The 230686-nt window shown below is 33.8% G+C and carries 218 protein-coding genes, 8 tRNA genes, 3 rRNA genes, 2 pseudogenes and 1 riboswitch (2 of these 232 only partly in view); of the genes and pseudogenes, 104 read left to right on the forward strand and 127 right to left on the reverse strand.

The window, feature by feature from the left end; translation table 11 throughout:
- The 7 genes from BXU10_RS02290 to BXU10_RS02320 form a co-directional block, all read right to left on the reverse strand.
- Positions 1–1758: the 5' portion of a TonB-dependent siderophore receptor gene (locus BXU10_RS02290; RefSeq protein ID WP_078227886.1), read on the reverse strand. It extends 78 nt beyond the left edge of the window; the window shows 1758 of its 1836 coding nt (coding positions 1–1758); the start codon lies at positions 1756–1758; its stop codon lies beyond the left edge, outside the window.
- 26 nt (positions 1759–1784) lie between these two features.
- Positions 1785–2019: riboswitch (cobalamin riboswitch) on the reverse strand.
- Positions 2020–2086: 67 nt separating this feature from the next.
- Complete coding sequence (gene cobC, locus BXU10_RS02295; RefSeq protein WP_078225935.1) at positions 2087–2623, reverse strand: alpha-ribazole phosphatase; 537 nt, start codon at positions 2621–2623, stop codon at positions 2087–2089.
- Positions 2608–3393 (reverse strand): adenosylcobinamide-GDP ribazoletransferase, encoded by a 786-nt coding sequence (locus BXU10_RS02300; protein ID WP_078225936.1) that lies wholly within the window; start codon positions 3391–3393, stop codon positions 2608–2610. Before BXU10_RS02300 ends, cobC begins: the two co-directional genes overlap by 16 nt.
- Before the next feature lie 51 nt (positions 3394–3444).
- Complete coding sequence (gene cobT / locus BXU10_RS02305) at positions 3445–5124, reverse strand: nicotinate-nucleotide--dimethylbenzimidazole phosphoribosyltransferase (RefSeq protein WP_078225937.1); 1680 nt, start codon at positions 5122–5124, stop codon at positions 3445–3447.
- Positions 5125–5328: 204 nt separating this feature from the next.
- A complete protein-coding gene (cobU, locus tag BXU10_RS02310) occupies positions 5329–5838 on the reverse strand; it encodes a bifunctional adenosylcobinamide kinase/adenosylcobinamide-phosphate guanylyltransferase (RefSeq protein WP_078225938.1) in 510 nt (169 codons plus the stop codon).
- 48 nt (positions 5839–5886) lie between these two features.
- Positions 5887–6249, reverse strand: a complete 363-nt coding sequence (locus BXU10_RS02315; protein ID WP_078225939.1) for a four helix bundle protein — start codon at positions 6247–6249, stop codon at positions 5887–5889.
- Between the two features lie 27 nt (positions 6250–6276).
- A complete protein-coding gene (locus BXU10_RS02320) occupies positions 6277–6639 on the reverse strand; it encodes a DUF5522 domain-containing protein (protein WP_031457597.1) in 363 nt (120 codons plus the stop codon).
- Between the two features lie 150 nt (positions 6640–6789).
- On the opposite strand from BXU10_RS02320, the gene BXU10_RS02325 reads away from it, so the two are divergent.
- The 3 genes from BXU10_RS02325 to BXU10_RS02335 are packed head-to-tail and all read left to right on the forward strand — an operon-like array spanning position 6790 to position 9761.
- Positions 6790–7932 (forward strand): ABC transporter substrate-binding protein, encoded by a 1143-nt coding sequence (locus tag BXU10_RS02325; protein ID WP_078225940.1) that lies wholly within the window; start codon positions 6790–6792, stop codon positions 7930–7932.
- 1 nt (position 7933) lies between these two features.
- A complete protein-coding gene (locus BXU10_RS02330; RefSeq protein WP_123921939.1) occupies positions 7934–8962 on the forward strand; it encodes an iron ABC transporter permease in 1029 nt (342 codons plus the stop codon).
- A gap of 22 nt (positions 8963–8984) precedes the next feature.
- Positions 8985–9761, forward strand: a complete 777-nt coding sequence (locus BXU10_RS02335) for an ABC transporter ATP-binding protein (RefSeq protein ID WP_078227888.1) — start codon at positions 8985–8987, stop codon at positions 9759–9761.
- On the opposite strand, the gene BXU10_RS02340 is transcribed toward BXU10_RS02335, so the two are convergent.
- The 3 genes from BXU10_RS02340 to BXU10_RS02350 all read right to left on the reverse strand — a co-directional run bounded on the left by BXU10_RS02340 (position 9758) and on the right by BXU10_RS02350 (position 11449).
- On the reverse strand, positions 9758–10336 hold the full coding sequence (locus BXU10_RS02340) for a hypothetical protein (RefSeq protein WP_078225941.1): 579 nt from the start codon (positions 10334–10336) through the stop codon (positions 9758–9760). The genes BXU10_RS02335 and BXU10_RS02340 overlap by 4 nt on opposite strands.
- 9 nt (positions 10337–10345) lie before the next feature.
- Entirely contained in the window at positions 10346–10810 is a 465-nt protein-coding gene (locus BXU10_RS02345) for a tRNA (cytidine(34)-2'-O)-methyltransferase (RefSeq protein ID WP_078225942.1), read from the reverse strand.
- A gap of 72 nt (positions 10811–10882) precedes the next feature.
- Complete coding sequence (locus BXU10_RS02350) at positions 10883–11449, reverse strand: pseudouridine synthase (RefSeq protein ID WP_078227889.1); 567 nt, start codon at positions 11447–11449, stop codon at positions 10883–10885.
- Positions 11450–11586: 137 nt separating this feature from the next.
- Here BXU10_RS02350 and BXU10_RS02355 point away from each other — a divergent pair, with 137 nt between their 5' ends.
- Complete coding sequence (locus BXU10_RS02355; protein WP_078227890.1) at positions 11587–11961, forward strand: hypothetical protein; 375 nt, start codon at positions 11587–11589, stop codon at positions 11959–11961.
- A 326-nt stretch (positions 11962–12287) separates the two neighbouring features.
- Positions 12288–15713 carry a choice-of-anchor J domain-containing protein gene (locus tag BXU10_RS02360; protein WP_078225943.1) on the forward strand — a complete coding sequence of 1142 codons (3426 nt, stop codon included), beginning with the start codon at positions 12288–12290 and terminating at the stop codon, positions 15711–15713.
- A 71-nt stretch (positions 15714–15784) separates the two neighbouring features.
- Here the strand turns inward: BXU10_RS02360 and BXU10_RS02365 are convergent, their stop codons facing one another.
- From BXU10_RS02365 to BXU10_RS02385, 5 genes are read right to left on the reverse strand one after another with little or no spacing between them, the layout of a single operon-like run.
- Complete coding sequence (locus BXU10_RS02365; RefSeq protein ID WP_078225944.1) at positions 15785–16318, reverse strand: MepB family protein; 534 nt, start codon at positions 16316–16318, stop codon at positions 15785–15787.
- Between the two features lie 16 nt (positions 16319–16334).
- Positions 16335–18569, reverse strand: coding sequence for a hypothetical protein (locus BXU10_RS02370; RefSeq protein WP_078225945.1), 2235 nt, complete (start codon positions 18567–18569; stop codon positions 16335–16337).
- Positions 18566–19117 carry an RNA polymerase sigma factor gene (locus tag BXU10_RS02375; protein WP_078225946.1) on the reverse strand — a complete coding sequence of 184 codons (552 nt, stop codon included), beginning with the start codon at positions 19115–19117 and terminating at the stop codon, positions 18566–18568. The genes BXU10_RS02370 and BXU10_RS02375 overlap by 4 nt, the downstream gene beginning before the upstream one ends.
- 51 nt (positions 19118–19168) lie before the next feature.
- Positions 19169–19567, reverse strand: a complete 399-nt coding sequence (locus tag BXU10_RS02380; RefSeq protein WP_078225947.1) for a hypothetical protein — start codon at positions 19565–19567, stop codon at positions 19169–19171.
- A 7-nt stretch (positions 19568–19574) separates the two neighbouring features.
- Positions 19575–20435 (reverse strand): protease complex subunit PrcB family protein, encoded by an 861-nt coding sequence (locus tag BXU10_RS02385; protein WP_078225948.1) that lies wholly within the window; start codon positions 20433–20435, stop codon positions 19575–19577.
- Between the two features lie 180 nt (positions 20436–20615).
- Here BXU10_RS02385 and rmuC point away from each other — a divergent pair, with 180 nt between their 5' ends.
- The 5 genes from rmuC to BXU10_RS02410 all read left to right on the forward strand — a co-directional run bounded on the left by rmuC (position 20616) and on the right by BXU10_RS02410 (position 24138).
- A complete protein-coding gene (rmuC, locus tag BXU10_RS02390) occupies positions 20616–21992 on the forward strand; it encodes a DNA recombination protein RmuC (protein ID WP_078225949.1) in 1377 nt (458 codons plus the stop codon).
- 7 nt (positions 21993–21999) lie between these two features.
- A complete protein-coding gene (locus BXU10_RS02395; protein ID WP_078225950.1) occupies positions 22000–22365 on the forward strand; it encodes a 6-phosphogluconate dehydrogenase in 366 nt (121 codons plus the stop codon).
- Between the two features lie 7 nt (positions 22366–22372).
- Positions 22373–22921: an acyl-CoA thioesterase gene (locus BXU10_RS02400; RefSeq protein ID WP_031457614.1), complete on the forward strand. Its 549-nt coding sequence runs from the start codon at positions 22373–22375 to the stop codon at positions 22919–22921.
- Between the two features lies 1 nt (position 22922).
- Positions 22923–23378, forward strand: a complete 456-nt coding sequence (locus tag BXU10_RS02405) for a hypothetical protein (protein ID WP_078225951.1) — start codon at positions 22923–22925, stop codon at positions 23376–23378.
- 190 nt (positions 23379–23568) lie between these two features.
- The gene (locus BXU10_RS02410; RefSeq protein ID WP_078225952.1) at positions 23569–24138 is read left to right on the forward strand and encodes a YceI family protein; all 570 of its coding nucleotides are present in this window, start codon (positions 23569–23571) and stop codon (positions 24136–24138) included.
- Positions 24139–24148: 10 nt separating this feature from the next.
- Here BXU10_RS02410 and BXU10_RS02415 read toward each other — a convergent pair whose 3' ends face one another.
- Positions 24149–25060, reverse strand: a complete 912-nt coding sequence (locus BXU10_RS02415; RefSeq protein ID WP_078225953.1) for a TIGR01777 family oxidoreductase — start codon at positions 25058–25060, stop codon at positions 24149–24151.
- 97 nt (positions 25061–25157) lie between these two features.
- Here BXU10_RS02415 and BXU10_RS02420 point away from each other — a divergent pair, with 97 nt between their 5' ends.
- From BXU10_RS02420 to BXU10_RS02450, 7 genes are all read left to right on the forward strand, one after another.
- Entirely contained in the window at positions 25158–25817 is a 660-nt protein-coding gene (locus tag BXU10_RS02420; protein WP_078227891.1) for a TetR family transcriptional regulator C-terminal domain-containing protein, read from the forward strand.
- Positions 25818–27125 carry an AarF/ABC1/UbiB kinase family protein gene (locus BXU10_RS02425; RefSeq protein WP_078225954.1) on the forward strand — a complete coding sequence of 436 codons (1308 nt, stop codon included), beginning with the start codon at positions 25818–25820 and terminating at the stop codon, positions 27123–27125.
- A complete protein-coding gene (locus BXU10_RS02430) occupies positions 27122–27403 on the forward strand; it encodes a TIGR03643 family protein (protein ID WP_078225955.1) in 282 nt (93 codons plus the stop codon). The genes BXU10_RS02425 and BXU10_RS02430 overlap by 4 nt, the downstream gene beginning before the upstream one ends.
- Positions 27400–28083: an SDR family NAD(P)-dependent oxidoreductase gene (locus BXU10_RS02435; protein WP_078225956.1), complete on the forward strand. Its 684-nt coding sequence runs from the start codon at positions 27400–27402 to the stop codon at positions 28081–28083. Before BXU10_RS02430 ends, BXU10_RS02435 begins: the two co-directional genes overlap by 4 nt.
- 5 nt (positions 28084–28088) lie before the next feature.
- Positions 28089–29507: an SDR family oxidoreductase gene (locus BXU10_RS02440; RefSeq protein WP_078225957.1), complete on the forward strand. Its 1419-nt coding sequence runs from the start codon at positions 28089–28091 to the stop codon at positions 29505–29507.
- 290 nt (positions 29508–29797) lie between these two features.
- Positions 29798–30445 carry a DUF4375 domain-containing protein gene (locus tag BXU10_RS02445; RefSeq protein ID WP_223255377.1) on the forward strand — a complete coding sequence of 216 codons (648 nt, stop codon included), beginning with the start codon at positions 29798–29800 and terminating at the stop codon, positions 30443–30445.
- 186 nt (positions 30446–30631) lie between these two features.
- On the forward strand, positions 30632–31591 hold the full coding sequence (locus BXU10_RS02450; protein WP_078225958.1) for a hypothetical protein: 960 nt from the start codon (positions 30632–30634) through the stop codon (positions 31589–31591).
- A gap of 160 nt (positions 31592–31751) precedes the next feature.
- On the opposite strand, the gene BXU10_RS02455 is transcribed toward BXU10_RS02450, so the two are convergent.
- A complete protein-coding gene (locus BXU10_RS02455) occupies positions 31752–32759 on the reverse strand; it encodes a transposase (protein ID WP_078225959.1) in 1008 nt (335 codons plus the stop codon).
- Between the two features lie 389 nt (positions 32760–33148).
- Here BXU10_RS02455 and BXU10_RS02460 point away from each other — a divergent pair, with 389 nt between their 5' ends.
- Positions 33149–33469 (forward strand): hypothetical protein, encoded by a 321-nt coding sequence (locus tag BXU10_RS02460; protein WP_123921940.1) that lies wholly within the window; start codon positions 33149–33151, stop codon positions 33467–33469.
- Positions 33470–33691: 222 nt separating this feature from the next.
- Here the strand turns inward: BXU10_RS02460 and BXU10_RS02465 are convergent, their stop codons facing one another.
- Positions 33692–35224: an IS1182 family transposase gene (locus tag BXU10_RS02465; RefSeq protein WP_078225961.1), complete on the reverse strand. Its 1533-nt coding sequence runs from the start codon at positions 35222–35224 to the stop codon at positions 33692–33694.
- 128 nt (positions 35225–35352) lie between these two features.
- Between BXU10_RS02465 and BXU10_RS02470 the strand changes: the two genes are divergently transcribed.
- Complete coding sequence (locus BXU10_RS02470; RefSeq protein WP_078225962.1) at positions 35353–35883, forward strand: hypothetical protein; 531 nt, start codon at positions 35353–35355, stop codon at positions 35881–35883.
- A gap of 631 nt (positions 35884–36514) precedes the next feature.
- Here BXU10_RS02470 and BXU10_RS02475 read toward each other — a convergent pair.
- Entirely contained in the window at positions 36515–37522 is a 1008-nt protein-coding gene (locus BXU10_RS02475; RefSeq protein ID WP_078225959.1) for a transposase, read from the reverse strand.
- 480 nt (positions 37523–38002) lie between these two features.
- Between BXU10_RS02475 and BXU10_RS02485 the strand changes: the two genes are divergently transcribed.
- From BXU10_RS02485 to BXU10_RS02515, 8 genes are all read left to right on the forward strand, one after another.
- Positions 38003–38314 (forward strand): helix-turn-helix domain-containing protein, encoded by a 312-nt coding sequence (locus BXU10_RS02485; protein ID WP_078225964.1) that lies wholly within the window; start codon positions 38003–38005, stop codon positions 38312–38314.
- On the forward strand, positions 38311–41406 hold the full coding sequence (locus BXU10_RS02490) for an N-6 DNA methylase (protein ID WP_078225965.1): 3096 nt from the start codon (positions 38311–38313) through the stop codon (positions 41404–41406). Before BXU10_RS02485 ends, BXU10_RS02490 begins: the two co-directional genes overlap by 4 nt.
- Before the next feature lie 3 nt (positions 41407–41409).
- Entirely contained in the window at positions 41410–43251 is a 1842-nt protein-coding gene (locus BXU10_RS02495; RefSeq protein ID WP_078225966.1) for a class I SAM-dependent DNA methyltransferase, read from the forward strand.
- Positions 43252–43354: 103 nt separating this feature from the next.
- Positions 43355–43528, forward strand: a complete 174-nt coding sequence (locus tag BXU10_RS24915; RefSeq protein WP_189328047.1) for a hypothetical protein — start codon at positions 43355–43357, stop codon at positions 43526–43528.
- Between the two features lie 28 nt (positions 43529–43556).
- The gene (locus BXU10_RS02500; protein ID WP_223255378.1) at positions 43557–44132 is read left to right on the forward strand and encodes a Crp/Fnr family transcriptional regulator; all 576 of its coding nucleotides are present in this window, start codon (positions 43557–43559) and stop codon (positions 44130–44132) included.
- Positions 44133–44178: 46 nt separating this feature from the next.
- A complete protein-coding gene (locus tag BXU10_RS02505) occupies positions 44179–44817 on the forward strand; it encodes a short chain dehydrogenase (protein ID WP_223255379.1) in 639 nt (212 codons plus the stop codon).
- Positions 44818–44898: 81 nt separating this feature from the next.
- Entirely contained in the window at positions 44899–45687 is a 789-nt protein-coding gene (locus tag BXU10_RS02510) for a PhzF family phenazine biosynthesis protein (protein WP_078227894.1), read from the forward strand.
- A gap of 179 nt (positions 45688–45866) precedes the next feature.
- Complete coding sequence (locus tag BXU10_RS02515) at positions 45867–46616, forward strand: hypothetical protein (protein WP_078225968.1); 750 nt, start codon at positions 45867–45869, stop codon at positions 46614–46616.
- Positions 46617–46843: 227 nt separating this feature from the next.
- Here BXU10_RS02515 and BXU10_RS02520 read toward each other — a convergent pair whose 3' ends face one another.
- Positions 46844–48376: an IS1182 family transposase gene (locus BXU10_RS02520; RefSeq protein WP_078225969.1), complete on the reverse strand. Its 1533-nt coding sequence runs from the start codon at positions 48374–48376 to the stop codon at positions 46844–46846.
- A 243-nt stretch (positions 48377–48619) separates the two neighbouring features.
- Here BXU10_RS02520 and BXU10_RS02525 point away from each other — a divergent pair, with 243 nt between their 5' ends.
- On the forward strand, positions 48620–49021 hold the full coding sequence (locus tag BXU10_RS02525) for a hypothetical protein (protein ID WP_078225970.1): 402 nt from the start codon (positions 48620–48622) through the stop codon (positions 49019–49021).
- 141 nt (positions 49022–49162) lie between these two features.
- On the opposite strand, the gene BXU10_RS02530 is transcribed toward BXU10_RS02525, so the two are convergent.
- Complete coding sequence (locus BXU10_RS02530) at positions 49163–50170, reverse strand: transposase (protein WP_078225959.1); 1008 nt, start codon at positions 50168–50170, stop codon at positions 49163–49165.
- Positions 50171–50460: 290 nt separating this feature from the next.
- Here BXU10_RS02530 and BXU10_RS02535 point away from each other — a divergent pair, with 290 nt between their 5' ends.
- The 3 genes from BXU10_RS02535 (at position 50461) to BXU10_RS02545 (ending at position 51992) form a co-directional block, all read left to right on the forward strand.
- Positions 50461–50928 carry a cytochrome c oxidase assembly factor Coa1 family protein gene (locus tag BXU10_RS02535; RefSeq protein ID WP_078225971.1) on the forward strand — a complete coding sequence of 156 codons (468 nt, stop codon included), beginning with the start codon at positions 50461–50463 and terminating at the stop codon, positions 50926–50928.
- A 120-nt stretch (positions 50929–51048) separates the two neighbouring features.
- A complete protein-coding gene (locus tag BXU10_RS02540) occupies positions 51049–51348 on the forward strand; it encodes a hypothetical protein (RefSeq protein ID WP_189328048.1) in 300 nt (99 codons plus the stop codon).
- Between the two features lie 74 nt (positions 51349–51422).
- Positions 51423–51992, forward strand: coding sequence for a hypothetical protein (locus tag BXU10_RS02545; protein ID WP_078225972.1), 570 nt, complete (start codon positions 51423–51425; stop codon positions 51990–51992).
- A 228-nt stretch (positions 51993–52220) separates the two neighbouring features.
- On the opposite strand, the gene BXU10_RS02550 is transcribed toward BXU10_RS02545, so the two are convergent.
- Positions 52221–53753, reverse strand: coding sequence for an IS1182 family transposase (locus tag BXU10_RS02550; RefSeq protein ID WP_078225973.1), 1533 nt, complete (start codon positions 53751–53753; stop codon positions 52221–52223).
- A 146-nt stretch (positions 53754–53899) separates the two neighbouring features.
- Between BXU10_RS02550 and BXU10_RS02555 the strand changes: the two genes are divergently transcribed.
- From BXU10_RS02555 to BXU10_RS02565, 3 genes are all read left to right on the forward strand, one after another.
- Complete coding sequence (locus BXU10_RS02555; protein WP_078225974.1) at positions 53900–54427, forward strand: hypothetical protein; 528 nt, start codon at positions 53900–53902, stop codon at positions 54425–54427.
- A gap of 219 nt (positions 54428–54646) precedes the next feature.
- On the forward strand, positions 54647–54883 hold the full coding sequence (locus BXU10_RS02560; protein WP_078225975.1) for a hypothetical protein: 237 nt from the start codon (positions 54647–54649) through the stop codon (positions 54881–54883).
- Positions 54874–55191 (forward strand): type II toxin-antitoxin system RelE/ParE family toxin, encoded by a 318-nt coding sequence (locus BXU10_RS02565; RefSeq protein WP_078225976.1) that lies wholly within the window; start codon positions 54874–54876, stop codon positions 55189–55191. Before BXU10_RS02560 ends, BXU10_RS02565 begins: the two co-directional genes overlap by 10 nt.
- A 195-nt stretch (positions 55192–55386) precedes the next feature.
- On the opposite strand, the gene BXU10_RS02570 is transcribed toward BXU10_RS02565, so the two are convergent.
- From BXU10_RS02570 to BXU10_RS02605, 8 genes are all read right to left on the reverse strand, one after another.
- On the reverse strand, positions 55387–56682 hold the full coding sequence (locus tag BXU10_RS02570) for a deoxyribodipyrimidine photo-lyase (RefSeq protein WP_078227895.1): 1296 nt from the start codon (positions 56680–56682) through the stop codon (positions 55387–55389).
- Between the two features lie 178 nt (positions 56683–56860).
- Entirely contained in the window at positions 56861–57328 is a 468-nt protein-coding gene (locus BXU10_RS02575; protein ID WP_078225977.1) for an SRPBCC family protein, read from the reverse strand.
- Positions 57329–57494: 166 nt separating this feature from the next.
- On the reverse strand, positions 57495–57935 hold the full coding sequence (locus BXU10_RS02580; protein ID WP_078225978.1) for a sterol desaturase family protein: 441 nt from the start codon (positions 57933–57935) through the stop codon (positions 57495–57497).
- Between the two features lie 225 nt (positions 57936–58160).
- Positions 58161–59000 carry a phytoene/squalene synthase family protein gene (locus tag BXU10_RS02585; protein ID WP_078225979.1) on the reverse strand — a complete coding sequence of 280 codons (840 nt, stop codon included), beginning with the start codon at positions 58998–59000 and terminating at the stop codon, positions 58161–58163.
- Between the two features lie 3 nt (positions 59001–59003).
- The gene (locus BXU10_RS02590; RefSeq protein WP_078225980.1) at positions 59004–60470 is read right to left on the reverse strand and encodes an NAD(P)/FAD-dependent oxidoreductase; all 1467 of its coding nucleotides are present in this window, start codon (positions 60468–60470) and stop codon (positions 59004–59006) included.
- 34 nt (positions 60471–60504) lie between these two features.
- Complete coding sequence (locus BXU10_RS02595; protein ID WP_031457353.1) at positions 60505–61404, reverse strand: MerR family transcriptional regulator; 900 nt, start codon at positions 61402–61404, stop codon at positions 60505–60507.
- 75 nt (positions 61405–61479) lie between these two features.
- A complete protein-coding gene (locus BXU10_RS02600) occupies positions 61480–62439 on the reverse strand; it encodes an ion channel (RefSeq protein ID WP_031457354.1) in 960 nt (319 codons plus the stop codon).
- Between the two features lie 124 nt (positions 62440–62563).
- Complete coding sequence (locus BXU10_RS02605) at positions 62564–63064, reverse strand: tetratricopeptide repeat protein (protein WP_031457355.1); 501 nt, start codon at positions 63062–63064, stop codon at positions 62564–62566.
- Between the two features lie 454 nt (positions 63065–63518).
- On the opposite strand from BXU10_RS02605, the gene BXU10_RS02610 reads away from it, so the two are divergent.
- The 7 genes from BXU10_RS02610 (at position 63519) to BXU10_RS02640 (ending at position 74802) form a co-directional block, all read left to right on the forward strand.
- Positions 63519–63896 (forward strand): hypothetical protein, encoded by a 378-nt coding sequence (locus BXU10_RS02610; RefSeq protein ID WP_031457356.1) that lies wholly within the window; start codon positions 63519–63521, stop codon positions 63894–63896.
- 170 nt (positions 63897–64066) lie between these two features.
- Positions 64067–65149 carry an efflux RND transporter periplasmic adaptor subunit gene (locus tag BXU10_RS02615; RefSeq protein ID WP_078225982.1) on the forward strand — a complete coding sequence of 361 codons (1083 nt, stop codon included), beginning with the start codon at positions 64067–64069 and terminating at the stop codon, positions 65147–65149.
- Between the two features lie 99 nt (positions 65150–65248).
- Positions 65249–68416, forward strand: a complete 3168-nt coding sequence (locus BXU10_RS02620; protein WP_078225983.1) for an efflux RND transporter permease subunit — start codon at positions 65249–65251, stop codon at positions 68414–68416.
- Positions 68409–69848, forward strand: a complete 1440-nt coding sequence (locus tag BXU10_RS02625) for a TolC family protein (RefSeq protein ID WP_078225984.1) — start codon at positions 68409–68411, stop codon at positions 69846–69848. The genes BXU10_RS02620 and BXU10_RS02625 overlap by 8 nt, the downstream gene beginning before the upstream one ends.
- Positions 69849–70074: 226 nt before the next feature.
- The gene (locus tag BXU10_RS02630; protein ID WP_078225985.1) at positions 70075–71877 is read left to right on the forward strand and encodes a type VI secretion system Vgr family protein; all 1803 of its coding nucleotides are present in this window, start codon (positions 70075–70077) and stop codon (positions 71875–71877) included.
- Positions 71878–71879: 2 nt separating this feature from the next.
- Positions 71880–73967, forward strand: a complete 2088-nt coding sequence (locus BXU10_RS02635) for a M43 family zinc metalloprotease (protein ID WP_078225986.1) — start codon at positions 71880–71882, stop codon at positions 73965–73967.
- Positions 73951–74802 (forward strand): hypothetical protein, encoded by an 852-nt coding sequence (locus BXU10_RS02640; protein WP_078225987.1) that lies wholly within the window; start codon positions 73951–73953, stop codon positions 74800–74802. Before BXU10_RS02635 ends, BXU10_RS02640 begins: the two co-directional genes overlap by 17 nt.
- A gap of 103 nt (positions 74803–74905) precedes the next feature.
- Here the strand turns inward: BXU10_RS02640 and BXU10_RS02645 are convergent, their stop codons facing one another.
- The gene (locus tag BXU10_RS02645; RefSeq protein WP_223255445.1) at positions 74906–75085 is read right to left on the reverse strand and encodes a helix-turn-helix transcriptional regulator; all 180 of its coding nucleotides are present in this window, start codon (positions 75083–75085) and stop codon (positions 74906–74908) included.
- Positions 75086–75217: 132 nt separating this feature from the next.
- Between BXU10_RS02645 and BXU10_RS02650 the strand changes: the two genes are divergently transcribed.
- Positions 75218–75406 (forward strand): SymE family type I addiction module toxin, encoded by a 189-nt coding sequence (locus BXU10_RS02650; RefSeq protein WP_078225988.1) that lies wholly within the window; start codon positions 75218–75220, stop codon positions 75404–75406.
- 78 nt (positions 75407–75484) lie between these two features.
- Here the strand turns inward: BXU10_RS02650 and BXU10_RS02655 are convergent, their stop codons facing one another.
- From BXU10_RS02655 to BXU10_RS24925, 15 genes are all read right to left on the reverse strand, one after another.
- Complete coding sequence (locus BXU10_RS02655) at positions 75485–75838, reverse strand: hypothetical protein (RefSeq protein WP_078225989.1); 354 nt, start codon at positions 75836–75838, stop codon at positions 75485–75487.
- 24 nt (positions 75839–75862) lie between these two features.
- Positions 75863–76072, reverse strand: coding sequence for a hypothetical protein (locus BXU10_RS02660; RefSeq protein WP_031457366.1), 210 nt, complete (start codon positions 76070–76072; stop codon positions 75863–75865).
- An 11-nt stretch (positions 76073–76083) separates the two neighbouring features.
- Positions 76084–76494 (reverse strand): hypothetical protein, encoded by a 411-nt coding sequence (locus tag BXU10_RS02665; RefSeq protein ID WP_123921942.1) that lies wholly within the window; start codon positions 76492–76494, stop codon positions 76084–76086.
- A 33-nt stretch (positions 76495–76527) separates the two neighbouring features.
- Positions 76528–76899 (reverse strand): DUF4359 domain-containing protein, encoded by a 372-nt coding sequence (locus BXU10_RS02670; RefSeq protein ID WP_078225991.1) that lies wholly within the window; start codon positions 76897–76899, stop codon positions 76528–76530.
- A gap of 105 nt (positions 76900–77004) precedes the next feature.
- Positions 77005–78060 (reverse strand): type I restriction endonuclease, encoded by a 1056-nt coding sequence (locus BXU10_RS02675; RefSeq protein WP_078225992.1) that lies wholly within the window; start codon positions 78058–78060, stop codon positions 77005–77007.
- A 150-nt stretch (positions 78061–78210) separates the two neighbouring features.
- Entirely contained in the window at positions 78211–79110 is a 900-nt protein-coding gene (locus BXU10_RS02680) for a hypothetical protein (protein ID WP_078225993.1), read from the reverse strand.
- A 4-nt stretch (positions 79111–79114) separates the two neighbouring features.
- Complete coding sequence (locus tag BXU10_RS02685; protein ID WP_078225994.1) at positions 79115–80383, reverse strand: sugar ABC transporter permease; 1269 nt, start codon at positions 80381–80383, stop codon at positions 79115–79117.
- 3 nt (positions 80384–80386) lie between these two features.
- The gene (locus BXU10_RS02690; RefSeq protein ID WP_369801757.1) at positions 80387–80752 is read right to left on the reverse strand and encodes a hypothetical protein; all 366 of its coding nucleotides are present in this window, start codon (positions 80750–80752) and stop codon (positions 80387–80389) included.
- Between the two features lie 43 nt (positions 80753–80795).
- On the reverse strand, positions 80796–81143 hold the full coding sequence (locus BXU10_RS02695) for an excalibur calcium-binding domain-containing protein (RefSeq protein WP_078225996.1): 348 nt from the start codon (positions 81141–81143) through the stop codon (positions 80796–80798).
- 2 nt (positions 81144–81145) lie between these two features.
- The gene (locus BXU10_RS25720; protein ID WP_078225997.1) at positions 81146–81376 is read right to left on the reverse strand and encodes a DUF4236 domain-containing protein; all 231 of its coding nucleotides are present in this window, start codon (positions 81374–81376) and stop codon (positions 81146–81148) included.
- 2 nt (positions 81377–81378) lie between these two features.
- Complete coding sequence (locus tag BXU10_RS02705) at positions 81379–81585, reverse strand: hypothetical protein (RefSeq protein ID WP_078225998.1); 207 nt, start codon at positions 81583–81585, stop codon at positions 81379–81381.
- 164 nt (positions 81586–81749) lie between these two features.
- Entirely contained in the window at positions 81750–82418 is a 669-nt protein-coding gene (locus BXU10_RS02710; protein ID WP_078225999.1) for a response regulator transcription factor, read from the reverse strand.
- Positions 82419–82424: 6 nt separating this feature from the next.
- Positions 82425–84119, reverse strand: coding sequence for a tetratricopeptide repeat-containing sensor histidine kinase (locus BXU10_RS02715; RefSeq protein ID WP_078226000.1), 1695 nt, complete (start codon positions 84117–84119; stop codon positions 82425–82427).
- Between the two features lie 58 nt (positions 84120–84177).
- Positions 84178–84342: a hypothetical protein gene (locus tag BXU10_RS24920; protein ID WP_189328049.1), complete on the reverse strand. Its 165-nt coding sequence runs from the start codon at positions 84340–84342 to the stop codon at positions 84178–84180.
- A gap of 313 nt (positions 84343–84655) precedes the next feature.
- Positions 84656–84820, reverse strand: a complete 165-nt coding sequence (locus BXU10_RS24925) for a hypothetical protein (RefSeq protein ID WP_189328050.1) — start codon at positions 84818–84820, stop codon at positions 84656–84658.
- Between the two features lie 343 nt (positions 84821–85163).
- Between BXU10_RS24925 and BXU10_RS02725 the strand changes: the two genes are divergently transcribed.
- The 7 genes from BXU10_RS02725 (at position 85164) to BXU10_RS02755 (ending at position 91150) form a co-directional block, all read left to right on the forward strand.
- Positions 85164–86261 carry a hypothetical protein gene (locus BXU10_RS02725; RefSeq protein WP_078226002.1) on the forward strand — a complete coding sequence of 366 codons (1098 nt, stop codon included), beginning with the start codon at positions 85164–85166 and terminating at the stop codon, positions 86259–86261.
- 190 nt (positions 86262–86451) lie between these two features.
- The gene (locus tag BXU10_RS02730; protein ID WP_255406104.1) at positions 86452–86739 is read left to right on the forward strand and encodes a DoxX family protein; all 288 of its coding nucleotides are present in this window, start codon (positions 86452–86454) and stop codon (positions 86737–86739) included.
- 294 nt (positions 86740–87033) lie between these two features.
- Positions 87034–87456 (forward strand): lipocalin family protein, encoded by a 423-nt coding sequence (locus BXU10_RS02735; RefSeq protein ID WP_031457380.1) that lies wholly within the window; start codon positions 87034–87036, stop codon positions 87454–87456.
- Positions 87457–87670: 214 nt separating this feature from the next.
- Complete coding sequence (locus BXU10_RS02740; protein WP_078226003.1) at positions 87671–88978, forward strand: AAA family ATPase; 1308 nt, start codon at positions 87671–87673, stop codon at positions 88976–88978.
- Position 88979: 1 nt separating this feature from the next.
- Positions 88980–90236 (forward strand): lipopolysaccharide assembly protein LapB, encoded by a 1257-nt coding sequence (locus tag BXU10_RS02745; protein ID WP_078226004.1) that lies wholly within the window; start codon positions 88980–88982, stop codon positions 90234–90236.
- An 86-nt stretch (positions 90237–90322) separates the two neighbouring features.
- Positions 90323–90706: a hypothetical protein gene (locus BXU10_RS02750; protein ID WP_078226005.1), complete on the forward strand. Its 384-nt coding sequence runs from the start codon at positions 90323–90325 to the stop codon at positions 90704–90706.
- 75 nt (positions 90707–90781) lie between these two features.
- A complete protein-coding gene (locus BXU10_RS02755; protein ID WP_078226006.1) occupies positions 90782–91150 on the forward strand; it encodes a VOC family protein in 369 nt (122 codons plus the stop codon).
- 138 nt (positions 91151–91288) lie between these two features.
- Here the strand turns inward: BXU10_RS02755 and BXU10_RS02760 are convergent, their stop codons facing one another.
- Positions 91289–92290, reverse strand: coding sequence for a type IX secretion system membrane protein PorP/SprF (locus BXU10_RS02760; RefSeq protein ID WP_078226007.1), 1002 nt, complete (start codon positions 92288–92290; stop codon positions 91289–91291).
- Between the two features lie 16 nt (positions 92291–92306).
- On the reverse strand, positions 92307–96680 hold the full coding sequence (locus BXU10_RS25695; RefSeq protein ID WP_304529076.1) for a PKD domain-containing protein: 4374 nt from the start codon (positions 96678–96680) through the stop codon (positions 92307–92309).
- An 861-nt stretch (positions 96681–97541) separates the two neighbouring features.
- Here BXU10_RS25695 and BXU10_RS02770 point away from each other — a divergent pair.
- Positions 97542–97931, forward strand: a pseudogene (locus tag BXU10_RS02770) (IS30 family transposase); the annotation flags it as partial.
- Between the two features lie 53 nt (positions 97932–97984).
- On the opposite strand, the gene BXU10_RS02775 reads toward BXU10_RS02770, so the two are convergent.
- The 5 genes from BXU10_RS02775 to BXU10_RS02795 all read right to left on the reverse strand — a co-directional run bounded on the left by BXU10_RS02775 (position 97985) and on the right by BXU10_RS02795 (position 101679).
- Positions 97985–99745 carry an endo-1,4-beta-xylanase gene (locus tag BXU10_RS02775; RefSeq protein ID WP_078226010.1) on the reverse strand — a complete coding sequence of 587 codons (1761 nt, stop codon included), beginning with the start codon at positions 99743–99745 and terminating at the stop codon, positions 97985–97987.
- Between the two features lie 50 nt (positions 99746–99795).
- Entirely contained in the window at positions 99796–100809 is a 1014-nt protein-coding gene (locus tag BXU10_RS02780) for a non-reducing end alpha-L-arabinofuranosidase family hydrolase (RefSeq protein ID WP_078226011.1), read from the reverse strand.
- A 559-nt stretch (positions 100810–101368) separates the two neighbouring features.
- Positions 101369–101451: transfer RNA gene (locus tag BXU10_RS02785), tRNA-Leu, on the reverse strand.
- Positions 101452–101493: 42 nt separating this feature from the next.
- Positions 101494–101566, reverse strand: a tRNA-Lys gene (locus tag BXU10_RS02790).
- Between the two features lie 40 nt (positions 101567–101606).
- A tRNA-Lys gene (locus BXU10_RS02795) sits at positions 101607–101679 on the reverse strand.
- Positions 101680–101805: 126 nt separating this feature from the next.
- On the opposite strand from BXU10_RS02795, the gene BXU10_RS02800 reads away from it, so the two are divergent.
- Positions 101806–102324 carry a shikimate kinase gene (locus tag BXU10_RS02800; RefSeq protein WP_078226012.1) on the forward strand — a complete coding sequence of 173 codons (519 nt, stop codon included), beginning with the start codon at positions 101806–101808 and terminating at the stop codon, positions 102322–102324.
- Here the strand turns inward: BXU10_RS02800 and BXU10_RS02805 are convergent.
- Positions 102316–102816, reverse strand: coding sequence for a phosphoribosyltransferase domain-containing protein (locus BXU10_RS02805; RefSeq protein WP_078226013.1), 501 nt, complete (start codon positions 102814–102816; stop codon positions 102316–102318). The genes BXU10_RS02800 and BXU10_RS02805 overlap by 9 nt on opposite strands.
- A gap of 170 nt (positions 102817–102986) precedes the next feature.
- Positions 102987–103379 carry an RNA-binding S4 domain-containing protein gene (locus BXU10_RS02810; protein ID WP_078226014.1) on the reverse strand — a complete coding sequence of 131 codons (393 nt, stop codon included), beginning with the start codon at positions 103377–103379 and terminating at the stop codon, positions 102987–102989.
- A 79-nt stretch (positions 103380–103458) separates the two neighbouring features.
- On the opposite strand from BXU10_RS02810, the gene BXU10_RS02815 reads away from it, so the two are divergent.
- The gene (locus BXU10_RS02815) at positions 103459–104700 is read left to right on the forward strand and encodes an FKBP-type peptidyl-prolyl cis-trans isomerase (protein WP_078226015.1); all 1242 of its coding nucleotides are present in this window, start codon (positions 103459–103461) and stop codon (positions 104698–104700) included.
- A gap of 73 nt (positions 104701–104773) precedes the next feature.
- Here the strand turns inward: BXU10_RS02815 and BXU10_RS02820 are convergent, their stop codons facing one another.
- The 3 genes from BXU10_RS02820 to BXU10_RS02830 form a co-directional block, all read right to left on the reverse strand.
- Positions 104774–105727, reverse strand: coding sequence for a transketolase family protein (locus BXU10_RS02820; RefSeq protein ID WP_031457391.1), 954 nt, complete (start codon positions 105725–105727; stop codon positions 104774–104776).
- 75 nt (positions 105728–105802) lie between these two features.
- The gene (locus BXU10_RS02825; protein WP_031457392.1) at positions 105803–106654 is read right to left on the reverse strand and encodes a transketolase; all 852 of its coding nucleotides are present in this window, start codon (positions 106652–106654) and stop codon (positions 105803–105805) included.
- A 241-nt stretch (positions 106655–106895) separates the two neighbouring features.
- Positions 106896–107213: a hypothetical protein gene (locus BXU10_RS02830; protein ID WP_078226016.1), complete on the reverse strand. Its 318-nt coding sequence runs from the start codon at positions 107211–107213 to the stop codon at positions 106896–106898.
- A gap of 405 nt (positions 107214–107618) precedes the next feature.
- On the opposite strand from BXU10_RS02830, the gene tgt reads away from it, so the two are divergent.
- The 5 genes from tgt to dnaB all read left to right on the forward strand — a co-directional run bounded on the left by tgt (position 107619) and on the right by dnaB (position 113563).
- Positions 107619–108749, forward strand: coding sequence for a tRNA guanosine(34) transglycosylase Tgt (gene tgt, locus BXU10_RS02835; RefSeq protein ID WP_031457394.1), 1131 nt, complete (start codon positions 107619–107621; stop codon positions 108747–108749).
- Positions 108750–108851: 102 nt separating this feature from the next.
- Positions 108852–109940, forward strand: a complete 1089-nt coding sequence (locus BXU10_RS02840; RefSeq protein ID WP_078226017.1) for an LptF/LptG family permease — start codon at positions 108852–108854, stop codon at positions 109938–109940.
- A complete protein-coding gene (locus BXU10_RS02845) occupies positions 109927–110814 on the forward strand; it encodes a DMT family transporter (RefSeq protein ID WP_078226018.1) in 888 nt (295 codons plus the stop codon). The genes BXU10_RS02840 and BXU10_RS02845 overlap by 14 nt, the downstream gene beginning before the upstream one ends.
- A gap of 111 nt (positions 110815–110925) precedes the next feature.
- Complete coding sequence (locus tag BXU10_RS02850; RefSeq protein ID WP_031457397.1) at positions 110926–111879, forward strand: acetyl-CoA carboxylase carboxyltransferase subunit alpha; 954 nt, start codon at positions 110926–110928, stop codon at positions 111877–111879.
- Positions 111880–112018: 139 nt separating this feature from the next.
- A complete protein-coding gene (gene dnaB, locus BXU10_RS02855) occupies positions 112019–113563 on the forward strand; it encodes a replicative DNA helicase (RefSeq protein WP_078226019.1) in 1545 nt (514 codons plus the stop codon).
- A gap of 218 nt (positions 113564–113781) precedes the next feature.
- On the opposite strand, the gene BXU10_RS02860 is transcribed toward dnaB, so the two are convergent.
- From BXU10_RS02860 to BXU10_RS02885, 6 genes are all read right to left on the reverse strand, one after another.
- The gene (locus tag BXU10_RS02860; RefSeq protein WP_078226020.1) at positions 113782–114615 is read right to left on the reverse strand and encodes an outer membrane beta-barrel protein; all 834 of its coding nucleotides are present in this window, start codon (positions 114613–114615) and stop codon (positions 113782–113784) included.
- A 166-nt stretch (positions 114616–114781) separates the two neighbouring features.
- Entirely contained in the window at positions 114782–120931 is a 6150-nt protein-coding gene (locus BXU10_RS02865) for an MBG domain-containing protein (RefSeq protein ID WP_078226021.1), read from the reverse strand.
- 36 nt (positions 120932–120967) lie between these two features.
- Positions 120968–121894 carry a methionyl-tRNA formyltransferase gene (locus tag BXU10_RS02870; protein WP_078226022.1) on the reverse strand — a complete coding sequence of 309 codons (927 nt, stop codon included), beginning with the start codon at positions 121892–121894 and terminating at the stop codon, positions 120968–120970.
- Between the two features lie 2 nt (positions 121895–121896).
- Positions 121897–123048: an ABC transporter substrate-binding protein gene (locus BXU10_RS02875; protein ID WP_078226023.1), complete on the reverse strand. Its 1152-nt coding sequence runs from the start codon at positions 123046–123048 to the stop codon at positions 121897–121899.
- A gap of 56 nt (positions 123049–123104) precedes the next feature.
- On the reverse strand, positions 123105–123662 hold the full coding sequence (locus tag BXU10_RS02880) for a phage tail protein (RefSeq protein WP_078226024.1): 558 nt from the start codon (positions 123660–123662) through the stop codon (positions 123105–123107).
- A gap of 24 nt (positions 123663–123686) precedes the next feature.
- Positions 123687–124244 (reverse strand): phage tail protein, encoded by a 558-nt coding sequence (locus BXU10_RS02885; RefSeq protein WP_078226025.1) that lies wholly within the window; start codon positions 124242–124244, stop codon positions 123687–123689.
- Positions 124245–124771: 527 nt separating this feature from the next.
- Between BXU10_RS02885 and BXU10_RS02890 the strand changes: the two genes are divergently transcribed.
- The 6 genes and pseudogenes from BXU10_RS02890 (at position 124772) to BXU10_RS02915 (ending at position 129840) form a co-directional block, all read left to right on the forward strand.
- Positions 124772–125122, forward strand: coding sequence for a hypothetical protein (locus BXU10_RS02890; RefSeq protein WP_078226026.1), 351 nt, complete (start codon positions 124772–124774; stop codon positions 125120–125122).
- Between the two features lie 20 nt (positions 125123–125142).
- The gene (locus BXU10_RS02895) at positions 125143–125772 is read left to right on the forward strand and encodes a hypothetical protein (RefSeq protein ID WP_078226027.1); all 630 of its coding nucleotides are present in this window, start codon (positions 125143–125145) and stop codon (positions 125770–125772) included.
- Positions 125773–125816: 44 nt separating this feature from the next.
- Positions 125817–126551 (forward strand): hypothetical protein, encoded by a 735-nt coding sequence (locus BXU10_RS02900; protein WP_078226028.1) that lies wholly within the window; start codon positions 125817–125819, stop codon positions 126549–126551.
- Positions 126552–126642: 91 nt separating this feature from the next.
- Complete coding sequence (locus BXU10_RS02905; RefSeq protein ID WP_223255380.1) at positions 126643–127491, forward strand: sensor histidine kinase; 849 nt, start codon at positions 126643–126645, stop codon at positions 127489–127491.
- A 106-nt stretch (positions 127492–127597) separates the two neighbouring features.
- Positions 127598–128266, forward strand: a complete 669-nt coding sequence (locus BXU10_RS02910; protein ID WP_031457745.1) for a response regulator transcription factor — start codon at positions 127598–127600, stop codon at positions 128264–128266.
- 315 nt (positions 128267–128581) lie between these two features.
- A pseudogene (locus BXU10_RS02915) lies at positions 128582–129840 on the forward strand (asparagine synthetase B).
- Positions 129841–129966: 126 nt separating this feature from the next.
- Here the strand turns inward: BXU10_RS02915 and BXU10_RS02920 are convergent.
- The 6 genes from BXU10_RS02920 to thrS form a co-directional block, all read right to left on the reverse strand.
- Positions 129967–130362: a carboxymuconolactone decarboxylase family protein gene (locus BXU10_RS02920; RefSeq protein WP_078226029.1), complete on the reverse strand. Its 396-nt coding sequence runs from the start codon at positions 130360–130362 to the stop codon at positions 129967–129969.
- Positions 130363–130438: 76 nt separating this feature from the next.
- Positions 130439–130870: a Crp/Fnr family transcriptional regulator gene (locus BXU10_RS02925; protein WP_255405981.1), complete on the reverse strand. Its 432-nt coding sequence runs from the start codon at positions 130868–130870 to the stop codon at positions 130439–130441.
- 259 nt (positions 130871–131129) lie between these two features.
- Positions 131130–131474: a 50S ribosomal protein L20 gene (rplT, locus tag BXU10_RS02930; RefSeq protein ID WP_007810721.1), complete on the reverse strand. Its 345-nt coding sequence runs from the start codon at positions 131472–131474 to the stop codon at positions 131130–131132.
- 101 nt (positions 131475–131575) lie between these two features.
- Complete coding sequence (rpmI, locus tag BXU10_RS02935; RefSeq protein WP_007810722.1) at positions 131576–131773, reverse strand: 50S ribosomal protein L35; 198 nt, start codon at positions 131771–131773, stop codon at positions 131576–131578.
- An 88-nt stretch (positions 131774–131861) separates the two neighbouring features.
- On the reverse strand, positions 131862–132413 hold the full coding sequence (gene infC / locus BXU10_RS02940; protein WP_078226030.1) for a translation initiation factor IF-3: 552 nt from the start codon (positions 132411–132413) through the stop codon (positions 131862–131864).
- A gap of 22 nt (positions 132414–132435) precedes the next feature.
- Positions 132436–134382: a threonine--tRNA ligase gene (gene thrS / locus BXU10_RS02945; protein WP_078226031.1), complete on the reverse strand. Its 1947-nt coding sequence runs from the start codon at positions 134380–134382 to the stop codon at positions 132436–132438.
- Between the two features lie 1164 nt (positions 134383–135546).
- Between thrS and BXU10_RS02955 the strand changes: the two genes are divergently transcribed.
- The 7 genes from BXU10_RS02955 to BXU10_RS02985 all read left to right on the forward strand — a co-directional run bounded on the left by BXU10_RS02955 (position 135547) and on the right by BXU10_RS02985 (position 141021).
- Positions 135547–137060: ribosomal RNA gene (locus BXU10_RS02955) — 16S ribosomal RNA — on the forward strand.
- A gap of 126 nt (positions 137061–137186) precedes the next feature.
- Positions 137187–137260: transfer RNA gene (locus BXU10_RS02960), tRNA-Ile, on the forward strand.
- A 142-nt stretch (positions 137261–137402) separates the two neighbouring features.
- A tRNA-Ala gene (locus BXU10_RS02965) sits at positions 137403–137476 on the forward strand.
- A gap of 159 nt (positions 137477–137635) precedes the next feature.
- A 23S ribosomal RNA gene (locus BXU10_RS02970) occupies positions 137636–140517 on the forward strand.
- A gap of 181 nt (positions 140518–140698) precedes the next feature.
- Positions 140699–140808 (forward strand): 5S ribosomal RNA (rrf, locus tag BXU10_RS02975).
- Together the 16S, 23S and 5S rRNA genes with 4 tRNA genes alongside form the textbook arrangement of a ribosomal RNA operon.
- 49 nt (positions 140809–140857) lie before the next feature.
- Positions 140858–140930, forward strand: a tRNA-Phe gene (locus BXU10_RS02980).
- Positions 140931–140935: 5 nt separating this feature from the next.
- Positions 140936–141021 (forward strand) — tRNA-Leu (locus BXU10_RS02985).
- Between the two features lie 239 nt (positions 141022–141260).
- On the opposite strand, the gene BXU10_RS02990 is transcribed toward BXU10_RS02985, so the two are convergent.
- Positions 141261–142220 (reverse strand): transposase, encoded by a 960-nt coding sequence (locus BXU10_RS02990; protein WP_369803400.1) that lies wholly within the window; start codon positions 142218–142220, stop codon positions 141261–141263.
- Between the two features lie 189 nt (positions 142221–142409).
- Positions 142410–142565, reverse strand: coding sequence for a hypothetical protein (locus tag BXU10_RS25725; protein ID WP_369801758.1), 156 nt, complete (start codon positions 142563–142565; stop codon positions 142410–142412).
- A 469-nt stretch (positions 142566–143034) separates the two neighbouring features.
- Between BXU10_RS25725 and pafA the strand changes: the two genes are divergently transcribed.
- Positions 143035–144651: an alkaline phosphatase PafA gene (gene pafA, locus BXU10_RS03000; protein ID WP_078226033.1), complete on the forward strand. Its 1617-nt coding sequence runs from the start codon at positions 143035–143037 to the stop codon at positions 144649–144651.
- Positions 144652–144774: 123 nt separating this feature from the next.
- Here pafA and ald read toward each other — a convergent pair whose 3' ends face one another.
- Positions 144775–145893, reverse strand: coding sequence for an alanine dehydrogenase (ald, locus tag BXU10_RS03005; protein ID WP_078226034.1), 1119 nt, complete (start codon positions 145891–145893; stop codon positions 144775–144777).
- A 199-nt stretch (positions 145894–146092) separates the two neighbouring features.
- Between ald and BXU10_RS03010 the strand changes: the two genes are divergently transcribed.
- The gene (locus BXU10_RS03010) at positions 146093–146551 is read left to right on the forward strand and encodes an Lrp/AsnC family transcriptional regulator (protein ID WP_031456201.1); all 459 of its coding nucleotides are present in this window, start codon (positions 146093–146095) and stop codon (positions 146549–146551) included.
- A 54-nt stretch (positions 146552–146605) separates the two neighbouring features.
- On the opposite strand, the gene BXU10_RS03015 is transcribed toward BXU10_RS03010, so the two are convergent.
- Both BXU10_RS03015 and BXU10_RS03020 read right to left on the reverse strand, forming a co-directional pair.
- Complete coding sequence (locus BXU10_RS03015; protein WP_078226035.1) at positions 146606–148054, reverse strand: glyceraldehyde-3-phosphate dehydrogenase; 1449 nt, start codon at positions 148052–148054, stop codon at positions 146606–146608.
- A gap of 183 nt (positions 148055–148237) precedes the next feature.
- Positions 148238–149638: a trypsin-like peptidase domain-containing protein gene (locus BXU10_RS03020; RefSeq protein WP_078226036.1), complete on the reverse strand. Its 1401-nt coding sequence runs from the start codon at positions 149636–149638 to the stop codon at positions 148238–148240.
- Between the two features lie 137 nt (positions 149639–149775).
- On the opposite strand from BXU10_RS03020, the gene dapF reads away from it, so the two are divergent.
- From dapF to BXU10_RS03050, 6 genes are all read left to right on the forward strand, one after another.
- Complete coding sequence (dapF, locus tag BXU10_RS03025) at positions 149776–150558, forward strand: diaminopimelate epimerase (protein WP_078226037.1); 783 nt, start codon at positions 149776–149778, stop codon at positions 150556–150558.
- Positions 150559–150666: 108 nt separating this feature from the next.
- A complete protein-coding gene (locus tag BXU10_RS03030; RefSeq protein ID WP_123921943.1) occupies positions 150667–151515 on the forward strand; it encodes a tetratricopeptide repeat protein in 849 nt (282 codons plus the stop codon).
- Complete coding sequence (locus BXU10_RS03035; protein WP_078226039.1) at positions 151515–152048, forward strand: GNAT family N-acetyltransferase; 534 nt, start codon at positions 151515–151517, stop codon at positions 152046–152048. Before BXU10_RS03030 ends, BXU10_RS03035 begins: the two co-directional genes overlap by 1 nt.
- Positions 152049–152058: 10 nt before the next feature.
- Positions 152059–153099 (forward strand): endolytic transglycosylase MltG, encoded by a 1041-nt coding sequence (gene mltG / locus BXU10_RS03040; protein WP_031456195.1) that lies wholly within the window; start codon positions 152059–152061, stop codon positions 153097–153099.
- Positions 153100–153101: 2 nt separating this feature from the next.
- Complete coding sequence (locus tag BXU10_RS03045) at positions 153102–154022, forward strand: DUF2279 domain-containing protein (protein ID WP_078226040.1); 921 nt, start codon at positions 153102–153104, stop codon at positions 154020–154022.
- Positions 154023–154120: 98 nt separating this feature from the next.
- Positions 154121–154759, forward strand: coding sequence for a peptidoglycan-binding protein LysM (locus tag BXU10_RS03050; RefSeq protein WP_078226041.1), 639 nt, complete (start codon positions 154121–154123; stop codon positions 154757–154759).
- Between the two features lie 54 nt (positions 154760–154813).
- On the opposite strand, the gene scpA is transcribed toward BXU10_RS03050, so the two are convergent.
- The 10 genes from scpA to dnaA form a co-directional block, all read right to left on the reverse strand.
- Positions 154814–156955 (reverse strand): methylmalonyl-CoA mutase, encoded by a 2142-nt coding sequence (scpA, locus tag BXU10_RS03055; protein ID WP_078226042.1) that lies wholly within the window; start codon positions 156953–156955, stop codon positions 154814–154816.
- A gap of 41 nt (positions 156956–156996) precedes the next feature.
- On the reverse strand, positions 156997–158361 hold the full coding sequence (locus BXU10_RS03060; RefSeq protein ID WP_078226043.1) for a methylmalonyl-CoA mutase subunit beta: 1365 nt from the start codon (positions 158359–158361) through the stop codon (positions 156997–156999).
- An 11-nt stretch (positions 158362–158372) separates the two neighbouring features.
- On the reverse strand, positions 158373–158699 hold the full coding sequence (locus BXU10_RS03065; protein WP_031456190.1) for a septum formation initiator family protein: 327 nt from the start codon (positions 158697–158699) through the stop codon (positions 158373–158375).
- A 201-nt stretch (positions 158700–158900) separates the two neighbouring features.
- Positions 158901–159509 carry a uridine kinase gene (gene udk, locus BXU10_RS03070; protein WP_078226044.1) on the reverse strand — a complete coding sequence of 203 codons (609 nt, stop codon included), beginning with the start codon at positions 159507–159509 and terminating at the stop codon, positions 158901–158903.
- 253 nt (positions 159510–159762) lie between these two features.
- Positions 159763–160644 (reverse strand): SDR family oxidoreductase, encoded by an 882-nt coding sequence (locus BXU10_RS03075; protein ID WP_031456188.1) that lies wholly within the window; start codon positions 160642–160644, stop codon positions 159763–159765.
- Between the two features lie 75 nt (positions 160645–160719).
- Positions 160720–161847 (reverse strand): methionine aminotransferase, encoded by a 1128-nt coding sequence (locus BXU10_RS03080; RefSeq protein WP_078226045.1) that lies wholly within the window; start codon positions 161845–161847, stop codon positions 160720–160722.
- A 48-nt stretch (positions 161848–161895) separates the two neighbouring features.
- The gene (locus BXU10_RS25145; RefSeq protein WP_223255381.1) at positions 161896–162690 is read right to left on the reverse strand and encodes an energy transducer TonB; all 795 of its coding nucleotides are present in this window, start codon (positions 162688–162690) and stop codon (positions 161896–161898) included.
- Positions 162691–162711: 21 nt separating this feature from the next.
- On the reverse strand, positions 162712–163425 hold the full coding sequence (locus tag BXU10_RS03090) for an SAM-dependent methyltransferase (protein WP_078226046.1): 714 nt from the start codon (positions 163423–163425) through the stop codon (positions 162712–162714).
- Between the two features lie 68 nt (positions 163426–163493).
- Positions 163494–163961: a low molecular weight protein-tyrosine-phosphatase gene (locus BXU10_RS03095; protein ID WP_078226047.1), complete on the reverse strand. Its 468-nt coding sequence runs from the start codon at positions 163959–163961 to the stop codon at positions 163494–163496.
- A 9-nt stretch (positions 163962–163970) separates the two neighbouring features.
- Positions 163971–165398, reverse strand: coding sequence for a chromosomal replication initiator protein DnaA (gene dnaA / locus BXU10_RS03100; RefSeq protein WP_007809948.1), 1428 nt, complete (start codon positions 165396–165398; stop codon positions 163971–163973).
- A gap of 185 nt (positions 165399–165583) precedes the next feature.
- Here dnaA and BXU10_RS03105 point away from each other — a divergent pair, with 185 nt between their 5' ends.
- Positions 165584–165988, forward strand: a complete 405-nt coding sequence (locus BXU10_RS03105; RefSeq protein ID WP_078226048.1) for a thioesterase family protein — start codon at positions 165584–165586, stop codon at positions 165986–165988.
- A 31-nt stretch (positions 165989–166019) separates the two neighbouring features.
- Here BXU10_RS03105 and BXU10_RS03110 read toward each other — a convergent pair whose 3' ends face one another.
- Genes BXU10_RS03110 through ribD form a run of 3 tightly spaced genes read right to left on the reverse strand, consistent with a single transcriptional unit; the run spans position 166020 to position 168306 of the window.
- Positions 166020–166652, reverse strand: coding sequence for a YigZ family protein (locus BXU10_RS03110; RefSeq protein ID WP_078226049.1), 633 nt, complete (start codon positions 166650–166652; stop codon positions 166020–166022).
- Between the two features lie 9 nt (positions 166653–166661).
- Positions 166662–167264, reverse strand: coding sequence for an HAD family phosphatase (locus BXU10_RS03115; protein WP_078226050.1), 603 nt, complete (start codon positions 167262–167264; stop codon positions 166662–166664).
- Positions 167257–168306 (reverse strand): bifunctional diaminohydroxyphosphoribosylaminopyrimidine deaminase/5-amino-6-(5-phosphoribosylamino)uracil reductase RibD, encoded by a 1050-nt coding sequence (gene ribD / locus BXU10_RS03120; RefSeq protein WP_078226051.1) that lies wholly within the window; start codon positions 168304–168306, stop codon positions 167257–167259. Before ribD ends, BXU10_RS03115 begins: the two co-directional genes overlap by 8 nt.
- 108 nt (positions 168307–168414) lie before the next feature.
- Here ribD and BXU10_RS03125 point away from each other — a divergent pair, with 108 nt between their 5' ends.
- Both BXU10_RS03125 and prmC read left to right on the forward strand, forming a co-directional pair.
- Positions 168415–168900: a GNAT family N-acetyltransferase gene (locus BXU10_RS03125; protein ID WP_078226052.1), complete on the forward strand. Its 486-nt coding sequence runs from the start codon at positions 168415–168417 to the stop codon at positions 168898–168900.
- 85 nt (positions 168901–168985) lie between these two features.
- Entirely contained in the window at positions 168986–169849 is an 864-nt protein-coding gene (gene prmC, locus BXU10_RS03130; protein WP_078226053.1) for a peptide chain release factor N(5)-glutamine methyltransferase, read from the forward strand.
- 125 nt (positions 169850–169974) lie between these two features.
- Here prmC and BXU10_RS03135 read toward each other — a convergent pair whose 3' ends face one another.
- Positions 169975–171219 carry an ABC transporter permease gene (locus BXU10_RS03135; protein WP_078226054.1) on the reverse strand — a complete coding sequence of 415 codons (1245 nt, stop codon included), beginning with the start codon at positions 171217–171219 and terminating at the stop codon, positions 169975–169977.
- A gap of 190 nt (positions 171220–171409) precedes the next feature.
- Here BXU10_RS03135 and hisS point away from each other — a divergent pair, with 190 nt between their 5' ends.
- From hisS to BXU10_RS03190, 11 genes are all read left to right on the forward strand, one after another.
- Positions 171410–172840 carry a histidine--tRNA ligase gene (hisS, locus tag BXU10_RS03140; protein WP_078226055.1) on the forward strand — a complete coding sequence of 477 codons (1431 nt, stop codon included), beginning with the start codon at positions 171410–171412 and terminating at the stop codon, positions 172838–172840.
- A 353-nt stretch (positions 172841–173193) separates the two neighbouring features.
- Positions 173194–173264, forward strand: a tRNA-Trp gene (locus tag BXU10_RS03145).
- A 352-nt stretch (positions 173265–173616) separates the two neighbouring features.
- Positions 173617–174195 (forward strand): nucleotide exchange factor GrpE, encoded by a 579-nt coding sequence (locus BXU10_RS03150; protein WP_078226056.1) that lies wholly within the window; start codon positions 173617–173619, stop codon positions 174193–174195.
- Positions 174196–174272: 77 nt separating this feature from the next.
- Positions 174273–175382, forward strand: coding sequence for a molecular chaperone DnaJ (gene dnaJ, locus BXU10_RS03155; protein ID WP_031456174.1), 1110 nt, complete (start codon positions 174273–174275; stop codon positions 175380–175382).
- Positions 175383–175544: 162 nt separating this feature from the next.
- The gene (locus tag BXU10_RS03160; RefSeq protein ID WP_078226057.1) at positions 175545–176471 is read left to right on the forward strand and encodes an ABC transporter ATP-binding protein; all 927 of its coding nucleotides are present in this window, start codon (positions 175545–175547) and stop codon (positions 176469–176471) included.
- A gap of 76 nt (positions 176472–176547) precedes the next feature.
- Positions 176548–177864, forward strand: a complete 1317-nt coding sequence (locus tag BXU10_RS03165; protein ID WP_031456172.1) for an ABC transporter permease — start codon at positions 176548–176550, stop codon at positions 177862–177864.
- 102 nt (positions 177865–177966) lie between these two features.
- Positions 177967–179130, forward strand: coding sequence for a sigma-54 dependent transcriptional regulator (locus BXU10_RS03170; RefSeq protein WP_078226058.1), 1164 nt, complete (start codon positions 177967–177969; stop codon positions 179128–179130).
- 75 nt (positions 179131–179205) lie between these two features.
- Positions 179206–179868, forward strand: coding sequence for a DEAD/DEAH box helicase (locus BXU10_RS03175; protein ID WP_078226059.1), 663 nt, complete (start codon positions 179206–179208; stop codon positions 179866–179868).
- Between the two features lie 16 nt (positions 179869–179884).
- On the forward strand, positions 179885–180700 hold the full coding sequence (locus tag BXU10_RS03180; protein ID WP_078226060.1) for an alpha/beta hydrolase: 816 nt from the start codon (positions 179885–179887) through the stop codon (positions 180698–180700).
- Between the two features lie 32 nt (positions 180701–180732).
- Positions 180733–180942, forward strand: coding sequence for a putative signal transducing protein (locus tag BXU10_RS03185; RefSeq protein WP_078226061.1), 210 nt, complete (start codon positions 180733–180735; stop codon positions 180940–180942).
- Between the two features lie 35 nt (positions 180943–180977).
- Positions 180978–181769, forward strand: a complete 792-nt coding sequence (locus BXU10_RS03190) for a Cof-type HAD-IIB family hydrolase (protein WP_223255382.1) — start codon at positions 180978–180980, stop codon at positions 181767–181769.
- Positions 181770–181832: 63 nt separating this feature from the next.
- On the opposite strand, the gene BXU10_RS03195 is transcribed toward BXU10_RS03190, so the two are convergent.
- A complete protein-coding gene (locus BXU10_RS03195; protein ID WP_078226063.1) occupies positions 181833–182354 on the reverse strand; it encodes a hypothetical protein in 522 nt (173 codons plus the stop codon).
- Between the two features lie 487 nt (positions 182355–182841).
- Here BXU10_RS03195 and mtaB point away from each other — a divergent pair, with 487 nt between their 5' ends.
- Positions 182842–184176: a tRNA (N(6)-L-threonylcarbamoyladenosine(37)-C(2))-methylthiotransferase MtaB gene (gene mtaB, locus BXU10_RS03200; protein WP_078226064.1), complete on the forward strand. Its 1335-nt coding sequence runs from the start codon at positions 182842–182844 to the stop codon at positions 184174–184176.
- 108 nt (positions 184177–184284) lie between these two features.
- Here mtaB and BXU10_RS03205 read toward each other — a convergent pair whose 3' ends face one another.
- From BXU10_RS03205 to BXU10_RS03255, 11 genes are all read right to left on the reverse strand, one after another.
- Positions 184285–184794 carry a hypothetical protein gene (locus BXU10_RS03205; protein ID WP_078226065.1) on the reverse strand — a complete coding sequence of 170 codons (510 nt, stop codon included), beginning with the start codon at positions 184792–184794 and terminating at the stop codon, positions 184285–184287.
- 102 nt (positions 184795–184896) lie between these two features.
- Positions 184897–185613 carry a 3-ketoacyl-ACP reductase gene (locus BXU10_RS03210; RefSeq protein ID WP_078226066.1) on the reverse strand — a complete coding sequence of 239 codons (717 nt, stop codon included), beginning with the start codon at positions 185611–185613 and terminating at the stop codon, positions 184897–184899.
- 113 nt (positions 185614–185726) lie between these two features.
- A complete protein-coding gene (locus tag BXU10_RS03215; RefSeq protein ID WP_078226067.1) occupies positions 185727–186314 on the reverse strand; it encodes an LURP-one-related/scramblase family protein in 588 nt (195 codons plus the stop codon).
- A 41-nt stretch (positions 186315–186355) separates the two neighbouring features.
- On the reverse strand, positions 186356–187057 hold the full coding sequence (locus tag BXU10_RS03220; RefSeq protein ID WP_078226068.1) for an SIMPL domain-containing protein: 702 nt from the start codon (positions 187055–187057) through the stop codon (positions 186356–186358).
- Between the two features lie 35 nt (positions 187058–187092).
- Positions 187093–189222, reverse strand: a complete 2130-nt coding sequence (locus tag BXU10_RS03225) for a VWA domain-containing protein (protein ID WP_078226069.1) — start codon at positions 189220–189222, stop codon at positions 187093–187095.
- Positions 189223–189257: 35 nt separating this feature from the next.
- Positions 189258–190223: a hypothetical protein gene (locus BXU10_RS03230; RefSeq protein WP_078226070.1), complete on the reverse strand. Its 966-nt coding sequence runs from the start codon at positions 190221–190223 to the stop codon at positions 189258–189260.
- Positions 190224–190225: 2 nt separating this feature from the next.
- On the reverse strand, positions 190226–190726 hold the full coding sequence (locus BXU10_RS03235; protein ID WP_078227898.1) for an RNA polymerase sigma factor: 501 nt from the start codon (positions 190724–190726) through the stop codon (positions 190226–190228).
- Positions 190727–190875: 149 nt separating this feature from the next.
- Positions 190876–191556 (reverse strand): CPBP family intramembrane glutamic endopeptidase, encoded by a 681-nt coding sequence (locus tag BXU10_RS03240; RefSeq protein WP_078226071.1) that lies wholly within the window; start codon positions 191554–191556, stop codon positions 190876–190878.
- Positions 191557–192075 (reverse strand): hypothetical protein, encoded by a 519-nt coding sequence (locus BXU10_RS03245; protein ID WP_078226072.1) that lies wholly within the window; start codon positions 192073–192075, stop codon positions 191557–191559.
- Positions 192076–192085: 10 nt separating this feature from the next.
- On the reverse strand, positions 192086–192922 hold the full coding sequence (locus BXU10_RS03250) for a hypothetical protein (RefSeq protein WP_078226073.1): 837 nt from the start codon (positions 192920–192922) through the stop codon (positions 192086–192088).
- A 32-nt stretch (positions 192923–192954) separates the two neighbouring features.
- Positions 192955–193419, reverse strand: coding sequence for a hypothetical protein (locus tag BXU10_RS03255; protein ID WP_078226074.1), 465 nt, complete (start codon positions 193417–193419; stop codon positions 192955–192957).
- 320 nt (positions 193420–193739) lie between these two features.
- Between BXU10_RS03255 and BXU10_RS03260 the strand changes: the two genes are divergently transcribed.
- Positions 193740–194618 carry a PPK2 family polyphosphate kinase gene (locus BXU10_RS03260; RefSeq protein ID WP_078226075.1) on the forward strand — a complete coding sequence of 293 codons (879 nt, stop codon included), beginning with the start codon at positions 193740–193742 and terminating at the stop codon, positions 194616–194618.
- An 82-nt stretch (positions 194619–194700) separates the two neighbouring features.
- Entirely contained in the window at positions 194701–195465 is a 765-nt protein-coding gene (locus tag BXU10_RS03265; protein WP_078226076.1) for a hypothetical protein, read from the forward strand.
- 73 nt (positions 195466–195538) lie between these two features.
- On the opposite strand, the gene BXU10_RS03270 is transcribed toward BXU10_RS03265, so the two are convergent.
- On the reverse strand, positions 195539–196057 hold the full coding sequence (locus tag BXU10_RS03270) for a hypothetical protein (RefSeq protein WP_078226077.1): 519 nt from the start codon (positions 196055–196057) through the stop codon (positions 195539–195541).
- A gap of 485 nt (positions 196058–196542) precedes the next feature.
- Here BXU10_RS03270 and BXU10_RS03275 point away from each other — a divergent pair, with 485 nt between their 5' ends.
- From BXU10_RS03275 to BXU10_RS03290, 4 genes are all read left to right on the forward strand, one after another.
- Positions 196543–196770, forward strand: coding sequence for a hypothetical protein (locus tag BXU10_RS03275; RefSeq protein ID WP_031456150.1), 228 nt, complete (start codon positions 196543–196545; stop codon positions 196768–196770).
- Between the two features lie 48 nt (positions 196771–196818).
- On the forward strand, positions 196819–198759 hold the full coding sequence (locus tag BXU10_RS03280) for an LTA synthase family protein (protein WP_078226078.1): 1941 nt from the start codon (positions 196819–196821) through the stop codon (positions 198757–198759).
- A gap of 234 nt (positions 198760–198993) precedes the next feature.
- Positions 198994–199785 carry a hypothetical protein gene (locus tag BXU10_RS03285; RefSeq protein ID WP_078226079.1) on the forward strand — a complete coding sequence of 264 codons (792 nt, stop codon included), beginning with the start codon at positions 198994–198996 and terminating at the stop codon, positions 199783–199785.
- 143 nt (positions 199786–199928) lie between these two features.
- Positions 199929–200159 (forward strand): hypothetical protein, encoded by a 231-nt coding sequence (locus tag BXU10_RS03290; protein ID WP_078226080.1) that lies wholly within the window; start codon positions 199929–199931, stop codon positions 200157–200159.
- A 35-nt stretch (positions 200160–200194) separates the two neighbouring features.
- Here the strand turns inward: BXU10_RS03290 and meaB are convergent, their stop codons facing one another.
- The 5 genes from meaB to BXU10_RS03315 all read right to left on the reverse strand — a co-directional run bounded on the left by meaB (position 200195) and on the right by BXU10_RS03315 (position 203779).
- Positions 200195–201283, reverse strand: a complete 1089-nt coding sequence (meaB, locus tag BXU10_RS03295; RefSeq protein ID WP_078226081.1) for a methylmalonyl Co-A mutase-associated GTPase MeaB — start codon at positions 201281–201283, stop codon at positions 200195–200197.
- A gap of 143 nt (positions 201284–201426) precedes the next feature.
- Entirely contained in the window at positions 201427–202068 is a 642-nt protein-coding gene (locus BXU10_RS03300) for an NAD(P)-dependent oxidoreductase (RefSeq protein WP_078226082.1), read from the reverse strand.
- 59 nt (positions 202069–202127) lie between these two features.
- A complete protein-coding gene (locus BXU10_RS03305; RefSeq protein WP_078226083.1) occupies positions 202128–202535 on the reverse strand; it encodes an Rrf2 family transcriptional regulator in 408 nt (135 codons plus the stop codon).
- A gap of 128 nt (positions 202536–202663) precedes the next feature.
- A complete protein-coding gene (locus BXU10_RS03310; protein WP_078227899.1) occupies positions 202664–203152 on the reverse strand; it encodes a hypothetical protein in 489 nt (162 codons plus the stop codon).
- A gap of 60 nt (positions 203153–203212) precedes the next feature.
- The gene (locus tag BXU10_RS03315) at positions 203213–203779 is read right to left on the reverse strand and encodes a Crp/Fnr family transcriptional regulator (RefSeq protein ID WP_078226084.1); all 567 of its coding nucleotides are present in this window, start codon (positions 203777–203779) and stop codon (positions 203213–203215) included.
- Between the two features lie 105 nt (positions 203780–203884).
- Here BXU10_RS03315 and BXU10_RS03320 point away from each other — a divergent pair, with 105 nt between their 5' ends.
- Both BXU10_RS03320 and BXU10_RS03325 read left to right on the forward strand, forming a co-directional pair.
- Positions 203885–204796 (forward strand): AEC family transporter, encoded by a 912-nt coding sequence (locus tag BXU10_RS03320; protein WP_078226085.1) that lies wholly within the window; start codon positions 203885–203887, stop codon positions 204794–204796.
- A 108-nt stretch (positions 204797–204904) separates the two neighbouring features.
- Positions 204905–205543, forward strand: coding sequence for a peroxiredoxin (locus BXU10_RS03325; RefSeq protein WP_031456141.1), 639 nt, complete (start codon positions 204905–204907; stop codon positions 205541–205543).
- Between the two features lie 123 nt (positions 205544–205666).
- On the opposite strand, the gene BXU10_RS03330 is transcribed toward BXU10_RS03325, so the two are convergent.
- From BXU10_RS03330 to BXU10_RS03350, 5 genes are all read right to left on the reverse strand, one after another.
- Positions 205667–207904, reverse strand: a complete 2238-nt coding sequence (locus BXU10_RS03330) for a cation:proton antiporter (protein WP_078227900.1) — start codon at positions 207902–207904, stop codon at positions 205667–205669.
- 279 nt (positions 207905–208183) lie between these two features.
- On the reverse strand, positions 208184–209530 hold the full coding sequence (gene purB / locus BXU10_RS03335; protein ID WP_078226086.1) for an adenylosuccinate lyase: 1347 nt from the start codon (positions 209528–209530) through the stop codon (positions 208184–208186).
- Positions 209531–209607: 77 nt separating this feature from the next.
- A complete protein-coding gene (locus tag BXU10_RS03340) occupies positions 209608–210300 on the reverse strand; it encodes a sterol desaturase family protein (protein ID WP_078226087.1) in 693 nt (230 codons plus the stop codon).
- Entirely contained in the window at positions 210297–210998 is a 702-nt protein-coding gene (locus tag BXU10_RS03345) for an NAD-dependent deacylase (protein ID WP_031456137.1), read from the reverse strand. The genes BXU10_RS03340 and BXU10_RS03345 overlap by 4 nt, the downstream gene beginning before the upstream one ends.
- A 14-nt stretch (positions 210999–211012) precedes the next feature.
- Entirely contained in the window at positions 211013–212323 is a 1311-nt protein-coding gene (locus tag BXU10_RS03350; RefSeq protein ID WP_078226088.1) for a BNR repeat-containing protein, read from the reverse strand.
- A gap of 179 nt (positions 212324–212502) precedes the next feature.
- On the opposite strand from BXU10_RS03350, the gene BXU10_RS03355 reads away from it, so the two are divergent.
- Positions 212503–212946: a hypothetical protein gene (locus BXU10_RS03355; protein ID WP_078226089.1), complete on the forward strand. Its 444-nt coding sequence runs from the start codon at positions 212503–212505 to the stop codon at positions 212944–212946.
- Positions 212947–213035: 89 nt separating this feature from the next.
- Complete coding sequence (locus BXU10_RS03360) at positions 213036–213692, forward strand: RNA methyltransferase (RefSeq protein WP_078226090.1); 657 nt, start codon at positions 213036–213038, stop codon at positions 213690–213692.
- Here the strand turns inward: BXU10_RS03360 and BXU10_RS03365 are convergent.
- The 11 genes from BXU10_RS03365 to BXU10_RS03415 all read right to left on the reverse strand — a co-directional run bounded on the left by BXU10_RS03365 (position 213689) and on the right by BXU10_RS03415 (position 225652).
- Positions 213689–214417, reverse strand: a complete 729-nt coding sequence (locus tag BXU10_RS03365) for a hypothetical protein (protein ID WP_078226091.1) — start codon at positions 214415–214417, stop codon at positions 213689–213691. The two genes, BXU10_RS03360 and BXU10_RS03365, sit on opposite strands and share 4 nt — an antisense overlap.
- Positions 214418–214481: 64 nt before the next feature.
- Positions 214482–214775: a hypothetical protein gene (locus BXU10_RS03370; protein WP_078226092.1), complete on the reverse strand. Its 294-nt coding sequence runs from the start codon at positions 214773–214775 to the stop codon at positions 214482–214484.
- Between the two features lie 11 nt (positions 214776–214786).
- Positions 214787–214966 carry a hypothetical protein gene (locus BXU10_RS03375; protein WP_078226093.1) on the reverse strand — a complete coding sequence of 60 codons (180 nt, stop codon included), beginning with the start codon at positions 214964–214966 and terminating at the stop codon, positions 214787–214789.
- Between the two features lie 239 nt (positions 214967–215205).
- The gene (locus BXU10_RS03380; protein ID WP_078226094.1) at positions 215206–216804 is read right to left on the reverse strand and encodes a PepSY domain-containing protein; all 1599 of its coding nucleotides are present in this window, start codon (positions 216802–216804) and stop codon (positions 215206–215208) included.
- A gap of 93 nt (positions 216805–216897) precedes the next feature.
- Positions 216898–219093 carry a TonB-dependent receptor gene (locus BXU10_RS03385; protein WP_078226095.1) on the reverse strand — a complete coding sequence of 732 codons (2196 nt, stop codon included), beginning with the start codon at positions 219091–219093 and terminating at the stop codon, positions 216898–216900.
- 95 nt (positions 219094–219188) lie between these two features.
- Positions 219189–219566: a hypothetical protein gene (locus BXU10_RS03390; protein ID WP_223255383.1), complete on the reverse strand. Its 378-nt coding sequence runs from the start codon at positions 219564–219566 to the stop codon at positions 219189–219191.
- 242 nt (positions 219567–219808) lie between these two features.
- Complete coding sequence (gene secA / locus BXU10_RS03395; protein WP_078226097.1) at positions 219809–223150, reverse strand: preprotein translocase subunit SecA; 3342 nt, start codon at positions 223148–223150, stop codon at positions 219809–219811.
- A gap of 87 nt (positions 223151–223237) precedes the next feature.
- Positions 223238–223459, reverse strand: a complete 222-nt coding sequence (locus BXU10_RS03400) for a DUF2795 domain-containing protein (protein ID WP_007138072.1) — start codon at positions 223457–223459, stop codon at positions 223238–223240.
- 250 nt (positions 223460–223709) lie between these two features.
- Complete coding sequence (locus tag BXU10_RS03405) at positions 223710–224279, reverse strand: cob(I)yrinic acid a,c-diamide adenosyltransferase (protein ID WP_078226098.1); 570 nt, start codon at positions 224277–224279, stop codon at positions 223710–223712.
- Positions 224280–224333: 54 nt separating this feature from the next.
- Entirely contained in the window at positions 224334–224903 is a 570-nt protein-coding gene (locus BXU10_RS03410; RefSeq protein ID WP_078226099.1) for a hypothetical protein, read from the reverse strand.
- A gap of 62 nt (positions 224904–224965) precedes the next feature.
- Positions 224966–225652: an ABC transporter ATP-binding protein gene (locus tag BXU10_RS03415; RefSeq protein ID WP_078226100.1), complete on the reverse strand. Its 687-nt coding sequence runs from the start codon at positions 225650–225652 to the stop codon at positions 224966–224968.
- Positions 225653–225957: 305 nt separating this feature from the next.
- Here BXU10_RS03415 and BXU10_RS03420 point away from each other — a divergent pair, with 305 nt between their 5' ends.
- Complete coding sequence (locus BXU10_RS03420) at positions 225958–226614, forward strand: DUF6565 domain-containing protein (RefSeq protein ID WP_078226101.1); 657 nt, start codon at positions 225958–225960, stop codon at positions 226612–226614.
- A 116-nt stretch (positions 226615–226730) separates the two neighbouring features.
- Here BXU10_RS03420 and BXU10_RS03425 read toward each other — a convergent pair whose 3' ends face one another.
- The 4 genes from BXU10_RS03425 to BXU10_RS03440 all read right to left on the reverse strand — a co-directional run.
- A complete protein-coding gene (locus BXU10_RS03425; RefSeq protein WP_123921944.1) occupies positions 226731–227747 on the reverse strand; it encodes a hypothetical protein in 1017 nt (338 codons plus the stop codon).
- A 314-nt stretch (positions 227748–228061) separates the two neighbouring features.
- Positions 228062–228841 carry an O-methyltransferase gene (locus tag BXU10_RS03430; RefSeq protein WP_078226103.1) on the reverse strand — a complete coding sequence of 260 codons (780 nt, stop codon included), beginning with the start codon at positions 228839–228841 and terminating at the stop codon, positions 228062–228064.
- A 97-nt stretch (positions 228842–228938) separates the two neighbouring features.
- Positions 228939–229400: an FKBP-type peptidyl-prolyl cis-trans isomerase gene (locus BXU10_RS03435; protein ID WP_078226104.1), complete on the reverse strand. Its 462-nt coding sequence runs from the start codon at positions 229398–229400 to the stop codon at positions 228939–228941.
- A gap of 124 nt (positions 229401–229524) precedes the next feature.
- Positions 229525–230686: the 3' portion of an ABC-F family ATP-binding cassette domain-containing protein gene (locus tag BXU10_RS03440; RefSeq protein WP_078226105.1), read on the reverse strand. The gene runs 701 nt beyond the window's last position; only the last 1162 of its 1863 coding nucleotides appear in the window; its start codon lies beyond the right edge, outside the window; its stop codon occupies positions 229525–229527.

Raw genomic sequence — 230686 nt, forward strand, 5'->3', positions numbered from 1 at the left:
CCATAAATTGGCTACTCTGACACCAATTTTAAAAATATTTTTTTTACTGAAATTATAATCTGCACCAACGTTTGAAACATTATAAGCATCCAAAATGTATTTTGGATTGTTATCTGATGTGGTGAAAATTTCTCCTGTATACATAATTTGATAATAAGCCGAAATCTTTTTGTAGTAATAAGATAATGAGCCGGTAAGTTTATGGTATGGTACGTAAAAAAGCTGTTTGTCAGTTTTATCGTTTAATGAAACTGTATAAGCATATGTTCCGCTAAAATCAAATGTATGCTTATTAAAGTTTTTCTTCCATCCCAAGAGTGCTTCAGCACCATAAATAGTAACACTGTCTGTGTTTTCCGGAGACCAGTTTCCGGTATTGTTCGGCAGCCATCGAATCATATTTTTTATTTTCATTCCATAGGCAGTAACCGTTAATCGGAAGTCTTTATGTTTAAATTCATTTCCTATTTCTGCCTGAAAAGAGCTTTCAGGTTTTAAGTCAGGATTACCACTTCCTGTCCAAAATAAATCGTTAAAGGTTGGAATCCTGAAATTTCTGGATATATTAAATTTAAGCTGATAAAAATCTGAAAAATTATATCGTGAACCTGCAGAAAAAAGAACAGGACTTTTATAAACGTCTGAAATCTCTTTTCTGGCACTCAATTCGTAATTCCATTTTTCGTTTAAATTATGTTTCCATAAAATACTTGCTCCGCCAATTTCACGATTGTTTCTGCCAACTCCTGAACCTAATCCATTATTTTTTGTATAATCTAAAATTGCACTAATTTTTATTACAGAAGAGATTGCATAATCAATATCATATTTTCCGATAAAACTTTTTACACCCCCTGAAGTAAAGCCTTCATTTTTTATATCTTCATAATATTTATAATGTTCTGAGATATAAGCAAGTCTTAAATTGGTTTCAAATTTGTTAAAACTGCTGCTCCAGGTCAATAAATTACGGGTATTGTAATCCTGATATTTTGTTTTTGTTGCATTTGGAGATGTCAAAGAAAAGTGACGCTCTCCATCAAAAATTTCGCTGTAAAATTTGATACTGTTATTCTGGTTTATTTTGTATCCAATAGCTGCGTCAAATGTATTGTTGTAATATTGTCCGTTAGTATTCCATACTTTCTGACCTATATATTTAAAATCGTTGTCTGAACTGTTTCTGGTAAAGCTTGCATCCACACTCCATTTTTCGGTAGATGCTGTAATACCATAAACAGCACTTAGTGTATTAAATTCGCCATAGTAAATCTGAAATTCATTTTTGAATGTATTTGTAAATTTTAAATCATTGTTTAAATGAATCGTACCGCCAATTGCACCACTGCCATATATGACACTTCCTCCGCCTGCTTTAACATCAATAGAATTAAAACCACGTGTAGAGATAGTGTTAAAATCAGCCTGACCAAGTAATTGAGAGTTTATATTTATTCCGTTCCAGACCACAACTGTTTGTTGTGATGTTGTTCCTCGAAATGACGGAGATGAAGTCATTCCTAAACCATTCTCTTTAAAATAAATAACGGTGTTGTAGTTTAAAAGAGAAGTTAATGAAGATTCATTTTTACTGATTATAGAATCACTTAATCGTTGAATCGATTGTGTATTTGCAAATCTTTTAAGATTTGAATCCGAAACAATAACTTCTTTTAATTTTGTAATAGAGTCGTTCTGCGCCAAAATAATCTGGCACAAAAGCAAAAAGCAAAAAGCAAAACGTTTTTTAAAAGTCATAATTTCTACACTCTTTTTCCCGAGAGTTCGATATTTGTTAATAAGGCAGGTCTCCTGGCTTGCGTCTTGTTGTTTACCTTCCCATCACGCAGCCGTGACAGTGGTTTTGTAGATAACAACAAGCATTCTTTTAAAAAGAACTAAGCTTACAGTTGCGGGTACAGCTCAAGAATTTGATTTTAAAATACTTAAAATCAGTCACTTGATTCCCTTTTAATGTGTTTTTTAATCAAAAACACAACCTTAATCGGGTGCAAAGATAAAGTTAAAAAAGTGTAAAATTCAAATTTGTTTTACTTTTTAAAACACTTGATAAAGAAAAGACGCCTTAAAAATTGATTTTGATGACCTCTCCAAAGTCTGCTTTATTCTGAAAAGCATCTTTTAAAGGTAGTGATGAATGATAGCACAAAAAGCTTCTGATGATGCCGGCATGCGTTACGATGATAATCGGTAAATGGGACTTTTTTGATTTAATTTCGGATAAGAAATCGCCAGTTCTTTCGTGTAATTCCACAAAAGATTCTCCGTTTGAAGCACGGATATTAACAAAATTTTCCATCCATGGATTGAGTTGCTCCGGCGGAATTTCATTCCACGTTTTCATTTCCCAATCGCCAAAATGCATTTCTTTCAAGCGATTATCTTCCTGGTAAGAAATCGTATTTATATTTTTTTGAATGTATTTCGCCAAAATCACACATCGTTTCAACGGACTCGAAAAAATTATTGCTTTAGAAGGTAGTTGTGAAAGGATGTTTTCGAAAACAGACTCAAAAGGCTCCGCTAAATCTACATCAGATTGTCCGTAGCAAATTCCTTTTTCGCAGGTCGTTTCGGTATGGCGAACTAAATAAATTTCCATATAAAAAGAATGCTTAAATAATAAAGCACTTCGCAAACTTGTTGGGTAGCGCCCAGACAATCACCGGTATAGCCGTCAATCCATTTTTGAAAATAACGAGCTAAAAAATAACGAGTCAGGAAAACAGGAATTAAAACTAAAAGTATTTTATATTGAAAATAGGAGAGTGCCAATAGCGGAATTAACCCAAAGAAAAAGGATCCTAGAACTTCTTTCCAGCCATGGTTTTTTGCAATGGGCTTGCTTTTACTCGAAGCATCATCGCGCGAATATTGATGTGTAAAAATAATTGAGATTGCAGCCAAACGGCTCAATGCATGTGCAGAAATAAACAGCAGAAAAACCAAATATTTTTCACTCGAAAAAAGTAAAACAGATTCAGAAAGTAATTTGAATTTCAATAAAAAAAGCAGTACTAAACCAATCGCACCATAAGCGCCAATTGCACTGTCTTTCATAATCATGAGGATTTTTTCTTTAGTCCAGCCTCCGCCAAAACCATCGCAGACATCAGCAAAGCCATCTTCGTGAAAGGCGCCTGTTGTGAGTATAGAAGTAATGATTGCTAAAATAACAGCTGTTTCTGTAGAAAGAAAAAGAGAAGAAACATAGAAAGCAACAAATGATATGCTTCCCACAATCCAGCCAATTAAAGGGAAATATCGTGTGGCTTTGTTTAAATATTCAGGATCGTGACTGATGTTTTTCGGACATGGAATCCGGGTGTAAAACATTAGACATGTAAAGAATATATGTAGTTCCTTTTTCATTAAAAGATTTAATTTTTATATTTTGATTGAAATTGAATTTTGCAATTGCTTTTATTTCCTGCTCACTCCCGCACTTTCAAAACTCGCCATTTCATTCAAAAAAGCCTCAGCAGATTTCAGAATAGGAAAAGCAACAGCACAGCCTGTTCCTTCTCCAAGGCGCAAATCTAAATTTAAAATTGGTTTTACCTGCAGATAATTCAATAATTTTTGATGTGCTTTTTCGGCAGAGCAGTGGCAGAAAACAGCATTTTGTAAAATATCAGGATTTATTTTCGAAGCAATTAAAAAGGCAACACTGCAAATAAAGCCATCAACCAAAACAATCATATTGTTCCCGAAAGCTGTTAACATTCCGCTTGTCATTTGTATGATTTCAAAACCTCCAAAGTAGGCGAGCTGCTGCATTAATTCGGCCGGACCAGAATAATTTTCAATCGCTTTTTTAAGCAGATTTTGTTTCTGAATTAAATTTTTATCAATAACTCCTGTTCCTTTTCCAACACATTCTTCAATCGGAAAACCGGTTAAAACGCTCATCAGAACTGAAGCTGTCGAAGTGTTTCCAATTCCCATTTCACCAAAACCAATACAATTAGAACCTGTTTTGGCAATAGTTTCGACAACTGATTTTCCTTTTTCAAAACACAATTGCAATTCGGTTTCACTCATTGCCGGCGCATGCAAAAAAGATTGGGTTCCTTTTGCGATTTTCGCATTGATCAGTTTAGCATTTGTTGGGAAATCATAATTAACCCCGGAATCGACAATTGAAAGTTGAATATCATGCTGATTGCAAAAAACATTAATTGCAGCACCGCCTTCCAGAAAATTACCAACCATTTGTCTGGTTACATCCTGTGGATAAGCACTTACACCGTGATTTGCAATTCCGTGATCAGCTGCAAAAACGACAATATTAGGATTGTTTATTTTTGGATTTAAAGTTTTAAAAACTGTCCCTAACTGAAAAGCCAAAGTTTCTAAAGTGCCTAAAGCACCAACAGGTTTGGTTTTAGAATCTATTTTTTCCTGCAGCAGTATGTTGAAATTGGTTTCGTCTTCAGTTTCAGATTGAGGTTTTAAAACAAAATCCGACACATGATTTAGATTAACATTTTTAATTTCTGTACAATCCGGAGTTTCAGATTTTTGTTTCCAATGCAGTTGCTGTAACATCGGTTGATTATCGTAATTGGTTGCAGGTTTTCCAATACAGAAATACCCCAGAGGTTCAATGTTTTGAGGTAGGTTAAGTATTTTTTTAAACTGATAATAATTCAAAATCGAAACCCATCCCATCCCATATCCTTGCTCTGTAAGGGATAGCCAGATATTTTGAGCTGCACAAACCGAACTAAATTTTACTGCCTCATTGCTTCCAACAGTTCCAATTGTAAATTGATTCAGAACCGATCTGTCGTACGCAATGATAAGCCCGATTGGGGCTTCTTCAATCGCTTCCAGTTTCAGGGATTTGTAATGTTCTTTTTGCTCTGGATTATCTGTAAGTTCTTCGGCCTTTTTATTATAATCCAAAAATAAATTTTTAACTGCACTCTTTACTTCTGCAGATTTGATGATATAATATCTTGTGGCATCCGTCAATCCTACAGAAGGTGCCCAATGTCCGGCCTGCAAAGCTTTTTTAATCACCTCGTCAGGAACGGTATCGGCTGTAAAATGTCGGGTATCACGACGTGATTTTAGTATATCGTCCAGATTGCTCATTTTTAAAAATCAATTACAATGTCAAAATCAATATCAATTACAATTTCAAAAATCAATTGCAATAATCTTGATGTTTGAATTTATGTAAAGTTAAGGCAGAGCTTTGGAATTTGGAATTTAAAATGTTGGAATTTGTTTATTAATTGATATTGATTTTTGAAATTGCCATTGTTTTTGAAATTGATTTTTGCCATTGAAATTTGCCTAACCTTTTATTTTAACCGGAATACCTGAAACCATCAAAACCACTTCGTCTGCATTTGAAGCCAGAAACTGATTCATCCAGCCTTGCAGTTCGGTAAATTTTCTGCCAATGTGAGTATCGGCATGAACGCCCATTCCAATTTCGTTTGTAACAATAATCAGGTTAGTATTGGGTTGACTGGCTATTTTTTCAAATTCGCTTTTTGCTTCTTCAAGTGATAATGAGACATCATTTTTGGTATCAACAAAAAAATTGGTCAGCCAGAGCGTTACGCAGTCAATCAAAGCTGTTTTGTCTGAAAAGTCAATTTCACTCAAATATTTTTCTTTTTCAATATTGGTCCATCGTTCGTCGCGTTCCTGTTGATGACGGTCAATTCGGTTCTGGAAATCAGCATCCCATTTTCTGGCCGTAGCGACATAAATTGGCGCATTTGAAAGCTGTAAAGCTAAAGTCTGAGCGTAGCTGCTTTTTCCGGAACGTTCACCTCCGGTAATTAAGTAAATCATTATTTAAATTGTTGATTGTAAATTGTTAGTTATTAATTAAGAAAGAACTTACTTAGCCATAACTTGGCTTTTAGTAGTTTTAATTATGCTGGTTATTAATTTTAATATTGTAATTGCATCATTGTTAATGTTCCCGAATTCTTTTTCATTTAAATAGTCAGTTGCTTTGAGAAGTTCCAACCAATAAATTGTTTCATTGGCTTCTTTTTGAGCTATTGCAAATTTATGAATAAAATCATTTTTACTTTCAGCATGCTCTGCTTCTCTTATCATAGCACCAATACTGGTTTCGGATCGCAGGAGCTGTTTGGAGAGAGTGAATTCTTTTTTCTCAATCCATAGATATTGATGTAATTTAACTATTCGAATAGCAAAATCAAAACTTTTATCTTTTACAATGTTATTTTTCATTAACAACTAACAATTTATAATTAACAATTAATAAGGACAATGACGACAGGCATTACCGCAACAGGTTCCTCTTTTTAAATGAAACCATGTTTTAAAAACATAATTGCCATTTTCAATGTAATAATCAATGTCTTCAATTAGTTTTTCAGTTTTTGGTAAGCATATGGCTTTGTTTTTAAGTGCTTTTTTAGGAGTAATAGTTTCTACATAGGCATCAATTTTGTCGATACATGCTTCTTTAAAACATTCTGGACAAAGACAGTCTCCTCCTTCTGAAAGATTAAAAATCGGGGGGAAGTCATTGCACCAGCAATTGTTTTCAGGAGAAATATTACCGCAGCTAAAGGAAGATTCACAGCTTGAACAAACTTTCGTTTTTATATTATTCATAAATATTTAAAAATTGGTTTGTCTAAATTTGTAAGAATAAAGGTGGGTAAAAAAAATAATAAATTACGTTACCTTTGTCATTATTGATAAAGACATTATTGGGAGCAGACAATAATAATGCCATATTTCCTGAAACAATATAACATGCATATGAAACATTTATTTTCTAAATTTATTTTTATTGTCTCATTTTTTATACTGACAGGATGTAAGAAAAATGAAAGCAAACAAATTGTAACTTCTAAAATTCCTAAAAATACTATCGAGTATGCTTCCGGACTTTCTATTGTAAAACACGAAGGATATTCAGTTGTGACAGTTTCGAATCCCTGGCCGGAAGCCAATAAAAATTTTAAATATATTTTAAAAGAAAAAGATGCTGAAGTGCCTGACAGCCTGCAGAATTATACAACGATTAAAGTGCCTTTGGAATCAGTTGTGGTGACTTCAACAACCAATATTCCGTTTCTTGAAATGCTCGATGTCGAAAATAAACTGACGGGGTTTCCACATACAGATTATATTTCTTCTGAAAAAACCAGAGCATTAATAGATAAAGGTGCTGTTAAAAATGTGGGGCAGAACGAAAAATTAAATATGGAACAATTAATAGAATTGTCACCGGATTTGATTGTGACTTTTGGAGTAGACAATAATAATCCAATGCTGGATAATTTGAAAAAAAGTGGCTTAAATGTACTAATTCAGGCTGATTGGATGGAGCAGTCTCCACTTGGCAAAGCGGAATGGATTAAACTTTATGGAGCTTTATTTGGAAAAGAAGACAAAGCAAAAGAATTATTCGATAAAATTGTGACAAGTTATAATCAGGCAAAAAAATTAGTAGCCGGAAAATCTGCAGCTTCTACTGTTTTGTACGGTTCAATGTATGAAGATGTATGGTATGTGGCAAAAGGAAACAGCTGGGTTGCCAAATTTATGAAAGATGCTCAGTCCAATTATTTATGGTCAGATTTAGAAGGCACCGGAAGCCAGGGCTTGTCATTTGAAAAAGTTTTGGACAAAGCCAAAACCGCAAACTTCTGGATTGTTTCAGGATCCTTTAAAACTTTAGACGAATTACAAAAAGCAAATCCGCATTATAATGAATTTGATGCTTTTAAAAACAAATCAGTTTATTGTTTAGAAAGTAAGTTTGGAGCTACAGGCGGAACTATTTATTATGAATTATCACCAAGCAGGCCTGATTTGGTTTTGAAAGATTATATTAAAATTTTTCATCCGGATTTGTTGCCGGGTTATGAGTTTACTTTTGCAACTAAACTGAATTAAATTGCCGAACAGAAAAAGAAATACGATTTTATTTAGCATTTTAGCTTTAGGACTTCTTCTGATGTTTTTTGCGAGTATTAGTTTGGGTTCTGTTAATATTCCGTTTAAAGATGTTTATGCAAGTTTAACAGGAGGTGAGGCTAGTAAATCGACTTGGGAATATATCATTATTAATTATCGTTTGCCAAAAGCCATTACCGCCATTTTAGTTGGAACCGGACTTTCAATAAGCGGTTTGCTAATGCAGACTTTGTTTAGAAATCCGCTTGCAGGACCTTATGTTTTAGGATTAAGTTCAGGTGCAAGTTTGGGTGTAGCTTTTGTAATTCTGGGGGCAGGCTTTTTGCCACCCTTTTTGAAAATAATTGCATTATCATCATACGGAATTGTTTTTGCTTCGACTTTAGGAAGCACACTCGTTTTACTCTTGGTTTTGTTAGTTTCACAGCGATTACGGGATACAATGGCAATTTTGATCGTTGGATTAATGTTTGGAAGCTTTACAACAGCAATCGTAAGTGTTTTGACCTATTTTAGTACTGCTGAACAGCTTCAGAAATTTACTTTTTGGTCCTTAGGAAATCTTGGAAACCTTTCATGGAAATCAATCATTGTTTTAGCTATTAGTGTGTCTTTTGGCTTAGTTTTAAGTGCATGCAGTATCAAGCCTTTGAACGCTTTGCTACTGGGAGAAAATTATGCAAAAAGCATGGGGTTGAATTTTAAAAAAGCCAGATTAATAATCATTTTTGCGACCAGTATTCTAGCCGGAAGTATCACTGCTTTTGCAGGTCCGATTGCTTTTATTGGTCTTGCAGTTCCGCATATTGCAAAACTGACTTTCCAAACCAGTAATCATATGATTTTGTTTTGGAGTACTTTGCTTTTTGGAGCTATTATCGTGCTATTTTGTGATATAGTTTCTCAAATGCCCGGTTTTGATGTGACGCTTCCAATAAATGCTATTACATCTATAATTGGGGCACCAGTTGTGATTTGGTTATTGGTACGAAAAAGTAATTTTAAGTAATTAGTTTAAATCAATGGCAAAAATGAACACCATCCTCTCAACTTCAAATTTAAGTATTGGCTACAAAATCAAGAAAGTTGCTGTGACTATTGCCCAGGATTTAAATCTGACTTTCGATTCGGGAAAACTCATTGCTTTAATTGGAGCCAATGGAGTAGGAAAGTCAACTTTACTGAGAACGATTACAGGAATTCAGCCTGCACTAGAAGGAAGTGTCTCTCTAAATGATAAAAATATAAACACCTACAAACCATTAGATTTAGCACAAAGCCTAAGTTTAGTTTTAACTGAAAAACTGCCCCCAAGTAATCTCTCAGTCTTTGAATTGGTGGCATTGGGCCGTCAGCCTTACACCAATTGGGTGGGAACTTTAATAGAAACTGATATTGATAAAGTAAGGCAGGCAATGGCATTAACCCAAATAGAACATTTAGCTACAAAAAGGCATTTTGAAATAAGTGATGGTCAATTGCAAAAAGTTTTAATTGCTAGAGCTCTGGCACAGGACACGCCCTTGATTATTCTGGACGAACCTACAACACATCTCGATTTACTGCATAAAGTTTCACTGTTCAAATTGCTGAAAAAGCTAACACAGGAAACTCAAAAATGCATTTTGTTTTCAACACACGACATTGATCTGGCAATTCAGTTAAGTGACGAAATGATTATAATGACGCCCGAAATGGTAGTACAGGATGAACCTTGCAATTTAATTTCACAAGGAAGTTTTGCAACATTATTTAAAGACGAACATATTGTTTTTGATGCAGAGAAAGGGAAGTTTATTGTGAGTTAGTTTTTTTTTGATTTCCACCCGTTTATTTTTCGATTAATAAATACAAAAAATCCAACAAAAGCTAAGAAAAAAGAAATCCTCATCGGCAATTTAATGAAAATGTTTGAAGGATAAATACTTGAATACATTGACCAGGAACTAGGTAAATAATCCCTGTGAAAAGAGGTTATGATTATTACTATTCTTTCTATTGAAAGAATTAGTAAAATACTAAAAACTAATCTCAATAGAATATTTTTCCGGATTACTTTAAATCGTAATAATTGAGTAATAGAAAACCAAAGGAATGGCTGAAGCCACACTGTAAACCAATATTCTCCAAACATTCTACTGAGTAGAGAAGCTTTACTTTCTTCATCTATGCTGTTTAAATCAGTTATAGTTGCAATCATCCATACAATTAAATAAATAATTCCAACAAAGGAAATAGAACGATTAGATTGCTCATCAACTTGTTTAATAAGTTGGTTTTTTGTGAAAATTGAAAGAATTAGATATAGAATTGTGATTAAACCATATGCTGCAAAAAAATCAATTAATATTATTTCGAATGTAAATATTATTCTTTCAGACATTTTGTTGATTTAATGATTAAATTTCTTCAATCCAATCTGCCTCTTAGCTTCCCCAACCACAAACGCAACTGAATTAGCAATATTAAAAGAACGAATAAGCGGAGACATCGGAATAGTCAAATGATTTTCGAATCTTGCCATAAACTCCTTACTCAAACCAACACTTTCTTTCCCGAATACCAGCCAGTCACCATCCTGAAATTCATTTTCCAGATACGATTTATCAGAATGTGAACTCATTAAAAACACCCGTGATTGATCCGGAATCTGTGCTATCCATTCTTCAATATTTTGATATTCGGTTACGTCAAGGTGAACCCAATAATCCAAGCCGGAACGTTTTAGGTTTTTATCATTAATTACAAATCCAAACGGATGAATTAAATGCAGTCTGCTTTCTGTGCCTACACACAAGCGGCCAATATTTCCGGTATTGTTTGGTATTTCCGGTTCTACGAGAACAACGTTTAGCATGTTTTTTTTGAGTTTTGAGTTATAAGTGATAAGTTTTTTTGGAATTATCTAATTGGCTAATTGCCACATCATCTAATTCTCTAATTGATCAACCTCACGAACTTCACCCGCTTTTAAGTTTTGCAAATATACATTTCCTATTCGAACACGTACAAGTCTTAAAGTAGGAAAACCAACTGCGGCGGTCATTTTTCGAACCTGACGAAATTTTCCTTCATTAACTGTTATCGAAGCCCATGAGGTTGGACCATGACGTTCGTCCCTGATCTTTTTGGCTCTTGGACCAAAATCAGGAATTTCGGTAACGATAAAAGCGGTACAGGATTTTGTTTTGTATTTTACTCCTTCAAAACCAATTTCTACACCTTGCTGCAATTGTTCAATGGCTTCGGGAGTTATAATTCCGTCAACCTGAACGTAATATTCTTTGTCTACTTTCTTGCTTCTTATCTGTTCGCTGACTTTTCCGTCTGTAGTCAGCAAAAGCAAACCTTCAGAGTCTTCATCGAGCCTTCCTATTGCCATTGTCCCTTCCGGAAAATCATGCAATTCACCTAAAAGCTTTTTCTTTCTTTTTAATTCATAAATAAATTGGCTGAGGTAGCCATAAGGTTTAAAAAGAATAAAGTGTCTGTGCATTTTTAATTTTTTGCAAAGATAGTTTGTTTCATCTTCATTAAAAATAATCGTATAATAAACTAAAGGCAATGTTAAATCATTTAGTTTTAAAATTTAGAATTCGTAATATTATAATAGTAATTTTAAATAATAATGATATGGAAACTAATAATTTAGGCTCTAAAAAGATAAATGGAGTACAAAAAAATATAGACGAATCGAAAGGAAAAAATATTTCTCACGACGGCAAATCTGAGGATGCAAATTTAAAAAAAGAAGTTGTTACGGATGTGCAGGGAAATAAACAAATAGTAGAAAGGGCACGAAATGAAAACGAGGATATTCAAAAAGTAAAAGGTGATGCAAGTATGGAGGATGCCAATGCAAACCGTGGTGTTTCTACAGAAGAAGAAGCAAAAAAGACAGTCGAAAACAAAGACCGAAATTCGGATATTACACCAAATCGGTATCCTAATTCAAATCCTGAAAGTCATGAAGACAGAGGAAATATGAAATTGGATGAGGGAAATTAAAACATAACTCTTTAAAATTCTTTCATTATACAATACAAAGACTGTCTGTTTTTCATTCAGTCTTTTTTGCTTTACTTATTTGCAGTATAATTGTAGGTATAGCTTTATGTTTAGAGTTTTTTGTTAAAAAAAAATAGCGGGGCTTAAAAAAATAATATCATCATTTCAATTGAAGAAAGGTTGTGAATAATTTAATTAGTTGTCGAATTTTTTAGCTATTGATGTGAAATGTTTATAAGTTTAGTGTATTTAAGTTTATAGTTTTATAATATTCCCTTAACTTTAAAGGGTATAAATTTGATTTCTAAAAACTCTATTTTTTAAATATGAAAAAGATCTACTCTGTACGCCATTTAATGGCTTTTTTTAGTTTTTTTTATTGCTTTTCTTTAAGTGTAAATGCGCAGACAATGCCGGAAGGGCAGAAACTTCCTTATAAGCAGAATTTTACAGGCTTAGGAACAACTTTTCCTTTAGGAATTCAAGGCTGGTCTGCAAGTACTCCTTCAAGCTTACCAACTCCATCAAATTTTACAACCTCGGGTACTATAGTAGGAAATAAAGGTTTAACTGCAGGTTCTGCTAGTTCTACTTCTGGAGATGTTTATAATTTTAATGACAAAATAGGAATTTTAAATGCGGGAAGCTTCCTTGATCAGGCAATTGGTCTTGCATTAGAAACTACTAATTTCTACGGAATTCAAGTTCAATATGATGCGATGGTGATTCGTAATCCAACAGGAGTAGGAAGCCCGGCAACAACTAGAGTTAATGAGTTCGTATTACAATACAGAGTCGGAACAACAGCAGCATTCACAACTTTGCCAACTACTGTTTATGTCAATAATTCAACTCAAAAAATAGGAGCTGGAGATACTGCGGCGCAAAATCCTCAAGTTATAAAAGTAACATTGCCTTCAGATTGTGATAATCAGCCAGTCGTGCAGCTTAGATGGATTGCAAGACAACTTTCAGGTTCTGGTTCTCGTCCTTCTTTCGCAATTGACAATATTGATGTAAACAGCGATCACACAGCGCCAGTAAACGAAACCGGATTTCCAAAATCTGCTAATATATCCTCAACCCATTTTGATTTTTCGGATAAGTTGAATGAAATCGGAAAAACTTATTATGTTTTGCTTGCAGACGGGAATACAGTTCCAACTCCTGCTCACGTAAAAGCAGGATTAGATGCCAACGGAAATGCTGCTTTACAAGCAGGATTTTTAACTATAGCAGATGCTTCATCGGCTTATACGAAAAATATTGCTGGTTTAACGCTATCAACTGCCTACAGCGTATTTTCTGTTTCTGAGGATGAATATGGAAATTTACAAACAGCAGTAAATAAAGTAGACGTTACAACAACAGCAACTGCATTACCAGTAGTAACAACTTCTGTAGGTGCTCTTGATTTAGGTTCTAATGAATTAAACTTAGAATCAGCATCTAAAAGTTATCAAATTCAAGCAATGGATCTTTTGAGCGATTTAACGGTTAGTGTTACACCAAATTTTTCGATCTCAAAAGATAATGTAACATTTGCTTCAATGCTTACTTACGCTGCTGCTGACTTTGCTTCAAATGCTTCACAGACGGTTTATGTAAGATTTAATCCAAATTTAGCAGGTGCTTTTACAGGACAGATTACACATGAATCTACTTCTGTTATTAAAAATTTATCTTTAGCAGGAAGAGGAATCAATCCATACGTTCAAAATTTTGATGATCCAAATGTGTTAAGCAACAGTGGCTGGACGCAATATGATGCAGCAGGAACTGTAAACAAATGGGCATACACCACAACAGCAAGAAATGTAAATTCTGGAACAGGTGCGGTTTTTATGAATGGATATTCAGACAGTGGAGCAAGTAAAGACTGGTTGATTTCGCCAAAATTACGTTTAGATACTTTTGACAAATTACCATCATTATCTTTTTATTCTCGTAAGTTCTATCCAGGACCAGCTTTAAAATTAATGGTTTCTACGAATTACGATGGAGTAAGCAGCCCAGAAACAGCAGCATGGACAGAAATCGATGGCAGTTTTCCAACTACAACAGGATCGTATGTTCAATCTCAATATATTGATTTATCAGCTTTCAAAACTAGTCATACTTATGTAGCATGGGTTTATGAGACAACAATAGGCGGTGGTACAGGAAATGCTTCAGAATGGTCGTTTGATGATTACGCTATTGTAAACGAATCAGGTTATGTAGCTTCAAACCCTGTTTTAGATTTTGGTACTGTAGATCAAAACAACATTTCGGCTTCACAATCTTTTGCTTTTAAAGCCAAAGGATATGGAGATGTAACGATTACTGCACCTGCGGATTATCAGATATCTGTAGATAATAGTTTATTCCAAAACAGCATTATTTTGACAGAAGCCGATGCTTTTGCAGGAAAAACATTGTATGCGAGATTTGCGCCGACTGTAAAAGAATTTGAAATTGCCGGCCCGCTAACAGTTACAGGAACTTCATTAAACAAACAAGTAGGTTCTTTAACGGGATCTTCACTTCCAAAAGCAGAGACTTTTGATGTCGTAACCTATAATTTAGAATTTTTTGGTACTGATGTGAAAGGTACTGATAATGTAGAATTTGGACCAACAGATGATGCCCTGCAGATTGATAATGTAGCGAAAGTAATGAATAAACTAAATGCGGATGTTTATGTAGTTCAGGAAGTATCTGATGATCCGTCTTTGGATCTTTTGATTCAGAAACTAAATATCAACGGCAAAACATTTGACAAAACCATTTCAACATCATGGTCGTATTCATTTAATGCTCCTGACCCGAATTTTCCTCCTCAAAAATTAGTGGTACTTTATAATACACAAACGACAACTGTAAAAAAGACACGTGTAATGTTCAAAGAATTGTATGATGATGTGCGTGCTAATACAGTAACGTTACCTAATTATCCGGGCGGCAATGATGATAGTTTTTTCTCTTCAGGCCGTTTGCCGTATCTGGTTCAAATAGAAACTAATATTGGCGGAGTTGCAAAAGAGATTAACCTGATTGATCTTCATGCCCGTGCAAATAGCGGAACAGATATTGGGAGATATAATATGCGTAAATATGATGCTCAATTTTTGAAAGACAGTCTGGATGTTCATTATCCAAACTCTAATTTGATAATTTTGGGAGATTTTAATGATGATGTAAAAGCATCTGTTATTACTCCAAATCCTTCATCTTACGAATCGTTTGTTAATGATACCAGTAATTATAATGCGCTAACTTTGGGAATCAGTCAGGCAGGTGCCTATAGTTTTTTAAGCTCTGGAGGATTTCTTGATCATATTGTTATTTCAAATGAGTTAGCAGATGAATATATTTCCAATTCAATCGCTGTTTATGATCCGCGTACACATATTGCTAACTATACAACCACAACTTCAGACCATGGGCCTGTAATTGCCCGTTTTGAATTAAAAGAAGATAATCTGGGGACAATTGATTTTGAAACTAATAAAGCATTTGCCGTAAAAACATTTCCTAATCCGGCAACAGATGTGATAAATGTTGTTGTAAAAAGCAATACAGAAAAAAAATTAAAATTAAGATTGTATGATAGCAATGGACGTTTAACAGGGAATCCTGTTGAAGTTAGAGCAAATGAGGATATAAATACTACAGCAGTTCCTGTAAATTATTTACAAAGTGGATTTTATATTTATACTTTGACTGAAAATAACAAAGTTGTGTTTAAAGGAAAGATTATAAAAAAGTAAACAGAAAATAATCAATTACTCAAAAGGCAGTTCAAATCTGAACTGCCTTTTTTGATTCTTTTAAAAAGTACTTATTGAACATCAAATATTTTTTTTATTCTTGAAACAAAAGATGGTTTTTCTGATATTTCTAAAAAATATTCTAACTGCCATTGTTGTGTTTTCTGAGCCTGTTTGCTCGTCGTAACATCCCAAGGTGGATAAACTCTCGTAGCTCTTTTACCTTCTTTGGTTGCTGTAGAAAAAATCCCTTTTTCTAGCAAAACAGCTTTAGGAAAAATAAATTGCCCAAAACTATTTTCTTTTCGAACACTAATAATTACAAAATCTATTCTGTCCAAAAAATCAAATGGTTCAATAATTCCTGATATATTACGTTTCCATAAAGTGACAAATTGCCCCGTCTTTGTTGGCGTAATTTTAGCTTCTCTATAGCAGATTGTCTTTTTATTAATCTCAAAACGATAAGCACTATATTCAGTACTTTCTGCTTCTGGTTGAGGTTGTGTACATTCTAAATTGCAATAATCGTAAACCAGTTCTTTAGTCAAAATTAAATCATCTGGAAATGTTTTCAGATTAATCCAACTGTCCGGAATTTTCATAATTTAGTATCTTGATTTAAAACGAAACATTCAAACCAAAATTAAATGCCCACTGAAATTGATTAAAAGTTTGTTTGGTTAATGGATTGATGTAGTAATTCATACCAGGCTGAACAAAAACATTTGTCTTTTTGTATAAACGATATTGTAAAGTACTGCTTAGTAAAGTTCCGTAAACAAAGTCACTGGCATTTAAATTATCACCTATTGAATCTCCGTTTAAGGTCACATTGTTTGAAATTAATTTCCCTACAAAACCACCCGTATTTAGACTTAAACTGGTTTTGCTTTTGCTAAAAATCGCATAAGAAACTTCAAGGGGCATCTCAATATATTTTAAACTCTGTTCGATATTCCCATTTTCTGTATTATCGCTTTTTAAAGCGTTTTGAGTATTTTTTGAAACAAAAACATAGCTGGAGTTGGTTGTTATCTTTGGCGCAACTACTGCAGGACTCTGAATTAAATAGTCGCTTATTGCAGGATATGAAGCTATTTCAGATGTTTGGTAATAAGAAACATTAGCGATACTTTGACCTAATTCATTAATTTTTAAACCAGAACTTACAGCCCATTTTTTATTGAGTTTGTAATTTGTCTTTACTCCATATGAGTTCGTTTGTTTGGATTCGTTAACATTTCCTAAAGTCTTTTGCTTACCGTAATTTTGAGAATTTGCAACTCCTGCAAAAACGTCCAATGACCATTTTTCAGAATTAGGAATAGATTTACTTTCTTTGTCTTTTTCAGTTTTAACTTCTACAATTCCCTTTTCTAAATTTTGTAATTCTACTAATTGAAGAGAATCCACTTTGGTTAACAAATTAGTATATTCAGAATTTTTATTTTGATTATTTTCAGCAACAATTGTTTTTGTTGTTAGGGCTTCGTTTGAAACTTCTTTTGTTGTATTTTGTTTCTTTTCTGAAATTAAATTAGAAGAGTTTAAAACAGTAACAGCATTGTTTTTTGAAGCTAATTTTTCTTCAAAAATAGAGTTTGGTACCTGATTGTTTGAAAAAGAATTGAACGAATTTTGTTTTCCTGCTGTGAATGTTTTTTCAGCCACAGCCTGATTTTCATTTCTTTTTTCAGCTTGTAAAGCTTCATTATTTGAAAAAGAATTGAACGAATTTTGTTTTCCTGCTGTAAATGTTTTTTCAGCCACAGCCTGATTTTCATTTCTTTTTTCAGTTTGTAAAGCCTGATTGTTTGAATAAGAATTGAACGAATTTTGTTTTCCTGTTGTAAATGTTTTTTCAGCTACGGCTTGATTTTCATTTCTTTTTTCAGCTTGTAAAGCTTCATTATTTGAATAAGAATTGGAAGAGTTTTGTTTTCCTGTTGTAAATGTTTTTTCAGCCACAGCCTGATTTTCATTTCTTTTTTCAGTTTGTAAAGCCTGATTGTTTGAAAAAGAATTGAACGAATTTTGTTTTCCTGTTGTAAATGTTTTTTCAGCTACGGGTTGATTTTCATTTCTTTTTTCAGCTTGTAAAGCTTCATTATTTGAAAAAGAATTGAAAGAGTTTTGTTTTCCTGCTGTAAATGTTTTTTCAGCTACAGCCTGATTTTTATTTCTTTTTTCAGTTTGTAAAGCCTGATTGTTTGAAAAAGAATTGAAAGAGTTTTGTTTTCCTGCTGTGAATGTTTTTTCAGCCAGATCCTGATTTTCATTTCTTTTTTCAGCTTTTAAAGCCTGATTGTTTGAAAAAGAATTGAACGAATTTTGTTTTCCTGCTGTGAATGTTTTTTCAGCCACAGCCTGATTTGTATTTTTTGTTGTATTTTTTGATTTCTGGTCAGAAATACCGGAATTGATTTTAGTACTGAAATTTTTAGGAGTAATTGTTGTTCTATATGGATTGTTGTTTTGAGGATTATTAGATTCTTTTACGGTATTTTCTAAAGATGAATTTTCAACAACATCAGCCTTTTTTTCTGCATTATTTTCTTCAGTACCTATTTTTTTGTTACTCTCTGCGTTTTGTTTGTTTTCGTCAAGAACAACGTTTTTTTCTATCGATTCTTTATTTATTGTTTCAATTCCTGAATCAGAATTAAAACGTAAAACAGAAGGAAGCAATAGCCCTAGTAAAAGGCATGCAGCAGCAGACCACCAAAGAATTGCTCTTTTTTTCTTTTTGGGTTTATCAAGTTCTTCTTCAATTTTATTCCATAATTCGGGTGGTGGGACACTCGAAAAATTTTCCATTGATGAAAAAATATCTTCTATTTTCTGCTTTTTCATGCTGTTTTAAAATTTTTAATACTCAAAATTCTTTTTTGTAAAATTCGTTTGGCCCTGTTTAAATTTGATTTAGAAGTGCCTTCTGAAATTTTGAGTTGTTCTGCAATCTCTCTATGTTTCATTTTTTCAAAAACATATAAGTTAAAAACCATGCGGTATTGATCAGGTAAGTCCCGGATATATTCGAGTAATTTTTCTTGTGCTATCGGAATAATTTCTAATTCCTCTTCTTCCACAAAATCGGTATCAGGATCAAAAACATCCAAAAAGAAACTTTCTTTTTTTTTCTTATTTAAAGTTTCGATTAGTTTATTGATAAAAATTCGTTTCAGCCAACCTTCAAAACTGCCTTCAAATTTATATTGATGGATTTTTTGAAAAACAATAACAAACGCCTCTTGAAAAACATCTTTGGCATCGTCTTCATTTTTCATATATTTTAAGCAAATACCATACAAAACAGGAGAGAACAACTGATAAATTTTCAGTTGTCCTGCTCTGTCATTCTGTATGCATTGTTTAATGTATATGTCTAAATCGTCTTTCAAAAAGAGGTGTTGTTTGGTTTAGGCAAAAATAACTTTTTTTAGACTCTTAACCTATTTTTTATAGATAGTACGTGTACCATCAGAGTCATTACTTATGATTGTTAAGTTTTGATTATCAAGGTTTTCTATAATGTATGTTTTGCCTTCAAAAGAGATCAGATCCTTTTCTGACTGGTCAAAAAAACTGATCCCTTTTTTGATTTCATACGTACTGTTGCGAATCTCAACATCATCTTTGTAAGTGATGATTTTTCCATCATTGGTAAAAACTATTTTTTTATTGAATCCTATTGTTTTAGGAGTAGAAACATATGGATTATTTTCTCCGCCAATCGTTTTTTTCCAGACCCACGTATCAATAATGGGATTGGTTTTAGTTGTGTTAACTTCAAATGAATAAGCAGTTGTAAAAATGATAAGTACAATAAAAAGGAATAGTTTTTTTGTCATGATTTGTTTAAATTTTTAAGAGTACAATTTTGTCTTTAATTGCCTTCTTGAAAGCTTTCACTTCTGTACTTTGATCTGCTGTATCAGTATTGTCGATATAGATTTTTGTTGTACTGGCACCTTGGTGTAATTCAAAATAAACACCACCCTGATTTGCCGGGTCTGGAGATCCGTAGGTTTTGGTTTGGCCTTTTAAGTTTAAGATTTCAGTTGGGACACTTTTCAGGAACAACGTGTATTCACCCCTTTTTATTGTAGCAGTATATTTATATTGTCCAAATTCATAAATTCCGGTAGCTACATTTAGATATTTAAGAATATTGTAATCATTTAGTTGGAAAAAGTCATTAACACTGCCAAAAGTTCCAATAACAATATTGTCTTTGTTTTCTGTAGTTTTGTTAAAATAAATAGGTTTTGTCGTTTTAGGAATCAAAACATAATCAGCAGGATAGGTTGCAGTTGGACTAGTGGTCTCTCCGCTTTGTGGTCCGTGCTCATAAAAATTAACAACAATCTGGCAATTGTTTTCTACAATCGAAGTGATTTTTATACCGTAACCTGTGGTTGATTTTTGACCAGAATAAAGTCCAATCAAAAAGTTATTAGTGAAATTAATATTTGGATCACTGGCAACAGTACATGAATTAGCATGTTGTGTGAAATACTGATTCAGTTTTTCCTGGCTATTTACAATTATAGCTGCAGGATTGGGTAAGGCCTCTTTAATTGTATAGTTGCAGGAAAGAGGAAAGCCGGTAAATGAAACGTTAGTATATGTTCCACACGTATCTTGAGGTAAATCATCATTCAGTGAACACGCACTGAATCCAAAAGCTATAAATAAGCTTAACATTAACTTTTTCATGAATTTTATTATTAGGTTTATATTTAGTAGATGTAATTGTTTTAAAATGGTTGCGTTGAAATTTTTTAGATGACTGAATTGTTTATTTAATTTAGATTAGATACTAATTCGTGAAATATTAATTGTAAAGAATAAGAACTACGTATTATTGCGTACTTTTACTTAAAAATTTACGTGTTTATGTTGGATTTTGTTCCGTTTCTGGTGGTTTTCGTTTTGGCTTTATTCCTGGGCATTTACTTGGGCAGAGTTTTGTCTTCGTCTAAATTTGAATCAGAGAAAGTAAGTTTGAATGAAAAACTTAATGGAGCAAATTCGCAATTTCTATTGCAGAGAGAACAATTTCTAAACGAAAAGAACAGTTTTGAAAAACAGCTTCATTTAATCCATTCAGAGAAAGAAAATATTCGAAATGAGAAAGATAGTTTAGCAATTCAGCTATCAAAAAAAGAAGCTGATTTTGAAAATTTATGGGAACGCCACAAAGAACAAAAAGCAGAAATAACAGCACTGCAGGAAAAATTTACTAAAGAATTCGAAAATTTAGCCAATAAAATCCTCGAAGAAAAATCAGCAAAATTTACTGAGCAGAATTCCGTAAATATGAAAAATATCCTGTTGCCTCTGCAGGATAAAATTCAGGGTTTTGAGCAAAAAGTAGAACAAACTCATAAAGAAAGTATCGATTACCACGCAGCTTTGCGCCAGCAGATTTTAGGTTTGAGCGAAATGAATATTCAGATGAGCAAAGAGACTTTAAATTTGACCAGGGCGCTGAAAGGAGACAGCAAAATGCAGGGTAATTGGGGCGAACTGGTTTTAGAACGTGTTTTGGAAAAATCAGGACTGGAAAAAGGAAGGGAATATGAAGTTCAGCAAAGTTTTACCAATAATGAAGGGAATCGTGTTTTTCCTGATTTAGTCATTAATCTTCCCGACGGAAAAAAAATGATTGTCGACTCAAAAGTATCGCTAACCGCTTATGAAAAATGGATTAATGAAGAAGAGGAATTTCTTAAAGCTGATCTTTTAAAAGAACATGTCAACTCCATCAAACGGCATGTCGAGCAATTAGGGAGCAAGAACTATCATGATCTGTATCAAATTGAAAGTCCGGATTTTGTTTTGCTTTTTATTCCTATTGAACCCGCTTTTGCCATTGCTTTAAATCAGGATTCTAATTTGTACAATAAAGCTTTTGAGAAAAACATTGTTATTGTAACACCAACTACCTTATTGGCAACTTTACGAACGATTGATAGTATGTGGGCCAACCAGAAGCAACAGGAAAATGCTTTTGAGATTGCACGTCAGGCCGGAGCATTGTATGATAAGTTTGAAGGTTTTGTAACTGATTTAGTAAAAATTGGAAATAAAATAAAAGATACCAAAGCCGAATATGAAAATGCAATGAATAAACTTGTTGACGGGAAAGGAAACCTGATTTCGAGTGTTGAAAAGTTAAAAAAAATGGGAGCGAAAGCCAAAAAATCACTTCCTGAAAATATTATTACAAGAGCTTCAAACAATACTGATGAAAACCAATCTTTAAATTAAAAACAGAATGAAAAGAATTTTAATGATTATTGCCGTTGCTTGTGTGTTGATTGGAACAATATATTTTGCATTTATTTATTATGTGCCTTATAGCGAAGGTTATCGTTCAGGTGAATTAATTAAGTTGAGCCATAAAGGAGTTATGATGAAAACATGGGAAGGCGAGTTGAGCCAGGGCGTTTCCGGTTCGCAAATATTTCGTTTCTCTGTTTTAGACAGTGATAAAAAAGTGATTGATGACTTGAATGAGTTGCAAGGTCAATATGTAAAACTCACGTATGTCGAAAGATATAAAACCTTTAGCTGGTGGGGTGATACCCAATTTTTTATCACAGCTGTTCAAAAAGAAAATTCTCCTTTTAAATACAAATAATTATAATATGACTACAGATTTCAAACCCGTTTCTTCATCGAAAATAAGTATTTCAGAATTAATGCTTCCGTCACATACCAATTTTAGCGGTAAAATTCATGGAGGATATGTTTTGCAATTGCTGGATCAGATTGCTTTTGCCTGTGCTTCAAAATTTTGCGGGAATTATTGTGTAACGGCTTCTGTTGATACGGTAAACTTTTTAAAACCTATTGAAGTAGGCGAGTTGGTTACAATGAAAGCATCAGTAAATTATGTGGGTCGGAGTTCTATGATTGTAGGTATTCGTGTTGAGGCAGAGAACATTCAGACCGGGGCTGTCAAACATTGCAATTCATCCTATTTCACTATGGTTGCGAAAGACAAGGAAGGTAAAAGTGTTCAGGTTCCAGGACTAATTTTAACCAATTTGGATGAAGTACGCCGTTTTAGAAAATGTATCAAACAAATTGAAACCAAAAAAGAAATAGAAGAACATGCCAAAGAAGCAAAAGTGAATTCTATCGAAGATTTGGCTAGTTTAGATAAATATAATGTGTTGTTGGAAATTGGATAGTATGATAAAATATATTTACAGCAAACCTTATTTTTTATTTTTAGCCTTTATAACGATTCTTTTAATAATTGGGTTTATAAATATTAAAGAGATGTTGGATATCAATATTCATGATACCTATTTGGTTATTTCTTATTTAGATTTTGCTTTACTTTCATCGTTTATTTATGGCGCTTTAGGACTAATTTATTTTGCTCTGATAAGATTTAATTTATCATTGATAAAATGGATGACGATTGCCCATGTAATTATTTCGATAGGAGGTTATTGTTCAATAGCCAGTTTTTTTCTGCTTATTAGGGAAACAGCTCCGGGAGATTTTGAAACTCTTTTAGATGATATGCATTTTAATGAAAGAATAAATTGGGGAATATTTATAACTTCATTTATAATAATCATCACTCAGATTTTATTCTTTATAAATGCAATTTATGCTCTAATAAAAGGCAGAAGATAATAGTAAAAAATTCACAAATATTTAGCATTAAATCCTCAACTCTATCCCTCGGATTTTCGTAAATTTAAGTACATGGTTGTATTACTATGTTTTACGGAGTTACGCCATTCGATTTTTTTAATCTGATTCATTTCAGCTTTTCTTTCTTTAAATAAAACCGAATGATATAATTGTTTAATTGCAGACGATTATGAAAAAAACTATTTTATTTATTCTGCTATTTACCACTTATTCTATTATTGCTCAGGAAAAAATAACTACCAGCAAAGCAATAATAAATTTTGAAGCTTCAGTGCCATTTTTTGAAGAAATAAAAGCGGTAAACAGTTCGGTTTTGATTATTTTGGAGCCCAAAACAAGTACTTTTTTATGTACTGTTATTATGAGAGATTTTCATTTTAAACTGGATTTGATGGAAGAGCATTTCAATGAAAATTATATCGAAAGCAACCGGTACCCTAAAGCTTTTTTTAAAGGAAAAATCGAAAAATTTGATTTAAAAGACATTGATGAAGTTGAAAAAGAATACGTAATTAAAGGTAGATTAATGATTCGTGGAAAATCTAAAGAAATAGTGGTAAAGGCAATGTTTAAAAAAGCCAATGGAGGAATACGAATTACATCAGATTTTCCAATTTCTACTGCTGATTTTGATATTGAAATTCCGGACAGAATAGCTTCAAAAATTGGAAAAATTGCAAAAACTCAATTAAACGGAGTTATTGGTGGTGATGAACAAAATCTACTGACTCTAAAATAAAAATTAATTTTTAAGGCAAACAATTAGAAAGCGCTGTTTTTAAATCTTCATAAAGGAAATGAACACCTGCTTTTTTAATTTTTTCCGATGAAACTCTTTGACCGTTTAGGACGGCAACACTCATTTCTCCTAAAAATAGTTTAAGGATAAATGCATGGATTTTAGGAAGCCAAATCGAATATCCATACAAATTGGCAAGTGTTTTAGATAATATTGCGTTTGTAGTATTGTCTAAAACAGTTGCATTATAAGCACCATTTATTTGCTCATCCTGAATGGCTTTTAAATAAATAATGCATAAATCTTCAATGTGAATCCAGGGCAAATATTGTTTTCCGGTTCCTAATACTGTTCCAAATCCGATTTTAAAACCAGGTGTAAGTTTTTTTAAAAAACCTTCATTTCTTCCTAATACAATTCCTGTTCTGATTTTTACAGTTCTAATTCCTAAAGATTCAATTTTATCAACGGCTTGTTCCCATTTTTGACAAGTCATTCCTAAAAAATCATTTGCCGGAGGGGTGCTCTCTGTACAAATTTCATTGCTTGTTGCTGCTCCGTAAATTCCAATTGCTGACGCAGAAACAAATGCATGCAATGATTTATTGTTTTTTTGAAGAACTGAATGAATAAGGTCAATGGGTTTGGTGCGACTTTCTAAAATATCTTTTTTGCGTTTGGCTGTCCATCTTTTCTCTACAATTCCTTCGCCTGCTAAATGGATAATATAATCTGCTTTAAGAATGGCCTCTTCGTCAATATAATTACGTTCCAAATCCCATTTGTAATAGGTTATGGCACCGGAGTTATTATTGTCACTTCTGCTTAGAATAGATACAGAGAAACCATTAGAAATCAATATGTCGATAAGATATTTACCGATAAATCCGGTACCGCCAGTTAATAAAACATTTTTTGCCATGATAGTTTATAATATATTTAACAGAAGGTTTTGTTTAACGATACACAAATATAGTTAAACATTGCGTACCTTTAAGGCAAATTCTAAATTTAATGAAATGGCAACTAAAAATAAGATAATCACAAAGGATGATATCGTTTCAAAATACATGAATGAGGTTTTGGAAAAAGGAGAAAAGCCAAAATCAGTTTATCTTTTTGCAAAGCATAATCACTTTACAGAAGCTGAGTTTTATACTTTTTTTGGAACACTGGAAAGTTTAGAAAAAGAAATTTTTAGACTGTTTTTTGAAAATTCTTTTAATTTACTGCATCAGCATGAAGACTATCCGCAATATGATATGAAGAATAAAATGCTGAGTTTTTATTTCACTTTTTTTGAAATTTTGGCAGCCAACAGAAGTTACGTTTTACAATCTTTAAAACGGGACAGAAATCCATTAAAGAATTTAGTACAGCTGACGACACTTCGCGAAGCATTTAAAAATTATGTTTCCGAAATCCTGACTGATGATTACAGGCTGGAGCAGGAGAAATTGCAAAAATATCAGGAAAAAGCCATTCAGGAAAGTGCCTGGCTGCAGCTGATGATGACCATAAAATTCTGGATGGACGATGATTCTGCAGCATTTGAAAAAACAGATATTTTCATAGAAAAATCTGTAAATGCTTCATTCGAATTAATGAATGTTAAACCATTAAACCATCTGATTGACTTTGGGAAATTCCTTTTCAAAGAAAAAATATACAGCAAATAAATGAAAACAATCGATTATATACCCACGTCAAAAATTGAAAGAGCCAGCAAATTGGTACAGACCGGTGCAAAAATAGGTGTTAACTATGTGAAGCATTATGCTGAAAAAATGGTTAATCCAGACTTGACCCGAGATAAACTCAATGAAAATAATGCTGAAGATATTTACGATGGCTTAAAAAGCCTAAAAGGAAGCGCTTTAAAAGTCGCGCAGATGCTGAGCATGGACAAGAATTTTCTGCCTCAGGCGTATGTAGAGAAGTTCTCTTTGTCGCAGTTTTCTGTTCCGCCACTTTCAGCTCCATTGGTTTTAAAAACATTTAAAAATAATTTAGGCAAAACACCTTATGAAATCTTTGATGAATTCAATGCCAATTCTGTCAATGCGGCAAGTATTGGTCAGGTTCATCTGGCTGTTAAAAACGATAAAAAACTAGCCGTTAAAATTCAATATCCGGGTGTTGCCAATAGTATTTCGTCAGATTTGGCTTTGGTCAAACCTATTGCGATTCGAATGTTTAATTTACAAGGAAAAGATTCTGATAAATATTTTAAGGAAGTTGAAGACAAACTGATTGAAGAAACCAATTATTTACTGGAACTCAAACAAAGCCAGGAAGTGGTTGCGGCCTGCAGTAAAATCGAAAACATTCTTTTCCCAAACTATTATCCTGAATTTTCATCAGAGAAAATCATCACGATGGACTGGATGACCGGAATTCATCTTTCTGAGTTTACGGCAAAAGATTTTGATCGTGAAACCGGAGATAAAATTGGTCAGGCACTTTGGGACTTTTATATGTACCAGATTCATGTTTTGCGAAAAGTTCACGCTGATCCGCATCCCGGAAATTTTCTCGTTGACGATCAAAACCATTTGATTGCAATTGATTTTGGATGTATGAAACAGATTCCAAATGAATTTTATGTACCGTATTTCGAGTTAATCAACAAAAACGTCATTAGCGATAAAAATCGATTCAACGAGAAATTATTCGAATTAGAGATTCTTCGACCAGATGATTCACCTGCAGAAATCGAGTATTTTACAGAGATGTTTCATGATTTGTTATCGCTTTTCACGAAACCGTTTCAGGACGAAACCTTCGATTTTGCTGATGTAACTTTCTTCGAAAATATCGCAAAATTAGGAGAACGTTTTTCTAACGATACTAATCTTAAAAAAATGAATGGGAATCGCGGTTCCAAACATTTTATTTATATGAATCGTACTTTTTTCGGTTTGTATAATCTGATGTTTGATTTGAAAGCAAAAATTGTGGTTAACCAATTTCAAAAATACAAATGATTAAACAAGAAATGACCGAACTCGAAAAAGACAGAATCATAGAAATGGCATGGGAAGACCGAACAACTTTTGATGCTATCTTTATACAATTTGGTTTAAAAGAACAGGAAGTTATCGATTTAATGCGAATCGAAATGAAAGCTTCAAGTTTTAAAATGTGGCGCGAACGTGTTCAGGGACGGAAAACCAAACATGAAAAATTGAGAGACTTTACAAAAGGCCGTTTCAAATGTTCCAGACAAAGACATATAAGTCATAATAAAATTTCGAAAAGATGAAGAATATTCTAATCGTCGGAGGAAGCAAAGGTATTGGGAATGCAGTTTTACAGCAGCAGTTAGAACGTAATAACGTTTTTAATATCAGTCGGACCGAACCCAATTTTAGTCATTCCAACCTGACTCATTTTAATTTGGATGTGTTGAAGGATGAACTTCCTGATATCGAAAATATAGACACTTTGATTTATTGTCCGGGATCGATAACTTTAAAACCTATTTCGGGCTTAAGTGTTGATGATTTCAGGAATGATTTTGAAATCAATGTCATTGGTGCCGTAAAAGTAATTCAGAAATACCTGCCAGTTTTAAAAAAAGGCAATCAGCCTTCCATTGTTTTGTTCAGTACCGTTGCTGCAAAATTAGGGATGCCTTTTCACGCCAGTATCGCAACTGCAAAAGCAGGTGTTGAAGGTTTGGTAAAATCACTTGGAGCTGAATTGGCTCCCACAATACGTGTCAATGCAATTGCACCCACAATTACCGAAACGTCACTTTCAGCTTCCATACTGCGAAACGATCGTATGAAAGAAAATATGATTGAACGCCATCCCATGAAAAGTTATTTAAAACCTGATGAAGTGGCTAATATGGTTGATTTCCTAATCTCTGAAAAAGCAAATTCTATTTCAGGTCAGGTTTTCGAAATGGATTATGGTCTGGTGAGTTTTAAAATCTAAAAAACATGAAAATTCTCTTAACAGGTGCTACAGGTTACATAGGAAAACGTATTTTACCTATTTTAGTGGATAAAGGGCATGATGTAATTTGCTGTGTAAGAGATAAAAACAGATTTTATATTCCGGAAGAATTTCAACAAAAAGTGCAGGTTATAGAAGTTGATTTTTTAGATAAAGAAACTTTAATAAATATTCCAACAGCTATTGATGCCGCTTTTTATCTTATCCATTCGATGTCCGGTTCTGACACCAATTATGACGAACTGGAAAGTATTTCGGCAACGAATTTCTCTGAAAGAATCAATCAAACCCAGGCACAGCAAATCTTATATTTAAGCGGAATTGTAAATGATAAATCGCTCTCAAAACATCTGTCTTCCCGAAAAAATGTCGAAAGCATTTTAGCGAAATCAAAAGTTCCGTTGACGACGTTAAGAGCAGGAATTATAGTAGGATCCGGAAGTGCTTCTTTCGAAATTATCCGTGATCTGGTCAACAAACTTCCGGTCATGATTACTCCCAAATGGCTCAATACAAAATGTCAGCCTATTGCCATCAATGATGTATTGGAATTCCTTTCAAAATCACTTTTAAATCCGGTTACTTACAACCAGAGTTTCGATATTGGAGGTCCGGATATTCTAACCTACAAGGAAATGTTACTGGCTTTCGCCGAAGCAAAAAACCTAAAAAGATATATTTTTACCATTCCGGTCATGACACCTAAACTGTCATCGTACTGGCTGTATTTTGTAACCTCGACCTCTTATAAACTGGCAGCAGCCTTAGTTAGCAGCATGAAAGTTGAGGTGATTTGCAGTGATCATCGCATCAACGAACTTTTAGGCGTAAAGCCAATTCCTTACAAAGAAGCACTTTCCAGGGCTTTATCAAAAGTTGGGGAAGACAAAGTAGTATCAAGCTGGAAAGATTCCCTGATCAGCGGAAGGTTCAGCCAAAGCATTTCCAATCATTTAAAGGTGCCTAAAAAAGGCTGTTACATTGACCGAAGAAAAAAAGAAATCCTCGACCGTGAGTATACAATTGAGCGAATTTGGTCGATAGGAGGGGAAACTGGCTGGTATTATGGCGATTGGCTCTGGAGTTTCAGAGGCTTTATCGATAAGTTATTTGGTGGTGTAGGCTCCCGTCGTGGACGAACCAATAAACATACTATTTATGCCGGCGATGCACTCGATTTTTGGCGCGTTTTGTATGCTAATAAAAAAGAAGGAAAACTGATTTTATACGCCGAAATGAAACTGCCCGGCGAAGCATGGCTCGAATTTAAGATCATTCACAATACGTTATATCAGGCGGCGACTTTTAAGCCAAAAGGAATCTTAGGAAAATTATATTGGTATTCCGTACTGCCTTTTCACGGCTTTATCTTCAACGGAATGCTGAATAAACTCATTAAATAGTTTCAGGAGCTATTTCCAGCTGTCTACTGTATCTTTTGTGGTCTCGTTTTTTTTAAAACGAGACCACAAAAGGATGCCGTTCCCATCTGGGCTAGGGCATTAATTTTCATAAGAGGTTTTTCATGATTTATGAATCGTATTTTTTTTACAGTTTGTAAGAAAAAATAAATATATTTGGGAGAAATAATACGAAACAAAACATGCGCATAACATACCAATTTGGAATAAAATGAGTTGAATTTATGCGTATATAAACTAGTTAGCGGTCAGGCTGAAAAAAAAACAGACGAATGAAAAGAAATTTAGTAATTATGGGAATTATATCGACAATATTAAGTCTAATTGGCTGTTCTGGAAACACAAAAAAAGACGACGAAAAACTCTCAAAAGAAACTGAAGAAAAACTTACTCAATCAATTGACGCGTTTAAAAACAGACCAATTTACAAGAAACTGACTGAAAAAATTATTGACAATACTTCTGACGATAATTTATTGCAGGTAGTTTTTGACTACTTATCGCAGAAACAATCAGCAGATTACGAAAATGAATTCGAAACTGTAATGAGTTGGAATAAATCAAAACAAGCAATTTATATGATTTGGGCTTTAGAATCAGAAGTTAATAATGGTGGTTATAATCAGTTTTACTTTAATTCAAGTGGACAATTTTATAAATATTTGCCCGAAGCTTTAAAACTAGTTGGAGCTAATAAATTTTCAGAATTGACGAAACGAGCGAATGAAACTTTTGAAAGAGAAAATCCAAAAATCACACAACATCAAGACGGAACAATAGAAGGTTTTAGTAAATCTTATGAAGACAATCCATTGAATAAGTTTGACGATGAATTTTATAAAGTTTACGACACTGAAAATTTACAACAATTACAAGTAGATTTTATTAGAAAACATAAAACTGAATTTATCGACAACTGAAACGTGAAAAAAGCCCGAACCGCTAACAGCCACTACAACGGATTTGGGTATTTGGCTTAATGGAAAAACGGTCTTGTATTTGGGATGATTTGGCAAATCCGAAAATAGGGCTTAATTTAGTCCCAAACCCGCTGTAGTGCCAGAACGTTACCAGCAAGTTTGCCGCAGAATCTTAAAAACAACCAAATGAGAATTAAAACATTATTTTTTTTACTTTTTATATCAACTTTAGCATTTAGTCAATCTAAAGAAAAAATATCGTTAGAATGGAAAATATCCAAAAATGATACTTTGAAATATAAAACTACAATGAATGCTATTAAAGAAAAAAGCGAAGTTTCGAGTAAAAATGACTCTACTTCTATTTTCTCTGATAAAGACTTCGAAAAAATACGAGAATCACTCTCAGAAATTAATTCAGGTATGAAATATCAAACTAATCTTTTCGTAAACAAAAAAGATGAAAAACTAATAGATATTGAAATGCTAATGTTTAACGAAGAAAAAGATAATTCTATTGAGAAGTTTAAAGAAATAATGTCTCAAGAAAAAGCTGAAAATAAACAAAAAGGGAAAAAGAAAAAAGACAAAAATAAAATTGATGAAATAGAAAAAGATAGTCTAAACTTTAAAAACCTTTACAAAGGATTAGTTGGTTTAAATGGTAATGTCGTTTTGAGAGGGAGAATTACTAATTCTGGTGAAATTGTAAGTACATATTATAAAAATTCTCAAAAAAATCTAATTTCAGTATTATTTGAACTTCCAAATAGAAAAGTTGAAATTGGAGAAAAATGGAAACTCAACTTAAGTTTAATCGAAATGGATCAAAATTTTGTTTGCGATAGTTTAAGCAATGAAAACTCAGTTTATATTGAACGAATCGTAGAAAAAGATGGCGACCAAATTGCTGTAATTAAATATAATATAAAAGAATACGTAATCGGAGATTTTAGAAATCCAATGGGTGGAATGTTTGGAATGGAAACTGACAAAAAAACATTTATGAAAATTTCGCATAATGCAACAGGTAATTTTTCAATTCTTAAAGGAAAATGGATTAATTATGAAGGCGTAATGGAAATTGAAAGTAATTTTTCAATGTTTGGCGGAAAATCAAAAACAGAATTCAAACTAATAGAATAAAAAAAAAACCTGCTGGTAACAGGCATTTGGCAAGATTGCGAATTTTGTAGTAAATACACGTTTATTTCTCGCAAGAAATTTTATCTTTGATAGAAAATAATCGGTTCCGAACTTCGCAACCTCGCATTCTATGGCAAAATCCAAGTAAAAAACGCTAAAATTATGCTGCAAATTTTTGAATGTTTACATAAGGTGTTCCGCGGTTAATAGTTGCAAAAATTCGCCCCAATAGTTTGCATCTTATATTATTTAAAACCAACATTTTCGATTTCCCTTCGCCTACTTTCCGTGCATAATATTGTTTGAGTTCCGCGTCGTGTTTTTTGCTATTTAAAGCACACATATTCAGTAACGATTTTAGTTTTTTATCTGCTAGATGATTGACCTTTGTCCTTCCTTTTATAGAACTTCCAGAACTGTATTGAAATGGAGCCACTCCAGCATAACAAGCCACTTGTCGCCAGTTTTCGAAGGATTGAAACGATTTGGTAACTAAGATAATATACAAGGCAGTTTGTGGCCCAACCCCTGGAATACTTTGAATGAGCTCGTTCTGCAATTTGAGCTGCTCATTGGATTGAATGATTTCTTTCATTTTCCTTTCTACTTTTTCGATTGCTTTTTGAAGTTGTTTAATAACTACTTTATTAATTTTTAAAACATCACCCATAGCTTCTTTGGGAATATAACCGATTCCTTCACTGGTACTTCCAATGATACGCAAGCTTTTAAGTAGTTTTTCACGTTCTGTAAAAAGTAATTTAAGTTCCATTAATGATAACTCTGGAAGCTGTGTTAATCGCAACTTGTGCAAATGTGTTAAGGTATAAAATGCAATATCTTTAGAGTCATTTTTATCAGTTTTCCCTCTGGAGATTCCTTTGCTGCGTTTGATTTCAATGGCGGGAATCATCCAATAATCGATCTTGTACCGTGTCAAATAACATCCCAAAGGAAGTGAATAAACACCCGTATCTTCAAAGCTGATCAACACCTCTTCTAAAGCAATTTTTCGATTGTTTAGCTGCTTTACAATCTCTTTAATTCCTTTGTTGTCGTTACTTACCACAAAGTGAACTATTTTCTTTCCTAATGGCTTCTCAAGAAAAGTGACGTCTAATTTTGACTTAGAAACATCAATCCCTACAAAAAATAAATACTTTTTCATACATTTGATTTTAAGTGAAATAAAAAGTTGAATTTGCTTTAAAGCCTTTATTAGACCCGTTGTCTATCATTCTATTTGAAGCCATTCAACAAAACTCAAGGAGGAGCAGAAGACTAATGCGAGGTATGGATCATGAGTCTGGCCAAGCGCGTAGTTCACTTCTGCTTTCCTTTGAGAAATTTACAAAATTTATGCTTTACAAAGTAAAGGCCAAGCGCCGGAACGTTAGTGGCAATTAGCCCAAAAATCTTAAAAAAATCAAATACTTAACACGACTAATGAGACAACTATTTACAATCATAATTCTTCTAATATCAATGAAAAGCTATTGCAATTCATTGACAAAATTTGATACAATATCCTATTGGAAAATTTATCGAAATAGTAAATTGATAAAAGAAGGAACTCTCAGTAACAAAAAAGAGCGAATAGAATTATATAAAAAAACGATCAGAGTACTTGATACTCTTCATATAAAATATTTTGAAGATACACCTTGTGTAAAATGCAATTCTAATTTCATAATTAAAACAGAGAAGGGGAAAGAAATTAAAACTATTCAGAGTAATAAAAACCAATATTCTTTAAAATTGGAAACTACCGAACTTCAAGTATTAGCATTCAAAAATAAATCTAGTATTCTTAAACTGTATTTTAAAGAAGATGATAAAACTGAATCAATATTGCTATTTGAATTTGAAATAAAGTAACTGCCACTAACACACGCTACAAGCAATTTGGGTATAAGGCTTAATCTAAATATGGTTTTGTATTTGGGATGATTTGGCAAATCCGAAAAATGGGCTTAATTTAGTCCCAAACTGCTTGTAGCGCGAGAACGTCAGGCTGTGAAAAAACCTCCTTTTCCAGTTAAAACCTCTAGATTTTACTTTACTGTAATTCAAATAAAGCCTTATATTGAATCACTTTTTTTAGGCTGCTAATTTCTCGGGATAAAAATTAGTTGTTGTATGAAGCTTTAAATAACTCGTTTTTAGTAAAAACAAGACTTTTGCCTTGTAGGGTGAGTTCCATTTTTGAAGTTTTGCAATAAGTTCGGGAACGCCCAGTATATTGATACTGCGTTTAATGTTATAGACCAACATAATTAAGCTGTGTTCTCCGTTTACTTTTTCCAATCCTGTTAAATTAGTGTGATTATAGCCCCATTGCCGTTTGATAGTCCCAAAGATATGCTCGTTGATTTCCTGACGCTTGCGGTAGAGCTGTGGATTTGCGTGATAACGTTTGTTGTTTTCTTCTACGGCATCAGCATATTGACTGCGGTCTATATCTCGTCCAGCCACTCTGCTGGTACATAACTGCTTTACGGGACACTCCCTGCACTTGGATGTTCGGTATCTCTTGAATTCATAACTATCGCTATCAGTTTTCTTGTGCCAGTGACCTGTGGTTTTAAGCGTTTCTCCCTCAGGGCAAGTATAGGTGTCGGTGGTTTGGTCGTATTGGAACTTCGAGATCAAATAACCCTCAGCTATCCTCTCTTTATTTTTCCCCTGTTCGGGCTGTGCTACAATTGTAGTGATGTTCGCTTTTTTGCAGATTTCTATTTGTTTGCCATTATGATAGCCTTTGTCCACTAATGCAGTATAAGTTTCAATTCCTAAATTTTCTTTGGCTTCTATGGCAATGGCAGATAAAGCGCTACGATCGTTCTTGTTGATCGTATGAGTGGCTACCACAAGATTGTGTTTGGCATCGACTGCAGCCTGCATATTAAATGAGATTTCAACCACTTGCCCTTGCACTAATAGGGCTCTGGCATCACTATCGGTGGTGCTTATTTGAGGTTCGCCACTTGCTTCTAGTTTTTCTTCCAGTAATTCATAGCGGATTTTGTTTTGTTTTAAACGTTCAATTTTCTGCTTGATGTTTTTGATTTTTTCAGGGTTATGCTTTGCATCATTTTCTTCCAAAGCATCAAGGTATTGCTGGGTTTTGATTTCGATATACTCTAAATGTTTATCTATTTTCTTTTGATTGAAATTAGCTTTACGGCTATTGTGCGCTCGGCTTTTAGTTCCATCAATAGCAATGGTTTCCCCTGCTATTAAATCGGCATCTTGCAAGAAAACGACAAAGAGTTTGAACAAGTTTTTTAATGCTGCAGGATTGTTCTTTCTAAAATCAGATATGCTGTGGTAGTTCGGTCGAATGTCTTCTAACAACCACTGCATTTCAATGTTTCTAAAACATTCTTTTTCCAGTTTGCGGCTACTTCTTAATCCATGGAGATAGCCGTATAAATAGATTTTCAAAAACACTTTGATATTATAGCTCGGTCGACCTTCTGATTTAATAGAAGTAACTGTAAAACCAAGTTTTTCCAAATCTAAAAAGGTTACAAAAGCATCTATAAAACGTACTTGATTATCGGCAGATATTGCATCTTCTAAACTTGAAAAACGCATTTGTTGGCGGGAAATTCCTTGTATATGTTGCATTACGAAAAATACGAAAAATCCTGTTTTTAAACAATACTTTTCTATATTTGTTTACAACAAAACGGAAGTTTTTTCACAGACTGACGTTGGCAGTAATTTTGCAGTAGAAAAGAGAATTTAAGTATATAATGAAACAAATTAAAAGCTTAAGACTGACAATTTTTTGGTTGACAATTATTTTTATTATAGTTGCGCTTTTTGCATTGACAATTGGACAATCTTTACCAGTTTATTTTAAAAACTATAAAACACAAAGCAACTTTTATTACTTGATATTTACAGGTTTACCTTTCGCAATTTTGTTGACCCTTTTTGGAACTTTAAAAAGAGAACACTCGAAATACAAAAATTGGGTAATTGGAACTTTAACCGTTTTATCAGCAGGATTTTGCTTCTACATTCTGATGTTTACTATGTTTACAATTGGTTTCGGTGCTTGGACAAACGAAACAATATTATACAGAAATAAAGATGATAAAAACATAACTATCAATCAACAAATATTTGACGTTGGAGCGTTAGGTTACGGTGGAAGAAGAACTGTTAAATTAAAACCACTATTTGTGATTTTTCAAACTGTTGAATATATCGACATAACAAAAATTGATAAAGCAAAATGGACTTATGTAAACGAAGAAGGCGACATTCACTTTCCATAGAAAAAACTACTGCCAACACACGCTACAAGCAAGTTGGGCAAAGAGCTAAAATAAAAACGGTTTTGTACTTGCCGAAAAAAGTAACAACAGAAAAATAACGAATTATTAACCCAACCTGCGTGTAGCGTGGGAACGTTATGGGGCAGTTATGCCGAAATTACGCAGATGAAAACAATCAGAAAATGAATTGGTTTCCTCAAGAAGTTTACAAAGCAGAAACGTGAAAGTTGGAATTTAGAAGCGGAAATCTGAAAAGCTAAAAGTGGAAAGTTGGAATCTGAAAAGTGGAAACGTGAAAAGCGGAAGCGTGAAAGTTGGAATCTGAAAAGTGGAAACTTGAAAAGCGGAAGCGTGAAAGTTGGAGTCTAAAAAGTAGAAACTTGAAAAGCAGAAGCGTGAAAGTTGGAATCTGAAAAGCAGAAACTTAAAAATAGAAGCGTGAAAAATTTGAGGTTTAATAGTAATTTCGACAAAATAACCGCCCCATAACAGCCGTTTGGCGAGATTGGGGTTTTAGGCTGAATTTAAAAATGGTTTTGTATTTGGAAAATTTGGGTTTAACCGAAAAATTACGCATCTTTATTCCCCAACCTCGCATTCTATGGCAAAATCCAAGTAAAAAACGCTAAAATTATGCTGCAAATTTTTGAATGTTTACATAAGGTGTTCCGCGGTTAATAGTTGCAAAAATTCGCCCCAATAGTTTGCATCTTATATTATTTAAAACCAACATTTTCGATTTCCCTTCGCCTACTTTCCGTGCATAATATTGTTTGAGTTCCGCGTCGTGTTTTTTGCTATTTAAAGCACACATATTCAGTAACGATTTTAGTTTTTTATCTGCTAGATGATTGACCTTTGTCCTTCCTTTTATAGAACTTCCAGAACTGTATTGAAATGGAGCCACTCCAGCATAACAAGCCACTTGTCGCCAGTTTTCGAAGGATTGAAACGATTTGGTAACTAAGATAATATACAAGGCAGTTTGTGGCCCAACCCCTGGAATACTTTGAATGAGCTCGTTCTGCAATTTGAGCTGCTCATTGGATTGAATGATTTCTTTCATTTTCCTTTCTACTTTTTCGATTGCTTTTTGAAGTTGTTTAATAACTACTTTATTAATTTTTAAAACATCACCCATAGCTTCTTTGGGAATATAACCGATTCCTTCACTGGTACTTCCAATGATACGCAAGCTTTTAAGTAGTTTTTCACGTTCTGTAAAAAGTAATTTAAGTTCCATTAATGATAACTCTGGAAGCTGTGTTAATCGCAACTTGTGCAAATGTGTTAAGGTATAAAATGCAATATCTTTAGAGTCATTTTTATCAGTTTTCCCTCTGGAGATTCCTTTGCTGCGTTTGATTTCAATGGCGGGAATCATCCAATAATCGATCTTGTACCGTGTCAAATAACATCCCAAAGGAAGTGAATAAACACCCGTATCTTCAAAGCTGATCAACACCTCTTCTAAAGCAATTTTTCGATTGTTTAGCTGCTTTACAATCTCTTTAATTCCTTTGTTGTCGTTACTTACCACAAAGTGAACTATTTTCTTTCCTAATGGCTTCTCAAGAAAAGTGACGTCTAATTTTGACTTAGAAACATCAATCCCTACAAAAAATAAATACTTTTTCATACATTTGATTTTAAGTGAAATAAAAAGTTGAATTTGCTTTAAAGCCTTTATTAGACCCGTTGTCTATCATTCTATTTGAAGCCATTCAACAAAACTCAAGGAGGAGCAGAAGACTAATGCGAGGTATGGATCATGAGTCTGGCCAAGCGCGTAGTTCACTTCTGCTTTCCTTTGAGAAATTTACAAAATTTATGCTTTACAAAGTAAAGGCCAAGCGCCAAAACGTTAGCACTCACCCTAAAAGACCGACACGACCGACAATTAACGAACAGAAAAATGCCAACGCTTCGCAAAATTAAAAGAGGTGTTTTGCCAACGCACTTGCCGACACAAAAACACCACATTTAATTTTGCCCAACCGCACCCAAAGCCCACCCACCACCCAGACAAAATTATTGACAAAAATTATTGACTTTTTTGACAGACTTTCAAAATATTCTTTTAAATTTGCCAATATTTGTCAAGTCAAAATAAAGCACATTGAAAACACAGACAATAGGAACAATACTGCGAGAATTAAGAGAAGCTAAAGGGCTTCTTCTTAGAGAAGTTGGTGCAAAGCTTTCGCTTGACCCGACTATTTTAAGTAAAATTGAGCAGGATAAACGAATGCCGACAAAAGAGCAAGTAAAATCACTTGCAAATTTTTATAAAGACCAAAAGAATGAAGTTATAATAGCTTGGCTTTCAGACAAACTTTATTATGAAGTTCAAGACGAAGATTTGGCATTACAGGCAATGCAAGTAGCAGAAGAGAAAATTAAATACCAAATTAAAAAGAAAAGTAAATGAGTTCTATAATTAGAAAACAAAGGCTTACAGAACTCATTGGTCAGTACAATCAGTTCAAACAACAAGGAAGACTTGATCTTACTTCTGAAGAGACCATTAGAACTTGGCTGAATGAGCTTTTGACCATTTTTGGTTGGGATGTTCGAGATACATCTCAAATTTTACAAGAAAAAGTCTTATCAAAAGCTGAGAAAGAAAGACTGATTGAAATTGGATCTCGAAATACAAGACCTGATTACACCTTCAAGGTAGCGAAACAGAAATTAACATTCCTTGATGCTAAGGATATTACCGTAAGCATTGAAGCGGATTCTAATGCCGCATTTCAAATTAAGTCATACGGTTGGTCTATATTAGCACCTTGTGCTTTCATTTCAAACTTTGAAGAGTTTGCAATCTACGATTGCACATACACCCCTGAACAAGGACAATCTCCGAATATTGGAAGATTGTATTTTACAATCAATGATTACGTTGACAATTTTGAAATTCTTGATGAGCATTTACTAAAAGAGAATATTTACAAAGGTAAGCTAAACGAAATTTACTCAGCAACTCTAAAGGATAACAGATATTTGGAGAAAATTTCTCCTGACCTCAAGTTTGCTCAACAACTATCTGATTTCCGTTTACTACTGGCAGAAGATATTTTGAGAAATAACGCTGCCTTTATTCAGAATAATTCTGCCAATCTTAGTTATATAGTTCAGGTAATTATAAATAGAATATTATTCATTCGAGTATGTGAAGCAAGAAAGGTTGAAGAAGATGGTTTATTAATAACATACAAGGAAAACGGATTTTGGGACACTTTTAAAAATTCATCGTATTTTGAATTTTATGAGCATTATGATGGTCCATTGTTTGAACGCATAAATTCAATTCACAGTTTGACAATATCAAATGAGGTATTTGATACTTTATTACAACACTTATATTATCCTTCTCCTTACCGGTTTGATGTAATTCCCACCAAATTACTGAGTGACATTTATGAGATATTCTTGTCCAAAAAATTAATTATTGAAGATGGGGAAGCAAGAGATGAAATCAAAAGCGAATACCTTAAAACAAGGGGAGCAGTAAGTACACCACAGTATATTGTTCAGGAAATAATAAAAAGAACAATTCCTAAAAGAAAACTTTTAGATGAGGGGATTGAAAATTTACTATCAAACAGAATTTTGGATATTGCTTGTGGAAGTGGTGTTTTTGCAATTGAAGCTTATGACTATTTAGAAGATATTTTCAAAGAGCTTTTTATTTCTTCGCAAAATCCAGCTTTTACGCAATATTTTATACAAACTGATTCTAACATTTTTCTGAATTTAAAAGGGAAAAAAGCAATACTTGACAACTGTATATTCGGAGTTGATATAGATGCTGAGGCTGTAGAAGTTGCTAAAATGTCACTATCTCTAAAAATTATAGATTCTTCTGACTTCCCTGAATCATACAATGAAATTGGACTTTTCGGAAGCAAAATTTTAAATGGAATTGGGAATAATATTCGTTGCGGAAATTCTCTAGTTGAATCCGATATTTTAGAAATTTTTCCTGCACTAGCCGATAACGAAGAGGAACTATTAAAAACGAATGTATTTGACTGGAATAGTGAGTATGGTTTCAATGAAATATTTGAACAAAAAGCAGGCTTTGACTACATAATTGGAAATCCACCTTATGTAGAGGTGAAAAACTATAATGTTGATTTGCCTTTTATGCACGCATACATAAAGGATAAATTTTCTTCTTCTAAAAATGGAAAGGTCGATCTTGCAATTCCTTTTATTGAAAAGTCAATAGAATTACTTAACCTGCAAGGAAGATTAGGGTTTATTGTTCAAAAACGATTTTTTAAAACTGATTACGGAAAGAAAATTAGAGAGATAATTTCTAGTTCTCGTCTTTTATCCTCGGTGGTTGATTTTGAAACAACTTCAATTTTTAAAGGCAGAATGACCTATGTTTCTTTATTGCTTTTAGACAAATCAGCACCTGAGAATTTTAGCTTTAAATTATTCAAAGACAATATTGAAACACTTCCTTCTGAATTAAGAGAATCGAATACACCTGACGTATCTCCTGAAAATTATATTTTCTTACCATCTACTGCAATTACGGAAAATCCGTGGAGCTTTGACGATAGTGAATTAATAGCCATAAAAACAAAGCTCCTCGCAAACATAGGAACTCTAGGTGATTATGCAAATGTGAGGGTTGGGATTCAAGCCTTGTGGAATGAAGCGTACCATATTAGACCTATTCAAGTTGAAAATGGAATCATAACGGGAAAGACGCATTTAGAAAACAATTTTCAAATTGAGTTGGATGCTTGCTGTGCCTTGTTGCCAAATGAAAACTTTTACCCTTACAGAGATGACATTCCCGAAACATATTGCATTTTCCCTTATCGAGTGGAAGACGGAAAAGCCTATGAAATACCTTACACCGATTTTTGCGACCAATACCCTTTGGCAGGAGAATATTTAAACCGAAATCAAGAGAGAATTAAACAAAATGTAGAAACTTTCCCTGAAGAAAGATGGCACGTTTATACTAGAGCTAACAATATTGCCAGAAATTTTCCTAAAGTTTATATACCAATGACAGCACTTGATACTTTTGCAGCCGTTACTTTTTCAGACAGGCATTATTGTGATAACGCAAATGTAAACTATGTAGAATTACCTGAAATAAATGAAGTAAACCTTTACGCTTTAGCTTCAATTATTAACTCTACAGTTTATTCTGTATTAGCAAGGTCAATTGCAAACCCCCAGTCAAATGGATATTTCAAGTTTAATAAGCAATTTCTGGAACCAGTTCCATTCCCAGGAGAGAATTTCGCAGAAAGCGTAGATTTAAAAACTCAGCTTTTTGAAATATCAAGAAGAATTGAAGGTTTGCAAGTAAGATATAAATCTTCATCACCTAATCAAAAAAGAGGTATCAATGCTTTACTTCAAAGACAATGGGATTTATTGGATGATATATGTTATCAACTCTATGAATTGAATGATGAGGAAAAAGCATTCTTCAATGAAAGAGGGCGAAACATTTACAGAATTGAAATTCTAAACAACAATTGACAAATGAACAAGGACTTAAAAAATATTATTAATCAATTCAGTGATGATGAAAACACATTGAATAAGATTCTTGTGTCTATTTTTATCCATTCAAATTCTCTTAAGGTTACAACCAATGAGCTAATTAAGGATCTGATCCTGAGTAAGGAATCGCCTCTTTATCATCATATCATTTTCGCAACATATAAATTCTCATTTGATGAACTAATCGAATCATTTGAATTAGCAATTCCATCACAGGATAAAGTTGTCAATGGTGCGGTTTACACGCCAAATTATATAAAATCCTTTATAGTAGAAAACAGCATATCTAAAGTAAGAAAGCCATTACCTAAAATAAAATCGGCAGACATTTCTTGTGGTTGCGGAGCTTTTCTTTTCACAATCGCAAACAAACAGAAGAAAGAAACACAAAGACCCTTTAGCGAAATATTTGAAGAAAATATATTTGGTTTAGACATCTGCCAGACTAGTATAAAAAGAACAGCCATCCTTCTTTCACTGTTAGCCATTTCTCAAGGTGAAGATGAAAAGGAGTTTAAATTCAATTTGTTTTGCGGAAATGCACTTTCGTTTGATTGGAAATCTAATTGTAGTTCAATCAAGTTTAATGAAGGATTTGATTTAATTGTTGGGAATCCTCCTTATGTAAGAGCAAAAAATATTGATTTAGAAACTACAAAATTACTAAGTAATTGGTCGGTAACAAAATCGGGAAATCCCGATTTGTATATCCCGTTCTTTGAAATTGGCCTTAAAAACATAAATAAAAACGGCATTCTTGGCTACATTACAGTAAACTCATTCTTTAAAAGTGTAAACGCTAGAGAATTAAGAAAATACTTACAGACTAATAAATATGAATTAAGTATTATTGACTTTGGTGACGAGAAATTGTTTGAAAGCAAATCGACCTACACTTGTATTTGCTTTTTAGCTAAAGAAAAATCAGAATATTTACTCTTTAAAAAAGAGACAAGCAAAACCTTACAAAAAAATGGATTAGAAAAGTTTAATAAAATTCCTTTTAAAGATTTGGACTTCCAAAGAGGCTGGCTAATTAACAACAAACAAATCGTTGAAAACATAAAACGAATTGAGAGTGCTGGTGAAAGCTTAGGGGATAAATACAAGATAAAAAATGGGATTGCTACTCTCAGCAATGATATTTATATTTTTAAACCAATTGCTGAGAATGAAAACTATTATACATTAATTCGGAACGGAAAAAAGTTTGAGATTGAAAAGGGCATTTGCAGAGACATAATCAAGCCAAACATTCTCAAATATGAGCACGAAATAGAATCAATTAAGGAAAAACTGATTTATCCATATACAAATGGCATAACACCTCTATCACTGATGAAAGAGGAGCAATTAAAATCAAACTTCCCAAATACATATGAGTATCTTTCATTCCACAAAGATGATCTTCAAAAAAGAGATAAAGGAAATGGTGATTATGGAGCTTGGTATGCGTTCGGAAGAACTCAGGCTTTAACAGACAAAGGATATAAATTGCTCTTTCCGTATATGGCAAAAGATCCTCATTTTGTATTTACAGACCAAAAGGAAATGATGATTTATTGTGGCTATGCAATATTTAATGAATCAGTTGAAGAACTAAAAATTCTAAAGAGAATTTTAGAGTCAAAAGTTTTTGATTACTATATGAAGAATACAAGTAAACCCTACTCTTCTGGCTATTTATCGTACGCTAAAAATTATGTCAAAAATTTTGGCATTTGTGAATTAACTAAAAATGACAGATATTTTTTATCAAACGGAGCAACCAAAGATGAAGTTGATGATTTTTTGATAGAAAAGTATAAAATACAAATTTAAAAGCCAACGCATTTAGTGGCACATTTGCAAAACCGCACAAGCCAACGCTAAAGCCAAGTTTTGCAAAAGAGCCACCAAGCCAACGCACCAAGAAAGACACAAAATGACAACGAACAAACACAACAGAAAAGAAGGGCGAAGTGCTAACATCGGTTTTGCAAAATGGCGGGTTCAGTGCTTCTATGACAGTTTAGTGCTAGGTTCAAGTTCAGTTTTTCAATTGAACATTTGTGCTGAAAATCCGCCACTTCGCAAAGCCGAGAACCGTTGGCAGTAATTTTAACAAAAAACGACGATTAAAATAAATGTTCGAAAAAAAATCAATAGTTGACTACTTAAAACAATATAATTTATTTACAGACAGCGAAATAAATGAATTTATAAGTTTAGCCACTATTTCTACCATAAAAAAAGGAGATTTTTTCATTAAACAAGATGAAATCTGTACCACACTTTCCTTTGTGAATTTTGGCATTTTCCGTTCGTTCTATTATTCTAATAATGACGAAGAAATAACCTATTGTTTTACCTTTCCCAATACGTTATTAGTGGCTTATTCTTCATTTATTACACAGAATAAATCAGAAGAAAATTTACAAGCTTTAACCGATTCTGAAATTATTTCAATTTCAAAAAACACATTAGAAAACCTTGCAAAATCAAACAATAAATGGTTGAATTTTTTAAAAATAATTGCTGAAAAAGAATATGTTGAACTCGAAAAATGGATATTTAATCATCAAAAATCCAACGCCCAAAAACGATATGTAGATTTGATACACAGCAATCCACAATTTGTACAACAAGTTCCACTTCACTACATATCTTCCTATCTTGGAATTACTCAAAGACATTTAAGTAGAATAAGAGCATCAATTTAATTATTAGACAAATGTCCTACGTGAATAGTATGGCAGGAGTGTAATTTTGCACTTCAAATTAAAAATAATTAAATATATGAAAACAGTAATTTTAATAGGTGCTAATGGGAAAATGGGAAAAGCAGCACTTACAGGTTTAGGAAAACACAAAGTGATTACAGCTGGTCGTTCAAAAGACGGTTGCGACTACCAAGTTGACATTACCAGTGAAGAATCTTTGAGAAAATTATTCAAGGAGGTTGGTCACTTTGATGCAGTTGTGAATACAGTTGGCGTATGTGAATATGCAACCTTCGAGGAAATGACTGAAGCGCAATGGATGACTACAGTAATGAGTAAAATGATGGGGCAAATCAATATTGTTAGAATTGGTCAGGAATATATTGCTGATAAAGGTTCCTTTACGCTTATTACAGGTATACTAAATTTAAAGCCTATTCCTTTTGCTATTGCAGATGCAACTACAAGTGGTGCCATTGATACCTTTGTAAAATGTGTAGCCTTCGAAATGCCAAGAGGTATTCGTGTAAATTCAGTAAATCCAACAGTTTTAGCAGAAGCTTGGGATGTTTATGGCGATATGATGCCAGGATTTCAACCCGTACCAAGTACATTGGTGGGTAAAGCCTTTGAACGTTCGGTTGATGGATTTATTACTGGTCAAGTGATACTTGTTGATGCCTAATTAACTTAACTTAACTTACAGCATATAGTCTTTTCAAAATATAGATTGACTATATACTGTTTATTAAAAAACAAAAAAGAAATGGAATTAAAACTTTACCAAATTGACGCATTTACAGATACCCTTTTTGGTGGAAATCCTGCTTGTGTGGTGCCTCTTGACAATTGGTTATCAGACGACATTTTGTTGAAAATAACTAAAGAAAATGCCGTTGCAGAAACCGCTTTTTTTGTTGACAAAGGAGAAAAAATCCATTTGCGATGGTTTACGCCAGAAATTGAAATGGATTTGTGTGGTCACGCCACACTTGCAACAGCACATTGCTTAAAGACAATTTTAGATTACAAAAAAGATGAAATTGTTTTCGAAACATTAAGTGGCGACTTAATTGTTAAAGTTGAAGATGGACTTTATAAAATGGACTTCCCGTCAAGAATGCCTATTGCAGATAGGTTACCCGACACCATTTCAAAATCTTTAAATATGCAACCGAAGGAGATTTTGAAATCAAGAGACTATGTTTTGGTTTATGAAAACGAAACAGCAATCAGAAACATTCAAATTGACCGACAATTATTTGACCAAATCAACCTTGATCCAGGCGGAGTAATTGTAACAGCAATTGGAGATGATTGTGATTTCGTTTCTCGTTTTTTTACACCGCAAGCATCCATTTTAGAAGATCCTGTAACAGGTTCTGCTCATTGTTCTCTAGTGCCATTTTGGTCAAAAAGACTTGATAAAAAAGTACTTTATGGGCAACAAGTTTCGGAACGAATGGGAAAACTATATTGTGAAGACAAAGGAGACCGAGTGATTATTAGTGGGCAAGCAAAAACATATTCAATTGGAAAATTTTGGACAGAATAAAACTACTGCCAACAAGGGTTTTGCGTCAGGCGGGCTGAAGTGCAAAATTCAACAGCAGTTTTTCAATTGAACTTTAGTAATAATATCAACTTTTGTGCTTCGATTTCCCGCCCGAACGCAAAGCCCCGAACCGTTAGCAGACATTTTACCGCAGAAAACTAAAAACTACTGAAAACCAAATGAAAAAAAGACTTCTAATTCTAGCTTTATTGTTTAGTCTAAAATCTATTTCCCAACAGAAAAATGACATCAAACTTTCCGAAATAAAATTGTGCGAACTAACTTTAGACAATTTAAAGCAAAATGATGTTGAATTAAAACAAATCAATTTGGAAGAAATGGATTTGTGTTTAGATGGTTTTGTACAAGATGGAAGGTTTGAAAATAGAATTGGATATACTTCAAAATTATATCCAGGTGTTATCTTCCAGAAATATCGTAAAGATTTAAATTCAATTGCAAAAATTCATTTAACAAAAGATTTTAAGGGATATTTACCTGACGGAAAATATGTTGACTTAAAGAACATTAAAGCGGGGGAACTTATCGCAAAATATGACAGTTTAGATATTTGGACTTCTCGTGGTTGTTCTGATTATTTAGGAATAAATAGAAACAAAGAAATTTATTTTTATGTGAAATTAAATAAGAAAAAAGAACCTCGTTATCCAATAGATGATAAATATTATTCCGAACAACAAATAGAAGGAATTGATATTGTTTCTGATTGTTATTCAACTCAACAAAAAACTCAAAAAAACAAACCTTTATATATCGTCGAAGGTAAAGAAGTGACCGAAGAGATTATCGCCGAAATAAAACCTGATGACGTAGAATCGATAAATGTCTTAAAAGATATAAGCGCAACCAAAAAATACGGCGAAAAAGGAAAAAATGGAGTTATAGAAATTTACTTGAAAAAGAAGTAAAAAAAACGCCTGCTAACACACGCTACAAGCAAGCTGGGCAATTGGCTTAATTTGAAGATAGTTTGTATTTGAAACATTTGTTTTTAACCGAAAGAATACGCATCTTTAATCCCAGCCTGCGTGTAGCGCGGGAACGTCAGGCTGTGAAAAAACCTCCTTTTCCAGTTAAAACCTCTAGATTTTACTTTACTGTAATTCAAATAAAGCCTTATATTGAATCACTTTTTTTAGGCTGCTAATTTCTCGGGATAAAAATTAGTTGTTGTATGAAGCTTTAAATAACTCGTTTTTAGTAAAAACAAGACTTTTGCCTTGTAGGGTGAATTCCATTTTTGAAGTTTTGCAATAAGTTCGGGAACGCCCAGTATATTGATACTGCGTTTGATGTTATAGACCAACATAATTAAGCTGTGTTCTCCGTTTACTTTTTCCAATCCTGTTAAATTAGTGTGATTATAGCCCCATTGCCGTTTGATAGTCCCAAAGATATGCTCGTTGATTTCCTGACGCTTGCGGTAGAGCTGTGGATTTGCGTGATAACGTTTGTTGTTTTCTTCTACGGCATCAGCATATTGACTGCGGTCTATATCTCGTCCAGCCACTCTGCTGGTACATAACTGCTTTACGGGACACTCCCTGCACTTGGATGTTCGGTATCTCTTGAATTCATAACTATCGCTATCGGTTTTCTTGTGCCAGTGACCTGTGGTTTTAAGCGTTTCTCCCTCAGGGCAAGTGTAGGTGTCGGTGGTTTGGTCGTATTGGAACTTCGAGATCAAATAACCCTCAGCTATCCTTTCTTTATTTTTCCCCTGTTCGGGCTGTGCTACAATTGTAGTGATGTTCGCTTTTTTGCAGATTTCTATTTGTTTGCCATTATGATAGCCTTTGTCCACTAATGCAGTATAAGTTTCAATTCCTAAATTTTCTTTGGCTTCTATGGCAATGGCAGATAAAGCGCTACGATCGTTCTTGTTGATCGTATGAGTGGCTACCACAAGATTGTGTTTGGCATCGACTGCAGCCTGCATATTAAATGAGATTTCAACCACTTGCCCTTGCACTAATAGGGCTCTGGCATCGCTATCGGTGGTGCTTATTTGAGGTTCGCCACTTGCTTGTAGTTTTTCTTCCAGTAATTCATAGCGGATTTTGTTTTGTTTTAAACGTTCTATTTTCTGCTTGATGTTTTTGATTTTTTCAGGGTTATGCTTTGCATCATTTTCTTCCAAAGCATCAAGGTATTGCTGGGTTTTGATTTCGATATACTCTAAATGTTTATCTATTTTCTTTTGATTGAAATTAGCTTTACGGCTATTGTGCGCTCGGCTTTTAGTTCCATCAATAACAATGGTTTCCCCTGCTATTAAATCGGCATCTTTCAAGAAAACGACAAAGAGTTTGAACAAGTTTTTTAATGCTGCAGGATTGTTCTTTCTAAAATCAGATATGCTGTGGTAGTTCGGTCGAATGTCTTCTAACAACCACTGCATTTCAATGTTTCTAAAACATTCTTTTTCCAGTTTGCGGCTACTTCTTAATCCATTGAGATAGCCGTATAAATAGATTTTCAAAAACACTTTGATATTATAGCTCGGTCGACCTTCTGATTTAATAGAAGTAACTGCAAAACCAAGTTTTTCCAAATCTAAAAAGGTTACAAAAGCATCTATAAAACGAACCTGATTATCGGCAGATATTGCATCTTCTAAACTTGAAAAACGCATTTGTTGGCGGGAAATTCCTTGTATATGTTGCATTACGAAAAATACGAAAAATCCTGTTTTTAAACAATACTTCCCTATATTTGTTTACAACAAAACGGAAGTTTTTTCACAGACTGACGTCAGGCTGTGAAAAAACTAAAATCAACGTCTTGAGAATCTCATATTTGAGATTTTTCTCCGGTAGCTCTCCGAATACTTTCTAAATTTGAAGAGGTTTTTTCACAGACTGACGTTAGCGGCAAGCTGTTATAAATAGCGGTTAAAAAAAATAAAATTATGAACGAAGTACCAAAAACTTATCCTCAAGAACTTTCTGATTCAGAAATTTTGGAAATAATAGAGACAAATAGTGAGAATATCAGAAAATACTCTAGATCTTCTAATGTGTCTTTAGGGACAAGTTACTATCATACAATTATAGATTTAGGGTATCAAGAATTAAGTAAAAGAAATCAAGCTAAGTTTTTAAAGCAAGTTGAAAGATTAAATGATGAGAATGAAAAATCTGGAAAAATAAGTTTTCGTTTAAATATCATTACAATTATTTTGGCAGTACTTTCAATATTTCTATCTATTGTTACTTTATTTTATAGAGACGATTCAGAATTAAATGAGTTGAAAAAAATGAATAAAAAATTGAATGAAAAAATAATAATAAATAATTCAGCCATCCGCTAACAGGCGTTTGGCAAGATTGCGAATTTTGTAGTAAATTCACGTTTACTTCTCGCAAGAAATTTTATCTTTGATAGAAAATAATCGGTTCCGAAGTTCGCAACCTCGCATTCTATGGCAAAATCCAAGTAAAAAACGCTAAAATTATGCTGCAAATTTTTGAATGTTTACATAAGGTGTTCCGCGGTTAATAGTTGCAAAAATTCGCCCCAATAGTTTGCATCTTATATTATTTAAAACCAACATTTTCGATTTCCCTTCGCCTACTTTCCGTGCATAATATTGTTTGAGTTCCGCGTCGTGTTTTTTGCTATTTAAAGCACACATATTCAGTAACGATTTTAGTTTTTTATCTGCTAGATGATTGACCTTTGTCCTTCCTTTTATAGAACTTCCAGAACTGTATTGAAATGGAGCCACTCCAGCATAACAAGCCACTTGTCGCCAGTTTTCGAAGGATTGAAACGATTTGGTAACTAAGATAATATACAAGGCAGTTTGTGGCCCAACCCCTGGAATACTTTGAATGAGCTCGTTCTGCAATTTGAGCTGCTCATTGGATTGAATGATTTCTTTCATTTTCCTTTCTACTTTTTCGATTGCTTTTTGAAGTTGTTTAATAACTACTTTATTAATTTTTAAAACATCACCCATAGCTTCTTTGGGAATATAACCGATTCCTTCACTGGTACTTCCAATGATACGCAAGCTTTTAAGTAGTTTTTCACGTTCTGTAAAAAGTAATTTAAGTTCCATTAATGATAACTCTGGAAGCTGTGTTAATCGCAACTTGTGCAAATGTGTTAAGGTATAAAATGCAATATCTTTAGAGTCATTTTTATCAGTTTTCCCTCTGGAGATTCCTTTGCTGCGTTTGATTTCAATGGCGGGAATCATCCAATAATCGATCTTGTACCGTGTCAAATAACATCCCAAAGGAAGTGAATAAACACCCGTATCTTCAAAGCTGATCAACACCTCTTCTAAAGCAATTTTTCGATTGTTTAGCTGCTTTACAATCTCTTTAATTCCTTTGTTGTCGTTACTTACCACAAAGTGAACTATTTTCTTTCCTAATGGCTTCTCAAGAAAAGTGACGTCTAATTTTGACTTAGAAACATCAATCCCTACAAAAAATAAATACTTTTTCATACATTTGATTTTAAGTGAAATAAAAAGTTGAATTTGCTTTAAAGCCTTTATTAGACCCGTTGTCTATCATTCTATTTGAAGCCATTCAACAAAACTCAAGGAGGAGCAGAAGACTAATGCGAGGTATGGATCATGAGTCTGGCCAAGCGCGTAGTTCACTTCTGCTTTCCTTTGAGAAATTTACAAAATTTATGCTTTACAAAGTAAAGGCCAAGCGGCAAAACGTTGGCGGGTAGTTTGAACTAAAATTTCGCAGAAAAATAATTGAAAAACAAATCAAAATACAAAATATGGATAATGAATTAATAGTTAAGAAAAGTTGGTGGGGGAAAAATTGGAAATGGTTTTTACCAACTTTAACATTAATTTTTTTGCTTTTATTTTGGTTAATCTTGAGTTTAAGTATTGACGGAAATGTAACTGATATTGCTCAAGCATATTCTGATAATTCACTTTATGAAAAAGCAATTGAAAAAGTAAAAACTAATCAAAGAGTTCTTGAAGTTATTGGAGAAATAGAGCCAATTGATAAATTAGCAATTTTAGAAGGAAATGCAATATATTCAAACAACAATAATTCAGTTGAGTTATCAGTAAGAGTAAAAGGAAGCAAAGGAAAAGGAAAAATGGATATTTCAGCTGACAAAAATGGAACTGAATGGAAATATAAAAAAATAAGTATAAGAATTAAAGAGCCGAAAGAAGAAATCCAAATTTTGAAAGAAGAGGTAAAAAAACAGAAAAAGTTCGAAAAATAGGCTTAAAAAAAAACCACACGCCAACACACGCTACAAGCAATTTGGGCATTTTTTACTCCAAACAATAAAATAAGCGGTGGAAAAGTACTCAGCAGTCGCGTGCCAAAAGGGAGTAATCGCTTGAAAATAGCCTTACGAAATGCTGCCAATGCCATCGGGAATTTAAAAGAATCAACACCTTTGAGAGACTTTTTTCATCGAATTAATTTTAGAAAAGGAAGAGTGTCTGCCATAAGTGCAACAGCAAGAAAATTAGGTATAATCATTTGGAATATGATTGTCAAAAATACCTCATACTATAATCCAGAAAATTACTTATATTTAGACGAAAAAAGAAAACTAACGGTACAAAAAAGAATACAAAAACAAATGGAAAAACATCAATTCAAAGTCGATGATTTTAACTTTATAACCATTTAGTTTTTAGATATCTATAAAACGTTAGTTAGAATGTTACCGCAGAATCCTAAAAATAAACAAATTAGAGTACTTTAATGAAAAACATTTTTATTAAACATAAACAACAATTTCATTTTTCAGAAAGTGAAAAGGAAAAAGAAAACTCAATTTTAATTTGGAAAGGTATTGTTGGCTTTTTTGGAAGTTTATGCTTCTTTTATTCAATAAGACAATGTAACCTATTTGTTATTATTGGTTTAGATTTCATATTTAAATTGTATACGGTTATAGGATTAATATTTACAATATTATTATATAAAATAGATAAAGCATATGAAAAAAATGATTATTCATTTATAGAAATTTATTTTCAAAAATTTTTCACTTATGGCTCTATTTTCTTAGCGATTTTCATTTTCACAAATGAACATTTATCAACAAGTAAAGAATACGAAATTACAGCATTAATACTTGAAAAAAAAGAAGGTCTAAACAGAAGCGGAAGCGCAAATGAAATAACTGTTAAAATTGGAGAATCTAAAACTGTAATTAATGTAGCTCAATATAGTTTTGAAAAAATAAAAAAATCTAATTATGCCAAAATCAAACTAAAAAACGGTTATTGGAATAAACTTTTAATTCTTTATACAAAATTAGTAGAATAAATAAACACTACCACTAACACACGCTACAACGGATTTGGGCAATTGGCTTAATGGAAAGTTGGTTTTGTATTTGGGAGATTTGGCAAATCCGAAAATAGGGCTTAATTTAGTCCCAAACCCGCTGTAGCGCGAGAACGTCAGGCTGTGAAAAAACCTCCTTTTCCAGTTAAAACCTCTAGATTTTACTTTACTGTAATTCAAATAAAGCCTTATATTGAATCACTTTTTTTAGGCTGCTAATTTCTCGGGATAAAAATTAGTTGTTGTATGAAGCTTTAAATAACTCGTTTTTAGTAAAAACAAGACTTTTGCCTTGTAGGGTGAATTCCATTTTTGAAGTTTTGCAATAAGTTCGGGAACGCCCAGTATATTGATACTGCGTTTGATGTTATAGACCAACATAATTAAGCTGTGTTCTCCGTTTACTTTTTCCAATCCTGTTAAATTAGTGTGATTATAGCCCCATTGCCGTTTGATAGTCCCAAAGATATGCTCGTTGATTTCCTGACGCTTGCGGTAGAGCTGTGGATTTGCGTGATAACGTTTGTTGTTTTCTTCTACGGCATCAGCATATTGACTGCGGTCTATATCTCGTCCAGCCACTCTGCTGGTACATAACTGCTTTACGGGACACTCCCTGCACTTGGATGTTCGGTATCTCTTGAATTCATAACTATCGCTATCAGTTTTCTTGTGCCAGTGACCTGTGGTTTTAAGCGTTTCTCCCTCAGGGCAAGTATAGGTGTCGGTGGTTTGGTCGTATTGGAACTTCGAGATCAAATAACCCTCAGCTATCCTTTCTTTATTTTTCCCCTGTTCGGGCTGTGCTACAATTGTAGTGATGTTCGCTTTTTTGCAGATTTCTATTTGTTTGCCATTATGATAGCCTTTGTCCACTAATGCAGTATAAGTTTCAATTCCTAAATTTTCTTTGGCTTCTATGGCAATGGCAGATAAAGCGCTACGATCGTTCTTGTTGATCGTATGAGTGGCTACCACAAGATTGTGTTTGGCATCGACTGCAGCCTGCATATTAAATGAGATTTCAACCACTTGCCCTTGCACTAATAGGGCTCTGGCATCACTATCGGTGGTGCTTATTTGAGGTTCGCCACTTGCTTCTAGTTTTTCTTCCAGTAATTCATAGCGGATTTTGTTTTGTTTTAAACGTTCAATTTTCTGCTTGATGTTTTTGATTTTTTCAGGGTTATGCTTTGCATCATTTTCTTCCAAAGCATCAAGGTATTGCTGGGTTTTGATTTCGATATACTCTAAATGTTTATCTATTTTCTTTTGATTGAAATTAGCTTTACGGCTATTGTGCGCTCGGCTTTTAGTTCCATCAATAGCAATGGTTTCCCCTGCTATTAAATCGGCATCTTTCAAGAAAACGACAAAGAGTTTGAACAAGTTTTTTAATGCTGCAGGATTGTTCTTTCTAAAATCAGATATGCTGTGGTAGTTCGGTCGAATGTCTTCTAACAACCACTGCATTTCAATGTTTCTAAAACATTCTTTTTCCAGTTTGCGGCTACTTCTTAATCCATTGAGATAGCCGTATAAATAGATTTTCAAAAACACTTTGATATTATAGCTCGGTCGACCTTCTGATTTAATAGAAGTAACTGCAAAACCAAGTTTTTCCAAATCTAAAAAGGTTACAAAAGCATCTATAAAACGTACTTGATTATCGGCAGATATTGCATCTTCTAAACTTGAAAAACGCATTTGTTGGCGGGAAACTCCTTGTATACGTTGCATTACGAAAAATACGAAAAATCCTGTTTTTAAACAATACTTCCCTATATTTGTTGCTAATCAACGGAAGTTTTTTCACAGATTGACGTTGTATGCAATTTTACAGCAAAACTTTCTAAAAAAGAACTAACAGAATTGAAAATAAATTTATGACTGAATTTTTAAAAAAAATAAAGTTAATTGATAATCTCATTATAGAATTACCAATTAACATAAATGATTTAGTAAAAAAAATTGAAAATTTTGTTGACGAAGATAATTATGATATTTTAGAAGGTTTTCGTTCGACTAAAAAAATATTTAAAGGTAAAATTGACAATAAGGGTTTTAAAATATGCAGAAAATTGGGCGGTTCAAACAATACAAAAGTAAATACTATTGCATATGGCAAGTTTAAAGAGCTAAATGCCAAAACGAAAATTGAAATAGAAATTATTGGATTCGATTCTTTTTTTAAATTTTTTTATTGCTTTTTAATTTTGTTTTGGGGCGTTATGATTTTTGCACTGATACTATTTCTAAAAAATGGAAATCAAAATCAATCAGAATTCGGAATGCCAATTATGTTTATGCTTCTATCATTAATTACTATTTTACCGTATTTTCAAATGAAAAGAAGTATTGAACGAATGAAATATGATTTAGAAAGAGAATTCTACTATTTAACAAAAGAATAAAAACTGCCTACAACACACGCTACAACGGATTTGGGCATTTGGCTTAATGGAAAGTTGGTCTTGTACTTGGTATGATTTGGCAAATCCGAAAATAGAGCTTAATTTACTTCAAAACCCGCTGTAGTGCTAGACCTGAGGGTAAGCTTTGGCAAAATCTGTATAAAATAAAACAATCGTTCAAAGTTAATTTGTAATTTTGAAAAAAGAAAGACAGAAAAAATGGATTTGCAAACTCGAAAATTAAACTTTATAAAAGATTTTCTCAAACTAGAAAGTGAGAAAGCAATTTCTCATTTAGAAAAACTATTACAGAAAGAAACCCAAAATAGTTTTGAGTTGAAACCAATGACAATGAAAGAGTTTCAGAAAAGAATTGATCAATCAACAGAAGATTCTAAAAATGGAAAACTTACCGAGAACAGTAAATTAATTTCCGAAATAGAAAAATGGGATTAGAAATTTATTGGACTGATTTTTCAAAAAAAGAACTAAAAAATATCTTCGATTACTACAAAGAAGAGGCAAGTTTAAATGTTGCAAGAAATGTTGTTCTTGGAATTACAAAAGAAGCGGCGAAACTTAAAAAGAATCCAACTATTGGACAAGAAGAAGAATTACTGGACAAAGACTCTAGAGATTTTCGCTATCTCGTTTTTAAAAATTATAAAATCATTTATTGGGTAAACTTAGAGAAAAACAGAATTGAAGTTTTTGATATATTTGATACGCGACAAAATCCAACAAAAATAAAGCGTACAAAATAAGCCACCTCTAATAAGATGTTTTAACAAATTTTGACTAAGTTTATAATGCAAAGATGTTATTACATTTGACTTCAGTCTGAATGGAATGGTGCAATATAAACCCAAACTTCTCCAAGCTCAAAAACGTCTGGCATAATTGCAAGCTAAAAGAACTCGAAATTATCTGATTACCAGTTACAGATTAGTTTTGAAACGTTACTTAATAATCCCCTCTTTATAAGTAGCAATCGCACGATCTCTCGCAAAAGCATGATCAACCATAGGCTCATTGTAACCAAAATCAAATTCAGGAATCCATTTGCGTATGTAGATTCCTTTTTCGTCAAATTTCTTCAGTTGAATTTCCGGATTGAAAACCCTGAAATACGGCGCAGCATCACAGCCAGTTCCAGCAGCCCATTGCCAGTTGCCTACGTTGGAGGCCAATTCAAAATCTAATAATTTCTCTGCAAAATAGGCTTCTCCCCATTGCCAGTTAATGAGTAAATGTTTGCATAAAAAACTAGCCACTACCATACGCACGCGGTTGTGCATGTAACCGGTTTCATTGAGTTGTCTCATTCCGGCATCCACCATAGGATATCCGGTAGTTCCGGAACACCAGCGTTTGAAATCGTCTTCGTTATTGCGCCATTGAATTCCATCATAAGCTGACTTAAAATTATGATTGACACATTTCGGAAAGCTAAAGAGAATCTGAATGAAAAATTCTCTCCAGATCAGTTCGCTTAAAAAAGTCTGGTTTTTACGATTCGCCCAGTTCACCAATTTTCGGATACTTACCGTTCCAAAACGCAAATGCGGAGACAAATAAGAAGTTCCATCTAAAGCAGGAAAATCACGAATTTCCTTATAATTCCCAATCTGGGTTAAGTTATGAGGAAGTACTTTTATTGTACTTATCTCAAAACCAATTTGTGATAATTCTGGAAATGGAAATTGTTTTTTTACAAAGCTGCTCAATAATGGTTTGGTGTCATATTCAGGTGCTTGCCCGGAAAGATGATAGTTCTCCAGCCATTTGTTTTTGTAGGGCGTGTAAATCGTGTACGGAAGCCCGTCCGCTTTTGTGATTTCTTTTTCTTCAAAAATCACATGATCTTTGAAAGAAAACGATTCGATATTATTTTGCTTTAATACTTTACCAATGGCCAGATCCCGTTTGATGGCATACGGTTCATAATCTTTGTTAAAAAAAACATTTTGAATGTCGAATTCGGCAATAAGCGAATTCCATACTTCAAATGTTTTTCCTTTTTTGATTAAAAGTGAGGAATCAATTGTTTTAAGTTCCTTGTTTATTTTTTCAAGTGAGTCATAAATAAAACTTACCCTGGCATCATCTTTAGGAAGGTTTTGCAGAATCTCATCATCAAAGATAAAAAGAGGAATCACAGGAAAATCTGATTGCAACGCGTGAAATAATGCGGTATTGTCTTCTAAACGCAAATCACGTCTGAACCAGAAAAGAGTAACTTTTTGTTTTGCCATTGTATGAGTTTTTACTGAATATTTTTTAACACATAGGCACATAGATTTTAATTTCCTGAAAAGGGTATAAAAGAGAAACACATTACTAAATACATAGCTATGTGTTTTCATACAAGTGAAACGCCTTTAACCACTAAGAGAATCTATGTTTCTATGTGTTTAAACTTAAAATCTGTAATTATAATTTCGAATTGAACAATTCCTCGATCTTATTTCGACGATAATCAAAGATGGTTTTCAGTTTGTTTTTTACTATCAATGTATTCATAAAACGGCCTAAAATTCCTAATGGCAACGCATAATGGACAATGTCTGTCATTTTTGTTTCTCCATTTTCTGTTGATTCAAAAAAATGTTTGTGATGCCATAAAGCATAAGGTCCAAAGCGCTGTTCGTCTATAAAGTATTGGTTTTCCTTGCATACTGTAATAATAGTAACCCAATTAATTTTGATTCCTAAAAGCGGTTTTAAAGTATAGGTTATAATTTGTCCGGGATACATGCGTTTGCCATCAAAATCCTGAATTTCGAAACTCATGTTGTCAAGTGTAATGGTTTGAAGGTTTTTTGGGCTTGAAAAAAAATCCCAGCATTCTTCAACACTGGCGTTTATAAGTTGTTCGGTTTCTATTTTGTATAATTTCATAAATACAATTATTTACGTATAGTTCCTGAAATACGGTTGCGTTAGGGGTTGTAGGGGAGCTCTTTTTTTGGCAGGCATTTATTTCGTTTGTCGCTATCGTTAAGGTCTGCCTGTCACAAAAAAGCGGGAACGGAAAACCCGACACTTGGGGAACGCCCAAATTATACTACATTTTATAATATTTGAAAGGGACAAATAACATTCCGAAGCATTCTCCATGCTCTTTTCCTAAATGTTTGTGATGAATTTTATGTGCTTTTCGTAATCCGATCAGATATTTGTTTTTGGTATTTTTGAACCATTTAAAACGCTGATGAATTAGCACATCATGAATCATAAAATAGCATATTCCGTATGCCGTGATGCCACATGCTATAAAAAACAAATAATTTAACCCACCCTGCACTCCAAAATAAAAGAGAACAATACTCGGAATGGCGAAAATGACAAAAAAGATGTCGTTGCGCTCAAAAGTGTGCTCGTATTTGGGCTGATGATGGTCGGCATGAAAATACCACATCAATCCGTGCATAATGTACTTGTGCGTGAGCCAGGTCACACATTCCATAAACAGGAACACACCTAAAAAGATTAAAAAAGAAATCATTTTGTATTTGTTGATTTATTAAAATTATTGTTTAAAAAATTTAGGATTAAGCTTTAAATGATAAAAGATTAACTCTAAAGGTTTTGAATTCAGTACTTCACTCAATCTTGTCATTCCGACAGAGGAGGAATCTCCGTTGCAAAATCGACAAAGATTATAACCTTTGATTACGGAGTTTCTTGTGAAGATTCCTCCTTCGTCGGAATGACAAAACAACTAAAAAACCTAAACCAATTTCAGTTTGTAAGTTACAAAAGATTGCGCTAAAAGTCCGGCTTTGGTGTAATTAGAAACGCGGATTCTTGAATTCCCAATTTCTGAACACGGTGTGTTTTTTAGTTTTTTAAGCAATTTTTTATAATAAATAAATGCCGTATAAACACCAAACTTTGCTTCCATAGGCAGCTTCACAATTCCCTGATAGGCAACTTTGAAATCTTCTTCGATTTCGTTGATGATAGCAGTTTTTGCATTTTCATCGAATGAATTCAAATCGACTCCCGGGAAATAATTTCGGTTTAAAACCAAATTGTCGTCTTTTAAATCCCTCAGGAAATTCACTTTTTGAAAAGCTGATCCCAATCGCATCGCTTCATTTTTTAACTGTTCATACTTTTGATTGTTTCCTTTTACAAAAACTTTCAGACACATTAAGCCAACAACATCGGCAGAGCCATAGATATAATCTTCGTATTCAGCCTGTGAATTGTAAGTTGATTTTATAAGATCAAGTTTCATGCTTTTTAAAAAGTCCTGAACCAAATCGTCTGTGATATTGTATTGTTTTACAGTGTGCTGGAAAGAGTTAAGTATAGGATTCAGGCTAATTCCTAATTGCATGGCTTTGTAATATTCTTTTTCGAAATCATCGATAAGATATTCCTTTTCGTAATCATGAAAAGAATCGACAATTTCGTCTGCAAAACGTACAAATCCGTAAATGCTGTAAATGGCATCGCGAATGCTGGGCGATAACATTTTAACTGCCAGCGAAAATGAGGTGCTGTAATTTTGTGTAATTAGCTTACTGCATTTAAAAGAAACGGCGTCGAATAGTGCTTTCATTTTTTAAGATCTAAGTGATTTTTGAATTAACTCAGCAACTAATTTTCCTGAAATTAAAGCAGGCGGAACCCCTGGTCCAGGAACAGTTAATTGTCCTGTAAAATATAAGTTACGAACTTTTTTGCTTTTTAGTTTTGGCCTCAAAAAAGCAGTTTGTAATAAGGTATTTGCCATTCCGTATGCATTTCCTTTGTAAGCATGGTAATCTGTTACAAAATCGTTTTTACAGAATGATCTTTTAAAGATAATGTTATTTTTAATTTTTTGTTGCGTAATCTGCTCAAATCGATTAATTATTTTTGCAAAATATTCTTCTCTAAGCAATTGACTGTCATTTATTCCCGGTGCAAGCGGAATTAGGAAAAACCCGGTTTCCATTCCTTCAGGTGCAGCAGTTTCATCTGTTTTTGATGGAAAATTAGCGTAAAATAATGGCGCATCAGGCCATTTTGGATTGTCATAAATATCAGCTGCATGCTGGTTAAAATCGACATCAAAAAATAAAGCATGGTGGGTAATGTTTTCTATTTTTTTATCGAAACCAACAAAAAATAAAAGAGATGAAGGGGCAAAAACTCTGCTTTCCCAATATGTTTCAGAATAAGAACGATGCTGTTTTTCGAGTAAAGTTTCGGTATGGTGATAATCGGCACCACTTAAAATGATGTCAGATTTAATTTTTTTTCCGTCAATTATGATTCCGGTTGCGGTTTGGTCTTCAATAATTATTTTTTCAACAGGAGAGTTCGTTTTTATTGTTACTCCTAATTCCAAGGCTAATTTTTCGATACCACGAACCACATCAAACATTCCGGTCTTAGGATGCCAGGTTCCTAAACCAAAATCGGCATAATTCATAAAATTGTAAAATGAAGGCGTCTTCGAAGGTTTAGCGCCCAGAAACAAAACCGGGAATTCCAGAATCTGAATTAATCTTTCATCTTTGAATTCTTTTCGAATATCAGAACTGACGTTGCTAAGAAACTGGTTAAGTTTTAAAATCGTTTTTGGTGTAATTAGTTCCAGAGCAGAAACTCCGGGACGATATACTAAATCTTTTATCGCGATATCATAATTGCTTTTGGCGCTATTGATAAAACTTTGCAGTTTTTGACCACTACCTTTTTCAATGTTTTCAAAAGTCGATTTTATAGCCTCAAGATTATCATGGATAGAAATAAAATCACCTATTCCAAAATAAACCCGATAAGCCGGATTTAACTTTATAAGCTCATAATAATCAGATTGTTTTTTATCGAAGTCGTTAAAGAAACGTTCAAAAACATCCGGCATCCAATACCAGCTTGGTCCCATATCAAAGGTAAAGCCATTGCTTTTAAATTGTCTTGCCCGGCCACCAATTGAATCGTTTTTTTCGTAAATTGTTACCTCATGCCCTTGTTGTGCAAGGTAGCACGAAGCTGCTAAAGCAGAGAATCCAGAACCTATTATGGAGATAGTTTTTTTCATTTGTTTAACAAATGTACAAAAACTTTAAACAAAATTATATTTTATTAATTGTTTCTTCCATAGAATCGAAAACATAGGTTCTTTCAGATAAGTTTCTTCTGTCAATATGTTCTGTCATTTTTCCGATAAGCCAGATTTCATTGCTTTTAAGTAATAATTTTTGTTCCATTGTTTTTACATACTGATTCACTATGTTTCGGTCCGGCTGAACAGTCATGAAGGTCACAAAAGTGATTGTATTAAAATATTTGGTAAGGTCCTGCAGGTTTTCGATAGGCATGCTTTCGCCTAAATAAATAGTTTTATATCCTTGCAGTAAAATTTCATATTGAAGATACAGCAATCCTATTTGATGAATCTCATTCATTGGTAAGGAGAGCACAAAAACTTTATCAGTTTTGGTGGGTTTCAGGATTTGAAGATTTTCTGTATAAATTAATATTTTTTGTTTGATCAAATGGCTCATGAAATGTTCATTTGCCGGGCTTATAGTTTGCGATTGCCATAATAGCCCTAATTCTTTTAAGAGAGGAAGAAAATGTTCCTTAAAAACCTCCTGAAATGATTTTTCAGAAATTAACCAGTCAAAGGTGTTGAAAAAGATTTCCTGATCGAAATTCATCATAGACATCTTAAAGGAATTGATAGCATAGTTCTGTGAATTTTTCATAGAAATAATTTCACGAACCAGCTGCGGTATTTTTTCTTCAGGGAAAGTGGCTATTTTAGATATTTTGTACCCATATTCGTGAAGTAATGTAATATTTAGCAGCTTTTGTAAACTGGCTAAATTGTATAGTCGAATATTGGTATCTGTTCGCATAGGTTCAAGAACATTATATCTTTTTTCCCATATGCGAATGGTATGTGCTTTTATTCCGGATAAGTTTTCAAGATCTTTTATGCTGAAAACGGTTTTTATATTGTTTATCATTTCGTAGTATTGGGATAAACAAAAATAGAATAAAAACTGAGATAACCTTACTAACGTGTTTAAAATGATAAAATATTAGAAAGTTACTCGTTCGAAGCTGTTTAACAAGTCTAAATGCAAAATTGTTTTTGAGCCATTTTTGCTTCGGTTGTACATGGTTTTAAACCTGGCGCCATATATAATTTCATTAAAAGTATATGAGGTTCTGGCAGCGACAGTATTACTGAACATATCATCAAAAGTGGTAATGAATACCAAAATTTCACCATGAATTTTCTTAAAATCTTCTTCGGTAAAATTATAGACAGGGCTGTTCTCTGTAATGGGGTGAACTAATGTCCAGCTTAACGAAAGAGCATTAATTCTGTCTAATTCTAAATCAAGATTGTAAAATTTATTGGTCATTATTCCGTTCTCTTCTACCGTCATTCCAAGGGTTACTTTTGCTTTGGCATCTGTAAAATTGGTGTTCTTAAAAGGTACAAGCCGAATCATTAAACCTTTATGGTCCTTGTAAGGAGCAATTAACGCATGGTGCGAAAACTTTAAAAATGCAGTTGGCTTACTGAATCTTCCAAAAAATAAACCGGTAGCAATAGCAAAACTCAAAAGACCAATCAAAGCTTCGGCAGCTGAAAGTGCACTCGTGAAAAATCCCGTTGGACTGATGTGTCCATAACCAACAGTGGTAAAAGTTTGGGCACTGAAGAAATATGCCTGTCCAAATTGTGTCAATACACTTTGAGATTGTGCAATTCCATCAAGATGCTCAATTCCGATTGCGTAATACAGAACGGCAAAAATAAAATTGATTACGATGTAAAATGTAAACAGAATGAGCATAAACTTCCAGTTGGGCATATCAATCATGGTATGGTACCAGCTGATTCGGCGTAACAAGTGCATACCTCTTTTCTCGATATTCGGGGTTCCGTTTTTATTTACAAAACGTCCGCCATAACTATTTGCATTGGTACCGAAACCCGAATTTTGATCTGTTTGGGCTTTGTTATTTATTTTTCTTAAGAGAGCCATTTATTTTATTTTGAGCAAATGTAATACTATCTTTTTAGGCTGGAGATATGCGTTTTTTACAAAAAAAGCAATCTGTAAAATTTGAATTCTACAGATTGCTCAGGAATATTTTTCAGCTACTATATTATTTACAAAAAGTAGCTCTGTTTTTTATTGCACTCTGGCTGCCTAATTCAATGGCTTTAGAGAAATCTTTGCAGCAATTTTTTTTGTCGCCTGATTTGTTATAAGCTAAAGCTCTAAGGTTATAAGCAACATAATCTTTAGGATTTAACATAATGGAATAAGAGCAATCCTTTATAGTTTCCGGATACTTTAATAATTTGTAATTAACGTTAGCTCTTCCGGTAAAGGCATCAGCGTTCATGTTGTCTAATTCGATTGTTTTGCTAAAATCGGCTAAAGCTCCTTCTAAATCGTTGAGCTTGTATTTGGCAACACCTCTGTTTTGATAAGCCTCAACAAATTTTGAATTCATACTGATTGCTTTCGTATAGTCTGCAATAGCGCCTTTAGTGTTTCCTGCTTCGGCTTTTTTCATTGCCTTGTCAAAATAGGCAGTTGCAGATTGTGACCATACAGAACAGGTCGCCATAAAAAATAAAGTAAGTAATACGTGTTTCATAAAAACTAATTTGGGGTTAAATTAATATGTGACGAATATAGAAATATTTATTTTCTAAGAGAAGGTGTTTTACTTAAAAAAATGGAAATTAAAAATTAAATTTTCTGTACAATGCAAGTAATCAATTTTTAAAGAATGAGGGAATATTTGGTATTAAAATATATTCCTTGATTATAGAATCTATTAAATGTCGCCTTTATTTGAAATTATATGTCAAAAACATCTAATAATGCGTTTAAAAAAACTATCATGTGTTGGCAGCCTGCAAAGCCGTAAAATCAAAATTAAATCTCGAAATAAATCAAAAACATCGTCTATTATTTACAAATAAAATCTGAAAATTAAATTGTTACGTTTTATATCCGCAATAGAAAACGTTTTCGTTGTTTTTAGTTGTTAAACCTTATTAAAATTTCTTTTTTTGTTTTGATACTTTGCTTACTTTCGCACCCATATGAAAAGAATAATTGTATTTATGGTATTTATGAATTTCCTTCTGTTTGGCGGAGGGCAATATCTAAGTGCGGGTACACATCAAAATTCTGGTCATACTTACGGGCACAAACACCATATAAAATATACCAGTCAGGAGCAGGGAAGTTCTATTATAGAAGAAGCCGATCTGGATCTGGATGAGGAATATTCCGGTGATGCTCTTAAAAACGGTTTAACAAATAAAGTTTTTACTGCAAATTACAGTCTGCTTGATAATTGGTATTTGACGTTCTCAGATCAAATTACGGTTAATTATCACAGCCACTTCAAATTTTTCGTGCCCTTCTGCGGCAATTCAAATCCTATTTATATTACGCAGCGCGTTTTAAGAATCTGATAAATATTATACATCAGTTGCCTGAGTTATGAGCATTCATATCTCATAGATGTATATTTTTTTACTTCTTTCATGGTACAGTTCTGTTCTGACTATGGTTACTGGTGCTTTTACTTTTAAGGGAATTTTTGCATTCCCACATTCAATCGCTTAATTTCCATACTTAAATCATGAAGAGAATTGTTGTATTAGCAGGCTTAATAGCCTTGGTGTGCCTAACCAGTTGTACGTCTAAAAAAGAAGAAAAAGAGGAAGCGGAAAAATTCACGGTTACCAATCCGGTTAGAATTGACACTTCATTTACCAAAGAATATGTTTCGCAGATTCGCTCTGTACGAAACATCGAAATCCGTGCCCAGGAAAAAGGGTTTTTGCAAAATATTTATGTTGATGAAGGTCAGTTTGTTAAAGCCGGCCAGATACTATTCAGAATCATGCCGAAAATGTATGAAGCTGAACTGCTTAAAGCACAGGCAGAACAGAAAGCAGCTGAAATTGAATTGCTAAATGCCAAAACACTGGCAGATAAGAATATTGTTTCTAAAAACGAACAGGCAGTAGCGCTGGCCAAAGTGCAATCAGCAAAAGCTGAGGTTGCTCTGGCAAAACTTCATTTGTCTTTTACAGAAATCAGAGCTCCTTTTGACGGAACGATTGATAGAATTCCTTTAAAATTAGGAAGTCTTATTGACGAAGGCGAATTGTTAACCAGCCTTTCAGACAACAGTCAGATGTTTGCTTATTTCAACGTTTCGGAGCCGGAATACCTTCAATATCAAACCAATGTGAAAGACCGTGCCGAAAACACAGTAAACTTACTTTTAGCAAACGGTGAATCTTTTAAATACAAAGGTAAAGTAGAACTTATTGAAAGTGAATTTGATAATGAAACCGGAAATATTGCTTTTAGAGCAAGGTTTGCTAATAACGGGAAACTGCTTAGAAACGGAGAAACCGGAAAAGTTCAAATGCTGGTTCCTTTGAAGAATGCTGTTGTAATTCCGCAAAAAGCAACTTACGAAATTCAGGACAAAAAATATGTTTTTGTTGTAGGCAAAAACAATAAGGTAAGTTCAAAAGAAATTACGATTACAGGCGAAATTCCGGATTTGTATGTGATAAGCAGTGGAATAACTGAAAATGATAAAATTTTACTTGAAGGTGTTCAGAAAGTAAAAGAAGATGATAAGATCAATTACAGTTATATAGCTCCTCAAAAGGTGATCAAAAATTTACGATTAAAAGCGGAGTAAGTTTTGTTTAAGTTTTTTCAGGTTTTTAAAGTTTTACGCTGAGTTTTAAACCTGAAACTTGAAACATTCCAATTAGTCTAATCATTAAAAGATATTTAAATGTTTAATAAATTTATACAAAGACCTGTACTGTCGATCGTTATATCGTTGGTAATTGTCTTTTTAGGAATATTGTCGGTAATAAGTTTACCTATTACCCAATTCCCTTCGATTTCACCTCCGATGGTTAATATCACAGCAGATTACCCGGGATCGAATGGTGAGTTGATGATCAAATCGGTTATTATTCCGTTGGAACGCGCCCTTAACGGTGTTCCGGGAATGAAATATATGACATCTGATGCCGGAAATGACGGAGAAGCCAGTATTCAGGTGGTATTCAATTTAGGTACAGACCCAAATCAGGCAGCTATCAACGTTCAGAACCGTGTGGCATCGGTTACCAATAAACTTCCTCCTCTGGTAGTTAGGGAAGGGGTAAAAATTACCCGTGAGGTTCCAAGTATGCTGATGTATGTGAACCTTTACAGTAACGATAAAAATACTGATATGAAGTTCCTTTACAATTATGCAGATATCAATATCCTGTCAGAATTGAAAAGGGTAAACGGTGTTGGTTCGGGAGATATTTTAGGAACACGTGAATATGCTATGCGTATCTGGTTAAAGCCTGACCGAATGCTGGCGTATAAAATTTCAGCCGAAGAGGTAATGGAAGCATTATCAAGCCAGAGTTTAGAAGCTTCGCCCGGTAAAACGGGAGAGAGTTCCGGTAAACGTTCTCAGGCATTCGAATATGTATTGAAGTATTCAGGGCGTTTTACAACTAAGGAGCAATACGGTAATATTGTAGTAAGATCTAATCCTAATGGAGAACTTTTACGTTTAAAAGATATTGCCACTGTAGAATTTGGAAGCTCGATGTATGATATTTATTCCAATTTAAATGGAAAACCATCTGCAGCAATCGTATTGAAACAATCTTTTGGAAGTAATGCGAATCAGGTTATTGAAGATGTAAAAGCCAAACTGGAAAAAATCAAAACCAAATTTCCAAAAGGAATGGATTATGAAATTTCGTATGACGTTTCTAAATTCCTTGATGCTTCTATCGAAAAAGTAATTCATACTTTAATAGAAGCCTTTATTCTGGTAGGTTTAGTAGTATTTCTTTTCTTGGGAGACTGGCGTTCTACCGTTATCCCGGCAATTGCGGTGCCGGTTTCGCTGATTGGAACTTTTGTATTCATGACCTTCTTCGATATTTCGCTTAACCTGATTACTTTATTTGCACTGGTACTGGCAATTGGAGTCGTCGTCGATGATGCGATTGTGGTTATCGAAGCTGTTCACGCCAAGATGGAAGAAGAACATCTGTCGCCATTTAAAGCTACAAAAAAAGCGATGCACGAAATTGCGGGGGCTATTATTGCAATCACTTTTTTAATGGCGGCAGTATTTATTCCGGTTGCGTTTATGTCAGGTCCTGTGGGGGTTTTCTACAGACAGTTCTCGATTACAATGGCAACTGCAATTATACTTTCGGGTATTGTGGCTTTAACTTTAACGCCTGCACTTTGTGCGATGATGCTGAAAAATAATCATGGTAAGCCTAAAAAGAAAACACCGGTAAACAGATTCATTGATGGTTTCAACAATAAGTTTAACCTGGCTCAGGGTAAATACCAAAATGTATTGGCAAAAATTGTAAACAGAAGAGCTGTTACGATTATTGCACTTGTTGGGTTTTGTGCCGGAACATGGCTTGTTAGCAGTACAGTGCCTTCCGGATTTATTCCGAATGAGGATCAGGGAATGTTCTACGCTATTATTCAGACACCGCCAGGTTCATCATTAGAGCGAACAAACAATATTGCAGAGAAATTACAAAAAATTGCAGAAGGAATAGAAGGTGTAAAATCGGTTTCATCGTTGGCAGGTTATGAAATTTTAACGGAAGGTACAGGAGCGAATGCCGGAACCTGCCTTATCAACTTAAAAGACTGGAACGACCGTAAACAATCTGTACAGGAAATCATGATCGAACTCGAAGAAAAGTCGAAAGACATTCCGGGAGCCAATATCGAATTTTTCCAGCCGCCGGCAGTACCCGGATACGGAGCAGCGGGAGGTTTTGAACTTCGTCTGTTGGATAAAACGGGTACCAGCGATTTCAAAAAACTGGAAGAAGTTAACAAAGAGTTTGTAGAAGAACTGAACAAACGTCCTGAATTAACAAACGTCTTCAGTTTCTTTAGTGCGAGTTTTCCTCAATATATGATGAAAGTAGATAACGATCTGGCACAGCAAAAAGGCGTTTCGATCGAAAATGCAATGAACACTTTATCAACGCTTGTAGGGAGTAACTACGAAATTAGTTTCATTAAATACGGAATCAACTATAAAGTAATCGTTCAGGCGGCACCGGAATATCGTGCTCAGCCGGATGATATCTTAAAATTGTATGTAAAAAATGACCGGGATGAAATGGTTCCTTTTTCAGCTTTTATGAAACTGGAAAAAGTATACGGACTTTCAGAAATTACGCGTCATAATATGTATACTTCAACCGAAATCAGTGGTGGTCCTGCTATAGGATATAGTTCAGGAACGGCTATCAAAGTTATTCAGGAAGTAGCGGCCAAAAAATTACCGAGAGGATATGATATCGACTGGGCAGGTATTTCTGCCGATGAGGTAGCGCAGGGCAATCAGGCCATTTGGGTGTTCTTAATCTGTTTAGGATTTGTTTATTTGGTTTTAGCAGCGCAATACGAAAGTTTCATTTTGCCATTATCAGTAATTCTTTCGTTGCCGGCGGGTATTTTTGGAGCTTTCTTTCTGTTGAAATTAACCGGATTAGAAAATAACATTTATGCTCAGGTTGCCATGGTAATGCTTATTGGACTGCTGGGTAAAAATGCCGTACTGATTGTAGAGTTTGCGATTCAAAGGCATGCCGCAGGAAAATCAGTTTTGGAAGCTGCAATGGAAGGCTCAAAAGCCAGGTTCCGTCCTATTTTGATGACTTCATTTGCGTTTATCGCCGGATTATTACCGCTTGCTTTTGCAACCGGTCCGGGTAAAATTGGAAACAGAACCATTGGTACAGCAGCGGCAGGAGGAATGCTTATTGGAACTATTTGCGGAGTATTTGTGATTCCGGGATTGTATTACATTTTTGGTAAAATTGCCGAGAAACACAAATTGGTGAAACATGAAGAAGAAAATCCATTAACTGAAGAAATTGATAACAATCATGTATAAATTTAAATTATATCAATACAGTATTGCAGCAAGTATTTGTCTTGCTGCAATAAGCTGTAAGGCTCCCGCTCCGGAGGTGTCAACTGCCAGCAAACCGGTTCCTGAATCTTTTGGTTATGCCAAAACTCAGGACACAACCTCAACGTCAGCTATTGCGTGGAAGGACTTTTTTAAAGATAAAAACCTGACAGATTTAATTGATGTCGCCCTGAAAAACAATCAGGAGTTAAATATTACGCTTCAGGAAATTGAAATAGCCAAAAACGATATTCGTATCAAAAAAGGGGCTTACCTGCCAACAGTTGGTGTGCGTGCCGGAGCCGGAGTTGAAAAAGTGGGCCGTTATACCAGTCAGGGTGCCGGAGATGCGACCACAGAAATTAAACCCGGCAAAGAAACCCCGGATCCGCTTGGTGATTTTACGATTGCTGCTTATGCCAACTGGGAAGTAGATATCTGGAAAAAACTGCGCAATTCTAAAAAAGCGGCTGTAACCCGATATTTAGCCACGGTTGAAGGAAAGAATTTTGTAGTAACTAATCTTATTGCCGAAATCGCTGACAATTATTATGAACTGTTAGCCTTGGATAGTCAACTGGATATTGTAAAACAGAACATTCAGCTCCAAACCAATGCTTTGGAAATTGTAAAAGTTCAGAAAGAAGCGGCAAGAGCAACAGAATTGGCTGTTCAAAAATTTCAGGCTGAGGTTTTGACTTCTAAAAGTATGGAATTCGACATTCTTCAAAAGATAAAAGAAGCTGAGAACCGAATCAACTTTTTGTTAGGGCGTTATCCGCAGGAAATTAAAAGGGAGAAAACCAATTTTACCGATTTGGTACCGGCTACCGTAAATTCCGGAATTCCTTCGCAATTACTGCAAAACCGTCCCGATGTAAAACAAGCAGAATTAGAACTGGCAGCAGCAAAACTGGATGTAAAAGTAGCTCGTGCCGAGTTCTATCCATCACTGGATATTTCAGCTGCGGTGGGTGTACAGGCCTTTAATCCTTCGTATTTGTTTACGTTTCCGGAGTCTATTTTGTATTCATTAGCGGGAGATCTGGCTGCACCGCTGATCAACAGAAATGCCATCAAAGCAGAGTTTTCAAGTGCCAATGCAAGACAGCTTCAGGCCTTGTATAATTATGATCGTACAATTTTGAATGCCTATCTGGAAGTTTCCAATCAGCTTTCAAAAATTGATAACCTGCAAAAAGGATACGATTTAAAATCACAGCAGGTAGATGCCTTAAATAAATCAATTGATGTTTCTAATGATTTGTTTAAATCTGCCAGAGTAGATTATTTTGAAGTTTTGATGACACAGCGTGATGCCTTAGAAGCAAAACTGGAATTGATAGACACCAAAAAAGAACAATTAAACGCAACAGTTCATGTTTACAGGAACTTAGGCGGTGGCTGGAAATAATATCATTTTTTATATTAATAGTTGTAGGACTGAACCTCCCGGAAAGTAAAATTTTCGGGAGGTTTTTTTATGTTTATATTTTCCTTTTTAATACTTTTTGGAGTAATTATACTTTGCAATTTGTCTGTTGTAAAGTGTACGAAATTCTTGCTAAAAAATTGTCAAAGTAATTTTAAATTCTATTTTTACAAAAAAATCTTACTTAATAATTAATGTAAAAATAGTTATGGGACATTTTTCAGAACAGGTACATATCAGCATAGGGAGCTTTACCCAAAATGTTGTTTATCATAATTTAGAACTGTCACAAAAGATGGCCGATCACCATCATTTTTCTTTTGTATGGCAATATACAGGCAAGGCGATCATAAATCCGGCAGATCAGGCAAAGGCATTGCGAACGTATCTTGGAGATGAAGTTATCTTTACCTTTAAAAGCCTCACCGGAATCCGGTTGATGAGCAAAGGAATCATAATAGAATTATCTTCTATAGATCTTCATGGCAGTGCCGAAGGATTACATGTTACAGGTATTAGCCATACTATCGTTCTGGATGACATGAAAAAATCAAGAACCTACCAGCAAAGAGGTATGAATGATATTGTACTGGATATTTTAGCAGAAGGTCCGGGAGAGTTTTACGAAAGAGATGCTATAAAATCTACCTATCTTCAGGAATTCAAATATATGGCACAGTACAATGAAACCAATTTTGATTTCTTAAAAAGATTGGCCAGTCGTTACGGGCAATGGTTTTATTTTGACGGAATGCGAATGCAGTTCGGACAGACTAAAACCAGTAAAATAAAACTCATCAACGGATCTTCGCTGCATGGTTTTAAAATCCAGACCAATATGGCTTCCCATAAAATTTCTTTGGGAGGGTATGATTACAATGGTGCAGCCAATATTCGTAACTCGGCAGCAAGAACCTCTTCAGGAAGTAAAGACAGCTTCTCTGCTGTTGTAGGACATAACCAGGGAACCGTTACCCAAAACGATCTTAATAATGGAGCTTATACCACCAACGCCCAAAGCAGTGAAGAAATCGAAGAAATGGTCAAATTGCAGACTGCAGGAAGTGATGCCAATAGTGTATATTACAGCGGAATATCTTATTTTCCGTTAGGGCTTGGACAGGTTTTCAGCATCGTAAACCAGACTGTAGAACACGAACTTATTGTAACAGAAGTGACACACCTTTCGCAAGTTCATGGAAACTATGCCTGTAATTTCAAGGCCATTCCGGCAGATGTTGCAGCACCACATTATACAGACGTCAATGTATTTGCTAAAGCCGAAACACAGCCAGCCAAAGTAAAAGACAACAATGATCCGGAAGGATTAGGGCGTGTAAAAGTACAGTTCAACTGGGCAGGTGGAAACAATTCAAGTGAATGGCTACGAATGATACAGCCACATTCAGGTTCAGGAAAAGGATTTTACTTTATTCCCGAAATTGGTGAAGAGGTTTTAGTAGGCTTTGAAGGAAGCAATGCACAGAATCCGTATGTTTTGGGAGCACAATATAATGGCAGTGAAACCAGCGGTTATGCTGATGGCAAAAACAATGTCAAGGCGATTCACACCCGCTCAGGAACTAAAATTATTTTGAACGATGGTGAAGGAAGTATTTTGATTGAAGATCCAAGCGGCAATACATGGAAAATGGATGGTCAGGGAAATATTGATGTGAATGCGCCAAAAACTTTTTCTGTGAATGCTGCAGATATTAATTTGTCAGCAAGTAAAAATATTAGTGTGAACGCCGGAATGAATATTTCTGAAAGTGCCGGAGGTGATAAATCTACCACTGTAGGTCTGATGCATACACTATCCATTGGAGTTGATTATATGGTAAATGTGACCGGTAAATTATTTGAAAATGTGATCGGAGAAAGAAAATCTCAATCTAAAAAAATTATAAATAACCACGAAAGCCACGAAATGAATATTGAGAAAAATAAAAATGTCCATACAGAAGGTGAGTTCAAAATCAATTCAACTGAAAAATCTAACATGTTTTAATTATGACCATCTACAGATCATCAGGCAAGAATACAGAAATTTGCGAGGAATATGTACTGTACACCAGAAACTATGTCGAAAATGTAGGTGGGAAATCGACTTTTACAGCTAAGGGAGGCACAACATTTGGCGATAAACCAGAAACTGCAAAACCTTTGGAAATAACAAATCTATATGTAAAAGTAAGATTAAATGACAATTACAATGGAGAATTCGGTTTTGATTGGGTCGATGTAGATCCAGAAACCAAACAGATAGAGAAAATACAAGGTGTACCTTTTTCAGAGGTAGAATATTTCTATAAAAAAGATCCAGCTAATCCAGATTTAGGAGATATTGTTGCAACAAGTACAGATCCGATAGGAGCAAAACATGCTATTCAGGATCATTATAATTTCAATCCTGTAAGTAAGCATATTGATATTCCATTTGCTTTAATTAAGTGTGATCAGGAAATAACATTAAGTGCCGAAATCATCCTTTGGCAAGGCGAAATAAAAGATGATGTAATTACTATAACCGGTGATGAATTTTATGAATTTGACATCATCGGCGGAGAGAAAGAAGGTAAGACTGCCAAGATAAAAGTAACTAAGGCAGGAAAGATTGATTTCAAAGTAAAATGTTTAGAAGAAGGAAGTGAAAAAAAATACGAATTTAAACATAGTAATCCAATCACAGGTTCTAACTCCGTGGGAGGTTTAATAATGATGGAAAACAACGAACTGAAATTGAAATTCAGAGTAATTGCTTTAGTTTCATCAGATGGTAACCCAAATGAGAAAGCTAAGGCTTTATTTAAAAAATTTAATGATAATAAAATTGCTAATTATCTAAATGAAAATTCACTAAACCAAGCTGGATATAAGGTAGAAATAGAAAATGAATCTATGTTTAAAAGTCTAGATGATACTAATTTAGACGATTACTTATATGCGTTTGACAAGGAAGAATGGACAAAAAGAAAGCTTTTTTCTGTAGATGCAAACAAAAAAAAGTATACTCTAGTAAAGGATAAAAACGGTGAAGAAAAATTTAACATTGAACAACAAGAAGGTCAATTATTATTAAATTATGAAGAACAAGATGGAATTGATTCAAATGGAGACAAAAAATATAAAACTTATTCAAACAATTTAGACTACATTACAATTACTTCATATCAAAACAAATTAAAAACTAAATATATTGGTGGTATAATCATTTTGTCTGATCTGGAATGTTCAAATGCAGGCGTAGCTGCATTTAGTAGAATGTTACCAATTAATCATTATGGACTATTTGTAAGTGCAAATGGAATCGAATCTAAAAGTACTTATGCACACGAATTGGGTCATATGTTGGGATTAGAACATACTTTTTTTGAAGAAGCCGAAAAAAAAGAAAGTACGGATAAAATAAATGAAATTAAATCTTATAAAAATAAAATAGAGAAGTGCAAAGAAGAAATAATTAAAGAAAAAACATCTAATCAAATAAGCGAGACAAACTTAAATGCTAAACCATTAAAAAATCAATCTAAAGTACTTAATACTTTTACGAAATTTTTTATCAAAAAACAGACTTTAGAAGAATGCTTAAATAATACTAATAGCTATCTGGTCGGAAAAATAGAGTATAGAGATGAACAAATTAAGTTTTACACCAATAAAGTGAATGATAAAAAAGAGTATCCATCCTATTCAATAGCAGGAAAAAAAGTTTCTAAAGCTGAATTTAATGATACTTTAAATAACAATTTAAAAATAAATCAAACAGAAAAAACTATTTTAGACAAGGAGCTAGAAGCGAATAAATTAGCTTTAAATCGATTAACTTTAATTAATATTGACGACTTATTTGAATTTGATTCAGAATACTATCTAACTTATGAAGACAAGTTAAAAATATATAATGATTATTTAGAATTAAAGTTAGAAAAAGAATGGCAAGTCATAGCAACTAATTATTTATATTTTAATTATAAAAGTACTGAAAACATAATGGATTATGGTCAAATATTATCTGAAGGAAAAGATTCAGCAAAGAAAAATAAATTTTTGAGCCATCAAATAATAATAATGAGAAACGATTATGAGAATTATAAATAAGTGTTTTTGTTTACTTTTTTGCTTATTAATTAGCTGTAGAACACATATTAATGAAATAAACGCTGAAGCAACACCCTATAAACCGCCTCTCGAAATTTCATATAACGAATCCAAAGAAAATTGCGCTGATTGTCCAAATTATCGTTTAATTGATACTATGGAAAACGGTAGAGCAGTAACAATTATTTATTATGGCAATACAAAATCAAAAAAAATCAAAAATGAAGTTTGGAATTATAGAGATGGTATATTAGTGAATAAAATTAAAGATACTATTATTGAAAATGTAAGATTATCTTCAAAAGAAGAAATAAATGGAGATGAAATTGTCATAACAAATTTCGAAAAAAACAATCCAAAAAAGGAATACGAATCAATTTACAAATTTAAAAAAGGAAAAATAGTTTTTCAAATTAGTGTTAGTGTTGATGAAAAAGGAAATGCCATAGAACAAAAAAATGGCTTTGATGAAAGAGGAGAACTTATTACAAGCTTGCAACGAGAACATAGAGCATTTCAATATCCAAAGGATAATCAAAATAATGAAATAACAGAATATTATAGATCTGGTAAAAAATACCAATGGTCAAAATTAAATTATATTGAAAGTAAAAGCAATGGTGAATCGCAAATAACAAGATTAGAAACGCTAAGTTATTATAATTTAAAAAATGAGTTGATAAAAAAAGAATTTCTAAAAGATATCTCTGGAACTGTTTCAGAAGTGTTTAGTGGACAAGATGTTCAAATTATTCAAAAAATTGAACTGCTTAAAACCGAGTTTTATAAAAGAGGGAAACTTATAAAGACGTTAGTTAATGATAAAGATAAATAACTTAAAAAAATCATCAAATTACCATAATCAATCTGGTGCTCGTTTGCAACGAGTACCTACATAAATCGAAAAGCATAGAGGTGGCGTTTGCAACCGATTCTAACTAAGACAAATCTACCAATTTTGATAATGAAATCTCCAAAGCATTAGCGATTTCCAGTAAAGTATAAAGTGTTGGGTTGACTTTTCCGTTTTCCAGTTTTTCAATTGCCTGGCGGTCTTTATTGCATGCTCTGGCGAGGTCAGATTGACTCCAGCCTTTTTGTTCACGGAAATCAATAATCCGTTTATTTCTTTTTTAGTTTATCTCGTGTCATAACCCAAAAAAATATTAGCTAATTTACTGACTGTCATATAAAAAGTTGACAAGTTGTTTTTTTATTTGATTTACATTTGTTTTATAATTGTATGACAAATGGCAAATTCACGAAAACTCAAAATTCATACGAAATATCAGGCCAGAACTTATGGCGGTACAACTATACCCGAAATCAGGTTAGAAGGCAAATGGTTAGAAAAACTGGGTTTCGGCAAAGGGCAAATCGTAAACATTGAACAAAAGAAAAACAAGCTAACTATTACTATAGATAAAGAACAAAAATAATTTTAGAATTATTTGCCGTTGTTTTTGCTTTATGAATTTGAATGATTGATTAAAAAGTTCAAGATAGACAGCGCTTTGTTATTTTAGATTGTCTATTATTTTTTTTAGATTATCAGGATCATTAACATCGCTTTCTTCCAGAAAAGGTTTTTCAGATTTTGATAATATATTGTAAATATTCTCTAATAATTGATTTGTTTTTTCTTGGTTATTTACTATTTCATTTACTTTAAAAGTCCACCTGATAATAAAAACATAAATAATAATTGCTATCACCCCAGATATAAACCATCCCAGGATAAATAATGAAGAGTCATTTGAATCCGAGAATACAGATTTATTAGAACTAAGAAAAATGATTAGCCCTATAACGAATAAGACTGCAACTGGTTTATAAAGAGTTTTTTCATCAATGTTGTTTGGTTTGTTCATAATATTATAATTTAGATTTTAAATTTAATCTTCCCAACCGCAAAGCGTTAATCCATATCCCTGTGCCTGAGATTCGGAAACTTTGGTTAATACATGTCGACAAGCCGTTAAGCCACGGCAGTTTTCTTTATAATGATATTTTTTTGCACCGGTTGGTCCGCATATAAATACTTGTGTTGGCGGAGGGCAAAAAGAAGAAAAACAAATAAACAGCAGGAGTAGGGTATATTTCATTTGGGGATTATTTATTTGACAATTAATTGATATTCATTTCCTTTTTTATCAGTTGCTTTTAACTTTCCATAAGAAATCCATTCGGTGTTGATTTCAATATCTGCGATACTGTCGTTCATTAAAATTCCGGCACCGCATTTTCCTTCAATATTTATATTTCCAAAAACCGAATCGCCTTTTACATTTATTCCCTTTACATTATAATTATATTCATAATGTCCTGAATTTCCTGTTCTATATTCGTATTGATAAGTTTCATCAACATGATAAGTTTTGGCTTCTTCGGAGGTAATTGTTTTTCGGTCATCTGCCGTAATTACTTTTTTGTAAAAGGAATTAATGTGTGGAGGAGGAGCATCGGCTTTTTTACAGGAAAGAGCTAAAAGGATTATAAATAATAAGATTAGGTAGTTTTTTAGCACAGGCATTTTTATTTTGAATGGTTACTTTAAAATTTATTTTTCCTGATTCATTGCGTCATCAATTTTGCCAGATAAAAAGATATTTCCCAAAATGCCAATGCCTATTGTTTTTGTTTTTCCTTCGAAAGTTACATTTGTTGTTGAAAAAAGAACATAATTAGATGAAGAAACCATATTATCAACCATCATGTTTATCATTGATTTTGCGAAAACATTTCCCATTGTATTTCCAGCTTTAGACCATTCGTTATTTTGATTTGTATTTTTTTCATTCATTTGTTTTTCAAGAAATACATTCATTTTTAATTTTACTTCTTCCTTATGTTTCTCAGTTCCGGGATTTGATAATGCTGCAATTAATGCAAATAAACAAAGTCCAATAATTACATAATGTTTTGTTTTCATACGTTATAGTTTTTTAGGAGATAGATAATTCTTTGATTTATTTTTAATGTCTGTGATAAATCTAATTAGAATAATTTTTTTAGAAATAAGTACTAATACCTGATTCTATTCAGTTTCGTAAAGTGCAATTGTTTCTAATAATTCCTTTTCAAATTGATAAATATCGTCAATAGATGAAATGGGTAATTTGGTTTCGGTTTTGTTTTCGTTAAATAAGCTGATGTATTTTTTTCCTCCGTTTAGATGTAATCTGCATAAAGGTTTACGATTGTTATCATCCAATAATATTCCAAAATAAGATTGTGTGTCGCGATGTACGATTCGGTTCGTTGGTAATTTTCTGCGTAAAATAGCAACCACTATACGATATCCGTCAAGTTCTTCCTCGGTCGTAATAATTTTATTATCATCTTCGATTATTACAATTTCTTCATCCTGCTGCTTAATTGTTTCTTTGGTCAACGCAGCATTTAATCGGTCATTAATTTTGTCGTTTATGTATTGACTGATCGATTTCTGAACTAAATCCTTAAATTCATCGACTACTTTTTCAGTAAGTCTTCCTGTGTAAACCTTACCAGCAAAAAGTTTAGTAAAATCATTCGAAGGACTTTCTAATTCGGCATTGATTTGTTTCTTAATTTCTTTGATATATTTTAAAGAACTGGCATTGCTTACAATATTATCTACATCGAAATTGGCTTTATGAAACTTCGCTATTTCGTTGATTGTATTTTCTTTTAAATTAGTAATATCAAATTCTAAAAATGGTTTTTCATCCATTTTATTCTGATCATCCAAATCAGTAAAAAACTGATAATGGATGCCATTGGTTAAAAGTGCAAATCGGGTTTTGGTCACATGAAAATAGCGGAATAGCTGTGAATTATGAATCGTTAGTTTTTCCTTCCAGCTTTTGCATTCCACAATTATGATAGGTTCTCCGTTTTGAAAAATAGCATAATCTACTTTCTCTCCTTTTTTCAGGCCAAGATCAGCCGTAAATTCAGGGACAACTTCGAGTGGATTAAAAGCATCGTATCCGAGAACATGTATAAATGGCAATACAAAAGCATGCTTTGTAGATTCTTCAGTCTCAATTTTGTTTTTTAACTGATTGATTTTATCTGCTAATGATTTAAGTTGAATATTGATTTCCATTGGTTTTGGTTTAAATTAATAATTCAAATGTAAAACCAATAAGAATCAGTATTTTATGGAAAACCGTAAAGTGAGAGAAGTTTTTGAAACTTTTATAAACAGAAAAAGAGGACAATAGAATTCCTCTTTTAAATTGTTTATTGTGAAGTATTATTCTTTATTCAAAATAAAATCTTTAATAATCTTATCCATGTTCGAAGGCAGATCAGCACTTTTAATTTCAAAATGTTTGATGTTCATTTCTGCTAACCATTTGCTCCAATAGGCTTTAATAACTTTTTCTTCGTAAGGATTATTTTTACCAGGGTTTATACCAAGAACTAAAACTTCCAGATTCGATAAATCATTGTCAATTTTGATAAAACCAAAATTCTCACTTTCAAATTTTTTCTGCCAGTCGTTTGTGTTAAGCCCATTTTGTTTAATTAACTGAGGTGTTAAATAGCTCGAAAGAGTGCCGTTTTTGATTTGTGTTCCTTCATAAAACATATAACCGTCGGTCAAAATAACCAGAATGTTTCTATACCCTTTATCAATACATTGATCTTGAACTTTGCTGTCGAAAAAATTCCAAATATCAGATCCGATATAGTTATCATCTTTAATTGCCGAATCGTATATTTTTGCTGTTTTTGAAGCATAGTTACCACTTATCGAGTTCAGTAAATCCTTTGAAGCATTATCTTTATCAACTTTAATTTTTAATTCATTTGCAATCGAATTAATTTCAGGGCTTTCCGGTTCCGGATTAAAAAACAGCTGCATTTTGTCATCAATCTGCCTTATTCTTTTTGATTTTAGATGTTGTGTAAAAGCTTCTGAAACCGATTTAATATATCCTAAATCCCTTTGATAATACTCCATTGTTGAATTTGGATTTTTTTTGAGACTAATTCGATCTGATAAATCTAAAAGGATACTGATATTGTAATTTTCTGCAACAGGATTTTTATGTACAGTTTCTTTTTCTCCATTTTTGTTTTCTTCTTTGCATGAAAGAAACAAAATCAATACTAATGAAGGTAGTACTTTTTGTAAAATATTTTTCATTTAATTAGTTTTTAGAATATACCAAATGTTGGAAATCAGGATCAGCTAAGTTTAATTTGTTGAGGTGTTCTTCAGAATGAAATTCACAGTTTTCCAGAAGTTCTGTTTTTTCTTTATGAGCCAAAGCAATCTCTGTGTTTATTGCCTGAAACCATCCTTCTTTGTATTGGTGGTGATAATGAAGATATTCTTTTACTGGAAAAACAAAACCGTCTATTTTTGATTGTAGCTCGGAATTTTTTCCGTTTAGAGTAACAATCTGTTGTTTGAAATCGTTGATTTTATTGATGTAATCTGCTTTTATTTTTTCCAGGGTAATTAAATTCTCTTTTTTACCCCGGATGAAAGCTCTTATTTTATCGATGTTTTCGAATTCTTTCATTACAAAATCAAATACAAGGCCCCAGATGATGTACACCACAAATCCGGCAAATATGATCATCCAAAACTCAGCTTCACCCAAAGCGATGTTCAAATTGTATGGAGCAGAATCGGTTGTTTTATTAAACTCATATATCTTTTTTTCTATTTGATAAGCGAGTAAAGCATCAAATAAGAAGGTGATAACAAATAAGGACATCATTCTTAAAACATTTTTTATGCCTTTTCCTTTTTGAACCATATGAATTACATAACCTAAACCCATAAATACAAAAGGAATTGTTACGACCAAAACACCTTCAAGCCAGCTCGCTTTAAAAGCATTTGTAAAAGCATCGGCATCAAAAATCGCAGCTGTTAAACTATCATTTGAAAATTCTTTGAAAAAAGCAGAATACGAAGCCGAAATATAAAAGACTAATACGTAGAGTGTAATAGGAAGCAGTAAAAACAAACCGATGTAAAATTGCGCTTTTAAACCTTTGCCATCTTCGATACCGTATTTGTCAGGATTACTTTTGACTTCAATAATCTCGTTTTTGATCTCGTCGATAGTATGGTTGATATCCTGTTCTTTTTTTTCGAAAATGCCAATAGCAGCTTCATACTTTTTAAGTTCAGTTCTGTTTTTTTCCTGTTCTTCGCGGTAAGGCTGTTTTAATCTGTCCTGTTCCATTTTTTGCTTTCGGCACTGATCTTCAAAACTCATATATAAATTTTGAAGACATGCTTTTAAAACAATTGGTTTGCCTGTTGCTTTTATCGAAGCTGCGAAACCGCTTTGATAGTACGTAATTCTTATTTGTTCTCTGTCTTCTTCATTTTCTTCAAAAGATTTAGAAGAAGAATCTTCAGTTTTTTTTAAACTAAATAATTGTGAAAGTGTTTTCATGGTTTAAGCATTTAGTTGACTAATAATTTCTTCTTTACCAATGTTTTTCTGTACACACTCAATGAGATAATCAGATAAAGCATTGATGTTTTCTTCAACGAAATCAAATTTTCGGCAATATTTTCGGAGCATATTCAATTCGTCATCGGTTATTTTTTCATCTGCCCAGATAATTCTGGTTAGGTCATACAGGTATTCAATCTTTGTATTTAAGGCTTCCGGTACTGTGAATTCAACATTGACAGGATTAAGGAAAAGTTTATCCAATTCTTCTTTCGGAATTCCTCTTTCATCTGCAAAATGATAAAGCATCTGAAGTTCTAATACATTAAATTGATCGTCTGATAATGCCATTTGATATAATCTCAAAAAATGGCTTTTTAGTTCTAGTGTTATCATGATTGGGGGGTATTTATTTTAAAGATTCACAAGCTTTTCCGTTGCCGTCATGATCCAGTTTTTTATAGCATTTCGGGTTGCTGTTATAAGCTGCCTGAGCTTCAGCCTGAGTTTTAAAATCAGGACAGGTTTTTGTTGGACAATTTGAATTTGTTGTACTTAATCCTGATCCCGAATTTGTAACATTATCTGTTGATTCAGATGATTCTGAGCAGGAAATTATTGCACTAAAGGCAATAAAAACTAAAATCAGTAGTATGCAACCGTTATTTTTGTTTGAAAAAGACTTAGATCTGTTATTTGCATAATGCCCCTGAACATAAGTTCCATCTTTTCTGTAATATCCTTTTCGATATCCCATAGTTATAAATGTTTTATTGTGAAAATTAAAAATGTAAGAAGTCCTGTAAAAGCAAATATTACAAGACACCCGCTGCTTTGGTATCTTAATCCGGGTATACCGGTTTTGTTAGAATAACCATTTTTACTAAATGTTCCCATTTTGGTTCTAAGACTTGGAGATATCCCGGATTTACTAATGTTTAATCCAAGTCCGCCTCCAAGTCTAATTCTTTTTTGAAATCGGAAGCCCATGATTAGGTTGTATGGCAGGCATTACAACACGTTTTACAGCCATTTGATTTTGGATGCGTTATTTTTGCTTCATCTACTGCAGGTTTGCAGTTGGAGAAAGCGCCCAAGTATTTTTTACTTACAATGCTTTCAAAGTAACGGCAGTCATCAGTATGGACTTCGTGATCTCCGTTTAATTGTGGAGTGTTATTTACATAGTAGTTTTTCATAATTTTTGGTTTTAATTAATATTTAAATTGATTTAATAATTCAAACTTAAACCTATTTAAATCCAGTGTTTTACGGAAAACCATAATCGAGGTATTTTAAATTGCAGTCATAAAAAAAAGCCCCGAAAGAGCTTTTAAAAATGAATATCATACTACAATGAGATTTAAATAATCCCCATATCCTTAGTAATAGAAACCAGATGCACGGTATTGTTTGCCTTAAAAAAATCTTTTAGTTTAGACAGTCTTTTCTCAATGGCACTTTTGCTGTTGGGTTTGATATCTGAAGTTTTAAAAATTTCTATGATTTCATCTTGTGAAGTGCCTCCAGCTAAATGTTTTAGGATTTGAATGTCCACATCGTCTATTTCGTAGTTGTTTTTCTCCTGCAAGGCAAAAGCAACTTCTGGGGAAATGTATTTTTGATCTGAGGTCGAAATAATGCTAATTGCTTTCTTTAATTCTTCAATACTGTTTAAACCTTTTAGAACAAAAGCATCAATTCCGGGATTATCAAAAAGGGATTTAATTCGGTAACTTTTATCTTCTACAGAATAGGCAATGATTTTAATATCAGGCTGCAATTCACGTACTTTTTGAATTAGTTCGTCTCCATTGGCAATTTTTACTTCACGATGATCAGTCTTGAATGAAAGATCGCTGATTAATAAATTGTAAGGTTCATTGTCCTGAATGGCTCTACGTATTTTTAGAAACGCTTCGTCACAATATTTTGAATGTTGAAAATTGACAATATTTAAATCTTTCAGGACTTGTTCTATTCCTAAATTGATGGCGTCAATGTCTTCGGCTATTAATACTTTTTTAAACATATAAAATTATTTAGGCATGGATATTTTTACTTTAAAACCTCTATCAGGTTCAGTTTCAAAAGTAATGGTTCCTTTTGTAGACAGAATACGGTTTTCCATATTTTGCAAACCATTTTTTATAATTTTATTTTGATCACAGCCTTTTCCGTTATCCGTATAGTCTATAAATATTTTTTTTGGACTGTTATCAAATTTTATGACTACTATTGATGCCTCACTATGTTTTTTCATATTTACCATTAATTCCTGTAAAATGCGGTAAATGGTAATCTTCTTTATTTTATCAATATCATTCCAATTGATTTTTTCGATACTATTTATAATGACATTTCTGGTATCAAGGTTGTAAGTCGAAAGTGTTTCTTTTAAGTTAGCTGAATAATTTGTTTCGGTATCAATATCATTATTCTCTCTCGAAATTCCCCGGACACGTGAGTAAATATGATCCAGTTTCTTAATTAAGGTTTCTTTTCTATTGTCACTTTCTAAGGGTTGTGTTTGAGTAAAAGTTATGGCATTAAAAACATCATTTGCCAGTTCATCATGAATGTCTTTGGCAATTCTGGTTTCGGTATCGTAGGCGGTTTTTATTTTTTCGATTCGGTTTCGGTTTTGATAAAATTTTCTCAAGTATAACAACAAAAGACAAAGAGATGTAATTCCGATTATAAAAAATATTCTTTGATATTTTGCTTCCTGAAGTGATAATTGATTTTCTGCTTTTTCTAAACGCAATTTTTGGTTTTCGTCTTTCTCTTTTTTAGAATCGTATTTTATTTTGGCAAATTTGTTTTTATAATTGTTTCTTATTTTAATTATGCTATCGTTTAGTGTGATATATTTTTGTGCATACTTTGTTCCTGAGCCATTAGCTATTAAAAAAGATAAAGCTTTCAAACGTTCATCAATACTATTGAATTTTGTAGCCGTTTGATATGCATATTGAGCATAGTGAATTGATTTTTTGACATCGATTTTTAAATAATATTCAGAGAGGTGTAAATTACTTTCAATATATCCATAAGGATCATCTATCCTATTTTTTGATTCCAAACTTTGTTGCATCAATAGGAGTCCTTTTTTACTCCATCCTTTTTTAAAATAAGCAAAACCTAAATTATCTGTTACACGTGATTTGCTGGCTGGATCTTCATCAATAATTTTTTTGTTTAATATAAATTCTAAAATATGAATTGCTTTATCATATTCTTTTTGTTGAATATAAACTACGGCAATATTATTTAAAGGAGATTGTTTTGATATTTCATCTGTACAGTCTTTTATAGCTTCTTTATAATAATAAATAGCATCGTGATAAAGAGAAAGTTCTTTATCAGCAATTCCGAAAAAGTTATTGATTGAAGCACTGTAAATATTTTTGTTCTTAATATAAGGTAATGCTTCTGTCAGGGTTTCTTTGCTGCCATAATAATCTCCATTTATTTGCTGTATCGAAGCCATTTGGATAAGATTATAAACAATGTTGGCACTATCTTTTATTGTTTCAAATGCAATTTTTGATTTATTAAAATTATAAAAAGCAGTATTGAACTTTTTATCCTGAAAGCTTGTTATTCCTTTATTTCGAAGTAATACTGCTTCCTTTTTAACAGATTCGTTCGTGACAGGTTTAGTTATTTCTTCTTTGCAGGAAAGTAGAAATGCACACAGAAGCAAACAAAAAAACGGGGATCGTAGCATAAAACTTACTTTCTCCGAAATTAGTAATTAATTGCAGATTAAATTATTTAATCAATTATTATTTTGGTTGTGGCGGTGGTACTTTAATAGGATCATCACCTGGTCCATCGGCATAAGTTGGTACTACTGCTTTTTTTGTATTAGTTTCATATTCGTCGGTAGTGCAAGAGAATAATGTAGTTGTCAATAGGGCAAATGTTCCCAATAAAAATAATTTTTTCATGCTTTCAGAGCTTTTTAAAATTTAAAATAAAATATTCCTAAGTGGCAATTTATAGAAAAAACGGTTCATTTTGTTAATAGAAAAGAAAACATATTTCGCTGTTAATTTATTGATGGTATTAATTATATCTACTGTTAAAACTTTTCTTTTGAAAGTTAGTAATGCCTTTTTTTAAACGATTTCCTTCTTTGGATATAAGAGTCATTATTTTGAAAGGAAAGGATAAATAGATAAGATTATAATATAAAAACGGGGATCGCAGTATAAACTTACTTTCCCCGAAATTAATTATGATTAAGATTTTAGTATACCATTATTTTGTTGGCGGCGGTGGAACTTTTATAGGTAAATCTCCAGGTCCATCAGCATAAGTTGGAGCTATTTCTTTTTTTGTTTGAGTTTCATATTCGTCGGCAGTGCAGGAGAATAATGTAGTTGTCAATAGGGCAAACATTCCCAATAAAAATAATTTTTTCATGATTTTGTGAATTAAAAATTGATATAGGTATTGCTGTCCGGATTCTGTCCGGATCTTGTTTGGCAATACCAAATTTTGGTTGGGAAGTGAAGTGCGTAGAACTATAAAATTTTATTTATACTTCCCGGATAAAGTCCGTTTTACGGTTTTCCGCACTTATAATTGAACTAGTTTTGTACATTTGTTTTAGCCTGCAGATCAAAACGTTAACTTGATTCTGAGGCAAAGTAACAACCGTTGTAAACGTGAATTGATACGGAATTCCGGGATATACTAACTTTCCTGAGAATTCCGAAAAATCCTGAAAAATCCGAGAAATAATCCTGAAAAATCCTGAAGGCCTATGAAAAAAAATACTCAAGAAGAAATTGAAAATGGTTATAAAGAAGCTATTAGAAATAAATACAGAGCTGAAAAAGTTGAAGGGATACATTCACATTATTTAAATAATCCATCACAAGCACTTTTAAGAGACCTCTGCTGGGAAATTTTTAATTCAAATCCTAAACCTGATGATTTAGCTGTTTATCGTAATTTTTTTAAGTTTGATTTTAATTCAAAAGAGGAAAATATTTCAACCCCATACACTGATAAGTTTAAAAAAGTGGGTGCTTTTCTTCGAGGAGATAAGGAGCCAGCAAAAATTACCACAATAGAATTAGCTGCAATTCTTGTCAATTATGAATTTCGACCATTTAAAAAATTTAGTAAAGAGGTATGGATTGAAATAGATAATTCTGTTGAAGAAAATCTTAAACCTATAAAAAAACCTCATCTACCCGAAGTGATTTTTATAAAAAATGATGATAACGAAGAGTTTGAAAAGAGTAATGGAATTAAAGAGGAAAGGGCCATTCCAGAAGAAAATCTAAATGAAGATTTATGGGAAGAAGAAAATTTAGATAAAACAGCATTTTCGAATGAAGAGAATATTTTAACTGTAGATGAAATTTTAATAGAAGCTCCGGAAGAAGAGATTTTAAAAGAAGTTAAAACGACGAAACAACTTATTAAACCAGTAGAATTATTTTTAGGTTTTAAAAAAGAATTACCTAAAAAAGAATCGATAATAAAACGAAATACATGGATCCGGATAGGAGTAGTCTCTTTTCTGGTAGTTTTAGGGTGGTATTATTTTCCTGAGAAAAAAGAATGTATGCAATGGACAAGCGACCATTATGAAATTGTAGATTGTGATTTAAAAAAAGAAGGTTTCATACCTGCAAATGCAATCGAAGTCTTGGATCCTGGTCTTGTTAATCTAAAAAAAATTACCATTTGCGATACCACAACTTGTTTTGATAAAAATGGAGTAGCAATTATTTGGTATGCAAAGACAGCAAACGGAGTTGACTTTTTTAATTCACACGGAATGCATCCTGAAAATAATAAGCCATTAAAACCCGTCACTCAATATATTATTGATAAATATGTAAAATAATATTTTACTGAATTTGCTGAAATAACTGTGGAAATCATGAAAAAATTATATAATGAAATATAAGATATTAAATACCAACAGTTCAAAAACTATTATCCTAATCAGAATTATGGTTGGAATAGTCTTTCTTTGAGAGGGCATTCAAAAATTTCTATTCGCTGATAGTTTAGGAAGCGGACGATTTGCAAAAATAGGACTCCCTTCGCCTGAATTTTTAGGAAGTCTTGTTGGTATTTTTGAGATAATTTGTGGGGTATTAATTTTATTGGGCTTAATTACAAGACTCGCCAGTATTCCCCTTATTGTAATTATGCTTGTTGCAATCTCAACAACAAAAACAGAAATCTTAATCAATGACGGATTTTGGAAAATGATGCACGAAAGCAGAACGGACTGGGCAATGCTTTTAGGAAATATTTTTCTTTTCATAAACGGTGGCGGTTTCTGGTCGCTAGACAAAAAAATAATGAGAAATTAAATGTTGATTTAAAAATATTGTGAATCTTAAACAGGAGTTACGAAGCAGAGAACTTGTCGCAGCTTAAAGATAGTTGGAAATAATCAGGTTAAAATTAACTCATAAACACAATCTCCTGAGAATTTAGTTCAGGAGTTTTTTTGTTTTATTCTTTAGGTATTTAACATAAAATTACGATTTTAGTATATAAACGGCAATTATGTAAGTTATTTTGAAAATTATGAAACAGATTTGAATTACATCGAATGTAATTTCGTAAATATAAATCAAACATAATTTTTAAAACAAACAAACATGAAAACGAGAAATTTTTTATACGTATTAGCACTAAGTTTTGGATTATTCGCAGCAACATCTTGCAGTAATGAAGATAATGAAGGAGAAACAATAGTACCAATTCAGGGAAAATATGAACTAAGCAAAGTGGGAACAGCAGATTCGAACGGGAATGAAGTTTTAGTTAATGCTCCACAAAATGCAAGTGGATGTAGTAAAGATTATTTAGAACTAAAACTGAGTAATGTAGCAGTTATAGGGGATTATAGCGGCGAGAGTTGTAACAAAACTGAAACAACAGGAACCTACGTAAGATCTCATAATGATTTAACGATTACTATTGGTACTGCCAGTACAACCAGCGATATCATGAATCTTACTAATAAAGAGCTGAAATTAAAAGACAAAGCTACTGGTATTATCACAGTTTATACCAGATAATGACCTAAGTAGGAAATCTGATTCTTTAGAATTGGAATTAAAAACGGAAATAGCTGATAAAGTTATTTCCGTTTTTTTTGCTTTAGTTTGAAGGAAATTTAGGGTACTACATCTATTAGGATTTTAACGGAATTATCATTTTAATTTGTATTTTCGTTTTGCCGATAATCGGTTGAAATTAAAAGAATTCTAAAAGAGGAGTAATCTTTACAATATGAACAATAATACAATTGACAGTTTAAAAGAGGCATTAAAGCATTCTCCGGAAAACACACCATTACGATTTCTCTTAGCCGAGACCTTGCTAACTTTAAACAGACTGGAAGAAGCAGAAACAGAATATCTTACACTTTTAAGGAGTACAAACGATGTTAAAGCAAAAGTAGGACTTGCAACTACTTTCTTTAAAAAGGGAAGTTACTCAGCCTGTAATGTAATTTTGGAAGAAGTCATTGAGAAAGGGATTCAGGATGTAAACGTATTTGCATTGTATGCCAAAGGACTTTTAAAAGAAAATTCAATTGGAAAGGCAGTTGAAACCTATAAAAGAGCACTGGCAATTGATCCTAAATTTTTTGATGAAGAGTTAGATAATCAACTTAGATTAAAGGGCAGCAATGAAGTAATTGAATCAGATGAGGAAATAGACAGCAGATTTCTGGAAAAACCAACGGTTAATTTTGCTGATGTTGGCGGAATGGAATTTGTTAAAAAAGAAATCGAGCTAAAAATCATCAAGCCATTGCAGCATCCTGAACTTTATAAAGCATACGGAAAGAAAATAGGAGGAGGCATTTTACTTTACGGACCTCCAGGCTGCGGAAAAACATATATTGCAAAAGCAACAGCCGGACAGGTAAACGCAAAGTTTATAAGTGTTGGGCTGAATGATATTTTGGATATGTGGATTGGCAGCAGCGAAAAAAATCTGCATGATATATTTGAACTAGCCCGAGAAAATACACCTTGCGTCTTATTTATAGATGAAATTGACGCTCTGGGCGCAAGCAGAAGCGACATGAAACAATCAAGCGGACGCCACTTAATCAATCAGTTTCTGCAAGAGTTAGATGGAATAGATAATAATAATGAAGGCATATTGGTACTTGGAGCAACAAATACCCCCTGGAATTTAGACCCCGCTTTCAGAAGACCTGGCCGTTTTGACAGAATCGTTTTTGTTCCGCCACCGGATGAAGCTTCGAGAGAATCAATTCTAAAGCTTAAACTAACCAATAAGCCGACAGAAGCAATTGATTATAGCAGTATTTCAAAAAAGACAGAAAATTTTTCAGGAGCAGATATTGAAGCCATTATTGATATTGCTATTGAAGAAAAATTAGAATCTTCTTTTGAGGATGGTATTCCAAAACCAATTAGTACAAAGGATTTACAAAATGCAATCAAAAAACACAAAGCCAGTACACTGGAGTGGTTTATGACTGCGAAAAATTTTGCCATGTTCGCAAATGATTCAGGATTGTATGATGATATTCTAACGTATTTAAAAATTAAAAAATAACATGTCAGAAGATCATAGAATAGCAAAGGTTACTATTTTAATTCAACAGAAAAAATACGCAGAGGCTGAAAAAGTATTGAAAGATTTAATTTCAGGCGACGTCAATAATATTTACTTTTTGTCATTGCTGGCAGAAGTTAATTTGCAACAGGACAAATTTGATACAGCCAAAACTATAATCGAAAACGCAATTGGTTTAGCACCAGATGAGCCTCATTTGTTTTATGTAAAGTCGAGAATTGCCATTCAGCAGGACGACTATAATGAAGGGGAAAAAAACATCTTGCAGGCAATAACGTTAGATCCTTATGATGCAGATTATTTTGCTTTTATGGCAAACATTAAGTTAGCTCGCAAACAATATGAAGAGGCCTTGGAATTTGCCAATAAAGCTTTAGAGATTGATTCTGAAAACTTATTAGGACTAAACACCAGAAGTACTGCTTTACTAAAATTGGACAGAAGTGAAGAATCATTTAATACCATCGAAGGCGCTTTAAGAGAAGACCCTAATAATACTTATACACATGCCAATTATGGCTGGAGTTTATTAGAAAAAGGAGATAATAAAAAGGCACTGAAGCACTTTAACGAAGCATTGAAAAGCGACCCTAATTTTCCTTATGCACAATCAGGAATGCTTGAAGCCATAAAAGCTTCTAATCCTGTATATAGAGGTTACTTAAAATATTCATTTTGGATGGGTAATTTAACGGCCAAGTATCAATGGGGAGTTATAATTGGGTTTTATTTTGGAGTTAAATTGCTTAGAAATTTAGCAGATAATAATGTCAGTCTTCAGCCGTATTTAAATCCTCTAATAATTGTTTTGGCTTTGTTTGCCTATTCCACCTGGGTTATAACGCCAATCGGAAATTTATTTCTCCGTTTCAATAAATACGGACAATTACTGCTCAGTAATGAGCAAAAACAAAGTTCTAATTTTGTTGCTTTAGGTTTAGCCATATTTGCTGTTGGTCTCTTGTTTTATTTTGTTTTACCGGATGAAAGATTTTTATCAGTAGCCGTTTTTGGGTGTGCGATGATGCTGCCTTGCAGTGTGATGTTTTCCCCAACAAAATACAAAAATTCACTATTAGTGTATACTATTGTTATGGCGGTTATAGGTCTTGTTGCAATAGCGTTAACTTTTATGACAGGAGATATATTTAATATGGCGTCAGTAATTTTTCTATTTGGATTTATAGGTTTTCAGTGGGCTGCTAATTTCCTTTTAATCAGACAAAGTAATCGTTAATAAATTAAATTCCTGCTGCTAAGCTATGAACCGGGTTTAGGTTTTTAGACTACCGGAAGTTTTTTGTAAAATGTATAAAAAGAAACATGAAAGTTATAGTAAGTGGAGAATATAATAACGATTTGCGGATTCAATTTTCACAAGGTACCTGGAATGTTACCTTTTTTACTCTTTTTGAAAATCAAAAGGTGGTTAGTGTAGATTTTCCAAGAGATCCCACATTGTTCAGGTTATCAATAAGGTATGATTCTGAAAATTATTATTTAGAAAATATATTGTATACTTCTAATCCAAATTTAGATAATTTGAAGTTTCATTTCTACAAGGAAAATAGTCGTATTTTTTGTCGGATAGAGTCAGAAATTGTTATAGAATTAAATAAAGAAATCGTGTTAAATCCGCTTGCAAGTGACTTAAAAGAGTTAAAAAATATAATGGAAAATTTTCAGAAAGATTCAGAAATCAGCTAATTAACTAAAAGCGATAACTATGGAAGATAAAAAAATCACTCAGAGAACTCAGTTTCACGTGATGTAACACCTAAGGTGACAGGAATTGGGGGTATTTTCTTTTTTTCTGACAATCCACAGGAAACAAAAGACTGGTATGCCAAAAATTTAGGATTTGAAATCAGCGAATGGGGCACATCAGGGTTTGAATCCAGAAACATGGAAAGGCCTGATGAAATAAACACTCTTCAATGGAGCCCTTTCAAAAAAGGAGATGCATATTTTTCTCCATCTAAAAAAGATTTTATGATCAATTACCGTGTTCAGAATATTGAAGGATTAGTAAATCAACTGAAAGAAAACGGTGTAACCATACTGGATGATATTGTAACATATGACTATGGGAAATTTGTGCATATCATGGATGCAGAAGGTAATAAAATTGAATTATGGGAGCCTGCTTAGAATAAAAAGAAAAGAATTTACTCCTTAAATTATATTATTTGCTAAGAAAATAATAATTTAATTTTAAAGTTAAAAAGAACCCTCTCAGATTTAATTCTGAGAGGGTTCTTTTTTTAATCAAAGATATTTTAGTTAATCTTAGTTTCCTGAGTAATTTGGGCAGCCAAAACATTTACGTGCCATATTAAACTGATATGTTAATGATAGTTCATAAACACCTCCTGTTCTTCCTATTTTAGTAGTATTCAAATCATATGAAAGACCTAATCGCAAATTTTCGTATTGCAGTCCGGTGAAAAAATTAACAGAAGTCAGTAATTCATTATTCATTCCATTTTTAGCAGGATTGGTAACGAAAGTTGTTCCGAAAAACATTTTTTCGAATAAAATAGAAGCTCCGATATCCAGTCGGTTATATCGCCCTTGCTGCATATAATTTGATGTGACAAACATTTTGGTTTCATATGGAAGAAACAATACGTCAATATAATCAGCTACTAGAAATTCATACCCGCTGCTTAGCGAGAAAAAAGTATTTAAAGGCAGATTTCCGTTAGCACTCAGAGCGATATTAGGTCTGTTTAGGTGTTTCATTGAAAGTCCAATCCAGAGATCATCAGTGTTAAAAACCATACCTGCAGATACATCAAAAAAAGTAACCCTGTCGTTGGCCAGTAAAGGATCTATTGAAGTCGCATTATTAGGCCCGCCTATATTAATCTGATCTTCCAGTAATAAATTACCAAATGCAAATGATTTTAATCCAAATCCTGCTTCGATACCCGGTCTGAATGTCCAGGTATCATTAATCCTCACCCTGTAGGCATAATTGGCATTGACTTGTGTAAAATTGTAATTGGTTGCGTTTTCCCTTTGGTTTAAAATGTTCAAGCCAATTCCGCTATTAAGGTTATCACTCCAGGTATTTACAAAGGCATAATCTGTGTCAACACTTAAATCTAATTCTGGCCATTGTTCACGATGAATGATTCCGGCGTAGGTAGTTTCCATAAAACCTGTGAAACCAGCATTTAGGGTTTCGGGAACTAAAAAGTATTGTGTAAAAATAGGATCTTGTGCTCTTGTTTTGGTATAAAAACAACATGTTATTAATATAACAAATAATAATTTTAATCTCATTTTTTAATCTGTTGTTTTATTTAATTAATGTGAGTGATCCTTTTTCTGTTATGGTATGATTGTAAAAGGTTTTAGCTGTTATCCTGAAATAGTAATTACCGTTTTCGGCATCTAAATCCTTAATTTTTCCACGCCATCCATGAATGTTTACTCCTGTTTCAGTATAAATAATACCTCCCCATGTGTCATAAATATCAAGGGTCACATTGTTTAATCCCTGAAAGACAGGTGCAAATGAATCGTTGATTCCGTCATTATTTGGTGTAAAAGCGTTTGGCATAACTAAGGTGTATCCTTTTTCTACAAGAATACTGGTTTCATAAGAATACTGGCATCCAAAAGGATAATTAACGACTTGTTTTATAGTATAGATGCCTTCTCTGGTGTAAATGTGTTTTGGATTTGTTTCAGTAGAAAAATTGCCATCTCCAAAATCCCATGACATGCTTGTAAAATCTCCTGTGGCTAAATTTGTAAATATAACCGGGTCGTAAACGGCATAGAGGTCAAACATCTCTTTTCCGTACGAACTGGTAGAGAAGCCTGCTACACCTAAAACAGGTGTTTTAACATTATGAACTACGTCGGCAGTACAGCCAAAACTATCAGTAACGCTAAAAATGACTAATCCTTTATTATCGGTTTTCATTATTTCACCATTCACACCGGAAATAACTCCATCTGACCATTTTAATGTGTAAGGTGGAATCCCCCCTTTAACATGCCCCACAAATGTTTGATCTACAAATTTGGTTTCACAATTAAAATCAGTTAAAATTTCTATTGTTGGAGTAAGCTGTTCAAATCGCGTAATTTTAAACGTATCTGATTTTTTGCAGCCTCTTGAGTCTGTTACCGTAACAGTATAATTGTCAGGGGTGAGTTGGCTCAAGTCTTCAGTTCGTGCACCATTAGACCAAACATAGGTATAAGGAGCTGTACCACCTGTAACAACAAGATCAATGACACCGGTATTTGCTTTAACACAATCAAGCGGGTTTGAAACATCTCCTCTTATCTCTAATTCCAATGGATCAACAACAATATATTCTGCTTCTATTACACATAATTTAGCATCGGTAATTTTTACGTTATAACTTCCAGGACCAAGGTTGTTTCTTTCGATTCCTGCAGTAGAACCATCACTCCATTCCAGTTTAAGCGGTGCCTGTCCGCCAACAAGGTTGAGTCGGATGTGTGCGTCATTTGCTCCATGGCAAGAAATGTTTTGAAAGTCCGGATTGATCATAAATACCGGGGCATTGTTAACCGTTATAGGAAAATCTTTCGGGCATCCCAAGGCATCAGTAATGGTAATTAAATAGTTTCCTGCAGACAAATTAGACTGTTCCATGCCAGTTCCTAAATTGCTCCATTTTATAATATACGGATCGCCGGTTGTAAAAGGTACTCCTCCTGTGATAGAATTAATTTTTATAACTCCATCTCTAACGCTGTAACAAGTTAAATGAGTAACAGAGGTATTTAATTTTATTTCAGGATTTTGAAGTATTTCAACCTTCAATGGAACGTTACATCCGGAATTATCCGTAACCGTTAAATTATAAGTACCGGCATAAAGGTTCTTTAAATTTTGAAGATTACTTCTAAACCCGTTTGGTCCAGTCCAGCTGTAACGATGAGCAGGTCTTCCTCCAGACGAACTCACATTAATTTCACCTGTATTATATCCGTAGCATAAAACATCTACCTGGCTTTCCCATTTTACTTCCAGTAATGGAGGCTCGATAATGGTAAAACTGGTTCCTGTAAGTTCGCCACAATTATTGACTTCTGTTATTTTTACCTGATAAACTCCTTTGTCCAGATTATTCAAATTCCCCGAATTCCCGGGATAAGGATTTCCATCTTTTGTCCATACAAAATTATATGGAGGTGTTCCTCCTGTTACAGAGGTATTGATGGTGCCGTTTTTTAATCCAAAACAGGTTATATCATTTTTACCTTCGCTTGCAATTCTAAATTCTCCTGGCTCTGATACATTATATGAAGTAGTAAAAGGACAGCCTCCATTATCTGTGATAGATAAAAAATACAAACCAGCTTTTAAATTAGAGATATCCTGATCTGAGCTAGTAAATCCGTTAGGGCTTGTCCAGGATATTGTATAAGGTTTTCCTGTTGTACGAGGTGTTCCTCCACTTATAATTAAGCTGATTGAGCCATCATTAGATCCGTAACATTTGCCATTTTTTATAGTTTGAACGACTTTTATAGTTGGTTCTACTGTAACTGTAACTGTAAAATCTGGGCCAGGACATGAAGCAGATATTGGAGATACAGTATAGGTTACTGTTGCCGGACTGGCTGTATTGTTTATTAATGTCTGGCTGATACTTGCTCTTGGGCTGGATTGCGCACTTGCACCGCTTATCGCACCCGGCGGAGAAACTACCGGATTAGACCACACATAAGTAGTTCCCGATGGTACATTATCTGTTGTTCCGTTACTGACAGGTATAATTTGAAAAGTATTTCCACTGCATATTTTTGCTGTTTTAGGGGTTATAACAGGCGAAAGAACCATATCTACAGAAAAGTTTCTGGATACTTCTGTTGTTCCACAGCTATTTGTTACCCTAAAAGTTGCAACATAATTACCGGTTGCAGTATAATTAATAGCTCCCGGATTGAGTGCTGTAGAAGTTGAAGGTGTACCTCCGGGAAAACTCCATGAATAAGTGATTTCTGATGGAGGGGAACATGTTTCTTCTACTTTTCCTTCAGGATAAATCGTTGCCGATTTACAAAAATCTGAGATTGGCTTTAGAGAAATAACAGGTTTCTTTTTTACCTGAATTTGCTGTGTGTTATAATTATAAATTCCGCAAGAATTGATTGTTCTTAATCGAACAGTATAAACTCCCGGAGTTGTAAAATTAAAAGCCGGATCTTTAGAGGATGAATTTGTTCCGTTTGCAAAATTCCACGATCCTCTTCCTGATCCGGGAGATGTTTCCTTACCGCAAAAGGCTTCATAATAACTTATAACTTCCCAATAGAAGCTTGAAGCTCCACAGCTTAAATTTGTATCGGTAGTATTGGTTATCTGAACTGTTTCTGAAGCACAGGCATTAACAAAAGTAAATTGTGGCTGCAATACAGGTTCAACACATATGTATTGTGCAGCAGGAGTGATTCCTACACCACATGGCGTTGTAGCGTTCAAGGTAACTTTATATCTTCCCGGTGCTGCATAGGAGTGATATGGATTAACCTCTCTAGAAGTTGTTCCATCCCCAAAATCCCAGGTATAAACATTTACAGTACTACAGCCATTAGTATAACCGGCATAGGTTGAATTATTGAAATAGACACCTGAATTTACACATGCAACAGATGGTATGCTAAAACTTATTACCGGTACATCTAAAATAATAATGGGTCCTGCAGTAAGATAGGTGCTTCCACAGGATGTTGTTATAGTTAAGGTTACGGTGTTTCCTGACGGACAGTTGGCTCTTGTAAACTTATGGGGAATAGGGAAATTTTGTGAAGCCTGAGGATTTAGACTGTTGTAATAAGAAGAAGCTTCCAGTTGAGACTGAGTATAAGTTTGAGTAGAGCCATCGCCATAATTAATATAATAATTAGTATCAGAAGGATTAAGAGCCCAGGAACCAATTGCAAAATCCATTGGATCTACCGGAACACATAAATTTGTTGTGTTTCCCGGAGCGATAAGTGCACCAATTGGGTTATTGGAATTTTTAACTACATAAGTTACAGAATTATTACAGCTATTATTTCCAACAGCTGTAATCACCATATTAAAAGAACCTAATTTCTGGTATTGGTGACTTTTTGGAAAAGTAACATTTGTATCTGTACTGCCATCTCCCCAGTCGACATTATAGGATGTAATACAAGAAACTGAACTGGAACTGTTTCCAACATTAATAGAGTATTTTGGATTTGAGTTATTATCCCCACATCTTTCAAAAGGTTTATTAGAACCCGGAGCATTCAGGTCAGTAAACTTCAAATCAGGTTTCTGTTTTACAGAAATAGATTTTGTAATCGAACCTGTCTGACCAGTAGCGTCAGTTACGGTTAGTTTTATACTAAAATTTTGGATTCCGCATCCAACAGCTGTAAAGCTATGACTTGGATTCATCTCAGTAGAAGTTTTTCCGTCTCCAAAATCCCATTTATAAGAAAAGGGAGTGCTGCCGGCTACTATTGGGGTAAACGTAACAGGAGTTCCTGAGCAGGCACCATCATTAGTAAAGCTAAAATCTACGACTGGTGCTGTAAAATTGCAGTAATCTTTATATGTAAAATTATTCCTATCGTTACGATTATAACTATGGGCAGCAGTAGAAATGATTAAAATAAAAAGTAATGATAAGAAGTAAAGTTTCTTCATGTAGTATAATTCGGTTATTTTCGGGCGTAAAAGTATGTGTTTTTTTTTAATCAAAAAAAGATTACGAATAATCATTTTTTTAATTTTATACTTCAATATAAAACTTACGGTATTAATGGTGGTTTTGTATTGTCTGATAACATATTTATTTAGATTATTCTATAAAATTCTTTAATTTATAGAATAAAATAAAACTTAAAGGATCAATTCTAACTTAATTGTATCATACTTTGGTTTTGTATAAAAATCAAAAGAATGACGGGAAGAATAATATGTTTTTTGTTATCTTGTAAAAATTGTCGGGCAGATGTCGGGCAATTACATAATAAAAAAAGCGCAAACCCTTATTTGTAAAGGAATGCACTTTTAAAATTTTGACCTCCTTGGTACAGAATTCGAACCTTTTACTTGAAGATTTCCAAGTTTTAAGCGAGTTGACAGAGTTTTAATAATGAAGGCATTTGATTGACCGAGTTTATTAAAAAGTTGCAACTAGCCTAAATGGGGCTTCTACAAAGCACATCTAATTGTATGAAATACAAAGTCCCTTAAGTTTAAGGATATCTAGTAAATCAACAAAAAGTTTATCATTTGTTCCAGCAATATTGAAAGGTTAGACTTAATAACATTGTATTTATATATGTAATAACTCGAAAGGCTTATTGATAAAGTTTAAAGTTAGTTTTCTATAACTCATCTTCCACGATTAGGTCAACATTTTTTAGAATAAGTTCTTCTAATTTCCGTTTGTGAATAACAATTTTCAACTTTTCTTGCAAAATATTTTTCAATGAAATTTTCTACATTACTAATTTCATCATTTAGTAAATGATAAAAATTTCATAGTCTCGAACGACTCGATTTTTAATAATTGTACCCTTAAAAAAGAAAGATTCAACAACTGTGAGTAAGGCGTTTGAAAAGGAGTTTAGAAAGCTTCCTGACAACTTAAAGCTGTCTTTGACCTATGACAACGGAACAGATATGGCGCAACACAAAACCTTTACTAAAAACTCCAAAGTAAAAGTCTATTTTGCCCATCCCTATAGTCCGTGGGAAAGACCAACAAATGAGAATACAAATGGATTAATTAGAGACTATTTCCCCAAAGGAACTGACTTTAATTTAATATCAAAAAAGCAACTCAAAGAAGTACAAAATCAGCTTAATGAAAGACCTGGAAAAACCCTAGAATATGAATCACCACTAAATACAATTAGCCGATTATATAGGAACCAAAATTTTATTTAATAATTAGCTAAATTCAAATCCCAAGTTATTGGAGTTATGCATTTTTCTAGAATTTATTTTACGATAACTTTTTTAGTAACACGTTTTGCATTCTCTTTTTCGATTACAATAAAATAGATCGCTGGAGAGAGATTACTACAATCCACTGCCAAAGTACAATTACCTATTGCAAATTTTTGAGAAGCTATGTCTTTAACCGCAGCCCCACTAGAATCAACTAATCGAACAGTTATATTTTGTTCTTTTTCATTATAAAACTCTAAATTCGTATTGCCATCAATAGTTGGGTTAGGAAATACGATTATTTCGGTTTCGTCCGATTCAATTTGCGTTACAAATTCTTTTGATGTTGCCATACGATTGGTAGCAGCTGCAAATGCAATATAACCATTGCAATGCATCATCTGGCTGCTTCCGCCACCACCACAAGTGTTGTTTGAATAAAATGCTGTATTAACCGTTTGATTTTCGGCTTGTAAAACCGCACTATCCACTTGCAAATAATCTACCTCTACATCTCTATTTGCGATATCATTTACAACTTCTAGACGTACAGCACCTGTAGCTGTTGACGACGTGCTATAATTTGCAAAAGCCGTAGTGAGGTTGTATGTAGCAATTACATTTCCGTTGATTCGCAATTGTAATTGAGCACCAGTAGCGGTACCACGAGCTCTAGTTACAAAATTACGAGTTGCCACATTAGTACCACAACCACCAAATGGAGCGGGTGCAGGACAACAAGAAAGCGATGGGCGACCGCCTAAATAAGATTTTAACCATGTCATTGCTGGGCGATCTACAAAATTTCCATAAAGTAATCCAGAATCAGTTCCGCCAGCACCAGAGGCACCATTACCATTGATCCATGTATTGCCTTGAATATAACCCCACAATGTAATACCGGCTACTCTTGGATGTTCCCAGGCTACTGGAATTAGACTAGCGTAAACATCTCTTTGTTTGGTCTCGTTAGGATTAGCGGGTTGGTCAAACTCAGTAATATGAATTGGAACACCAGTTTTTGTCCAGATTTCATCGATACATACTTTAAAATTTGCAGCAGTTAAATTTTCAATACCATGTGCCTGTAAACCTACACCATCAATCAGATTTTTTGTTCCATTTGTAAGGTTTGGAGCATTTTTTACAGCATTTACCATCGCAATATAAGGTGCACGACAGTTGTTCCAGTTCATTTCTACATTGTATTCATTAATCAATAACGTAGTATTTGGAAAATTTTTTCTAGCCAATTGAAAACACCAAATTACCCAACCATATTGATTATTGATATCACCTGCATTGGCTGGTTCTGCTCGATAACCTGCAGTAAGAGCAGCCTTATAATTAGCTGTCATTGGGGTATTTACCGGCTCATTTAATACATCAATCATTTTTAGACCGCCCAAAGGGTTGTAATGGTCAGCTGTGGCTTTTATGAAGGCTTGTACCGAAGCTTGTATCGTTGCTACACTAGCACTTGCAACCCAACCTGGTGTTTGAGCACCCCAAACTAAAGTATGAAACTTGAATAGTCCGCCACTGTTTTTGGCTTGATTGTAAGACACATCAGAACCAGACCAATTGTAAACTCCTTTTGTACCTTCAATCGAGCCCCATTTTGAAGCATTTTCACTAGTAGTCTGATTCCAAAATGTATTGTAATTACTTGGAACACTGTTTTGAATAATATTTCCAAAATATTTTCCTTTACATTTTCCCAATTGAGCTTGCGCATTATTGCCCAATACTATAGCTACTAGTACTAACAATACCCACTGAATTCTAATTGAAATTCTATTATTTTTCATAATTATGTCTTTTTATGTTTTTTATTAATAGTATGTGTAATCTTTATTTCTTAAAAGTTTTGCATTAATCCTAAATCGTAAGGAATTTTGATATAACTACCAAAATTTCCATTTACCACACCTTGTATAAGGACTTCACAACGATCAATATTATTTATTTCCATTAATTGATTGTTTCCTGAACGCAATATTTCACCATGTGAAATCTGATCTGTCCAATGCTCATTCCGTTCTGTTAAATTTGCTTTTGTAGCCCATGTTTCTGAAACTTTAGTCCATGTTCCGTTAAGCGTAGTAGCCGACCAAAGCTCGAAGTACCTTGCAGCATCTTCGACCATCATATAAAATTTACCATCTGCTTTGTTTTTATATACATGAGGGGCTTCAAAAGTATTTGTTGCAGCAATTGTTGGCGCTTCCCAACCATTTGGAAAATTAGCGATCGTAGTTCTACGTCTTTTAATAGTATTTGAACCATCTTGTGCAGAATAAAAACAATATACATGGCTATTATCAGCAATGCACCAAAAGTCGATACCATCATTAATCCCCATTGTTTTACCTGCTGCCCAACCTCCGTAATTGGATACACTCGTATTGGTAGAATATGTGGCACCTAAACCCGATTGATAGATTAAATACCATTTTCCTTTTACAGGAAAGTTGAATACTTGCGGGGCACAAAAATATCCTCCACCATTTAACGAATTCATAAACCTACGAGGATCGGCTTTCATATTGAATAATGAGACTGTGTTTACATAACCCATCTTCCAGTTGTTTCCATCTGTACCGGTATAAAACACATGCCATTTACCACCGTCGTAAACAAGTGTTGGATCTTTTACGGCAACAGATTCAAAAGAACCCGCTGCACCTTGTTCAAAAATTTTGCCAGTAACACTCCATTTTGGACTTGAAATTACACTGACTTTTGCGTTTTTTTCAGTTTTACCGATAACCTCTGTTGATGAAATGACTTCATCAGGTTTACTACAACTACATGCCATAATCACAAAGGAAGTTACAGCAAATTTTAATAAATTGTTTTTTTGATTTTTCATAATTATTTTTAAGAATTAACTTACTAAAGATAATAAACAAAATAATTAAAACGTAAATAATTCTGACAAAAATTAAACTATTCTTTTTTTTAAATAAGTTTTTTATGTAGTAATCATTAAAAAAATAACAAATTATTGAAATAAAAGTATTTGTAAGTTTTAACAAAATCATCAAAAAAACACCCAACTACGTACCCAATTATACTTCAATTTAAAGGAACTCAAAAGTTCTTAAAGCCAGATTTTACGAAAGTTTACAATGTAAATTATCTCGAAGCTAAGAGACAAAAATGAGTTCAAAGACATCAATACGTTTTAAATTACCAAAGGAGAAACCGATGTTATTTATGTTTGGAATGGCAGTTGGCAAATTGCAACCTACAATGAGAACTAAAGTATTTTCATGATTTTAACATATAAGTTAAAAACATTACAGGATTCGAACCAGAAAACTCAACAAACATAAGGGTTTGTTAATCACTCTAAAATATCGAAGCTTTTGTCGAATGAGAAAAAAGCCTGTAAAATCAATGCTTTACAGGCTTTTTATTTTTTCTTGTGACCATGGAGGGATTTGAACCCTCACGCCCTTGCGAGCACCATCCCCTCAAGATGGCGAGTCTACCGTTTCTCCACATGGCCTAAAAATGAAAAAGGTCAAGTAAATTAATACTCGACCTTTTGTGACCCGACTGGGGCTCGAACCCAGGACCCCATCATTAAAAGTGATGTGCTCTACCGACTGAGCTATCGAGTCATTGCTTTCAAGAAATTTAATTTGTTTATCACAAAATTTGTGACCCGACTGGGGCTCGAACCCAGGACCCCATCATTAAAAGTGATGTGCTCTACCGACTGAGCTATCGAGTCATTTAATTCCTTGAATGCGGGTGCAAATATAAGGAGTTTATTTTATTAATTGCAAGCAAATTTATTATAAATTTGTCTTTTTTTAATCAAATTTTACAACACCTTAGTTTATAAGGTTTTATTACAATGAAAAAAATCATCTTATTAGGTTATATGGGTTGCGGAAAGTCTACAATTGCCCAAAATTTATCAAAAATTACCAATATTCCATTTTTAGATTTAGACAAATGCATCGAAAAAAGAGCGAATTTATCCATAAATGAAATTTTCGAACAGCACGGAGAAGTATATTTTCGAAAATTAGAACACGAAATGTTTGTAGAATTACTTCAGTCTTCAGAAAATAATATAATTGGTTTGGGGGGCGGAACACCATGTTATGCTAATAACCATGAATTATTAAAACGGGATGATGTTGTTTCTGTTTATTTAAAAGCATCGATTGATACCTTATATAGTAGATTGGTGCATAACAAAAGCAAACGCCCGTTAATTGCCAATATGAACGAAGAAGAAATGAAAGAGTTTATTGCGAAACATTTATTCGACAGAAGCTTTTATTACAACCACGCGCAGCATAAAGTTTCTGTCGATGATAAAACCGTTGAAGAAACAGTTCAGGACATTTTGGAAATATTAGCTTAAAAAAGCATAATCGTTTCCGTTTTCGCCAAAAACAACCTGTACATGTTCTAATAAGGATGTAGAAAGAGAAATTCCTTTAAAATCGGCTTTTACCGGGTATTTTTTGTGATTTCTGTCAACAAGTACCGCGGTTTTGAATTTCTTTAAAGGGACGTTCAGGAAATGACGAACAGCGTAAATTAATGTAGTCCCCGAATTCAAGACATCGTCAACCAATACCAAACCTTTATTTTCATATTGTGTGACAGTAAGGGAAGTTTGTATTGGTAAGTGAGGATTTTGTTTGTCTACAATAACTTCGCACAAAGAGATTTTAAGGGTAGAGATAGTGCCTAAAGCTAAAGCGATTTTTTCGGCAAAAATAGACCCGTTAGAAGCAATTCCGGCAATTACAACTTCTTCTTCATCAACAAAAGTCTCGTAAATCTGATAGGCAATACGTTTTATTTTATGTTCAATTTCCTGATTGGTTAAGATGATGTTTTTGCTCATGATTTATTTTTTTTGCTAATATATAACTAATTTAAATTCCAATATAGAAAATCCAAATTCCAATTTTGAAATGTATACGAGACTTTTTTTAAAAATTTTGGAATTTGGCATCGAATTTTTAAGTTTTGGGATTTGGAATTTAAATATTGGATTTTCTTAAATTTTGAAATTTAAATCTCATCCTGATCTTCTTCATGTATTTCATCTCCATAGTCATCAATATCTCTACGGTCTTTTTTGGTTGGTCTGCCTGTACCGCTTTTGCGATAATGTTCTTTGGAGAGTTTTAACAACTCTAAATGAGCATAAGTCTCAGGAGGAGTTTCGTTCTTTCTGTAGATATCAACTAATTTTGCGCCTACACGGCTTTCAGGAATATCTAACACAGTTATAATTTGTGTAATTTGATCCTTTCTAAACGTAATTCTATCTGTAGGAAAAACTTCTTTAGAGGGTTTTGCAACCTGACCATTAACTGTAATATGGTTCTTTTTACATGCCTCAGTAACCATATTACGTGTTTTGTAATATCTTACGCACCACAGGTATTTATCTATTCGCATAATTTTTCTAAAATCGGAGTTAAATTCTTTACAAAAATAAATCAATATTGTATCTTGCGCACCTAAAAAATTAACAATAATGAATAAATTTAAATATTTTTTTATTTTACTGATTACAGGTGTTATTTTGGTTTCCTGTAATAAAAACGACGATGATGATGATGTAAAGCCGGTTCCGTTGAGAGATTATACGGAACAATATAATACAGATAATGCTAATATTGAAGAGTATTTAAATACATATTACATTACAGTTGTTGATAGTCCTGGTAACCAGGAAGATCAGGATGTTGCAATATCTAAAATTACGGATCCCGCAACTCAGCCTTCTATCATGTCGTACCTTAATAGTGCTTCTTTTCCTAAACTTTTAACAAGAAATATTAGTTTAAATGGTGTTGCGTACAAAATGTATTATTTGGTATTGAGAGAAGGTACGGGTACTTCTCCTATGAACACAGATCGTGTTGTAGCTGCTTATAGAGGAGAGTATATGACTCGTGTTGAAGCAACTACCACGGCGCCAATAGTACCGGCTCATTTAACAACAACGCTTTTTGAGGAAATCAAATTTCCTCAGGCTAATGTAAATTTTACGGATTTATATACTGCTGTAGTAGGGTGGAGTGAAATCTTTCCTCAGTTTAAAACCGGAACCAGTGCTGTACAGACAGATGGAACTGTAAAATATGAAAATTTTGGTGCAGGTGTATTGTTTATACCATCAGGATTAGGATATTATACTGGGAATTCAAGAGGAACTGTAGTTATTCCGCCTTATTCGCCATTAATTTTTAGTTTCAAATTATATGATCTGGAAAGAATGGATCATGAACTTGGTCTGGTAAATGGCGTAAATGCATATGTTGGTGACGGAGTTTTTGATTATCAGGAAGATATTAATGGTGATGGGTATGTATATGATTATCGTAATACAACATTATATCCTAATGCACCGGTAAATTTAGATGATACAGATGGTGATGGTATTCCTGATTTTATTGATATAGATGATGATGGTGATGGATATAGAACCATTGTAGAAATTGCAAAACCAACTGCTGAGGTTGGAGGTAGTTTTGGTCCAAGCAGGTATTATCCGTTTGAAGCATTTAAGATTGTAGACGATCCAATGACTCCAAATGTAAATGAAAGTTTAAATAGTGAGCCAAAAGGAATTCCACGAAGACCTACAGGTGTTCTTACTAATCCTAATTTGCCGGAGTCTTCAAGTAATCCTAGAAAGTTTACAGAGGAGGATTACATTGCCTCAGGAAGATTAAGAATACATTTAGATAATTCTTATCCTTATAAAAACTAAAAGTCAAGAAAAAATCATAAAAAAACCTCGAAATGTGAATTTCGAGGTTTTTTTATGATTAAGAAAATTGAAATTATTTTCTTTTGATAACTTTTTCTACAGCTTCAACAATTGCCTGGTTGTTTAGTTTGTATTTCTCCATTAATTGCTCAGGAGTTCCTGATTCGCCAAAACTATCGTTTACAGCTACAAATTCTTGTGGAGCAGGAGTATTTAAAGCCAATACTCTTGAAATGCTTTCTCCAAGACCTCCAAGAATGTTGTGTTCTTCTGCAGTTACAACACATTTAGTTTTTGCAATTGATTTTAGAATAGCTTCTTCATCAAGAGGTTTAATGGTGTGAATGTTGATTACTTCTGCAGAAATCCCTTTTGCTTCAAGAGCTTCAGCAGCAACTATTGCTTCCCAAACTAAGTGCCCTGTTGCTACGATTGTAACGTCAGTTCCTTCGTTTAATAAAATTGCTTTTCCAATAACGAAAGGTTCGTCAGCAGGAGTGAAGTTAGGAACAACCGGACGTCCAAAACGTAAATAAGCCGGTCCGTGGTGATCTGCTAATGCTAACGTTGCAGCTTTTGTCTGATTGTAATCGCAAGTGTTGATTACAGTCATTCCAGGTAACATTTTCATTAACCCGATATCTTCTAAGATCTGGTGAGTTGCTCCGTCTTCTCCAAGAGTTAAACCAGCGTGAGAAGCACAGATTTTTACGTTTTTATCAGAATACGCAACAGATTGACGAATTTGATCGTAAACTCTTCCTGTAGAGAAGTTAGCGAAAGTTCCTGTAAAAGGAATTTTTCCTCCAATGGTTAAACCTGCAGCGATTCCAATCATGTTCGCTTCCGCAATTCCGATTTGGAAAAAACGCTCCGGGTGATTTTTTTTGAATTCATCAAATTTTAATGATCCAATTAAATCAGCACAAAGGGCTACTACTTTTTCGTTTTTTTGACCTAATTCAGTCATTCCCGCTCCAAAACCTGAACGAGTATCTTTACTTCCTGTATTTGTATATTTTTTCATTTTGTTTTTTTGCTTTGGGCGATAGGCTTTAGATAATAAACATGTCGTTTATTGCTTTTGGCTTAAAGCTTTTTTTTAATAATCGATTTGATCTGCAGAATAGTTTTGAGCCAATGCAGCCGCTAACTGATCGTTGTTTGGTGCTTTTCCGTGCCATGCATGTGTATGCATCATAAAGTCAACACCATTGCCCATTTCAGTATGTAATAAAATACAAACCGGTTTTCCTTTTCCTGTTCTCGATTTAGCATCAGTTAAACCTGCAATGATAGCATCGATATTATTTCCTTCAGCAATTTCTAAAACATCCCAGTCAAAAGCTTCAAATTTAGCTCGAATACTTCCCATTGCTAAAACTTCGTCAGTTGTTCCGTCAATTTGTTTTCCGTTAACATCGATAGTTGCAATCAGGTTGTCTACTTTTTTAGCAGAAGCATACATGATAGCTTCCCAGTTCTGACCTTCCTGTAATTCACCGTCTCCGTGTAAAGTGAAGATTAAGTGATTGTCGCCATTTAATTTTTTAGCCTGAGCTGCTCCAAGAGCTACAGATAAACCTTGTCCTAATGAACCAGAAGCCATACGAACACCAGGTAAACCTTCGTGTGTTGTTGGGTGTCCTTGCAAACGAGAGTTTAATAGTCTGAAAGTTGCAAGTTCTGAAACAGGGAAATAACCGCTTCGTGCTAAAACGCTATAAAATACAGGTGAAATATGTCCGTTTGAAAGAAAGAATAGGTCTTCTCCAATTCCGTCCATATCAAAACCTTCTTTGCGTTCCATAATATTTTGGTATAGCGTTACCAAAAATTCAGTACAACCTAGTGAACCACCTGGGTGACCTGAGTTGACAGCATGTACCATTCGAAGAATATCTCTTCTTACTTGGATAGTTAAATCGCTTAATTGTTGTGTGTTAGGCTTCATTTTATATGTAAAAGTTAAACTGGTGCAAAAGTAAATTTTATTTTGCGGTAAGACAAATGATTTTTTGCTTTAGTTTGCCGTAATTGTTAAATTCAGGTAGTTTTTTTATTGATCTTGAAAAAAACGTTGAAATGTTTTAAGTTTTTTGAATTAGAGATCTGTATTTGATTGTCTTTTGACGAAAATTTAAAACAACAAAGCCCTATTATGGAGCTTTGTTTGGAATGAAATTAATGTATTGTTATTTTGTGTCGCCTTCGCTGTAGAAATTGTTTTCTTCGTCTTCCGATCCAATTTCTTCCTGTTCATCATCAAGCTCAGAACCCGGAATATCTAAATCATTTCCGATTTTGTCACTGTTTTGTTTCCACTCATGATCTTCCTGATTTATAATGAGTTTTTCTCCTGAGATCCCTTCCGGATCAATGTCTTCGAGGTTTTCTTCCTGATTGTAAATGTCTTCGGTTGGAGGATAATCTAAGTTTTCCAGATTTCTTTCGATGTTTTTTTCAATTTGAGCATCCTTAATCTGATCTGTTTTTTCTTCTGAGTTTATCATGATTTCTAATGTTTAGTTGATAATTATTTCTTATAAAATTATAAAAGGAAACCATTTACATCGTTATATTTTACTATTGTGATTGTTGTAAGTTTTACATTTGATTATTGTTGGTAATAGATAAATCCTGGTCTTGCGTTAGGGATAGCAGCGACATCTCCCGATTTAGAAAAACAAGGCTTTTTAGCCGTAGTTTTTGTTATTGGGAATACAGCGAATAGCCCGACCGTAGGGAACGCCCAAAATAAATTTGAAAGACCAGGTGCAAAATCTGAAAATTCAGTGGTTAAGGTTTAATGTTTCAAGTCCTTGAAAAACATTATCTGATTTTCTAATTGACAAATTTTCTAATTAATAAAAATTCCCTCAAATTAATCTATCTTTGCGCTCTGAAAAAAGAAACAGATGAAGTTTGATTTATTACAAAAAGATCCGCAGTCTAAAGCAAGAGCGGGGAGTATTACTACAGATCATGGCGTAATTGAAACGCCTATCTTTATGCCTGTTGGAACAGTTGCTTCTGTAAAAGGCGTACATCAGCGTGAATTGAAAGACGATATTAATCCGGATATTATTCTCGGAAACACATACCATCTGTACTTGCGTCCACAAACGGAGATTTTGGAAAAAGCAGGTGGACTACATAAGTTCATGAATTGGGATCGTAATATTTTGACTGATTCAGGTGGATATCAGGTGTATTCTCTTTCGAATAACAGAAAAATTAAGGAAGAAGGAGTAAAGTTTAAATCACACATTGATGGTTCGTATCACTTTTTTACTCCGGAGAATGTAATGGAAATTCAGCGTACCATTGGAGCCGATATCATTATGGCTTTTGACGAATGTACACCGTATCCTTGTGATTACAGATACGCACAGCGATCTATGCACATGACACACCGCTGGCTGGATCGTTGTATTAACCATTTAGATAAAGTTCCTTATAAATACGGATACGAACAAACGTTTTTTCCTATTGTTCAGGGAAGTACATATAAAGATCTGCGTCGTCAATCTGCTGAATATATTGCTAATTCAGGTCAGCAGGGAAATGCAATCGGAGGACTATCAGTAGGGGAGCCTGCTGAGGAAATGTATGCGATGACAGAAGTGGTTTGCGAAATTCTTCCGGAAGATAAACCCCGTTATTTAATGGGAGTTGGAACGCCAATTAATATTTTGGAAAATATTGCGTTAGGAATTGATATGTTTGATTGTGTGATGCCAACGCGTAATGCGAGAAACGGAATGTTGTTTACTGCAAACGGAACAATCAATATCAAAAATAAAAAATGGGAAGCTGACTTTTCTCCAATTGATGAAATGGGACATACTTTTGTAGATACAGAATATACAAAAGCATACTTACGTCATTTGTTTGCAGCCAACGAATATTTAGGAAAACAAATTGCAACGATTCATAATCTTGGTTTTTATATGTGGTTGGTTCGTGAAGCCAGAAGACATATCTTAGCAGGAGATTTTAGACCATGGAAAGAAATGATGGTTAAAAATATGAGTCAAAGACTATAAAAAATGTTTCAGGTTATTTTTGTTTCAGGTTTCAGGTTTCTGTAGAGAAACTGAAACCTGAAACTTAAAACTTGAAACTTTTGAACCTGAAACAAAAGTTTTATGTTAACGATAATAGATAAGTATATTTTAAAAAGATATTTAGCCACTTTTTCGGTGATGATTCTTTTATTTATTCCGATTGGGATTGTAATTGACGTTTCTGAAAAGGTGAATAAAATGCTGGAGAACAAAATTCCGTTTACCGAAATTGCGATTTATTATTACAATTTTACGGTTTATTTTGCGAACTCCTTGTTTCCGATATTTTTATTTTTATCAGTAATCTGGTTTACTTCTAAACTGGCCAATAATACAGAGATTATTGCGGTTTTAAGTTCGGGAATTTCATTTACACGTTTTTTAAGGCCTTACATTATTGGGGCTTCTATTGTTTCTGTTTTTGTTCTTTTAATGGGTTTCTTTATAGTTCCGGCAGCCAGTGAAGGGTTTAATAATTTTAGGTATACGTATCTAAAAGGGAATGGAAAACAACTGATGCGTGGTGAAAACACGAATGTTTACAGACAAATAAATGACAACGATTTTATTTTTGTAAATAGTTTTAATGAGGAGACTAAAACAGCTTTTAATTTTTCATTGGAACATTTTGAAAAGGACAAACTGACTTATAAAATTACCGCAAGCCGAATTACCTGGGATCCTAAAAAGAAAACCTATATTTTGTATGATTATACCAAGAGAACTCTTGGGGAATTGAATGATAAAATTGAAAAATCTCCAGACAAAAAAGTTCATTTTAAGTTTGAACTGGCAGATTTAACCCCGGTGGTTTACATTGCCGAAACACTTTCACTCGGAAAATTAATCGATTTTATTGAAAAGGAAAAAAAAAGAGGTTCCGGAAACATCAATACTTATTTAGTAGTGCTTTATAAAAAATACAGTGTACCGGTTTCAGCTTTTATTCTGACAATTATTGCAGTTGCAGTTTCGTCAATGAAACGCCGTGGCGGAATGGGAACTAATCTTGCAATTGGAATTGCAATTGCATTTTCATTTGTTTTTTTTGATAAAATATTTGGTACACTTGCCGAAAAATCTACATTTTCACCTTTATTAGCTGTTTGGTTTCCGAATATTGTATTTGGAATTTTGGCAGTTTACTTATTACGTAATGCGAAACGATAATTTAAAAAGTTATTTAAATCTTCATTTAATTGTTTTTATATGGGGGTTTACAGCAATTTTAGGCGCTTTAATAACTATTGATGCAGAGAATCTGGTTTGGTACAGAATGCTGCTTGCCGGAGTTTTTCTGGCTGCTTTTATAGTTTATAAAAAACAATCTTTTGTCATATCAGGAAAGTCTTTTGCTAAATTAATTTTTGTCGGATTATTAATAGCGCTTCATTGGATTTTCTTTTTTAAAGCAATTCATGTTTCTAATGTTTCGATAACATTGTCAATATTCTCTCTGGGTGCTTTTTTTGCATCATTGTTAGAACCTCTTTTTTATGGAAGGAAAATATTGTGGTATGAAGTTTTTTTTGGATTAATAATCATTGGAGGCTTAGCTTTGATTATGCAGGTTGAAGTAAAATATCTGAATGGAATGTATTACGCTTTGGCTTCGATTATTTTAGGGGTTTTATTTACTTTAATGAATGGGAAATTGATTTCTGATCATGAGCCTTCTGTTATTACATTTTATGAATTTGGTGCAGGAGTTTTCTTTATATCCATTTATTTTTTGGTGCAGGGAAAATTCACAGCTGATTTTTTTACCATGTCATTAAACAATTGGGGGCTGTTACTTATTTTAGCTTCGGTTTGTACTGCTTATGCTTTTACGGCATCGGTAAAAGTAATGCAGAAATTAACACCTTATACAGTAATGTTAACGACTAATTTAGAACCTGTTTACGGAATTATGCTTGCCTATTTTATTTTGGGAGGAAAAGAAAAAATGAGTACTGAATTTTATATTGGCGCTCTGATAATTGTAATTACAGTTATTTTAAACGGTGTTTTCAAACATTCTAAAAACAAAGAAAAAGTGTAATATTTACCTTATGTTTATTTTGCATTATTCTATTTAAATACAAATTATTTATACCAATGATATAATATTTTTATATTTGCGGTTCGATTTAAAAACAAAATTCAAAAATCCATGGAATATTTAGATTTTGAGCTTCCAATAAAAGAACTTGAAGAACAATTAGAAAAGTGTGTTATAATTGGAAAAGAATCTGACGTTGATGTTACGCCAACTTGTAAGGAAATCAACAAGAAATTAGAACAAACTAAGAAAGATATATACAAAAACCTTACGGCCTGGCAGCGAGTACAATTGTCAAGGCATCCAAACAGACCTTATACTTTAGATTATATCAGAGCCATTTGTGGCGAAACTTTTTTAGAGCTTCATGGAGACAGAAACTTTAAGGATGATAAAGCTATGGTGGGAGGCCTTGGAAAAATAAACGGTCAGTCGTTTATGATTGTGGGACAACAAAAAGGCTTTAATACAAAAACACGTCAGTACCGTAATTTTGGTATGGCAAATCCTGAAGGATACCGCAAAGCTTTACGTTTGATGAAAATGGCAGAGAAATTCGGAATCCCGGTTTTAACTTTAGTAGATACACCGGGTGCATATCCCGGACTAGAAGCTGAAGAAAGAGGGCAGGGAGAAGCAATCGCAAGGAATATTTTCGAAATGGTTCGCCTTAAAGTGCCAATTATTACGATTATTGTTGGAGAAGGAGCTTCAGGCGGAGCTTTAGGAATAGGTGTTGGAGATAAAGTTTATATGTTAGAAAATACCTGGTATTCTGTAATTTCTCCAGAATCATGTTCTTCAATTTTATGGAAAAGCTGGGAGTACAAAGAACGTGCTGCTGATGCTTTAAAATTGACTTCATCTGACATGAAAAAGCAAAAATTAGTTGATGATGTTATTCCGGAACCACTTGGCGGAGCACATTATGACAGAGAAACTACTTTTAAAACCGTAGCTGAATATATTACGAAAGGATATAACGAATTGAAAGATTTATCAACAGCCGACTTAATTGCCCAAAGAATGGATAAGTACAGTAATATGGGTGAGTATAAGGAATAAATTTATATAAATTGATTTAAAATCCGAAACCTTACAGTTTCGGATTTTTTTTGGTTATGAACAAAAAATACTTATTTATAAACAATTATTACTTATAACTCAATAGTAATGTTTTTTTTAATTTCGCTAATTTCGCTATATGGAAAATTTCAAAAATATAAACCCTGTAAAGGTAGATAAAACCACTATTATTAATCTGGAGAAAGGAAAATTGCCACCGCAAGTTCTTGATTTAGAGGAGGCTGTGCTTGGTGCTATGATGATTGATAAAAAAGGGGTTGATGATGTAATTGATATTTTACAGCCGGATGCTTTTTACAAAGAGGCACACAAACATATTTTTGAAGCCATTATACAGCTTTTTACAGAAACGCAGCCAATTGATTTACTTACGGTATCAAGTCAGTTAAAAAAGAATGGCAAATTAGAATTAGTTGGAGGTGATTTTTATTTAATACAGCTTACACAAAAAATTGCGTCTTCGGCACACATCGAATTTCATTCACGTATCATTCTTCAAAAGTTTATCCAAAGAAGTTTAATTCGAATTTCATCTGAAATTATTGAGGCATCGTATGATGAAACTACGGATGTTTTCGATTTATTAGACCAGGCCGAATCAAAACTATATGAAGTAACTCAGGGAAATATCAAACGTAGTTCTGAAACTGCACAAAGTTTAGTTTTACAAGCTAAAAAGAAAATTGAAGAAATTTCTAAAAAAGAGGGATTAAGTGGTGTGGAAACCGGTTTTACTAATTTAGATAAACTGACTTCCGGATGGCAACCCAGTGATTTAATTATTATTGCAGCAAGACCTGCGATGGGAAAAACGGCGTTTGTACTTTCTATGGCCAGAAATATTGCTATCCAGTTTGGACATGCAGTAGCTTTGTTCTCTCTGGAAATGGCATCTGTTCAGTTGATTACCAGGTTAATTTCGTCTGAAACAGGATTGTCATCAGAGAAATTACGTACTGGTAAATTAGAACCTCACGAATGGACTATGTTGAGTACCAAAGTAAAAGACTTAGAAAAAGCCCCTTTATTTATTGATGATACCCCATCGCTTTCTATTTTCGATTTAAGAGCAAAATGCCGTCGTTTAGCTTCGCAACACGGTATTAAAATTATCATTGTCGATTATTTACAGTTAATGACTGCAGGAGGAAATAATAAAGGTGGAGGAAATCGTGAGCAGGAAATCTCTACCATTTCCCGAAACTTAAAAGCTTTGGCAAAAGAACTTAATGTTCCGGTAATTGCACTTTCTCAATTATCGCGTGCTGTAGAAACACGTGGATCCAGCAAACGTCCTTTACTTTCAGATCTTCGTGAATCTGGAGCAATTGAGCAGGATGCTGATATTGTTTCGTTTTTATACCGACCAGAATATTACAAAATTGACGAATGGGATGATGATGAAGCTTCGCCAACCGCTGGTCAGGCAGAAATCATGATCGCAAAACATCGTAATGGTGGCATCGAAAATGTTCGTTTAAAATTTATAGGGCACCTTGGGAAATTCGATAACCTTGATGATTTTTCAGGCAGCTATGATGATTTACCATCAAAAATGAATCACGATGACAACCCTTTTATCACTAAAAACCTTCCTTCTGCGAATGAAGCTTTCGGAAGTAATTTAAATGATGACGATGATGACAGTGATGTGCCGTTTTAAAACGGCATAAAATAAACTTACTATAAAGAAGAGGGGAAATCATTGGATTTTTCCCTCTATGAGGTTAAAGGAGTATAGAAGCTTTTTCATAAACAAAATAAACACCATCTGCAAGTTGCAAACACAGTTCAAAAGAATACTTTGAAAAGAGAATGTGTTGCAAAAAAAAAGGCCTTGATTTTGACTCAAGACCTTTCGTATTATTTTAAAAAATGAACTTATTTAAAATTCCATCCTAGTGTTACACCAAAAGCTACAGGTTTAATTTCAGCATCTTTATCCGTACTGTACAAGCCATTAATTTTCCTATCAGATGCAGATGTTGGGTTATAACCAATATAGGATTCATTCTTGTTTTGGTCTAAAATTGAACCATACCCATTTTCCAGAAACATGGCCGCATATAACGAATTCTTCCTTCCCATATCAAATGTAAATCCTAACTCAAAAGAACTCATTATAATTCCTTTCGTTTTATACTCTCCTGATGAGGAATAATTATCCTGGCCACCAAAACCATATTCTGGTAAATCATCAATAGTCAGGTTTACATCTGGATAATAAGCGCTACCATTTACGTAATCGGCTGTTGCTTTAATTTTATAGTTTACAGGTAAAAAATATTTAGCTCCGGCTCTAAAATTAAAATCAATACCCTTGTTAATATTTGTTTTATACTGCACAAAAAGAGGGATTTGCACAGCATGTAAAGTTTGTTTTTCTCTATAATTGTTGGTAGTAACGTTATAAACAAATGCTGAAGTTGAAGCATCAACTTCAAAAGTAGAAAGTGTTGCAGAAGGCTGAGACAAAGAAACTTCTTGTTTGTATTGTGAGAACTCTAGCCCTGAACCAATACCAAAATGATTATTTAAAGAGTAGATATAACCTGCTTTTACAGCTCCGCCAAGGCGATTACCTGTTTGTATACCAGTAATATCACTCTGAATATTCCCTATTCCCGACTGTATACCTACATAAAACTGTGCAGCTATTCCTTGGGAAATTAAGAAAGCTATAGTTCCAATTATGTTTTTAATATTGAATTTCATAGATGTAAAATTTATTTTTTAGTGTCCCTATATGTTATCGCCTTTTTACTCATTTGTTTTTGTTCACACAAACTTGTTGTTAATGACGATTTCATACTTGTTTTTAAATTAGAATAATCCATCCTCATTCATTAAAAATGAGGATGTCATATTCTGTAAATTATTTTTAATTTTTAACGAGAAGGTTTTTTGTAAAATATTTACCATTTGCTAAGGTCATTTTTACAATATAAATTCCTTCAACGCTCGGAGCACTCATGTCAATAGTATTTTGACTTGGGTTTGTAATAGTAGTTAGTAAGTTACCTGTTAAATTATAAAGTTCAACACGTGCATTTTGTAATCTGCTTGTACTAACATTCGTCATTAATTGGAAACTTGCATTGCTTCTAACAGGGTTTGGAACAATTCTTATGTACTCTTCTTCTATTGTTGGAGAGAAAGTCAACGTACAGGTTGTAATTAATGTTCCGTCTAATTTTGTTGCTACGGCATAATAAGTTCCATTCAAGGCAGCACTTTCTTTGAAATATTGTGAAGTTTGACCCGGAACTAAAACCCCATTTTTATACCAGCTATACGATTTAAAACTCTTAGAACTATTGTCAAAGAATATAATATTTTCAAATTGTTTTCTAATCAGGTTAGGCTGACTAGATACTACTGGTAAAACAACTGCTGGAGCTGCATTGTAATTCATGTTGCCTGGTTGCGAAGCTGTTATAGTTGCAGACCCATAATTTTGGAAAATTAATGAATTATTTGAAACAGTAGCAATGTTAGTATTAGAAGAAGCATAATTTACTGCCAAACCACTATTAGCAACAGCAGTCAAAACAATACTAGTTTCTCCATTACACCCTAATCCCAAAGTCTGATTCCAGGTAATTACCTGATCTGCTTTCGTAATAGTAAAATTAGAGCCATTATGCATAATGGTATAATTTCCACCGGCACTTAAGTTACCTTGTGTGATAGCGTAAACACCCACATTCTCTCCAGCAGTTCTGCTTAAAGCTCCTGTGAAAGAATCACCACTTACTAAACTTGGAGAAACCGTATAAGTAAAAACAGGATCTGTTGTTCCATATACTTTGGTTTGTGATGGAGTTGCTGTTACTGTAATTGGTTTTGCCGTAATCGTAAAATCTTTGCTTACGTAAGTAATGTTATAATTAGAACCGGCACTCAAACTTCCTTGTGTGATAGCGTAAACACCCACATTTTCTCCAGCAGTCCTTGTTAAAGTTCCAGCGAAAGAATCACCACTTATTAAACTTGGAGAAACCGTATAAGTGTAAACAGGATTTACTGTTCCATAAACTTTTGTTTGTGAAGCATCTGCCGTTACTGTAATAGGTTTTGCCGTAATAGTAAAATCTTTGCTTACATAAGTAATGTTATAATTAGAACCGGCACTTAAGTTTCCTTGTGTAATGGCATAGTTTCCAATATTCTCTCCAGCAGTTCTGCTTAAAGCTCCTGTGAAAGAATCACCACTTACTAAGCTTGGAGAAACCGTATAAGTAAAAACAGGATCTGTTGTTCCATATACTTTGGTTTGTGAAGCATCTGCTGTTACTGTAATTGGTTTTGCCGTAATAGTAAAGTTAGCGCCTGCGTAACTAATCGTATAATTAGATCCGGCACTCAAACTTCCTTGGGTGATAGCATAAGTTCCTATATTTTCCCCTGCAACTCTAGTTAAAGCTCCTGTAAAGGAATCACTACCTACTAAACCTGGTGAAACTGTATAAGCAAAAACAGGATCTATTGTTCCGTAAACTTTCGTTTGTGATGGAGTTGCCGTTACTGTAATTGGTTTTGCGGTAATAGTAAAGTTTGCACCAACATAAGTAATTAAATATTTAGATCCAGCTGAAAGCGAACCTTGATTAATAGCATAATTACCAATATTTTCACCACTAACTCTTGTTAAAGATCCTGTGAATGAATCTCCAGAAAGCAAACTTGGTGACACTGTATAAGTTAAAACAGGATCACTCTCCCCATATACTTTAGTTTGAGAAGGTGTTGCAGTTACGGTAATTGGGATTTGATTTAATTTCAGTATATAATTATAGGTAGTAGTACAACTATTAGCATCAGTAGCGGTAACCGTAAAATTACTATCAGCAATTTGAGTTGAAATACCTGTTATCTGTCCAGCTGTTGATAGCGAAAAACCAGAAGGCAAACTTCCCGCTGTAACTGCATAGGTTTTAGATCCTGTTCCTCCTGAAGCTACTATAGTTTGACTATATCCAGTATTGTAATCATAACCAGACAAAACTGTTGTTGTGAAATTAATTGCTGTAGGTTGTGTGATTGTAAAGTTTCGAGTAGCCGTACATAAATTAGCATCGGTTACCGTTACGGTATAAGTTCCTGCACTTAATCCAGTTGCAGTAGCAGCTGTTCCACCCGAAGGCGACCATGAGTAGGTATATCCACCAGCACCTCCCGAAGGAGTAACGGAAGCCGAACCATTAGACCCACCGTTACAAGACACATTTGTTTGCGCAGCAGTTGCCGTACTGATAACCGTTGGTTGTGTGATTGTAAAGTTTCGAGTAGCTGTACATCCGTTAGCATCGGTTACCATTACAGTATATGCTCCTGCACTTAATCCAGTTGCTGTAGCAGCTGTTCCACCCGAAGGCGACCATGAGTAGGTATATCCACCAGCACCACCCGAAGGAGTAACGGAAGCCGAACCATTAGACCCACCGTTACAAGACACATTTGTTTGCGCAGCAGTTGCCGTACTGATAACCGTTGGTTGTGTGATTGTAAAGTTTCGAGTAGCTGTACATCCGTTAGCATCGGTTACCGTTACAGTATATGCTCCTGCACTTAATCCAGTTGCTGTAGCAGCTGTTCCACCCGAAGGCGACCATGAGTAGGTATATCCACCAGCACCACCCGAAGGAGTAACGGAAGCCGAACCATTAGATCCACCGTTACAAGACACATTTGTTTGCGCGGCAGTTGCCGTACTGATAGCCGTTGGTTGTGTAATTGTAAAGTTTCGAGTAGCTGTACATGCGTTAGCATCGGTTACCGTTACGGTATATGCTCCTGCACTTAATCCAGTTGCTGTAGCAGCAGTTCCACCCGAAGGCGACCATGAGTAGGTATATCCACCAGCACCTCCCGAAGGAGTAACGGAAGCCGAACCATTAGATCCACCGTTACAAGACACATTTGTTTGCGCAGCAGTTGCCGTACTGATAGCCGTTGGTTGTGTAATTGTAAAGTTTCGAGTAGCTGTACATGCGTTAGCATCGGTTACCGTTACGGTATATGCTCCTGCACTTAATCCAGTTGCTGTAGCAGCTGTTCCACCCGAAGGCGACCATGAGTAGGTATATCCACCAGCACCACCCGAAGGAGTAACGGAAGCCGAACCATTAGATCCACCGTTACAAGACACATTTGTTTGCGCAGCAGTTGCCGTACTGATAGCCGTTGGTTGTGTAATTGTAAAGTTTCGAGTAGCTGTACATGCGTTAGCATCGGTTACCGTTACGGTATATGCTCCTGCACTTAATCCAGTTGCTGTAGCAGCTGTTCCACCCGAAGGCGACCATGAGTAGGTATATCCACCAGCACCACCCGAAGGAGTAACGGAAGCCGAACCATTAGATCCACCGTTACAAGACACATTTGTTTGCGCAGCAGTTGCCGTACTGATAACCGTTGGTTGTGTGATTGTAAAGTTTCGAGTAGCTGTACATCCGTTAGCATCGGTTACCGTTACGGTATATGCTCCTGCACTTAATCCAGTTGCTGTAGCCGCTGTTCCACCCGAAGGCGACCATGAGTAGGTATATCCACCAGCACCTCCCGAAGGAGTAACGGAAGCCGAACCATTAGATCCACCGTTACAAGACACATTTGTTTGCGCAGCAGTTGCCGTACTGATAACCGTTGGTTGTGTGATTGTAAAGTTTCGAGTAGCTGTACATCCGTTAGCATCGGTTACCGTTACGGTATATGCTCCTGCACTTAATCCAGTTGCTGTAGCCGCTGTTCCACCCGAAGGCGACCATGAGTAGGTATATCCACCAGCACCACCCGAAGGAGTAACGGAAGCCGAACCATTAGACCCACCGTTGCAAGACACATTTGTTTGCGCAGCAGTTGCCGTACTGATAACCGTTGGTTGTGTGATTGTAAAGTTTCGAGTAGCGGTACATGCGTTAGCATCGGTTACCGTTACGGTATATGCTCCTGCACTTAATCCAGTTGCTGTAGCAGCAGTTCCACCCGAAGGCGACCATGAGTAGGTATATCCACCAGCACCTCCCGAAGGGGTAACGGAAGCAGAACCATTAGATCCTCCATTACAAGACACATTTGTTTGCGCGGCAGTTGCCGTACTGATAGCCGTTGGTTGTGTAATTGTAAAGTTTCGAGTAGCGGTACATCCGTTAGCATCGGTTACCGTTACAGTATATGCTCCTGCACTTAATCCGGTTGCTGTAGCAGCCGTTCCACCCGAAGGCGACCAAGAATAAGTATATCCACCAGCACCTCCCGAAGGAGTAACGGAAGCCGAACCATTAGATCCACCGTTACAAGACACATTTGTTTGCGCAGCAGTTGCCGTACTGATAGCCGTTGGTTGTGTAATTGTAAAGTTTCGAGTAGCTGTACATCCGTTAGCATCGGTTACCGTTACAGTATATGCTCCTGCACTTAATCCGGTTGCTGTAGCAGCTGTTCCACCCGAAGGCGACCATGAGTAGGTATATCCACCAGCACCGCCCGAAGGGGTAACGGAAGCAGAACCATTAGATCCTCCATTACAAGACACATTTGTTTGCGCCGCAGTTGCCGTACTGATAGCCGTTGGTTGTGTGATTGTAAAGTTTCGAGTAGCTGTACATGCGTTAGCATCGGTTACCGTTACGGTATATGCTCCTGCACTTAATCCAGTTGCTGTAGCAGCTGTTCCACCCGAAGGCGACCATGAGTAGGTATATCCACCAGCACCACCCGAAGGAGTAACGGAAGCAGAACCATTAGATCCACCGTTACAAGACACATTTGTTTGCGCAGCAGTTGCCGTACTGATAGCCGTTGGTTGTGTAATTGTAAAAGCACGAGTCGTCGAACAACCCATATTATCTGTTACAGTACAGGTCCAGACTCCAGGAGTCAAACCACTAACAGAAACTGTTCCATCACCTGTTGGGGTGCCTGGTGTCCAGTTGTAGGTATATGGTCCTGTTCCTCCAGTAGCAGCATTTACTGTTGCAGCTCCAGTTGAGCCACCATTACAAGCAATGTTTGTTTGAGATGCTGCTGTTAAAGTAATCGTAGTTACGGATAATAATCCTGAAAGTGAATTGCTACTACAAGAACCATCCTTAGCTACGCAGCGATATAAAAAACCGTTCATGCCAGAAGTTGCCCCTGTGATTGTTAAAATATTTGTTGTAGCATTTGAGTAAACACCACTATTTGTAATATCTGTAAAACCAGAACCCGTATTTACCTGCCATTGGTAAGCCGTCGCACCAGTTGCGGTTGCTGAGAATGTGGTATTACCATCATTACAAATTGATTGGTCTGAAGGACTAGCAGTTATGATAGGTGCTGTACAAAATGGTGCTTCGAAAAGGCGAAAATTGTCTACTGCAATTTCTTGAGACGCAGTAGCATTTACATGACAATTAAAACGGATATCTAAAGTAGTTCCTGTCCCGGATATTGATGCTGTTAATTCTGTAAAGGCATAACTTAAAGCTGTTCCGTCTCCTAATAAATCACCGTTAGTATCTACACTAAATGTATTGGAGCTATTAGCGTTATTTGAATATATTCCGATGGCTTTTGTCCATGCCCCTCCATCAATTCTATATTCTATGGCCATAAAATCCTGAGCAGAACCCCAGTCCGTTCCTTGGTAACTACCATTAAATTGATTACAAGCAAAAAGACCTTTAAAGGATAGTCCTGATTTTCCACTAATATTAATACCGCTCCAAGTTACTTGTTGATTGGCACTTATAGAAGCGTTTGTGCAGGTCGGTCCTCTATCAATATCTTCGGCTGCAAAAAATTTAGTACCTTCAAATCCAGAATAAGTATCAGATTGCAAAGCAATTCCAGCTAGTGCAGTTCTAAAGAAATACGAAGTTGCTGGACTGTTACAAGAAAAATAGGCAATTGATGGTGTTCTGGTTCCAGTACTTGGAGCCCCCGTATCTTCAAAGGTGTCGCTCCAAAATAGCGTTTGCGCATTTCCTCCAGTCCAAAACAGGGAGAGGAACAATATAAAAATTAAAGTAAAGTTTTTTTTCATGGTTACATAATTTAATTAGATGTTATTTGTTAAAAATTAGTTAAGAATTTCTGCCAGGACAGGTTTTAGTGCTATAAATTGTGAAGCCGTCATTATACCTTGTTCTGCACTAAGAATTTCAATCGCAATTTGTTTTTTATCTTCACAAGCTATATTTAAGGTATTAGTGAAAGAAACTATTGTTCCCGGTTGATTTTCATGAGATTCATTTAATAAATAAGCTGAAATTATTTTAATCTGTTCTCCTAATAGTGTTGCATCAGCACCATTATTCCAAGGATTACAAGCATTTATTAGTGAAATTATTTCCTCTGCTGTCATTCGTTTCCAATTAATATAAGTGTCTGACAAATCTGGCTTTTCATAATAATAGGATTGTGTTTCATCTTGTGGCTCGTTGGGAATATTATTGGCAAATTGCAGCATATTTGCCGTATTCAATGCAACTTGAGCTAAATGTTCACTTAGTTTTACTGTTAGTTTGCCATAAGTATCACCCGTTTCAATAACAATAGAATCATTAAAAATGATATTTCCTTCATCAAATTTTGAGTTCATAAAATGGACACAGATGGCGGTTTCGGTTTCCTGATTTTTAAGAACTTCAAAAATGGGCATTGGTCCCCGATACTGAGGCAGCGGTCCGGGATGAAAATTGATGAATTTATTTTCTCCGTATGCTAAAACGCTTTCAGGAAGTAAAAACGGAAATGAGATACAAAAGATGTAGTCAGGTTGAATCTTATCAATCCATGTTCTCATTTCAGATATGCTTTTAGTATTAGGAAAAGATTTAAAACCAAAATTGTTGTCTTCAGCTTCTCTCTCTAGTGCGTCTATGATTGTATGGTTTCCTTTTCCAATTCCAATGGCACATATGAATTTTTCAAATGCTAATAATTGTAGTGCTTTAAAAGCAAATTTTCCACCACATAGTACTAATATTTTTTTTTGTGCTTCCATAATTAAATGCACGTATAGCTATTATACCATGCCGATGTTGAATTATTGAGGTTCTGATTAGTTAATTTTTGAAAATGTTCAAATACATCATTTGCAATACTTTCTATCTGTATTTCACATTTCCCTTCACTATTTGGAATTATAGTTGAGTTGTATAAAGGTGAAATAGAAGTATTTGTTTTAGAATCAAAATAAATAGTGCCTCTTGGACTTTTAAACGTAAAAGATTTGATGCCTGAGGCTATTTGCGTCATGTTATTTTTAGACAGGTCAATTAATTCTATAACTTTTAATGCTAAAGAAGCACTTTCCCAGCTTAGTAATGAAAATATATTAGGAGTCCTGTTCGCTGCTGTGATTGTTTCGATAAATATTTTATTTTCCTCAGAGTCTATTTTTTTAGACCAGGCTGCAATTCCTTTTATGTTTTCGCCAGGATATTCTGCATCCGCCAGCATCATTTCTTCAAACCCGAAAGGAGGTAAGTAAATTGGAATATTTTGTCCTTCAAATGAGTTTTTGATACCTTCAAAATACCAGTGAACAAAATCACCGCTAAACAAACTCAATAAGGCACTATTAGGAAATTTTTCTAAATGGTCTTTTAAAGGTGCAATCGTAAAATCTTCTTCCTTATATCCTGTGGCATGATTAAAAGCGATTTTTCCTCCATTTTCTTCAAATCCTTTTGATATACCATAAGTATGTAAATAGCCTCCATCATAGTAACCTGTCACCATTCCAGCTGATGTATATCCATCATTTACGGCTTGTCTGGCAGCCATTGAAGCCCCTAAGGAATTGTGTAGTGAATGATAAAAAATATTTGGGCAAGCAGGCCATTCGTGAGGCAAATTAGCTCCGGCATCTAAAACAATTAAGATTTTGTTGGCGGCAAGAAAAAGCGGACGAAGTAATTGCGCCATACGGTGACCTATGTAAGCTATTACTACAGAAACGTTTTCTTCTAGTAAAAGTTTTTCCGCACTGCGGTAACATTGTTGTTTATCTGAACCAAAACCTATATTTTCTGTAACGATTCGAATGTCGTTTCTTCCTAAATGTTTTAATCCGGAACGTAGTCCCTCATAAAGATCGAAACTAATGCTTTGATAGTATGTTGATCGGGCTAATAAAATACCTATTGTTTGCATATTGTTTAAGTAAAAAAGGAAACTTCCATATTGAAAATTTCCTTTAATGTTTTTAATTAATTTCTGCTTGGAAATATCCCTTCCGTTGCGATGGAATAATTAATAGTTAAGTAGGGATTCATTATATTAAAAGGCGCATTTCCACCTGTTGCATCTGATGTTCCGCTTACTGTTGTGCCTCCTGTATAAACATTTGGTGAAGGTCCATTACCTGAATAAGTGGGAGTTATTGTTGTAGCTGGGAAGTTACCTTCTGGTACAGATTCATCAGCATTCCCTGATGAGGCCTTTATTTTTACGCTAACATTACTCAATGTATGAATATGCTGTGGTAAATTTGATAAAAGTAATGTAGTGCTAGGTAAACCGCCTATTTCTCCGATATTATGATATGGGAGACCAGCTCCTTGTCCCTGACCAATAGGTACACGTCCTTGTAAATCAGGTAATCCGAATGTGGTTTGCCCGTTTCCTCCATAATTAGTTCCTAAGAGTGCAAATAAAGCTGTGTTTTGGGCAATACTCATAAGTTGTCCCTGACATGTTAAGTAGCCTAGGGGAGCAAAATTAAATCCTAATATTTTTATCTCTCCAATAAATGGTTCTGTAGACATAATGCTTTGTTTTAAGAGTTTTTTTTAATTTCTGCTTGGAAAAATTCCTTGAGTAGCTATTGAATAATTGATAACTAAATAAGGATTCATAATAGATAGAGGAAGGCTTCCTCCTGTTATATCTGTAGTACCGGAAACAGTTGTTCCTCCTGTAAAAACATTTGGAGTTGCTCCATTTCCTGAATAAGTGGGATTTATTGTTGTTGCAGGGAAATTACCTTCTGGGACAGATTCGTCAGCATTCATTGATGAGGCCTTTATTTTTACACTAACATTACTCAATGTATGAATATGTGATGGGATATTAGATGTTAGCAATGTTACATTTGGAGTACCAGCAGCTTCACCCATGACATGTAATGGTAATCCTGGGCCTTGACCCTGCCCAATAGGCATACGCCCCTGCAAATTAGGAAGCCCAAAAGTTTGAACTCCGTTTCCTCCATAAGTTGTACCCAGTAAAGAAAAAAGAGCGGTATTTTGTGCAATTGATAAGAGTTGACCACTGCAGCTCATATAGCCTCGAGGTGCAAAATCAAACCCAAAAATTTTTATTTCTCCAATAAATGGTTCTGTAGACATAGTTTTTAGTTATATAGTTAAAAAATAAATTAGATGTTTTTTAGCTTTTTCACTGTCTCCTTTATGAATTTCAATTCTTAATCAGTTACAAGCTTTATATTAAGTTTTAAAAGATTAATTAATCAAGCTATTCAAAACTATATTATTCCATGTTTTTTCTTAAATAAAATGACATGAACAGCCTTTTTTATGTTATAAGCGATTATATTTTGTAATTGCTTATTATTACTCTAATGTTTGGTTTTAGAAAATATTCAAAAAAATAATTTCCTTGGCAAATGACTCTGTTACATAAGTTTTTTGCTAAGAGATTAATCCCAAATTTAAGTCATAATAAAAATTTGGATATGCGTATTTATACCTGTTTTTTAATTAAGGTAAGTGCAAGTGGTTGTTTATCAGTATTTTTTTTTCAGTAATAACTATTGCTTTTTTATTAGTAGATGTTAATTTTTTAAAATAATTCCTTAGTTTAGCTAAAAAATTATTCTTGATTTTAACATAATAACCTAACAAAAATCAAAATTATGTCAGAAGAAAAATTTCCGGGACCAATTCAAATTTCATTAGCTGTAGCTAAAGAATGGGAAAAAAGATACGAGGATGAGAATCTCGTAGAGGATAATAAGAACAAAGTAAGATCCTATTTAATTCCAAGAGAAAGTTTAGAAACTGTATTACAGCTAGAGGCTGAAGCAGTTCGTGCCTATATTGGTATTAATGATCAAAATGAAAAGACATTACTATTTGTTGGGGCAAAACTAGACAAAGAAACAGGTAAATATATCGACGTTTACGGGCCACCTGTAAATCAGGATGAGGCAAAAATATTAGGAGATGTTGTTTACGATGGAACACGTCCTTCACCTCCTTTTTAAAACACTGAAATTCAATATTAATGATAGATTTTTTAATATATTCAGGTTATTTTTTTTTATTAATTAATCTGATTTTATACACCTATAGCTTTTTCCTTTTGGAAAAAGCTAATGTTTTTTTTATAAGTTATTTGCTTTTTGCTTTTATAATGCAAATTACTATGGAGTGGATGTATCATTTGAAATTAGATAATTTATTTCTAATCAATATTTTTGTTATAGGACAAATGATTTTATTAAGTTTGTTTTATGCTTCGATTTTAAAATTAAAATCTCAAGCAAAAGTTGTAAAGTGTAGTTTGTATTTTGCTTTATTAGTATTGAGTGTTCAATTTTTTATTGATCCTAAACAATTTTTAAAATTTAATTTATTCGAAATTACTCTTACTTCTTTATTGATAGTAGTGTTCGCATTATTACATTTTTATAATATGCTTACAGAACATAAAACGTATTATTATATTACGATAGGTATTATTTTTTTTATGTTAGGCTCTACTATTTTGTATTTGGTAGGAAATATTACTTTAACTTTGAGTAAGGATGTGAAATATTTTTCCTGGACATTAAATGCTTTTCTGTTTTTAATATACCAATTAGTTATTTTATATGAATGGAAAATAAGTTTTTCTAAAAAAACTGTTTTGTAAGCTTAACAATTTTGTTGAATTATCATAATATTAAATCATTAACTATGAAAAAAATTAAAGTACACATTGTTTTTACAATTATGGTTTTTATGTTCTCATGTCAAAAAGAAAGTACTCAGGATGATGCTATTTCAGCAACAACTTTACAAAAAGAAAGTTGGTTGACAGCAAAGTTAGATGCTAAATTTGCCAGTTCCCAAAAACAAGTTGCTGCTTATTTATTTTCTACAGAGGAAATGAAGGCATTAGTAGAAACGCCTAATATTGAAGAAGTACATTTTGTATTAGGTTATGCTGATAATACAATACGGATAGAAGTGATTGGTGTTGATAAATCGGGAGATGATTTAGGTTCTGTTAAATCAACAATTTTGAAAGAATTAAACTTAACTAAGCTTAATGAATTGTCTATAAGTAAAACTAATAAAAGAACATCCTTATTAACCAAACATTTGTTATTGCCAAAAGATGCTTCGGTTTGGATAGAAGCCTGGCAAAAAAAGTTAAATACAGTTTCTGATTTAGATGAAATAACCTCTTACGAAGGGAATCGTTTTCGATATTTTAGTTTAGAGTCTGAAATTATTGAGGCCATGGTAGCTAAAAACAATAAAAATATTGGGGTTTTCTTAGGACTTAATTCAAAAGGAAAAGTAACAACAATTTTAATTGGCTTAGATCAAAATAATGTAATTAAAACAACCACTTTAACATCTAAAGAAGCTGAAGATGTTTACGATGGTACCAGACCTTGCCCGCCTTGTGTTGAATCAGAATAAAAAATAATTTAATTAAAAATCTCTATCTACTTTTGTTTGATAGAGATTTTTAATTAAATTATTTTTAAAGGTATTTCTCTGATAAAATTAAATGAATATCTTTGATTTTGCATTATATTCAATAATAAAAGAAATACCACAAATTTATATGAATGTAAATTCAATTCCTGAAAAAGAGATAGTCGCGATTATTTTATATACATCGCTTTTTTTTATGATTGTGTCAATTGCTCTGATTGTCTTTTTTTATTTCTCCAGAAAAAAAATCATTCAAAAAGAATTAGAGAAAAAAGATTTAATACTGACACATCAAAGAGATCAATTACATGCTGTTCTTATTACACAAGAGGAAGAACGTAAAAGGATAGCTCAGGATTTACACGATGATATTAGTTCAAAGTTAAATGTAGTTTCATTAAATAGTTATTTGCTTACTTCTGCGAACTTAACAGAAGCTGAAACCAAAGAGATTACAACTAATATTATCAATCTTACAGCAAAAGCTTTAGATAATTCCAGAAAAATTGCTCACAATTTACTTCCTCCTGTTTTTGATAAATTTGGACTTCATGCAGGTGTAGAGGAATTATGTGAAGAATTTGAAAGCAGTAAATCTCTTAAAGTCTTTTATCAAAATAAAATTGATTTTAATGAAAATGAAAAAAACAAGCACTTACATGTTTTTAGAATCCTGCAAGAGTTGATGAATAACTCTTTAAGACATGGAAAAGCAACTGAAATTTCTATAATTTTTGATAAAGTAAATGGAATTAACAGCTGTATTTATAAAGATAATGGTGTAGGGTTTGATTCTAAAAAATCAGAAAATCAGAAAGGACTTGGAATGAAAAATATTGATAGTAGAATATCTTTTTTAAATGGTAATATTGAAATAAGTTCGGAGGTAAACAAGGGAATTGATGTTTTTTTTACTTTTTAACAAAATTATTGTTTTCATGGTATCTTAATTTTATATTTCAATGCTGTTTTTTTATTAGTTATTTTTTGTAATTTTCAAATTCTAAAAGACTCAATGCCTAAAAAAAATGGATGATCTTAATATCAAAATAGGTTTAGTTGATGACGAAGTTTTGTTTCGTAAAGGAATTTCTTTTTTACTTCAAAGAGAAAAAAATATTGAAATCCTTTTTGAAGCATCAAATGGAGAAGAACTGATTTCTCATTTGAATATTAATGAAACTAAACCAGATATTATTATCATGGATTTAAAAATGCCTGTTTTAAATGGTGTGGAGGCTACCAAAATTATTCGAAAATTTTTTCCCGAAATTAAAATTATTGCTTTAACAAGTTATGATACAAAATCATTTGTAACTAATATAATTCAGGTAGGTGCAGTCGCTTATTTAGTAAAAAGTACAACCCCAAAAGATTTAGTGAACACGATAAATGAAGTTGCTTCTAAAGGATTTTTTTATAATGAAACTATTTTAAAAACAATACAAGATACTATTCAACCTTCTAAAAATTCTAAAATAAATTTGGAATCAGGATTTTTATCGCCTCGGGAAATTGAAATACTTCAACTTATTTGTAATCAAAAAACAACTGCAGAAATTGCCGAAGAACTTTTTTTGAGTCCGAGAACAGTAGAAGGGCATAGAAATAATTTATTACTTAAAACAGAATCAAGAAATATTGCTGGATTAGTCGTATATGCTATTCAAAATGAAATTGCAGTTTTAACACTTTAATTACTCAAAAATTGAATAGATATTATATAATACAAAATAATAGTAATTACTAATATACAAAGAGCTATTTTTTTTAATATATTTAAGTTCTTCGATTCTTTATTTGTATTATTAATTTTCATTTCTTACAAGTTATTTTAATCATCAAATTTAAAGATAATATCCGTATCTCTTGTAAGTATTTATACCTGTTTTTTTGTTTTATTATTTTTTAAATAAATTAAAAAAGAATAAAGTTTCTTTGATATAATTATTCAGGTCTCAACATGGTTTTTTAGTACTTCCTTTATATCTTTACCCTTAAATAGTTGTCGAATGAAACAAAATTTAATATATGTAGTATTGTTTTTGGTAACACTGTCGGTAAAGGCTTCTTATGTACTTCTACCGATGGATGACGCTACACAACAAAATCATCTTAAAGCTTATGGTATTACTTATTGGTGTTTGAGTAAGGATTACAAGGCGAGTTGGTTACTAAACTATCGTGGTGGTTCATTTTTATTACCGGACGCAGATGAAATTCGTAAAGAGTGTAAAATTCGTGGAGTAAGTTTTGAAATTATTTCTGATAGTGAAGAAGCGTCAATTTTAGATGAAATTTCGAGTCCCTCTCAAAATATGGAATCAGTTATTTTGGAAAAAGCTCCTAAAATTGCAGTTTATACTCCAAAAGGCAAACAACCTTGGGATGATGCTGTAACATTAGTTTTAACATATGCCGAAATTCCCTTTACACCAATTTATGATGAAGAGGTTTTAAGTGATCAGTTGTTACTTTACGACTGGTTGCATTTGCATCATGAAGATTTTACCGGTCAATATGGTAAGTTTTATTCAGCTTATAAAAATACACCTTGGTATATTGAACAAAAAAAGGATTCAGAAGCTTTGGCTAGTAAGTTAGGCTATTCAAAAGTTTCAGAGGAAAAAGGAGCCGTAGCTAAAAAAATCAGAGACTTTGTTGTTGGGGGAGGTTTTATGTTTGCAATGTGTTCTGCAACTGATAGTTTTGATATTTCTTTAACAGCAGATGGGGTTGATATCTGTGAAGCAATGTTTGATGGAGATGCAAGTGAACCGAATTATCAATCAAAATTGAACTATGGAAATTCTTTTGCCTTTAAAGATTTTACACTTGAACGAAGACCGGAACAGTATGAATTTTCAGATATTGATATGACTACAAAACGTAGAATAACACCTGATAAAGATTATTTCACTTTAATGGAATACTCTGCAAAATGGGATCCAATACCAAGTATGCTTTGTCAAAATCATACACAATTGGTAAAAGGATTTATGGGGCAGACTACTTCATTTGATTCAGCATTGATCAAATCTAATGTTTTAATTATGGGAGCATGTGAACTTAATGGTGAAGCACGCTATATTCATGGAGAAAAAGGAAAAGGAATGTTTACTTTTTTTGGAGGACACGATCCCGAAGATTATCAGCATCAGGTAGGTGATCCCCAACAGTTTTGGATTTGCATCCAAATTCTCCTGGCTATCGATTGATTTTAAATAACGTTTTGTTTCCGGCTGCAAAAAAGAAAAAATTAAAAACATAATTATTTGCTCTGGTTATATCTAGTGTGAAAAATATAAAGGCTTTTCAAATTTATGAAAAAGCCTTTTTTGTATGTTTTTATTAAGAATTAGACAGCCCTTAATCCTGTTGTGATAGCAAATCTATTTCATGAATTGATTGTAATAATAGCCAGGATAATTTCTGCTAAATATTTTTCATCAAATAAACGGGCTGCATTTTGATATGTTTCTTCAGAAACATGATTACTGATCAAAGTTACTTCTTCGGTCAAAGCCAAAATTGCTTTTTCTTCTTCTGTATAAATGTCCGCTTCGCGCCATGTGCTTATAAGATAAATGCGTTGTTCAGTTTCGCCATATTTCCTGGCATCTGCAGTATGCATGTTAATACAAAAAGCACATCCGTTTATTTGTGAAGTACGAATTTTGATGAGTTCTTTATGTGTTGGTGTCAATGATGTTTTAGAAATATAACTTTCTAAATTCATAAGGGCTTGATAAGCTTCTGGAGCAACTGTTGCGATAACGATTCTTGGTTTCATTTTACTTGTTTTTAAAGTTGAAACAAAGGTCAGTCAATCATATTTTGTAAATCTTGAACTACTTCAAGAAATGCATTTACACCTTTCCAGCTCTTATTTTACTCATAAACTCAGCCGAGAAATCAAGATAGGAGGCAAGCATATATTGAGGAACTCGCTGAACAAATTCCGGATTAAGATTGCTAAAATGTCGATATCTTTCCTCTGCTGACATCGTAAATAAAAATTTGATACGCATTTGAGCCGCACCAAATGTTTTTTGTGAAACGATTCGAAAGTAGCGTTCTAATTTAGGAATCTGAATTAATAAGGATTCGAGGACAGATTTTTCAATTGCAATAATTTCAGAGTTTTCTACAGCCTGAATATAAAAATGTGATGGTGTCTGATTGTGAAAGCTTAAATAATCAGTAATCCACCAGCTTTCAACTCCAAATTGAAGTGTTTGTTCTGTTCCCTTATTATTAATGATGTATTGTCTAAAACAACCTTTTGCAATAAAAGACATCGTATTACAAATCTTGCCTTCTTGTAAAACATGTTGTTTCTTTTTGTAATATCCAAACTAGATTCTAAAATATTAATCTCATGAAATTCTAAGGAGGTAAATTTTTGAATATGTTCTAAAAGTAGTGAATGCATTTGATTTAATACAAATGTAATAAATCTAGTTTCTATTCTTGATAAACTATTAGAAAGCAAAAACCCAATCGAATGACTGGGTTTTTTATGATAAGTAAGTAATCTTAAATTGAGTTGATAAACGTTTATTTTACTTTATTAAGAATAGCTTTGAAAGCTTCCGGGTGGTTCATAGCTAAATCTGCAAGAACTTTACGGTTCAATTCGATTCCGTTAGCTTTAACTTTTCCCATGAATTGAGAATAAGACATTCCTTCTAATCTGGCTCCAGCGTTAATACGTTGAATCCATAATGCACGGAAATTTCTTTTGTTTTGTTTTCTATCGCGGTAAGCGTAGCACATTGCTTTCTCTACTGCATTCTTAGCAACTGTCCAAACGTTTTTACGTCTTCCAAAGAAACCTTTGGCTTGCTTCATTATTTTTTTTCTTCTTGCTCTTTTAGCAACTGAATTTACCGATCTTGGCATAATTTTAATGTGTTTTTGTAGCAGGCGTCCTGAATTGAATCAAAGGAACTTAAAAGCCATACTCCAAGGTTATATAAATAATTTTTTAACCTAAAGAATTATTAGATAATTCTTAATTGTTGTTTAATGCTTTTCATATCTGTTGAGTGAACTAGCGCTGAGTGTGTCAAAGCTAATTTACGTTTTTTAGATTTTTTAGTCAGGATGTGACTTTTAAAAGCATGCTTTCTTTTAATCTTTCCAGAGCCAGTAACTTTAAAACGTTTCTTAGCGCTAGATTTTGTTTTCATTTTAGGCATTTTTCCTAGTGTTTTAATTTATTCTTACTTACTTATATCTTTGTGTCATATTTATGATTTCAGTTCATACTGAAACTGTAAACTTAGACTACTTCTTCTTTTTCGGAGCAATGAACATAATCATTCTCTTACCTTCCAAAACAGGCATAGCTTCCACTTTGCCATGTTCTTCCAGATCTGTTGCTAAACGTAATAATAAAATCTGACCTTGATCTTTATAGATGATAGAACGACCTTTGAAGAAAACGAATGCTTTTAATTTTGCACCTTCTTTAAGGAACTTTTCAGCATTCTTTCTTTTAAACTCGTAATCATGCTCGTCAGTCTGAGGACCAAATCTAATTTCTTTTACTACAACTTGAGACGATTTAGCTTTTAATACCTTGTCACGTTTCTTTTGTTCGTAAACAAATTTCTTGTAATCCATGATTTTACAAACCGGTGGCTCAGCATTTGGCGAAATCTCAACTAGATCCAATTCAAATTGATCAGCTAAGCGTAATGCCTCCGCTAGTTTAAATACACCAGGCTCGATGTTTTCACCTACTAGTCTTACTTCTTGTACACCACGAATATTGTTATTTATTCTGTGTGCATCTTTTTTTTCTACGCGAGGTTGAAAACCTCTGTTGCTTCTTATTGCTATGACTTTATAATTTAAGTTAAACTTTAAAAACTTTTAATGTTTTATTTATTTCTTCGTTTACAATTCTGACAAATTCGTCTATGGTAACTGTAATATTCCCTTTTCCTTCTTGTCCGTGTCGACGAATAGAAATAGTGTTATTTTTCTCCTCCTCTTCTCCTACAATCAGCATAAATGGTGTTTTCTGCATTTCTGCATCTCTAATTTTCTTGCCTATTGTCTCGTTTCGGTTGTCAATCAGGGCGCGAATTTCGTGATTTTCTAGCAAATCTAAAACTTTTTTAGCATATATTTCGTATTTCTCGCTCAAAGACAAGATTATAGCTTGTTCAGGCATTAGCCAAAGAGGGAAATTTCCAGCTGTATGTTCAAGTAAAATAGCAATAAAACGTTCCATAGAGCCGAAAGGAGCTCTGTGAATCATAACTGGTCTGTGTAATTCGTTATCAGCACCTTTATAAGTCAAGTCAAAACGCTCAGGTAAGTTATAATCTACCTGAATTGTTCCTAATTGCCATTGTCTTCCCAATGCATCTTTAACCATAAAATCCAATTTTGGACCGTAAAATGCAGCTTCACCATATTCAACTACAGTATTTAAACCTTTGTCTGCAGCAGCATTGATAATTGCATTTTCAGCTTTTTCCCAATTTTCATCAGTACCAATATATTTTTCTCTATTTTCCTGATCTCTCAACGAAATTTGAGCAGTAAAGTTTTCAAAACCTAACGAACCAAATACATATAATACAAGGTCAATTACTTTTTTGAACTCTTCATCCAATTGCTCCGGAGTACAAAAAATATGCGCATCATCCTGAGTAAATCCTCTAACACGAGTTAAGCCGTGTAGTTCTCCAGATTGTTCATATCTATACACAGTACCAAATTCAGCATAACGCTTTGGTAAATCTTTGTACGACCAAGGTCTTACGTTATAGATTTCACAATGGTGAGGACAGTTCATCGGTTTCAATAAAAACTCTTCACCTTCTGCTGGAGTATGAATAGGTTGAAAACTATCTGCACCATATTTGGCATAGTGACCAGAAGTAACATATAATTCTTTTTGACCAATATGTGGACTCACAACTTGCTCGTATCCTGCTTTCTTTTGTGCTCTTTTTAAAAATTGTTCCAAACGCTCTCTAAGTGCAGCTCCTTTTGGTAACCATAAAGGTAAACCTTGTCCAACTTTTTGAGAAAAAGCAAACAACTCAAGTTCTTTACCAAGTTTACGGTGATCACGGCGTTTCGCTTCTTCAAGAAGTTCAAGATACTCAGTTAAATCTTTTTGTTTAGGAAATGAAGTTCCGTAAACACGAGTTAACTGCTTGTTTTTTTCATCACCTCTCCAGTAAGCGCCCGCAACACTCATTACTTTCATCGCTTTGATAATTCCAGTATTAGGAATATGTCCACCACGACATAAATCAGTAAATGTAGAATGATCACAGAAAGTAATAGTTCCATCTTCAAGATTAGAAATCAATTCAGTTTTGTAAACATTGTCTTTATACATTTCTAAAGCTTCAGCTTTAGTCACAGGACGCATTTTGAATTCATGTTTCTCTCTTGAAATCTCAAGTACGCGATCTTCAATCTTTTTAAAGTCAGCTTCAACAATTTTTTGATCTTCAAAATCTACATCATAATAGAAGCCATTGGCAATTGCTGGTCCAAGAGTTAATTTAATTCCAGGGTATAGTTCTTCAAGAGCCTGTGCCATTACGTGCGAAGTCGAATGCCAGAAAGCTTTTTTTCCTTCGGCATCGTTCCAAGTATATAGTATAAGATTACCGTCGGTCGTCAATGGAGTTTCGGTTTCAATAGTTGTACCATTAAAAGATGCTGAAATAACGTTTCTAGCAAAACCTTCGCTAATGTTTTTAGCGACCTCCATTGGAGTTGCGCCTGAAGCGAACTCTCTAATTGACCCATCGGGTAAAGTAATCTTGATCATTGTTTATAATTTTGTGAGTGCAAATATACATGATTACAAAAACACATACAATATATATGTACAAGTTTACTTATTATATATGTATTCCTTTTCTATATGTGCAATATAAGGTGTCTTGATTTATCCAACCTGTATAGATTGTTTAAAGTAATATAGCGTCGTGGGATAGCGAATGCCTGTTTTGGACCCGACAAGTTTTTTTGACTTGTCGGGTTTGTTTTCACGTATATATAATTCTAGGTAAAAAACGATACTATAAATATAAGGGTGCTTTTTGTCGGGCTGATCGAATTCGAAGACTTTTGGGTTTCGGAATTTGAGATCTAGCGATAGTGAGCAGCAATTTTAAAAAATTTGCATTCAAGTTTAGTAGTTATTTCCCGCCGTCCTTCCAAATCTTTTGTTTTGAACCCCAAAACAAAAGGATTTTCCCTCCCATCGGGGCTAGGGGATGGTTTTTCAGAAGAATATTAGCGGAAATAGGATTTCAAAGGGTAATTAAAAGAGAAAAATCATGCGCCAAGACTGAAAAATCGGCAAAAACCAATACCAAAATAAGCCGAAAAACATTAAAACAGTACTTGAAGAAAGAAAAAACCTACTATAAACTTTTTTTATAAATTATAAACAAGCTGTTACCAGACAGTTAAGAAAAAGTTTTAAAAAAGGTTGAAATTTTATAATAAAAAGGCTTGGTAAAGTGGATAAAGGTTGTACTTTTGCACCCGCAACAGCGAAAGCGTTCATCGAAATACTGACAGGCAAACGAATTTAAAGGAAAAGAAATTTTCTAAAAAAAAAGATTCAAAAAAGCTTGTGAGATTTGAAAATGCTTTTTACATTTGCACCCCGCAAAACACGAAAAGTTCATTGAGGTATTGGAAGGAAAATTAGAAAAAGGAAACGAAAAAAAAGTTTCAAAAATTTTTAAATTTTTCTTGCGAGAAACAAAAAGAAGTTTTACTTTTGCACCCGCTTTGAGAGATAAACGATAGGCGAAAAGAATAAAAAATATTACGTTCGTAGACATATTGAATTGACAGCCGCTTTAACAGAGATGTTAAGGCAAAAGAATAAGAGTAATAGAATCGGAAGATTCGATAAGAACCGATAGATACTGATTCGAATAACAATACGATTTGATGTAAATTAAATCAACAATATACGATGAAGAGTTTGATCCTGGCTCAGGATGAACGCTAGCGGCAGGCTTAACACATGCAAGTCGAGGGGTATTTATCTTCGGATAGAGAGACCGGCGCACGGGTGCGTAACGCGTATGCAATCTACCTTTTACAGAGGGATAGCCCAGAGAAATTTGGATTAATACCTCATAGTATTACGACCTGGCATCAGGATGTAATTAAAGTCACAACGGTAAAAGATGAGCATGCGTCCCATTAGCTAGTTGGTAAGGTAACGGCTTACCAAGGCTACGATGGGTAGGGGTCCTGAGAGGGAGATCCCCCACACTGGTACTGAGACACGGACCAGACTCCTACGGGAGGCAGCAGTGAGGAATATTGGACAATGGGCGCAAGCCTGATCCAGCCATGCCGCGTGCAGGATGACGGTCCTATGGATTGTAAACTGCTTTTGTACGAGAAGAAACACTCCTATGTATAGGAGCTTGACGGTATCGTAAGAATAAGGATCGGCTAACTCCGTGCCAGCAGCCGCGGTAATACGGAGGATCCAAGCGTTATCCGGAATCATTGGGTTTAAAGGGTCCGTAGGCGGTTTAGTAAGTCAGTGGTGAAAGCCCATCGCTCAACGGTGGAACGGCCATTGATACTGCTGAACTTGAATTATTAGGAAGTAACTAGAATATGTAGTGTAGCGGTGAAATGCTTAGAGATTACATGGAATACCAATTGCGAAGGCAGGTTACTACTAATTGATTGACGCTGATGGACGAAAGCGTGGGTAGCGAACAGGATTAGATACCCTGGTAGTCCACGCCGTAAACGATGGATACTAGCTGTTGGGGGCAACTTCAGTGGCTAAGCGAAAGTGATAAGTATCCCACCTGGGGAGTACGTTCGCAAGAATGAAACTCAAAGGAATTGACGGGGGCCCGCACAAGCGGTGGAGCATGTGGTTTAATTCGATGATACGCGAGGAACCTTACCAAGGCTTAAATGTAGTTTGACCGATTTGGAAACAGATCTTTCGCAAGACAAATTACAAGGTGCTGCATGGTTGTCGTCAGCTCGTGCCGTGAGGTGTCAGGTTAAGTCCTATAACGAGCGCAACCCCTGTTGTTAGTTGCCAGCGAGTCATGTCGGGAACTCTAACAAGACTGCCAGTGCAAACTGTGAGGAAGGTGGGGATGACGTCAAATCATCACGGCCCTTACGCCTTGGGCTACACACGTGCTACAATGGCCGGTACAGAGAGCAGCCACTGGGCGACCAGGAGCGAATCTATAAAACCGGTCACAGTTCGGATCGGAGTCTGCAACTCGACTCCGTGAAGCTGGAATCGCTAGTAATCGGATATCAGCCATGATCCGGTGAATACGTTCCCGGGCCTTGTACACACCGCCCGTCAAGCCATGGAAGCTGGGGGTGCCTGAAGTCGGTGACCGCAAGGAGCTGCCTAGGGTAAAACTGGTAACTAGGGCTAAGTCGTAACAAGGTAGCCGTACCGGAAGGTGCGGCTGGAACACCTCCTTTCTAGAGCCTTAGTGTTAGCATTTGTGCACGCTGAGGAAAAAAGATGAAGATCTTTAAAGTTCTGAATTGAAAGATTGTATTACTCTTGCTGTTAATTTAAAAAAAAATGAAAATTAAGTAAAACAGAGTCTCGTAGCTCAGCTGGTTAGAGTACTACACTGATAATGTAGGGGTCGGCAGTTCGAGTCTGCCCGGGACTACTTTTTAAAATCAAATTGACAATTATTAATTGACAATTGATAATTAAAAAGACTGATTAGCTTAATTAAAAGGAAATTTTAGAGGTTGAGTAACCGTTTTAAGTACTGTTAACTGAAAACTGTTAACTGACAACTAAAAAATGGGGGATTAGCTCAGCTGGCTAGAGCGCCTGCCTTGCACGCAGGAGGTCAACGGTTCGACTCCGTTATTCTCCACGAAATAATTGACAATTATCAATTGATAATTATTAATTGTTAAAGTTCATTGACATATTGAGATAAGAAATAATAAAAAGTAGAAAGCGTTTTTTGTTATAGTAGAGATACAAACAACAAGAAACAAAAAAAAACGGTCATATTAATTTATGATTGGTACAATAAGCAAAATAAGGGCGTATGGGGGATGCCTAGGCTCTCAGAGGCGATGAAGGGCGTGATAAGCTGCGAAAAGCTACGGGGATCGGCACACACGAATTGATCCGTAGATACCCGAATGGGGCAACCCACTATGTTGAAGACATAGTACACCGATAGGTGGGCAAACCCGCTGAACTGAAACATCTAAGTAGGCGGAGGAGAAGAAAACAAAAGTGATTCCGTAAGTAGTGGCGAGCGAACGCGGATTAGCCCAAACCAATGTTGTTACGGCAATGTTGGGGTTGTAGGACCACGATATTTTATGTACACGGAACCGGAACTGACTGGAAAGTCGGGCCATAGAGGGTGATAGCCCCGTATGGGTAACAAGTATAATAGATAGTGGTATCCTGAGTAGGGCGGGGCACGTGAAACCCTGTCTGAATTTGGCGGGACCATCCGCTAAGGCTAAATACTCCTGAGAGACCGATAGTGAACCAGTACCGTGAGGGAAAGGTGAAAAGAACCGTGAATAACGGAGTGAAATAGATCCTGAAACCATACGCTTACAAGCGGTCGGAGCCCTTTCGTGGGGTGACGGCGTGCCTTTTGCATAATGAGCCTACGAGTTAACGTTGCTGGCAAGGTTAAGTGGTTAAGCCACGGATCCGTAGCGAAAGCGAGTCTGAATAGGGCGCTTTAGTCAGTAGTGTTAGACGCGAAACCGTGTGATCTACCCATGGGCAGGATGAAGCGCTGGTAACACAGTGTGGAGGTCCGAACCGGTTGACGTTGAAAAGTCTTCGGATGACCTGTGGGTAGGGGTGAAAGGCCAATCAAACTCGGAAATAGCTCGTACTCCCCGAAATGCATTTAGGTGCAGCGCTGGCGATAGTTATATAGAGGTAGAGCTACTGATTGGATGCGGGGGCTTCACCGCCTACCAATTCCTGACAAACTCCGAATGCTATATAATGTTTCCCAGCAGTGAGGGCTTGGGTGCTAAGGTCCAAGTCCGAGAGGGAAAGAACCCAGACCATCAGCTAAGGTCCCCAAATATATGTTAAGTTGAAAGAACGAGGTTTGTCTGCCCAGACAGCTAGGATGTTGGCTTGGAAGCAGCCATTCATTTAAAGAGTGCGTAACAGCTCACTAGTCGAGCGGACGAGCATGGATAATAATCGGGCATAAACATATTACCGAAGCTATGGATTTACAAGCAATTGTAAGTGGTAGGGGAGCATTCTAACAGGGTTGAAGGTGTATCGTAAGGTATTCTGGACTGGTTAGAAAAGAAAATGTAGGCATAAGTAACGATAATGCGGGCGAGAAACCCGCACACCGAAAGACTAAGGTTTCCACAGCTATGCTAATCAGCTGTGGGTTAGTCGGGACCTAAGGCGAACCCGAAAGGGACAGTCGATGGCCAACGGGTTAATATTCCCGTACTACTGATTACTGTGATGGGGTGACGGAGTGATGAAAGCGCCGCGAACTGACGGAATAGTTCGTTGAAGTACCTACCTATAAGACCCGCAGGCAAATCCACGGGTTTTGGGGAAATACGATAGTACTCGGAGTCTTCGGACAAAGAGATAGTGCGCCTAAGGGCTTCCAAGAAAAACCTCTAAACTTCAGGTAATTAGTACCCGTACCGCAAACCGACACAGGTAGTCGAGGAGAGAATCCTAAGGTGCTCGAGAGATTCATGGCTAAGGAATTAGGCAAAATAGACCCGTAACTTCGGGAGAAGGGTCGCCAGCAGCAATGCTGGCCGCAGTGAAGAGGTCCAGGCGACTGTTTATCAAAAACACAGGGCTCTGCAAAATCGTAAGATGAAGTATAGGGCCTGACACCTGCCCGGTGCTGGAAGGTTAAGAGGAGATGTTATCTTCGGAGAAGCATTGAATTGAAGCCCCAGTAAACGGCGGCCGTAACTATAACGGTCCTAAGGTAGCGAAATTCCTTGTCGGGTAAGTTCCGACCTGCACGAATGGTGTAACGATCTGGACACTGTCTCAGCCATGAGCTCGGTGAAATTGTAGTAACGGTGAAGATGCCGTTTACCCGCAGTGGGACGAAAAGACCCTGTGCACCTTTACTATAGCTTAGTATTGACCTTGGATAAATGATGTGTAGGATAGGTTGGAGACTATGAAGCGGCGTCGCCAGGCGTTGTGGAGTCATTGTTGAAATACAACCCTTTGTTTATCTGAGGCCTAACCCCGCTTTGTGGGGGACAGTGCTTGGTGGGTAGTTTGACTGGGGTGGTCGCCTCCAAAAGAGTAACGGAGGCTTCTAAAGGTTCCCTCAGTACGCTTGGTAACCGTGCGTAGAGTGCAATGGCATAAGGGAGCTTGACTGAGAGACATACAGGTCGATCAGGTACGAAAGTAGAGCATAGTGATCCGGTGGTTCCGCATGGAAGGGCCATCGCTCAAAGGATAAAAGGTACGCCGGGGATAACAGGCTGATCTCCCCCAAGAGCTCATATCGACGGGGGGGTTTGGCACCTCGATGTCGGCTCGTCACATCCTGGGGCTGGAGAAGGTCCCAAGGGTTGGGCTGTTCGCCCATTAAAGTGGCACGCGAGCTGGGTTCAGAACGTCGTGAGACAGTTCGGTCTCTATCTACTGTGGGCGTTAGAAATTTGAGTGGATCTGATTCTAGTACGAGAGGACCGAATTGGACTAACCTCTAGTGTATCTGTTGTCCCGCCAGGGGCACCGCAGAGTAGCTACGTTGGGAAGGGATAAGCGCTGAAAGCATATAAGCGCGAAACCCACCACAAGATGAGATTTCTTTTAAGGATCGTGGAAGATGACCACGTTGATAGGCTATAGATGTAAAGGCAGTAATGTCATAGTCGAGTAGTACTAATAATCCGTAAGCTTATGTACACCCTTTTCCTCCGGGTCAACCCGGAGGAAGAAACTTTCTAAAAATAGTAAATAAAAATATTTTTCTTTATCTCAGTATGTTAAGATATTTGCCCGTCGCGGGCAGTCTTAAAGACGAAAGTCCAGAGTCGTAAAGTGAAAACTTTTGACTTTATGACCTTAGACTTTAGACTAACAACCTTAAGGTGGTTATTGCGGCGGGGCTCACCTCTTCCCATCCCGAACAGAGTAGTTAAGCCCGCCTGCGCAGATGGTACTGCAGTTATGTGGGAGAGTATGTCGTCGCCTTTCTTTTGAAAACCCTGTTTCTGATGAAACAGGGTTTTTTGTTTTAAAATGAGGTACCTTAGCTCAGATGGTAGAGCAATGGACTGAAAATCCATGTGTCCCTGGTTCGATCCCTGGAGGTACCACAAATGCTCGGATGGTGAAATTGGTAGACACGCTGGACTTAAAATCCAGTGAACAGAAATGTTCGTGCGGGTTCAAGTCCCGCTCTGAGTACTGAAAACTCCAATTGGCTATGGCTGATTGGAGTTTTTTTTGCTTAATGGAATGGAGTGTTTTCTTCAAATAGAAAGAACTTCTGATTGACCCGATCCTGCGTGAGCGATGCAAGCGACCACAGAAACAAAAAAAATATAAAATATATATTTGGATGCTATTATGCAAAAAAAGCGGATCATTTGTAGATCCGTTTTCGTAATAATAACTTCTAATGTTTTAGTTCCTAAACGGAGATCCTAAAAAGAAAAAATTCTAAATTTATTTCTTCTAAACGGAGATCTAAATGCTTTTATTTTTGCATTGAAAGATTCTGCCCAAGCATTTGTGCTTCTGTTATCAAAGTAATTTAATATGGTTTGATAATGATTCATTATTGTTCTGGATATTGTATTGAAGGACTTAAAACCAGATTGACTTACTTTTTCATGCCATTTGGCCAGTTTTGCAAAGCCAATAACTTTGTTAGTTGTTTTTTCAAAAATAGTACGCAATTCCTGAGTTAGATTATATGCTTTTAAGATATCTGGATATAATTCATATAATAGATTAGTGCGTTGGGTCTGATTTACAGACCATTTTATTTTGGTTTTATATAAAAAATGACGGCCTCTTGCTAATAGTTGTTTAAGTGTATCTCCATTTGCAAGTGTTTGAGATTCATGTTTTTTATTGAACTTTTTGGCTTCTTCTATAGCTTGATTTTCCTGATCGATAGCTTTCCAGCGATATTTAATTCTAATTTCCTGTAAAGCTTCCGATGCGAGTTTCTGGACATGAAAACGATCGATAACACGAGCTACCTTTGAAAAACATTTCTTAGCGATCAGGTTCATATTTCCCGCCATATCCAAAGTAATTTCTTTAACTAGATTGCCCTGCTTAAGAGGGATTTTCTCAATGAGATCAATAACAGATTCTGCTTTATTACCTAACACCATTGCCACTATGGTTCCTTTTCTGCCTCTGCCGGATTTATTTGTTAAAACAGTGTATAGTTCGCCATTAGAGAGACAGGTCTCATCTATTGATAAGCGTTTCCCAATGTTTTCGGGAAAAATAAGCCATTTTTTTGCATGTGATTTTTGATCCCAAATCTTAAAATCGCTTAAAAAGTCTTTGTACTGATATTGCAGATTCCTGCCCTTGACACCATAAAATGAAGCAATGGCATTGCAATTATTTGGATTGGAATCTATGGATTTCTTTTAAAAAAGACGCAAACTCCTGGGTTAAACGAGTTCCGTCTGCTACTAAATTCCAATCTTTAAAAACTACTTTTCCAGTATCTTCATTAAGCCATCTTCTGCGAGTGATGTGAAGATAAACCTGATGTCCGCGAATAGGAAAATCCTGAACAGTTATCTGGTCAAAGTATCCTTTTGAACTTAATTTAAATCGCTGTATTCTTTTGGAATAGAATTGATTTCTTTCAAGTACAAATGAAGAACCTCATCTCCCTTTTCATAAGAAGTAAGCTCAAAATATTCGACTATTATTTCTGGGAGTAATAATTTAAGAAGATCAACAAAAGAATCCTGCATTTCTATTTAATTTTAAAATACAAAAATCGATATTTTAATATTTCCCCACAACATTTTGTGTTGATCCACAAATGCTCGGATGGTGAAATTGGTAGTAAGATCCAGTGAACAGCAATGTTCGTGCGGGTTTAAGTCCCGTTCTGAGTACTGAAAACTCCAATTGGCTATGGCTGATTGGAGTTTTCTTGCTTAATGGAATGGAGTGTTTTCTTCAAATAGAAAGAGCTTCTGATTGACCCGATCCTGCCTTAGCGATGAAAGCCGTATCCTTTTGCGGGATTTGTCTTTTCTTTTTAATCAAAACTTTCTTCCGCAAAAGATACAGCGGACAGGCCGGTTCACAGGGAAACGCTATAAAGTATTTGATACTTTTCTGTTAAATTTTGATCAATTTTGACTTTAAATTTATGGTTGGTTAGCCTTTCCAGATACGAATCTGTATTTTTGCTTAAATATTTATAAGTTGACTATGAAAAAAAGTTTTGTATTGTTGGTGCTATTTGTTATTTCAAACCTAGTTGCTCAACAACGACCTAAGCTGGTTGTAGGAATTGTGGTTGATCAGATGAAAATGGAATATTTATATCGATTTTCGGATGACTTTTCTGCAAACGGATTTAAGAGATTGATAAATAATGGATATACTTTTCAAAATATGCATTATAATTATGTTCCTACTTATACAGCTCCGGGGCACGCCTCTATTTATACAGGAACTACACCATCGACGCATGGAATTGTGGGGAATGAATGGTTTAGCAGGACTCTGGGAAAGCAAATGTACTGTACAGATGATGCTTCGGTAAAAACTGTTGGTGACGGAACTGCAGATGAAGGGGGAATGTCTCCAAAAAACCTGCAAAGCACTACTATTACTGATGAAGTTAGAATGGCGACAAATTTTCAGGGGAAAGTTATTGGAATGAGTCTTAAAGATCGTGGTGCCATTTTACCAGCTGGTCACTTTGCTAATTGGGCTTTTTGGTACAGTAAAACGGGTTCTTTTATTTCCAGTACATTTTATGGAGAAAAATTACCAGAATGGGTATCCGAATTTAATAATGAGAAAAATTATCTGAAATATATAAATAAGGGTTGGGATTTGTATAAACCTGCTTCAACCTATAATGAAAGCCTTCCTGATGATAATCCTTATGAAGGGAAATTATACGGCAGTTTAGCACCTGTTTTTCCATATGATCTTAAAGCGATGTATGAACAAAATGATGCAGGAATATTGAGATCTACTCCTTTTGGAAATGATTTATTAGCTGATTTTGCTAAAAAAGCCATTGAAAAAGAAGAGTTAGGAAAAGACAATATTACTGATTTTCTAACAGTGAGTTTCTCGTCTACAGATTATGTTGGACATTTATTAGGGCCACGTTCTATGGAGCTTCAGGATACTTATTTGCGATTAGACCAAACGATAGCTGATTTTTTAGCTTATTTGGATAAAACAGTTGGTAAAAATAATTATTTGCTTTTTTTAACAGCTGATCATGCCGGAGCGGAAAATGTTATTTATTTGAAAGACCGTAAATATAATGTCGATAATTATCCATCAAAAGATTTTAGAAACAGTTTACAGGATTTCTCAGTTAAAACATTTGGAGTAGATTTACTTTTGAATTATTCTAATTTTAATATCTTTTTCAATAAACAGATTATTAAAGACAAAGGTTTAGACTTAGCGAAAGTGAAACAAGAATTTAAAGATTTTTTAATTTCGCTGCCACAAGTTAAAAAAGCATACACCGAAGAAGAAATTTTAGCTAATTCTGGAAACGATTACTATTTGAATTTTGTTGCAAAAGGATATGATGCAACACAGGATGGTGATATAGTTTTAATGGGCAAACCTGGTGTTATTGAATATTTACCAACTGGAACTTCGCACGGAACAGCTTATACTTATGATACTCACGTACCAGCAATTTTTTATGGATGGCATATTAAAAAAGGAGAATCTTATGATAAAAAAGCTATTACTGAAATTGCACCAACGATTGCTCAAAAAATAAAAGTTACTTTCCCAAATGGAACAGAAGCTAAAGTAATGCAGGAAGTATTGGATGAAAAGTAATATTTTAGAATTATAAATTTAAACCTGTCTTTTGAGACAGGTTTTTTTGTGCAAAAAAAAATGCTTTTCAATTATTGAAAAGCATTTTTGCTAGTGAATTAGTAAACACTATTTTAGTAATAACTATGCGTTTGCTACTACTAATTCTTCATTAAAAGGAAGATTCCATGCTTCGGCAACTCCTTTGTAAAGGATTTTTCCGTTGGCAATGTTTAAACCTTTTTTCAATTCTTCGTTTTCATGACAAGCTTTTTCCCAGCCTTTATTCGCTAATTGTACTGCATAAGGCAAAGTAGCATTAGTCAAAGCTAAAGTAGATGTATAAGGAACAGCTCCTGGCATATTAGCTACACAATAGTGAACAATATCATCAATAATAAAAGTTGGATTTTCATGTGTTGTTGGAGTACAAGTTTCGATACATCCTCCCTGATCTACAGCAACGTCAACGACAACCGTTCCAGGACGCATTAATTTTAGCATGTCGCGGGTAATTAAGTGCGGTGCTTTTGCTCCCGGAATTAAAACTGCTCCAACAATTAAGTCTGCATCTTTAATTGCTCTGGTGATGTTGTAATGGTTAGACATTTCTGTGTTTACGTTTGCCGGCATAATATCGTCCAATTGACGTAAACGTGGCAAGCTTAAATCCATAATGGTTACCTGAGCACCTAAACCAGCAGCCATTTTTGCAGCCTGAGTTCCTACAATTCCTCCACCTAAAACTAAAACTTTTGCAGGCGGTACACCTGGTACGCCACCTAAAAGAATTCCTCTTCCTTTTAATGGTTTTTCAAGATATTTTGCTCCTTGCTGAATCGCCATACGACCTGCAACTTCAGACATTGGAACTAATAATGGTAAACTACGGTCTGTTTTTTCTACAGTTTCGTAAGCTAGACAAACAGCACCTTTTTCAAGCATTGCATGAGTTAATTCTTCTGAAGAAGCAAAATGGAAGTAAGTGAAAAGTAATTGATCTTTTTTGATTAAAGGGTATTCAGAAGCAATTGGTTCTTTTACTTTAATGATCATTTCTGCAATCGCATAAACTTCTTCAATTGTTGGTAATACAATTGCACCAGCATCTGCATATTCTTCATCGCCGAAACCACTTCCTAAACCGGCAGTAGACTGAACGTAAACTGTATGCCCGTGTTTTTTAATTTCAGAAACACCGGCAGGAGTTAAAGCTACACGGTTTTCATTATTCTTAATTTCTTTTGGAACACCTATTATCATAATTTTATGTATTTTGTTTTTTATAGAGTTATGTTACAAATGTATTAATAGAGAATATATTATTGATAATTAGGCTTTAAATAAGAAAATATTATTTTATGTTGTATTTTTACAGAAAATTATTCTTTATAGATTCATTTTTATTTCTTTAAAAAGAAAAAATGACTGATTTTGGTTAAATATAGAAAACGTTTTCGTTATGGCTTTAGATGAAATTGATAAGAAAATCTTACGTCTTTTACAGGAAAATGCTCATTACACACTGAAAGACATTGCAAACAAAATAAATTTGTCATTAACACCCGTTCATGATAGAGTTAAACGTCTTGAAAAAGAAGGTGTTATAGAGAAGTATGTTTCAATTTTAAACAAGAAAAAGCTAGGCAATAATCTAACTGTTTATTGTCAGGTAACTTTAACAAAACAGACCTATGATACATCGGAAGGTTTTAACCAGTCGATTTTAAATATGCCTGAAGTTGTTGAGTGCAATTATGTTTCTGGAAATTTTGATTATATGCTGAAAATTATCATTCCGGATATGGAAAGCTATCATTATTTTCATCAAAAGAAATTATCGGTTTTACCTGAAGTCTCCTTAATTAATACTGTTTTTGTAATTTCTGAAGTAAAGAGTACAACTGTACTTCCTATTTAAAATAAAAAACCACCAGAAAAACCCTGATGGTTTAAGAGATGGTTGGTTTTTATATTAATAATAAGTGAATCTTCTAACTTTGGCAATATATTTTGCTAAACGAATTACCTGGTGACTATAACCGTATTCATTGTCATACCAAATGTAAAGAATAATATTTTTTCCGTCTTTAGAAACAATTGTTGCATTACTGTCATAAATTGCAGGGGCAGAAGTTCCAATAATGTCAGATGAAACGAGTTCATTATTTAATGAATATTTAATTTGTTCTACCAATTCGCCTTCTAAGGCATATTTCTTCATTATTTTATTTACAGCAGTTATTGAGGTTGCTTTTTTGACTTCTAAGTTTACAACTACTAATGATCCGTTTGGAACCGGAACTCTAATAGCATTTGAAGTCAGTTTTCCTTCAAGTGACGGAATTGCTTTTGCAACTGCATTCCCCGCCCCCGTTTCGGTAATAACCATGTTTAAGGCTGCAGCTCTTCCGCGACGGTATTTTTTGTGCATATTGTCAACCAGATTCTGATCGTTTGTATAGGCGTGAATAGTTTCCAGATGGCCTTTTGCAATTCCTAAACTATCTTCAATAACTTTTAAAATAGGGGTTATGGCATTTGTAGTACATGATGCAGCCGAAAAAATAGCTGTATCATCAGGATTGTATTCGTTATGGTTTACGCCATATACAATATTTGGAACTCCTTTTCCGGGTGCTGTCAACAATACTTTACTGACTCCTTTTGAAATTAAATGTTTTTTTAAAGCTTCTTCAGATGTAAAAGCTCCACTGTTGTCAATGACAAGTGCGTCATTAATGCTGTATTGTGTATAATCTATTTCTTCAGGCGAATTTGCATTGATTATGTTTACTGTAGTTCCGTTAATAATCAAAGCATTATTTTTTGGGTCTGCTGTTACTGAACCCTGGAAATTTCCGTGAATTGAGTCATGTCTTAATAGAGAAGCTCTTTTCTCTAAGATCACTGAATCAATTTTATCCCGTGTCACAATTGCTCTCAGGCGTAACTGGTTTCCTTTTCCGGTTTTTGACATTAGTTCTCTTGCCAATAAACGTCCAATTCTTCCAAAGCCATACAGAACGACATCTTTAGGCTGAATTTCTTTAGATGATTTGGCTTTTTTTAATTTATCCATTACAAAATATCTGGCATCCGGATATTTTTCTTCTTCCAGCTGATATTCATAAGTCAATTTTCCAAGATCTAATTTAGCAGATGGAAAATCTAATGATAAAATGACTTTAGCAATTTCAACAGAATCAAAAATGCTGATTGGCTTGCCGACAAATTCTCCTGCATATTGATGCAAATTGATAATGTCACTGACATTTTTATCCAACAACTGATTCTTAAATAAAACCATTTCGATGGATTTGTCATACCATAAATCACTTATGATTTTAATTAATTGGACTCCAGCTCTTCTTCGGTCGACTTGTAGAGATACTTCTTTTTGGTACAAAGTTTTGTTGTTCATAATTGATTGAATTAAAAAAATAAAACGCTCACTATTTTAAAATTTTGCGCAAAACTACTTATTTCAATCGATTTCGTAACTTGTTTTGTAATTTATTTTTGAAAAATAAAAAAGCCACCTTAATTTTTTAAGATGGCTTTTGGTAATATTTAGTCTCAGTTTAAAACTTTGATGTGACTATTTTTAAATGATAATTCTAAAGATTTCTCCGTTTTTATTGATCATTTCAATTCGGATACTTTGACCTTCATCTTTTTTGTTTAGAAGTTTTGAAACAGTTTCAACATTTGTTGCTTTTATGTTGTCTATGCTTAAAATGATATTCCCCTGCAATTCATTTTGATATTGCATCAAATTCTCATTGGTTATGTTTTTAATTTTAACTCCATAATCAATTTTGAATTTCTTTTTGTCAACAGCATCAATATTTTCTAATTCGATTCCTTTAAACTCGGTACTAAAAAACTCATTTTTGCTTAATGTTACAGGAACCACTTTCGATTTTCCTTCTCGCATGTAGGTTACCTGTACCACGTCATTTGGTCTTTTGGTATTGATATAACCGGAAAGATCGGCAAATGTTGAAATATTCTGACTGTCTAATTTTATAATGATGTCACCTTTTGTAAGACCGGCTTTTTGAGCCCCGGATTTAGGGGTAACTTTATTGATGTAAAAACCCTGTGTTTCAGAAATACCCAACTCTTTAGAAGCATTACTATTTAATTCACCGCCTTCAACACCTAAGATTCCTCTTTGTACATTTCCGAATTCCATTATATCTTCAACAATTTTACGGGCATTATTTGATGGAACTGCAAAAGAATATCCAACATATGATCCGGTCATGGAAGAAATCATAGTATTAATTCCAATTAATTCTCCACGGGTATTAACCAGTGCTCCACCACTGTTTCCAGGGTTTACGGCAGCATCAGTCTGAATAAAGGACTGGATTCCACTCGTGTCAAGATTTCTGGCTTTCGCTGAAACAATTCCGGCTGTAACAGTAGAAGTTAAGTTGTAAGGATTCCCAACTGCCAAAACCCATTCTCCAACTTTTACGCTGTCAGAATTTGCAAAAGCAGTGTATGGAAGTTTTTCGTCAGCATCAATTTTCAATAAAGCAATATCCATTTTAGAGTCTGTTCCAATCAGTTTTGCTTTATATGATTTTTTATTATTTAAGGTAATTTCAATTTCGGTAGCATCCTTAATAACGTGATTATTTGTTACAATGTAACCGTCTTCAGAAATAATAACACCTGAACCAGTTCCAACCTGTTCCTGCTGTTGTTGTCCTCCATAACCGTAGAAAAACTCCAGCATCGGATTACTAACTGTTCTGCGCGAAACATTTTTAACGTGAACAACAGTATGAATTGTTTTATCAGCAGCTTCAGTAAAATCTACTGTTTCGGCAGCCAGACCAACATTTCTGCCAAATGAATTCGGGGCAAGAGTAACAACAGAATTTTCTCTTCCCAAAAAAGAATTGTTGCCATCAAATAATAATTTGTAAGCCCCAAGAGTAGTAGCACCACTCAATAATGATACTAAAAATAAGCTTGAAAATCTTTTCATAATTAGGATTTATGTTTAAGTTACTTATGTAAAATTAATAGAAAAAAATATTTTGAAAAATGGTTTAACGCTCTTTAACATTGATTAACATTTCATTAATTAATACTTCGTACTTTTGTACTTCTAACAACTAAAAAATGCAAATAGAATTTTATAAATATCAGGGTACCGGAAACGATTTTGTAATGATTGATAACCGTTCAGATTTCTTTCCTAAAGGAGATATAAAACTTATAGAACGCTTATGTGACAGACGTTTCGGAATTGGTGCTGACGGCCTTATTTTACTGGAAAATGATGATGAAACCGATTTCAAAATGGTATATTACAACTCAGATGGAAACGAAAGTTCAATGTGTGGGAACGGAGGCCGTTGTCTTGTAGCTTTTGCTAATCAATTAGGCGTTATTGAAAATAAAACCACTTTTATTGCTACAGATGGTTTGCATCATGCAACTGTAAATAATGACTCAATTGTTTCATTGCAGATGATTGATGTTGATGAAGTTCAAAAGAAAGATTCCTATACTTTTTTAAACACCGGTTCACCTCATCATGTACAAATTGTAGATGATTTGGAACATTATAATGTAAAAGAAAACGGAGCAGCAATTCGTTACGGAGAATTGTACGGACAAAAGGGAAGCAATATTAATTTCGTCAAAAAAATCAATGATTCTGAATTTTCACTTCGAACTTATGAAAGAGGAGTTGAGGATGAGACTTTAGCTTGTGGTACTGGTGCAACGGCTGTTGCAATTGCCATGAATGCAACCGGACAGACGGATAAAACTTCAATTGATATAAATGTTGAAGGAGGAAAACTGGCCGTTTCTTTTGATAAATTAGGAGAACATTTTACGAATGTTTTTTTAATTGGTCCTGCAAAATTTGTTTTTAAAGGAATAATAGAGATTTAATTTCACTATATTAATATCAAAAAAACCTTGAGAAAAATTTTCTGTATTGGATTCTTATTTTTTACGTTATTAAACACGTATGCATGCTTGAATGGCGAAAAATACATCATGAAAAACGGTGGCTATCTTTATATGGATTATGCTGATGCTTTGCCATTTGGACATAATTTTCCTATCAGTAGAAATATGGAGCGTGTTAAATTTGAGCTTGATAGTTTGTATAAAAAAACAAAAGATCTAGATTATTTATCTGATAAAGGATATATTCTGATTCTTGAAAAGAGATATGACGAAGCTTTGAAACTCTATTTAAAAATAGAAAAATTAAAACCAAACCGATATTCTACAGCTTCAAACATAGGAACATTGTATGAATTAATGGGGAATAATAAAGAGGCTTTAAGGTGGATCAATAAATCGATTACTATTAATTCTAAATCACATAATGGTTCAGAATGGCTTCATTCTAGAATTTTAGAAGCAAAAATAAATGGAGAAAAGTTTCAAAACTCTAAATTTTTATTAAACACAGATTTTGGAAATGAGATAAAACCTATTTCTAAATTGGACACAATTCAACTAAATAAATTAGATAAATCTTTATATTATCAGTTAAATGAAAGGCTATCATTTATTCAGCCTAAAGATAATATAATTGCAATATTGATGTTTGAATTAGGGAATATAAAAATGCTCAAAAGACAATTTAATACTGCAAAGCTAATTCTGGAAAAGGCGAAAGAATACGGTTTAAAAAGTCCTGTTTTAGAAAAAAGATTGATTTATGCAAAACATGTCCTGAATCCTAAGCCAATTTTTAAAAATAGAAACTCGAACGATAGTGCCGAAATAGATTATGTAAGAACATTGCTTTCATTTATTCTGGCAGTTGTTGCAATCAGTCTTTTATATTTGATTTTTCTATCAAAATCCGGAAATCAAAAAGCTACAGTGTAATGATAACTCTTAAAGGCAAAAATATTTATCTGCGCGCATTAGAACCTAATGATTTAGAGTTCGTTTATGCTATGGAAAATGATCAAAGCATTTGGGAAGTCAGCAATACGCAAACACCATATAGCCGTTTTTTGGTTCGGCAATATCTTGAAAACGCACATCAGGACATTTATGAAGCGAAACAATTGCGTTTGTCAATCTGTCAGGATGAAGATTTTCCGGCTATAGGATTAATTGATTTATTTGAATTTGATCCGAAAAATAATAGAGCAGGAGTTGGTATTGTAATTCAGAATAAGGAAAATCGAAATCAAAATATTGGTTCTGAGGCTTTAGAGTTATTAATTAAGTATTCTTTTTATAATTTGAACTTACATCAATTATATGCAAATATTAGCGTAAGAAATGTAGCAAGTATAGCTCTTTTTACTAAATTTGGCTTTGAGCAAACAGGAATTAAAAAAGATTGGATTTTGCTAAATGGACAATATCAGGACGAAGCAATTTTTCAGTTAATTAACAAACAAATTTAAATTTTAAACTTTGAACTTAAAAAAGATTATCACGATAGTTGCCGTAGCTGTTATTTCAGTTTTAATGATTTACGGATTTATACTTATTAGCAGAATTTTTAGTGCCAATACAAAATTTGAAGAAAAAGAACTTTACGTATATGTTCCTACTGATGCTACTTATGCTGATGTTAAAAAAATATTAGAACCTTATATTAAGAATTTCGATAATTTCGAAATGGTTGCCAGTAAACGCAGTTATCCTGAAAATGTAAAATCAGGGCGTTTTTTACTTAAAAAAGATATGAACAATATTGATTTGGTTCGTGCAATGCGATCTAATGTTCCGGTTAAACTTGCGTTTAATAATCAGGAGCGCTTAGAGAATTTTGCCGGAAGGATAGGTTCACAAATTGAAGCTGATAGTTTGTCATTGTTGAAAGCCATAAAAGATTCTACTTTCTTAAAAGAAAATGGTTTTAATGAAGAGAATGTTTTTGCCATGTTTATTCCAAATACTTATGAAGTATACTGGAATACTTCGGCAATAAAATTCCGTGATAAAATGATTAAGGAATATCACAATTTTTGGACAGACGAAAGAATCGAAAAAGCTAAAAAACAAGGTTTAACCCCAGTTCAGGCAACAATTTTAGCCTCTATTGTACATAAAGAATCAGTTAAAAAAGATGAAAGACCTCGTATCGCGGGTGTTTATTTAAATCGCTTACGCTTAGAAATGCCTTTACAAGCAGATCCAACTGTGATTTATGCCTTAAAATTACGTGACAATAATTTTGATCAGGTTATCAAAAGAGTATTTTATAATGATTTGATTATGAAATCTCCTTATAATACTTACGTGAATATAGGACTTCCTCCGGGACCAATTGCAATGCCGGATATTACTGCTGTTGAAGCGGTTTTAAACCCTGAAAAACACGATTATATTTATTTTTGTGCCAGTATCGATCGTTTTGGTTATCATGAATTTGCCTCAACTTATGAGCAGCACACAATTAATGCAAAAAAATATTCAGACTGGATTGCCGGTCAGGGCGTAACAAGATAGTTTTGAATTTTAAAATTTCCTTTTTCTTATCGGTTTTATTCATTTTGAGTTTTCAATTTATTGAAGCACAGAATAAAATTGAGATTTTTTTAAAGCCTTTAGATACTTTAAATAAAAAGAGACAAAATACAGTTGTTATAACTGAGGCCGCTTTGGCCTCAGTTACTTTAATTGGTTTGAATCAGATTTGGTATGCCGATTATCCGAAATCTAATTTTCATTTTATAAATGATAATGACGAATGGCTCCAAATGGATAAAATAGGCCATTTTTATTCGGCGTATCATTTAGGAAGATTCGGAGCTGAAGCGTTGAATTGGAGTGGTGCAAGTAAAAAAAATCAATTGATTTATGGAGCAGGTGTAGGTTTTGCCTTTCTCACTGCTGTTGAAGTTTTAGATGGATACTCTGCAGAATGGGGTGCATCTTCGGGTGATTTAATTGCTAATGCAACCGGAACTGCTTTATATGTTTCTCAGGAATTACTTTGGAATGAACAACGAATAACGCCTAAATTTTCCTTCCATACGACTCAATATGCGAATAAAAGACCTGATAAGCTTGGGAGTTCGCTTAATGAACAGATTTTAAAAGACTATAATGGACAGACGTATTGGTTATCTGTAAATCTGTATTCTTTTGCTAAAGAAACAAAAATTCCGAAGTGGTTAAATGTAGCTTTTGGATATGGTGCTGATGGAATGTTATCCGGAAACAATAAAAATGAAAATTTCGTTTTAGCTCAAAATCCTGAAAATTTTCGTCAGATTTATCTTTCTTTTGATGTTGATTTAGCTAAAATTAACACAAAATCACATTTTTTTAAAACTATTTTTTCCGTTTTTAATACGATAAAAATTCCGGCTCCAACTCTCGAATATACCGCCAATAAAGGGCTTAAAGGACATTTGTTTTATTTTTAAAAATGCTATTTCATTGATTATCAGTATTTTTTTGAATTTGTTACCTTTGCACCGTAGAAATTTCAAAAAGGTGACAGCGTTTTGAAGAAAAACAATTTATGATAAAGAAATGGTATTTTTATGCGGGTTTAATCGTTATTATTACATTTTTAAGTTTGGGTTTTAAACCCTTTAGTCTGAAAGCCAAACCCTGGTTTATTACAGAAAAAACAGATGGAGCAGAATACTTATTTCCATCGGAAGAAGAGGATGATTATCCTAATATAAGTGTTCCATACACCGGAAACCATTTTATAGGTTTCAAAGAAGCAGTTGCTTTTAAAGAGTCCCAAGGAAAATACCGAAAAGTAAATTCTATTGGCTACATGGGAAAATATCAATTTGGCTCTAAGACTTTAAGATCAGTAGGTATTCAAAATGATGAGGCCTTTTTAAAGAATCCTGCTTTACAAGAAAAGGCATTTGTTGCACTGTTATCAAAAAACAAATGGATATTACGTCGTGAAATTGCCAAATATGAAGGTAAGACGATCAATGGCGTAGAAATTACCGAATCAGGGATTTTAGCAGCAGCACATTTAGGTGGTGCAGGTTCAGTAAAAAACTTCTTTAAAAACAATGGTAACAGACATTTTAGAGATGCTTACGGTACTTCTTTAAGAAGTTACATGAAGGCTTTTGGCGGCTATGATCTCTCTTACATTGAAGCAGATAGTAATGCTACTATTAACGATTAAGAATTTGAAAAAAAAATCCCGAATCTATCGGGATTTTTTTATAGAAAAATTAGTTTAATCTATTAATATTTCTAAAATTTTGATTGCTGCTTCACTAATCTTTGTTCCTGGGCCAAAAATAGCAATTGCACCCGCATCAAATAAATATTGATAATCCTGCTTAGGTATAACACCTCCAACAATTACCATAATATCTTCACGACCATGTTTTTTTAGCTCTTCGATAACTTGAGGGACTAATGTTTTGTGACCTGCTGCAAGTGATGAAACACCTAAAATATGAACATCGTTTTCAATAGCTTGTTTTGCAGCTTCTGCTGGTGTTTGAAACAAAGGACCAATATCTACATCAAAACCTACATCAGCATATCCTGTTGCTACTACTTTTGCTCCACGGTCATGTCCGTCCTGTCCCATTTTTGCAATCATAATTCTGGGACGCCTTCCTTCTTGTTTTGCAAAAACGTCAGCAAGCTGCTTTGCTTTTTCAAAACTTTCATCGTTTTTAATTGCTGCACTATACACACCACTAACAGATTTTATTTGAGCCTTGAACCGGCCAAAAATACTTTCGAGGGCATCACTAATTTCGCCTAAAGTTGCTCTGTTTCGGGCACCTTCGATAGCAATTTCCAGTAAATTTCCCTGGCCGGTTTTAGCACAATGAATTAATTTTTCGAGTGATTGGTTTACTTTTTCAGTATTTCGGGTTGCTTTTATTCTTGAAAGATGCTCAATTTGCTGTTTGCGAACCATTTGGTTGTCAACATCTAAAATATGTAGAGGATCTTCCTTTTCTAATCTAAATTTATTTACACCTACAATAATATCTTGCCCACTGTCAATTCTTGCTTGTTTTTTCGCTGCAGCTTCTTCAATTCTAAGTTTTGGAATTCCGGTTTCAATGGCTTTCGTCATGCCACCTAATTCTTCTACTTCCTCAATAAGCTTCCAGGTTTTTTCTACCATTTCATTGGTAAGACTCTCAATATAATAACTTCCTGCCCAGGGATCTACCGTTTTGGTAATTTTGGTTTCTTCCTGTAAAAAAATCTGTGTGTTACGTGCGATTCTTGCAGAAAAGTCTGTTGGTAAAGCAATTGCTTCGTCAAGGGCATTGGTGTGTAATGATTGGGTTCCTCCAAAAGCTGCCGCTGAAGCTTCAATACAAGTTCGGGTCACATTATTAAAAGGATCCTGTTCTGTTAAACTCCAGCCGCTTGTCTGGCAATGTGTTCTTAAAACTAATGATTTGTCACTTTTTGGATTAAATTGTTTTACGAGTTTGGCCCATATCATCCTTCCGGCTCTCATTTTGGCAATTTCCATAAAATGATTCATTCCAATTGCCCAGAAAAATGATAATCTTGGTGCAAATTCATCAATGGTCATACCTGTTGATAATCCGGTTCTGATGTATTCTAAACCATCAGCAAGAGTGTACGCTAATTCAATATGAGCAGTTGCACCCGCTTCCTGCATGTGATATCCTGAAATTGAGATAGAATTGAATTTTGGCATTTTTTTGCTTGTAAATTCAAAAATATCGGCAATGATTTTCATCGAAGGAGTTGGTGGATAAATGTAAGTATTACGAACCATGAACTCTTTCAAGATATCATTCTGAATTGTTCCTGACAATTTTTCAATTGTTACGCCTTGTTCTTCAGCTGCTACAATATAAAATGCCATAATTGGTAAAACTGCCCCATTCATAGTCATTGAAACTGACATTTCATCCAATGGAATCTGATCAAATAGTACTTTCATGTCTTCGACAGAATCAATGGCAACCCCGGCTTTTCCGACATCCCCAACCACTCTTTCATGATCTGAATCGTAACCTCGATGTGTTGGCAAATCAAAAGCTATGGATAAGCCCTTTTGACCGGCTGCTAAATTTTTTCTATAAAAAGTATTGCTTTCTTCTGCTGTTGAAAACCCCGCATACTGGCGGATTGTCCAAGGTTTTTGTACATACATAGTTGTATAAGGACCTCGAAGGTTTGGAGGAAAACCTGCGCCAAAATCTAAAAATTCGAATTCCTCAATATCTTTTTCAGAATATTTTTTTTTGATTTCGATTCCTTCTGCTGTAGTAAAGTTATCAATCAGAGATTCTGAATCATGTAATTGTTCATTTGATTCATCACTTTTAACTTTTAACTTAATATGTTTAAGGTCTTTTCTTATCATTGAAATACTCTTTTGAGCAGTTATCATTACGTTGAAAAATATTATTCGGATTCTAAACGTTCCTGTTCCAGTTTTTCGGCTAATCTTTTTTCAATTATCGGTGTAATCAATGTCTTTCTGGGTTTTATTTTTACAAAAGGAAACAATTCTAAATCGTGTTTCATTTTGTCTTCCGGATTTGGATATTTATTTGTACCTAATAAAACTTCTTTTTTGGTATCGAATAATTCCTGTTCTTTATTAGCGCTTTCCTGAATTTTCTTTTTGATGGTTCCATCATTCAAAAGTTTCAAAAAGCCTCCGTTGGTTTCAATATCTTTAAATAGAGCGAGACTTTTTTCGGCTAGTTGAATGGTTAAACTTTCAATATAATAACTTCCATCAGCAGGATTGTCCACCTTGTCGAAGTAACTTTCATGTTTTAAAATCAATAATTGATTTCTGGCAATCCGGTCACCAAATTCATTGTCTTTGTGGTACAAAGAATCGTAAGGCAAATTGGCAACAGTATCTGCTCCTCCTAATATTGCCGACATGCATTCTGTTGTGGTACGAAGCATGTTGACATTGTAATCGTATATGGTTTTATTGCGTTTGGTTGGTGTAACCAATAAAAGACATTCTAAATCGGGGTTGTATTCGGCTGCAATTAAGTTGAAAAGCATTCGCATTGCACGAAGTTTTGCAATTTCAAAGAAATAATTAGTTCCTACAGCTACCTGAAATACAATTGGTTTCTTTAAATCCGGAAAGCGATTCAGGTATTCGTTTGCATGCGACAGACTGTATGCGATCTGCTGTGTTATATTGGCTCCGGCATTTTGGTAGAGACCTGAGTCAATACTTAATAGGGAAAGATTTGCTGTTGCTTTTGAAATCTTTTCGAGTGTTTCAAAATTATTTTTATCAGATGTCGCAAACCAATTTCCTTCTCTGGCTAAATGGCCAATTGGATCTAAATTGCAATAAAAAACAGTTTTTTTTTGAATTGAAATAGTATCCAGTTTTTTTACGAAATCGATTGAAATAAAATTCAAATTAAAGTAAACGATTCGGTTTTCTAAAGGAAGATTTTCTAATAATTTTTGAATGTCTATTTTTTCATTTTGAATGGTAAAACGCAAACTTTCGGCACCTCTTTCAAGGGTGTCTATTGCTTTTTGAATCGATTTTTCAACATCGTAAACAAATATGTTTTGGCAGATTTTAAAATTAGAAGCCTGCGTTTGTATCTGGGAAGTTTTGAAATCTTCATCATAATGGTAAAATGGCTTTACCTGTATATCTTCAGGAGAATTCCAGATTACAGTTTTGTTGTAATCGGCACCCTCCAGTTCAAACTGAATTTTTTGTTTCCATTGTTTGGATGAAATCGGACTAAAATCGTCGAATAGGGTAGTAGCCATTAGTTTTATGTTTATTCTTTTTCCTGAATTGTATCGCCTTCAAATTTAATAATGTATATGTCTTCGCTGTCTTTTTTCATGAAGTACTTTTCGCGGGCGTATTTCTCTATTTGTTCAGGATTTTTGAGTTGTTTGATCTGTTCCTGGTCTTTTTTGATTTCTTCCTGATAATAGGTTTTATTGTCTTCAAGTTCGTTAATCTGATTATTTAAAAACCGATGGTCGAAATAAGAATAATTATCTAAAAATAGCATCCAAACTATAAAAAACAGTAAAACCCAAACATATTTATTGCTTAGAAATTTGAACCATTTTTTGTCTTTGTATGGATTTTTCATTTTAATTTATTTTTAACCGATTACTTCTTTTAAGGAGATTTACCTTTTTAGCCCCGATTACTTCACAAAGTTTATTTTTTTATTTGTGTTCAGTGAACTTCGTTTGAGCCGATATCCTTTTTATGGCTTTTTCGGATACAAAAAGATAAAGGGCAAAGCGGAATAGCTCCTTATTTTTATGGAATAAATTTACAATAAAAATTATAAAATACGCTGATTAATTACAGCACGAACTACATCTATTGCTACGGTATTGTATTTATCATTCGGAATAATGATATCGGCAAAAGCTTTCGAAGGTTCAATAAATTGCTCGTGCATCGGTTTTAAGGTGTTTTGATAACGGTTTAAAACTTCGTCAATATCGCGTCCGCGTTCTGAAATATCTCTTTTTAAGCGACGGATTAATCTTTCATCAGAATCAGCATGAACGTATATTTTTATATCAAAAAGTTCCCGTAATTCAGGATTTGTTAAAATCAAGATCCCTTCAACAATCATTACTTTTCTTGGGTGTGTTGATACAGTGTCATCTGTTCTGTTGTGCTGGATAAAAGAGTAAACAGGCTGATCTATGGTTTCGCCTGCTTTTAAGGCTTTAAGATGTTTTACCAGTAATTCGAAATCTATAGCACGAGGATGATCAAAATTGATTAATGCCCTTTCATCAAATGACAAATTGTGGGTTTCTTTATAGTATGAATCCTGAGAAATTACACCCACCTCGGTGTCCGGTAATTCATTCATGATTTGGTGTACTACTGTTGTTTTTCCACTTCCTGTTCCTCCGGCAATTCCAATAATGAGCATAAATTTTGATGTTATAATTTGTTTCGCAAAAATAATAATTTAACTGAATCGCTAAACATTTAATATAATTTAACCATATAAGTAATCTAAGTAAGTTTAAACTGGAAAATGTTTAAACAAAATGTTGCTTAACTGAATTTATATTGTTTATATGGTGAAAATTATAAAAAAATCCCGAAAGTAAAAACCTTCGGGATTTCGTGCAATCAGTATAGTTTTAATAAAATATTCTGAATTTAGTAAGCACTTGTAATTATTTATTCTTTTTTGCTTTTATCATCATTTCAAGCTGATCCCATAGTTCTTCGGGGATTGCTTCTAATAAGTTGAATTGTCCGGCTCCTTTTAACCATTCTCCACCGTCAATTGTAATGACATCGCCGTTTACATAAGCCGAAAAATCAGAAACTAAATAAGCTGCTAAATTGGCTAATTCCTGATGATCACCTACACGTTTTAGAGGTACTTTTTTTGCCATATCAAATTTCTCTGCCAAATCTCCCGGTAATAATCTGTCCCAGGCTCCTTTAGTAGGAAATGGCCCCGGAGCAATTGCATTAGAACGAATTCCGTATTTTGCCCATTCTACAGCCAGACTTCTGGTCATAGCCAAGACCCCTGCCTTTGCTGTTGCACTTGGGACCACGTATGCAGAACCCGTCCAGGCATATGTAGTTACGATATTTAAAATCGTTGCAGATGTTTGTTTAGTGTCAATCCAATGCTTTCCAAAAGCGAGTGTACAGTTTTTAGAACCTTTTAGTACGATATCTATAACAGTGTCAAATGCGTTGGCAGACAGACGTTCTGTTGGAGAAATAAAATTTCCGGCTGCATTATTTAAAAGGACATCTACTTTTCCAAAAGTTTTTAAAACTTCCTGAAGCATGTTTTCGACTTCTTCATAATGACGAACATCACATTGGAGCGGTAAACATTTTCCTCCAGTTTCAGTTTCGAGTTCTGTTGCAGTCGTTTTAAGCTTTTCTAAATCTCTTGAAGTAATCGCTACCTGAGCTCCTAATTCTAAAAAATATTTGGTCATTGCTTTTCCTAAACCGCTTCCACCGCCTGTAACTACAATGACTTTACCTTTTAAAGCATCGTCTCTTAACATTTTATCTGTATAGCTCATACTTTTTTATTTTTACAAAATTAATTAATTTAAATAGGATGCATGCATAATATTGTTATAAATTTTAGAAAAACTTTAGATTGCGCATATTTTTTTTGCTGCAGATTCGAGTGTGAAGTTATCTTTGGCGAAACAAAAACGTATTAATTTCTTGTCTTTATGGTCAGAATAAAAGGTTGAAATTGGAATTGCGGCAACACCATGATCTGTGATTAGTCTTTTACAAAACGTAACATCATCCTCGTTTGAGATTGAAGCATAGGAAGCAACCTGAAAATAAGTTCCTTCGCATGGTTTTAGTTCAAATCGGCTGTTTTGAAGCAGTTTTTGAAAATAATCCCGTTTCTCCTGATAGAATTTTCCAAGTAAATTGACGTCGACAATATCTAAATATTCGCTTATGGCAAACTGTGAAATACTGTTAACGCTAAAAACCAAAAACTGATGTACTTTTTTAATTTCTTTCATCAGATATTCAGGGGCAATGGTGTATCCGATTTTCCATCCTGTAATATGGAATGATTTTCCAAAAGAAGAAACCATTATACATCGGTCTAAGAGGAAACTTTTGGTATGTGCCGAAATATGTTTTTCTTCGAAAGTAATGTATTCATAAACTTCGTCTGATAAAACTATGATGTCAGGATATTTTTCAAGAAGATTTTGTAGCTGAACAAAATCCGCTTCGGTTAGAATTTTCCCTGTTGGATTATGGGGATTGTTGATGATCATCAATTTGCTTTTTGCAGAACAGGCTTTTTCTATCGTTTCCCAATTTGGAGTGTAATCATCATTTAGTGCTACCCGCACTGGTTTGGCTTTGCAAAGTAAAACAGGAGATTCGTAAGAATCGTAGCTCGGATCCAAAATAATGACTTCGTCGTTTTCTTTTACTAAGGCTAAAATCGTAGTGAAAATTCCCTGAGTTGCACCGGCTGTAATTAAAAGTTCTGTGTCAGGATTTATAATTCTGTTATAGGAACTCAGAACTAATTTTGCAATTTGATTCATCAACGGCGGATATCCTGCCATTGGTGTATATTGGTGCACATTTTCTTTTGCTAATCTCGCTACAATATCCGTCAGCCTTTCATCAACCGGAAAATTTGGAAATCCCTGAGAAAGATTTATCGCATTATATTCGGCTGCCATTTTTGACATTGCCGTAAAGATGCTGGTGGTTACGTTAGGGAGTTTACTCATGATAAAGTTTGATTTGGGAACTTTTGTGAGAAAGGATTGTGAAGTATATTAGTGAACAATTATAGGTATGGAATAAAGAACTCTAACTACAATATTATTTTGTTTTCCAGGACTCCATTTTGGTGATAATTTTAAAACTCGAATAGCTTCTGTACCTGTTCCGTGTCCAATATCTCTTAAAATTTTTATATCAGTTAAAGATCCATCTTTTTCAATAATAAAAGTAGTATACACTTTTCCTTTTAGGTCTTTTTGAGGATTTTTATAGTTTTCTTTTAAAAAGAGTTCTAATGCTTGTTGACCACCTGGAAATTCAGGTCTCACTTCTAGCCCAGCCGTATTATACACTTGGTTTTCTTCTTCTTCAATAACGGGTGTTACTGAACTATTTTTAGTCAATTCATGTAATTTGGATGCATTAGGTGGTTCATTTCCAATTATAGTTATAGGAAATGAATATTTCCATCTAACAGACTCATTGTTTCTTTTAGCAGGAATCCACTTTGGAGATAATTTTAAAACTCTAATTGCTTCTTCTCCTGTTCCATAACCAATATCTCTTAAAACTTTTATATTGTTCAGTGTACCATCTTTTTCAACAATGAAAGTTACATAAACTTTACCTTTTAACCCAGACACATTTGGCATTTTGTAATTTTTTTTCAAAAAAACATTATGCAAAGCATCTGGTCCACCAGGGAATTCAGGTTGCTTGTCTACATAAGAACCATCTTCAGTACTATTAGTTACTGCGTTTGGATCTGATTTAATAGTTGGTTCTTTATGTTGTGAAAACACATTTTGTACAAAGCAAATCAAAATCAGAATTAAAAACTTTTTCATTATGATGATTTTAAAGTTAGCTTACATTTTATGAATAATAAAAATCGTTGGTCGATTATGTAAATCCACTTTTAATTTTTTCCAGTCAGCAATTTTCATTGTTTTAATAAATTCTGTTGGCAGCGTAATATCTGTAGCAATACAAAGATGTGTTGAAGGATTTAAAATCTGCAAAAGATCTTCAATTAATTTATTGTTTCTATAAGGTGTTTCAATAAAAATTTGCGATTGATTTTTATCGTGGGACAATTTCTCAAAATGTCTCAATGCCGATTTTTTCTCGTCTTTGTCAATTGGTAAATAGCCATTGAAAGTAAAACTTTGTCCATTCATTCCAGAAGCCATCATAGCTAATAGGATAGAAGAAGGTCCAACCAAAGGAACAACCTGAATCCCTTTTTCATGTGCCAGTTTTACAATAACAGCTCCTGGATCAGCAACTCCGGGACATCCGGCTTCGCTCATTAAACCCATGTTTTTTCCTTCTAATAAAGGTTTTATGAAGTCTAAATGTTCGCTTGGTTCTGTACGTTTGTTTAAAGTAAAAAGAACTAATTCGGATTGTTTTTTCTCCGGTAAAACTGCTTTTATGGATTTTCGTGCAGTTTTTTCGTTCTCAACAATATAATAATCTATAAGTTCAATACTTCTTTTTACAGTTTGCGGTAAAACATCCATTGGGTCACTTTCGCCCATAGTAGTTGGGATTAAATATAATTTTCCTGGAAGTTTCATATCTTTAATATAGATTATAAAATGAAATACTTTTTCAACTATTAAATATCAATAATTGAAAAAGTAAATTAAGAATGTTTTTCGATAAGTTTTTTTGCAATTATTTCGGCTGCCTCATCCAGCATTTGATAGACATTGTCAAATCCGTTAACGGCTCCGTAATAAGGGTCTGGAACGTCAACATTTTCATCCTGAAATAATTCATTTAGAATCAGATTGACTTTGCTTTTGTGTTCAGGAGTTTTGGCAAGATGAATGATGTCACGAAAATTCGAATTATCCATGGCATAGATATAATCAAATTCATCAAAATCAGAAGTCTTGAATTGTCTTCCTTTTTGCTGGTCAATACATAAACCATTTTTTTGGGCAACGGCAATAGAACGTTTGTCAGGTGCGTGGCCTACATGCCATGAACCGGTACCGGCAGAGTCGACTATAAAATTTTCTTTTGGTAATTTGGAAGCTAAAATACCTTCAGCTAAAGGTGATCTGCAGATATTTCCCAAACAAACCATTAAGATTTTTACTGGCATGATGCGCTTTTATAGCGTTAGTTTTTTGTTGATGTCTTCGACAAATTTTTTGAATTGTTTGTCTGTAGAAACTAAATTGTCAACTGTTTTACAAGCATGTAATACAGTAGCATGATCGCGATCTCCAATTTGAGAGCCAATGTTTGCTAAAGATGCTTTTGTGAATTTCTTTGCAAAAAACATAGCCAATTGTCTCGCCTGTACCACATGTCTTTTTCTTGTTTTTGATTGAAGAGTTTCAATGTCTAACTGAAAATAATCAGACACAATTTTTTGAATATAATCAATAGAGATTTCTCTCTTTACATTTTTAACAAATTTCTCTACAACACTTTTAGCTAACTCAATTGTTACTTCTTTTTTATTGAAAGAAGATTGAGCGATTAAGGAAATAATAGCTCCTTCAAGTTCTCTAACATTTGTTTTGATATTGCGGGCAACATATTCAATAATGTCTTCCGGCATTTCAACACCATCACGGTAAAGAATATTTTTTAAGATTGAAATCCGGGTTTCATAATCCGGCTGATGCAATTCAGCAGATAATCCCCATTTAAAGCGGGATAACAAACGCTGTTCAATATCCTGCATATCAACAGGAGCTTTGTCAGAAGTTAAAATTACCTGTTTTCCGTTTTGGTGCAAATAATTGAAAATATGGAAAAATACATCCTGAGTTCCTGATTTTCCGGATAAGAACTGTACATCATCAATAATCAAAACGTCTATTAATTGGTAAAAGTGAATAAAATCATTACGATTATTCTTTTTTACCGAATCAATATATTGTTGTGTGAAAATCTCGGCAGAAATATATAAAACCGTTTTTTCCGGATATTTATCTTTTACTTCAACACCAATAGCATGTGCTAAGTGTGTTTTTCCTAAACCAACTCCACCAAAAATCAATAAAGGATTAAATGAAGTCCCTCCAGGTTTGTTGGCAACAGCCATACCCGCAGAACGTGCCAGACGGTTTGAATCTCCTTCCAGAAAATTGTCAAAACTATAGTTGGCATTTAACTGGGATTCAATTTTTAAATTTCTAATTCCGGGAATTACAAACGGATTTTTAAGTTCTGGATTTAAGTTTTTAAACGGAGCATCAACCTCTTGCGGTTTCATTGGCACTCTATTGGAACTTGGCAACTGTTCGGTAAAAGGTTGTTTGTTTCCATAAGTGTTCTCCATTTTAATTTTATAGAGTAACTTTGCGTTTTTTCCCAGTTCTTTGGTAAGCGCAACTTTCAATAATTTTACGTAATGTTCTTCGAGCCATTCGTAGAAAAATTTACTTGGAACCTGAATGTATAACGCGTTGTCGGTTAGCTCAACTGATTTGATTGGTTCAAACCAAGTTTTGTATGCTTGATCTTGAATATTGTCTTTTATAAAGGACAAACAGTTTTCCCATACCGATTGAGCAGTTTTAGTCATAAATTCAGATAAATTTTTTTATTATTGATAAAGATTCTCCTAATAAAAGGAGGTAATTTTATTCCTTATTTCGGGATAACAAATATGTGAACAAAATTCTGTAAAAAAAAATATTTTGAACTCTAATTTTATAAAATAATGTTGTAAGCATACTTTAAGAACTTAATTTTTTTAATATATAAATAATGAAAAATCATCAAACGCAAGTGCGCGTTCGCTACTCTGAAACTGATCAAATGGGGGTTGTTTATCACGGGAATTATATCCCGTATTTTGAGATAGGTCGCGTGGAATGGCTTAGAAATAAAGGGATTTCGTATAAAAGCATGGAAGAAAGCGGAATAGGATTGCCAATTGTTTCGATGCAGATAAATTATAAAAAATCGGCGCGTTATGATGAGCTTTTAACAATTCATACTACTTTTAAAAGTCAGTCTTCAGTCAAGATTGAATTTGACTGCGAAATCTACAATGAAGCAAATGAGTTATTAACAACGGCGGTGTTTATTTTGGTATTTATTTCGCTAAAAACGGGTCGGCCAACACCTCCTCCGGATTATATTTTAGAATTATTTAAAACACTTGAATAATTGTTAAAATGCTATGCTTTTTTATATCGATTTACATAATTTTTATATCGATTTCAAACATTAAATCAAAAGTGCTGAATATAGATTCAGCATTTTTTTTTCTGGTTTTTGTCATTATTTTTCCAATTGGTAAGTCGGAATCTTCGTCAATTTCCATTTCCTGAGAAGTTATTTCCAGCTTTTTTTCCTTAATTACCCGCATGACTTTATTCATGTTTTTATAATCAAAAGAGATTAAAAAATGTACGTCAATCGTTTTTTTGACAATTTCACAAACTTCAAGTGTCATTTGTGCGGTAGTTTTATAAGCAGCTATTAATCCGCCAACGCCCAATTTTATTCCACCAAAAATTCGAACCACTACCACAAGAACGTTGGTCAGTCCAAAAGATTGTATCTGACCATAAATCGGGGTTCCTGCTGTATTGCTTGGTTCTCCGTCATCATTTGCGCGATAAGATATTTTTGGAGCTATACCTAATTGATAGGCATAACAATAATGGACAGCATGAGGGTGTTGTTTTTTTAAGTTTTCAATAATCGGTTTTACTTCATCTTCAGTTTCTATCGGAAAAGCATAGCCAAAGAACTTACTTCCTTTTTCCTTAAATAAGACCTCTTCAGATTCAAAAGCGATGGTCTGGTACGTATCGTTATATTCCAAAGTTAAATTCTAAAGTATTTTTTTCTCAAATAAATCAACAACATCTTCCTGGCCAACCTGCAAGTTCCAAACATTAAAACCTAAAGAGGCAGCAGAATCAGTATTTTCTTTTTTATCATCTACAAACAAAGTGCGTTTGGGTGACAGTTCGTGTTTGTTGATTAAATATTGAAAAGCATTGGCGTTTGGTTTTCGCATTCCGATTTCAAATGAAAAGTAAACTTTTTCAAAACATTGATAAAAATCGCTGTAAAACGAAATTCCGCTTTTATTTTCGAAAGTTTCAATATGAATAGAATCAGTATTACTCAATAAAAACAATCGGTATTTTTTAGAAAGCATTTGCAGGAATTCTAATCTGTATAAAGGGAAATCTGCTAAAACAGCATTCCAGGCTTCTAATATTTCTTCTGTTGAAGCATTTGGTAATTCTTTTTGAAAACCTGCTATAAATTCATCATGAGAAATATCCCCTGTTTCAAACAAAAGATTCAAACGGTCAAATTCCGAATTCCATTCTTTCATGCCCAGTTTCTCTAATCCGGAAATAGTGGCTTGTTTATCCAGATTGATAAAAATATCTCCAAAGTCAAAAATTATAGTATCAATCATGATTTCTAAGGTATATTAATTCGTCTTTTTGGATGTAAGTTCTCAATGCATTTTTTCTTGGTAAAACAGGGGCTTTTGTTCCTTTTTTAAGAGAATTTTGTCCAGTAAAAATTCGTGCTTCGTCCCAAATATTTTCATCTATAAAAGATTGCAAAGTTTGTAAACCACCTTCAATAATAATAGACTGTATTTGATTTTGATACAAAACCGCCAAAATTTGCGGAATTATATTTTGATTAAAATTAATTACTTCAAAGGTAGTGTTTTCTGCTGATAAGCTAATTTCAGATTTTGTAAATATGATAGTTTTAACGCTGTCATCAAAAATAAAACTACTTTTTGAAATACGGCTATTTTGATCCAAAATCACTCTTGTAGGGTTATTGCCACTCCAGTCACGAACATTTAATTTAGGATTGTCATCAATTACGGTCTGTGTTCCTGTAAAAATTGCTTGTTCTTCGCTACGCCATTTATGAACCAGTTGTCGTGAATACTGATTGGTAATCCAAACGGGTTTACGTTCCTGATTAATTTGTTTTTCAGGTGACAGAAAACCGTCTTGACTTTCTGCCCATTTTAATATAATATAAGGTCTTTTTTTATTGTGAAAAGTAAAAAAACGTTTATTGAGCTCGTAGCATTCGCTTTCTAAAATGCCTACTATAACGCTGGCACCTGATTCGATTATTTTTTTTATTCCTCTTCCAGCTACTTTTTCATTGGGATCAACGGTTCCTACTACTACAGTCGGAATTTTATGTTCAATAATCAAATCGCAACACGGAGGTGTTTTGCCAAAATGACTGCAGGGTTCTAAACTTACATAGATAGTAGCGTTTTTAAGAAGCGATTTGTCTTTTACAGATCGAATCGCATTTACTTCGGCATGTGGTTCTCCGGCTTTTTTGTGCCAGCCTTCGCCTATAATTTTATCCTCATAAACGATTACACTTCCTACCATTGGATTTGGATAGGTGGTTCCAAAGCCATTTTTGGCCAGTTCTATGCATCGTTTTATGTATTTCTCATGTATGTTCACGATACAAAAGTAATTATTTTTGAGTTTTGTCCCCAGAGTTATTGGGATAGTTATGAAACTATCAAAAAAGTATTTCTATTTTTGTAATGTATCAGACTGTAATGTAAAATGGAAAATTGGTTTATCAGAAAAATTAAAAAAGAAGACAATCAGGCAGTTGCTCAATTAATAAGATCAGTTTTTGATGAAATGAAAATTCCAAAAACAGGAACAGCTTATGAAGATTCGTATTTAGATTTCATGTTTGAAGAATATAATAAATCGGAATCGGTTTATTTTGTAGTTGAAAATGAGGGCGAAATTGTTGGATGTTGTGGAATTGCACCTTTAGAAAACGGTGATCCAAAGATTTGTGAACTACAAAAGATGTATTTTTTGCCTAAAACCCGCGGATTAGGAATAGGAAGTGAAATGATGAAAAAATGTTTGGAAGAAGCTAAAAGCTTTGGTTTTGAAAAATGTTACATAGAAACAATGCCATTTATGCATGCCGCTCAAAAGTTATATAAAAAATCAGGATTTGAGTATTTAGATGCTCCATTAGGATGTACCGGACATAACTCCTGTCCAGTCTGGATGTTGAAAGAATTGTAAAATAACATTGTAACAAAATTTACTTTACGATACTTATTTGTAAAATGTAATTGCATTTGGTCTAAAAATACTGAAAAGCCCTTAAATGAAAATCAAACAATACAGAACTCAATTTATTAAGGAACTTTCTTCTTTATATGACGCATATGAAGCAGAGAGTTTTTTTTATTTGATATTAGAAAATAAACATAAGCTGAGACAAATTGATTTGGCGCTGAATCATGAACTAACTTTTACAGATGCTGATTTGGTTGTTTGGAGTACTTTTTTAAATCGATTAAAAAAAGAAGTTCCGATTCAGTATTTACTTGGAAAAACGAGTTTTTACGGTTTAGATTTTGAAGTAAATGAAAACGTTTTGATTCCGAGGCCTGAAACTGAAGAATTAGTAGAATGGATTATTAATGAAAATAAGATTACTGATAAAACCAAAAAACTGAAAATTCTGGATATAGGAACAGGAAGTGGCTGTATTGCGGTTTCGCTTGCCAAAAATCTTCCTAATGCTGATGTTTATGCTATCGATGTTTCGAAAAGGGCAATAGAAACTGCAAAAAAAAATGCCAGAAGCAATAATGTCAAAGTAACTTTTATGTTTAAAAATATTTTAGAATTAGATATTTTAAAATATGATTATGATATTGTTGTTTCGAATCCACCTTATGTTCGTAATTTAGAAAAACCGGAAATCAAAAAAAATGTCCTGGATCACGAACCCCATTTGGCTCTTTTTGTAGATGATAATGATGCCTTGGTTTTTTATAGAAAAATTGCAGGACTGGCACATAAAAGTCTTTCAGAAAACGGGCAGTTGTACTTTGAAATCAATCAGTATTTAGGAAAGGAAATGACTGAATTATTAGAGAAAATGGATTTTAAGAATATTGAACTTCGAAAAGATATTTATGATAATGACAGGATGATGAAGGGAATAAAAGGTGATTTATAACATAAATTCCTAATCTAGCCCCGATAGAAGAGAAAACCTTTTGTGCCGGGGTTCGGCGCAAAAGTTTGAAACGGATAGCGGGACAATTGGTCTTTTGAGACAAGTGAATTTTGCTTCTAATAAAACTACTCGTAACGCAAAGCTTCTATAGGGTCAAGTTGTGATGCTTTAATTGCAGGGTACAATCCGGAAACAATGGCCACCATAAAGCTGGTTCCAAAAGCGATGGTGATAGCAAACCACGGAACTACAAAAGCAAAACTCATGGCAGTTGCAATACCAAATCCTATTAACATTCCTAATATGATTCCAACTAATCCGCCAATTTGTCCAATTAATAAGGTTTCAATAAAAAATTGAAAGGCAACGGTTGCTCTTGTTGCTCCCAATGCTTTTCGGACACCGATTTCCCGGGTACGTTCTGTAACGGAAACTATCATAATATTCATTAAAGCGATCGATGATCCTAATATTGTAATTATACTAATAATAGCAGAAGCCCAATCTAAATATTGTGTAATTCCTAAGATTCTGTTGATTAAATCGTCACTTCGGCCAATACCGAAATTATTGTCGCGAACAGGACTTAGTTTACGAACTCTTCGCATGGTGCTTGTCGCATTATCAATGGCCTGATCTAAAAGTTCTTTTTTAGAAACCATTATACTCATGGTATAATTGATGTTTGGTGCGGTAAACAAAGAACGCGCTACCTGAATTGGAATCAGAACGCGTAAATCCTGGCTGTTTCCAAATGTTGATCCTTTTTCTTTTAAGACTCCGATAACTTTAAAACGAGCTCCGCGAATAGAGATTATTTTGTCAATTGGATTAATGTCTTTTAATAGCCCTTTTTCAAAATCAGAACCTACTACGCACGAATACGTATTGTTATCAATATCAAATTGATTAAAAGAACGCCCCAGGTTAATTTCTAAACCTGAATTAGAAATAAAATGCTCGTCGACCCCCAAAATTTTAATTTCAGGATCTGTTTTTTGATCCAAATATTTAACTTCAGCGGTTGAAGTTGCCGTAAAAGAAAGAGAAGTTTCCGTAAAAGGGTATTTGTATTTATTTTTGAAAGCAACGGCCTCCGGATAGGAAATGATTGGATTTATGATTTCGCGCTCGTTTCCACCGCGGTTTTTAACGGTGTTTGCATATTGGTTAATGTTAAAAGTATTCGCACCCATGGAAGCAAAATTGGTCGAAACGGTATTCTCGAGTGCTGTTACAACTGTAAGGATTCCGACTAAAGCTGTGATTCCGATTGCAATAATTAAGACAGTAAGAATGGTTCTCAGCAATTGTGTTTTGATGGAGCCAAAAGCAATTCGGATATTTTCTTTAAATAATTTTAGCATCATAACCAATTTGACACGAAAATACGTTTTTTGTTACAAGTTTGTTTTCGAAGCTGTATTATTTATTTTAAAAAGTAAGATATTTGCAGGCGATTAAAAAATTTAAAAAAAAATAATGTCAAAAGGTTTTTAGAATTAGTAGCAATGAAAATCTAAATCTAATAATCCCAAAAAATCTAAATAATCTAAAAAGATGGCTTCAAAACCAAGCGTGCCAAAAGGGACAAGAGATTTTTCACCTTCAGAGGTGTCAAAGCGCCAGTATATTATACAGACTATAAAAGCTAATTTCGAGAAATTTGGTTTTCAGCCAATTGAAACTCCTTCATTTGAAAATTCAGATACGCTGATGGGGAAATATGGTGAAGAGGGAGATCGTTTGATTTTTAAAATATTGAATTCAGGTAATTTTTTCTATGATAAAAAAGAAAAAATTGAATTACCGGAATCTATAGAAGCTCTGCAAGTTAATTCTGCTGAAACAATTGATGTTAAACAAAGAATTGAGTTGAATAAATTTACTGGAAAAATTTCAGAGAAGGCTTTACGATATGATTTGACAGTTCCATTTGCAAGATATGTTGTACAGCACCAAAATGATATTGTATTTCCTTTTAAAAGATATCAAATCCAGCCGGTTTGGAGGGCAGATAATCCTCAAAATGGACGCTATAGAGAGTTTTACCAATGCGATGCAGATGTTGTAGGTTCAAAATCGTTATGGCAGGAAGTTGAATTGGTTCAGTTATATGATACCGTTTTTACATCTTTAGGTTTAGAAGGGGTGACCATCAAAATCAATAACAGAAAAATATTGTCTGGAATTGCTGAGGTAATTGGTGCTTCTGATAAGTTAATTGATTTTACAGTTGCTCTTGATAAATTAGATAAAATTGGAGAAGACGGCGTTAAAAAAGAAATGATCGAAAAAGGCATTTCTGAAGAAGCTTTGGTAAAAGTGCAGCCGCTTTTTAGCTTCTCAGGAACTTTTGCAGACAAAATTGCACAGCTTTCAGAATTATTGGTTTCTTCTGAAGAGGGAATGAAAGGTGTTGAGGAGTTAAAATTTATATGTGACAATGTTGCAGATTTAGGATTGTCAACTGCAATTTTAGATTTAGATGTGACTTTAGCCAGAGGACTAAATTACTATACAGGAGCTATTTTTGAAGTTGCAGCGCCAAAAACTGTTTCCATAGGTTCTATTGGCGGCGGCGGAAGATACGACGATTTGACAGGTATTTTTGGTTTAAAAAATATGAGTGGTGTTGGGATTTCTTTTGGATTGGATAGAATTTATCTGGTTTTAGAAAAATTACAATTATTCCCGGAAACTGTCGCTGCAACTTCGAAAGCTTTATTTGTGAATTATGGTGATAAAGAAGCTCTGTACGCTTCTCAGGCAATCCAGAAATTACGACAAGAAAACATAAAAGTAGAATTGTATCCTGATAATGTAAAAGTTGGAAAACAATTTCAATATGCAGACAAACGTTTGATTCCTTTTGCAGTAATTGCAGGCGATCAGGAAATAGCTTCCAATACTTATGCACTTAAAAATTTAGTTACAGGTGAGCAGGTTTCTGTTGACTTAGAAGGATTGAAGAATGCTTTATTGGCATAATTTGAATGTAAAGTGTTTTTGGCATAGATCAAAAAAAAGCATTTTATATATTTTTCTTTCACTCAGATTTTGCAGATTTCAGTAGATTTAATTTGATTTTCTAATTTAAAAAATCTGAGCACATCTGCTTAAATCTGCAAAAATCAGAGGAAACAGCTTGGTATAAATTTGCATTTTTTTTGTTACAGATTTAAAGATTAAATGATTTGTTTTATGCTGATTTTGCGAATTTTAGCAGATTTAGATTGTTTTTTTATTAAAATAATCTGCACTCATCAGGTTAAATCTTTTAAAATCGGCGTGAAATAATTTGCGAGGCAACAAAAAAACCGTTTAATTTGCGGCCTTAAGTTACGGGCGTAGTTCAAGGGTAGAATAGCGGTCTCCAAAACCGTTGATGGGGGTTCGAATCCCTCCGCCCGTGCAAAATACTAATTATTACCGAAGATTTCAATTGAAGTTAAAAAGGTAAAAAAAAAGCATAAAAAAAGCTTCGTCAATTAGGCGAAGCTTTTTTTTAATATAAGGTAAACTTGAATTAATAATTTATATAAGCCGAGGCTAACCCTTAAATTCAAACTTTGATAGGTAATAACACTGATTTTATTTTCAGGTTCAAATATAGGGCAAACGAAAACGTAATAGTCTTAAAATTATACTAAATTTTTCTTTAAGAATTTTTAGCTTGAAAATATTTTGTCATTTTCAAAAAAGTGACAATTTGACATTTTCGAAGATTTGGCAGTACTTTTGCAATCCAACAGAAAGAATTAAAAATGAAGTTTAAGAATATTTTTAAAAATACAAATAATATGACTACGGAAAATACAGAATTCGATCAGGAATTAGATGATGTAACGTTAGAGAACAATGCAAACGGAGAGCAGTTAATTGTTGAAGAATTAAGTGTTGAAGAGCAATTGACTCAAGACTTGGCAAAAGAAAAAGATAAGTTTTTGAGATTATTTGCTGAATTTGAAAATTACAAAAAAAGAACTTCAAAAGAGCGTATCGATTTATTCAAAACTGCCAATCAGGAAGTTTTGTTAGCAATGTTGCCAGTTTTGGACGATTTTGACAGAGCTGCTGTAGAAATTAACAAGTCTGAAGATGAAAATTTGAAAAAAGGAGTAGAGCTAATTCACGAAAAACTAAAAAGTACATTGGTTTCTAAAGGTTTAGAGCAGGTAGAAATACAGGCTGGTGATACTTTTAATGCTGATTTTGCAGAGGCTATTACTCAAATCCCGGCGCCTTCTGATAAACTGAAAGGTAAAATAGTTGATGTTATTGAAAAAGGATACAAATTAGGAGACAAAATTATTCGTTTTCCTAAAGTGGTTATCGGAAACTAAAAAATGCAAACAAAAGTTTCAAACGCTAGTTTTAAAATTGGCTTTTGGAATTTTAAGATTTGGAATTTAACCTTATTATGAAAAAAGATTTTTACGAAATACTTGGCATTTCAAAAAGTGCCGATGCTGCCGAAATTAAAAAAGCATACAGAAAAAGTGCGCTAAAATATCACCCTGATAAAAATCCGGGCGACAAAGAGGCAGAAGAAAACTTCAAATTGGCAGCAGAAGCTTATGAAGTTTTGAGTGACCCTCAGAAAAAAGCGAAATACGATCAATACGGGCATCAGGCATTTGATGGTTCCGGCGGATTTGGCGGTGGTCATGGCGGTATGAATATGGATGACATTTTCAGCCAGTTTGGTGATATTTTTGGTGGTGGATTTGGTGGATTTGGCGGCGGCGGAGGTGGTCCTCGTCGTGCTAAAGGAAGCAATCTTCGAATTAAAGTAAAACTAACTTTAGAAGAAATTGCAAATGGTGTTGAGAAAAAAGTAAAAGTAAAACGTAAAGTTCAGGCTAAAGGGGTTACCTACAAAACTTGTTCGACTTGTAATGGTCAAGGACAAGTAATGCGTGTAACTAACACTATCTTAGGACGAATGCAATCTGCATCAACATGCCCTGCTTGTGGTGGTTCTGGTCAGATTTTAGATAAAAAACCTTCTGAAGCAGACTCGCAAGGAATGGTTCAGGAAGATGAAACGGTATCAATCAAAATTCCTGCCGGAGTAGTTGATGGAATGCAGTTAAAAGTTTCTAATAAAGGAAATGATGCTCCTGGTAATAGTATTCCGGGTGACTTAATTGTTGCAATTGAAGAAATTGAGCACGAATTATTAAAACGTGAAGGAGAAAATATTCACTATGATTTATACATAAGTTTTCCTGAAGCTGTTTTAGGCGTGTCTAAAGATATCGAAGCAATTAACGGAAAAGTTCGTATTAAACTTGAAGAAGGAATTCAGTCCGGAAAAATCTTAAGATTAAAAGGAAAAGGTATTCCAAGTATCAACGGTTATGGAAACGGGGATTTATTGGTTCACGTAAATGTCTGGACACCTAAAACGTTAAATAAAGAGCAAAAACAATTTTTTGAAAATGCTTTAAATGACGAACATTTTATTCCAAGTCCTGAGAAATCAGAAAAATCATTTTTTGAAAAAGTAAAAGATATGTTTTCATAATCTAAGCTTCTTTTTAAATGTAGAAATAAATCCAAACCCATTCTAAGGTAAATTTTAGAATGGGTTTTTTATGTATTAACGCTTAGATTCGCTCCGAATTATTTACTTTTACAGTCGCAAAAACATAATGGTCAAACTGACGCAGAAAATCCTGAAAACAGCATGAGCAACTTACTCGAAGTACATAAAGTCGTAAAACAATACGGCGATTATGTAGCGCTTAACGAAGTTTCATTAAATGTGCCAAAAGGCAGTATATACGGATTATTAGGTCCGAATGGAGCCGGAAAAACTTCCTTAATCAGAATCATCAATCAAATCACGCTGCCAGATAGCGGTGAAATTATTCTGGATGGAGAAAAATTACAGGCAAAACATGTGCAGACTATTGGCTATCTTCCGGAAGAAAGAGGTTTGTACAGTTCGATGAAAGTGGGGGAACAGTGTTTGTATCTGGCTCAAATGAAAGGACTTTCGAAAGCTGAGGCTAAACGACAGTTAGACTACTGGTTTGACCGTTTGGGAATTCAGGGATGGTGGAACAAGAAAATCCAGGAACTTTCTAAAGGAATGGCACAGAAAATTCAGTTTGTAGTTTGTGTTTTGCACAAACCTAAATTACTAATTTTAGATGAACCTTTTTCGGGTTTTGATCCTGTAAACGCCAATGTAATCAAAGACGAAATTTTGGCTTTGAAAGAACAAGGTTCGACAATTATTTTCTCTACCCACCGAATGGAAAGTGTAGAAGAACTTTGTGATTATATTTCTTTGATACATAAGTCAAATAAATTAATAGAAGGCAAGGTTGGTGATGTAAAACGTCAATTTAGAACAAACAGTTTTGAAGTCGGAATTTTAACGCATAATGTTGAAGGTCTGATGTATGACATTACACAAAAATTTACTGTTTCTCCTGCAAACTTTAAATCGCTGAATGATGATTTAAAACTAAATATACAAATTGGAAATGCAACTCCAAATGAATTATTGAACATCTTAACGCAGCGTGGACAAGTCACACATTTCGTAGAAAAAATACCAAGTATAAACGATATTTTTATTCAGACAGTAACAGATAAAAAATAAAATTTCAAAAAATAAATTTCAAATTCCGAATTAGAGCTTTTAATTTGGAATTTGAAATTTGAAAATTAAAATATTTATGAGCATCATTTCGTTGATTATTAAAAGAGAATTTATTGCAAAAGTGCGTAATAAATCTTTTGTTGTCATGACTTTTTTAAGTCCGTTATTGTTTGTAGCAATTGCGGGGTTTATTGGCTATCTGAGTTCAATGAAGGCTGAAACCAAACGAATTGCCATTCATGATGAAACGGGCTTATTTGTTGCAGATTTTTTAAAAGAAAATAAGAAGGGTGCTGAATTTAAATATCTTAATTTATCTGAAATTGATGTAAAAGCTTTAAAAGACAGTATTACAAAAGAAAATTTCAGCGGATTAATCGTTATTCCGAAAACCAGTGAAAACAAAGACTTAGAAAGTAAAATTGAATTTATTTCTAATAGCAGTCCCAGTATTTCTTTTATAGAAAACACTCAGGATATCATTGGTAATAAAATTACGAAACTAAATCTGGAAGAAGCCAAACTGGATACTTTGGCAATTCAAAAAGCACAATCAAAAGTTAATATTCATTTGGTTAAAGCTTCCGGAGAAGAAAGTTTAAAAGGCCTGAACGAAATTAAAATCGGAATTGGAGGTGCTTTCGGATACTTAATCATGATGTTCATTATCATTTATGGAAATATGGTCATGAGAAGCGTAATTGAAGAAAAAACAAGCCGGATTATTGAAATTATCATTTCATCGGTTAAGCCATTTCAATTGATGATCGGTAAAATTGTGGGGACTTCGCTTGCAGGATTGTTGCAATTTATAATCTGGGCTATAATTGGTTTAGGATTGATGTTTGCTGCATCGGTATTTTTTGGAGTAAATGTTGGGCCAACGGCTAGAATTTCTCCTGAATTAATGCAATCAGCACAACACGAGCTCTCAGGCTCTGCACAAATGTATATAACTGAATTATGGAATTTACCAATTGCCAGCATCTTAATTGGTTTTGTGATTTATTTCATTGGAGGCTATTTTCTATATAGTTCCTTTTATGCAGCAATTGGAGCAGCAGTCGACAATCAAACGGATTCACAGCAATTTCTTTTACCCATCATGATGCCATTGATTTTGAGTGTTTATATCGGTTTTTTTACCGTTGTAAATGATCCTCACGGAACTGTGGCAGTTGTATTTTCAATGATTCCGCTAACGTCTCCAATTGTTATGTTAATGAGGCTTCCGTTTGGCGTGCCTTGGTGGCAAATCGCAATTTCGGTATCATTATTGTTTGCAACCTTTTTCTTTGTGGTTTGGTTTGCTGCAAAAATTTACCGTGTAGGGATTTTAATGTATGGTAAAAAACCAACATGGAAGGAATTGTACAGATGGCTTAAATATTAATTGAGGATGCTAAGATACTAAGGTTCTTAGACGCTAAGATTTTAGCTGTCAGAAAAAAACTTAGAAACTTAGCAGCTTAGAATCTCAGAATCTTAAAAATATATGAGTAAAATACTAATTATAGAAGACGAAGCAGCTATCAGAAGAGTTTTGGTAAAGATTTTGTCAGAAGAAAATGATACATATCAGGTTGAAGAAGCAGAAGATGGAGTTACCGGACTTGAGAAAATAAAAAACAATGACTATGATTTGGTTTTGTGTGATATCAAAATGCCAAAAATGGACGGTGTTGAGGTTTTAGAAGCGGTAAAAAAAATCAAACCTGAAATCCCGATGGTGATGATTTCAGGACACGGTGATATGGAAACTGCGATTCAAACAATGCGCTTAGGCGCATTTGATTATATCTCGAAACCACCGGATTTAAATCGTTTGCTAAATACGGTCCGAAATGCTTTAGATAAAAAACAGCTCGTTGTTGAAAATAAAATTCTGAAGAAAAAGGTCAGTAAAAACTACGAAATGGTGGGAGAAAGCGAAGCTATTAATCATATAAAAGTAATGATTGATAAAGTAGCTCCAACTGAAGCCAGAGTCTTAATTACGGGGCCTAACGGAACAGGAAAAGAATTGGTAGCCCATCAATTACATGAGAAGAGCGAACGTGCTAATTTTCCATTAATTGAAGTAAATTGCGCTGCTATTCCGAGTGAATTGATTGAAAGTGAATTATTTGGACACGTAAAAGGTGCTTTTACCTCAGCCGTGAAAGATCGTGCCGGAAAATTTGAAGCAGCTGACAAAGGAACTATTTTTCTGGATGAAATTGGTGATATGAGCCTTTCAGCACAAGCCAAAGTATTGCGTGCTTTACAAGAAAGTATGATTACCAGAGTTGGGGCTGAAAAAGATATTAAAGTGGATGTTCGGGTAGTTGCAGCGACCAATAAAGATTTAAAAACAGAAATTGCACAAGGTCGTTTCCGTGAGGATTTGTACCACCGTCTGGCTGTAATTTTAATTAAAGTTCCCGCATTAAATGACAGGCGTGATGATATTCCGGCACTGATTAAACATTTTTCTGAGAAAATTGCTTCAGAACAAGGGAACGCCCTGAAAGTGTTTTCGGCACAAGCCATAAAATTATTACAGGAATATGACTGGACAGGAAATATTCGTGAACTTCGAAATGTGGTTGAGAGACTTATTATTTTAGGTGGAAACGAAATCTCAGAAACCGATGTTAAAATGTTTGCAAGTAAATAAATTTAATGATTTAAAAATTTGAGAATTTGGCTTGAGCTGAAATTTTTTAATTTTTAAATCTTTTAATCATTAATAATGAAACTAAAAAAAATAAACGAAAAGCTACAAGATGCACTCATTGAAAATGGTTTAACAGAAGCAAATATATTGCAAATGGAAACTTTTTCAACAATCAAAAGTGGTGCGGACTGTATGATTATTTCTCCGGCAGGAACTGGAAAATCGACAACAATTGTATTGAATGTAATTCAGCAATTGGCCGGGCAAACAGAAGAATCACCACGGGCTTTGATTATTGTTGAAGACAAGGAGAAAGTGCTGGCTATGGAAGCTCTTTTCGAAAAATACGGAAAGTATACTAATCTTGAAGTATATGGGGTACATGATAAGGGAGATATGGATTATGATAAAAATTATATTTCAACAGGAATTGATGTTTTAATTGGAACACCAAATAAGTTAAGCGATATGTTTACCACGGCAGGTTACAATGTAAATCGTTTGAAAATGTTTATTCTTGACGATGCTGATCCAATATTGAAATTACGAAATGAAACTAAAATCATGCGTATTTCGAATAGTATTGCAAAAACTCAACGTATCATTTTTGCTGAAACCTTAACTGAACGCATCGAAATTTTAGCAGATAAAATGCTGTTGGAACCTTATTTCTTTGATATGGATGAAGAGGGGGAAGAGGAGCTTGATGAAGAGGAAGATGATATAGAAGAGGAATAAGCTGTTTCGAAATTATATGGAAATCATAAAGACATTTAAATTTTTAGCAATCGTACTTTCAGTATTTTTTGTTGTCGTTTATGTAATTATTGTTTCTTACGTATATTTTAATCAGGTTGGAATGGTTTTTCAAAGTGCTGCTCTTTCTAAAGAATATCAGTTTGAATATCAAAGTCAATTTGAAGAGATAAACATTAAATCTTTTGATGGAGTAAATCTTAACGGAATTTTATTTAAAGCAGAGAATTCCAAAGGTTTGGTTTTTTATCTTCATGGAAATGCAGGAACACTTGAAACCTGGGGAAGTATCTCTAAAATTTATACTTCATTAGGATATGATATTTTTATTTTGGATTACCGAAGTTTCGGGAAAAGTGAAGGTGAAATAGAAAATGAAGAACAGTTAAATAAGGATGTTACAGTAGTCTATAAAAAAATAAAACAAAGATATTCAGAAGACAAAATTATCATTGCAGGTTATTCGATCGGTTCAGGCCTGGCCACAATTTTAGCTTCTGAAAATAACCCAAAAGCTTTAATTCTGCAATCTCCTTATTTTAGTTTTACAGAACTATCAAGTACGAAAGTTCCCTTCTTTCCTAATTTCATGAAGAAATTTCGTTTAGAAACGCATCATTATTTGCCAAAAGTAAAAGCACCGATTTATATTTTCCATGGCATAGATGATCAATTAATTTCATGTTCAAATTCCGTTAGGTTAAATAAATTATTAGATTTTAAGGGACATTTTTGTGGGTTGAAAGACCAAGGACATATTGGAATGAACGAGAATGATGATTTTAAAAAACAGCTAAAAATAATTTTGCAATAAAGAAAATAAAATAATAATAAAAAATAAATGTCATGGGATTGATGAAAGCATTTTCAGGAAGTGAAGTATTAGCAATTGCTTTGCAGGAAAGATTGGAAGAAGCCGGAGTAGAAACAGTAAAAAAAGATAATATTCAATCTGCGCGTTTAGGAGGAGCAGATCTGGCTGTTGAAATTTTCATTCAGGAGACTGATTTTGCAAAAGCAAATCCGGTAATTGAAAAGTTTAGAATGAGTATTTAATCCTGATTTTAATTATATTAAATATGCAATATAAAATGTTAGTACTCGACATGGATGATACCTTGTTGACAGACGATCATAAAATTTCAGAATTAAATAAAAAAGTACTTCTTGAGGCACAGACAAAAGGGGTTTATGTTGTTTTGGCTTCCGGGCGTCCAACATCTGCTATGACTGCTTATGCAAAGGAACTAGAATTAGATTTAAATGATTCTTATATAATTTCATTTAATGGTGCTGTTATAAGCCAGGCAAAGGATGATCTTGTTTTATTTGAGCAGTGCTTAACTATTGCCCAAATTCATGATTTATACGATTATAGTGTAAAAATGAAAACTCATATTATTACCTATCTGGATGGCGAAATTATAAGCGAAACCGATTCCGAGTATATAGAAATTGAAAAAGAAATTACCGGACTGCCTCATAATAAAGTTTTCAGTTTTAAAGATTATGTAGACAGACCTGCAGTAAAATGTATTTTGTTGGAACATCCTGATTATTTAAAAAAAGTAGAGAAAGATTTGAAAACAGAAATGCCTCATTTAAGTATTGCAATGTCTAAACCTTTTTTTCTGGAAGCTGCTCAACACGGAATTGACAAGGCGGCAAGTATAAAGTTCCTTGCTGAAAAGTTAAACATTCATCAAAGCGAAATTATCGCAGTTGGAAATGCCGGTAACGATTTAACCATGATTGAATATGCCGGTTTAGGAGTTTGGGTTGATAATGTTACGCCAGAATTGCGTGACAGAGCCAATGTTATTGTGGCATCAAATAATAACAATGGTGTTGCTGAGGTTGTACAGAGATATATATTGGTCTAAATAAAAAATCCGAAATTTAAGTATCTTAAATTTCGGATTTTTTATTTTATAAATTCGTCTGAGTTATTTTTTAGCTACTGAAACAAAATATTTATTTCCGTCACCCATTGTTAGCTTTACACGCTCATCGCAAAGATCGATTGCAAAATTTGCGCTTTCGTAGCAACTGCAGGTTGTATTTTTGTCTTTAGACATTTCTGTTTTGCAGTTGTTATTTTTAAAAGAAGCTAATTGAGGAGTGTATAAACTTACTAAATCTGTAGAAGCAGTAACTAAAGAGATAATACTAGCAGAGTTGGTATTTGTAATTCGGTATACAATTCTGTCCGTATAATTTACCTCATTAACTACTACTTTTCTGATGTATGTATAAGCTGTAGATCCTTCTCCCGGTTCTTTAACTTCAAATTTAAATCCAACCGCACGTATCGCAATGTCAAATTGCTGCTGAGAGTTTAAACTGGCCCAATTTGTTAATGTACTGATTGTTGGAAATGGATTTGAATTTGCAACAGGTGTATTAGTTTGAGCCTGTGCGAAGATGGTTAAAAAGATTAAGCAGATCGTAGGAAAACATGCTTTCATATTGTTCTGTAAATTTAAAAATTCGCCTACTCTAAATTGGTTTTCGGCTTTCCCATTTGGTTTTTAGTTGAAATTTTAAAAACGCTTTCAATGAAATAAATTATATTTCAAAGTTTAATTATTTTATAAAATTTCGATGCGTGAATTTAAGTTTATTATTAATGACAGCAAAGAAAAATTCAAGAAAAAATGATTTTAAAATCAGTTACAATGCATTTAATCGGATTTATTTACTTTTTGTCGATTTTTTCTTTCATTTTGTATTTTTTGATACTAAGCGTGAAATTATAAAAAAAATAAATCTTTTAGAGTAATCAGAAATTCAATTAATTACTTTTTATGGTTTAATAAAAGTGTTTTGTTTCAATTCTTTGATTTATAATGTATTATTGATTTTATTTTAAAGAAATTTGTGTGTAAATTTGCAAACTCTTCAATCTAAGATGTAAATATAATAATCTTGCTACTTAAAACGTAGTACATTCCTATGGAAAATAGAAAAAAAGTTGCTTTTTATACACTTGGCTGTAAACTGAATTTTTCAGAAACATCTACAATTGCCAGAAACTTTAATGATGAAGGTTTCGACAGAGTTGATTTTGAAGAAGTAGCAGACATTTATGTTATCAATACTTGCTCTGTAACTGAAAATGCTGATAAGCAATTCAAACAGGTTGTAAAAAAAGCTATGAAACTTAATGAGAAGGCTTTTGTTGCCGCTGTGGGTTGTTATGCACAATTAAAACCTGAGGAATTGGCAGCTGTTGATGGGGTCGATTTGGTTTTGGGAGCTACTGAAAAATTTAAAATTACAGATTATATTCATGACCTGAGCAAAAATGACATGGGGGAGGTTCATTCCTGCGAAATTGCCGAGGCTGATTTTTATGTAGGAAGTTATTCTATTGGTGATCGTACCCGTGCTTTCCTGAAAGTTCAGGATGGTTGTGATTATAAATGTACCTATTGCACAATTCCGTTGGCGAGAGGAATTTCAAGAAGCGATGCTTTAGAAAATGTATTGCAAAATGCCAAAGAGATTTCTGCACAAAACATAAAAGAAATTGTTTTAACCGGTGTCAATATTGGGGATTATGGCAAAGGTGAGTTTGGAAATAAAAAACACGAACATACTTTCCTGGACTTAGTGCAGGCTTTGGATAAAGTAGAAGGAATCGAGCGTTTGCGAATATCCTCTATCGAACCGAATTTATTGAAAAATGAAACCATTGAGTTTGTTTCTAAAAGCCGAACTTTTGTGCCCCATTTTCATATTCCACTGCAATCCGGGAGTAATGATATTTTAAAATTAATGAAACGTCGTTACTTGCGTGAAGTGTATACAGAGCGTGTCAATAAAATTCGCGAGGTAATGCCGAATGCCTGTATAGGTGTTGATGTAATTGTAGGTTTTCCAGGTGAAACAGATGAGCATTTCTTAGAAACGTATCATTTTCTGAATGAAATGGATATTTCGTATTTGCATGTTTTTACCTATTCTGAAAGAGATAATACTGAAGCTGCTGATATGCCAGGGATTGTTCCTGCTAATGTAAGAGCAAAACGAAGTAAAATGCTGCGTGGATTATCGGTTAAAAAACGTCGCTCTTTTTACGAAAGTCAATTAGGTTCTAACAGGACTGTTTTATTCGAAAGTGAAAATAAGGAAGGCTATATTCATGGTTTTACTGAAAACTATGTAAAAGTAAAAACACCTTGGAATCCCGAATTGGTTAATACTTTGCAGGAAATTAATCTAACTAAAATCGATGAAGACGGTAGTGTTCGATTGGAATTTTTAAATAAATTGGCAGAGGCCTAGTCACAATATTGTTTTTTGTCTATTCTCATCGTTCTAGTCTTCTTCGTTGAAATGACATAAAATTTAAAAAGTCCTTGAAAAAGGACTTTTTTATGCATTTATAAAATATTATTTCTCGTTTTCCTGCGAGACCAATTTCAAAGAATTAATATAATCCGAATCAAATTCAATAACCCTTATCTTATCTGGATTGAAATTAAGCTCTCCTCCAAATTGACCTCTGATATCTAAAAAATCAATCGTTAAAATTTCATCGTTTATCTCTATCAATTTTCCTAAATAAACCGATTTTGGGGATTTCTTTACAATCTGGAAAATGCCATATTTGTTGTTGATATAATGCAGTATGGTACTCAAATCCTTAATCGGAATAATGTCTTCGGCATTTGTTTTTAACCCTTTAAGGCGAATCACTTTTTCATTAAATACCAGTTCTTCATCTCTTTCGATTGCTTCGATGTTTTTGTTTTTTAAAATCACAAAACCATCAAGTATAAAATCGATTGGATTGTTTTTAAGTAAAATCCAGTCATCCGAATAATCAATCAGAAATCCGGTAAAGATTTCTTTTTTATCAGTAAATGCAATTGAAACCAATTGTCTTAAATATTGTTCCATTTTATTGTTTTTTAATTCCAAAATCAAGTTTCCTGTTCCAACTATAAGTTAAGGATAATAATTGGAATAGGGGATTTCATAGATCAGAATTTATATTTTAACTTAAGGATTTGTAGACCAGATACTGCTGTTCTTAACGAACACTCTGCGATTTAGTTTGAGTTGGGCGATTATCAACTCTGCAATGTCTTCTGACTGCATGACTTTTTCAGGATTTCCGTCAGTGAGGTTTAAATCTTTAGCCATATCAGTTGCAACGGTACTTGGTGTTAAGGCTGTAACGCGAATGTTGTGTTTTCTCATTTCCTGCATTAAAGAATCTGTTAATCCTAAAACTGCAAATTTAGAGGCACTGTAGGCACTGGTTAAGGCATTTCCGTTTAATCCGGCTGTAGAAGAAATATTGATAATATCACCAGTTTGCCTTTTGATCATATTAGGTAAAACGGCACGGGTTGTATAATAAGTTCCCATTAAGTTTACCTGTATGATTTTTTCCCATTCGGATGGCTCTAATTCCATAAACTTTCCAAAAGCAGCGATTCCGGCATTATTGATTAAAATATCAATGGTTTTAAATTCTGCTAAAGCTTTTTCAATAGCAGTATTTATCGAATTTATATCGGCCACGTCAGCAGTCAGAGCCAATGATTTTACTCCGAAATTTTCAATTTTAACAGCCAGCTGCTCGACATCCAATTGGGTTCTTGAGACTAAAATTACGTTTACACCTTCTTTTGCCAGAGCAATAGCAATAGCTTTTCCAATTCCTTTACCGGCTCCTGTAATCAGGGCATTTTTATTTTTTAGATTTGTCATGAGTGTATTTTTTAGAAATGCAAAAAGCATCAGTTTAGTTATACAAAAATACAGTTTTTGCTTACCAAAATGACGCTTTTTTTATTTCTTAATCTAAGTTTAACAGCTTTTGCTTATTCTTTCAAAACCATGTCAATACACATTACAGCTGCCAGGATTAATTGTCTCAGCGGAGAATCAGCTGGGACTGTTTCTTCAATTTGCAGGACATAATTGTCGGCACTGGTAAAAAACTCTTTGCCCATTCCGGCCCATTTTTTACTTACCTGAGCCAGCTGTTTGTTTTCGTGCGAAAATTTAAAATCCCAGCCGGTCCATTTTCCCTGAAGCGTTGCGACAGGTTTTTCATTTTTGTCTAGTATTTCGAATTTTCCTCCGATGGAAAAGAATTTCTGTTTAAAAGTTCCAACTAATCTGTCTTTCTCATCAAATATTTCGACAGTAGATCGAAAGATCGCAATACCACGTTTTACTGCAATTAATTTTTCGCCACTTGCTGTAGTGATTTCAACATTAAAAGGAGTCATTCGCTTATAATCTGTAAAGCGCAGCATTTTTGTAAAAAAGCCAAGATTGTTCTCACGGCAGTTCATGATAATCTGGTTGCTTTCAGGATTATAAATATCGTAATTGTTTGACGCTTTAAACATTCCGACATGTTCTTTTACTAAAAATAGGTTTTTACTTAAAATTGGGTTCATGAAATTTTACTTATAGTTGATTTATATAGAGCTAAATTAAATTATTCTATGAGAAATCTAACTTGAACTGTGCTTGAAATTTTAATTTTTTCAAATTCAATATTAGGTTCATTAGAAGGTTCTTCGGCATAAAAACTTCTGGAGCCTCTAATTGCAATTCCAGAAACACTTCCTGCTAATTGACTCGAAAAATCTTCAAAATTACTGATTTGTATAGCATTACCAACTTTTTGATTTAGAGGTTTAGTAAAACTTTCTGCTGTTTCTTTTGCGTTCAACATAGCTTTTCCATTAATCAGAAGTTTTATCTTTTTTTCATCTGAATTTTCAATTTTTTCAATTCGAACATTTGAGATGCCGATTTTTTCCAAACCGATAAAGGCTTTCGAAGCTTCGGAAGCATTTTTGACCAAAATAGAATATGATTTGGATTTGAAAATATCAGTTTGTTTTAAAAGATAAAACTTGTAATTGCTCGAAATGTCATTTACACTTAGGTTTTTATTTACATCTATACCAATCTCCTGTAATTTCTGAATCATTTCTTTTTCAATGTCTTCAACAGACTTTTTGCCTTTAAAATCTTTTTCCATTAAAAGAACATTTATCCAGACTTTATTTGGAATGACTAATGTGTCTGCCTTACCGGAAGACTCTATATAAGGCTTGTCAATTGAATTTTTAGTTTGGGAAAAGGAATTTATTGTTAACAGTGCAAATAATGCTAAAAGGCTTTTTTTCATTGTTTTAAAAGTTAATTTTAAATGTAAATAAGAAATTAATTATACTGTTTAGAAGTTTCAACCAGACGAATAAATTCAGCTTTATAGCCTTCGCCGTCATTTGAATTTCCTTGTTTGGCTAATTTAACTATTTCTTCGGAAGATTTGTTTGATATTAATTTTGAATCTCTCAATTTTAATCCAAACCAGGCCACGGCAGAACTAAATTTGAAATCATCAGAAGCTTTTTCTAAAACAATAGCTTTGTTTTCGATCACCTGAACCATTTCGATACTTTTATCGCCATCAGGTTTTTTGTAACGGAATTTTATCGTCGCAAGTTCATTATTGAAATTGGTTGTAGTTTCCTGAACCTTTGTGTATTTTAAATCATCAGGAAGACTTGTAAGATATGTACTGGAAACTCCTGCCGGAATGATTTCATACAAAGCCGTAACGATGTGGTTGCTCCCCAATTCACCCGCATCTATAGCATCATTTTTGAAATCTTCCGGACGAAGTTTTCTGTTTTCATATCCAATTAAACGGTAAGACTGCACTTGTATCGGATTGAATTCAATCTGAATTTTTACATCTTTCGCAATCGCAAACATCGATCCTTTAAATTCTTTTCCTAAAAAACGATTTGCCTCCTGAATATTATCAATGTAAGCGTAATTTCCGTTTCCTTTATCGGCCAGGATTTCCATTTTGCTGTCTTTGTAATTGCCCATTCCGTAGCCTAAACAAGTCAGGAAAACACCGGTTTTTCTTTTTTCTTCAATTAGTTTTTCCATGTCCGTATTCGAAGAATCTCCCACATTAAAATCACCGTCAGTTGCAAGAATTACACGATTGTTTCCGTTTTTAATAAAATTTTCAGAAGCAATTTTATAAGCCAGATTGATTCCGGCTCCTCCGGCAGTACTTCCTCCGGCGTTTAATTGATCCAAAGCATCAATAATAGTTTTTTTCTCGTCTCCAGAAGTTGGAGGCAAAACCAATCCGGCAGCTCCAGCGTAAACCACAATGGCAACTTTATCTTTTTGTCGTAATTCGTTTACCAAAATTTTCATCGATTGTTTTAATAAAGGCAATTTGTTCATTTCGCTCATTGACCCGGAAACATCAATTAAGAAAACAAGATTAGAAGCCGGTAAATCATCGGTTGGAATGTTTTTCCCCTGTAAACCAATTTTAAGGATTTTATTTTTGGAATTCCATGGAGAATCACTCAATTCGGTATTGATAGAAAACGGATGCTGGTCTTTTGGCTGTGGATAATTGTATTTGAAGAAGTTTACCATTTCCTCGACACGCACAGCATCTTTTGGAACTTCCTGTCCATTGTTCAGGAAACGTCTGATATTGGTGTAAGAAGCATTGTCAACATCAATAGAAAATGTAGAAAGTGGTGCTGTTTTCGGACTTTCGAAAGCATTTTCTACAAATGTATCATAATCTTCCTGAGAAGGTTCTGCAGGGATTGGTGTAATTGTGTTTAATTTTTTGTCTAATTCTTTTTCAGAGAGATTTTTATAAAGGTCGTTTTTCGTAGTGATGATAACAGTTCCATTATTAGTACCGCTATGAATTGATGAGTTTGGATCATTCTTAAGAATATGAACATCTTTAATATCATTTGGATTGATTTTTGCCATTTGGTCGGCTTTAATACGAACTCCGTCAACAATATACACAGGTTCATTTTTAGATGAAATTGAAGAAGATTCCCGAACTGTTGTAACACTTGCATTTGTAACTGGCTGAACTTGTTTTTTTGAAGTTTTTGCTCTGACTTCTGTCCCTTGAACTATTTGTACGGAAGCTGCTGTTTGGTGTTTTTTGCGTTTAACGGCATAACCCGTAACGACAACTTCTTCTAATGACTGGCTTTCTTCTTCGAGTTTTACATTAATAATGGTTTTGTCTCCAACAACTTTTGTCTGGGATTTCATTCCTATAAAACTGAAAACAAGAGCATCTCCTTTTTTTGCCTGAATAGAATAGTTTCCATTATAATCTGTTTGAGTATTTTTTTTAGTGCCTTTAATCACTACATAAGCGCCAGGAAGAGGTATGTTAGATTGATCTGTCACAATTCCTGTAATTGTTCTTTCCTGTGCCATGGTTACGAAACATATAAGCATAGTAATGGCTAATGAAATAAGTTTTAGACTTTTCATGATAGTAAGTTTTAGAATTAATGTTCGGGTCTTGGCTATTTTTTCAGAGCCGGTTTTCCAGTTTTAGTAGTGATGATAACAACTCCTTTTCTGCCTTTTTCGCCATATTTTTCTGTGGCTTCCAGATCCTGAAGTATGGTAATGGTTTTGATTTCCTGTTTATTTAAAGGAGCATACGGACTCGTCGGATTTTTTCCGAATAAATCATTTTCAGAGAAATAAATGCCGTCGATGATGTACAACGGTTCATCTAGAATAACGAGTGATTCTACATTTTCCGGACTCATATTAGGAAGCTCCTCCTGTATCATTTTGTCTCTTTTGTAATCGTCACTGTGTGCCATGGCATTTCCGTTAAGGACAATCAATGGTGCTGATTTTTTAGCCATTTGGCTTTGTTTTTCGGCAAAAGCAGCTTTAGCAGATTCTCTTTCTTTAAATTTTGAAGAATAACTCATTTCTTCACTGGTTTCTTTTTTTGAAACTATAGTATTGTCTTCTTCAAAAAGTTCCTCTTTTACGGGGGGAGATGCAATAGCTTCGGGAGTCATTTCAGAAACAACCACCGGTTCAATAAGTTGAACACTAGATCCCATTCCGGTTGCTTGCTGAATGGCGACACTCTCTTTGTTTTTTGCCTGATTTTCAAGAATTTTAATTGCTTCTTCCTTAGAGACAATTCCGGAGTCAGAAGAGATGGTTTTATCTTTTTGATTTAAATCGGATTTTTGAGATTTTTCAGTTTCCTGAATAACTACTTTTGGGATCTCATTTACTTGATTTTTGTCTGACTTTAAAAATTGAAATCCAAGAGAAAGTAATAACAGAAAGGAAGCTGCGACTGCAATTTTCTTCCATAAAGCAATGTTTTTTTTATCTTCTTTTTGATCCAGTTTATCTTCTACGCGCGACCAGATTTTTTCCATTCCCGGAAAATCTTTTTGTTCCGAGTTTTGTGCGGCTTCTTTAAATTTATCGAATATTTTATCCTGATTGTCCATGACTATTTTGCTTTTTGATAATACAATTTATTTACTAATTCCTTCAGTTTGGTTTTGGCCGCATTGAGTTGCGATTTTGAAGTGCCTTCAGAAATATTGAGCATTGCTGCAATTTCCTTGTGTCCGAAACCTTCAATGACAAAAAGGTTGAAAACCGTTTTGCAGCCTTCGGGAATATGGTTTAATAAATTGAGTAAATCCTCTTCTTCTAATGTGTTTATCTCATCTGTAAAAGGCTGCGAAAGTACTTTTACATCATCAAGATACATGTTGAAATTGGTGCTCTTTTTAATAGTTGCCAAACAGTGATTAACGGTAATTTTTCTGGCCCAGGCTTCAATAGCCTTATCTTCTTTGAGCTGGTCGAGTTTTGTAAAGATGGTGTAGAAAGCATCGGCCAGGGCTTCTTCTATTTCTTCTTCCTTCTTTAGGTATCGTTTGCAAACACGATACAATTTTGGAGCCATGTGCTCATAAACCTGACGCTGGGCATCACGGTTCATTTTTTTGCAGTTAGAAATTAGCGTTTCGTTTATCACAATTTTGGTCTTTAATTATAAAGAGAGTGAAAAAGATAAAAAGGTTGGGACGAAGATGAAAATAAATGTAAAAATAATTCAAATTAGGTTTTAATTTGCTGATTATTAATTTGTTATTTTGTTTTTAACATTAAAAGAAAAAGATCCCATAAAAAATGACAGATAATTACAATTTTGATGTTTCTGTATTTTTCATATTGCAAAGCCAATACCACCCCGATGACGATTGGGCCAATAATATTCACTAAAGTGCCATAGCCAAAGTGCATAAATCCAAAAACAGAACTAGAAATAAGTATAGCCAGCTTTTGATTTTTAATCAGTAATTCTAATCTGGGCAACAGATAGCCTCTAAAAATTAATTCTTCCGTAATACCAGCAGTTACACAAGTAAAAAAAAGTAATACATAACTTTTTTTTAAAATCCCTAAGGCTTTATTTAACACAGTACTTTGAGAGTTCATTTTCAGTAACATAAATAAAAGACCTGTTAAGACAACAGCCAGAAATAATTTTAAAAATGTTTTTAATATTGCTGTTGTTAAAAAAGAAAATGAATATTCAGTTTCTTTCCAAAGCAGAAAGGGCTGTTTTTCTATTTTAAAAGAATATAGGAATAAAAGCAGTAAGGAAATCCAAATTGTAAATCTCGAAATATAGAATTGAGCTTCTTTACTAAGTCCTGAATCTTTGAATAATAAAGAAGAATAAATTGCCAGAAAAGGAAGGAGTATTGAAAGTATGATGCCGATAATTAAAGTTGGTTTCTTAGCTGCGTTTGTAATGTTGAGCATTTATTTAGTTTGTAGGGTTTGATTATTATACCATTTTTCTATTTTTTTTATTGACTCTAAATCTGTTTTAGGATTACAATTTAATCCTAAATTGATTTTTGTTTGAGAAATATAAGAGTTTAGAAAAATTAAGGCAAAACCTCCAACTTCACCATTTTTACTTAGCATATGTGAAGAGAATAAATTCATATATCCACAGCATTTTTCTTTAGAATGCATAATTGAAATTAGATATTGAACATCATTTGGCTTTACCCAATTTTCAGGAAAATCTCCTATCATTGTTACAAAATTAAAACGGGAGTTTTTATTATATCTTTCAGTAAAAAGTGCGATAAATGATTTTGGATTTAAATCTTTTGGGGATAAAGTTTTGGGATATTCTTTTTGTATTAAATCTTCTATACTTGCAAATTCTATGTTATCTTTTTCTACATGGGTTATTTTAAAGTAATAAAACAGATAACCTCCAATTGAAAGAATAAAAAATAGTATTAGCGAGAGAATTATTTTTTTCATACAAATCATATTACTTAACCGGCAATGTCAATTTATAAATCTTAGTTTCCAAAAGCTCAGTGTCATTGTCCTCGCAAAGCAGAAACTCAATTTTATTGTTCTCTTTTTTGTAAAGTGTCAAACCTTCAAATTTATTGGTTGCCGTGATTTTTTGAGTAAAATCGATTTTCATGCTTTTAAGGTCGATGCGGCCAATGAAACTTCCTAAAACTTCGCCATCATCGTAGGTTGATTTGGTATCTTCGGCGGTAGAAAGGAAATAGATTTTGTCTTCGACTAAAATAGCATCGGTAAAACTGGAACGAACTCCTTTTATTTTTGGCAGTTTGTAATTGACAGAAATCAGGGCAAATTCTTCTCCAAGATTTTTGGCATGGATGGTAAAAATGGTGTTTTTGTTCGAAATTCCGTTCCCGCGGTTGAATAAGTACCAGTTTTCACCATCAAAAATAGCACCTTCGAGATTGAAATCTTCCGGTTTTATTTCGCCGAAATTTTGCATCAGCGCATACAAATCGACCAGATTATTTTTTTGTATAACCGTTTTCGATTTCAGATTGAATTCTATCATTTTGTTTCGGTTTTCAGTGGATCCGGAACCAAAAATATACAGTGTATCGTTATGATGCGTGATCGATTCAAAATCCGGTTTTAAGTTTTTTGGAATGTTTTGCGTTGGATTTTCAATTAAAGGATGCTGGTTTAACTGCTGATTCTGCATGTTGTATTCGTATAAAAATCCGCTGTTGTCGCCAATAACATAAAGTGAATCATTATTTAAAAATAATCCGGAGGCAGAACCGATTCCGATGATTTGAAATAGTATTTCTAATGTGAATTTTTCCATGAATTGTTGTTTTGAGTACTGGTATTTTTGGTTTATTTTTTATTTATTAATTTTAATGTCTGCTGATTAATAATTTGTTTTATTTTTTGAAGTTCATTAGTGGAAACGCATTCTCCAACACTAATATATACTAAATTATTATCGTCAGTAATATTTTGGTTTTGCTTTTCAGCTTCATCTGAGCTATCCAATCCACTGATTAGATATACTGGAGTTCCTTCATCGTAAAGCAGATTAGTAATTTCAATGGCTCTCTTTAGTATAGCATCCTGAGTATCTTTCTTATTTTTCGAGTATTCAAAACCTATTGTACATTCTAAAAGACTGCAAAATGATAGTGCTTTTAATAGCAGTTGATTTTCTGTTTCAGGAATTTGTTTTAAGCTCTTGAAACATTTGCCGTAAATTTTATGGTGAAATTTTTGGTCAGGATCATCATTTTGACTGAAGACCTGAATTCCTAATAAAAGTAAAAGTATTAGAAAGTTTTTTTTCATCACGTAGATATAAAATTATGAAAGTGAAAGTTGTTTTGAAAACCAATGCTTAGCCCTGATAGTAATGAAAATACTTTGAAAAGAAAATGTGTTTTTTCCTGACAGAACGAAGCGACCAGCGGAAGCTTTGTTATGGCTTTGGAAAAAAGCATTTTATTGAAAAGTATTGCAATGAATAGCAGGAATATGCTTCGTAAAAATAGTATATTTACTTGTATAAAACTTAGAAATATGAAATCGCCACTGATAAAATCTTTGTGTAAACAAAAACAATTAAAGGCGATAACATATGTGACCAATAATAATTAAAATTAACACATATGAAATCAATAGACCCGAATGATTTTAAAGTTACAGATAAAATAAAATTGTCTAAGATTCCGACTTTGCTTAATATCGAAGCTAATGATGATGAAAAAGAAGAAAAATTGGATAAGGTTCAGGCGAAATTGAGTGATTTGCAGGATGTCATGTATTCACACAATAAATATGGTGTTTTAATTTGTCTGCAGGGAATGGATACTTCAGGCAAAGACAGTTTGATTAGGGAAGTTTTTAAGGAATTTAACCCGCGTGGTGTTGTGGTACATAGTTTTAAAACACCCAATTCGACTGAGTTGGAACACGATTATTTATGGAGACATTATATTGCTTTACCGGAAAAAGGGAAGTTCGCTATTTTTAACAGAACGCATTATGAGAATGTTCTGGTAACCCGTGTACATCCTGAGTATATTTTGGGAGAGAATTTACCCGGAATCAATTCGGTTGAAGATATTACACCCAAATTCTGGAAAAACAGAATTGAGCAAATCAATAATTTTGAAAAGCATATTACGCAAAATGGAACCATTGTGATGAAATTTTACATGCATTTGAGTAAAGAAGAGCAAAGAGAACGTTTGTTACGTCGTTTGGAAGAAGAAAGACACCATTGGAAATTTTCGCCCGGAGATTTAAAAGAGCGTGAACACTGGAAAGAATACATGCAATATTATGAGAAAGCCATTAATAAAACTTCAACAGATTATGCACCCTGGTATGTAATTCCGGCAGATGACAAGGAAATGGCCCGTTATATAGTAGCGAAAATTATATTGGAAGAAATGCAAAAATATACCGATATTAAAGAACCAGAGCTTGATGATAAGATTAAAGCTAATATCGAAATGTATAAAAAAGAGCTGGGAGAAAAGTAATAAAATTAACATTTTAAAAAAACTTAGGTTTTTTACATTATTTAAACACACATTTACTCTTCTAATATTTGAATTAATTACCATGAAAAGAATTATTTTTTTTATCTCAGTTATGATTTATATTGTTTGCTATCCAAATGGTCCAAAAATTAGAACAGAGCTTTCTAATATTAATGATACGTTGAAGGTGGTAAAAAAAGTTTCTGCAAATTATACTAATGGGAATCCAGAGCCAGAGGAAGTTTGGACTTTTTTTTATGAAAATGATTTGATTTCCAAAATCGAATCATTAAGTGATGGTAAGATTACAGCAAGCGTTGAAATAAATTATGAAGATGGGAAGATAAAGGAAATGAAAGATTATATAAAACCATTAAAAAGCTTAAACGAAATCTCTGTTTTGAGAGTTTTTAATTATGATAAAGATTTAATAACTAATATTTTGACAACAGAAAGTCAAAGAAAAATACTTTATATGTATACTTATAACGATTTGAAACAGATTATAAAATGTCAAATTTCAGAAAATGGTAAACTGTTATCTGAAGAAGCATATTTGTACGATAAAAAGGGAAATCTTTCTGAGAGGAAATATGAAGGGCAATCTAAAAAGGATATGACGTTTTATAAATCGTATGATGATAAACATAATTCATTTGGTTTGATTTATTCAGAAGCTTATTTGAAAATTATATCTATGGCTAAGAATAATATTCTTCATAGTTATAATTATGATGGAGGAGTTGATAAATATCAATATGAGTATAATTCAAAAAATTACCCAACAAAAATAACATTGAAGAGGAATGGTCAGATACAAAATATTACTACAATTCAGTATGAGTAAAAAAACAAACCCGACAGATTATCAAAATCCATCGGGTTTACCAAAAAAAATAAAAATAACTTGAATTTAGTTTTTACAATTCAAAACCATATGCTACTCGTAGTGCAACCTGATTGGTATTGAATTTGTCATAATCTTCATATCTTAAACTGATATCAATATGTTTTCCGGCATATCCAATACTTGGAGCCCATAAAATTGAGGTTTCATTATAATTATTAGTTACAGCAAAACCCGCACCAATTTCTCCCATAACATAAAACTGATCTTCCCATACGAATGCTTTAAAACCGGCTTTTGTAGGAATGAAACCTAAATCAGGAACATCGTCACCAACAAATAAGTTAGTAAAACCGGTTGTCAATGTTAGTGAGGTTCTTTTAGATAAATCATATTGAAGTCTTACATCTCCACCAAGAGCCCAGTCATAATCATCTCCATCGGTTGGGATTCCGCCACTTACTCCAAATCCTAATTTGAATTTCTGATCATAATTTTGTATTTCATCATTCTGCTGCGCAGTTGAGGACGTCGTGTAAAGCATTGCAAAGACTGCAATAAATAAAATTCGGATGTTTTGTAAATTTTTCATGCGTGTATTTTTTTAATTACTATGATGTAAAATTAGTTTTGAGGTACTGCTATGTAGTTATATAATTTTTCGAAATCGTTACATAATGTAAATATTGTTAAAATTCAGGCAATGCATTATTGGTTGTAATCCCTTGATTTTACTGGTTTTTTTGATTTTATTCAAAAATATACTCAAGCCTTTTTATTCTTTAAATTTTGATGAAATGTTAAAATTAAGTAAGTATTTTATTGCTTTTAGAAGAACAAAATCTATTAAGCTTCGTATTTTGGCCTAATCCGAAGCATGTGATTATCTTTGCAAGGCTAAAAGAATAAAAGTAAATTTAAAACACACGGAAAGTCGAAGGTGTCTGGATTGGGTTCTTGGCAGGATTAACTTCTGCTGCAGTATTTTTATATATTCACTTTCATTATCTAACAAAAAAATTAATCAATAATTAAGATTCAAATACCTAAATTTGAACCATAAAAAATACACTAAATATGGAATTACCTAAATTTTTACTTGGAGATAATACTGATTTTCCAGACGATATTTTTATCATTCATCTTGATTATCCTCGATTTATTATCAATTTAAAAGATGACGAGGTTGAGTTTTTGGAAGAAGCCGAAGATCTTGATGAAGCCGAATTGAATGCAGAAATGGAAGGTTTAATTGAAAAGGCAAATAACTTTTACGACAGAGAAATAAATCGTTACGAAGAGTAGAGACGCACTGCAGCGTATTTCTACCCATGTACAATTCAAAATTTTCCAATGAAAAAATTACGTTTTTTAAAACCCGTTTTAAATTTCATTTTAATCGGATTGCTGATTACTACTTTAAGTAGAATATTTTTATTTTTTATTTTTAAAGACAGAGTAGTTGAAACACCTAATTTCTGGTATATTTTTCCAATCGGTCTTCGAATGGATTTGATATTACTATGTTATTTGTCTTTTCTCCCGGCTCTTTTAATTACTTTTTTGCCTAATAAATGGCTAAAGTTTACTAACTCCTTTTTGGTAATTTATAGTTTTCTGTTTCTGTTTCTGATTCTTTTTGTAGAATTGGCTTCGCCGGATTTTGTAAAACAGTATGATACGCGTCCGAATAAGATTTTCCTTGATTACCTGATTTATCCTAAGGAAGTTGTCGGAATGCTTTTGAAAAGTTATCTGACTTCTATTATCGTTACTTTCCTGATTTTAGGAGTAGTTATTTATTTGGCTTTCAAAAAAGGGAAACAATTTTTTCATACAACTACTGCCGAATATAAGTTCAAATTAATGGTTTTTCCGTTAGTGGCGTTTTTATTGTTTTTTGGGGCCCGTTCAAGTCTGACTTCAAAACGCCCGATTAATGCCAGTAATGCTGTTTTTTCAACGGATCAGCTTACCAATACATTGGGATTAAATTCGTTTTATACGGTTGCTTTTGCTGCTTATTCGATTAAAAACGAAGGTAACACTAAGATGTATGGTAAAATGGAGGAAGCCGAAGCCATTGCTCGTGTAAAAAAATACATGATTGCGGGACCTAATGATTTTACCGATGCCGAAATTCCGTTTCTGCATGTTCAGCAACCAGATTCTGTTTTGAAGAAACCTTATAATCTGGTGATATTTCTTCAGGAAAGTTTAGGTGCCGAATATGTTGGGATCCTTGGAGGTAAACCATTAACTCCGGAGTTTGATAAATTATCGAAAGAAGGTCTGTTGTTTACCAATTTATATTGTACCGGAACCCGAAGCGTTCGTGGAATTGAAGCGGTTGTAACCGGATTTTTGCCTTCTCCGTCTGAAAGTGTAGTGAAGTTAGGAAATTCACAACAAGGTTTTTTTACACTTGCCGATGCCTTAAAACACAAAGGATATGACACTAGTTTTATCTATGGCGGAATGGCGAATTTTGACAATATGGCTTCATTTTTCAACGGAAACGGATTTGAAGATATTGTAGATCAGGAAGATTTTGAATCAGATGGGAATAAATATGCCTTCAAAGGAACCTGGGGCTATTCTGATGAGGATTTGGTGACCAAAGCGAATAATTATTTTAAATCAAAAGGAGATAAACCTTTCTTTTCTTTGATGTTTTCGACATCCAATCATGAGCCTTTTGAATATCCAGCCGGAAGAATCCAGCCGTATGACAAGAATCCTGCAACAGTTAACAATGCCATGAAATATGCTGATTTTTCGATAGGGAAATTCTTCGAAATGGCTAAAAAAGAGGCGTATTTTAAAAACACTATTTTCATTGTTATTGCCGATCATAATACCAGAACTTACGGAAAAAATTTAGTACCAATCAATAAATTTCATATTCCCGCTCTAATCTTGGGCCCTGGAGTTCCAAAAGGAGTTTCGTATAGTAAATTGGCCAGTCAGATTGACATTCCACCAACGTTATTAAGTTATTTGGGACTTTCGTTTGAAACGCCAATGGTAGGTAGAAATTTAAATCAGTTAGATGCAAAAACTCAGGGTAGATCTATCATGCAATTTAATGATATCAATGCGTTCAGAGTAGAGAATCAGGTTGTAATTATGCAGCCAAATTTGAAACCGCTTCAATTTGAAATCAAAAATGATACAACTTTGATTCCAGTAAAATTAAACGAAGAATTAGCAAAAGATGCTTTGGCACATGTTATAACTGCGGGTAATTTGTATAAGGAAAATAAATATAAGCTGAGAGAGGTAAAAAAATAATTTTGCAACTCATTTTGATAATGAAAAGCTGCTAAAGATGAATTTCTTCTTTAGCAGCTTTTTTGTTTTATTGCCTGAATTTTAAATAATAACAAAATCACAATTTATGTGAAATTGTCGTAACTTTAATGGTTTGATTTTTAGTTTCTTATGATGTGTTTCTATGAAGGCAAAATGAGGTAACAAAAAATGAGTTTTGTTTATCTGTTTATAAATGATTAAAACTAAATCGATATGAAAAATCTTAAAACAATCACTTTTACAGCAGTATTTATAATATGTTGTTTAGCAAATGTAAAAGCACAGGAAGGTAAAGTTGTTAAGGAAAAAGCGATTAAATCCGGTTCGGTTTCAGAAAGCACTTTGGATGTATCTGCACAAAAAAGCAGTATAAATGGTATAAATAATGGAATGCCAAACAGGATTTCGATGAATGTTACGGTTGCCAAACAAACCCAGGGAGCAACTTTTGGAGAGAAAGTAAATTCAGGTAAAATAAATGTAACATTAGTAGAAGGAGGATGTATCGTTTTATTTTCTTCAAGTGAAGGATACAAAGTCAATACAGCAAATAAAAGTATAACCGAACTGAGCAAAAGTGAAGTCGCGACTTTTGGCGAAAAAGTCAATCAGGGTTTGCATGCGGCTGGGAATGCTGTGTCTCAGGGAGCTTCTTTATTGGGAGGTGCTATGCCGGGTGGTTCTATTATTTCGGCTGCGGTTTCCAGTGTTGGCAATTTAGCTGGAGCTGGAGGAGGAGCGGCAGCAGCTTCTTATGCTCGTACTGGAAAGGCACAAACACCTGATTCTGAAAATACTATTTTAAAAATTCAGGATAACCAAAATCAAACGGTGTTTGACCTGGCAGATGGCGAATATGAATTGAGTTTCGTTGTTGTCGAAAAAGCAACTTCGGGACTAAAAGATACTTTAAAAACTCAGGTCAGAATGGCTTTTATAATAGAAAAAGGTGTTTTGAAAACCAAACACGATACAGCTAAAAATTCCGTTGGCAATATTCGTTAAAACAAATAATCCTTGGAGCTGCAAAAGGTGCTATTTTTCTTTTTGCAGCTTTTTTTATTTTAAAAACAAATATTTTTCTTCCAACAGGGGTAACAAAAAAGGAGCTTTGTTTATCTATTTTAAAATATTAAAACTTAATCATCATGAAAAATTTTAAAACAGTAATTTTTACAACAGCATTCGTATTGTGCTGCTTAACAAACGTAAAAGCTCAGGATAGTAAAAATGTAAAAGAAAAAACAGTTAAATCAAATTCGGCTTCAGAGTTGAGAACTACATTAGAAACACAGACTCAAGCTGGTGTTGCATTAGATAAAAGACGTCTGAAAACCAAACACGATACTGCTAAAAATTCTGTAGGGAATATCCGTTGAAAAAATAAAATTTTCTATACGAAAAATAGAAAAGGTTACATTTTTTTATACTTGTCCAATAATAACTGAGCGGCTGCAAAAGGTGATATTTCATTATTTTGTACCGCTTTTTTAATTTGGTCCAATTGTGAAATAATTTCAGGCTGATTGTAAAAATTTGATTTCAACTGTTCATTGATGGTTTCCATCATCCAGAATTGATTTTGTTCTTTTCTTTTCTCCTGAAAGAAGCCATTTTCATGAGTTATTTCAAAATATTCAGAAATCGTTTCCCAGACTTCTGAAATACCATCTTTAGTTATGGCGCTGCAAGTTGTAACTTTTGGCCGCCAGGTTGATTTTTTGGAAGGAAATAAATGCAAGGCTCTGTTAAATTCAACTTTGGCCAAATTTGCTTTTTTGATATTGTCTCCGTCAGCCTTGTTGATTACAATTGCATCAGCCATTTCCATAATACCACGTTTGATTCCCTGAAGTTCATCACCGGCACCGGAAATTTTGAGTAATAAAAAGAAGTCAACCATACTGTGAACGGCTGTTTCGCTTTGACCAACACCAACCGTTTCAATAATAATTGTATCAAAACCTGCAGCTTCACAAAGGATAATAGACTCACGGGTTTTTCTAGCCACACCACCTAAAGTTTCGCCGGAAGCACTTGGTCTTATAAAAGCATTTTCATCTTTTACCAATTCTTCCATTCGGGTTTTATCCCCTAAAATACTGCCGTGAGAAAGAGAACTACTTGGATCTACCGCTAAAACGGCGACTTTTTTTCCTAATTGCGTCAGGAAAGTTCCAAAGACCTCAATAAAAGTGCTTTTTCCAACACCCGGAACTCCTGTAATTCCTATTCGGATGGATTTATTAGCTTTAGGCAGACATCCTTTAATAACCTCATTTGCTTTTTCATTATGTTCTGGATTTGTGCTTTCGATTAAAGTAATAGCACGGCTTAGATCTGTTCGGTTTCCGGAAAGAATTCCTGAAATCAGTTCTTCTGCGGATGGCTGTTGCCTGCGTTTGTTTTTAATTTGGCTGATTGCCGAAGCATTGGTGATTTCGGGAGATGAAATTCCAGCCTTTTCGTTTAAACTGCCGGTCTGCTTATTTGAACTTGGCAAAACACATTTTTTAGAATGGTAAAAGTACTGAAAACAAAAACAGTTTCAAAAGCAGAAAATTGCCTAGGAAACTGTTTTTTGTTAAAACACGAATTAATTGTCTCACTTTTAAATTCATGCTAATTTGTGAAATCTGTATTTGATTAATACCCAGCAGTAAATCGAACCTGATGGTGTTTTGGAGTTTCGATTTCATCAGCAATCACAACCGCTAAATCTTCTACAGATAAAATGCTTCTTTGTTCATCATTAAAAACAGGGTTTTCCAGACCTAAACGGTATTTTCCTGTTCTTCCGGTTTTGGTTCCCTGATGCATTTCAAAAGCAGGACTAAAAAATGCCCAATCCAGTTCTTTTTCTTCTTTTATAATTTCTAAATAATGTCTCGCTGCATTTGCACCATCAAAAATTTCTTTCGGGAAATCAGGAGTGTCAATTGCTTGTAAACCCGGTGCCACAAACAAGCTGCCGGCACCTCCAATTGTGATGAAACGTTTTACGCCAGATTGTTTTACAGCAGCCTGGATTGCTTTTGATCCTCTAATGGAATCATCATAAATGTTTGGATTTGTCCAACCCGGATTAAATGCATTCACTACAACATCATGACCTTTTAAAGTTTCTGCCAATGAGTCAACATCATAAACATCTGCTGCGATCCAGGTTGCATTTGTGGTGTCTTTTGGTGTTCTGGCTATTGCTGTAATTTCGTGTTTTCTGTCTGCCAATTCATTTAAAATAGCTGTTCCAACGAAGCCTGTAGCTCCAATAATTGCGATTTTCATAGTATATAAATTTATTTAGTAATAAAAAAAGTTACAGTTTTAGTTAAAAAAAATGGTTTTTAAAATTGGGTCGAAAAATCTTCCAGAGAAATGTTTTCTAATTGCTCACAGACTTTCTGATTCATTTCTACGTATAGTGCATCGAGATTCTGATTGATTTTTTTTCCAACAGGACAATCCGGATTAGGCTGATTTTTAGCATAACCCAAACCGATATTCTCAAAAGTCATTTCAAATATTTCTTTTAAAGTTATATTTGAAGCTGCTTTAGATAATTTTGTCCCTCCATTTTTGCCTTCTTTGCTTTCTACAATATGATGTGCTTTTAGGTTTGCAATTTCTTTTCGGACCAAAACAGGGTTCAGGTTCATACTTCCTGCAATAAACTCTGATGACAAATAATCATTCGGAAATTTAGTGAGTAAAGTAAGAATGTGAACCGAGATGGCAAATTTACCTGACAGCATACTGTAATAAAATATATTACAAATTTAAGCCATTTTATAGTACAAAAACTAATTTTAACTAAAAATTAATTTATAACAGTTAAAAACTACAAATTGAAACTAAAGCTAAAATGGGTAAATCGTTCATTTTAAGGATGTACATTTCCCTGATTGACTATTTTGATTTTTGATTGATTTATAGTCGAAAAATATGCCCAGGTAATAAAAAGAAGCTGCATAGGTATTCTAATCCATAAATACGATATGCCTTTGCCTGTATAGTCGGCAGTTTGCAAGTTAATGTGGTGAATTGCGGCATAAATATTAGCAGGGAACAGTAAGATGAAAAATAAAATAAGCAGTTTCCCCGTTAGGACTTTGGTATTGCGGAACAGTAGTCCAATTGCTGCAATTAACTCTATAACTCCTGTAAAAATGACAATTACATTTGGCAAGGGTAGAAAAGGAATCATCATTGTCATTCCTTTCGTAAAAACAAAATGACCTACAGCTGTAAATACCAGCATGAGTGCCATAGCAACTCTGCCTGAAAATCTAAATTCAAGGCGTTTGGTTGTAAGCAAAATAGTAAGTAGCGTTAGTGTAAAAACTCCAAAGAGCACAATTAAGGTTTCCATATCTTTTTGATTTATGATACAAAGTTGCATACTAATGAAACTTAAAACAATGAACTTGGGTTAATAAATGCGTTTTCGTATTCGGCTTAAAGCTTGTGGAGTAATACCAATATAGGATGCAAGGTATTTTTGGGGTATTTTTTGAATTAATTGAGGTTGTTCTGTGAATAAATTACGATATCTTTGTTCTGCTGACTCGTTCAGTAATGACAGTTCTCTTTTTGATTTTTTTAGAAATAATCCCTCGCTTGCTAATCTGCCGATTGTATTACCAATTTTGGTCACGGTATAAATGTCTTGGAGATCATTGTAAGAGATACGCCAAAGTATTGTGTCTACAAGAGCTTCTACGGTGTAGTTTGCGGGTAATCTGGTAATGAATGAATCATAACCACTTACAAATTCGCCATCAAATCCAAAAGTAAATGTGAGGTCTTTGTTTTCAGAGGGGACATAATATCTAACGATTCCTTTTTCTACAAAAGAAAGATAATTTTCAACATGACCGGTTTTAAGTATGGTTGTTTTCTTTGGAAATTCCTGACGGGTGAGTTTTGAGGAAAAGGTATTCCAGTCTTCATCAGAGAGTTTTGCCATTCGTTCTAAATTGTCTCTTATTTGCTGCATTACTTTTATAGTTATATATTAAAAGTAACAAAAAACTTAAAGAAGTGCTATAATTTGTTCAACTCAACAGTTAATAAATCCCTACTTTTGTGCTCAGGCTTTGATATGAACAACTTTATTTTAATATTCTTCTTTTTATTTTTAGGATTGCTTTTGCAAAAAGTGAAAGGTTTTCCGTCTAATACTTACAAGGTTTTAAACAAAATTGTCATTTATTTATGTCTTCCTGCCATCACCTTATATCATATTCCGAAAATTAAATGGAGCAATGAATTATTGTTTCCAATAGGAGCGGGCTGGATTACTTTTATTCTGGCATTTGTGTTTTTTCATTTTTTAGGAAAGAAATTAAAATGGTCCAATAAACTCATTGGCTGTTTGATTTTAACTGCTGGATTAAGCAATTCATCATTTTTAGGTTATCCTATAATTGAAGCTTTGTTTGGGAAAAAAGGATTAGAAACAGCAGTTTTGGTAGATCAGCCCGGAACATTTGTAGTGGTTTCAACATTAGGGGTTTTTGTAGCTGCTTTTTATTCTAAAGGGAGTCCCGATACGTTGAGCATCATCAGGAAGATACTCTTATTTCCTCCGTTCATCATGTTTGTTCTGGCCTGTTTAATGAATGTATATGACTACGATTTAGATTTGAATATTCAATCTATTTTATTGAAAATAGGAAGTTTTGTAACCCCGCTTGCTTTATTATCGGTAGGATTACAGTTGAGTTTTGATCGTAAAAGCCAACATTGGAAATTTTTACGTCTGGGACTTTTCTTCAAACTTATTCTGGTTCCGTTTGTCCTTTTAGTTTTATACGTTTTTATTTTCAAACAGCATTCTGAACCTATAAAAATTACAATAATGGAAACTGCTATGGCACCCATGATTACGGGTGCGATTCTGGCTTCGACTTATGGTTTGAAACCAAAATTAAGCAGCATGATGATTGGTTTTGGGATTCCGGTTTCTTTCCTAACCCTTGCAATTTGGTACTTTATTGTCAGTTTAATTTGATTATGAATTAATTATATAGGGAAAATAGAATTTTAACTAATTTTTAAATAATGATTGTATTCTGAATGTATTTTTTAGTTAATTTTAGAGGAACTAAAAAATATAATTATGTCAACATTAAGATTAGGCGATATAGCTCCGGATTTTCAGGCAGAAACTACACAGGGAACTATTAATTTTCATGAATGGTTGGGAGATTCATGGGGTGTTTTATTTTCGCATCCTGCAGATTTTACCCCTGTTTGTACAACTGAATTAGGAACAGTAGCGAATTATGTTCCGGAATTTACCAAAAGAAATACAAAGGTTATCGCTTTGAGTGTAGACGGTTTACAGTCACATTTAGAGTGGATCAAAGACATTAACGAAACTCAAAATACAACAGTTAATTTTCCAATTATTGCTGACGAAGATAAAAAAGTAGCTAATTTATACGATATGCTGCACCCAAATGCAAGCGATAAATTTACAGTGCGCTCTGTTTTTGTAATTGGATCTGATAAAAAAATCAAACTTACCTTAACGTATCCGGCTTCTACAGGAAGGAATTTCGATGAGTTACTTCGTGTAATAGATAGTTTACAGTTAACGGCAAATTATAGCGTGGCAACTCCGGCTAACTGGAAAGATGGTCAGGATGTGGTGATTTCACCGGCAGTTCCGGATAGTGATATTCCGGCAAAATTCCCAAAAGGACATACACCAATCAAACCGTATTTACGTTTGACACCACAGCCAAATAAATAAGCTTTTTTTTTGAGCTTCTAAGATACTAAGGTGCTAATTTTCCAAGATCATAATATTGGAAAATTAGCACCTTATAAGTTTATTGTCATTAGGAAAAACTTAGCAACTTAGTATCTGAGCTTCTTAGTGGGTTTTTAGCAACTCAGCCATCTTTTTCTTGTCACCAACTACCCAGATAATATCATTTTGCTGTAAAATCAAACTGGACTCAGGATTTAGGATTCGGTTTCCGTTTCTTTCGATTCCAACCACCATTCCCCCGGTTTTTCCTCTAAACTGACCAATGCTTTTTTCCATAAAGTCTTCATTAGAAACTTCCAGCTGACGCAGTACGACTTCAGATTCTTCTACATTTTTAGCAGCTTCAATTTCATTCTGGTTCAAATAATTAGTAAACTCAGTAATTTGTGCATCGGTACCAATTACTGAAATTTCGTCTCCTGGAAATAAACGTTCGGTTTTAGTCGGAATCGGAATTGTGACTTCTCCACGTCTGATGTACGCAATATTAATTCCCATTGATTCTCTAATACGTAATTCTTCTAATGTTTTTCCGGCAAGGTTCGATTCTTTTCCAATATCAAAAATAGACATGTGACCGTCCCAGGGCATTAAATTGGCATATCTTCTGTCTATCTTTTTGTTTTCGCGGTCATTTAAATTCTTCAAAAAGTGATTTTCGATTTTATGATATTGTTCGTTTAATTTTTTAGGAAAAATTTGATAAGCTCCAATCGCAATTATCAATGCAATAAAAGCGACTAGGGGAGAGAAGAAAATATTCAGTAAAAATCCAACGAAAAATAATCCCAAACTCATTCTAATTAAAATAAGCATCAAGAGAGCCCCGCGATATTTGCGTTCTTCCCATAATCTTTCAACCTCTTCAACTTTGACACGACGCAGGGAAAGTGCCCATAAAAATGGAGCGATTATAACCAAAGTTAATAAAGCTGCCAATGTATTTCCAAAACGTGTATCGGCTACTAAAGGCGCTACAAATTTGGATGATAATAAAACAATTGCGGTAATGATTATGGTATGAAGAATAATTTGGGTTATCGAAGAGCGCAACACAATCTGCCAGGTACTTACGGATTTAATTGCCTGAGCATTTACGCTGTAACGGTTAATGTTTTTTACCCATTTTTTCGGCATTTTTTGTTCTAAAGCTAACGCAAACGATTCAGAATATTTAATTAAAAAAGGTGTGGTAAAGGTTGTGATGGCAGAAACGGCTACAATTATAGGATACAGGAAACCACTTGTAACTTTAAGTGTCATACCAAGTGTGGCGATGATAAAAGAGAATTCTCCAATTTGCGCCAGACTCATTCCCGTTTGTACAGATTGTTTCAAAGGCTGGCCTGATAATAATGCGCCAAATGAAGAACTGAATGCTTTTCCAAAAATAGTTACCAGCGTGATAATCAAAACAGGAAGTGCAAAATCAACTAATGTTACCGGATTAATTAACATCCCTACAGATACAAAGAAAACGGCTCCAAATAAGTCTTTTACAGGCTGAATCAAATGTTCAATTTTTTCTGCCTGAGTAGTTTCTGCAATAATAGAACCCATTATAAAAGCCCCAAGAGCAGGAGAAAATCCAACATTTGCAGCAAAAATCACCATCATCAAACACATGGCCAGTGAAATGATGAGCAGCATTTCATCTGTTAAAAGATGTTTGGTTTTTTTTAGAATGGTTGGAATAATAAAGATTCCGCCCAAAAACCAAATAATTAAAAAGAAAATTAGCTTTAAGACAGATTGTAATAGTTCTCCACCTGATACTTCATTACTTACAGCGATAGTAGATAACAAAACAAGCATTAAAATCGCAACAATATCCTCAACAATCAGAGCTCCGAAAACAATTCCAACGAATTTTTTTCCTTTAACACCTAATTCGTCAAACGCTCTGATGATAATTGTTGTAGAAGAAATCGAAAGCGTCGCCCCAAGAAAAATACTGTCCATTTTTCCCCAACCCATCCATTGTCCAACACAATAACCAATGAGTGTCATGAATGCAATCTGCGTTATAGCAGTGACAGATGAGGTTCCGCCAACCTTCATTAGCTTCTTAAAACTAAATTCGAGTCCCAAACTAAAAAGTAAAAAGATAACTCCAATTTCAGCCCAGACTTCAACACTTTTCATATCAGTTATCGAAGGAAAAAAGTCAAAATGGTTTCCGGCTAAAAAACCTGCAATCAGGTATCCCAAAACCAATGGCTGTTTCATTTTTTTAAAAATAAGTACAGCAATTCCGGCAGTCATCAGGATTAATCCCAGATCACTAATTAAAGGTTGTAAGTGGTGTGTAGTTTCGGCAGTGGCGGTTAAGGCAATCATATAAAAAGGCGGTATTTTTTTCAGGAGCTTAATCCAGATTTCCATTCCAAGCTTTTGTTCAAAACACCTATTTTTAAACAGCTCCAGGAGCTTCCGTTGGGCGCTCTGTATCTAAAAAAAATATGTTTTTTTACAAAAGGCTTTTCATTTAAAATGGAATTTACTGAACTCCTATAAAAATAAAAGTTAAGTGAAGTAATCTGGACTAGATTCCGTATTAAATAAAAAAAGCTATCCCGATAAAGATAGCTTTTTTTGACAAAATATTTTAGGTTTTCTTTAAATTCCTGTGTAATTACTAGGAGTTATCTGCATTAATTCTGCTCTGACAGAATCAGAAACTTCTAAAGTTGCAATAAAATTATGAATTGCATTCTTATCAATAGCTTCATTGGTTCTGGTTAACCCTTTTAAAGCTTCATACGGATTTGGATACGCTTCGCGACGTAAAATAGTCTGAATTGCTTCAGCCACAACTGCCCAGTTTCGTTCCAAATCTTCGGCAAATTTACTTTCGTTTAAAAGTAACTTGTTCAAGCCTTTCAAAGTCGCTTCAAAAGCAATGATTGTGTGTCCTACAGGAACTCCAATATTTCTTAAAACAGTACTGTCAGTTAAATCACGCTGTAATCTTGAGATTGGTAGTTTAGCAGCCAAATGTTCGAAAATAGCATTTGCAATTCCTAAGTTTCCTTCTGAGTTTTCAAAATCAATAGGGTTTACTTTATGTGGCATTGCCGATGAACCAATTTCACCTTCTTTGATTTTTTGCTTGAAATAATCCATTGAAACATACGTCCAGATATCACGATCTAAGTCGATAATGATATTGTTGATTCTTTTTAAGCCGTCAAAAAAAGCAGCAAAATGATCGTAATGTTCAATTTGAGTAGTTGGAAATGAATGTTGTAGACCTAAACCGGTTTCTACGAATTTAGTTCCGAATTGTTTCCAGTCAATTTGTGGGTAAGCTACATGATGTGCGTTGAAGTTTCCTGTTGCACCACCAAATTTTGCTGCAAACGGAATGTTGAACAACAAACGCATCTGCTCTTCTAAACGCTCTACAAAAACCAAAATTTCTTTTCCCAAACGGGTAGGAGAGGCAGGCTGCCCATGTGTACGTGCCAGCATCGGAATAGCTGCCCATTCAACACTTAATTCTTTCAATTTAGAAATCAAAGAAATTAAAGAAGGCATGTAAACCTTTTCAAAAGCTTCTTTTGTAGAAAGCGGGATAGCAGTATTGTTAATATCCTGAGATGTCAATCCGAAGTGAATGAACTCTTTGTATTGTGACAAACCTAATTTTTCAAAAGCATCTTTGATAAAATATTCAACCGCTTTTACGTCGTGGTTGGTTACTTTTTCAGTTTCTTTAATCCAAAGCGCATCTTCAGTAGAGAAACTCTTGTAGATATTACGAAGACTTTCAAATAAATCTGAATTAATGCCCTGTAATTGTGGTAGTGGAATTTCACATAAAGCAATAAAGTATTCAACTTCAACTAATACACGATATTTTATTAAAGCTTCTTCAGAGAAGAAAGGTGCTAAATTTTGGGTTTTACTTCTATATCTTCCGTCAATTGGGGATATAGCATTCAATTCGTTTAGAGTAGTCATCGTTATGTTGTTTTTCGAAAGGTGCAAATATAAGGTATTGTTAAAACTTCTGAAAATTACTGAAGCTATATTATGGTTTAAATTATGGTTTTGAAAATTTTATCCCAAATAGTGAAATAGAAACCATAATTACGGGATTCATTTTTATGATGGTCATTATGAAATTTTGTAGTCGAAATCCATTTTGTAAAAGCATTTCTGTACCAAAAATCCGGAAATATATCTGTCTTTAAATGACCAAATATTCCGTACGATAAATTTAAAATGAGGTAAATAATGATGCTCAAATAATTTAACTTTAAAAGCGTAATTAAAAACAGCCAGATAAAACCGAATCCTAAAGTTTCAATTGGATGAAGGACATAAAGACTATAAACATTAGTGTCAACATGGGTGTGATGAAGTTTGTGAATTGGGTTGAACCATTTTAAGCGATGCGCCAGAAAATGAAAGCAGAACATAAAAAAGTCCATCAAAATGATCAGCAGTAATGTATCAAAGAATAGAGATGCAATTGATGCTGAAAAATCTATTTTTAAGATTCCTAAACGGTACAATTCGAACCCCAATATTGTTATAAACGTATTGCAAATCAGGGTCGAAAAGACCCATTTGCGGTCTGACTTTTTTAAAACGGTATTTTCAGGCTCAATTATTCTTCCGATTAAAACTGAGATATAGATTAAAACCAAGTTTTCAATCAGAAAAAAAACAGTCACAGAAGCCAGATTAAATTGGGATAACTCTTGCAGCCAGCTTTCAAAAATCATTTTGTCTTTTCTAAATTCAATAATTTTTCTCTCAAATCAGCTACTCCTTCTGAAGCAAATTTTGCGATTGTTTCAACCTTGTTTCTAATATTTGGAATTGCAATTGGCTTCGGATCAATGTAGAAAACCGGCGTAATGCTATAGGTGTAACTGATTAACCCTGCAGCAGGATAAACCTGAAGAGAAGTTCCGATTACAGCAAAATAATCAGCGGTCTCCGTTATGGCAATGGCTTCTTCAAGTGCCGGAACATCTTCGCCAAACCACACAATATGCGGACGGAGCTGGTGTCCGTTTTCATCCAGATCTCCGGTTGCTAAATCCTCTGTCCAGTCTAAAATCAAATCCCGATTTTTGGTACTTCTGACTTTTAGTAATTCTCCATGCAAATGTAAAACTTTGGAACTTCCGGCTCTTTCGTGTAAATCATCAACATTTTGAGTGATGATGTAAACATCAAAATCTTTTTCTAATTCGGCTAAAATTTTGTGTCCTAAATTTGGCTCGACTTCTTTAAGCTGTTGTCGTCTTTTATTGTAAAAATCCAAAACCAGTTCCTGATTTTTATGCCATCCTTCGGGAGTTGCTACTTCCATTACGTCATGACCTTCCCATAATCCGTCACTGTCACGAAATGTTTTGATGCCGCTTTCAGCACTTATTCCGGCCCCTGTAAGAACCACTAATTTCTTTTTCATTTTTTGTATTGCAATTATTTGGGTAATCGATTCACTTCTAATATTCGTACCATTGTCGGTTCTGATTTTACCATACCTTCGCCATCAACCTGATTTACATTCTGAAGAAAGATATGAAGTTTTTTTTGCTTTTCCCAAAGTGAAATATCATAATTAGGTTCCCATTCGCCTATTGAGGTTGTGGTTAAATCTGTTACTTTCCAATTACTGTCTTCGCTTAAATTTGTGTAAGCCATTGAAACTTTGTTTTCTCTTTCGCTATCTCTAAAAAGAAGGTACAAATAACGATTTTTCCCTTCTTCTTTAATCAATAAATCGGGTCTTGAAATCGGGATTTTTTTGGTACCGCCGCCGCCTAAATAAAAAGAAGTTTGTCTGAAACCTGTATTCGATTTTTTCCAGCTACCATTTTCTAAATAAACAATCTGAAATTGCGGAATATTGTTTTCACTCCAATAATTCGCAATATAAGGATTTCCGTTTTTATCTGCCGTTATCGAAGTTTGGTTGATTAAACTCGATTTTTCCGGAATTTTCCAGGCAATTTCTGCAGATGCGACAGTTATGGGTAAATTGTATTTTTCTCCATTTGATTTTTCCCAAATCAAACCGCCATCAAAAGAGCGGGCATAACAGATGTCGTGATTCGTCGAAACATCCCAGCTTTCTCTCCAGACCCAGGACAGATGTATTGTGCCTTTTTCATCTACTTTTGCCTGCCAGTAAGCACTTCTTTTATCTTCGCCGTTTAATAAATTGCTTTGAATTTGTGACCATTTTTTGTCTTTCAAAGAATAGGAATTAATAATCATATTTCCTCTTCCCGAAGAACCTGAACGATAGAAAAACAATAAATTCCCGTTAGGTAGATTGTAAAATTCAGGATACGTTACTTTTTCTTCTGCAATATTGGTCATTGATTCTTCATTACCTAAATCTAAACTTAGCGGTAATTTACTTTTCGCATATCGCAGTCTGTTGTCATGATGATCCCAGCTTACATGTAAAAAGCCATCTCCGTCTACAGCAATACTAATGCTGTTATGAGCGTCTTTTGCATTGCCGGAGTAATCAGTTTTTAAAATTTCCCATGAGTTGGTATTTAGTTTTCTTTTGGCTAAAATTAATGCGCCACTATCATCATAATATGCTGTAAACTGAAAATTTTTAAAAGTAGTTACAGCATTTTTTCTGAATTTAACGGTATTAACAGAATTATTGCTCCAGCCATATCCAACTGGAATTTCTTTTGATGATTTTGTTGCACAGGCAAAAAGGGTTAGGAATAAGGTGCAAAAAAAGCTCTTATAAAATTGCTTGTTCATTAAAGGTTGTTTTTATGAGGTAGTTAGTAATTAGTAAAAATAACCGATTTTAGGAATAGTACGAATTAAAACATACCAGTTTTATTCTTAAAGAAAATTAAGATTCGAACTTCATATATAATCAAATAAGAAATTTTTAAAAGGAAATAGCTATTTTAGCTTCACATTAAAATCAGAAAATGAAAACAGTATGGATTTTGCTAATAGTTTGTAATTTTTCTTTTGGTCAGCTAAAAGTCAATTATTATAAAGTTCAGAATAAATTTGGAAAAACAATTACAGATAAAACTTTTGTTCAAAAGAAATTAATCAGTGATTCAGAAACCGCATATTTTTCATTTTCAAAAAAAGATTCTTTATTATTAGATGTAAGTTTTACTAAAACGGTAGGGTATCTTGATACTCAATTTGAAGAATTGAGAAACGAATTTATTGGAAATTTTGAGCCAACTAAAGTAAAACAGTGGGAGAACCTTGTGGGGTATTATGATGAAAAGAAAAATATAATGATAATAAAAACTTTTGCTGATTATACACGAATGAAACTAACCGAAATTGCATTTTTTACGAGTAACGAATCGATAAAAGGTTTTTTGCCTTTATTTGATGAAAACTTTCACTGATTTATGGTTTTAAGTTGATTTCTTAAACCTCAAAAAGCATAATCTTCTTACCTGATTTTTTTATTATTTTTGCGCCAAACAAAACCAAAATGATTGATTTAGATTACCTCGTATTTCTTGAAAATATATTAACAGATAACCGCAAAGAGAGATTTTTGAATGTTTTGGCGAATCGTACCAAACATTTCACGATTGCTGTTGAAGATGTTTTTCAGATGCATAATACGAGTGCGGTAATGCGTAGCTGTGAGGTTTTCGGAATTCAGGAATTAAATGTTATTGAGCAGCGTTACGGAAAAAAGATCGATAAAGAAATTGCTATGGGCGCTCAAAAATGGGTTGATATCAATCAATTTGATTCGGTTGCTACTTGCATTTCAACTTTAAAAAATCAGGGTTATCAAATTATAGCAACAACACCTCATGAAAATGACTGTCTGCTGGAAGATTTTGATATTACAAAGCCTAGCGCATTGTTTTTTGGTACAGAACGCGACGGACTTTCTCAGGAAATATTAGACAAAGCAGATGGTTTTCTAAAGATTCCGATGGTTGGTTTTACAGAGAGTTTGAATATTTCGGTTTCGGCAGCGATCATCATTCAGAATTTAACCAACAGATTACGAAATTCAGATATCAATTGGCAATTATCAGAACAAGAAATTTTAGAAAAACGTTTGTCCTGGGCAAGAAATTCGATTAAAGATATTAAACGGATTGAAGCTCGCTATTACGAGGAGCATTAGAAATGTATTTCGCTTAGTAATTTTACATCTTTTATGTTGTTGGAGTTTAATTCGTAATGATAAATTCCGTTATTTCCAATTGCAAATAGAGTATTATTTCTAATTATTACATCAAAACATTCTTTGTCTATCGAATGAACCAATACGGGTTCAGCAGGATTTTGAATATTAAATATTTTTATGACGTCGTCGCAAACCAATAAATAATCGGTATTAAAAAAGCCAATTCCTTTAGGGTGAGCTAATGTTCTGCTATGTATTAATTTTGGATTTTTAAGGTCTTTTGTGTCATAGACCTGTAAGACATTAATATTGTTTCCACAAAAAGTATTTGAATTTAGAGTTACAAAAGAATGAGTGTTGTTGGCTATTACCGGGTCGCAGGCAGTAAAATGCTGGACATCTGATAATTTAGTAGGGTTCTCAGGATTTTTGATAGAATAAATAAACATTCCATTTCTGGATCCAACATATAGATTTTCACCATAAGAAAATAAGGTTTCAATATTAAAACCAATTGGAATTTCGTTGACTTTTACCGGTTTCTCTTTGTCGATTAAAGAAAAAACATTTAGTTTCATTTCATCCACACTATAAAGATAATTTCCTTTTATAGCAAAAACGGCAAGAGAACCTCCCTGACCAATTTCGCCACTTCCTGATGAATCCGAATCGGAGCAGCTAATTAAAAATAAAACAATTAATGAAGATATAATTTTTTTCATTTTAAGTGGTAGTTTAAAAATTCGATATTTGAATTTTAGAATAGCGGACTGATAATAAAATCGATTAGTTAGTTTTCCAGTCAATTATGATTTCATTTTCACGGGGATTTCCAGAAAAACCATTTGGTGATTTTTTTTGCGGAAAGACATTTTTGTTCCTATTCGTAATGTCAATTTTTTTTGTGGCAGAATTGTACTTTATCGTTACCAAATCTACAGCCTGATTAATGTAAATAACATCATCAATTATAGCAAGATCTGTTGCTCCCGGTGCTTTTATAAATTGTAAACGGACAGGATTTTTAGGATCTGAATAATCGTAAACATGAAATCCTTTGTTAACATCATTAATAAACATTAAGTCTCCTTTTATATAAATTTTTCCAGACTTATTAATTGTTTGGGGTTTTCTAATACAATAGATTTTTCAAAAACACTTCTTTGAAGGACTACTGGTTTATATTGATTTTCTTCCCAGGAATTGTTTTCAAGGCGTAAACAGGAAGTAAAGACAAAGGCAATTAACAATATAAGTGATAATTTTTTCATATGAATTATTTTAATAAAGATAACTAAAATGAGTTATTTTTCTATCAATTTTGAAATTATTGATGTTTTTTTAATGTTAGTATCTGAATTAAACAAATAATTTGAATTTTATAAATTTTTGTAAAATAAAAACACCTACAACTTTTTTAAAATTGCAGGTGTTTGTTTGTGTTGTCTTAAATTTTTTCAACTTGGTTTGGCATAAATTAAATCATCCTTTTCATCGCTCGATTTGTGTACTACTTCTTTAAAAACAAAATAAACCCAAGTATACTAACAATTAGTATGGTCAATGCCGCCAAAACCATGGTCAGATCCCGAATGTTTTTTCCTGCCCAGTCCATGAATAAAAATTTATGTAAAATTGCAAACGAATATCCTTCCACTTTATCAGCATTTTTAACAACAGCTGCCAATCGTGAAGTTGAAGTTTCGATGAAATAAGTTGTTTTTTCAGGTGTATCATAAGCCAGTTTTATTACCGGCAGTCTTTTGTTTACAAAACCATATTCCCTGCTTTCAAAATCAGTTAAAACTTTTGATTCTAATAGTTTTATATTTTCAAATGAAGGCTCAGAATCATCTTCTGACGTGTCAATCATTTCGCAACACGAAGCTTTTGGTGCCCCATCGGTAAAATAATAAGCTAAAAATTCTGCATATTCTAAATCCAGGTTTGGCGCAATTTTATTTGTAGTTGCGTTGATGTAAACGACTTCAGATTTTTTATCATCTTTTTTGTTCCATTTAGAATCTAATTTTGGTTTTTTGTGTCTTTTTGTTTCTTTTTCAGCCAATTGACAACGATAATAAGTAGTGTCGTTTAGTGTAATAATACTCATGTTTTGAAAACGGCTCCAGTCTAAATCAAGCTTATTATTTGCTCTGGGAATTTCCTTGGTTGAAAATGTCGGTTCGTAAACCATTTGGGATAAGGTATAGGGTGACCATTTTGTAGTGGCATGATACGCACCGCTAAAAGCAAAAGTCAAAGTGAAAAGTGAAACCCAGATCCCGATTTGGCGATGGTATTTTCGAAGTCCTTTTTTAGGTTGTACACTATCCGTTTTTTTGAACTGTTTCCATAGTAAACCGTAAATTAAAATTCCACTCAGTGCAGAAAAACCAATAATTGATAGTAGAAAAATCATGGTAATAATTCGGACACTGTTGTTTGAAATGGCATCTACAAAGGACCAATTATGAAAAGTGTCAAAAAACCAAATAAACCATTGTCTTGAAGCTGGATTGAAAGTAGCGAGTTTGCCAGATGAGGTTTCAACGTAAACCTGCATTTCATCTTCACGATCAAAAGTAAATTTGTAAACCGGTAAATAGCGATTTACATATTTGTATTGTGAAGTAAATTCGGTTACAATTTCACTGTTTTTTAGAGCGCTTTTTTGATCATCCAAAAAATATCTTGAAAGCCATTCGGCATATTTTTGATCTCCATTTTCGATTTTTTTTGCATTTGAAGTATCAAAATACAGTAAATCACCGGCAATCATTTTTACCTGATAATAAGTGCTGTTGTTGAATTGAACGATCCGGAAATTTTTGAAATCCTTGATAAAATTTTGCTTCAGTACTTCCTGAATAGAAAATTTCAGTTGATTTTTAGGAATGATTTGCTGTTCGATTTTATCATGTGCGATTTCGGGTTTGAAAAAATGCGCCATAAACGGATGCATCAAACCGGATAATGTCCAGAAGATAACAGGGATAATGGTGATTAAACCAATTACACGATGCCATTGGTACATGTGCTGTTTGATTTTTTTTATGAATTTCGAATCTTTCTTTTTAGATTTTTTGGCTGTTATTTCTTTGTTCATTGTTCCGTTTTTTAGCCCCGATCGAAGCGATATCCTTTTGTGGCGGGGTTCGCCACAAAAGATATAGCGTAGAGCGGGATTAGCTTCTAATACTTATTTTTTTAGTGAAAAATGATATTGTATTCCGAATACAAATGTTCTTGGTGCTGCTGCTGTATAAGTTGGCTGCGCCCCTGTTGTGTTTGCTCTCGAAACGTTATAAGCGTATAATTTATCGGTTAGGTTCATGACATTTCCGTAGATTTCAATTTTTTTCCATTGGTACCCAATTCTGGCATTGAATAAATTGTAACCATCATATTTTACGGTATTAATCTGATCCTGATAGTAACTGCCTACATGTTGCCATTCGATAGAAGTTCTGAAGTTGGGAAGCCAGTCTGGGTAATAACTTATTTCTGAATTTCCGGACCATCTTGGCGCTGCAGACATTTCTTTTCCGTTTAAATTCTGAATCGGATCAGATGGTTTGTCTGAAAGTTTAAAGTCAATATAGTTATGTTGTGCATAAGTTCCGCCAAGACGTAAATTAAATTCTTTTGAAGGGCGGTAGGATACTCCAAATTCAATTCCTTTATGACGGGTTTCTCCTGCCGAGCGATAATCAGTAGAATTATCCGGAAGTTTGATGTTTAATAACTCATTTTTTCCTTCCATATAATAGAAAGCATAATCAAAATTTAATTTATTCTGAAGGAAAGAAAGCCATCCGCCCACTTCGTAGTTGTTGAAAGTTGCAGGTTCGAGATTATAATAAAAGTCAGCTGGTACGCCTGTTGTTCCTCCAGTGCCAGGTTTTGTTCTGAAGATAGAAGTGATTCCCGGAGGTGCAAATCCTTGTGAATAATTGCCATAAAGACCTGCAAATTCAAACGGATTGTAATTGGCTCCGGCTTTAAAAGTCATTTTATCATAAACTTTGCTTCCGGTAGAATTGTCTAAAGTGTTTTCGTAATCCACTTTCATGTTGTCGTAACGGCTACCAACCGTGATAACTAATTCTTCAAATAGATTAAAACTCAATTGTGCAAAGCCTGCGGTGTTGAAAATATCTGCCGAATAATCTGCTATCTTTAAATCAGGTCTTTCTTCTATAACTTCATAATGCTCGACAGTTTGTTTTGCAATTTCACCAGGATTTAATATAGCACGTAAATCTGTTCTATATGCCCAATAAGTTACGGGAGAATAATCATATAAAGCTCCGGCAACAAGTTTAGTGTTTAAAAAATCAAATTTTTGAATATGTTGTCCGGTTGCGCCATAACTTTTAAAATTGTTTGAATTGACTTCTCCGTATGCAATTTCAGGGTTATTCTTTTGAGAAGGATAATAAGGGTCTTGTTTAGTAGGATCTGGATTCCATTTAATTCCATAAGTAGGATTTTGACCTAGTTTGTTATCACGTAAATATCCTGTGATATAACTACTTGAATTACCGTTCCAATCGTGTTCTAAAGTTAATCTTGTTCGTAAAGCATCAGATTTTCTGTAAGTAAAATCGGTTGTGCTTTTATAGGTTCTATTGTTAAAGGCTTCTTCATTAACACTTCCGCTCATGTCTGAATAATATTTTCCGTACATGGTATTACTGATCAATCGGGTAGAAGGGGAGATGTTATAATCGATTCTCGCATTCAGATTGTCTTTGTTATAATCAGAGTACGTCATCCAGCCGTTTTCCTGTAAACTGGATATTCCGGCAATATGAAAACCAACTTTTCCAATTGTTGCTCCTCCAGCAGCCTGAAATCTTCTGTAACCGTAATTGTCTGCCTGAACTCCAAATTTAAATTCAGGATTAACAGGCGGTTTTAGCGAAATTAAATTGATAGTTCCACCCACAGCTTCCGGGCCATATAAAGAAGAAACCGGACCTTTAACGACTTCAATGCTTTGGAGATTAAACTGATTGATTTCTAATAAAGCATTGTGATTAAAGATTCCCATTGGTCGAATTGGTAATCCGTCTTCCAGATATAAATAGTATGCATTGGTGGTCATAGGCTGGCGAACCGACATCATGTGCTGTTCGTTTCCTAAATTGACCATTAAAACCCCAGGTGTTTTGTTTATGATTTCATAAACGGCTGTAGCTTTGGTTTCGTTTATTGTTTTTGCCGTTAATTTGCTAATGGCAACAGGCGTTTCTTTACGTAAAGTAGCAGTACGATTGGCAGTTATAAAAACATTTTCGAGTTCCTGAGATTTTATTGTGTCCTGTTTCACTTCATTTTGTGCAAGAACACATTGCCCTATGATGAGTAGGGTAAAGTATATTTTTTTCATTTTAAATTATATAAATTTTAAAAGTAGCATGTTATTTTCCTGACATCGAGACAAGAAAAATCTTTTCAGTTTTGAATTGAAAAGTGTACTAAAACTTATATAAAATAGGATGGAGGATGAAAAGTACTATTGGAAACCGAAATAGGTTTCGCATCAAAAGAAGCAAAAAGTTGTGCTGCTGATGCGATAGGTATAACTAATTTAAAATTAGCTGTAGGTGTATTTTTAATATAAACAACATCTCCTTTTTCTTTCAGGTTGTTTTGCATCTTTTTTTCGTTGTCGGCATATTTCTTCAGACTTTTTTGAAGTTCACATCGGCCGTTGCACGAATTAAAGATCATTTTTCGCTGTACACAAATCGTTTTTGAAATTTCTTCCTGATTTAATTTAAATGAAGTATAAACGAAGAAACTGCCAAATGATGGCACTAAAAGCATACAGGAAAGAAATATGATGAGTAACTTTTTCAAGAGCTGTTTCTTTGTTTTCGATTGCAAAAATACATTTTTATTATTTTTAAATAGTATGATTTTTTGTCATTTTGCAAAAAAAATATCTCCAATTACAAAAGTAGCCGGAGATATTTTTCAGTGTTTAGTCGCAATCACAGTTTCCAGTTTGTATCGAAATTGTAACGCTAACTTGTAGTTTAGTTTTCAGTCTCAGTTTTCAGTTTTTAGTGTAAACTGAGATTGCGACTGTAAATTGTAACTTATTTTACAAGAACCCATGTGCCATTGGCAATTAAAGTTTCAGCCTTTTTATATTTCATTGTTTCTGTTTTACCTGTAGCAACTTCCTGAACTGTTACAGTATCATTACGGTTGATTTTTGGCATATCTCTAACAATCGTTTCTGTAACCTGACGCTGTTGCGTTTCTCCGGCTTCACGGTTGATGTCTTCACTATTCGGAATTTCATCTTTGCTTAATTTGAAGTTTTCTTTTTGACGAACTTCTCTTGCTTCGTGAATTTCAGGAACGTTTTGAGCTGGTAAATCACCTTTGAATAAGAATGAAATTACTTCTTTATTTACGTTGTCCAACATTCCTCTAAATAAATTAAAAGCTTCTAATTTGTAAATAAGCAATGGATCTTTCTGTTCGTGAACAGCCAATTGAACAGATTGTTTCAATTCGTCCATTTTACGTAAGTGTTTTTTCCAGGCTTCATCAACAATAGAAAGAGTAATGTTTTTCTCGAAATCAGCAATTAACTGAGCCCCTTCGCTATCGTATGCTTTTTTCAAATCTGTAACCACATTCAAGGTTTTGATTCCGTCAGTAAACGGAACTACGATACGCTCAAAATGATTGTTTGGCTCTTCGTAAACTCCTTTAATGATTGGGAAAGCTTCTCTTGCGCTTCTTTCAGTTTTCTCTGTATAGAACGCTAAAGTTTCTTTGTAGATTTTTCCTGTAATTTCGATATCAGATAATTTTAAGAAATCTGCTTCAGAAATTGGAGAAGTGATTGAGAAATAACGAATCAAATCAAATTCGAAATTTTTGAAATCATTTACAGGTTTTGTTTGACTAACGATTAATTCGCAGGTATCATAAAGCATGTTTGCAATATCCAGTTTCAAACGCTCACCAAACAATGCATGGCGACGGCGTTTGTAAACTACTTCACGTTGAGAGTTCATTACGTCATCATATTCTAATAAACGTTTACGAACACCAAAGTTATTTTCTTCTACTTTTTTCTGAGCACGTTCGATAGATTTAGTCATCATCGAATGCTGGATAACTTCACCTTCCTGAAGTCCCATTCTGTCCATCACTTTTGCCACTCTTTCAGAACCAAATAAACGCATTAGGTTATCTTCAAGAGAAACATAGAATTGTGAACTTCCCGGATCTCCCTGACGTCCTGCACGACCACGCAACTGTCTGTCAACACGACGAGAATCATGACGCTCTGTACCCACGATTGCTAAACCTCCGGCAGCTTTAACTTCTGGAGACAATTTAATATCGGTACCACGACCAGCCATGTTTGTTGCAATGGTTACAACTCCGGCTTTACCTGCTTCTTCTACAATTTGAGCCTCTTGTTTGTGCATTTTAGCATTCAAAACGTTATGTGTAACGCCTCTCATTTTTAACATACGGCTTAATAATTCTGAAATCTCTACAGACGTTGTTCCAATCAATACCGGTCTTCCTGCTTTTGATAATTCTGTTACATCTTCAATAACAGCATTGAATTTCTCACGGGTAGTTTTGTAGATATAATCTTCTTTATCTTGTCTTGAAATAGCGCGGTTGGTTGGAATTTCAACAACATCCAGTTTATAAATCTGCCATAACTCGCCAGCTTCTGTAACCGCTGTACCTGTCATACCCCCTAATTTGCTGTACATTCTGAAATAATTCTGTAATGTAACGGTTGCAAAAGTTTGTGTAGCAGCTTCAATCTTTACATTTTCTTTAGCCTCGATCGCCTGGTGTAAACCGTCAGAATAACGACGGCCATCCATTATACGACCTGTTTGCTCATCGACAATCATAATTTTGTTGTCCATGATAACGTACTCTACGTCTTTTTCGAAAAGAGCGTAAGCTTTTAAAAGCTGAGTAAGAGTATGAATACGCTCGCTTTTTACACCAAAATCCTGAAACAATCTTTCTTTTGCTTCCGCTTCAGCGTCTTTATCTAATTTTTGTTTTTCGATAGCAGCAATTTCAGTTCCAATATCCGGAAGCACGAAAAAGTCTGCATCTGTATCTCCTGAAAGGTATTTGATACCATTATCAGTCAATTCAACCTGATTGTTTTTTTCTTCAATTACAAAATACAAAGCTTCATCCACTTTGTGCATTTCGCGATTGTTATCCTGCATGTATTGGTTTTCGGTTTTTTGAAGCAATTGTTTGATTCCTTCTTCACTCAAAAATTTAATTAATGCTTTATTTTTAGGTAAACTTCTGTAAGCTCTCAACAATAAGAAGCCACCTTCTTTGGTATTTCCGTCTTTGATTAATTTTTTAGCTTCTGCTAAGAAACCATTTGCTAACTGACGCTGTTGTGCAACTAAGTTTTCGATTTTTGGTTTCAACTCATTAAATTCATGGCGATCTCCTTGAGGAACCGGTCCTGAAATAATAAGTGGCGTTCTTGCATCATCAATTAATACAGAATCGACCTCATCGACAATTGCATAGTTGTGTTTTCTTTGTACAAGATCGCTTGGCGAGTGTGCCATATTATCTCTTAAATAATCAAAACCAAATTCGTTGTTGGTTCCGTAAGTGATATCAGCGTCGTATGCTTTTTTTCTTTGTTCCGTACTTGGCTGGTGATTATCGATACAATCAACAGTTAAACCGTGAAATTCGAATAAAGGTGCTTTCCATGTGCTATCACGTTTTGCAAGGTAATCATTCACAGTTACTAAATGAACTCCGTTTCCGGTTAAAGCATTTAAGTATAACGGAAGTGTAGCAACCAAAGTTTTACCTTCACCTGTTTGCATTTCGGCAACTTTACCTTCGTGCAAAACCATACCACCAATTAACTGAACATCATAATGAATCATATCCCAGGTAATTTCTTTACCGGCAGCATTCCATTTGTTTGCCCATGTAGCTTTGTCGCCTTCAATAGTAACATATGTTTTTGTTGCTGAAAATTCGCGGTCTTTTGCAGTTGCGGTAACCTCAATAAAAGAATTGTCTTTAAAACGACGTGCAGTTTCTTTAACAACAGAAAAGGCTTCAGGAAGAATTTCTAATAAAGTCTTTTCGGAGATTTCGTAAGCTTCTTTTTCAAGAGTGTCAATAGCATCATAAAGATCTTCTCTTTTATCGATGTCTTCGATGTTTTCTACTTCTGCTTTAAGCGAAGCAATTTTAGCATCTTTATCAGCTCTGGCTTCTTTTATTTTTTGTTTAAAATATGTAGTCCTAGCTCTCAATTCGTCGTGAGACAAACTCATTAAGCTGGTTTCGAATGTTTTAATTTTGTTTAAATAAGGCTGTAGAGCTTTAACATCTTTCTGTGATTTATCACCTACAAAGACTTTAATAATACTGTTTATGAAACTCATGATTTATTGTATTTCTATTTTGTGTAAATGTGTATTTGAACCAAAAAAAAAGCCTCGGTGATGAGACTTTTTCCTTTGGTTTATTTTTTAATATTCATCCTCATTCCAAAGATAATCTTCGTCTGTTGGATAATCAGGCCAAATTTCTTCCATTGATTCATATATCTCGCCTTCGTCTTCAATCGACTGTAGGTTTTCTACTACTTCCAAAGGAGCTCCTGCTCTAATAGCGTAGTCAATAAGTTCGTCTTTGTTAGCAGGCCACGGTGCATCACTTAAATAGGATGCTAATTCTAATGTCCAATACATCTTTTGTCGATTTAGTTTGTGCAAAAATAAATTTTTTACTGAAAAAGACAAGTAAAATTTGATTTATTTTAATAAAATTTAAGAACGTCGCTTGTTAATTCCAATATTTAAATTCCAAATCCCAAAAAAGACCCTTGAAATCTCAATATTTAAATTCCAAATTTTTAAGATTTATTTCGTTTTAAAAATTCGAAATAATTTTATTTTTTATTGGAATTTGGGGCTTAAAAAATTGGAACTTGCAGAAAATTTATTTTCTGGGGATCCATTTCACTTCATCCGCTTTGAGGTCAGAGGACAACTTCCGTGCCAAGACAAAAAGGTAGTCAGAAAGTCGGTTTAAATACATAATTGCGATTTCAGGAACGTGTTCGTTATGGCTTAAATGAACTGCTAAGCGTTCTGCACGACGGCAAATACAACGCGCAATATGACAATGTGACACGGTTGGATGGCCACCCGGTAAAACAAAATGGGTCATTGGCGGTAGACTTTCCTCCATTTTATCTATTTCATTTTCCAGTAATTCAATATCAGAATCAATTATTCCAAGATTTTCTAATCGTAGTTTGCCGTTTTTTAAAACTTCTTTTTCCTGAGGAGTTGCCAAAATGGCACCAACAGTAAAAAGACGATCCTGAATTTCGATTAAAATAGTTTTATAATGCGAATCAATTTCCTGATCCCGGATTAGTCCGATATAAGAGTTCAATTCGTCAACAGTTCCATAACTGTCAATCCTGATATTATCTTTAGGAACACGTGTGCCTCCAAAAAGAGCCGTGGTTCCTTTGTCTCCTGTTTTGGTATATACTTTCATTTTTTCTTTTAAGATGCTAAGGTTCTCAGATGCTAAGGCACTAAGCTTTTTTTATTAGTTGTTTAAGCCAAGTTCATTACTTAGTTTTGTTAATTTTTTATGGGCTTTGTCATTAAAGGCATCGCTTTTTATTCCCGCAGTTTTTGCGGTCGACTCAAGTTGAGAGCATTCTAAACAAATCTGTGTTTGACAAATTATTTTATTATCCTTAAAATAAATAAATCCAAGTCTTGGATTGTAACAAGCCGTCAGATTTGGATTTTCAAATGTTTTTTTGTCTCCAATAATTGCATTTAATTTTAAAATTTGATTGCGATCGAGTTTCTTTCTGCTTTTTATGGTGTTAACAGATCTTCCTCTTTTATTTATGGGATAAAATGAATGTCCATTTCCATCAAAACCTATATAATTAACTCCAATAACCGAATCACATTCAAATTTTTTCTCGTAAGATAAAAGACTATCAATACTAACTACAAATTCGTTTGTAGTTGCCCAACGTATTTTTACACTTTCAATTTTTGGAGGTAATAGTTTAGAATTTTCATTGTTTTTTACGGAGGTATTTTTACAAGACGTTAAAAACAAAAAAGCTAATAAAATAGATTTAATAAAATTGGTCATTTTTTTCTTTTCCGATTAAACAATTAACCAAATAAACTTTTTAAAGTATTTGAAATCTGAAATTATTTCGTAGTATCGCTTTCAATCAATCCATCTCGTAAACGAATAACTCGATGCGCATAAGCGGCAATATCTTCTTCGTGTGTTACCAGAATCACAGTATTTCCCTGCGCATGAATATCTCCAAAAAGCTTCATGATTTCTACAGAAGTTTTACTGTCCAGGTTTCCTGTTGGTTCATCGGCTAATATAATGGATGGTTTGTTAACAAGAGCACGGGCAATTGCCACACGCTGGCGCTGTCCTCCCGAAAGCTGATTCGGCTGATGATCCATTCGGTCTGCAAGATTTACTTGTTTTAATACTTCTGTCGCTCTTGCGTTTCTTTCAGATTTAGAATATCCTGCATAAATCATGGGCAATGCAACATTATCTAATGCGGTCGTTCTGGGTAAAAGATTAAAAGTTTGAAAAACAAAACCAATTTCTGTATTACGAATTCCCGCCAGTTCATCATCTTTCATCTGACTTACATCTTTTCCGTTCAAGACATAACGACCGGAAGTTGGTGTGTCTAAACATCCCAATAAATTCATTAAAGTAGATTTTCCGGATCCTGAAGGTCCCATTAACGCCACATATTCTCCTTTATTGATTTCTAAATTAATTCCTTTTAAAACATAAACGATTTCATTACCCAGCACAAAATTTCGTCTTATGTCAGTTATTTTAATTAATGGATTTGCCATTTTGTTTTACAATTTTGGATTTAAAAGTACAAAACCCTTTTCAATAATTGGTAAGTAGTATTTAATTGATTTTTGTTACAGGCTTTACAATCTAAATAGTCATTCATTGCAATACTTTGAATTCTGTAGAAAATTCTGGTTCGTCAAAAAAAGGCGTTATATGATTTTGATTAAATTTTATATAATTATCATATTTATTTAAATTAATTAAATTATTTTTAATTAAAAAGCTTAATTTTTAATAATAATTTATTTTTAGTTATTTTTTTAACTATATTTGTTTGTAACTTTTAAAAATTAGAATTATGAAAAATATACAAATTTTATCAGCAATTGTATTGATTGCATTGGGTTTTACATCATGTAAAGACGAGAAACAAGAACAAGCTAAGAAGACGATTGATTCATATGTAGCTTATGTGGATTCAGTAAAAAATGTTGCGGCAGAAGATTTGAAAGCAGATTGGGCAGCTGTTGAAGCGGAATATGACAAGAGAGCAGAAAATGCACAACTAGCGCTTGCGGATATTAAGGATAATACAGCTGAAACGGAAAGAATAAATACGAGCAAAATTAAATATGAAGAATTTAAAAATGAGATGGCAGCTAAACTTGCGCCGCCTGTAAGTCCGAAACAACAATTGCGTAATGCTTTATTTGGAGAAGGAAAAATTGGTGACGACATGAGTTTTGACTGGGTAAATGCTAAAAATATTCATAGTGTGTATCAACAATTTGTACATACAGTAGAAAATAATAAAGACAGTTATTCACGTGAAGACTGGGATGAAATTAAATTGATGTATGAAGCACTTGACAGTCGTAAAAATACAGTCGAAAAAGAAGGTCTCTCAGCAGAAGATAACAGAAAAATTGCAGGCTTAAAAATCAAATTTGCGCCTATGTATACTGTAAACAGAATGGGAGCTAAATCTGAAGAAACTGCCGCAGCTAAGAAATAGGTTATTTAGGTTTATTTAGTTTTGAATATGACAATCAGAAATGGTTGTTTTTTTGTAAAATAATTAAGCTAATTCGTGAAAAAAAATGATACGAACTAGCTTAATTATTTTTGATTTTATTCTTTATAGACTAAGTCAACATTTATCTCTTTAAAAACTCCTCCTAGTGTTGTAGTAAAAGTTGCTTTTAAGTTGCCTCCAACGGGTACATAAGCGGTGTTTTTATTACCTCCTCTATACCTAACGGAAACTCCTGTTCCTGATATAAATGGATAACTAAAGGCATAATCACTAAAAGGATTGTCTTTTGATTGTGCAAACCCAGCTTTAGAACCATCTTGAACAGTAAAAACACTTGGGCATTCTACTACATTCATCGCAGGAAACGATCCCATATATGTTTTTAATTCTGTATAATATTTGAAAAATTTAACTCCAAGATCATTTTTATGAACCTCTCTTCCTGCAAAATAATAAGCTTTATAATCGTCATTAAACCCAGCTAATTCTCCAACTATAAACTCGTCACCAATATATTTTTGAGTTTGATTAGAAGTAGAAAAATTTTCTTTGTAGTTTACTTTTTTTCCTTCGATTATGACTTCCCCTTCGATATTTATAATATTTGCAACTCTTTCATTAAAAACTGTTTTAATTATACCAACTAAAGGATCTCTAATAAGTAATTTTTGATGAATTTCTGTTAACAATTTAGCCTTATTAGGATCTGTAGCATTAAGAGAATTTATCTCATCAGCAATACTTTGAATACTTGTAAAGTTTAACTCTTTTCTTAATTCATAAATACTAGAAAGCAATGCAGTATGATAAATTTTTAAACTATTCTTAATAGCCTTATCTCTTTTTTTTACATCAAGATCATTAGTTTTTTTACTATTTAAAGTAAATCCCTTTGAAGCCTCTGATTCATTAAAGTTAAATAAAACGATTTGTTTTCTCTCAGATTTAAGCGTAATAATTTCATCAATTTTTTCTTCCATTTTCTCCTCAGAAGGAAAATTAAATAATTTGATTTCTTCTTTAGTAATAGAATTTGGGTCATTTGAAGAATCATCTTTACTACAAGATGTAAATACTATACATAATATAGCTAAAAAATAAATTTTTTTCATTTTCATTTTAAATTAAAGTTATTTAGTTGATTTTAAATGGTACCAATCTTTAAAATCAAAAGCGAAATTATATGTTTTTTTTGTATTTTTTTTCTTATTTTATTTTTTTAATTAGAAAATAAATACGTACAAAAAAATTAAAAAATTGATTTAGGTTATGTATAAATTAATCTTTGTTGGAGTTTAATGATGAAGGGTTTTTTGTTTTATATTTTTTTAAAGTAATTAAAAAAATAATAGTATGATTTCTTCTGAATTATGATTATCATGAAATAGAATTATGAAAAAAAAGGATGCCATGAGTATCTTCTTTTTTATATTCTAATTACAAAATGTTCTTTTTCTTGCTCGTGTCTGAAAAATACAAACCCCCATTGAAAAGTATCAATTGTAACGGTTACTTTTGGATGTTTTTTTATAATTTCCCAAGCTTCTTCCATTTCTGATGACCAATGAATGTCATCAAAAATCCAAACGGAATCATTTTCAATCGTAGGTAGTAAAAGGTCAAAATAAGCTAAAGTTGCTTTTTTAGAATGATTACCGTCAAAGTAAATTAGTTCAAAGTTTAAAGTTTCTGGTTTCAGGTTATTCAGATACAGTTCAAATTCTGAAATTACATTTTCAACATTATTGAAATTGAATCTTTGCAGCTGCAATTGACATTGGTTTGCAGTTTGCAGGCAGCCTTCTAAAGTAATGATTTTTGCTTTTGGATTTCCTAAGGCAAGGGCAGAAGTTGCTAAACCTAATGAAGTCCCGATTTCAAGAATATTTTTTGGCTCAAAATAATTAGTTACGCGAAATAATAATTCAGCACGTTTTTTAGAAATTCCTGCAGTTTTTGCAATTTTTGAAATCTGTCTTTTATTGGATTTGAAAACTTTTGAACCTGCTCCAAAATCAGTTACATTAATAAAGTTTTTATTCTCTAAAAATGATTTTCGATAGTTATTAAGAGTTGAATATTCGGGTTTTGATTTTTTATCGTAAAAGCATTTCGTTAATAAATTAAAAACAAAGGGAGAGTGTACTCCATGTTCATTTTTGGATTTCCAAAGGAATTTTAGATATGACTTTATTTGATGCTGCATGTTTTGTTTCGCAAAGATTCACAAAATACAAACACAAAGATTCGTAAAAAAAAGTTAGTGTAATTCTGTGATTCTATTGTGAATCTCCGTGTAATGTTTAATTAACCGAAATCAATTTGACATCGAAAATAAGTACTGAGCCGCCTGGAATTCCTCTATAATCAAAACTTCCATATGCTAAATGGGACGGAATTAATAAAACACCGCTTCCGCCGGTTTTAAAATACGGAATGCCCTCAGTCCAGCCTTTTATAACTTGGTTTAATCCAAAAGATGAGGTAGTAATGGAGTTAAATATTGTTCCGTTAGTATAATAGCCTTTATAAGCAACTGTGACATTAGATGTTGCTGTTGGCTGTGTTCCTTCTCCGGGTTCATTAATCACATAATATAGTCCCGTATTACTTCTTAGCGCGGTTAAATTGTTTTTAGCTATATAATCTGTAATTTCTTTTTCATTTTCAGCAGTGTAATCTTTTGCTATTTGTGGTTCTGCATTGTCCGGGTTACACGAAATAAAAAGTGTTAAGGCGATTAGAGAAAATAGGATTTGTTTCATAACTGTTTTAAATTTAGTATGATATATTGATTTTTTGTTTTACAAAGATTGTCAAAGTAAATACAAAAAATCATAATAATAAAATGTAACGTATCGCTGTGGCTTTTTTTAACTCAATTAATAATTAGCCTTCAATTTTAGCAGAAAGCTCAAACCAGCGTTCTTCTTTGTGATCTATTTTGCTGATGATATTTTGTAATTCGTTTGCTTTTTTCTCGATGTCAGCATCGGCAACCTTTCCGTCAGAGAATAATTGTTCGATTTTGGTTTTATCAATTTCTAAATCTTTGATTTCTTTTTCTAGTTTTTGATATTCTTTTTGCTCGTTAAAAGTCAGGTTTCCAGTCGGATTGTTTTGTTTCCAATCTTTCTTTTCGGCTTTGTTTTCTTCTTTTTGGGCAACATCCGCACTGTCTTCATAAGCTCTGAAATCAGAATAGTTTCCCGGGAAATTTTCGATCTCACCATTTCCTCTGAAAACAAATAAATGATCGACAATTTTGTCCATGAAATAACGGTCGTGTGAAACCACTAATAAACAACCAGGGTAGTCTAAAAGGAAACTCTCTAAAACGTTTAGTGTTACAATATCTAAATCGTTTGTTGGCTCATCGAGAATCAAAAAGTTTGGATTCTGAATCAAAACCGTACATAAATATAAACGTTTTAATTCGCCACCACTTAATTTTTCAACGAAATCATATTGTTTTTTGGCATCAAAAAGAAAACGCTCCAGTAACTGTGAAGCTGAAATCATTTTTCCCTTTGTAAGCGGAATATATTCACCATATTCCTTAATAATATCGATAACACGCTGTCCCGGTTTGGGATTAATTCCGCTTTGGGTATAATATCCAATTTTTATTGTATCGCCTTTTACGACACGCCCGCTGTCAAGAGGAAGTGTGCCGGTTAAAAGGTTTAAAAAAGTTGATTTTCCAGTTCCGTTTTTACCAATAATTCCGATACGTTCTCCTCTTTGGAAATCGAAACTGAAATTATCCAGAATAACGTGATCTTTAAACTTTTTAGAAATTTTGTGAAGCTCAATAATTTTGCTCCCCATTCTTTCCATGTTGATTTCAAGTTCGACTTTGTTTTCTTTTCTACGGCTTTGAGCTTTTTCTTTAATTACGTAAAAATCATCCTGACGCGATTTTGATTTCGTCGTTCTTGCTTTAGGCTGGCGGCGCATCCATTCTAATTCTTTTACAAATAAGTTTTTGGCTTTATCAACACTCGCATTTTCAGAGGTAATTCGCTCTTCTTTTTTCTCTAAATAATAG

The sequence above is a fragment of the Flavobacterium sp. LM4 genome (assembly GCF_002017935.1).
GTDB classification, from domain to species: Bacteria; Bacteroidota; Bacteroidia; order Flavobacteriales; family Flavobacteriaceae; genus Flavobacterium; species Flavobacterium chungangense.

What these genes read in the sequence shown, in the direction of transcription:
- BXU10_RS03305 (WP_078226083.1), bottom strand. Translation starts at nt 202,535, where the DNA reads ATGCTGTCAGGTAAATTTGCCATCTCGGTTCACATTCTTACTTTACTC.
- BXU10_RS03210 (WP_078226066.1), bottom strand. Translation starts at nt 185,613, where the DNA reads ATGACAAATCTAAAAAATAAAAATGCCCTGATTACAGGAGCCGGTAAA.
- BXU10_RS02360 (WP_078225943.1), top strand. Translation starts at nt 12,288, where the DNA reads ATGAAAAAGATCTACTCTGTACGCCATTTAATGGCTTTTTTTAGTTTT.
- BXU10_RS02550 (WP_078225973.1), bottom strand. Translation starts at nt 53,753, where the DNA reads ATGCAACGTATACAAGGAGTTTCCCGCCAACAAATGCGTTTTTCAAGT.
- secA (WP_078226097.1), bottom strand. Translation starts at nt 223,150, where the DNA reads ATGAGTTTCATAAACAGTATTATTAAAGTCTTTGTAGGTGATAAATCA.
- BXU10_RS02605 (WP_031457355.1), bottom strand. Translation starts at nt 63,064, where the DNA reads ATGAAACACGTATTACTTACTTTATTTTTTATGGCGACCTGTTCTGTA.
- BXU10_RS03050 (WP_078226041.1), top strand. Translation starts at nt 154,121, where the DNA reads ATGATAAAGAAATGGTATTTTTATGCGGGTTTAATCGTTATTATTACA.
- BXU10_RS03300 (WP_078226082.1), bottom strand. Translation starts at nt 202,068, where the DNA reads ATGAAAATCGCAATTATTGGAGCTACAGGCTTCGTTGGAACAGCTATT.
- BXU10_RS03160 (WP_078226057.1), top strand. Translation starts at nt 175,545, where the DNA reads ATGAGCAACTTACTCGAAGTACATAAAGTCGTAAAACAATACGGCGAT.
- BXU10_RS02820 (WP_031457391.1), bottom strand. Translation starts at nt 105,727, where the DNA reads ATGAAAAAATATACAAATACAGGAAGTAAAGATACTCGTTCAGGTTTT.
- BXU10_RS02410 (WP_078225952.1), top strand. Translation starts at nt 23,569, where the DNA reads ATGAAAAAAACTATTTTATTTATTCTGCTATTTACCACTTATTCTATT.
- BXU10_RS02520 (WP_078225969.1), bottom strand. Translation starts at nt 48,376, where the DNA reads ATGCAACATATACAAGGAATTTCCCGCCAACAAATGCGTTTTTCAAGT.
- BXU10_RS03355 (WP_078226089.1), top strand. Translation starts at nt 212,503, where the DNA reads ATGAAAACAGTATGGATTTTGCTAATAGTTTGTAATTTTTCTTTTGGT.
- BXU10_RS02450 (WP_078225958.1), top strand. Translation starts at nt 30,632, where the DNA reads ATGAGAATTAAAACATTATTTTTTTTACTTTTTATATCAACTTTAGCA.
- cobC (WP_078225935.1), bottom strand. Translation starts at nt 2,623, where the DNA reads ATGGAAATTTATTTAGTTCGCCATACCGAAACGACCTGCGAAAAAGGA.
- BXU10_RS02405 (WP_078225951.1), top strand. Translation starts at nt 22,923, where the DNA reads ATGATAAAATATATTTACAGCAAACCTTATTTTTTATTTTTAGCCTTT.
- BXU10_RS02695 (WP_078225996.1), bottom strand. Translation starts at nt 81,143, where the DNA reads ATGGGATATCGAAAAGGATATTACAGAAAAGATGGAACTTATGTTCAG.
- BXU10_RS03220 (WP_078226068.1), bottom strand. Translation starts at nt 187,057, where the DNA reads ATGAAAAAAAGCCTTTTAGCATTATTTGCACTGTTAACAATAAATTCC.
- ald (WP_078226034.1), bottom strand. Translation starts at nt 145,893, where the DNA reads ATGATAATAGGTGTTCCAAAAGAAATTAAGAATAATGAAAACCGTGTA.
- BXU10_RS03420 (WP_078226101.1), top strand. Translation starts at nt 225,958, where the DNA reads ATGAAAAATATACAAATTTTATCAGCAATTGTATTGATTGCATTGGGT.
- BXU10_RS02515 (WP_078225968.1), top strand. Translation starts at nt 45,867, where the DNA reads ATGAAAAAAAGACTTCTAATTCTAGCTTTATTGTTTAGTCTAAAATCT.
- BXU10_RS02445 (WP_223255377.1), top strand. Translation starts at nt 29,798, where the DNA reads ATGAAAAGAAATTTAGTAATTATGGGAATTATATCGACAATATTAAGT.
- BXU10_RS02340 (WP_078225941.1), bottom strand. Translation starts at nt 10,336, where the DNA reads ATGTCTGAAAGAATAATATTTACATTCGAAATAATATTAATTGATTTT.
- BXU10_RS02600 (WP_031457354.1), bottom strand. Translation starts at nt 62,439, where the DNA reads ATGGCTCTCTTAAGAAAAATAAATAACAAAGCCCAAACAGATCAAAAT.
- BXU10_RS02570 (WP_078227895.1), bottom strand. Translation starts at nt 56,682, where the DNA reads ATGGCAAAACAAAAAGTTACTCTTTTCTGGTTCAGACGTGATTTGCGT.
- BXU10_RS02435 (WP_078225956.1), top strand. Translation starts at nt 27,400, where the DNA reads ATGAAGAATATTCTAATCGTCGGAGGAAGCAAAGGTATTGGGAATGCA.
- BXU10_RS02455 (WP_078225959.1), bottom strand. Translation starts at nt 32,759, where the DNA reads ATGAAAAAGTATTTATTTTTTGTAGGGATTGATGTTTCTAAGTCAAAA.
- BXU10_RS02420 (WP_078227891.1), top strand. Translation starts at nt 25,158, where the DNA reads ATGGCAACTAAAAATAAGATAATCACAAAGGATGATATCGTTTCAAAA.
- BXU10_RS02615 (WP_078225982.1), top strand. Translation starts at nt 64,067, where the DNA reads ATGAAGAGAATTGTTGTATTAGCAGGCTTAATAGCCTTGGTGTGCCTA.
- BXU10_RS02300 (WP_078225936.1), bottom strand. Translation starts at nt 3,393, where the DNA reads ATGAAAAAGGAACTACATATATTCTTTACATGTCTAATGTTTTACACC.
- BXU10_RS03095 (WP_078226047.1), bottom strand. Translation starts at nt 163,961, where the DNA reads ATGCCAGTAAAAATCTTAATGGTTTGTTTGGGAAATATCTGCAGATCA.
- BXU10_RS02905 (WP_223255380.1), top strand. Translation starts at nt 126,643, where the DNA reads ATGAATATCTTTGATTTTGCATTATATTCAATAATAAAAGAAATACCA.
- BXU10_RS03330 (WP_078227900.1), bottom strand. Translation starts at nt 207,904, where the DNA reads ATGATTGCCTTAACCGCCACTGCCGAAACTACACACCACTTACAACCT.
- BXU10_RS03430 (WP_078226103.1), bottom strand. Translation starts at nt 228,841, where the DNA reads ATGCAGCATCAAATAAAGTCATATCTAAAATTCCTTTGGAAATCCAAA.
- BXU10_RS02350 (WP_078227889.1), bottom strand. Translation starts at nt 11,449, where the DNA reads ATGCACAGACACTTTATTCTTTTTAAACCTTATGGCTACCTCAGCCAA.
- BXU10_RS02850 (WP_031457397.1), top strand. Translation starts at nt 110,926, where the DNA reads ATGGAATATTTAGATTTTGAGCTTCCAATAAAAGAACTTGAAGAACAA.
- thrS (WP_078226031.1), bottom strand. Translation starts at nt 134,382, where the DNA reads ATGATCAAGATTACTTTACCCGATGGGTCAATTAGAGAGTTCGCTTCA.
- BXU10_RS02840 (WP_078226017.1), top strand. Translation starts at nt 108,852, where the DNA reads ATGTTAACGATAATAGATAAGTATATTTTAAAAAGATATTTAGCCACT.
- BXU10_RS02895 (WP_078226027.1), top strand. Translation starts at nt 125,143, where the DNA reads ATGATAGATTTTTTAATATATTCAGGTTATTTTTTTTTATTAATTAAT.
- BXU10_RS03170 (WP_078226058.1), top strand. Translation starts at nt 177,967, where the DNA reads ATGAGTAAAATACTAATTATAGAAGACGAAGCAGCTATCAGAAGAGTT.
- BXU10_RS02910 (WP_031457745.1), top strand. Translation starts at nt 127,598, where the DNA reads ATGGATGATCTTAATATCAAAATAGGTTTAGTTGATGACGAAGTTTTG.
- BXU10_RS02860 (WP_078226020.1), bottom strand. Translation starts at nt 114,615, where the DNA reads ATGAAATTCAATATTAAAAACATAATTGGAACTATAGCTTTCTTAATT.
- BXU10_RS03365 (WP_078226091.1), bottom strand. Translation starts at nt 214,417, where the DNA reads ATGAAAAAAATTATATCTTCATTAATTGTTTTATTTTTAATTAGCTGC.
- BXU10_RS03175 (WP_078226059.1), top strand. Translation starts at nt 179,206, where the DNA reads ATGAAACTAAAAAAAATAAACGAAAAGCTACAAGATGCACTCATTGAA.
- BXU10_RS03185 (WP_078226061.1), top strand. Translation starts at nt 180,733, where the DNA reads ATGGGATTGATGAAAGCATTTTCAGGAAGTGAAGTATTAGCAATTGCT.
- BXU10_RS03035 (WP_078226039.1), top strand. Translation starts at nt 151,515, where the DNA reads ATGATAACTCTTAAAGGCAAAAATATTTATCTGCGCGCATTAGAACCT.
- rmuC (WP_078225949.1), top strand. Translation starts at nt 20,616, where the DNA reads ATGTTGGATTTTGTTCCGTTTCTGGTGGTTTTCGTTTTGGCTTTATTC.
- BXU10_RS03010 (WP_031456201.1), top strand. Translation starts at nt 146,093, where the DNA reads ATGGCTTTAGATGAAATTGATAAGAAAATCTTACGTCTTTTACAGGAA.
- BXU10_RS02845 (WP_078226018.1), top strand. Translation starts at nt 109,927, where the DNA reads ATGCGAAACGATAATTTAAAAAGTTATTTAAATCTTCATTTAATTGTT.
- BXU10_RS02735 (WP_031457380.1), top strand. Translation starts at nt 87,034, where the DNA reads ATGAAAACGAGAAATTTTTTATACGTATTAGCACTAAGTTTTGGATTA.
- BXU10_RS03315 (WP_078226084.1), bottom strand. Translation starts at nt 203,779, where the DNA reads ATGCAGCAAATAAGAGACAATTTAGAACGAATGGCAAAACTCTCTGAT.
- BXU10_RS03285 (WP_078226079.1), top strand. Translation starts at nt 198,994, where the DNA reads ATGAAAAATCTTAAAACAATCACTTTTACAGCAGTATTTATAATATGT.
- BXU10_RS03205 (WP_078226065.1), bottom strand. Translation starts at nt 184,794, where the DNA reads ATGGAACAATATTTAAGACAATTGGTTTCAATTGCATTTACTGATAAA.
- BXU10_RS02580 (WP_078225978.1), bottom strand. Translation starts at nt 57,935, where the DNA reads ATGATTTCTTTTTTAATCTTTTTAGGTGTGTTCCTGTTTATGGAATGT.
- BXU10_RS02675 (WP_078225992.1), bottom strand. Translation starts at nt 78,060, where the DNA reads ATGGAAATCAATATTCAACTTAAATCATTAGCAGATAAAATCAATCAG.
- tgt (WP_031457394.1), top strand. Translation starts at nt 107,619, where the DNA reads ATGAAGTTTGATTTATTACAAAAAGATCCGCAGTCTAAAGCAAGAGCG.
- BXU10_RS03325 (WP_031456141.1), top strand. Translation starts at nt 204,905, where the DNA reads ATGTCAACATTAAGATTAGGCGATATAGCTCCGGATTTTCAGGCAGAA.
- BXU10_RS02430 (WP_078225955.1), top strand. Translation starts at nt 27,122, where the DNA reads ATGATTAAACAAGAAATGACCGAACTCGAAAAAGACAGAATCATAGAA.
- BXU10_RS03435 (WP_078226104.1), bottom strand. Translation starts at nt 229,400, where the DNA reads ATGAAACAAATCCTATTTTCTCTAATCGCCTTAACACTTTTTATTTCG.
- BXU10_RS02490 (WP_078225965.1), top strand. Translation starts at nt 38,311, where the DNA reads ATGAGTTCTATAATTAGAAAACAAAGGCTTACAGAACTCATTGGTCAG.
- BXU10_RS03280 (WP_078226078.1), top strand. Translation starts at nt 196,819, where the DNA reads ATGAAAAAATTACGTTTTTTAAAACCCGTTTTAAATTTCATTTTAATC.
- BXU10_RS03340 (WP_078226087.1), bottom strand. Translation starts at nt 210,300, where the DNA reads ATGATTTTTGAAAGCTGGCTGCAAGAGTTATCCCAATTTAATCTGGCT.
- BXU10_RS02365 (WP_078225944.1), bottom strand. Translation starts at nt 16,318, where the DNA reads ATGAAAATTCCGGACAGTTGGATTAATCTGAAAACATTTCCAGATGAT.
- BXU10_RS25720 (WP_078225997.1), bottom strand. Translation starts at nt 81,376, where the DNA reads ATGGGCTTCCGATTTCAAAAAAGAATTAGACTTGGAGGCGGACTTGGA.
- BXU10_RS25695 (WP_304529076.1), bottom strand. Translation starts at nt 96,680, where the DNA reads ATGAAGAAACTTTACTTCTTATCATTACTTTTTATTTTAATCATTTCT.
- BXU10_RS02750 (WP_078226005.1), top strand. Translation starts at nt 90,323, where the DNA reads ATGAAAGTTATAGTAAGTGGAGAATATAATAACGATTTGCGGATTCAA.
- BXU10_RS02370 (WP_078225945.1), bottom strand. Translation starts at nt 18,569, where the DNA reads ATGAAAAAGCAGAAAATAGAAGATATTTTTTCATCAATGGAAAATTTT.
- BXU10_RS02625 (WP_078225984.1), top strand. Translation starts at nt 68,409, where the DNA reads ATGTATAAATTTAAATTATATCAATACAGTATTGCAGCAAGTATTTGT.
- prmC (WP_078226053.1), top strand. Translation starts at nt 168,986, where the DNA reads ATGAAAATCAAACAATACAGAACTCAATTTATTAAGGAACTTTCTTCT.
- BXU10_RS02815 (WP_078226015.1), top strand. Translation starts at nt 103,459, where the DNA reads ATGAATAAATTTAAATATTTTTTTATTTTACTGATTACAGGTGTTATT.
- BXU10_RS02780 (WP_078226011.1), bottom strand. Translation starts at nt 100,809, where the DNA reads ATGAAAAATCAAAAAAACAATTTATTAAAATTTGCTGTAACTTCCTTT.
- BXU10_RS25725 (WP_369801758.1), bottom strand. Translation starts at nt 142,565, where the DNA reads ATGCAGGATTCTTTTGTTGATCTTCTTAAATTATTACTCCCAGAAATA.
- BXU10_RS02810 (WP_078226014.1), bottom strand. Translation starts at nt 103,379, where the DNA reads ATGCGAATAGATAAATACCTGTGGTGCGTAAGATATTACAAAACACGT.
- BXU10_RS02870 (WP_078226022.1), bottom strand. Translation starts at nt 121,894, where the DNA reads ATGGAAGCACAAAAAAAAATATTAGTACTATGTGGTGGAAAATTTGCT.
- BXU10_RS02885 (WP_078226025.1), bottom strand. Translation starts at nt 124,244, where the DNA reads ATGTCTACAGAACCATTTATTGGAGAAATAAAAATTTTTGGGTTTGAT.
- BXU10_RS02575 (WP_078225977.1), bottom strand. Translation starts at nt 57,328, where the DNA reads ATGAAATTATACAAAATAGAAACCGAACAACTTATAAACGCCAGTGTT.
- cobU (WP_078225938.1), bottom strand. Translation starts at nt 5,838, where the DNA reads ATGATTTACTTAATTACCGGAGGTGAACGTTCCGGAAAAAGCAGCTAC.
- BXU10_RS03065 (WP_031456190.1), bottom strand. Translation starts at nt 158,699, where the DNA reads ATGAAAAATCCATACAAAGACAAAAAATGGTTCAAATTTCTAAGCAAT.
- BXU10_RS03015 (WP_078226035.1), bottom strand. Translation starts at nt 148,054, where the DNA reads ATGAACAACAAAACTTTGTACCAAAAAGAAGTATCTCTACAAGTCGAC.
- BXU10_RS03215 (WP_078226067.1), bottom strand. Translation starts at nt 186,314, where the DNA reads ATGAACCCAATTTTAAGTAAAAACCTATTTTTAGTAAAAGAACATGTC.
- hisS (WP_078226055.1), top strand. Translation starts at nt 171,410, where the DNA reads ATGGCTTCAAAACCAAGCGTGCCAAAAGGGACAAGAGATTTTTCACCT.
- BXU10_RS03180 (WP_078226060.1), top strand. Translation starts at nt 179,885, where the DNA reads ATGGAAATCATAAAGACATTTAAATTTTTAGCAATCGTACTTTCAGTA.
- BXU10_RS03400 (WP_007138072.1), bottom strand. Translation starts at nt 223,459, where the DNA reads ATGTATTGGACATTAGAATTAGCATCCTATTTAAGTGATGCACCGTGG.
- BXU10_RS03375 (WP_078226093.1), bottom strand. Translation starts at nt 214,966, where the DNA reads ATGAAAAAATTATCACTTATATTGTTAATTGCCTTTGTCTTTACTTCC.
- BXU10_RS02925 (WP_255405981.1), bottom strand. Translation starts at nt 130,870, where the DNA reads ATGTCTTTTATTGCAAAAGGTTGTTTTAGACAATACATCATTAATAAT.
- BXU10_RS03190 (WP_223255382.1), top strand. Translation starts at nt 180,978, where the DNA reads ATGTTAGTACTCGACATGGATGATACCTTGTTGACAGACGATCATAAA.
- BXU10_RS03165 (WP_031456172.1), top strand. Translation starts at nt 176,548, where the DNA reads ATGAGCATCATTTCGTTGATTATTAAAAGAGAATTTATTGCAAAAGTG.
- BXU10_RS03265 (WP_078226076.1), top strand. Translation starts at nt 194,701, where the DNA reads ATGAAAAGAATTATTTTTTTTATCTCAGTTATGATTTATATTGTTTGC.
- BXU10_RS02590 (WP_078225980.1), bottom strand. Translation starts at nt 60,470, where the DNA reads ATGAAAAAAACTATCTCCATAATAGGTTCTGGATTCTCTGCTTTAGCA.
- BXU10_RS02565 (WP_078225976.1), top strand. Translation starts at nt 54,874, where the DNA reads ATGGGATTAGAAATTTATTGGACTGATTTTTCAAAAAAAGAACTAAAA.
- BXU10_RS02650 (WP_078225988.1), top strand. Translation starts at nt 75,218, where the DNA reads ATGGCAAATTCACGAAAACTCAAAATTCATACGAAATATCAGGCCAGA.
- BXU10_RS02660 (WP_031457366.1), bottom strand. Translation starts at nt 76,072, where the DNA reads ATGAAATATACCCTACTCCTGCTGTTTATTTGTTTTTCTTCTTTTTGC.
- BXU10_RS02380 (WP_078225947.1), bottom strand. Translation starts at nt 19,567, where the DNA reads ATGACAAAAAAACTATTCCTTTTTATTGTACTTATCATTTTTACAACT.
- BXU10_RS02800 (WP_078226012.1), top strand. Translation starts at nt 101,806, where the DNA reads ATGAAAAAAATCATCTTATTAGGTTATATGGGTTGCGGAAAGTCTACA.
- BXU10_RS02655 (WP_078225989.1), bottom strand. Translation starts at nt 75,838, where the DNA reads ATGAACAAACCAAACAACATTGATGAAAAAACTCTTTATAAACCAGTT.
- BXU10_RS03135 (WP_078226054.1), bottom strand. Translation starts at nt 171,219, where the DNA reads ATGATGCTAAAATTATTTAAAGAAAATATCCGAATTGCTTTTGGCTCC.
- BXU10_RS02470 (WP_078225962.1), top strand. Translation starts at nt 35,353, where the DNA reads ATGAAACAAATTAAAAGCTTAAGACTGACAATTTTTTGGTTGACAATT.
- rpmI (WP_007810722.1), bottom strand. Translation starts at nt 131,773, where the DNA reads ATGCCTAAAATGAAAACAAAATCTAGCGCTAAGAAACGTTTTAAAGTT.
- BXU10_RS02890 (WP_078226026.1), top strand. Translation starts at nt 124,772, where the DNA reads ATGTCAGAAGAAAAATTTCCGGGACCAATTCAAATTTCATTAGCTGTA.
- BXU10_RS02760 (WP_078226007.1), bottom strand. Translation starts at nt 92,290, where the DNA reads ATGAGATTAAAATTATTATTTGTTATATTAATAACATGTTGTTTTTAT.
- BXU10_RS03290 (WP_078226080.1), top strand. Translation starts at nt 199,929, where the DNA reads ATGAAAAATTTTAAAACAGTAATTTTTACAACAGCATTCGTATTGTGC.
- BXU10_RS02825 (WP_031457392.1), bottom strand. Translation starts at nt 106,654, where the DNA reads ATGAAGCCTAACACACAACAATTAAGCGATTTAACTATCCAAGTAAGA.
- BXU10_RS02875 (WP_078226023.1), bottom strand. Translation starts at nt 123,048, where the DNA reads ATGCAAACAATAGGTATTTTATTAGCCCGATCAACATACTATCAAAGC.
- BXU10_RS03080 (WP_078226045.1), bottom strand. Translation starts at nt 161,847, where the DNA reads ATGAGTAAACTCCCTAACGTAACCACCAGCATCTTTACGGCAATGTCA.
- BXU10_RS02325 (WP_078225940.1), top strand. Translation starts at nt 6,790, where the DNA reads ATGAAACATTTATTTTCTAAATTTATTTTTATTGTCTCATTTTTTATA.
- BXU10_RS02745 (WP_078226004.1), top strand. Translation starts at nt 88,980, where the DNA reads ATGTCAGAAGATCATAGAATAGCAAAGGTTACTATTTTAATTCAACAG.
- BXU10_RS03125 (WP_078226052.1), top strand. Translation starts at nt 168,415, where the DNA reads ATGGAAAATTGGTTTATCAGAAAAATTAAAAAAGAAGACAATCAGGCA.
- BXU10_RS02595 (WP_031457353.1), bottom strand. Translation starts at nt 61,404, where the DNA reads ATGATAAACAATATAAAAACCGTTTTCAGCATAAAAGATCTTGAAAAC.
- BXU10_RS03345 (WP_031456137.1), bottom strand. Translation starts at nt 210,998, where the DNA reads ATGAAAAAGAAATTAGTGGTTCTTACAGGGGCCGGAATAAGTGCTGAA.
- cobT (WP_078225937.1), bottom strand. Translation starts at nt 5,124, where the DNA reads ATGAGCAATCTGGACGATATACTAAAATCACGTCGTGATACCCGACAT.
- BXU10_RS02865 (WP_078226021.1), bottom strand. Translation starts at nt 120,931, where the DNA reads ATGAAAAAAAACTTTACTTTAATTTTTATATTGTTCCTCTCCCTGTTT.
- BXU10_RS03255 (WP_078226074.1), bottom strand. Translation starts at nt 193,419, where the DNA reads ATGAAAAAAAACTTTCTAATACTTTTACTTTTATTAGGAATTCAGGTC.
- BXU10_RS02355 (WP_078227890.1), top strand. Translation starts at nt 11,587, where the DNA reads ATGGAAACTAATAATTTAGGCTCTAAAAAGATAAATGGAGTACAAAAA.
- BXU10_RS03105 (WP_078226048.1), top strand. Translation starts at nt 165,584, where the DNA reads ATGAAAAATCATCAAACGCAAGTGCGCGTTCGCTACTCTGAAACTGAT.
- dnaB (WP_078226019.1), top strand. Translation starts at nt 112,019, where the DNA reads ATGGAAAATTTCAAAAATATAAACCCTGTAAAGGTAGATAAAACCACT.
- BXU10_RS24915 (WP_189328047.1), top strand. Translation starts at nt 43,355, where the DNA reads ATGACAACGAACAAACACAACAGAAAAGAAGGGCGAAGTGCTAACATC.
- scpA (WP_078226042.1), bottom strand. Translation starts at nt 156,955, where the DNA reads ATGATAAGAAAAGACCTTAAACATATTAAGTTAAAAGTTAAAAGTGAT.
- BXU10_RS02530 (WP_078225959.1), bottom strand. Translation starts at nt 50,170, where the DNA reads ATGAAAAAGTATTTATTTTTTGTAGGGATTGATGTTTCTAAGTCAAAA.
- BXU10_RS02685 (WP_078225994.1), bottom strand. Translation starts at nt 80,383, where the DNA reads ATGAAAACACTTTCACAATTATTTAGTTTAAAAAAAACTGAAGATTCT.
- BXU10_RS03320 (WP_078226085.1), top strand. Translation starts at nt 203,885, where the DNA reads ATGAACAACTTTATTTTAATATTCTTCTTTTTATTTTTAGGATTGCTT.
- BXU10_RS02545 (WP_078225972.1), top strand. Translation starts at nt 51,423, where the DNA reads ATGAAAAACATTTTTATTAAACATAAACAACAATTTCATTTTTCAGAA.
- BXU10_RS02920 (WP_078226029.1), bottom strand. Translation starts at nt 130,362, where the DNA reads ATGAAACCAAGAATCGTTATCGCAACAGTTGCTCCAGAAGCTTATCAA.
- BXU10_RS02440 (WP_078225957.1), top strand. Translation starts at nt 28,089, where the DNA reads ATGAAAATTCTCTTAACAGGTGCTACAGGTTACATAGGAAAACGTATT.
- BXU10_RS02705 (WP_078225998.1), bottom strand. Translation starts at nt 81,585, where the DNA reads ATGAAAAACTACTATGTAAATAACACTCCACAATTAAACGGAGATCAC.
- BXU10_RS03370 (WP_078226092.1), bottom strand. Translation starts at nt 214,775, where the DNA reads ATGTTTATTAATGATGTTAACAAAGGATTTCATGTTTACGATTATTCA.
- dnaA (WP_007809948.1), bottom strand. Translation starts at nt 165,398, where the DNA reads ATGACTAAAACTGCTCAATCGGTATGGGAAAACTGTTTGTCCTTTATA.
- purB (WP_078226086.1), bottom strand. Translation starts at nt 209,530, where the DNA reads ATGACTACTCTAAACGAATTGAATGCTATATCCCCAATTGACGGAAGA.
- BXU10_RS03195 (WP_078226063.1), bottom strand. Translation starts at nt 182,354, where the DNA reads ATGAAAGCATGTTTTCCTACGATCTGCTTAATCTTTTTAACCATCTTC.
- BXU10_RS03360 (WP_078226090.1), top strand. Translation starts at nt 213,036, where the DNA reads ATGATTGATTTAGATTACCTCGTATTTCTTGAAAATATATTAACAGAT.
- BXU10_RS02320 (WP_031457597.1), bottom strand. Translation starts at nt 6,639, where the DNA reads ATGAATAATATAAAAACGAAAGTTTGTTCAAGCTGTGAATCTTCCTTT.
- BXU10_RS02465 (WP_078225961.1), bottom strand. Translation starts at nt 35,224, where the DNA reads ATGCAACATATACAAGGAATTTCCCGCCAACAAATGCGTTTTTCAAGT.
- rplT (WP_007810721.1), bottom strand. Translation starts at nt 131,474, where the DNA reads ATGCCAAGATCGGTAAATTCAGTTGCTAAAAGAGCAAGAAGAAAAAAA.
- BXU10_RS02415 (WP_078225953.1), bottom strand. Translation starts at nt 25,060, where the DNA reads ATGGCAAAAAATGTTTTATTAACTGGCGGTACCGGATTTATCGGTAAA.
- BXU10_RS02510 (WP_078227894.1), top strand. Translation starts at nt 44,899, where the DNA reads ATGGAATTAAAACTTTACCAAATTGACGCATTTACAGATACCCTTTTT.
- pafA (WP_078226033.1), top strand. Translation starts at nt 143,035, where the DNA reads ATGAAAAAAAGTTTTGTATTGTTGGTGCTATTTGTTATTTCAAACCTA.
- BXU10_RS03425 (WP_123921944.1), bottom strand. Translation starts at nt 227,747, where the DNA reads ATGAAAAAAATTTATTTTTTAGCTATATTATGTATAGTATTTACATCT.
- BXU10_RS02585 (WP_078225979.1), bottom strand. Translation starts at nt 59,000, where the DNA reads ATGAAAGCACTATTCGACGCCGTTTCTTTTAAATGCAGTAAGCTAATT.
- BXU10_RS02880 (WP_078226024.1), bottom strand. Translation starts at nt 123,662, where the DNA reads ATGTCTACAGAACCATTTATTGGAGAGATAAAAATATTAGGATTTAAT.
- BXU10_RS02740 (WP_078226003.1), top strand. Translation starts at nt 87,671, where the DNA reads ATGAACAATAATACAATTGACAGTTTAAAAGAGGCATTAAAGCATTCT.
- BXU10_RS03385 (WP_078226095.1), bottom strand. Translation starts at nt 219,093, where the DNA reads ATGAAAAAAATATACTTTACCCTACTCATCATAGGGCAATGTGTTCTT.
- mtaB (WP_078226064.1), top strand. Translation starts at nt 182,842, where the DNA reads ATGGAAAATAGAAAAAAAGTTGCTTTTTATACACTTGGCTGTAAACTG.
- BXU10_RS03415 (WP_078226100.1), bottom strand. Translation starts at nt 225,652, where the DNA reads ATGGCAAATCCATTAATTAAAATAACTGACATAAGACGAAATTTTGTG.
- BXU10_RS02495 (WP_078225966.1), top strand. Translation starts at nt 41,410, where the DNA reads ATGAACAAGGACTTAAAAAATATTATTAATCAATTCAGTGATGATGAA.
- dnaJ (WP_031456174.1), top strand. Translation starts at nt 174,273, where the DNA reads ATGAAAAAAGATTTTTACGAAATACTTGGCATTTCAAAAAGTGCCGAT.
- BXU10_RS02395 (WP_078225950.1), top strand. Translation starts at nt 22,000, where the DNA reads ATGAAAAGAATTTTAATGATTATTGCCGTTGCTTGTGTGTTGATTGGA.
- BXU10_RS02640 (WP_078225987.1), top strand. Translation starts at nt 73,951, where the DNA reads ATGAGAATTATAAATAAGTGTTTTTGTTTACTTTTTTGCTTATTAATT.
- BXU10_RS03310 (WP_078227899.1), bottom strand. Translation starts at nt 203,152, where the DNA reads ATGGAAACCTTAATTGTGCTCTTTGGAGTTTTTACACTAACGCTACTT.
- BXU10_RS02400 (WP_031457614.1), top strand. Translation starts at nt 22,373, where the DNA reads ATGACTACAGATTTCAAACCCGTTTCTTCATCGAAAATAAGTATTTCA.
- BXU10_RS03225 (WP_078226069.1), bottom strand. Translation starts at nt 189,222, where the DNA reads ATGAAAAGTCTAAAACTTATTTCATTAGCCATTACTATGCTTATATGT.
- BXU10_RS03250 (WP_078226073.1), bottom strand. Translation starts at nt 192,922, where the DNA reads ATGGAAAAATTCACATTAGAAATACTATTTCAAATCATCGGAATCGGT.
- BXU10_RS02680 (WP_078225993.1), bottom strand. Translation starts at nt 79,110, where the DNA reads ATGAAAAATATTTTACAAAAAGTACTACCTTCATTAGTATTGATTTTG.
- BXU10_RS03270 (WP_078226077.1), bottom strand. Translation starts at nt 196,057, where the DNA reads ATGAAAAATTTACAAAACATCCGAATTTTATTTATTGCAGTCTTTGCA.
- udk (WP_078226044.1), bottom strand. Translation starts at nt 159,509, where the DNA reads ATGCTCATTATTGGAATTGCCGGAGGAACAGGAAGTGGAAAAACAACA.
- BXU10_RS03260 (WP_078226075.1), top strand. Translation starts at nt 193,740, where the DNA reads ATGAAATCAATAGACCCGAATGATTTTAAAGTTACAGATAAAATAAAA.
- BXU10_RS02670 (WP_078225991.1), bottom strand. Translation starts at nt 76,899, where the DNA reads ATGAAAACAAAACATTATGTAATTATTGGACTTTGTTTATTTGCATTA.
- BXU10_RS02385 (WP_078225948.1), bottom strand. Translation starts at nt 20,435, where the DNA reads ATGAAAAAGTTAATGTTAAGCTTATTTATAGCTTTTGGATTCAGTGCG.
- BXU10_RS02560 (WP_078225975.1), top strand. Translation starts at nt 54,647, where the DNA reads ATGGATTTGCAAACTCGAAAATTAAACTTTATAAAAGATTTTCTCAAA.
- dapF (WP_078226037.1), top strand. Translation starts at nt 149,776, where the DNA reads ATGCAAATAGAATTTTATAAATATCAGGGTACCGGAAACGATTTTGTA.
- BXU10_RS25145 (WP_223255381.1), bottom strand. Translation starts at nt 162,690, where the DNA reads ATGAAAAAGTTTTTAATTCTGATTTTGATTTGCTTTGTACAAAATGTG.
- BXU10_RS02335 (WP_078227888.1), top strand. Translation starts at nt 8,985, where the DNA reads ATGAACACCATCCTCTCAACTTCAAATTTAAGTATTGGCTACAAAATC.
- BXU10_RS02315 (WP_078225939.1), bottom strand. Translation starts at nt 6,249, where the DNA reads ATGAAAAATAACATTGTAAAAGATAAAAGTTTTGATTTTGCTATTCGA.
- BXU10_RS03115 (WP_078226050.1), bottom strand. Translation starts at nt 167,264, where the DNA reads ATGATTGATACTATAATTTTTGACTTTGGAGATATTTTTATCAATCTG.
- BXU10_RS02805 (WP_078226013.1), bottom strand. Translation starts at nt 102,816, where the DNA reads ATGAGCAAAAACATCATCTTAACCAATCAGGAAATTGAACATAAAATA.
- BXU10_RS02620 (WP_078225983.1), top strand. Translation starts at nt 65,249, where the DNA reads ATGTTTAATAAATTTATACAAAGACCTGTACTGTCGATCGTTATATCG.
- BXU10_RS03030 (WP_123921943.1), top strand. Translation starts at nt 150,667, where the DNA reads ATGAAAAACGGTGGCTATCTTTATATGGATTATGCTGATGCTTTGCCA.
- BXU10_RS03245 (WP_078226072.1), bottom strand. Translation starts at nt 192,075, where the DNA reads ATGAAAAAAATAATTCTCTCGCTAATACTATTTTTTATTCTTTCAATT.
- BXU10_RS02635 (WP_078225986.1), top strand. Translation starts at nt 71,880, where the DNA reads ATGACCATCTACAGATCATCAGGCAAGAATACAGAAATTTGCGAGGAA.
- BXU10_RS03060 (WP_078226043.1), bottom strand. Translation starts at nt 158,361, where the DNA reads ATGGCTACTACCCTATTCGACGATTTTAGTCCGATTTCATCCAAACAA.
- BXU10_RS02555 (WP_078225974.1), top strand. Translation starts at nt 53,900, where the DNA reads ATGACTGAATTTTTAAAAAAAATAAAGTTAATTGATAATCTCATTATA.
- BXU10_RS02900 (WP_078226028.1), top strand. Translation starts at nt 125,817, where the DNA reads ATGAAAAAAATTAAAGTACACATTGTTTTTACAATTATGGTTTTTATG.
- BXU10_RS03230 (WP_078226070.1), bottom strand. Translation starts at nt 190,223, where the DNA reads ATGGACAATCAGGATAAAATATTCGATAAATTTAAAGAAGCCGCACAA.
- BXU10_RS24925 (WP_189328050.1), bottom strand. Translation starts at nt 84,820, where the DNA reads ATGAAAAAATTATTTTTATTGGGAATGTTTGCCCTATTGACAACTACA.
- BXU10_RS02710 (WP_078225999.1), bottom strand. Translation starts at nt 82,418, where the DNA reads ATGTTTAAAAAAGTATTAATAGCCGAAGACATTGACGCCATCAATTTA.
- BXU10_RS02775 (WP_078226010.1), bottom strand. Translation starts at nt 99,745, where the DNA reads ATGAAAAATAATAGAATTTCAATTAGAATTCAGTGGGTATTGTTAGTA.
- BXU10_RS03020 (WP_078226036.1), bottom strand. Translation starts at nt 149,638, where the DNA reads ATGAAAAGATTTTCAAGCTTATTTTTAGTATCATTATTGAGTGGTGCT.
- BXU10_RS02345 (WP_078225942.1), bottom strand. Translation starts at nt 10,810, where the DNA reads ATGCTAAACGTTGTTCTCGTAGAACCGGAAATACCAAACAATACCGGA.
- BXU10_RS02715 (WP_078226000.1), bottom strand. Translation starts at nt 84,119, where the DNA reads ATGCTACGATCCCCGTTTTTTTGTTTGCTTCTGTGTGCATTTCTACTT.
- BXU10_RS02830 (WP_078226016.1), bottom strand. Translation starts at nt 107,213, where the DNA reads ATGATAAACTCAGAAGAAAAAACAGATCAGATTAAGGATGCTCAAATT.
- BXU10_RS03150 (WP_078226056.1), top strand. Translation starts at nt 173,617, where the DNA reads ATGAAGTTTAAGAATATTTTTAAAAATACAAATAATATGACTACGGAA.
- BXU10_RS24920 (WP_189328049.1), bottom strand. Translation starts at nt 84,342, where the DNA reads ATGAAAAAATTATTTTTATTGGGAACATTTGCCCTATTGACAACTACA.
- BXU10_RS02630 (WP_078225985.1), top strand. Translation starts at nt 70,075, where the DNA reads ATGGGACATTTTTCAGAACAGGTACATATCAGCATAGGGAGCTTTACC.
- BXU10_RS03405 (WP_078226098.1), bottom strand. Translation starts at nt 224,279, where the DNA reads ATGAAAGTATATACCAAAACAGGAGACAAAGGAACCACGGCTCTTTTT.
- BXU10_RS03350 (WP_078226088.1), bottom strand. Translation starts at nt 212,323, where the DNA reads ATGAACAAGCAATTTTATAAGAGCTTTTTTTGCACCTTATTCCTAACC.
- BXU10_RS02610 (WP_031457356.1), top strand. Translation starts at nt 63,519, where the DNA reads ATGAAAAGAATAATTGTATTTATGGTATTTATGAATTTCCTTCTGTTT.
- BXU10_RS03240 (WP_078226071.1), bottom strand. Translation starts at nt 191,556, where the DNA reads ATGCTCAACATTACAAACGCAGCTAAGAAACCAACTTTAATTATCGGC.
- BXU10_RS02725 (WP_078226002.1), top strand. Translation starts at nt 85,164, where the DNA reads ATGAAAAAAAATACTCAAGAAGAAATTGAAAATGGTTATAAAGAAGCT.
- BXU10_RS03380 (WP_078226094.1), bottom strand. Translation starts at nt 216,804, where the DNA reads ATGAACAAAGAAATAACAGCCAAAAAATCTAAAAAGAAAGATTCGAAA.
- BXU10_RS02500 (WP_223255378.1), top strand. Translation starts at nt 43,557, where the DNA reads ATGTTCGAAAAAAAATCAATAGTTGACTACTTAAAACAATATAATTTA.
- BXU10_RS03235 (WP_078227898.1), bottom strand. Translation starts at nt 190,726, where the DNA reads ATGAACCGTGATGCCCAGCGTCAGGTTTATGAGCACATGGCTCCAAAA.
- BXU10_RS02425 (WP_078225954.1), top strand. Translation starts at nt 25,818, where the DNA reads ATGAAAACAATCGATTATATACCCACGTCAAAAATTGAAAGAGCCAGC.
- BXU10_RS03275 (WP_031456150.1), top strand. Translation starts at nt 196,543, where the DNA reads ATGGAATTACCTAAATTTTTACTTGGAGATAATACTGATTTTCCAGAC.
- BXU10_RS02475 (WP_078225959.1), bottom strand. Translation starts at nt 37,522, where the DNA reads ATGAAAAAGTATTTATTTTTTGTAGGGATTGATGTTTCTAAGTCAAAA.
- BXU10_RS03410 (WP_078226099.1), bottom strand. Translation starts at nt 224,903, where the DNA reads ATGACCAATTTTATTAAATCTATTTTATTAGCTTTTTTGTTTTTAACG.
- BXU10_RS02525 (WP_078225970.1), top strand. Translation starts at nt 48,620, where the DNA reads ATGAACGAAGTACCAAAAACTTATCCTCAAGAACTTTCTGATTCAGAA.
- BXU10_RS02535 (WP_078225971.1), top strand. Translation starts at nt 50,461, where the DNA reads ATGGATAATGAATTAATAGTTAAGAAAAGTTGGTGGGGGAAAAATTGG.
- BXU10_RS03075 (WP_031456188.1), bottom strand. Translation starts at nt 160,644, where the DNA reads ATGAGCTATACAGATAAAATGTTAAGAGACGATGCTTTAAAAGGTAAA.
- BXU10_RS03090 (WP_078226046.1), bottom strand. Translation starts at nt 163,425, where the DNA reads ATGAAACTTCCAGGAAAATTATATTTAATCCCAACTACTATGGGCGAA.